The 181,183-nt window shown below is 34.4% G+C and carries 154 protein-coding genes, 4 tRNA genes and 1 pseudogene (1 of these 159 running past the window's edge); 91 read left to right on the plus strand and 68 right to left on the minus strand.

What is annotated here, in order from left to right:
• Window positions 1-1,096: the 3' portion of a bifunctional folylpolyglutamate synthase/dihydrofolate synthase gene (locus tag CHB80_RS17725; protein WP_089372850.1), read on the plus strand. It extends 122 nt beyond the left edge of the window; 1,096 of the gene's 1,218 nt are visible here — the last part of the coding sequence; its start codon lies beyond the left edge, outside the window; it ends in the stop codon at window positions 1,094-1,096.
• Window positions 1,097-1,122: 26 nt separating this feature from the next.
• Here the strand turns inward: CHB80_RS17725 and CHB80_RS17730 are convergent, their stop codons facing one another.
• Window positions 1,123-2,823: a hypothetical protein gene (locus CHB80_RS17730; RefSeq protein WP_089372851.1), complete on the minus strand. Its 1,701-nt coding sequence runs from the start codon at window positions 2,821-2,823 to the stop codon at window positions 1,123-1,125.
• A 167-nt stretch (window positions 2,824-2,990) separates the two neighbouring features.
• Between CHB80_RS17730 and CHB80_RS17735 the strand changes: the two genes are divergently transcribed.
• The 14 genes from CHB80_RS17735 to CHB80_RS17795 all read left to right on the plus strand — a co-directional run bounded on the left by CHB80_RS17735 (window position 2,991) and on the right by CHB80_RS17795 (window position 15,446).
• Window positions 2,991-3,065: transfer RNA gene (locus CHB80_RS17735), tRNA-Val, on the plus strand.
• Between the two features lie 45 nt (window positions 3,066-3,110).
• Window positions 3,111-3,185 (plus strand) — tRNA-Val (locus tag CHB80_RS17740).
• Window positions 3,186-4,294: 1,109 nt separating this feature from the next.
• A complete protein-coding gene (locus CHB80_RS17745) occupies window positions 4,295-6,229 on the plus strand; it encodes a hypothetical protein (protein ID WP_089372852.1) in 1,935 nt (644 codons plus the stop codon).
• A 10-nt stretch (window positions 6,230-6,239) separates the two neighbouring features.
• Window positions 6,240-6,383, plus strand: a complete 144-nt coding sequence (locus CHB80_RS24745; protein WP_179218206.1) for a hypothetical protein — start codon at window positions 6,240-6,242, stop codon at window positions 6,381-6,383.
• A gap of 190 nt (window positions 6,384-6,573) precedes the next feature.
• Window positions 6,574-7,893, plus strand: coding sequence for a hypothetical protein (locus tag CHB80_RS17750; RefSeq protein ID WP_089372853.1), 1,320 nt, complete (start codon window positions 6,574-6,576; stop codon window positions 7,891-7,893).
• Window positions 7,894-8,400: 507 nt separating this feature from the next.
• Window positions 8,401-9,738 carry a hypothetical protein gene (locus CHB80_RS17755; protein WP_089372854.1) on the plus strand — a complete coding sequence of 446 codons (1,338 nt, stop codon included), beginning with the start codon at window positions 8,401-8,403 and terminating at the stop codon, window positions 9,736-9,738.
• 2 nt (window positions 9,739-9,740) lie between these two features.
• On the plus strand, window positions 9,741-10,622 hold the full coding sequence (locus CHB80_RS17760) for a hypothetical protein (RefSeq protein WP_089372855.1): 882 nt from the start codon (window positions 9,741-9,743) through the stop codon (window positions 10,620-10,622).
• Window positions 10,623-10,752: 130 nt separating this feature from the next.
• On the plus strand, window positions 10,753-11,220 hold the full coding sequence (locus CHB80_RS17765) for a hypothetical protein (protein ID WP_089372856.1): 468 nt from the start codon (window positions 10,753-10,755) through the stop codon (window positions 11,218-11,220).
• An 11-nt stretch (window positions 11,221-11,231) separates the two neighbouring features.
• Window positions 11,232-11,693, plus strand: a complete 462-nt coding sequence (locus CHB80_RS17770) for a phage holin family protein (protein WP_089372857.1) — start codon at window positions 11,232-11,234, stop codon at window positions 11,691-11,693.
• Window positions 11,694-11,858: 165 nt separating this feature from the next.
• Complete coding sequence (locus CHB80_RS17775) at window positions 11,859-12,269, plus strand: TIGR02594 family protein (protein WP_244905573.1); 411 nt, start codon at window positions 11,859-11,861, stop codon at window positions 12,267-12,269.
• Window positions 12,270-12,772: 503 nt separating this feature from the next.
• Window positions 12,773-13,384 (plus strand): hypothetical protein, encoded by a 612-nt coding sequence (locus CHB80_RS17785; protein ID WP_089372860.1) that lies wholly within the window; start codon window positions 12,773-12,775, stop codon window positions 13,382-13,384.
• Window positions 13,385-13,406: 22 nt separating this feature from the next.
• The gene (locus tag CHB80_RS24750) at window positions 13,407-13,583 is read left to right on the plus strand and encodes a hypothetical protein (protein ID WP_179218207.1); all 177 of its coding nucleotides are present in this window, start codon (window positions 13,407-13,409) and stop codon (window positions 13,581-13,583) included.
• A gap of 232 nt (window positions 13,584-13,815) precedes the next feature.
• The gene (locus CHB80_RS17790; protein WP_089372861.1) at window positions 13,816-15,015 is read left to right on the plus strand and encodes a DUF2586 domain-containing protein; all 1,200 of its coding nucleotides are present in this window, start codon (window positions 13,816-13,818) and stop codon (window positions 15,013-15,015) included.
• A gap of 17 nt (window positions 15,016-15,032) precedes the next feature.
• Window positions 15,033-15,446, plus strand: a complete 414-nt coding sequence (locus CHB80_RS17795; protein WP_089372862.1) for a hypothetical protein — start codon at window positions 15,033-15,035, stop codon at window positions 15,444-15,446.
• Between the two features lie 364 nt (window positions 15,447-15,810).
• On the opposite strand, the gene def is transcribed toward CHB80_RS17795, so the two are convergent.
• The 12 genes from def to CHB80_RS17855 form a co-directional block, all read right to left on the minus strand.
• Window positions 15,811-16,335 carry a peptide deformylase gene (gene def / locus CHB80_RS17800; RefSeq protein WP_089372863.1) on the minus strand — a complete coding sequence of 175 codons (525 nt, stop codon included), beginning with the start codon at window positions 16,333-16,335 and terminating at the stop codon, window positions 15,811-15,813.
• A gap of 11 nt (window positions 16,336-16,346) precedes the next feature.
• Window positions 16,347-16,982 (minus strand): VOC family protein, encoded by a 636-nt coding sequence (locus tag CHB80_RS17805; RefSeq protein ID WP_089372864.1) that lies wholly within the window; start codon window positions 16,980-16,982, stop codon window positions 16,347-16,349.
• Between the two features lie 101 nt (window positions 16,983-17,083).
• Window positions 17,084-18,403: a carboxypeptidase-like regulatory domain-containing protein gene (locus CHB80_RS17810; protein ID WP_089372865.1), complete on the minus strand. Its 1,320-nt coding sequence runs from the start codon at window positions 18,401-18,403 to the stop codon at window positions 17,084-17,086.
• Window positions 18,404-18,619: 216 nt separating this feature from the next.
• The gene (locus CHB80_RS17815) at window positions 18,620-19,315 is read right to left on the minus strand and encodes a hypothetical protein (protein WP_089372866.1); all 696 of its coding nucleotides are present in this window, start codon (window positions 19,313-19,315) and stop codon (window positions 18,620-18,622) included.
• 189 nt (window positions 19,316-19,504) lie between these two features.
• Window positions 19,505-20,524, minus strand: a complete 1,020-nt coding sequence (gene galE, locus CHB80_RS17820) for a UDP-glucose 4-epimerase GalE (RefSeq protein ID WP_089372867.1) — start codon at window positions 20,522-20,524, stop codon at window positions 19,505-19,507.
• A gap of 87 nt (window positions 20,525-20,611) precedes the next feature.
• Complete coding sequence (locus CHB80_RS17825) at window positions 20,612-22,255, minus strand: solute:sodium symporter family transporter (RefSeq protein ID WP_089372868.1); 1,644 nt, start codon at window positions 22,253-22,255, stop codon at window positions 20,612-20,614.
• A gap of 128 nt (window positions 22,256-22,383) precedes the next feature.
• Window positions 22,384-25,566: a glycerol kinase GlpK gene (gene glpK / locus CHB80_RS17830; RefSeq protein ID WP_089372869.1), complete on the minus strand. Its 3,183-nt coding sequence runs from the start codon at window positions 25,564-25,566 to the stop codon at window positions 22,384-22,386.
• 26 nt (window positions 25,567-25,592) lie between these two features.
• The gene (locus CHB80_RS17835) at window positions 25,593-27,359 is read right to left on the minus strand and encodes a glycoside hydrolase family 36 protein (protein ID WP_089372870.1); all 1,767 of its coding nucleotides are present in this window, start codon (window positions 27,357-27,359) and stop codon (window positions 25,593-25,595) included.
• A 9-nt stretch (window positions 27,360-27,368) separates the two neighbouring features.
• A complete protein-coding gene (locus tag CHB80_RS17840) occupies window positions 27,369-30,707 on the minus strand; it encodes a CRTAC1 family protein (protein ID WP_089372871.1) in 3,339 nt (1,112 codons plus the stop codon).
• A 115-nt stretch (window positions 30,708-30,822) separates the two neighbouring features.
• Window positions 30,823-32,412, minus strand: coding sequence for a RagB/SusD family nutrient uptake outer membrane protein (locus CHB80_RS17845; RefSeq protein ID WP_089372872.1), 1,590 nt, complete (start codon window positions 32,410-32,412; stop codon window positions 30,823-30,825).
• 20 nt (window positions 32,413-32,432) lie between these two features.
• Entirely contained in the window at window positions 32,433-35,525 is a 3,093-nt protein-coding gene (locus CHB80_RS17850) for a SusC/RagA family TonB-linked outer membrane protein (RefSeq protein ID WP_179218208.1), read from the minus strand.
• A gap of 231 nt (window positions 35,526-35,756) precedes the next feature.
• Window positions 35,757-36,773, minus strand: coding sequence for a GntR family transcriptional regulator (locus tag CHB80_RS17855; RefSeq protein ID WP_089372874.1), 1,017 nt, complete (start codon window positions 36,771-36,773; stop codon window positions 35,757-35,759).
• Between the two features lie 202 nt (window positions 36,774-36,975).
• On the opposite strand from CHB80_RS17855, the gene galK reads away from it, so the two are divergent.
• The 3 genes from galK to CHB80_RS17870 all read left to right on the plus strand — a co-directional run bounded on the left by galK (window position 36,976) and on the right by CHB80_RS17870 (window position 39,271).
• Window positions 36,976-38,121, plus strand: a complete 1,146-nt coding sequence (gene galK, locus CHB80_RS17860) for a galactokinase (RefSeq protein WP_089373001.1) — start codon at window positions 36,976-36,978, stop codon at window positions 38,119-38,121.
• 1 nt (window position 38,122) lies between these two features.
• On the plus strand, window positions 38,123-39,166 hold the full coding sequence (locus tag CHB80_RS17865) for a UDP-glucose--hexose-1-phosphate uridylyltransferase (protein WP_089372875.1): 1,044 nt from the start codon (window positions 38,123-38,125) through the stop codon (window positions 39,164-39,166).
• 30 nt (window positions 39,167-39,196) lie between these two features.
• Window positions 39,197-39,271: transfer RNA gene (locus tag CHB80_RS17870), tRNA-Val, on the plus strand.
• Window positions 39,272-39,274: 3 nt separating this feature from the next.
• Here the strand turns inward: CHB80_RS17870 and CHB80_RS17875 are convergent.
• Both CHB80_RS17875 and gldJ read right to left on the minus strand, forming a co-directional pair.
• Window positions 39,275-40,555 carry a UDP-N-acetylmuramoyl-tripeptide--D-alanyl-D-alanine ligase gene (locus tag CHB80_RS17875; RefSeq protein ID WP_089372876.1) on the minus strand — a complete coding sequence of 427 codons (1,281 nt, stop codon included), beginning with the start codon at window positions 40,553-40,555 and terminating at the stop codon, window positions 39,275-39,277.
• A 59-nt stretch (window positions 40,556-40,614) separates the two neighbouring features.
• Entirely contained in the window at window positions 40,615-42,276 is a 1,662-nt protein-coding gene (gene gldJ / locus CHB80_RS17880) for a gliding motility lipoprotein GldJ (RefSeq protein WP_089372877.1), read from the minus strand.
• A gap of 216 nt (window positions 42,277-42,492) precedes the next feature.
• On the opposite strand from gldJ, the gene porU reads away from it, so the two are divergent.
• The 10 genes from porU to CHB80_RS17930 all read left to right on the plus strand — a co-directional run bounded on the left by porU (window position 42,493) and on the right by CHB80_RS17930 (window position 54,953).
• On the plus strand, window positions 42,493-46,347 hold the full coding sequence (gene porU / locus CHB80_RS17885; protein ID WP_244905574.1) for a type IX secretion system sortase PorU: 3,855 nt from the start codon (window positions 42,493-42,495) through the stop codon (window positions 46,345-46,347).
• A gap of 47 nt (window positions 46,348-46,394) precedes the next feature.
• Window positions 46,395-47,543: a type IX secretion system outer membrane channel protein PorV gene (gene porV / locus CHB80_RS17890; protein WP_089372879.1), complete on the plus strand. Its 1,149-nt coding sequence runs from the start codon at window positions 46,395-46,397 to the stop codon at window positions 47,541-47,543.
• 32 nt (window positions 47,544-47,575) lie between these two features.
• Window positions 47,576-48,058, plus strand: coding sequence for a cytidine deaminase (locus CHB80_RS17895; RefSeq protein WP_089372880.1), 483 nt, complete (start codon window positions 47,576-47,578; stop codon window positions 48,056-48,058).
• Between the two features lie 212 nt (window positions 48,059-48,270).
• A complete protein-coding gene (pdhA, locus tag CHB80_RS17900; RefSeq protein WP_089372881.1) occupies window positions 48,271-49,269 on the plus strand; it encodes a pyruvate dehydrogenase (acetyl-transferring) E1 component subunit alpha in 999 nt (332 codons plus the stop codon).
• A 3-nt stretch (window positions 49,270-49,272) separates the two neighbouring features.
• Window positions 49,273-50,898, plus strand: a complete 1,626-nt coding sequence (locus tag CHB80_RS17905) for a pyruvate dehydrogenase complex dihydrolipoamide acetyltransferase (RefSeq protein WP_089372882.1) — start codon at window positions 49,273-49,275, stop codon at window positions 50,896-50,898.
• Window positions 50,899-51,029: 131 nt separating this feature from the next.
• On the plus strand, window positions 51,030-51,854 hold the full coding sequence (locus CHB80_RS17910; protein WP_089372883.1) for a hypothetical protein: 825 nt from the start codon (window positions 51,030-51,032) through the stop codon (window positions 51,852-51,854).
• A 60-nt stretch (window positions 51,855-51,914) separates the two neighbouring features.
• Entirely contained in the window at window positions 51,915-52,961 is a 1,047-nt protein-coding gene (locus CHB80_RS17915) for a M28 family metallopeptidase (protein WP_089372884.1), read from the plus strand.
• Window positions 52,961-53,641, plus strand: a complete 681-nt coding sequence (locus tag CHB80_RS17920; protein ID WP_089372885.1) for an SDR family NAD(P)-dependent oxidoreductase — start codon at window positions 52,961-52,963, stop codon at window positions 53,639-53,641. Before CHB80_RS17915 ends, CHB80_RS17920 begins: the two co-directional genes overlap by 1 nt.
• A 13-nt stretch (window positions 53,642-53,654) precedes the next feature.
• Complete coding sequence (locus tag CHB80_RS17925) at window positions 53,655-54,422, plus strand: hypothetical protein (protein WP_089372886.1); 768 nt, start codon at window positions 53,655-53,657, stop codon at window positions 54,420-54,422.
• 36 nt (window positions 54,423-54,458) lie between these two features.
• The gene (locus CHB80_RS17930) at window positions 54,459-54,953 is read left to right on the plus strand and encodes a flavodoxin family protein (RefSeq protein ID WP_089372887.1); all 495 of its coding nucleotides are present in this window, start codon (window positions 54,459-54,461) and stop codon (window positions 54,951-54,953) included.
• A 67-nt stretch (window positions 54,954-55,020) separates the two neighbouring features.
• Here the strand turns inward: CHB80_RS17930 and CHB80_RS17935 are convergent, their stop codons facing one another.
• The 3 genes from CHB80_RS17935 to CHB80_RS17945 form a co-directional block, all read right to left on the minus strand.
• The gene (locus tag CHB80_RS17935; protein WP_089372888.1) at window positions 55,021-55,230 is read right to left on the minus strand and encodes a hypothetical protein; all 210 of its coding nucleotides are present in this window, start codon (window positions 55,228-55,230) and stop codon (window positions 55,021-55,023) included.
• A gap of 124 nt (window positions 55,231-55,354) precedes the next feature.
• Entirely contained in the window at window positions 55,355-55,795 is a 441-nt protein-coding gene (locus CHB80_RS17940) for a hypothetical protein (protein ID WP_089372889.1), read from the minus strand.
• Entirely contained in the window at window positions 55,788-56,585 is a 798-nt protein-coding gene (locus CHB80_RS17945) for a hypothetical protein (RefSeq protein WP_143337174.1), read from the minus strand. Before CHB80_RS17945 ends, CHB80_RS17940 begins: the two co-directional genes overlap by 8 nt.
• A gap of 239 nt (window positions 56,586-56,824) precedes the next feature.
• Here CHB80_RS17945 and CHB80_RS17950 point away from each other — a divergent pair, with 239 nt between their 5' ends.
• The 4 genes from CHB80_RS17950 to CHB80_RS17965 all read left to right on the plus strand — a co-directional run bounded on the left by CHB80_RS17950 (window position 56,825) and on the right by CHB80_RS17965 (window position 60,884).
• Window positions 56,825-57,685, plus strand: coding sequence for a DUF4349 domain-containing protein (locus CHB80_RS17950; protein WP_089372891.1), 861 nt, complete (start codon window positions 56,825-56,827; stop codon window positions 57,683-57,685).
• Window positions 57,686-57,747: 62 nt separating this feature from the next.
• The gene (locus CHB80_RS17955; RefSeq protein ID WP_089372892.1) at window positions 57,748-58,344 is read left to right on the plus strand and encodes a SprT-like domain-containing protein; all 597 of its coding nucleotides are present in this window, start codon (window positions 57,748-57,750) and stop codon (window positions 58,342-58,344) included.
• 6 nt (window positions 58,345-58,350) lie between these two features.
• On the plus strand, window positions 58,351-59,439 hold the full coding sequence (locus tag CHB80_RS17960) for a mannose-1-phosphate guanylyltransferase (RefSeq protein WP_179218209.1): 1,089 nt from the start codon (window positions 58,351-58,353) through the stop codon (window positions 59,437-59,439).
• Between the two features lie 29 nt (window positions 59,440-59,468).
• The gene (locus tag CHB80_RS17965; RefSeq protein WP_089372893.1) at window positions 59,469-60,884 is read left to right on the plus strand and encodes a DUF389 domain-containing protein; all 1,416 of its coding nucleotides are present in this window, start codon (window positions 59,469-59,471) and stop codon (window positions 60,882-60,884) included.
• Between the two features lie 28 nt (window positions 60,885-60,912).
• On the opposite strand, the gene CHB80_RS17970 is transcribed toward CHB80_RS17965, so the two are convergent.
• The 6 genes from CHB80_RS17970 to gcvP all read right to left on the minus strand — a co-directional run bounded on the left by CHB80_RS17970 (window position 60,913) and on the right by gcvP (window position 68,715).
• Entirely contained in the window at window positions 60,913-61,674 is a 762-nt protein-coding gene (locus CHB80_RS17970) for an ABC transporter ATP-binding protein (RefSeq protein WP_089372894.1), read from the minus strand.
• Window positions 61,674-62,411: an MlaE family ABC transporter permease gene (locus CHB80_RS17975; RefSeq protein ID WP_089372895.1), complete on the minus strand. Its 738-nt coding sequence runs from the start codon at window positions 62,409-62,411 to the stop codon at window positions 61,674-61,676. The genes CHB80_RS17970 and CHB80_RS17975 overlap by 1 nt, the downstream gene beginning before the upstream one ends.
• Before the next feature lie 74 nt (window positions 62,412-62,485).
• Window positions 62,486-63,613: an alkaline phosphatase gene (locus tag CHB80_RS17980; protein WP_089372896.1), complete on the minus strand. Its 1,128-nt coding sequence runs from the start codon at window positions 63,611-63,613 to the stop codon at window positions 62,486-62,488.
• 70 nt (window positions 63,614-63,683) lie between these two features.
• On the minus strand, window positions 63,684-64,535 hold the full coding sequence (locus CHB80_RS17985; RefSeq protein ID WP_089372897.1) for a glycosyltransferase family 2 protein: 852 nt from the start codon (window positions 64,533-64,535) through the stop codon (window positions 63,684-63,686).
• A 44-nt stretch (window positions 64,536-64,579) separates the two neighbouring features.
• Window positions 64,580-65,641, minus strand: coding sequence for a 3-oxoacyl-ACP synthase III family protein (locus CHB80_RS17990; protein ID WP_089372898.1), 1,062 nt, complete (start codon window positions 65,639-65,641; stop codon window positions 64,580-64,582).
• 224 nt (window positions 65,642-65,865) lie between these two features.
• Window positions 65,866-68,715, minus strand: a complete 2,850-nt coding sequence (gene gcvP, locus CHB80_RS17995; RefSeq protein ID WP_089372899.1) for an aminomethyl-transferring glycine dehydrogenase — start codon at window positions 68,713-68,715, stop codon at window positions 65,866-65,868.
• 325 nt (window positions 68,716-69,040) lie between these two features.
• On the opposite strand from gcvP, the gene CHB80_RS18000 reads away from it, so the two are divergent.
• A complete protein-coding gene (locus CHB80_RS18000) occupies window positions 69,041-69,670 on the plus strand; it encodes a UbiA prenyltransferase family protein (protein WP_229746921.1) in 630 nt (209 codons plus the stop codon).
• Here the strand turns inward: CHB80_RS18000 and CHB80_RS18005 are convergent.
• The 11 genes from CHB80_RS18005 to CHB80_RS18055 all read right to left on the minus strand — a co-directional run bounded on the left by CHB80_RS18005 (window position 69,659) and on the right by CHB80_RS18055 (window position 75,355).
• Window positions 69,659-69,901: a hypothetical protein gene (locus CHB80_RS18005; protein WP_089372901.1), complete on the minus strand. Its 243-nt coding sequence runs from the start codon at window positions 69,899-69,901 to the stop codon at window positions 69,659-69,661. The genes CHB80_RS18000 and CHB80_RS18005 overlap by 12 nt on opposite strands.
• Before the next feature lie 28 nt (window positions 69,902-69,929).
• Complete coding sequence (locus CHB80_RS18010; protein ID WP_089372902.1) at window positions 69,930-70,481, minus strand: sigma-70 family RNA polymerase sigma factor; 552 nt, start codon at window positions 70,479-70,481, stop codon at window positions 69,930-69,932.
• 187 nt (window positions 70,482-70,668) lie between these two features.
• Entirely contained in the window at window positions 70,669-71,124 is a 456-nt protein-coding gene (locus CHB80_RS18015; RefSeq protein WP_089372903.1) for an SRPBCC family protein, read from the minus strand.
• Entirely contained in the window at window positions 71,121-72,032 is a 912-nt protein-coding gene (locus CHB80_RS18020; protein WP_089372904.1) for a TIGR01777 family oxidoreductase, read from the minus strand. Before CHB80_RS18020 ends, CHB80_RS18015 begins: the two co-directional genes overlap by 4 nt.
• A gap of 3 nt (window positions 72,033-72,035) precedes the next feature.
• The gene (locus tag CHB80_RS18025; protein ID WP_089372905.1) at window positions 72,036-72,434 is read right to left on the minus strand and encodes a hypothetical protein; all 399 of its coding nucleotides are present in this window, start codon (window positions 72,432-72,434) and stop codon (window positions 72,036-72,038) included.
• Between the two features lie 11 nt (window positions 72,435-72,445).
• Entirely contained in the window at window positions 72,446-72,799 is a 354-nt protein-coding gene (locus CHB80_RS18030) for a hypothetical protein (RefSeq protein ID WP_089372906.1), read from the minus strand.
• On the minus strand, window positions 72,796-73,131 hold the full coding sequence (locus tag CHB80_RS18035) for a hypothetical protein (protein WP_089372907.1): 336 nt from the start codon (window positions 73,129-73,131) through the stop codon (window positions 72,796-72,798). The genes CHB80_RS18030 and CHB80_RS18035 overlap by 4 nt, the downstream gene beginning before the upstream one ends.
• A gap of 6 nt (window positions 73,132-73,137) precedes the next feature.
• Complete coding sequence (locus CHB80_RS18040; RefSeq protein ID WP_089372908.1) at window positions 73,138-74,025, minus strand: SAM-dependent methyltransferase; 888 nt, start codon at window positions 74,023-74,025, stop codon at window positions 73,138-73,140.
• Window positions 74,026-74,036: 11 nt separating this feature from the next.
• Entirely contained in the window at window positions 74,037-74,471 is a 435-nt protein-coding gene (locus CHB80_RS18045) for a hypothetical protein (protein ID WP_089372909.1), read from the minus strand.
• Window positions 74,468-74,785 carry a hypothetical protein gene (locus tag CHB80_RS18050; RefSeq protein WP_143337175.1) on the minus strand — a complete coding sequence of 106 codons (318 nt, stop codon included), beginning with the start codon at window positions 74,783-74,785 and terminating at the stop codon, window positions 74,468-74,470. Before CHB80_RS18050 ends, CHB80_RS18045 begins: the two co-directional genes overlap by 4 nt.
• Before the next feature lie 66 nt (window positions 74,786-74,851).
• On the minus strand, window positions 74,852-75,355 hold the full coding sequence (locus CHB80_RS18055) for a GbsR/MarR family transcriptional regulator (RefSeq protein WP_089372911.1): 504 nt from the start codon (window positions 75,353-75,355) through the stop codon (window positions 74,852-74,854).
• Between the two features lie 224 nt (window positions 75,356-75,579).
• Here CHB80_RS18055 and CHB80_RS18060 point away from each other — a divergent pair, with 224 nt between their 5' ends.
• The 3 genes from CHB80_RS18060 to CHB80_RS18070 all read left to right on the plus strand — a co-directional run bounded on the left by CHB80_RS18060 (window position 75,580) and on the right by CHB80_RS18070 (window position 78,928).
• On the plus strand, window positions 75,580-76,812 hold the full coding sequence (locus CHB80_RS18060; protein ID WP_229746920.1) for a glycosyltransferase family 4 protein: 1,233 nt from the start codon (window positions 75,580-75,582) through the stop codon (window positions 76,810-76,812).
• An 11-nt stretch (window positions 76,813-76,823) separates the two neighbouring features.
• The gene (locus CHB80_RS18065) at window positions 76,824-77,678 is read left to right on the plus strand and encodes an AraC family transcriptional regulator (RefSeq protein WP_089372913.1); all 855 of its coding nucleotides are present in this window, start codon (window positions 76,824-76,826) and stop codon (window positions 77,676-77,678) included.
• 209 nt (window positions 77,679-77,887) lie between these two features.
• Window positions 77,888-78,928: a family 16 glycoside hydrolase gene (locus CHB80_RS18070; RefSeq protein ID WP_089372914.1), complete on the plus strand. Its 1,041-nt coding sequence runs from the start codon at window positions 77,888-77,890 to the stop codon at window positions 78,926-78,928.
• A gap of 95 nt (window positions 78,929-79,023) precedes the next feature.
• Here the strand turns inward: CHB80_RS18070 and CHB80_RS18075 are convergent, their stop codons facing one another.
• From CHB80_RS18075 to CHB80_RS18085, 3 genes are all read right to left on the minus strand, one after another.
• Complete coding sequence (locus CHB80_RS18075) at window positions 79,024-81,051, minus strand: M3 family metallopeptidase (RefSeq protein ID WP_089372915.1); 2,028 nt, start codon at window positions 81,049-81,051, stop codon at window positions 79,024-79,026.
• A 260-nt stretch (window positions 81,052-81,311) separates the two neighbouring features.
• The gene (purE, locus tag CHB80_RS18080; RefSeq protein WP_089372916.1) at window positions 81,312-81,791 is read right to left on the minus strand and encodes a 5-(carboxyamino)imidazole ribonucleotide mutase; all 480 of its coding nucleotides are present in this window, start codon (window positions 81,789-81,791) and stop codon (window positions 81,312-81,314) included.
• Window positions 81,792-81,809: 18 nt separating this feature from the next.
• Entirely contained in the window at window positions 81,810-82,955 is a 1,146-nt protein-coding gene (locus CHB80_RS18085) for a 5-(carboxyamino)imidazole ribonucleotide synthase (RefSeq protein WP_089372917.1), read from the minus strand.
• A gap of 213 nt (window positions 82,956-83,168) precedes the next feature.
• Here CHB80_RS18085 and CHB80_RS18090 point away from each other — a divergent pair, with 213 nt between their 5' ends.
• From CHB80_RS18090 to CHB80_RS18105, 4 genes are all read left to right on the plus strand, one after another.
• Window positions 83,169-84,281, plus strand: coding sequence for an adenylate kinase (locus CHB80_RS18090; RefSeq protein WP_089372918.1), 1,113 nt, complete (start codon window positions 83,169-83,171; stop codon window positions 84,279-84,281).
• A 107-nt stretch (window positions 84,282-84,388) separates the two neighbouring features.
• Window positions 84,389-85,390, plus strand: coding sequence for a GTPase ObgE (obgE, locus tag CHB80_RS18095; protein WP_089372919.1), 1,002 nt, complete (start codon window positions 84,389-84,391; stop codon window positions 85,388-85,390).
• 67 nt (window positions 85,391-85,457) lie between these two features.
• The gene (locus CHB80_RS18100) at window positions 85,458-85,982 is read left to right on the plus strand and encodes a DUF4136 domain-containing protein (protein ID WP_143337177.1); all 525 of its coding nucleotides are present in this window, start codon (window positions 85,458-85,460) and stop codon (window positions 85,980-85,982) included.
• A gap of 60 nt (window positions 85,983-86,042) precedes the next feature.
• Complete coding sequence (locus CHB80_RS18105; protein ID WP_089373003.1) at window positions 86,043-87,014, plus strand: tetratricopeptide repeat protein; 972 nt, start codon at window positions 86,043-86,045, stop codon at window positions 87,012-87,014.
• Here the strand turns inward: CHB80_RS18105 and CHB80_RS18110 are convergent.
• From CHB80_RS18110 to CHB80_RS24760, 4 genes are all read right to left on the minus strand, one after another.
• Window positions 87,011-87,751, minus strand: a complete 741-nt coding sequence (locus CHB80_RS18110) for a M15 family metallopeptidase (protein ID WP_089372921.1) — start codon at window positions 87,749-87,751, stop codon at window positions 87,011-87,013. The two genes, CHB80_RS18105 and CHB80_RS18110, sit on opposite strands and share 4 nt — an antisense overlap.
• Window positions 87,748-88,689 carry a GNAT family N-acetyltransferase gene (locus CHB80_RS24755; protein WP_179218210.1) on the minus strand — a complete coding sequence of 314 codons (942 nt, stop codon included), beginning with the start codon at window positions 88,687-88,689 and terminating at the stop codon, window positions 87,748-87,750. The genes CHB80_RS18110 and CHB80_RS24755 overlap by 4 nt, the downstream gene beginning before the upstream one ends.
• Before the next feature lie 75 nt (window positions 88,690-88,764).
• Window positions 88,765-89,910 (minus strand): gliding motility-associated C-terminal domain-containing protein, encoded by a 1,146-nt coding sequence (locus tag CHB80_RS18120; RefSeq protein WP_089372922.1) that lies wholly within the window; start codon window positions 89,908-89,910, stop codon window positions 88,765-88,767.
• A 6-nt stretch (window positions 89,911-89,916) separates the two neighbouring features.
• A complete protein-coding gene (locus CHB80_RS24760) occupies window positions 89,917-96,960 on the minus strand; it encodes a hypothetical protein (RefSeq protein WP_179218211.1) in 7,044 nt (2,347 codons plus the stop codon).
• 235 nt (window positions 96,961-97,195) lie between these two features.
• On the opposite strand from CHB80_RS24760, the gene CHB80_RS18150 reads away from it, so the two are divergent.
• Window positions 97,196-97,271 (plus strand) — tRNA-Gly (locus CHB80_RS18150).
• A gap of 127 nt (window positions 97,272-97,398) precedes the next feature.
• Here CHB80_RS18150 and pepE read toward each other — a convergent pair.
• The gene (pepE, locus tag CHB80_RS18155) at window positions 97,399-98,103 is read right to left on the minus strand and encodes a dipeptidase PepE (RefSeq protein WP_089372923.1); all 705 of its coding nucleotides are present in this window, start codon (window positions 98,101-98,103) and stop codon (window positions 97,399-97,401) included.
• A gap of 113 nt (window positions 98,104-98,216) precedes the next feature.
• On the opposite strand from pepE, the gene CHB80_RS18160 reads away from it, so the two are divergent.
• The 8 genes from CHB80_RS18160 to CHB80_RS25115 all read left to right on the plus strand — a co-directional run bounded on the left by CHB80_RS18160 (window position 98,217) and on the right by CHB80_RS25115 (window position 106,278).
• A complete protein-coding gene (locus CHB80_RS18160) occupies window positions 98,217-99,050 on the plus strand; it encodes a peptidase associated/transthyretin-like domain-containing protein (RefSeq protein ID WP_089372924.1) in 834 nt (277 codons plus the stop codon).
• 38 nt (window positions 99,051-99,088) lie between these two features.
• Window positions 99,089-99,853: a carboxypeptidase-like regulatory domain-containing protein gene (locus tag CHB80_RS18165; RefSeq protein ID WP_089373006.1), complete on the plus strand. Its 765-nt coding sequence runs from the start codon at window positions 99,089-99,091 to the stop codon at window positions 99,851-99,853.
• On the plus strand, window positions 99,846-100,631 hold the full coding sequence (locus CHB80_RS18170) for a carboxypeptidase-like regulatory domain-containing protein (protein WP_089372925.1): 786 nt from the start codon (window positions 99,846-99,848) through the stop codon (window positions 100,629-100,631). The genes CHB80_RS18165 and CHB80_RS18170 overlap by 8 nt, the downstream gene beginning before the upstream one ends.
• A gap of 87 nt (window positions 100,632-100,718) precedes the next feature.
• Window positions 100,719-101,225 (plus strand): DUF6702 family protein, encoded by a 507-nt coding sequence (locus tag CHB80_RS18175; protein ID WP_089372926.1) that lies wholly within the window; start codon window positions 100,719-100,721, stop codon window positions 101,223-101,225.
• Between the two features lie 56 nt (window positions 101,226-101,281).
• The gene (locus tag CHB80_RS18180; RefSeq protein WP_089372927.1) at window positions 101,282-103,573 is read left to right on the plus strand and encodes a M1 family metallopeptidase; all 2,292 of its coding nucleotides are present in this window, start codon (window positions 101,282-101,284) and stop codon (window positions 103,571-103,573) included.
• Between the two features lie 126 nt (window positions 103,574-103,699).
• Window positions 103,700-103,981 carry a Sec-independent protein translocase subunit TatA/TatB gene (locus CHB80_RS18185; RefSeq protein ID WP_089372928.1) on the plus strand — a complete coding sequence of 94 codons (282 nt, stop codon included), beginning with the start codon at window positions 103,700-103,702 and terminating at the stop codon, window positions 103,979-103,981.
• A complete protein-coding gene (locus tag CHB80_RS18190; protein WP_089372929.1) occupies window positions 103,981-104,523 on the plus strand; it encodes a phosphatase PAP2 family protein in 543 nt (180 codons plus the stop codon). The genes CHB80_RS18185 and CHB80_RS18190 overlap by 1 nt, the downstream gene beginning before the upstream one ends.
• A 210-nt stretch (window positions 104,524-104,733) precedes the next feature.
• A complete protein-coding gene (locus tag CHB80_RS25115; protein WP_089372930.1) occupies window positions 104,734-106,278 on the plus strand; it encodes a S8 family peptidase in 1,545 nt (514 codons plus the stop codon).
• 76 nt (window positions 106,279-106,354) lie between these two features.
• On the opposite strand, the gene CHB80_RS18200 is transcribed toward CHB80_RS25115, so the two are convergent.
• The 11 genes from CHB80_RS18200 to CHB80_RS18250 all read right to left on the minus strand — a co-directional run bounded on the left by CHB80_RS18200 (window position 106,355) and on the right by CHB80_RS18250 (window position 117,269).
• Complete coding sequence (locus CHB80_RS18200) at window positions 106,355-106,996, minus strand: O-methyltransferase (RefSeq protein ID WP_089372931.1); 642 nt, start codon at window positions 106,994-106,996, stop codon at window positions 106,355-106,357.
• A 44-nt stretch (window positions 106,997-107,040) separates the two neighbouring features.
• Window positions 107,041-107,697 (minus strand): hypothetical protein, encoded by a 657-nt coding sequence (locus CHB80_RS18205; RefSeq protein WP_089372932.1) that lies wholly within the window; start codon window positions 107,695-107,697, stop codon window positions 107,041-107,043.
• Window positions 107,698-107,739: 42 nt separating this feature from the next.
• A complete protein-coding gene (locus CHB80_RS18210; RefSeq protein WP_089372933.1) occupies window positions 107,740-108,822 on the minus strand; it encodes an amidohydrolase family protein in 1,083 nt (360 codons plus the stop codon).
• Between the two features lie 73 nt (window positions 108,823-108,895).
• Window positions 108,896-109,675: an SDR family oxidoreductase gene (locus CHB80_RS18215; RefSeq protein ID WP_089372934.1), complete on the minus strand. Its 780-nt coding sequence runs from the start codon at window positions 109,673-109,675 to the stop codon at window positions 108,896-108,898.
• A gap of 61 nt (window positions 109,676-109,736) precedes the next feature.
• On the minus strand, window positions 109,737-111,197 hold the full coding sequence (locus tag CHB80_RS18220) for an aldehyde dehydrogenase (RefSeq protein ID WP_089372935.1): 1,461 nt from the start codon (window positions 111,195-111,197) through the stop codon (window positions 109,737-109,739).
• Window positions 111,198-111,303: 106 nt separating this feature from the next.
• Window positions 111,304-114,666 carry a preprotein translocase subunit SecA gene (gene secA, locus CHB80_RS18225; protein ID WP_089372936.1) on the minus strand — a complete coding sequence of 1,121 codons (3,363 nt, stop codon included), beginning with the start codon at window positions 114,664-114,666 and terminating at the stop codon, window positions 111,304-111,306.
• Between the two features lie 100 nt (window positions 114,667-114,766).
• The gene (locus CHB80_RS18230; RefSeq protein WP_013751528.1) at window positions 114,767-114,988 is read right to left on the minus strand and encodes a DUF2795 domain-containing protein; all 222 of its coding nucleotides are present in this window, start codon (window positions 114,986-114,988) and stop codon (window positions 114,767-114,769) included.
• 170 nt (window positions 114,989-115,158) lie between these two features.
• Entirely contained in the window at window positions 115,159-115,734 is a 576-nt protein-coding gene (locus tag CHB80_RS18235; RefSeq protein ID WP_089372937.1) for a cob(I)yrinic acid a,c-diamide adenosyltransferase, read from the minus strand.
• 42 nt (window positions 115,735-115,776) lie between these two features.
• Complete coding sequence (locus CHB80_RS18240) at window positions 115,777-116,199, minus strand: hypothetical protein (RefSeq protein ID WP_143337178.1); 423 nt, start codon at window positions 116,197-116,199, stop codon at window positions 115,777-115,779.
• Between the two features lie 23 nt (window positions 116,200-116,222).
• Entirely contained in the window at window positions 116,223-116,435 is a 213-nt protein-coding gene (locus CHB80_RS18245; RefSeq protein WP_229746919.1) for a hypothetical protein, read from the minus strand.
• 144 nt (window positions 116,436-116,579) lie between these two features.
• Complete coding sequence (locus tag CHB80_RS18250; RefSeq protein ID WP_089372940.1) at window positions 116,580-117,269, minus strand: ABC transporter ATP-binding protein; 690 nt, start codon at window positions 117,267-117,269, stop codon at window positions 116,580-116,582.
• Between the two features lie 217 nt (window positions 117,270-117,486).
• On the opposite strand from CHB80_RS18250, the gene CHB80_RS18255 reads away from it, so the two are divergent.
• Window positions 117,487-119,175, plus strand: coding sequence for a T9SS type A sorting domain-containing protein (locus tag CHB80_RS18255; RefSeq protein WP_179218212.1), 1,689 nt, complete (start codon window positions 117,487-117,489; stop codon window positions 119,173-119,175).
• A 43-nt stretch (window positions 119,176-119,218) separates the two neighbouring features.
• Here CHB80_RS18255 and CHB80_RS18260 read toward each other — a convergent pair whose 3' ends face one another.
• Both CHB80_RS18260 and CHB80_RS18265 read right to left on the minus strand, forming a co-directional pair.
• Window positions 119,219-119,989, minus strand: coding sequence for an O-methyltransferase (locus CHB80_RS18260; RefSeq protein WP_089372942.1), 771 nt, complete (start codon window positions 119,987-119,989; stop codon window positions 119,219-119,221).
• Between the two features lie 91 nt (window positions 119,990-120,080).
• Entirely contained in the window at window positions 120,081-121,976 is a 1,896-nt protein-coding gene (locus CHB80_RS18265; RefSeq protein WP_089372943.1) for an ABC-F family ATP-binding cassette domain-containing protein, read from the minus strand.
• A gap of 236 nt (window positions 121,977-122,212) precedes the next feature.
• Here CHB80_RS18265 and CHB80_RS18270 point away from each other — a divergent pair, with 236 nt between their 5' ends.
• The 17 genes from CHB80_RS18270 to CHB80_RS18350 are packed head-to-tail and all read left to right on the plus strand — an operon-like array spanning window position 122,213 to window position 140,310.
• Window positions 122,213-123,004: a polysaccharide biosynthesis/export family protein gene (locus tag CHB80_RS18270; RefSeq protein WP_089372944.1), complete on the plus strand. Its 792-nt coding sequence runs from the start codon at window positions 122,213-122,215 to the stop codon at window positions 123,002-123,004.
• A gap of 3 nt (window positions 123,005-123,007) precedes the next feature.
• On the plus strand, window positions 123,008-125,473 hold the full coding sequence (locus CHB80_RS18275) for a polysaccharide biosynthesis tyrosine autokinase (RefSeq protein WP_089372945.1): 2,466 nt from the start codon (window positions 123,008-123,010) through the stop codon (window positions 125,471-125,473).
• A 24-nt stretch (window positions 125,474-125,497) separates the two neighbouring features.
• Window positions 125,498-126,364, plus strand: coding sequence for an ABC transporter permease (locus tag CHB80_RS18280; RefSeq protein WP_089372946.1), 867 nt, complete (start codon window positions 125,498-125,500; stop codon window positions 126,362-126,364).
• Between the two features lies 1 nt (window position 126,365).
• Window positions 126,366-127,184 (plus strand): polysaccharide pyruvyl transferase family protein, encoded by an 819-nt coding sequence (locus CHB80_RS18285; RefSeq protein WP_089372947.1) that lies wholly within the window; start codon window positions 126,366-126,368, stop codon window positions 127,182-127,184.
• Entirely contained in the window at window positions 127,181-128,449 is a 1,269-nt protein-coding gene (locus CHB80_RS18290; protein ID WP_089372948.1) for an ABC transporter ATP-binding protein, read from the plus strand. Before CHB80_RS18285 ends, CHB80_RS18290 begins: the two co-directional genes overlap by 4 nt.
• The gene (locus CHB80_RS18295) at window positions 128,442-129,515 is read left to right on the plus strand and encodes a DegT/DnrJ/EryC1/StrS family aminotransferase (protein WP_089372949.1); all 1,074 of its coding nucleotides are present in this window, start codon (window positions 128,442-128,444) and stop codon (window positions 129,513-129,515) included. Before CHB80_RS18290 ends, CHB80_RS18295 begins: the two co-directional genes overlap by 8 nt.
• Window positions 129,512-130,216, plus strand: a complete 705-nt coding sequence (locus CHB80_RS18300; protein WP_089372950.1) for a WbqC family protein — start codon at window positions 129,512-129,514, stop codon at window positions 130,214-130,216. Before CHB80_RS18295 ends, CHB80_RS18300 begins: the two co-directional genes overlap by 4 nt.
• Window positions 130,217-130,257: 41 nt before the next feature.
• A complete protein-coding gene (locus tag CHB80_RS18305) occupies window positions 130,258-131,529 on the plus strand; it encodes a polysaccharide pyruvyl transferase family protein (protein WP_218823097.1) in 1,272 nt (423 codons plus the stop codon).
• Window positions 131,530-131,566: 37 nt separating this feature from the next.
• Window positions 131,567-131,953, plus strand: coding sequence for a GNAT family N-acetyltransferase (locus tag CHB80_RS18310; protein ID WP_143337179.1), 387 nt, complete (start codon window positions 131,567-131,569; stop codon window positions 131,951-131,953).
• 22 nt (window positions 131,954-131,975) lie between these two features.
• Window positions 131,976-133,184, plus strand: a complete 1,209-nt coding sequence (locus CHB80_RS18315) for a TDP-N-acetylfucosamine:lipid II N-acetylfucosaminyltransferase (RefSeq protein ID WP_089372953.1) — start codon at window positions 131,976-131,978, stop codon at window positions 133,182-133,184.
• Window positions 133,181-134,134, plus strand: coding sequence for a glycosyltransferase family 2 protein (locus CHB80_RS18320; RefSeq protein WP_089372954.1), 954 nt, complete (start codon window positions 133,181-133,183; stop codon window positions 134,132-134,134). Before CHB80_RS18315 ends, CHB80_RS18320 begins: the two co-directional genes overlap by 4 nt.
• A complete protein-coding gene (locus CHB80_RS18325) occupies window positions 134,131-135,135 on the plus strand; it encodes a glycosyltransferase family 2 protein (RefSeq protein ID WP_089372955.1) in 1,005 nt (334 codons plus the stop codon). The genes CHB80_RS18320 and CHB80_RS18325 overlap by 4 nt, the downstream gene beginning before the upstream one ends.
• Before the next feature lie 22 nt (window positions 135,136-135,157).
• Window positions 135,158-136,366 carry a glycosyltransferase gene (locus CHB80_RS18330; RefSeq protein WP_179218213.1) on the plus strand — a complete coding sequence of 403 codons (1,209 nt, stop codon included), beginning with the start codon at window positions 135,158-135,160 and terminating at the stop codon, window positions 136,364-136,366.
• Complete coding sequence (locus CHB80_RS18335) at window positions 136,359-137,372, plus strand: glycosyltransferase family 2 protein (protein ID WP_089372957.1); 1,014 nt, start codon at window positions 136,359-136,361, stop codon at window positions 137,370-137,372. Before CHB80_RS18330 ends, CHB80_RS18335 begins: the two co-directional genes overlap by 8 nt.
• Window position 137,373: 1 nt before the next feature.
• Window positions 137,374-138,468 (plus strand): acyltransferase family protein, encoded by a 1,095-nt coding sequence (locus CHB80_RS18340; protein ID WP_089372958.1) that lies wholly within the window; start codon window positions 137,374-137,376, stop codon window positions 138,466-138,468.
• Entirely contained in the window at window positions 138,468-139,367 is a 900-nt protein-coding gene (locus tag CHB80_RS18345; protein ID WP_089372959.1) for a glycosyltransferase, read from the plus strand. The genes CHB80_RS18340 and CHB80_RS18345 overlap by 1 nt, the downstream gene beginning before the upstream one ends.
• A 13-nt stretch (window positions 139,368-139,380) precedes the next feature.
• On the plus strand, window positions 139,381-140,310 hold the full coding sequence (locus tag CHB80_RS18350) for a polysaccharide deacetylase family protein (protein ID WP_089372960.1): 930 nt from the start codon (window positions 139,381-139,383) through the stop codon (window positions 140,308-140,310).
• Between the two features lie 7 nt (window positions 140,311-140,317).
• Here CHB80_RS18350 and CHB80_RS18355 read toward each other — a convergent pair whose 3' ends face one another.
• Window positions 140,318-141,490 (minus strand): glycosyltransferase, encoded by a 1,173-nt coding sequence (locus CHB80_RS18355; protein WP_089372961.1) that lies wholly within the window; start codon window positions 141,488-141,490, stop codon window positions 140,318-140,320.
• Window positions 141,491-141,617: 127 nt separating this feature from the next.
• Between CHB80_RS18355 and CHB80_RS18360 the strand changes: the two genes are divergently transcribed.
• The 22 genes from CHB80_RS18360 to CHB80_RS18465 all read left to right on the plus strand — a co-directional run bounded on the left by CHB80_RS18360 (window position 141,618) and on the right by CHB80_RS18465 (window position 166,497).
• On the plus strand, window positions 141,618-142,868 hold the full coding sequence (locus CHB80_RS18360) for a glycosyltransferase family protein (protein WP_089372962.1): 1,251 nt from the start codon (window positions 141,618-141,620) through the stop codon (window positions 142,866-142,868).
• 25 nt (window positions 142,869-142,893) lie between these two features.
• On the plus strand, window positions 142,894-143,979 hold the full coding sequence (locus CHB80_RS18365; RefSeq protein WP_089372963.1) for a glycosyltransferase family 2 protein: 1,086 nt from the start codon (window positions 142,894-142,896) through the stop codon (window positions 143,977-143,979).
• Window positions 143,980-143,996: 17 nt separating this feature from the next.
• Window positions 143,997-145,088, plus strand: a complete 1,092-nt coding sequence (locus CHB80_RS18370) for a glycosyltransferase family 4 protein (protein WP_244905575.1) — start codon at window positions 143,997-143,999, stop codon at window positions 145,086-145,088.
• A gap of 12 nt (window positions 145,089-145,100) precedes the next feature.
• Entirely contained in the window at window positions 145,101-145,775 is a 675-nt protein-coding gene (locus tag CHB80_RS18375; RefSeq protein ID WP_089372965.1) for a class I SAM-dependent methyltransferase, read from the plus strand.
• Between the two features lie 38 nt (window positions 145,776-145,813).
• Window positions 145,814-146,737 carry a glycosyltransferase family 10 domain-containing protein gene (locus CHB80_RS18380; RefSeq protein ID WP_229746918.1) on the plus strand — a complete coding sequence of 308 codons (924 nt, stop codon included), beginning with the start codon at window positions 145,814-145,816 and terminating at the stop codon, window positions 146,735-146,737.
• A 3-nt stretch (window positions 146,738-146,740) separates the two neighbouring features.
• Window positions 146,741-147,538, plus strand: a complete 798-nt coding sequence (locus tag CHB80_RS18385) for an FkbM family methyltransferase (protein WP_143337180.1) — start codon at window positions 146,741-146,743, stop codon at window positions 147,536-147,538.
• Window positions 147,539-147,559: 21 nt separating this feature from the next.
• Complete coding sequence (locus CHB80_RS18390) at window positions 147,560-148,567, plus strand: N-acetylneuraminate synthase family protein (RefSeq protein ID WP_089372968.1); 1,008 nt, start codon at window positions 147,560-147,562, stop codon at window positions 148,565-148,567.
• Window positions 148,560-149,717, plus strand: a complete 1,158-nt coding sequence (gene neuC, locus CHB80_RS18395) for a UDP-N-acetylglucosamine 2-epimerase (RefSeq protein WP_089372969.1) — start codon at window positions 148,560-148,562, stop codon at window positions 149,715-149,717. The genes CHB80_RS18390 and neuC overlap by 8 nt, the downstream gene beginning before the upstream one ends.
• A complete protein-coding gene (locus CHB80_RS18400) occupies window positions 149,717-150,415 on the plus strand; it encodes an acylneuraminate cytidylyltransferase family protein (protein WP_089372970.1) in 699 nt (232 codons plus the stop codon). Before neuC ends, CHB80_RS18400 begins: the two co-directional genes overlap by 1 nt.
• Window positions 150,415-152,109 (plus strand): asparagine synthase (glutamine-hydrolyzing), encoded by a 1,695-nt coding sequence (gene asnB, locus CHB80_RS18405; protein ID WP_089372971.1) that lies wholly within the window; start codon window positions 150,415-150,417, stop codon window positions 152,107-152,109. Before CHB80_RS18400 ends, asnB begins: the two co-directional genes overlap by 1 nt.
• A gap of 37 nt (window positions 152,110-152,146) precedes the next feature.
• A complete protein-coding gene (locus CHB80_RS18410) occupies window positions 152,147-153,097 on the plus strand; it encodes a polysaccharide deacetylase family protein (RefSeq protein ID WP_179218214.1) in 951 nt (316 codons plus the stop codon).
• Window positions 153,075-153,884 carry a formyltransferase family protein gene (locus tag CHB80_RS18415; RefSeq protein ID WP_089372973.1) on the plus strand — a complete coding sequence of 270 codons (810 nt, stop codon included), beginning with the start codon at window positions 153,075-153,077 and terminating at the stop codon, window positions 153,882-153,884. The genes CHB80_RS18410 and CHB80_RS18415 overlap by 23 nt, the downstream gene beginning before the upstream one ends.
• Complete coding sequence (locus CHB80_RS18420) at window positions 153,877-155,268, plus strand: UDP-glycosyltransferase (protein ID WP_089372974.1); 1,392 nt, start codon at window positions 153,877-153,879, stop codon at window positions 155,266-155,268. The genes CHB80_RS18415 and CHB80_RS18420 overlap by 8 nt, the downstream gene beginning before the upstream one ends.
• Window positions 155,268-156,701: an MBOAT family O-acyltransferase gene (locus tag CHB80_RS18425; RefSeq protein WP_089372975.1), complete on the plus strand. Its 1,434-nt coding sequence runs from the start codon at window positions 155,268-155,270 to the stop codon at window positions 156,699-156,701. Before CHB80_RS18420 ends, CHB80_RS18425 begins: the two co-directional genes overlap by 1 nt.
• 150 nt (window positions 156,702-156,851) lie before the next feature.
• Window positions 156,852-157,991, plus strand: coding sequence for a glycosyltransferase family 4 protein (locus CHB80_RS18430; RefSeq protein ID WP_089372976.1), 1,140 nt, complete (start codon window positions 156,852-156,854; stop codon window positions 157,989-157,991).
• Window positions 157,988-159,529: a glycosyltransferase family 2 protein gene (locus CHB80_RS18435; RefSeq protein ID WP_089372977.1), complete on the plus strand. Its 1,542-nt coding sequence runs from the start codon at window positions 157,988-157,990 to the stop codon at window positions 159,527-159,529. Before CHB80_RS18430 ends, CHB80_RS18435 begins: the two co-directional genes overlap by 4 nt.
• On the plus strand, window positions 159,522-160,541 hold the full coding sequence (locus tag CHB80_RS18440) for a glycosyltransferase family 2 protein (protein ID WP_089372978.1): 1,020 nt from the start codon (window positions 159,522-159,524) through the stop codon (window positions 160,539-160,541). The genes CHB80_RS18435 and CHB80_RS18440 overlap by 8 nt, the downstream gene beginning before the upstream one ends.
• A 16-nt stretch (window positions 160,542-160,557) precedes the next feature.
• Window positions 160,558-161,667 (plus strand): glycosyltransferase family 4 protein, encoded by a 1,110-nt coding sequence (locus CHB80_RS18445; protein WP_089372979.1) that lies wholly within the window; start codon window positions 160,558-160,560, stop codon window positions 161,665-161,667.
• Window positions 161,664-162,746: a glycosyltransferase family 4 protein gene (locus tag CHB80_RS18450; protein ID WP_089372980.1), complete on the plus strand. Its 1,083-nt coding sequence runs from the start codon at window positions 161,664-161,666 to the stop codon at window positions 162,744-162,746. Before CHB80_RS18445 ends, CHB80_RS18450 begins: the two co-directional genes overlap by 4 nt.
• On the plus strand, window positions 162,733-164,097 hold the full coding sequence (locus tag CHB80_RS18455) for an O-antigen ligase family protein (RefSeq protein ID WP_229746916.1): 1,365 nt from the start codon (window positions 162,733-162,735) through the stop codon (window positions 164,095-164,097). Before CHB80_RS18450 ends, CHB80_RS18455 begins: the two co-directional genes overlap by 14 nt.
• A complete protein-coding gene (locus CHB80_RS18460) occupies window positions 164,051-165,067 on the plus strand; it encodes a glycosyltransferase family 4 protein (RefSeq protein WP_089372981.1) in 1,017 nt (338 codons plus the stop codon). Before CHB80_RS18455 ends, CHB80_RS18460 begins: the two co-directional genes overlap by 47 nt.
• A 35-nt stretch (window positions 165,068-165,102) precedes the next feature.
• Window positions 165,103-166,497, plus strand: coding sequence for a sugar transferase (locus CHB80_RS18465; RefSeq protein WP_089372982.1), 1,395 nt, complete (start codon window positions 165,103-165,105; stop codon window positions 166,495-166,497).
• Window positions 166,498-166,503: 6 nt separating this feature from the next.
• Here the strand turns inward: CHB80_RS18465 and CHB80_RS18470 are convergent, their stop codons facing one another.
• The 11 genes from CHB80_RS18470 to CHB80_RS18520 all read right to left on the minus strand — a co-directional run bounded on the left by CHB80_RS18470 (window position 166,504) and on the right by CHB80_RS18520 (window position 177,557).
• Complete coding sequence (locus CHB80_RS18470) at window positions 166,504-167,721, minus strand: lipoprotein N-acyltransferase Lnb domain-containing protein (protein ID WP_089372983.1); 1,218 nt, start codon at window positions 167,719-167,721, stop codon at window positions 166,504-166,506.
• Window positions 167,722-167,841: 120 nt separating this feature from the next.
• Complete coding sequence (locus CHB80_RS18475; protein WP_089372984.1) at window positions 167,842-168,180, minus strand: hypothetical protein; 339 nt, start codon at window positions 168,178-168,180, stop codon at window positions 167,842-167,844.
• A gap of 279 nt (window positions 168,181-168,459) precedes the next feature.
• Window positions 168,460-169,650, minus strand: a complete 1,191-nt coding sequence (gene sucC / locus CHB80_RS18480) for an ADP-forming succinate--CoA ligase subunit beta (protein WP_089372985.1) — start codon at window positions 169,648-169,650, stop codon at window positions 168,460-168,462.
• 122 nt (window positions 169,651-169,772) lie between these two features.
• Window positions 169,773-170,048, minus strand: a complete 276-nt coding sequence (locus CHB80_RS18485; protein WP_089372986.1) for an ATP-dependent Clp protease adaptor ClpS — start codon at window positions 170,046-170,048, stop codon at window positions 169,773-169,775.
• A gap of 78 nt (window positions 170,049-170,126) precedes the next feature.
• Complete coding sequence (gene prmA, locus CHB80_RS18490) at window positions 170,127-170,993, minus strand: 50S ribosomal protein L11 methyltransferase (protein WP_089372987.1); 867 nt, start codon at window positions 170,991-170,993, stop codon at window positions 170,127-170,129.
• Window positions 170,990-172,603 (minus strand): S8 family peptidase, encoded by a 1,614-nt coding sequence (locus tag CHB80_RS18495; protein ID WP_089372988.1) that lies wholly within the window; start codon window positions 172,601-172,603, stop codon window positions 170,990-170,992. The genes prmA and CHB80_RS18495 overlap by 4 nt, the downstream gene beginning before the upstream one ends.
• A 1-nt stretch (window position 172,604) precedes the next feature.
• Window positions 172,605-173,120 (minus strand): hypothetical protein, encoded by a 516-nt coding sequence (locus tag CHB80_RS18500; RefSeq protein ID WP_089372989.1) that lies wholly within the window; start codon window positions 173,118-173,120, stop codon window positions 172,605-172,607.
• Window positions 173,121-173,189: 69 nt separating this feature from the next.
• Entirely contained in the window at window positions 173,190-173,942 is a 753-nt protein-coding gene (tpiA, locus tag CHB80_RS18505) for a triose-phosphate isomerase (RefSeq protein WP_089372990.1), read from the minus strand.
• Window positions 173,943-174,141: 199 nt separating this feature from the next.
• Window positions 174,142-175,218: an ABC transporter permease gene (locus CHB80_RS18510; protein WP_089372991.1), complete on the minus strand. Its 1,077-nt coding sequence runs from the start codon at window positions 175,216-175,218 to the stop codon at window positions 174,142-174,144.
• Window positions 175,215-176,954: a BT_3928 family protein gene (locus CHB80_RS18515; RefSeq protein ID WP_089372992.1), complete on the minus strand. Its 1,740-nt coding sequence runs from the start codon at window positions 176,952-176,954 to the stop codon at window positions 175,215-175,217. Before CHB80_RS18515 ends, CHB80_RS18510 begins: the two co-directional genes overlap by 4 nt.
• A 66-nt stretch (window positions 176,955-177,020) precedes the next feature.
• A complete protein-coding gene (locus CHB80_RS18520) occupies window positions 177,021-177,557 on the minus strand; it encodes a DUF1599 domain-containing protein (protein ID WP_089372993.1) in 537 nt (178 codons plus the stop codon).
• Between the two features lie 132 nt (window positions 177,558-177,689).
• Here CHB80_RS18520 and folP point away from each other — a divergent pair, with 132 nt between their 5' ends.
• On the plus strand, window positions 177,690-178,511 hold the full coding sequence (folP, locus tag CHB80_RS18525; protein ID WP_089372994.1) for a dihydropteroate synthase: 822 nt from the start codon (window positions 177,690-177,692) through the stop codon (window positions 178,509-178,511).
• 159 nt (window positions 178,512-178,670) lie between these two features.
• Window positions 178,671-181,183 (plus strand): annotated as a pseudogene (locus tag CHB80_RS18530) (T9SS type B sorting domain-containing protein); the annotation flags it as partial.

The following is a 181,183-nucleotide window of genomic DNA, read 5'->3' on the forward strand; positions in this document are numbered from 1 at the left end:
CCCACATACCCAATTTAAATCTGTACATGTAGCAGGTACCAATGGTAAAGGATCTACAAGTCATATGCTTGCTTCTGTTTTGCAAGAGGCAGGGTATAAAGTAGGATTGTATACGTCACCTCATCTTAAAGATTTTAGGGAGCGTATACGTATAAATGGTATCCCTATAAATGAGCAATACGTTGTAGATTTTGTAGGAAATAATAAATCGTTTTTTGAAGAGCATAAGCTGTCATTTTTTGAAATGACCGTTGGATTGGCATTTGAGTATTTTGCAAACCAAAAAGTAGATATTGCTATTATTGAAGTTGGACTAGGAGGGCGATTAGATAGTACAAATATCATTACTCCAGAAGTATCTGTGATCACAAATATAGGATTAGATCATATGCAGTTTTTAGGAGAAACACATTCGGAAATTGCATTTGAAAAGGCAGGGATTATCAAAAAAGGAGTTCCTGTAGTTATTGGAGAATATCATGCTAAAACGGAAGAGGTTTTTGGTACGCTTTCGCGAAAGCGTAATGCGCCACTACACAAGGCATATGAGTTTGATGCCATCCCAATGAAATCTGATTTACAAGGAGCTTATCAACAACATAATATCCGGACGGTACAAGTAGTCATTGCTCAATTACAACAAAAAGGGTACGGTGTAGGAATACAACATATCGCCAAAGGCTTATTACATGTTGCAAAAAATACAGGACTTCAGGGTAGGTGGCAATTATTAGATGAAAACCCTACAGTTATTTGTGATACAGCTCATAATAAAGAAGGTCTCTCTTATGTATTACCTCAACTCGAAACCATAGCGTATGATCACTTACATATCGTATTAGGCGTAGTCTCAGATAAAGATTTAGAACGTATCTTACCTATGTTTCCAACACATGCTACCTACTATTTTTGCAAGCCTTCTGTGGCTAGAGGAATGGATGCAATGGCATTACAAGAAGTGGCTTCTGGTTTTGATCTAAAAGGAGATGTATATACCTCTGTTATTGAAGCTTTTTCAACGGCAAAAAATAAAGCAAACCCTACGGACTTGATTTTTATTGGTGGAAGTACATTTGTAGTTGCAGAAGTACTTTAATTGGTGTTATTCATACAGAAACTATTCTATTTTCCATAAAGCGAGTTGTAAAAATCGGTATATAAAGACTCGATAGGTTTTAACTTTTTTGCTTCTAAATTTTGAAGTTTTAAAGACTCAACACTTCTATGGAATTTAGTGCTTTTTGCAGATCCTGAGTTATCTTTAAATGGTAGCACTTCAATTTTAGCTGCTGTAGAGAGTGATTTGATCTCATAAATGTTAGAGATGTCTTGTGCTCTAGTAAAATGAGAAAATTTAGAAGATGTAAAATCATTTCCAGCATAAAAAGCAATAGAATCTCCTTGTTTGAAATTTAAAACAGTTTTATCTTCTTTAGGGATTATAATAGCTTCATCCACCCCATTTTGAAGCTTAAAAATAATAAGTTCTTTTTGCGTGCTATTTGTAACCTCTAGTTGGTCAGTATTATTAGAGAGGTTGGTTTGTATCGTGTTAAATGTTTTGGGATATGGGTTTGTATAAGGAGTTACTCTTATGATTTCTAAAGCATCCATATCGTCTCCCTTCGAAACCTTATTTTTTAAGCTGTAAAGAAAACGTATGTGCGAATCTTGACTGTAACCCTTAGATTGTTTCGGAAGAGTTATATACTCAGGATTTATGGTTCTTTGGGGTTTTGCTTCTATTGTTTGGACTTCATAGATAGGTGTTTTTGAAATTATTGGTTTCTTTTCATCATCTCCTTCTGAGGATGCATCTTCATCTGCATTTGTATCATCATCGTTACTAGCATTTTGTTGGTTATCTTTAAAGACCTCTTCAATAGGTACGTCAGTGTCATCTTCGTAATAATAATCAATTGTGCCACTTCTATTAATAAATGGGATGGTAGCTATGATTGCTATAAAAATAACACCTACAAATGCAATAATGATATAGGTTGCTTTTGCGTTGTTGTTTTGAGAATTTGAGGTGTCAAATCGTGCAATGTCAGGATTAAACTTACTAGATTTTGCCTTAGAAGCATTTTTTGCAAATACTTCTTGTTGCTCCTTATTAGGAAGTGATAGTTTCCCAAATGCAGTCATAACGGAGATTGCAAAATCCCACTCATGATTTCTAGTGTTTTGGTTGAGATTATACATACGTATTACAGTACTGTTAATTTCTGTAATTTCATCTGTTAATGACGCTATATGGATATTGAGACTTGCTATAAAATCAGAATGGTGTAAAAAAGAAATAGACTCTTGGGACTCCTTTAATTTTCTTTCGGATAGGATATTTTTTGCATTGTTAATCTGTGTAGCTAAAAAGGTAATAATAGTTTGATTTACCTCATCTGAAAAGAAACGTTTTTGAGAAACGATTCTTGTAAAGAGTTGTAGTTTTCTTTCTTTAAGTAAATAAGATAATGTATGTGTAAGTGTGTTTAATAAGAAAGGAGTTGTGTATGCTTTGCTATACGGAGTTATAGCTCGCGGATCGTATGTAGAATCAAATGATGTGTTATCTAAATCTTCTGGACGTCCTAATAAGATTTTTTTCAGCCATAGATGTCTTTCTATAAAAATAGTGGCTTCTATAAAATCTGGACTTTCCAGCTGGCTTATTAATTGAGACAGTTCTGTGATCTTGATATCTGTGTCTAGTACTGCTTCAAATTCGAGTTGTTTTTGTAATTGCTCGATTCGGGTCGTATTGATAGCCTGTATGCTATGTACTGAAATGCCTAGTTCATCTATTAAAGAAATATATTTCAAAAGTGCTTTTTGAGCTAAGATATTAAATTTAATAATGTAGTTTTTAATTCTATATGAGTGGGTTATCCTATGGATTTAATTTTTTTTCAGAAAGAATTAATTATTTTTTGCTAAAACATTTTACACTCACAAACTTTAGCTTATATTTGCACCCGCATTGTAAGAAAGGGCGCGTAGCTCAGTTGGTTCAGAGCACTTGGTTTACACCCAAGGGGTCAGGGGTTCGAATCCCTTCGCGCCCACAATACTTTCTTCAATACGACAAGAAGTCCAACTTGTAAAAAATAGGGCGCGTAGCTCAGTTGGTTCAGAGCACTTGGTTTACACCCAAGGGGTCAGGGGTTCGAATCCCTTCGCGCCCACAAAGGCTTTCAGAAATGAAAGCCTTTTTTTATGGACTTATTTTAACTCCTACTAAGGTTAGGTTCAAAACTTTAGAAACGTAACTTCTATTCTTATGAATACGCTTTTGCGAAATTAGTTACTTGCGACTAAAACTATAATACACGTATCAAATTATAAAGAGTATGTTTGCTAAGTATCTTAAAATGATATATACTTTTACTGGATAAATAAAAAACGTTTTTCTTATAAGAAAAACGTTTTTTAAATTGTTTATTTTAGAAGGTAATCGAGTTATAAGGCTAGGTCGTTAAGTGATGTTGTAGAATATGATCACCTAAAGCGTACACACAATAAAAAATGCTTATCGACGGTTGAAGTAGTATCGAAACTTCCTAGCCTTAAAAACTCACCCCAAGTTATAGTTCCTTTATATTCTTATTATTGATTTTTCTCTTTGAATTCTCATAACTATACATAGTATTTATATGCTTTATTTTGAGATGTAAAATTAGGTAAGCAATTCCTTAAAACAGAAAGAAAAACAAGCAGGTTTCAGTAGCTTCAGTAAAACCACTTATTTGCTGAAACTACTGGTTTACTAGTAGTTAAAGTTTCTGAATGGCCATCTTAGATAGTATTTTTGCTTCTCGGTTTTTGTTGTGCTATTAACAAAAATTGTGTTGAATAATGGATGAAAAAGAATGTTTTGAGATTTCAAGATTCGTAGGTAATTTAATATGAATGCCTATTTGTTTTTAAATAAAAATAGCCTTGCTGTTTAATAAAATACTGTCCCGGCCGAAGGAGGCGTTATTGGTATCTCTCTACCACTTCTATCAATAATACTACTCCTTCGGTGTCCGCTGGAAAAGGATACTGAACTGTATTTTATTTTATATATATTATTTAGTGAAGCTATTGTTTTTTAGGAAGTTATATTTTTTTAATAAAAAGGCTTCATCCTATTTTTACATTCTTAAAATTGGAGATAATTCTATAAAGGCAATACAGTCTATCTCTTTTTAAATCCCACATATTTAGTTTAGAATATTTGTAAAATGCTAGTTATAAGCATGATATTATGTGGCTTTTTACTCAAAAAATAAAATATTAAACATATAAACGAATGAAACAAACAAGAAGTACTTTAAAAACATACTTTGAAACAGGAGACAGACCTACTGAGTTAGAATTTGTTGATCTTATTGATAGTATGGTTCTTGATGAAGATTTAGCAGAAGGAGCAGCTACAGAATATAGCTATACAGACTTAAATATATTAATAGAAAATAATGCATTAATTGTAGGAAGGAAATACACGATATCTGATTATCAAACACGTTACTATATTCAAGGAACCAATACAACAAACATTAATAGAAATGCATCTAGTCAAGGATTGGTTTCTGGTTTTGCATTTTTTGATCCTCAACTAACGGATGTAAATAATGGAACTCCTGTAGAAGTGGTAAGTCTTCCAGATGATTATGCAGGAGCTATTCAGGTAGGAGATACAACAACTATTGTAGATTTCTTTTCTGGTTTTTTTATGAAATTTGCTAATGGACTACATAACGTTCCAGGTGCTGTATTTAAATATTCTGTAAAGCGTTTTGACACTATAGATGAAGATGCTTTTGTTTTGGATGCAAACCTAAAAGTAATGATGAAACCTAATGGCCTTATTAATACAGAGGTACACGATGGTACTCCATACATGCAAATGACTGCCGAAGAAAATATGGCAGTACCTACTGAAAAAATAGTACTCACTGCTATTTCTGGAAATGCGTTTGCAAAAGAAGCAGAGAGTGTTACATTTCCTGGTGAATTACTGGAATATGATTTTACAGATGTAGATATTAAAAATGAAGATGAAGTTGTTATAGGTAAACGTAACGGAATTATTAAAAGAAGAATTTCTGCAGATGGATTAATAGACGTAAATAAAGATTGGCGTGTACAACGCTATAGACGTTATACACCATCAGAAAGAGATTGGGGGAATTATATTCTTCAAAATGAAGTAGATAGCTCTGTGTATAATGTAGGAAGTAATAATGCATTTACATTAGGAAACATAAATACAACAAATGAGCATAGGTATATATTACCTAGTGTAGAAAATAAAAACTTCTACCAAGATTTTAGTCAAGTAGGAACGATTCCAAATTTATTTCAAGAAGGAATCACTGATGGAGCTTCTATTGTTTATGGAGCCCGAATGGAAACAGCAAATGATACAATTTATAGGTCAGATATTATCACTTCGACAGTAAATAATGGAAAAGATCTTTTCATTTTTCCAGTAGATGATAAGACAAATCCTATAAAAGAAGTCGTTCTATTTAAAGTAAATGCTTTAGAAAATACAGTCTTTAGAAATAATAATGGGCAGTATGTAAATAACCCAAAAATTACAGTAGATATTAAAGATGGAATTTCGTTTTCTAGTATTATGGCTGGAGGGTCTTTCTACTCATCATCTCCATATTTTGATAATGGATTGATAAGAATTACGGCTATAGATAATGTGGTAGAATTAACAAATAGAGGTCGTATAGAAGATTTAATTGTTTTAAGCACATTTTTGTTAACAAATAGCGGAAATGTCGCTTTCCTAACATTAGGAGGGATGGCTGCAAATGCTACTGCTTTTGGAGCAACCTATGGTGATGTGAGATTTGATGATGGATGTCAGATTAGAAATACTATGATAGGAGCAAAACGTGTAGATAAATTATCTTTTAATAATGTGTTTACTAATAAATGTTTGTTTGGGTATAGTAGAGGGCAATACCTTAAGATTTCTGATAGTATTATGTTTTTAACGGCATTTAAACATGCAGGAGATTTTTATACAAATAACTTAAGTATAGATACTTCAGATCAGAATATACCTAAAGGACGTTTCGGATTCTTGTATGAAGGTATGCCTAACCTATTTGGGCAATATATTTTTAATACTAAAGATGGAGATCTTGTATATCGCGATGTATATGTAGATAGTAGTCCTTCTGATATAATAAACGAATTAAAATTATTAGTTCAACCTAAATAAAATATTGAAAATGACGCCAGAAGAAATAACACGATTACAAGAACTTAAGACAGCTATTCATAATTGCCCAGAAGGATTTGCTATGCAATTATTAGGAATGCCTGTACTTGAAGAGTTTTTAGCTTTATCTGTCAAAGAAAAAGAGAGTAATTAATCACTGCGATATAAGTAAGAACATAGGGTATTGATCTAAAGTATTTCATTATTAAATAACACCTTTTAATTTGATATGTATACGCTTTCGCGAAAGCGTATATGTAAAAAACAGATGATTGATTTTAATGTTATAAATAATCTTTATTCCCTGTAGTAGACTTACGCTATTTCATAATAACTAAAAACAAATGAAACAAACACGAAATATTTTAAAAACATATTTTGAAAAAGGAGATAGACCTACTCAACAAGAGTTTGAAGATCTTATTGATAGTATGATATTAAATGAAGACCTTATGGCAGGAGTCTCATTTATAGATAATTTAGATAGTGATTCTACAGAAGAGGGACTTACTGCAAGACAGGGTAAAATCCTTAAGGGGTTTATTGATAATCTTACGTCTATTTTAAATAGTAATGATACAACACTAGATGAATTACAAGAAATCGTAGATTTTATAAAACAAAATAAAGATGATTTAAGTAATCTTACTATAGATAATATTATAGGTTTACAGGAAGCTTTAGATGCTAGTTCGGGAGGAGGAGATGTTTCTTTAGATGATAGTGTAGATACTGTTTATGACCCTTCATCTTTTACCGGACAAGAAGGTAATACAACACTAGCACTCACAAATAGACTAGGAGCACAAGAAAGATTTAGTCAGATTCTTTTTGCAAATGGATCTGCAAAACAATCTATTTCTAGAATTGTTTCTATCTATGAAACAACCACAAGAAATAGATTAGCATTTATAGTTGAGAATGTAGGTGTTGTACAAGCATTAGTACTTAAAGGTAATGCAGCAGATTTTGCAGTGCCCATAAATGTCGCTACAGTAAATGTTAGTAATGGTATAAACGTAAGGAATGCGGTACCTTTTATAAACTTTTTTGGGGAGGACAGTGATGAGCTAGATGGCGATGAAATAGGAAAGTTATATTTTGAAAGTAGTACAAGTCAAGATTATCATTTACAAGGAGAAGTAGGTAGGATTACAGTAGAAGTAGATGGCGATGCCACTTTTACAGGACGAAATACAACCAATGGTTCTAGATTAGTTTTTCGTGTAAAAAATATGGGCGATGGAGTAATAGAAGGCCTTAGAATAAATAAAAAAGGAGTCAATATTCCCAAAGCTTTAAACTATAAAAACCTTCAAAAATTCACAAATGATAATGAGGCTATTCAAAACTCTTTACTAGATGGAGATGTCTATATCAATTCAAATACAGGAGCCGTTAGAGTTGTAGGAGTAAGTAGTATTACCACAGCAAGACGACAAGCTTTTTCTTCTAATAATACCTTGACAGGGGCTATAGATGGTAGTAATATATCTTTTAATACACCAGAAAAATTTATGCCTAATAGTGCCGAAGTCTTTCTAAATGGAATCGGACTTAGTGTCATAGATGATTATACAGAAGAAGGAGATAATAGTATTTCTTTTATAGAACCTCCGTTAGTAGGAGATAAAATAATAGTTCGGTATACTGCAGAGCAATAATGCTTTTTTATTTGTAAAATTGGGAGAGTACGTGGTAATACGTATTCTCCTGAAACTACGGATATAGAGAGCGAAAATTTGCTTTTAAATTTGATTGTTTTCCTACTTTTACAATGTAAATGATAAAGAAAAAAATAAAAAAGTTAGATAGAAAAATAGAGTTACTCTTGGCTTGACTTTACAAGAATATTGTTTTTTATATCACTTTATAGCGCTAAAGAACGATTAAAAATGATAGAAGAAGATAACAGCTTGAAATGTAGTAATAAGAAATAATCTTTGATGTTAGATTATTTATTCTGTTTCTAATTTTACTATAAAAAATAGAAGACAAAGTGCTTCTTATAAGAATCGATTTTACAACAATGTAGGAGAATGTCTTGATCTCTTGGTTACTTTTTAAAGTAAGGCGCATTGTCATATGATTTAAGTTCAAAGTATTGGTAATGTGTGTTTTGTAAACACGCAAGAGGATAATTATGTCAAAAAATAAAAGTATTAATTAAAATGAAAGCAAGTATAACAACTTTAAAATCTATGTTTCAGAGGGGAGATAAACCTACTGAGAAAGATTTTGAAGACCTTATTGATAGTTTCTTACATAAAGATGAAGGAACTGCTATTAAGAGTATAAATTTAGATGCAAGTGGTAATCTTGTGTTTGATTTTTCTGATGGAACTAAAGAAGTAATAAAACAGTTGCCTGATGAAATTCCAATTAGTTCAATAGTAGGACTTCAAAATGAACTTAACTCTAAAATAACTAATGATGCAGGTAGACAATTATCTTCAGAGGATTTTACTCCTGCCTTGAAGTTAAAATTGGAAGGATTAGAAAATTATGAACACCCACCTACACATCGTATTGATGAAATTGAAGATTTGCAACCTTCTCTGGATGGAAAAGTGTCTACAACGGCTAATGAGACCATAGCTGGTCAAAAAGTTTTTAGCGAGATTGTAGAGCTCATTAATGGTTTGAAGATTTCAAACTTTTCAGGTTCAGGCCTTCGCAATTTAGTGGTACAAGCTGATGGTACGGTAGATGTAAAAGCTATCGCTACAGATCTTTTTGTAGGAAATACAACCTTTGATGATACTACGAAAATATTGACTTTAGAACTTGTAAATGGGTCTACTATAGATGTTGATTTATCTAGTTTGGAAGAAGATTTAACAGGTTTAAGAACTAATATCGCTGCTTTAGAAGCAACTACAGCCTCTTTACAAAGCGCAAAATTAGATAAGGGAGGGTATGCAGGTACTGCACAAGATTTAGATACTATAAAACGTGATAAATCTTCTTTTTCAAAATCTATTACAGATGTCTCTGGAAACCTTGAACTACAAGGAGATCAGGAAGCTCCAGGAGCGAGTCGTTATTACGGAACAAATGGAGAAGGAGTAAAGGGGTATCACGAGATAGAACCTATCTATTTTAATGTTACTAATATTTTCTTAGGAGGTTCTTCTAATAATACAGGAGATCAAGAATTTTTTGTAGACCTCTCTTCTTATGGGGTCTTGAAATCTGGACATCAACTTGAATTAAATAACATCGAGTTTAGAGGAGATTTTAGTGGGACTAATGAGTTTGTAGATGTCGCTTTAAATACCACTACTGGTGATAAAATACGCATAGGGGAAGCTGGTGGTAGAGATTCTAGCCAATGGCAAAGTGCGCTAGGTATAGGTGATGGTGGAATCGTAGATATTATACAATTACCCACAGAAGAAATAGGTTTTACCATTTATGTGTCTCCTACTAGTGCAATCAATTTTAGACCACGAGGAATGCGTAATTGGTGGGAGTTAAGAGCAGACGTGCAATTTAAAATAATATAACCATGAGTATTTGGATAGGAAAAGACACAGATAATAACGTAAGAGCACAATTAGATTTTCAACCAGAAAATGGGCACTTAGGATTGGCTTGGGAAGAGGTGGCAGTATATGAAAACCCAGACCCCAAACATCTTTTAAAAACACTCGTAGTGCCTTCTCAATATGATAAAGAGATTACAGCAATAAATTACGTAACAGAATTGCAGTCAGGAATTAGACTGGTTGAAGATGTAACACTAACCAATGATGGTTTGGTAAAGGAAACTATTTATTCATATAAAGATGGAGAAGAAAAGAGACCTGTAGTTATGGTTTCTGAAAAGTATGAGTATAGAAATACAGACCTTGAATTTTACCCAGCTGAAAGAGGTATGTATTCTCGTGAAAAAAAATGGCAATATTACTTCGAAAATGGAATGCTAGATACCAATGAAGAAAATACAAAAGTGCGCTATAAAATATATGAAACAAACAGACAAATTCTAGAAGTCGGACTTAAAAGAAGAACAAATATTACACGCGTACTGTCAGAAAAGGTAGGAGCAATTCTGGTAATTCTTGGGATTTTTGTAGATGATGAAAATTCTACGGCAAAAAAGAAAGCTTATGATGAATTAAGGAAGCTATCCAGAGAGTTTTCTACAGATTTTACAGAATACAAATCGTATGCAACTACAGAGCTTTATGGATTAATAGAGACAGAATCATCCTTGCCTTGGTTGAGTGCTTTTGTTCCTACAAAGGAACAATTAATTGGATCAGGAAAAACAGAAGAAGAAGCTACCGTATTTCAGTCATATATAGATGCTCTTGAGTTAAATGATATGCAAGGAAATACCATACGCCATTATTTTATAGAAAAATTAAAAGGAAACGTGCGCTAAAAATCGCTATGATTTATGGTGTGTAATACAGAAATATGAATCTATTGACACTTGAAAATAGATTCATATTTCGATACAAATGAAAAAGATTCAAACTCCCCAAATCAGATTTAACCCTTAAAAAAATGTTATGAAAACTGTAAAAGTTTTATTTACAACAATGGCATTGCTATGGCTTGTCATCACTGTAAGTTTTATGATCCCTGTAAGTTTGGGATTGACCCCGTTTTTATTAATCTCAAAAAAATATTATGGAGAATGGATTCTTTTCTTCTTTGCTATTATTAGTGCTATAGGAATATACCCTCTCGGTTTTTTGTATAGAATAGTAAAGTGGGAATCGTTTAAAAGTTATTTAAGAAAAGTTAGCCTTACTATTGATATAACAGGAAATATCGTTGTTGGGGAGCTTTTAAACGACAATTTTATAACCGAAGCATCTACACATAAATTTGGTGTTCATCAAGAGACTATTAGCGATAACCTAGGAGAAAATGAAAGAGATGAAACCTTGACATCTTTTGGCAAGAGGTTCTCCAACCTATTAAGCGTCTTTGATTTTGATCACGCAAAAAAATCTATTGTCGAAGATAATTAATTGAGAACCAGATGTACGAAAAAATATTAGAATGCCCGAATGAATTAAAGATTCTCATTTATACCTTCTTTGTATATATAGATATTGATGTAGAGTTATTAAAAGTGTTATTCTGTCTTATCCTGATAGATACATTTTTAGGAATTGTTAAAACCTTTGTTTTAGAAGAAGCTTTTTCTTTTAAAAAATTAATACTGGGATTGGTCTCCAAAATAGCGGTATTACTTATTCCTATGTCTTTAGCACTTATGGGAAAAGGACTTAATTACGATTTTAATTGGTTTGTAACACTTGTAATGGATCTTCTTATTGTAAGCGATGGAATTTCCATATTTAGTAATGTAATTGCTATAAGAACAAAAAAAGAAGTGAAAAATTTTGATGCACTTACAAAACTATTAAAAACAATAAGAAGCTCATTGATAAAACTCTTTAAAAGGTTCTTAGACACTATTGATGAAAAAAATAATTAAATGTAGCGATAACTCAACCTTCTAGAAAGATTATAGCTGTATTGACAAACCTATTTATGTTGTTGTTTACGCTTTCGCGAAAGCGTATATAAGCTGCAGAAATAATAAAAGTAATTCTCAAAATTCATAGCAGATTTTTAAAGAAAATAAAGAATGATAAAACATATGAAATATGCCTTTAGTCAGTATGGCATACAAGAAAAAAAAGGGACTAAAAACAACCCCGAAGTAATTAAATATTTTAAAGAGTTAGGATATAAAGGAAAACAACTAAAAGAAGAAACTGCTTGGTGTTCTGCCTTTGTTAATTGGGTGTTTAAAATGAGTGATGCTCCATATACAGGTAAATTAGACGCAAGAAGTTGGTTGGAATTAGGTATGGAAACCAATAATCCTCAATTGGGAGATGTTGTTGTTTTTTGGGAGGAAAGCAAAAGGAGTAAGAGAGGTCATGTAGGTTTTTATATAAACCAAATAGATGATGAGGTTTTTGTGTTAGGAGGGAATCAAAACAATCAAGTAAATATTTCCAGTTACCCAGTTTCCAAATTATTAGGATATCGAGTAATTATTTAAAGAAAAAATGTTTGCATTTAAGAAAGAGTATGTGTTTGTGAGTTGTTTGTTGTTATTTATTCTTTTCAACGAGCAATGTCAGACTGATTACAAAAGAAACACTCAACGTGAGCAAAATATAGATATGCAACATGAACTTGATAGCATGCGACAAGCTCTTGATACGTGTAATACTGCATCTAAAAACTCTCCATTGTAATAGCATCTTGTAATGCACTATTTATTCATTTGTATGCTTCTGTATTTGGTTTAGGTGTTTTATTATTTTGTAAAAAAGCAAATAAAAACATATTGCAAAGTATAAATTATTTGTGATATGTTTTTATTTGTGATAATTTTTAATTTATTACTGATAATAAGTGGTTTATAATTTGTTTGATTTGATTAAGTATTTGGTTTTAAAACAAAATACATGTTAAATATTCAATAAAAATTGTTTTTTTACAAAATTTTCTTTGTCAATATAAACATATGTTGTATATTTGAATCAAAGAAACAAACAAATGATTCTAAAGGAATTTTATTTAAATAAAAAAGAGTGTATTGAAACTGAAATGAGTTTTAGCGGTTTTATACCAGATGTAACGCTTTATAACACAAATGTTTTAAAAAGTGCTATAAAAACACCTACATTATTATTTAAGTACAATTCTGTTCATTGGGAAACTTTTTCGGAACAAACTCGTAAGGCAGATGTGTCTTTTTGCATATACGTTATCTTACCCAAAGAAGGTACAGGAGAACATATGCAACAGTATGAAAGTGTATTTGATTTTTCTAAAAGTATTGATAAGGCTATTCTTTCTACTAATGAAAAAATAGAGGGTATTACAACTATTTATAGGGCAATTTCAACGTCTAAAGTAATGGAAAAACAGTATATGCCCCATAATCAAGAGGGTTGGGGAGAAAGTGCAGAACATTTTATTTGGGAGTTGTCATATAAAACTATTCTTACAGAGTCTAATGTCAAAAACTACTATAATGTGATTGATAATCAGGTTGTCGTAGATAGTCAAAATCACACTCACATACAGAATTTTTCAGGTCCGTTTGTTTCTTTAGAAAATCATGAGATGTATGAAATCATCAATACGCCATTAAATAATAATTAATTAAAATAAACTATAATAAGCTATGAGACGAAGTAATGTGTTATTAGAAAAAAGAAGAGCCTTTGTATTGGAGTATATACAGGAAAATCAAGAAAAACAAATGAAGGTAATAGTGAGTGAACTCTCAGAAAAGTTATTTGTAACTGAGCGTACAATTTATACTATTATTAATCAAGGATCACAACTTAAAGCATCCTGATAATTCTTTCTAACTACTGATTTTATATGTAATATGTAGTTGTCATTTTTAAATAGTGTATTTATGATATTAATAAGCGCAAATTTTATCTAAATACTACTATCAAACATCATTTGAAACGCTTCTTAAATTCTTAAGAAGGATCCCATTTTAATTTTTTGAATAACAAAGATTAATGAAGATATATACTTCTTCGTATAGATCTCCTATGCCCAAACTGAAACAAGATACTATGAGTACATTAATAGATATAGTTGTAGAAGATATTCCTGACGTCTTAAGTAAAAGAGACCCAAATCATGATATGATATCTGGATTGCTATTTAATGGTAGCATTACTCCAGAAGGATTAATACATAATACTATTTTTCGACTAGCATCATTAGAAGATGCTGAAAAATTAGGTATAACAGAAGCTTATGATGTACAAGGACAATCTGCATATTATCAAATTCAACAGTATTACAGGCTTAATCCAGTAGGTGATTTGTTTATAATGGCAACTGAGAGTACTTCGTATGGGGAGCTAGCCAGTAATGCCAACAAAATGCAAGAAGCTACAGGAGGAGAAATACGTCAAATGGCACTCGTGTTTTCTGGGAATGCTACTTTTTTTGATACAAAATTAGCTATTCAAGAAGCGCAATTGCAAGTAGATAATGCATATCAAAATTATATGCCTTTTGAAGTACTTGTAGAGGGAAAGGGTTTTCCTGAGGTATATTCAAAAGGAGTATCTGCACTAGATGATTTAGCAGATTATAATGCAAATAATGTATCTGTTGTCATAGCGATGGATGTAGAGGATGCTATGAAGTATCCAAATACAGCAGCTGTAGGAATGGCATTAGGAGCCGTTTCTTATGCAAAAGTATCTGAGAATATTGTATGGGCAGAACAATTTAATCTTCAAGGAAAAGGGTTTTTAAAAGCTGGGCTTATTGGAGGAAAAGAAATTGTAACCCAAAAAGATCTTAAGGTTTTAAATCAAAGAAGGTATGTGTTTGCAAGAAAACATGTTGGTGTACCTGGATTATATTTTAATGATAGTCATACTGCTACATCTGGAACTTCTGATTTTGCATATATAGAAAATAACCGTACTGCAAATAAGGCTACACGATTATTGCATAAAGCATTATTACCAAAGTTAAACTCTTCCATTTTGATAAATGCTAATGGTACAGTTGCCTTATCTGTTTTAAAGGGTTTTGAAGTGATATGTTTAAAAACATTACAAGGGATGATGTCAAGTCGAGAAATTTCAACTTTCGACATTTTTATTGATCCTTCTCAAGATGTTTTGACTCATTCCGAATTGCGAATTAAGGCAGAGATAACCCCCATAGGAATAGCTCGTAAAATCGTAATAGATCTTGGATTTAAAAACCCTTTTAGGTTAAATAAACAGGAACGATTACATAGCAATTAACTTTAAAATATACAATCATGAACGAACTACCATTCATAAACGGACAAAAATATAACTGGTCTACGATAGAAGTATGTGTTTTAGATCAGGTGCTTACTGGAATTACTTCTGTAAATTATAATGATTCACTAGGAGAAGAAAGTCATTATGAAATAGATGGGTTTCCGGTATTTTCAAAAAGCAATGCCTATGAAGCAAAAGCTTCAATTACATTAGATCAAGATAATGTAAATGTAATTCTTAAAGTCCTTTCGGAAGATGAGGAGTTACAAAATATTCCGGCATTTGATATTGTAGTGAGTTATTTAAATAATGATAATATCATTACTCAGGTAGTTCGTAATTGTGAGTTTACTACAAATTCATTATTGATTAATCAAAAAAATGAGGTCGCCCTAGATCTTATTTGTTCACATATTGAGTGGAACTAAAAAATATTTTTAAAATCTCACTAATGTATAAACAATATGTTTTGTTGTACATGCATCATATAGTTAGATTTTTATATGTAATTCTCCACAAGACCCTAAACGGGCAAAACAAACATAAAATGAGACGTTTGTAGCGTCTAGATGGACTTACATATATAGTTGCACAATTAAAAGCTGCTTTTAAGATTTTCTTGCCACATATCTTAAAGCAGCTTTTTTATGTTTATGATTAGTTAAAGATTTGCTTGCATGTTTGTCATTGCGTTAGGGATAGCAACGGCATCCTTTTTTGGGTAAGATGTATGCCCAAAAAAGATATAGTGAATAGCCCGCCCCGCAGGGAACGCCCATTTATAAAAAATAGTTAGATCCAATACTTTTCATACTCTTCTTGAAATGTAAGAGTCTCCATAGATTCCATTCTGTCTATTAATAAGGTTCCATTAAGGTGATCAAGTTCGTGTTGCGCTACAATGGATGCAAAGTCATCTAATTCTTCCTGGAATGATTCTCCATGTCTATCGGTTCCTTTCAGTAAAACTCGTTTATAACGTTTTAATTTGCCACGTATGTTTGGGATAGAGAGACAACCTTCCCAACTATCAACAAGAGTATCATCTAAGATCTCTATTTCTGGATTGATAGCAATATATAGTGGAAAAGGAGTTTTATTTGGGTAACGAGGGTTTTCTTTCATTTCCATGGTGAAAACTCGTTTTAGAATTCCTACTTGTGGCGCTGCGATACCTGCTCCATTTTGAAAACGCATAGTCTCAATTAAATCATCTATAGTTTGTTGAAATTCGCTAGTCTTTAATTCTTCATGTATGAGAATAGATGTTTTACGCAAGAGAGGATTTCCCATTTTTATTACATCAAGTACTGCCATGTGATTTATTGTTATAAATGTATAATTCCGTTCGGGGTGTTTAATGTAATCTTTATAGAAATTTGCTGCTTTTCTTCTATCTTGAGATTGTATCCGATTTCTTTTAGAAAGGGTAGTATTTTTTCAGGAGTAGGATGTGTAGCTTGTATATTTACTAATGAACATCCCATGTTTGGAAGTATATCATGTGGGTGTGTATCACTTTTTGACCAATCTAATACAAAGGGAATAAGCTCTACTTCTGGAGTAGGGAGCGGCATGAGTAATTCCCATTGTAATACCTGCGCACTTGCTGTATGTCGGGATCCTTTTTTGAAGGTACCCATGGCTGGATGGTATTTTTTTAAAATACGGCTGTCTTTTATTAGGTCTTTGGATTTTAAAGCAAATCTTGTGACTTGATTTCTCGTTAAAACATCTACACCCATCCATCTATTTTGGATTAGATTTTTATTGTTATGATCTATAGCAATAAGCTCTAAATACATGCCATCTTGTAGATTAATAAGTGCATTTTTTGTGCCTTCTGTAGTATGATGTCCTCCAAAAACAGGAGCAACTCCTATTTTTTTTTCAAATTCTTTACTGGCAATATCGAGATCAGAAACAGCGTACACAATATGATCTATGGAGCGATTTGTATTCATAAATGGTTATTCAGAAAGAGACTGTTTAAAAAATAAATCAATTATGATTTATTTTTTAAACAGTCTCTTTTATATAATTTACTTACGTGAAAAAGTAATATTTATGGTTTTTTACCTACAGATGCCTCTGTTTTGCCTTCTTCTCTCTCTAGACGTCTTTGTATTTTTCTAATAGCAGATTCTATGGATTTTTCAGGTTCTATTACATTATACTCTCCCCAGAATTTTGGATCAGAAAACCCTGAAGCTTCATCAGACATGATAATTGAAGCGCTTAATGTGTTTTTTGAAGTCCAATCTTGAGTATTGTCAAAAAGCTCCCAATCAGTAACGGCCATTTCACATGTTAATGAATATGTAGATTTAAATAATCTACGGCGTTTTTTGACTTCAAAAGCCATATTGGCTTTACTATATCCATAATACCATTTTCCATTTTTTTCGCGATAGTCAACAGTATAGTCTATATTTTTTGCTTTAATGCGTACACCATCGGGCTTTCTTTTTACAAGTAGTTTAATCACTTCACTCTGATTAGAGAGATTTAAACTAAATGTTGCTTTAACAAGCGCTAATGAGTTTGTGTTTATGTATAGCTTTCCATTATAGAGAGGGTCTATTACATTATCTTTTTGTTTGAAATTTACAGTATATACGGGAGTTCCATTAATCTCGGAAGTAGGGCCAAATTCAAAGTCATATCCTTCCATTGTATAAGAAGTAAATACATATTCTGGATATTTCATTAAATCAATATATAAGGTGCTAAAGGGACCTCCTTGGAGTTTTAGGGCGATTGTATCAAGTTTTGAGTAGTCCGTATTTTTTCTTGATTTAATTAATTTGATCACATCGTCTTTAGTGTCTCCATAAGGTTGTTTATAGACGTTTAATACTGCTTCTGCTAACGACGCATTCTTGTTTCTTTTCTTGATGGTTTCTCTATAGAAAGTAGTCATCAGTGTTTTGTCGTCTAAATAATTAGAACGCTTCTTCTCAAAAACTTTATCAACGAGATCACGTGCGTTTTTATACGAAGTGATGTTTACCTCTGTAAGCTCTATTGATGAGGTTTGCAACGAGATGCGTAAATCTGTTGCATTGTCTTTACTTACATTGATTGTTTTTGGTTTATAGCCTAGGGCATCAATTTTTAAAACAATAGTCTCAGTATTGTCAATTTTTAATAAAAAGGCGCCTTCGGTATTGGTGATGGTACTTGTGTTGCTGTTTACTTCCTGAATGGAAGCAGCAATGATAGGTTCTCCTGTCGTAATGTTTACAACCTGACCATTGATCTCAAGAAAGGTATTGTCAGTTTGTGCATTTAAGTTCGTGGCATAGGTGCCAAGGAAAATTAATAAGAAGATGGTTGACATTAATTTTCCTATTTTTTCTGGTAATAAATAAGAAATTTTCATACTTGTGTCTTTAAAGGTATGTATCAGAATAATAATACCTGCATTATAAGATACGAATTTTTTAATTTTTATCCTAGGTGATCTTTATACTAAGGAAGTTTAGAATAGTTTTTTAACAACTTTAGCTAAGATATGACCTTGTTTTAGGATTTGTTTCAAAAAATAATCCCTTATGAAAATGTTCATAAGGGATTATTTTTTGTGTCATATATATTATTATAACGAATTATAATAGTCCATGATTTTTTTCAAGTCATTAGGTTTTTTAACCTTCAGTTTTTTACTTTTTATATAAGCTTCTACTTTATCAGCTTTATCTCCCATAACTTTTAGGAGTTTAGATTTTTTAAGTTGGAATTTTGAAAAATTCTCACCTTGTACAATGTAATAATCGTAACGTAATAAGAATTTGTCATTAGGAGCTCCTCGTTGAGGATTAGGGCTTCCTTCTTTTATTTCTATACGGTAGTCTTTATATATAGAAAAGTCTTTATTTTCTACGAGCACTTCAAAAACTCTACTTTTTTGATGAATTGGAGAGTAGATGTTTTTAAAGGTTTTATTCTTAATAACAACTTCTTTTAAATTTCTAAAGTTAAATGTAAATAAAGAATCTGCTCCTATTTTAGATTGAAATGCGTTACGTTGTGCATTAAAGTTTAGGTTGTTTAAACGCACATTAGTTTCTTCAGAAGATACAGTAGCATAATTAGACCAATCTTCATAAATGTATACAGTACCGTCTATAGGTTTTTTAGGATTTCTGATAATAGAAGAAGATCCAAAGGCTGCTCTATTTGCTCCTAGGTTTGTAAGTCCAATAAGAACATTGTTGTTTGGGTTTACACCTTCGTTTTGTCCACACACTACAGTAGAACATAATAATAGTGCGATGATAAGGGTTCTTAACATATTTGTAGTTTTTTAGGGCGCTAAAATAAATAAATATGATCTATATAGAGGTAAACCCCGACACAAATTAACTTCTTGATAACAGTTAAAACTAAAATTTAACATAACAGAGGGGTGTCTTGTCAGAATTAATTCTGATAAAACAAATAATTTGGATACAGATCTTACGTAAGGAGATGTAAAATAGAATTATTTACTACGTACTTTTTGCTCCCAAGTCCATGCAGATGCCATGGCTTCATCAAGACTACTATTTGCTTTCCAACCAAGATCGTGATTTGCTTTGTGCGTATCTGCATAGGCAGCAATAACATCTCCTTCTCGTTTATCGACAATTTTGTAATTAAGTGATGTATTTGTAGCTTTTTCAAAAGAAGTGATTACTTCCAGAACAGAACTTCCAACACCTGTACCTACATTAAAGACCTCGTAGTTGTCTTTATTTTTATCTTGTAGCAAACGTTCTAGTGCTACTACATGAGCTTTTGCTAAGTCTACTACGTGAATATAATCTCTAATGGCTGTACCATCTGGAGTAGGGTAGGTATCTCCAAATACAGATAATTGATCTCTTAGTCCTATAGCTGTTTGCGTAATAAATGGTACTAAGTTTTGTGGTACGCCTATAGGTAGTTCTCCAATCTCTGCAGATGGATGTGCTCCAATAGGATTAAAATAGCGTAGTGATATTGCTTTAAGATGTGATGTAATCTTACAGGTATCTCTTATAATTTCTTCTCCAATTTGTTTGGTATTACCATAGGGAGACTCAGCAGGTTTTACAGGGGCATTTTCTGTAATGGGTAATTCATCTGCTTGGCCATATACGGTACAAGAAGAACTAAAAATAAAACTGGCTTTATCCTTTTTTTGTAATTCTTGAAGAATGTAAATTAATGTTGCGATATTATTTTCATAATATAACAGCGGTTCTTTTACACTTTCGCCTACAGCCTTGGATGCTGCAAAATGAATCACTCCTGCAATATCTTGATGTCTATTAAAAAAGTCATTTACTTTAGATTTTTCTCTTAGATCAAACTCTTCAAAAATAGGTGTGATCCCTGTGATGTTTGTGATCCCTTTTAAGACCTCTTTTGACGAGTTAGAACAGTTATCTATAATAACCACTTCATGTCCATTATTTTGTAATTCTACAACGGTATGAGATCCTATAAAACCTAATCCTCCAGTAACGATTATTTTCATCTATTTTTCATGATTTTTTAACTGTACAAAGATACAGTATGTATTGTGTTTTATACGCTTTCGCGAAAGCGTATCATGAACTTTTATTTAAAATATTAAGTAAGTACTCAGTACTAACAGCGTAATAAGTCCTCCTACGATATAGGCATACTTCCATGGGGTTGTATCTATAGCTTCTGTAGTTTCTGGAACATAAATATCTGTTTTTGGTTTTATCATTCCAATCACTAGCATGATAATAATATTAACTACAAATAGAATTCCCATTACATGTAAAAAATGAGGAAAAGCTTCAGCTTTGATAAGAGCTAACTCAGCGATGTCAGTTATTCCATTTGTTTCAGCTTCAGCAAGAGCTGCTTTTTCATATGTAGGTCTCATGAATATTGTACAAACGTACATAATAACACCAGCAATCATAACAACTTTGGCTCCAAGGGCAGGTACTCTTTTTGTAAGTATTCCAATAATAACAACGGCTAAAATAGGAACACTTAAACTTCCTAATGCTTGTTGGATGTAGTCAAATAATCCCGCTGGAGCATTGGCTATAAATGGCGCAATGATCATCGATACAATGGCCACTAATAGTCCAAATAATTTCCCTGCTTTTACGGTTTGATGCTCTGATGCATCTTTTTTGAAAAACTTTTTATAAAGGTCAAATCCAAATAGCGTAGCACTACTATTTAATAAACTATTAAAGGAACTTAAAACGGCTCCAAAGAGTACGGCTGCAAAAAATCCTAATAAGGCTGGAGGCAATACTTCTTTTACTAATTGCGGATACGCTTGATCAGCAGAACTAAGCTCTCCATTAAATACATTCCAAGCGATGATACCAGGAAGTACTACAATTACTGGAATTAAGAATTTTACGAAAGCAGCAAGCATCATTCCTTTCTGTCCTTCTTTTAAACTTTTGGCTCCAAATACACGCTGTAAAATAGATTGGTTCGTACCCCAATAGTACATTTGTGCAATCATCATTCCTGTAAAGATCGTTCCTACGGGAATGGATGAGGTGGCATCTCCAGTAACATCAAATTTATCTTGGTTTTCTGTCCATAGTGTACTAAGTCCTGCAAACATATCTCCATCTCCAATGAGTTTTAAACCAAAATATGGGATTAATAATCCTCCTATTAATAATCCAATAGCATTGATCAAATCAGAAACCGCAACGGCTTTAAGTCCTCCAAAAATAGCATATACAATTCCTATCAGACCGATACTCCAAACACACAAAGCAATTACTGATGATTCTTCCCAACCTAGCATACTAGGTAAATCAAACATAGTACTAAAGGCTAAAGATCCAGAATAAAGGATGGTAGGGAGTAATACAATGGCAAAGGCTATTAAGAATAATACAGATAAAATAGCTTTTGTATTTTCATCAAAGCGTTTTTCTATAAACTCAGGAATGGTGGTAATTCCTCCTTTCATATACTTTGGAAGAAACCATACTGCGGTAATCACCATAGCTATGGCGGCAAGTGTTTCCCATGCCATTACAAGAATTCCTTCGCTAAAGGCTTGACCATTTAGCCCTACAATTTGCTCTGCAGATAAGTTGGTGAGTAATAATGATCCTGCAATAGTAATGGCGCCAAGACTTCTTCCTCCTAAATAATATCCGTCTGCAGATTTTTCATCGGTTCCTCTTGTTTTCCACCAAGCAAATCCTGCTACTAATAGTGTAAATCCAATAAATGAAATGATTCCCATAGGTTGTTTAGTTTATAGTGTTGCAGTGAAAATATGAAATTTCATTGAATATAAGGTTGCTTTTTGAGTACGCTTTCGCGAAAGCATACCCTTTATGATTTACTATAACGTTATAGTTGTTTTGTTGCTTAGGCTTCCATTTCTTTATCATAGTAATGTGATGCATCTTTTACTAAAATATCAAGCCACTTGTTTTCATCGATTACTCGTGCTTCGTCCCAACCTAAATATTTGATGAGGTCTTCTTGTACGAGTTGTCTGTATTTGTGTACACTGTGTATATCAAAATAGAGTCTTCCCGTTCTTCGTACAAAGAAATCGGCTAAAGAATTCGTCATTTCATGATGGACACTATACCAAACTTCGGCACGTATCAGGCGTTCTTCTACAGATTCATTTAAGAAATAATCTATTTTTTGTATGATATCATTTGCTTGTTTTCCATAGGTAGTCGCTAAATACTCGCTTTGGTTTTTATCTTTAACTCCTAGTGTTTTAAGTTGGGCTGCAATTTCTTTTTCATACGTATTTACCTCTTTTGTGTTTGACAAAGGGCTAGAGGTAAGAGGTATGCGTTCTGTATGCGATTTTACAAGATGTTCTTTTTTCTTCTCAGGTACATTTTTTAATACCGTATCAATAACACGTTGGGCCATTTTTCGATATCCTGTGAGTTTTCCTCCAGCAATAGAGATAAGTCCTGTTTCTGAAACAAAAATTTCATCTCTTCTAGAAAGTTCGGATGGGTCTTTTCCATCTTCATGAATAAGCGGTCGTAGCCCTGCCCAGTTAGATTCGATATCTTCTATAGTGAGTTGTACGCTAGGAAACATATTGTTTACGGCATCTAATAAATAGGTGGCATCATCTTGTGTAGCGACCACTCTATTTAAGTTACCATTATAATTGGTATCTGTAGTTCCTACATAAGTAGATCTTCCTCTTGGAATTGCAAAAATCATACGTCCATCGGGGACATCAAAATAAATAGATTGGGTCAATGGGAAACGTTCTCTTGAAAAAACAATGTGTACACCCTTGGTAAGGTGTAGGTGTTTGTTATTCATAGAGTGATCTTTCTCTCGTACTAAATCTACCCAAGGCCCTGCTGCCGAAACATAATTGTTTGCTTTTAATTTAAAACTGCTTTTGGTATTGTAATCATAACAGTGTAGGTTTTTAATCTTTCCTTCATCATCATAATTGAAAGATTTCATTTCACAGTAGTTAATTACGCATGCTCCAAATGAAGCCGCTTTTTTCAAGAGCTCGATGGTAAGTCTAGCATCATCAGTACGATACTCTGCATAGTAACCACCACCTACAAGATGTTCTTTATTTAATAATGGTTCTTTACTAGCGGTTTCTTCTGTAGTAAGCATTTTACGTTTGTCTTCTCCTTCTACATTGGCAAGAAAATCATATACTTTTAATCCGATGGCAGTCATCATTTTACCATAGGTGCCTCCTTCAATAAGAGGAAGTAGCATTTTTTCAGGAACTACGAGATGAGGTGCTAATTTATGTACGGTTGCTCGTTCACTACCAGACTCTTTTACGAGTCCAATTTCCATTTGTTTTAAGTAACGTAATCCTCCATGAATGAGTTTTGTAGATTTATTACTTGTGCCAGAGGCGAAATCATTTTTTTCTATCAAACATACATTCATTCCTCTAGAGGATGCATCTAAAGCAATACCCGCTCCAGTAACACCACCGCCAATAATGATGAGGTCAAAACGCTCTTTTTTGGCTCTTTGCAATTGGGTGTCTCTATCTAAAATAGAAAAACGAATAGGTCCTTCTTCTTTAACAGATAGCATATTTTGATTAGAAGATTTCGTACGAGCTACTGCTTGTTTCCATCCTGTGTATTTCTTAGTACGCGTATATTCTGTAATTTCAGGAGTAAATAGAGTATCTACTTCTCGTAATTTTGCGATATCCTTTTTGGTCCATAAACCTGCTTGAATCCCTGCTAAAAATGCAGCGCCAAGTGCTGTTACTTCCAGCATTTTAGGACGATCTACCTCTACATTTAAAATATCCGATTGAAATTGCATGAGGTAATTATTAGCTGTAGCACCTCCATCTACTTTAAGCGATTTCATTTGCTTACCACTATCTTCTACCATAGCTTCTAGTACATCTCTAGATTGATATGCAAGAGCGTCTATGGTTGCTTTAATAATCTCATTTTTGCCAGAATCTAGTGTGAGACCATAAATGGCTCCTTTTGCTTTCATGTCCCAATGGGGTGCGCCTAATCCTGCAAATGCAGGTACTACATACAAGTCGTCTGCAGCAATTGTTGCTTCACAAATGGCTTCGGTTTCTTTTGCGTGATCAATCACTTGGAGTTTATCTCGTAACCATTGCACAGAAGCTCCAGCTATAAATACACTTCCTTCTAAGGCATACTTTATATTGTCAGATTCTAAGCTTGCACAGAGTGTTGTTAAGAGACCATTTTTTGATTGGTATGGTTTTTTACCTGTGTTCATAAGCATAAAACAACCGGTTCCGTAGGTGTTTTTAGCCATTCCCGATTTATAGCCTCCTTGACCAAATAAAGACGCCTGCTGATCACCTGCAACGCCATAAATAGGTATTTGATGTTCTTTGTACGTAAAATGTCCAAAATTAGATGAAGAATGCTGTACTTTAGGAAGCATTGCTTTAGGGATTTGTAAAGCATCTAGCATTTTGGCATCCCAGTCTAATTCTAAAATATTATAAAGTAATGTGCGTGATGCATTCGAATGATCGGTTACGTGATGTTTTCCTTGCGTAAATTTCCAAATTAGCCAACTGTCTATAGTTCCGAATAAGAGTTCTCCTTTTTCTGCTTTTTCTTGTGCACCATGTACATGATCAAGAATCCATCGTGCTTTGGTTCCAGAAAAATAGGAATCTATGACAAGACCTGTATTTTTTGCAACATACTCTTCTAATCCTTGTGCTTTTAATTGCTCACAAATACCAGAAGTACGTTTATCTAACCATACAATGGCATTGTGTATAGGTTCACCCGTGACTTTGTCCCATATAACTGTTGTTTCTCTTTGGTTGGTAATACCAATGGCTGCAATTTGATCTATAGATATAGAAGATTTTTCTATTACTTCTTCAAAAACTTCTTGTTGATGGGTTGCAATTTCTATCGGGTCATGTTCTACCCATCCTGGTTTAGGATAATGTTGAGTTAATTCTTTTTGTGCAATACCGCAGATAGTGCCTTTCTTATCAAATATTATAGCACGTGTGCTTGTAGTGCCTTGGTCAAAAGCAATAATATATTCTTTACTCATAGTTTACCGAACAAATTCTTTTGTGATTAAAGATAAGTATTCTTTGATAGTTTAATTACTCCACAAGGAGGCACTTCCATTTTTAAAATTCCTTTTTGTAACTCTATAGATGATTCACTCAATACTTTTCCTGTACAGTTGTAGATTACGATATTATAACTCCCTAAATTATGAGAGAAGTCTATAATCACATGATCCTCTAATTGACCGTTTATGATATCAATCTTTGTAGCCTTTGAAGTAATACGTGCAACATAACTATCAAAAATTCCTATAATGTGTTGATCATTTAAAATGGACTCACAAATAGGATAATTTGCTAATGGTTTGTGAGGTGTAAACTCTCCTTTTAATAGTGTAGTGGCGTTTTGGTTCCAATAATTTGTGTAAAAACCTATCATACTCGCTTCTTCTTGCGATGCGTCTTTTAATAAAATAGACAATTGAGGTACTCCAAATAATGTGTTTACTAGTTGTAGTGCTTTTATTTCTATAGGTTCTTCTTTATGATATGTAAACATATCACTATGTACAGCAGTATTCCCACAGATCATTTTTATGTCTGCAATACGTACGCGGTTCATCGCAGTATCTCCTGGGCAGTCAAACGCTCTAAACATATTTCCATATTTGCGCATTGCAGGTCCTGTATATTTCTGTCTAAATTCAATAACAATATCTTCTTTGATAGATTTTAAAGAAGTGATAACATCTGTTAATAATTTATCTACTGCTTCATTAATGGAAGAAAAATCTCTTCCATTTTCTTGTGTTAATACAGTGTCGGGATATGCTTTAAATTCATCAATAAAATCAAGTTTGAAGCCATCTAGATTCCATTCTTTAAGAGCTTTTGTATATAACTCAATAAGGTGTGCCCTTACTTCAGGATATCTAGGATCAAACACTGGAGCCCATCGATGGTTTTCAGTTAAAAATTTCCCTTTAAATTTCTGGTAGGCCTTACTGTGCTTTCCACAAAAGGGTACTGAGTACCACAATGCCAACTTCATGCCAGTGTCTTGAACTGCTTTTGTAAATTCAGCAAGCTTTGGAATGCGCTCTGGTTCCCAATCTCCAGTATAATCATAACCTCTATTGCTGTCTTTAGTTTGCCAACCATCATCTAGAATCATGAGTTTATATCCTAATTTTGATGCTAATCTACATTCTTGCAATAGTACTTCAGGTTCCAAATTTTGATGAAATTGATACCAAGTTGAATACACAGGTTGTACTGCTAGTGCAGGTGTTGGAGTAGGAGTAAGGTGTTCAAATTGTTCCCACCAAAAGCTTATATTTTTTAATGCTTTAGAAAAATGATAGTTATTTTGATCTATTCGCAGTTCTGTGCGATATTCTGTAATTTCATGATGAGGTTCTGCAAATAATGTGATATGACAATATATACAATTGTCTTCTTCTCTATACAAGGCATTTAAAGAAGTTGTATTTATTGCATCAGAGCATGCATATGTAAGAACATTTGAATCGTCATGTCCATATAGAGCTATTATAGGAGCATCTACAGAAATACGAGATTCCATATGATCTAATTCCCAATCGTCCATAATACGTTTAGAAAAATCTGAAGTCGGTTTCCAAACTCCTTTCACATTGATGGCAGGGATTTTCCAACGTATTGTCACAGGTACAGGTACAAATGCTTTATAGGCTGAAAAATTAATAGTATAAATATCTATATTTCCTTCCTTAGTGTGTGGTGCTATTGTTACATCAAAAGCATCTGAATCTTTGATGATGTTAAAACGATGTGTAATTACTTCTTCCATGTAAGCCTATTATTCATTTATAGTCGGGCTATCTCCTTTATTAATTTCAAATACGCATATCTTTTCGTTATGCTGAGTGGCTATTATACGTATTTGCTTTTCTTTACTAATTGCTGCGGTGATATGATTTGATTGTTTAGGTACTATAAAGCCGCTTTCTTGATTATTAATGACTGTAAATCCTTTATCACTTCCCTTTAAAAATACACCTATTAGTGCATCATGCCTTCCATAATTGGATTCGGCGGTATAATCGTTTCCTACAAATAGGACATCTTTATAACCGTCTTGATCAATATCTTCAATCAGAATATCTTTGATGGAAGATCGTTGACATTCTTTAGGAAGTGGGTGAATAACAAATGTATTATTACCTATGTTTTCTGCATACACAGACTCAAATGTTGTTGCATTAAATGTGTCATTATCGAGATCCTGAATGTTTAAAAGCGTTTTGAAATCTACTTTAGCAAACTCACTGTAGGTTCCGTATCTCTTTTTTAGGGAAACTAGTTGTTTAAAAATATCATCCCTTGTATGAATAGGTTTTAATGTTGAGGTTTGGTGATGCATAAAATATTGTGCTAGTACAGGGTCTACACTACCATTACTATCAAAATCTTTTATATATACATATACGGGATGTTCTTGAGTAGGTTTTGTAAAGCCATTTATACCTTGGTTTCCTAGTATTAAATCTATATCACCATCATTATCTATATCTGAACTCTTTACAGTATTCCACCATCCATTCATTGATACATCTTTCCCTTCTTCATTTTTGAATTGTATAGGAAGTTGTTCTAGTGTATTGTCTTTTATAGTGTGTACAGTGATGCCATTCCAGTGTCCAACGGTAATCAACTCTTTATTTCCATTTGTAGAGAGATCAGCCCAAATAGCATTTTTCAAAAAACCGCTAGTACTTTTTATAGTATCGGCTATATAATACTTCTTGTTTTTATTTTCTAATAGATAACTTTCCATTCCAAGAGGATAGCTTCCAGCAAGCACACCTCCAGTAATAAACAAATCATCATCCCCATCTTGATCATAGTCTATTTTACTTACGCTAGAAGTATTAATGCCCATTTCTGGTAACCGCACTTCTTTAGGTATAACAAAATTTCCATTTCCATCATTTAGTAAAATATAATCTTGCAAGTCTCGTGCATCAGTACCTCCATATCCGATATATAAATCTAAATCACTATCCTGATCAATATCTACAAAGAGTGCTGAGGTTACATCAGAGTTTGAAGTAAATGTTTGAATGACATTATAAACTCCTAAATCATCTTCTTTTAATAACTGACTTGAGGTTTTACTATTCCCTCCTATAAATAATTCATCACCTACATTACCATCTATATCCCCTGAAATAATGACTGGTCCATTTGCATGAAATTGAGAGGGTAGTAGTGACTGTTGTATAAAATCGTTTGCTGGATTTTCAGTATGTGTATAGGATAAGATCGCTTCTTTTTTTTGTATGAGTGTCGTTTTTTCTTTTTTAGATACACTTGCTGTTATAGCATCTTTATAACTTAAAACAGAAGTCATATTTGGAGTAATATCTTTAGCAGTATACACTTTACCGTCTGGCCAAATCACTTCCAGAGAATCTATTGGCGATGTATTTATCCCAAAATAAATAGTAGGTTCTACAGAAGAGAGATATCCTTTTACTACAGATTGATACTGTGTTTGTGATATTCCTTGTTGCCACAAGGTAACTTTTGCTCCGATAGCCGTTTTGTTTTTTGGAGCACCTTTTAATTGGATACGTATATAATCAATAGCTTTTTTATCTGTATGATTTTCAAGGATGAAAGTAGCAGTATTAATGTTGTTTACTATAATATCTAAGTCCCCATCACCGTCTAAATCGGCATAAGCAGCGCCGTTTGAGAATGAATCTTTTGATTCCATCCATTGATTAGATACATCTTCAAATGAAATATCTCCGGTATTTTTAAACATATAATTAGGAAGGTAAATACCTGGTAGGTCATTTACAAGTGATTGTAATTTCTTAGTGCGTGCTTCAGGAGTTCCAAAAACATTATTTTGCCCAGAATAATTGATAAAATCTAAATCTGTAATATCTTTTACATAGCCGTTTGTAATGTATAAATCTTTCTGGCCATCACCATCATAATCAGCGATAAGTGGCGCCCAACTCCAATCTGTTTTTGCAATACCAGCTTTATATCCAACTTCAGAAGCAGGCAAAGCAGTACCTTGGGCTACTCCATTATGTATCTGTAAGGTATTTTGGACATATTGTGGCGTGTAACCATTACGTTGAGAGAGTAAGAATTTGTCATAGTTATTGAAACCAAGCATCTTTTTTTGACGCTCATAGTCATTTGGAAGCATATCTACAACAGCAATATCAGGTAATGCATCATTATTAATATCGGCAATATCTACGCCCATCGCATTATAAGTTTGCGTGGTGAGGATATCTGTATCCGCTTTCGCGAAAGCGTACCCAGCAGCATCACCTTGATTTATATATAATACATCGTTTGTAATAAAATCATTCGTAATGTAAATATCGGGCAATAGGTCATTGTTGTAATCGGTAATAGCAATACCTAGCCCAAAGCCTTTGTGTGTGATTCCTTTTTCTAGTGATACATCTTCAAAAACAGGGTGAGAGGCTCCTTCTGGAGTTTTGTTTTCTAGAAGAACATCTTTTAGATGTTCAGGAAATTTATCTTTAGGGATTGGATTGTTTCTGCCGTATTTTGTGTTTCCATTTCTAACAATAAAGGCATCTAAATCATGATCTGAATCATAATCAAAAAAGAGTGTTTGCTGGCTGTACTGTGTATCGTTTAGACCATACGCTGCTGCTTTTTCTTCAAAGGTTGGAATACCGTCTTGATTAAGTCCTTTGTTTATGTATAATAGATTAGGGCAATCATTATTGCAATGTACCCCGCCTACATTTATATAAATGTCATCATATCCATCTGTATTGATATCTACAATACTTACCCCTGTAGTCCAACTGTTAGTAGCTATGCCAGAGATCGCAGTAATATCTTGAAATTTCATTTCGCCTGTATTGAGGTATAATGTACTGGATACTTGATTTCCCGTAAATACAATATCAGGTAAACCATCATTGTTAAAATCACCAATACCGACGCCTCCTCCATTGTAGCAATACTGAAAATTGATAGCATTTATAGTATCATTCTCAGTAATCGTATTTTCAAATGTTATTTGAGAATGTGATGGGGAGACATACGAAAACAGATGTGTTTTCGAATTTCTTTCTTGGCAAGACCAGAAAGATAGTGTGATAAGAAAAATATACAGGCTATTTTTCAAATTGTAGGGTGTTTAAGGGATTATTTTTAACGTCGAGCAGATCACAAGATAAGACCTGCTCGACAAATTAAAAACAAACTAAATTCAAATATTGTTATTAAAAAGAAAAACGCACTTAATATCCTTGGTTCTGAGTAAGATTAGGATTTGCTTGTAATTCGGTTAATGGAATCCATAAAACTTCGTCTTGACCTGGTGTAAAAAATGCAGCAGGACCTGCTAAAGATTTAGGATGATTTCCACCAGCAACTGTAGATCCTTGTCCTAGGATATCGTCTGCGATTCCCCATCTTACAAGATCAAAGAAACGATGCCCTTCTCCTGTTAACTCCATTACACGTTCATCTCTTATTGCTTGACGTAATTCTGTTTGTGATATGTTATTAGGTAATTCGCTGATTTGCGCTCTATCTCGTACTTGATTTACAAATCCAACTGCTTGTCCAGTAGCGCCACTTTCATTAAGAGCTTCTGCAAGCATTAGTAGAGCATCTGCATAACGTATGATACGCCAGTTAGTTCCAAGATCATTTCCAAACCCAGAAATGGCAGAACTAGATAATCCTGATTCGATACCTGTATATTTTACAGAAAAAATAGGTTCTACTCCTAATGCATTTATCGTTTCTATACTAGGTGCAAAGTCTTCTAAATAAGGAACTCCTGCATATCCTGTTGCTCCTGGATAATCAAATACCATGGTTGCATTACGTCTTACAGTATCTCCATTGGCGTCAAAAATGTCACGAATATGTGGGTTGATTACGTGACCTTGATCTAAACTTACATGAGGAGGTGAGTAATCGATATGCCAGTTTGATTGCGTTCCAGTAAGAGGCGCATCTGATCCCCATACAAAGTTATCTTGTCCTACATATTGTAATTCATAAATAGACTCATTATTATTTTCGACTGATGAGTCAGAAGAAAAATTATCTCCATAATTAGCAGCTGGGAGTAGTGAATATCCTAATGTAGTAACAGTAGTTAAATCTGCAGCGGCATTTGCCCAATCTTGCATGTATAGGTAGGTTTTACCTCTTAATGCTAATGCAGCACCTCTAGTAGGACGACCCAAATCTTCAGATCCCCATGTGTCAGGTAATCTATTAACAGCCTCTGTTAAATCGGCAATGATTGCTTCATTAAACATTGCTGGAGTTGCATTTGATGGAAAGAATTCATCTGGATTTTGTGGATCTGGTGTTTGCATCACTAAAGGAGCAGTTCCAAAAAGATTTAATAAATACCAGTTACAAAATGCCCGTTGGAAATGTGCTTGTCCTAAGATTTCATTTTGTACTTGTCCTGAAAGCACCCCATTCTCTGCATCTTCTTCAATAATTTTATTGGCTCTGGAAATAGATTGATATAATTGTGGATATAAATCTACAGCCCATCTAGAAATACCAGGTTGTCCTTCTAGCGTAGACATTGTGGTATTTTGTTGAAAAGGGATCACATTATATGCATCAGAACGAAGCATAGCCCCTGTATGGATTACGCGTCCCCAGAAGAAAACGGCAGTAACTGGGTGATACATACCATTTACAGCGAGTCTAAAATCTGCTTCAGACTGAAAAAATTCAGGTTCTGCTACATTATTTGGATTTGAAATGTTGAGGTCTTCCTCATCACAACTATAATAGAGTACTACAGCAAGTAGCAACATTATAAAGGGAAACAGTTTTTTAATTGTTTTCATATCGTATTCTTTTTATTTTTTTAAAATGACATTTGTATACCCATTGTAAAGGTGCGAGGTCTTGGTTGTGCTCTAATATCCAACCCTCTATCGAAGACAGCATCAGAAGCAAAAGTAGGATTGAACCCGAAAAACCCTCGATTTGTACCTAATCCAGCATTGTTAGATCCAACTTCTGGATCATAACCAGAATAATTTGTAATTGTAAATAGGTTTTGGACATTTACAAAAGCACGAGCATTTGAAACCCATTCTTTTCCTATAAAATCTGTAAAGTTATATCCTACTTCAATTGTTTTTAAACGAAGGAAAGAACCATCTTCTACAAAGAAATCTGAAGGTAATTGATTTCCAGCAGGATCTTGTACAGATACTCTAGGTAGGTTTGTATTTGGATTTTGAGGAGTAAATGCATTTCGTACAATACCTAATTTATTGTCATCTAAGAAAAAGTATCCGAAGAACTTCGTCACATTATAAATTTCGTTTCCTTGTACACCATTGAAAAATGCTGATAAATCCCAATTCTTATAATTTGCAGAAAAATTAATACCATATGTGAAATCTGGGGTAGGATTTCCGATAGATGTTTGATCTTCGTCATTTATACGACCATCACCATTAATATCAACTCTTCTAAAATCTCCTGGTTGTAATAAAGCTCTTCGGTCTGGGTCATTTGCAAGAAATGGATCATTATCTATCTCTGCTTGATCGTTATAAATCCCATCTGTTTTAAATCCAAAGAAGAAACCTAAAGGTTGTCCTACTTCAAAACGATTTGCTCTTAATCCTTCTTCATTATATGAAGGTCCTACAATTGGATTAGGAGAACTGGTAAGTTCATTTCTAATGGCAGATAAATTAAAACCTACATCAAAAGTAAAATCTCCTCCTTTATCATAGTGATATTGTGCTTCAAATTCAAATCCTTTATTATTGATGGATGATGCATTTTGAAATACTGGAGTTACAGACCCATTTGAATCTGGAATCGCAACTGCTTGTATCACATCATCATTATCTCTATTGAAATAATCTAAGCTTAACTTTAAATCATTATCAAGTAATGCAGCGTCTATTCCTACATTAACTGTTGTAGAGGTTTCGAAACTTAAAGTTGGGTCTACAATAGATGTAATTGCAAAACCTGGAATTTGTCCTGAAATACCGCCAACAGTGATAGGAGAGGTAGACCCTACAACAGATTGATTTGAGAATGGCGGAACATTTTGCGAACCTAATTCTCCGTATCCAGCTCTAAGCTTTAAATTATTAAATAATCCATCTTTATTAAAGAAATCTTCATCACTAATTACCCAACCTGCAGAAAAAGAAGGGAATGTTCCTTCATTAAATCCATCTGAGAATAGTGAGGTTCTATCACGACGTACAATAGCTGTGAACAGGTATTTTTTGTTGAAGTTATAATTGATACGTCCAAAAACAGAGAAAAGTTTATTATCAAAACGACCTCCACCAGAGTTGATAATATTATCAGCAAACTGTGCAATATTTGTAATACTATTACTTGGCAAGCCTTCTGCATATATAGCAATACTATTATCAGTAATATCTTGACGAGCACCTCCTAATAAGACATCAAAGTTATGATCTCCAACACTTTTCTTATAATTTAAAGTAGGTTCGACATTGGTTGCATAACGTTCTCCTCTAAATTCTGTTAAGTCATTGAGGGCATTAAGATTAAATACTTGATCAAATACAGGTGAATCTAAAGTTGGTCCTCCTAAGTTGAAAATAGGTTGGAATGTATTTCTATAGAAACTAGTGTACTCAGTACCAATATTTAATTTGGCCGTAAGTCCTTCTATAATTTCATAAGAAAAGTTTAGGTTTCCTAAGAAGTTACGTTCTGTATTTTGGTCATTAACAAGTTGTGCTTGCGCAAATTTATTAGCTCCTCCAACACCGAAAACATTTCCATCTACAGCTTCAAAGCCTCCTAGATTTTCAGGAACATTTGCTCTGATAATTGGTACGGTACCTCCTTGATTACCAAATGCATTGTTTCGAGTAAAGCGGTTTTCAGAAAAACCAAATGATTCTTGAATTTTTAACTTGCCTAAATTAAATTCACTATTTAAACGTATATTTTTACGATTAAAATCTTCACTAATTAATAAACCTTCTTCATCATAATAATTTGCACTAAAGAAAAATCTTGAATTTTCACCCCCTCCAGATACATTAAATCCATAATCTTGAATAATGCCTGAATTGATGGTTAGGTCTTGAAAATCAGTATTGATTCCTGGGTCTGCTATATTTCCTTCAAGTCCATCATTAATGAGACGTTGATTAAGAAAGGCAATATATTCAGGGCCATTTAATAGGTCTAGTGTTCTTCCTTGGGTGTTAACTCCGCTTCTTATATCAATATTTACGGTAGTGGCAGTAGCGGTTTTCCCTCTATTAGTTGTTACAATAACTACTCCATTTGCTGCACGAGATCCATAAATTGCGGCTGAAGTTGCATCTTTTAACACTTGTATATTTACAATGTCTTTGGCATTTAAATAATTAATGTTGTCTGAGATGGCTCCATCTACTACATATAAAGGCGCAGAGTTGGTTAAAGAACTTACACCACGTACAAAAACATTGGCAGGGCTCCCTGGAGCACCTCCAGCGGTTTCAACTTGCACACCAGCTAGTTTACCTTGTAGGGCAGAGGTAGGGTTTGCAGTTACAACTTGTGCAATATCTTCTGTTTTTATTTGTGAAATAGCACCTGTAACATCTCGTTTGGATTGAGATCCAAATCCTACAACAATTACTTCATCTAGAGCTGCGGCATCTATTTGCATTACGATGTCAATGGTTGTTTGTCCATTTACGGGTACTTCTTTTGTAGTAAAACCTGTATAAGAGAATACAATGATGGCATCATCTGCAACATTTGAAAGTGTATAATTACCATCAAAATCAGTAGTTGTTCCATTTTGAGTGCCCTTAACAAGAATATTTACCCCAGGTAATGGTCCTAATTCTTCAGTCACAGTTCCAGTTATTGTCTGTTGTGCATACAAACAACTAGAAATGATGACCAGAAGAAGCGTAACAATGGGTTTGAGTTTTGTTAGATTCATACAATTGGTTTTTATAAATTGATTATACATGCTTGGTTAATTTGTAACATTTATCATGCTATGATACTCTATGCTACTTTTCAAAAGTACAGTATTTTTTCTATTTTTAATAATTAAGTATTAAAAAAATGATAATATGGCAATATTAACCATATTTATATGTAGATATAATAATTGTATTCTGTAGGAAAAAATAGCGAATACGTTGTGTTTTTACCCTACTATTATGTTTTATAGAGAATTTCTTTGACTTAAGTGAGTAGGGATAGTTTCTTGAATAGGCGTACCCTCTTTTACATATAGAGCTGCCTTTTTTGCCATTAAGGTAAAATCAGTAGAGATTGTTGATATTCCTCCGAATGCAATTTCTTTTACAATATTGTCATCGTGGGCTAATATTCCGATATCCTGTCCAATTCTATATTCGAGTTTTCTAGCATCTTTTAGAATTTGCCAGAGACTTGAATCTGCAATAGTGAAAAAAGCAGTTCTTTTTTTAAGTAATTTAGATCGATAATCAGGGAAAACTTCTCCTTTAATATTATAATCTGTTATAAATCGTTGAAATGCTTTCAAGATTCCTTTTGGTAAGTCTGTATTTGCTTTAAAGAATAGGATCATTTTGTCATATTCTTTAAGACGAGGCGCAAGTTCTACTAATTTTTTATAGGTTACTTCCTCAAATTCTTGTGTTATATAAGAATAGGTTGGTGGTAATTTTAAATATCGATCTACAATTAAAAGTCTATCAGATGGTATGGCTTCCATGAGAGGGATAACTTCAGGATCTTGAATAGGGGCAATTACATATGCACCATATTTTCGATTAATATTATCCATGATCGTTTTGAAAAGGCTTAGATTGTTATGGTGAAAAAAAACATCAATTTGAAACCGCTTGCCTAATTCTTTTCTAAAAGTGTTGTAAAAATCTTCCTGAAAACTATGAAATGCAAATAGGATCAATGCTACTTTTAAAGTCGTATTTGTTTCTTGACTTATTATAAAATACCCTTTTAGGTTTTTAGATTCTACAAGTCCTCGTTCTTTTAACTCTGTATATGCTTTTACAATGGTCTTGCGAGCATAACCTATTTCTGCAACCATTACATTAATAGAGGGTAGTTTATCACCCACAGTGAGAACACCAGCATCTATAGCATTCATAATCCCATGAACAATCTGCTCATGCTTAGAAATAGATGGGATATGTTGTAAATCATATATTTTTTCAAATAACGAAGACATAAGGTATGATATAAGATACTTTGCTAAAGTATTATTTTAATAAGTATAACTCAAAATAAACTAGAAATTCTATATTGATATCTTTCTAAAATAAGGAATATTCAAACTTTAATAGCTATTGTAGATCGTTTTATTGCATAGGTTTGTTATTTTTGTGAGTAGACTAGAGTAGCACAGATTTTGAAATCTAGTATTTATGATTATGAATAAACAAATAGCTTCTTTCTTAAACTCTTTTGAAAGTCAATTAAAAGTTATGTCGCCAGGTAGAATTAATTTTATTGGCGAACATACTGATTATAATAATGGCTTTGTACTTCCTGCTGCTATCGATAAGAAGATTACATTCTCTTTTAGGAAATCAGTGTCTAAAACCCAGTGCACTATTTTAAGTACTACATATCAAAAGCTTTTCACTTTCTCTATTGATAAAATTTCTATTAGAGAAGCTACTTGGGAGAATTATATTGTAGGTGTCGTTGCAGAAATGCAAAAAATAATTAGTGGTATAGGCGCTTTTGATTGTATTATAGATAGTGATCTTCCATTGGGAAGTGGTGTGAGTTCTTCTGCGGCATTAGAATGCGGCATTGCATATGGGCTTAATGCACTTTTTAAACTGAACCTTTCTACATTACAAATGATAGAAATATCACAAAGAGCAGAGCATGAGTATGTAGGGACTAAATGCGGTATTATGGATCAATATGCTGTTATGAAAAGTAAAGAAGGGGCTGTATTACTTTTAGATTGTTTAATTAATAAGCATTCATATATAGAAGCAAGTTTTGATCCCTATGTCATTGTTCTTTTAAATACAAATGTATCTCACAATCTAGCTTCTAGTGAATATAATACACGTAGGGAAGAATGTGAATTTGTTGTAAATACGATTAGAAAAGATAGTAATAATGTGTCTTCTTTACGAGATGTCACATTCTTGCAATTACAACAATATAAAGATCAATTGTCAAAAAATCATTATGAAAGAGCTGCTTATGTTCTAGAAGAAAATGAACGTGTCTTAGCCGCAGTTGAGTGTTTGAAAACAGGAAATTTAAAGCAATTTGGTTCGTTGATGTATGCTTCTCATAGAGGGTTGCAATATCAATATGATGTGAGTTGCCCTGAGTTAGATTTCTTAGTAGATTTTTCTGAAACTAATAAAGAAATTCTTGGTTCAAGGATGATGGGCGGTGGTTTTGGTGGGTGTACCATCAATTTAATTCATAAAAATGCTGTAGATGATTTTGTTAAAGAAGCTTCAAAAGCGTATAAAGAAAAATTTGGTATTGCATTAACTTCATTTGTAACTGTTCCTAGTCAAGGAACTTCAATGTATTCATAATATGGCGTCTTTACAGGAACAACCACATAGAAGATTTAATATTTTAACTGGAGAATGGATTCTTGTATCTCCGCATAGAACAAAACGACCGTGGCAAGGTAAAAATGAAGAGCCTTCATTATTGGCGACAGTAGCATATGATAAAAACTGTTATTTGTGCCCTGGTAATGAGAGAGCAGGAGGCGTTGTAAATCCAGATTACAAAGCTCCTTATGCATTTACAAATGATTTTGCGGCTTTACTTTCAGACACATCTACATCAATGATAGAAGATGGTTTGCTACAAGCAAAAGGTGAGCTAGGAGAGTGTAGAGTAGTTTGTTTTTCAGAAAATCACTCTTTAACCTTGCCTCTTATGGAAGTAAAAAATATTATAAAAGTGATCTCTTTATGGCAAGACGAATATGATGTATTAGGAAATAAACAACAAATTAATCATGTGCAAATTTTTGAAAACAAAGGAGCTATTATGGGATGTAGTAACCCGCATCCACATGGTCAAATTTGGTCTCAGAGCACAATTCCTGAAGAAGTAATTAAAAAAACAGAAAGACAATTATCTTATTGGAAAAAAAATAATCGATCTCTTCTAGAAGATTATATAAAGCAAGAACTTCAAGCAAAAGAGCGTATCATTTTTCAAAACGAGCACTTTGTCATTTTAGTCCCTTATTGGGCAATATGGCCTTATGAAACCATGATTATTCCAAAGCGAAAAGTAACTGCAATTACAGGTTTGACTGAGGAAGAAAAAAAGAGTTTTGCAGAAGCAATTAAAAGACTTACCATTAAATACGATAATATTTTTCAAACCTCTTTTCCTTATTCTTCTGGAATTCATCAGGCACCTACCGATGGGAAAGAATATTCTGAATGGCATATGCATATGTCTTTTTATCCACCATTATTGAGATCTGCGACAGTAAAGAAATTTATGGTTGGTTATGAATTATTTGCAAACCCGCAACGAGATATCACAGCAGAACAAGCAGCTGCTACTATTCGGGATCAAAGTGAGATTCATTACACTCATAAGGCGTCTTAAACCTTCTTTTTTAATTAAATTTACATATATGGGTCATTAACTCAGTTGGTTCAGAGTGTTACCTTGACAGGGTAGAAGTCACTGGTTCGAATCCAGTATGACCCACTATTATTCGATGAGTTCTAAAACACGTTCCATAGCCATACCGCGGGATCCTTTAATGAGTATAGTGGTATCTGATGGGATATTTTTTTTATACGCTTTCGCGAAAGCGTTATATGTCAGAAATACATGCTGTGTATTATTCTCAGGTGTCGAAATGCCAAAAGTAGGTCCTACGGCATATACTTGATCAATAGCTAATGAATTGGCATAATTAAGAATGTGCTGATGTTCTTGATTTGTGGTTTCTCCAACCTCAAACATATCTCCTAAAAAAGCTATTTTATGTTTTGAGGTTTGCTTGCTTAAGTTATTTAATGCAGCTTCCATGCTTGTAGGGTTCGCATTATACGCATCTAAAATAATAGTATTGTTATTCTCCTTTTTAATAATCTGAGATCTATTATTTGCAGGGATATAATTTTCGATACCTAGTTTTATCGCCTCTATATTTACAGAAAAATATGATCCTATTGCAATGGCTGCTGCAACGTTTATAGCATTATAAGCACCTGTTAATTGCGTCTGTATAGTAAGATTATTGCAGGCTAGTTGCACATATGGCGATGCTTCTTTGAATGCAATACTATAGTCTGCATTATGAGGCGCAAATGTTTTGCTATCTATCTCTGCAGATTGTTTTATTTGTATGGGGTCTTCTTTATTTATAAATACAATACCATTAGTTTTACGTATGTATTTGTATAATTCACTTTTTCCTTTAATAACTCCTTCTACACCTCCAAAACCTTCTAAATGCGCTTTTCCAAAATTTGTGATGTACCCAAAGTTTGGTTGTGCAATTTCGCTTAATGCGGCAATTTCTCCTTGGTGATTTGCACCCATTTCTACAATACCTATTTCTGTTGCTTTAGTCATAGACAATAGAGTGAGTGGTACTCCAATATGATTATTAAGATTCCCTACTGTAGCAGTAGTTGAATACTTTTGAGATAACACAGCATTGATGAGCTCTTTTGTAGTTGTTTTTCCATTACTACCCGTAAGTGCGATGATAGGAATGTCTAGATATAATCTATGATAAGTAGAAAGTTCTTGTAGTGTTTGTAATACATCTTCTACTATAATTGCATTGTCAAGATTTTCTTGTTTCTCGTCAATGATCGCATATGTAGCTCCTTGATCTATTGCTTTTTTTGCAAAATGATTCCCATTAAAATTAGCTCCTTTTAATGCAAAGTATAGTTGACCTTTTTCTAATTTTCGAGTATCAGTACATACTCCTGTGCTTTGCAAAAACAGATGATGTAGTTGTTCTATGTTCATAATTTATGGTATTAAAAAAGCCCTACAAGAGGGCTTTTTTAAATATGTTTATGCTAATATTATCTAGCTCTTTTTCCGCTTTTAGATTTTGAACCTACACGTGACATAGCACATCTAAATCCAATATCGTCAGTAGCCATCCCTTGTGGTAAGAAACGACGTTGCGCAGGATCTAACCAGTAAGCTCTATCTCTCCATGATCCTCCTTTGTATACTCTTACTTCATCATTAATAAGAGTTGTTCTATTGTTAGACTCATCAAACTCACGGTTTAATGCACCAGCACTATCTTTTTCGACTCTATGTCTAGGAGCATCATACATAGCAGGTACTTCACTTTCATCTTCATCTTCATCAAAAGATTCAAAGTAGCGTGTAGATCTTCTGTCACCATCTCTAAAGTTACGGTTGTCACTTTGAGAGAATTGCGTACGTAAATAAGTTTCATCTTCATCTACAGGTATTTGAAGAATTTCTCCAGGTAAATCTCTAGCCACTACTTTTCCGTTTGCTAATGTGTCATATACAATAGAATCTACAGTTATAACTCTAACCTTTCCTTCTTCGTCTATTGCGTTTTTAGTATATACATTACCTCTATAATAGTTAAAATCATTAAACTCGTCATCTACTATTGGGCGGTATACATCAGCAACCCACTCAGAAACGTTACCAGCCATATCGTATAATCCAAAATCATTTGGCTCATACGTTTGAACTTCAGCAGTAATATCTGCATTATCATCAGACCAACCAGCGATTCCTCCGTAATCTCCGTCAGCTTGCTTAAAGTTAGCTAAATGATCTCCTCGAGTACGACGAGAAGCAGATCTAGTATAAGACCCATTCCATGGATATTTTTTACGTCCTCTGTATACATTATAACTTCTTAATTCAGAAAGTCCTAATGCAGCATATTCCCACTCAGCTTCTGTTGGGAGTCTGTATTTTGGTAAAAGGATACCATCCTTACGCTGTACATATATATTAGTACTGTCTTCATTTCTTCTTAATCTTGACTCACTCGCTCTTCCGCCTCTTGCAAGACTATCGCTTCCTCCGTAGGTAAGAGTAGGTGAGTTTAAATACGTTTCTGTGTCGAATGTTGATGCAGCATCTACATCATTACGTGCTCCACGAGCAGTAAATCCTTGTTCTTCAAGAATTAACTCGTTTACACGATTTGATCTCCAATCAGAAAATTCTACAGCTTGTAGCCAACTTACACCTACAACAGGGTAATTAGCAAATGCTGGGTGACGTAGGTAGTTTTCAGTCATCGTTTCGTTAAATCCTAAACGATTTCTCCATACTAAAGTGTCAGGTAGAGCACCTAAATAGATATTACGGTAATTTTCATCTGTAGGTGGGAATACTTTCTTTATCCAATCTAAGTATTCTAAATACATTACATTGGTTACTTCAGTTTCATCCATGTAAAAAGACTGAACGTGTTGCTGATTTGGAGAATTGTTCCAATCATGCATAACATCATCCTGAACTTTTCCCATAGTAAAAGTTCCACCTTCAACAAACACTAGCCCAGGACCAGTCGCTTGTTCAGTGTAATCTGTATTGGCTTTAAAGCCGCCATCTTTTCCATCGATTTTCCACCCGGTGCCTCGAGAGCTGTCTTTGTAGTTGTTAGATTTACTACAGCTAGCAACGGTTAAGGATACTGCAGCTACAGCAAAGATTTTTAGAGCAAGATTTAATTTCATCGGTTTTTGCTTAAGTAGATTTGGGATCGCAATATAACAATTAACACGAAAATGACAATATTAATTTATTAAAAGCGGTCATCAAATTTATTTTTTAGTGGTTTTAGTCAACCCATTAGTAACGTAGGTATTTATTCTTTATTATTGTAAACAAAAAAAAATAATCAAAATATCACCTTTTTTGATACTATTGATTAGCATTTATCGTTACGATATATGATGAAAATACGCTACGCTATACTTTTATTTTTTATTTGCTCCTTTGGTTTTTCTCAAGAAATGCGATTGACGTTAGATTGGGAAGAAATACTAACAGATGCAAATGCTCCATTAAATAGCGCTTTAGAGCTTTCTCAAAATGAAGATGGTTCATGGAGTTATTTAGCGCAATGGGAAGTGAATCAACCTGTTTTAGAAACAAGCGTACGTCTAGAAGATGTTGTATATGAATCCTTACCCGCTTCTCAATTATCTAAATTAAATAGGAATAGTATTACTTCAGAAGTATCCTACTCATTACAAACAGGGCGGGCAAGAGATCAAAATTATGCTGTTTTAAATGTAACGCCTTTTATTGTTGAAAACGGTCAGTATAAACGTATTAAAAGTGCTACGGTTACATACGCTTTCGCGAAAGCGTATAACACAAGATCCTCCATACCACTTACAAACTCAATATTAGCAAGTGGTGATTATTATAAATTTTATGTAGAAGAAACAGGGGTTCATCAAATCACACGTAATTTTTTACAAAGTATGGGGATGTCACTTGATGGTATCGACCCACAAACCATAAAAGTATATGGACTTGGAGGCTCGCCATTACCTCTTCGTAATAGTGATAACGGTGATGAGGTCTTTGATTTACGAGAAATACCTATACAAGTGGTAGGTGGTGAAGATGGATCTTTTAATGGAAATGATCATATTCTCTTTTTTGGTGAAAGTTCTCGAAAATTTCATGAAGAATTAAATACCAATGTCAATCCATATACAGACAGATCTTATTATTATGTTACCGCAGGAGGGAATGAAGGCTTACGAGTACAACCTATGAGTCAACCTCCGGGAGCACCTAACGCGACGTTTACAACCTTTGATGACTATCAATTTCATGAAGAAGACTTAGAAAATATTGTTTTGGTAGGTCGTAGATGGTTTGGAGAGCAATTTAATATCGAAAATGAACAAACTTTTGAGTTTTCTTTTCCTAATGTAGTAACAAGTCAGGTTGCTAAATTGAGAGTGCTTCTCGCAGCCGCATCCGAATCTCAAACATCTTTTGAAATTGCTGTAAATGGTTCTTCTGTAGGTACAGCAATACTACTACCTATAAATAATATAGAATTAGCACAAGGAAGAACATTTGAGGTAGATATTCCTATCTCTAGTCCGGATGTAACGATAACGCTTACCTATAATAATGGAGGGAATCCTTCTAGTTTAGGATATTTAGATTATATAAGTCTAGACGTGCCTAGAACACTTCAAGGTACTGGAGAGCAAATTAATTTTAAGAAAAATGAAGCAGCTACTTTAAGTGGCTTAGGGGAATACGTTTTTAGTAATGCAAGTGATTATACTCAAATATGGGACGTGACTGATCAAACTTCTATAACGACCACCATAAATGATGGAGGTCAAGGAGAGGTTAGATTTAGAAGTCAATTAGGAACATTACGTCGTTTTGTGGCAGTGACTCCGTCAGATTATTTTACCCCTTTTAGAGAAAGTAATAATACAAGGGTAGCCAATCAAGACTTAAAAGGAACAGTTTTTCAAAATGACAATGGGGATTTTCAAGATGTAGATTACCTTATGGTTACTGGTGATTTATTACGTCCACAAGCAGAGCGATTGGCAGCGCACAATAGAAATTTCAGAGGTCTTAATGTAAAAGTAGTGACACTTACTGAAATCTATGAAGAGTTTGGAAGTGGAAGTCAAGACATAGGAGCGATCCGTAATTTTGTAAAGTATATATATGATAATGCATCTTCCGAAGAAAATAGAATTAAGTATTTATGCTTATTTGGAGATGGCTCTGTAGATTATAAAGACAGACTCTTTGGTAATAATAATATCATCCCAACTTTTCAAACATTTCAGAGTTTTAGTCTAGCTACCTCTATTATGTCTGATGATTTTTATGGATTTATGGACCCCAATGAAGGATTTGTTGAGAGTCCAGGAAATGGAAATCCAAATCCTTCTGGAGCCAATGATCGATTGGATATTGCTGTGGGACGCATTATAGCAGATACACCATCACTAGCTGCTACTGTAGTGGATAAGATTATAAATTATGATGCAAGAGAATCATATGGTCGTTGGCGTAATAATTTGGTGATGATTTCTGATGATGCAGATGAGCCTGGAGTTGCTCATTTTGGATTACAAGTAAATCTGGATGCTTTAAGTGATGAAATTGAAGACCAGAGACCTTCTACCAATGTTATAAAAATACATAGTGATGCATTTCAGCAACAATCTTCTGCGGGTGGAGATCGCTATCCTCAAGTAAATGAGACGATTTCGAATGCCCTAGAAGTTGGTTCTTTAGTTGTTACATATTTAGGTCATGGAGGAGAGGAGCTTTTAGCTTCCGAGGCAATTATCACACAAAATGAAGTAGATGAACTTGCGAATGATGAACGACTTCCATTACTAGTTACAGTAACTTGTGAGTTTACAAAATTTGATAATCCATTACGTCCTACAGGTGGAGAAGGTTTTATCTGGAGTCCCGAAGGAGGGGTGGTGGCTATGGTTGCAACAACAAGAGAAATTTTTGTTAGTGTCGGGTTAGATTTTAATGACGAGATAGCTGCAGAAATTTTTGGTTTTAATAATAGTAATCTTGTTAGTGTAGCAGAACACGTAAGAAGAGCAAAAAATCAAGTGGCAAATGGTCAACGTAGAGTAATTTTCTTTTTAGGAGATCCAGCCATGCGTCTGGCATTTCCAAGGCCTGATGTCCGTCTAACTGCTGTAAATGATATTCCAGTAGGGCAGGATCTTCCTACACTAAGAGCTTTAGATCGAGTAAAGATAAACGGGATCGTCACCAGTGAACAAGGCCAAGTAATTTCTAATTATACAGGTGTTCTTGCAGTTACTTTATATGATAAAGATATACAGCGTCAAACATTAGGAAATGACGGAACTACAGATACCAATGGAGATTTGTTATTACTCGACTTTAAAACACTAGGAGCAGTATTATACAGAGGACAAGCATCTGTTGTTAATGGTCAATTTGAGTTTGAATTTATTATGCCACGAGATACGGCAATTCCACTCGGACAAGGAAGATTAAACTTTTATTCAGAACGATTAGGAGTTTTAGAAGATCAGGCAGGTGTAAATAGAGATATTGTTATAGGTGGTCTTAATGAAGATGCGCCACCAGATAACTTAGGGCCTCGTATTCGATTGTTTATGAATGATGAAAGTTTTGTTAATGGTGGTATCACAGATGACTCTCCAATTATACTAGCAAAATTAGAAGATGAAAACGGGATTAATACGGCAGGAGGAATTGGTCATGATATTGTAGCCATACTAGATGGTGATGAGACAAATCCTCTTATTATGAATGATTTTTATGAAACCGAAGTAGATGATTTTACAAGAGGAACTGCTACTAGAAGACTTCGAGATTTAGAAGAAGGATTGCATACACTCACTTTTATAGCATGGGATGTGTATAATAATTCTTCTAGAGCAGAATTACAGTTTGTAGTTGTAGGTGATGGAGAATTGCAACTTGAAAATGTGCTGAATTACCCGAATCCTTTTGTAAATTATACGGAATTCTGGTTCAATCACAATAGACCTTTTGAACCCCTTGATGTACAGGTTCAAATATTTACAGTGAGCGGAAAAGTAGTGAAAACAATTAACCAAACTGTCATAAATGAAGGCTTCTTATCTAGAGATATTGTGTGGGATGGATTAGATGATTTTGGTCAGGCGATAGGAAAAGGAGTATACGTATATAAGATAACAGTAAATTCTACGTTAACTAACAAGCGAGTAGAAAAGTTTGAAAAGCTTGTAATTCTATAAAATATAAATCTATAAAAAGTCTATATTTGTTCAAATTTGAAATCTTTATGAAGAAAATGATGATGCTGTGCTTAGGAGCATGTTTTGCTTTTAATGCAACGGTGCAAGCCCAAGACGAGCCTAATACAATTACAACGGCGGTCCCATTCTTAGTTATTGCTGCAGACGCGCGTGCTGCAGGACTTGGAGAACAAGGAGTAGCAACAAGCCCTGATGTATATGGGGTGCAATGGAACCCTGCAAAACTCGCCTTTTTAGATAGAAAGCATAATGTAGGAGTTAATTATACACCTTATTTAGGAAATTTAGTAAATGATATTGCTATTTTACAAGCTGCCTATGCAAATCGTATTAATGAGCGAAGTGCTTTTGGAGCTAGTCTTAGATATTTTAGTTTAGGAACTATTACGACCACTACAGGTCCTAATGATCCAGGATTAGATATCCGTCCTAATGAATTTACATTAGATGCAACCTATGCACTTAAATTGAGTGAGCGTTTCTCAATGGCAGTATCGGGACGTTATTTACGAAGTGATCTTAGAATCCAGCAATTAGATCCAGATGCAAGAGCAGCAGGGTCTTTTGGAGTTGATATCTCAGGATATTATCAATCTGAAGAAATTACATATAACAGTTTTGATGGTCGTTGGAGAGCTGGATTCAATATTTCTAATATAGGCCCAGAAGTATCTTATAGTGATGCCGATAATGATGATGATTTTATTCCTACTAATTTGAAATTTGGTGGAGGATTTGATTTTATCTTAGATGGATATAATAGAGTATTTGTTGGATTAGAGTTCAATAAATTATTAGTGCCTACACCTCCTATTAGAGATGGAGAAGGTAATATAATTGCTGGACAAGATGATGATGTGAGTTTCTTTCAAGGAATCTTCCAATCATTTGGTGATGCGCCAGATGGATTTAGTGAAGAGCTAAAAGAATTTACTTGGTCATTAGCAACAGAGTATGTATATGATGATGTATTCTCATTACGTGCAGGATATTTTAATGAAAGTGACCTTAAAGGAGCACGTAAGTTTGCTACCTTAGGAGCTGGATTTGAATTTAATGCTATTGATATTGATTTATCGTATCTTTTCTCTACAGGATCTGTGCGTAGTCCATTGGAAAACACATTACGTTTTGGACTTACCTTCCATTTTGGAGATGAGTATGATGAATACTAGAAATAATATTTCCGTGTAAACGGTAAATACGTATGAAAAAAATAAAGATCGAATCGTTTTTGGAAGTGTACCCATCTATAGATGAGCTTCCAGAAACGATTTTTTCATTGATGCAAGAAGCTATTCTTGCAAGAGATACTGCTTATGCACCATATTCTGATTTTTATGTAGGTGCTGCTATTTTACTAGAAAATGGTGAGATAGTAAGAGGGAGTAATCAAGAAAATGCAGCCTATCCTTCGGGTTTATGTGCAGAGCGTACTGCCATATATTATGCTTCAGCTCAATACCCAAATACTACCATAAAGGCAATAACAATTAGTGCACGAGGAAAAGATAAAGTAACTTCTCAACCTATTCCTCCATGTGGATCTTGTAGACAAGCTATTGCAGAATATGAGATTAGACAAGGAGAGGCGATTCCTATCTATTTTATGGGAGATCAAGGTGAGGTATGGAAAAGTGATTCATTAGAGAATTTACTTCCGTTACTATTTACATCTAAATACCTTTAAAAAAATAGGTTTGCCAATTATATTCTTCATGAGTGCGCTTTCGCGAAAGCGTATATCCAAAATATTACAATTATCTTAACAAAATAAGTAAGATGAAGACAATTACTATTTCGTTTTCGTAACTTTTATTCAAAACCCTTTTTGCGGTATCTGTCTAATACCTTATTTTTGTTAGTGGCTTTTTTGTAGAGCCATTTTTATACTCGTTATAGATGAAGAAAATCACTAAAGAAACGTATCTCAATTGGTACGAAGAAATGCTCTTCTGGCGTAAGTTTGAAGATAAGCTAGCTCAAGTATACATCCAGCAAAAAGTAAGAGGGTTTTTACACCTTTATAATGGTCAAGAAGCTATATTGGCAGGATCATTACACGCGATGGATTTAAGCAAAGACAAAATGATTACTGCCTACCGTAATCACGTTCAACCTATTGGTATGGGAGTAGATCCTAAACGTGTAATGGCAGAATTGTATGGAAAAGCTACTGGAACTTCTCAAGGTCTCGGTGGGTCTATGCACATTTTCTCAAAAGAAAAGGGCTTTTATGGAGGACATGGTATTGTAGGGGGGCAAATCCCATTAGGAGCTGGAATGGCTTTTGGTGATAAATACCATAAAAGAGAGGCCGTAACATTATGTTTCTTTGGAGATGGAGCTGCACGTCAAGGTTCTTTGCATGAGACTTTCAATATGGCAATGAACTGGAAATTACCTGTAGTTTTCTGTGTAGAAAATAACGGGTATGCTATGGGTACGTCGGTAGCACGTACGGCAAACCATGAAGATATTTGGAAATTAGGATTAGGTTATGAAATGCCTTGTGGTCCTGTAGATGCTATGAATCCAGTAGCAGTAGCAGAAGCTATGGATGAAGCTATAGACAGAGCACGTAGAGGTGACGGTCCTACATTTTTAGAATTAAAAACATACCGCTATAGAGGTCACTCTATGAGTGATGCACAGCACTATAGAACAAAAGAAGAGGTGGCAGAATACCAGAAAATAGATCCTATTACGCAGGTAAAAGATATTTTATTAAAAGAAGGGTATGCTACAGAAGATGAAATTAAAGTGATGGACAAACGTGTAAAAGAACGCGTTGCAGAATGTGAGAAGTTTGCAGAAGAAAGTCCATTCCCAGAGAAGAATGTGATGTATGATGTTGTATACGAACAAGAAGATTATCCATTTTTACCTCATAAACTATAAGCTATGGCTCAAGTAATAAACATGCCGCGACTTAGCGACACCATGGAAGAAGGTACGGTTGCAACTTGGTTAAAAAAAGTTGGTGATACTATTTCTGAAGGAGATATTCTAGCAGAGATAGAGACTGATAAAGCAACCATGGAATTTGAATCTTTTTATGAAGGGACATTACTTCACATAGGAATTCAAGAAGGAGAAACTGCGCAAGTAGATAAATTATTGGCTATTATTGGTGATGAAGGAGAAGATATTTCTGCATTATTAAATGGAGAAACAGCTCCTGCTCAAGATACAACAGAAGAGGCTGTAGAAACTGCTGCTGAAACTCCTGCTACAGAAACAACTACAGATGCACCCGCAATTCCAGAAGGTGTTGTTGTTGTAACGATGCCTAGACTTTCTGATACCATGGAAGAAGGTACGGTTGCTACTTGGTTAAAAGGAGTAGGCGATACTGTAGAAGAAGGAGATATTCTAGCAGAGATAGAGACTGATAAAGCGACTATGGAATTTGAATCTTTTAACGAAGGGACATTACTCCATATAGGACTTGAAGAAGGGGCTACTGCAAAAGTAGATGCACTACTCGCAGTATTAGGACCTAAAGGAACTGATGTTTCTGGTGTGGTAGCAAATTTTGTGTCTGGAGCGTCAGCTTCTAAAACTCCTGCCGAAACACCTAAGGTAGAGGCTCCTAAAAAGGAGATGCCAAAGGCTGCGGCATCTAAAGCTGAAGCGCCAAAAGCAACAACTCCAACAACCACTAGTAGTGGACGTATATTTGCCTCTCCACTTGCTAAAAAAATAGCCGAAGATAAAGGTATTAACTTGGCACAAGTAAAAGGTTCAGGAGAGAATGGGCGTATTATAAAATCAGATGTAGAAAACTTTACACCAAGCGCTGCTAGTGCAGGAGCAAGTGTGCAACCATTTGTAGCTACAGGAGAAGAAAGCTTTGAAGAAGTGCCTAACTCGCAAATGCGTAAAGCTATTGCAAGAGCACTTTCTAATTCTAAGTTTACTGCCCCACATTATTACTTAAATGTGGAGTTTAATATGGAAAATGCAATTGCATTTAGAAAACAGTTTAATCAATTGCCAGACACAAAAATATCTTACAATGATATGATTGTAAAGGCAACTGCAATAGCATTAAAGAAACATCCTCAAGTAAATTCTCAGTGGTTTGATGATAAGATGAAATTAAATCATCACGTACATATTGGAGTGGCAGTTGCTGTTCCTGATGGATTGGTAGTGCCTGTAGTTAATTTTGCAAATGAGAAATCATTACCACAAATTAATGCTGAGGTAAAAGAACTTGCTGGAAAAGCACGTAATAAAAAATTAACTATCCCGGAGATGGAAGGAAGTACGTTTACAATTTCTAATCTTGGGATGTTTGGTATCACTGATTTTACATCTATTATCAATCAGCCTAATTCAGCGATTTTATCGGTAGGGGCTATTGTAGAAAAACCAGTTGTAAAAGATGGCCAGATTGTAGTAGGAAATACCATGAAGTTAACAATGGCCTGTGATCACCGTACTGTAGATGGTGCAACAGGAGCACAGTTTTTACAAACATTAAAAACATATATTGAAAATCCAGTATTAATGCTTGCTTAATACCTGTTGATTTTTTCTAATATAAAAACCCATCTTTTAAAGATGGGTTTTTTATTTGGGGTAAGAAAAACAAAAATGTCACACTATTATGAGTAGGGGCTTAATCCTATATTTAATTAATAAGGAATAATATGAAATTACAAAAACTATTTATTGGACTTATCATGTTTGTTGTAAGTCATAGCTTTTATGCGCAAACATTAGTTTATGGTTTAGGTTCAACAGAAACAAAAGCAGAAGTTACATTTAATGATGGGCATACAGAAGAAGGTGTGGTATCTGGATTTATCCAAAGACGCTATATGTATGTAGATGTGGAATATCCATTTAAAACTCTTGAGAGAGAATTAAATTTAGATGATAAGGTATTCACTTTTGAAACTAGTTTTGAAGGAAAACGAAAGATTAAATCTAGCGAAGTGCGAATAGTAGAAGAAATATATGAAGATGGCTATAGTTTATTTAAACGACTTACTATTAAAACAGTAAATTCTAAAGGTAAGATCATAGATTTAAAGAAGCAGGTTTGGTTACCTTATCTTATAGAAGATCGAGTAAACATTCTTGGGTTCAGTGTTTTTGGCGATAATGGCACCTATCTAGGTACCTATATTTATTTAAATAGAGAAGGTGAAGATTTTGCCATTAACCCAATCGATTTTAATCGATTAAACTTATTTAATATAGGTAAGACAGATGATAAAATGAAGATTGCTCTTAAAGAAACTTTTGCAGATTGTGAAGCTACATTATCTTATATAGATGAAATGTTTGCTAAAAAAGGAAAGAAAAGAAATAAAAGAGTCACGCTTGCAAAGGAGGATCTTGATAGTATTAAAAAACGAAAATTAAAAGGAAAAGAGAAGGCCTATGAAATTGGGAAATTATATGAGAAGTTTATGATTGACTTTTACCGCAATATCGTTGATCATTATAACGAGCATTGCCCTGAATAGATTGTATATAAGTTCTAAAATCATTAGGGCTAAGCTATCGTTTTTTTTATCTTTAAGCCCATGAGAAAAATACTTTTTTATATCCTGATAGGAAGTCTAATTACTTCGTGCGGTACTGCACTACAATCTGTAGATGAGTCTAAGGTTCCGCCACCGCCACCGCCTGTTTCTATACCAGATGTACCTAAACCAGACCCGACAAAAGCTCAGGTGACTATGGTGTTTCCTGATGTAGATAGAATGAAATCGGTTAAGAGGACTATAGAGTTTCTTGCAGCAGATGAATTACAAGGAAGAGATACTGGGAGCCAAGGAATCGAAATTGCAGCTCAGTTTATAGAAGCACGTTTTAAAAATGCAGGTGTTGCGCCTTATTTTGAGACGTATCGGGATGACTTTAAAGCAAAAGATAAAGATGCTTTTAATATTGTAGGTGTAGTAGAAGGAAATGATCCAAAGCTTAAAAATGAAATTATCATTATTGGTGCGCATTATGATCATATTGGAAAAGCAAAACCTGTGGGAGATGATGTTATAGCAAATGGGGCAAATGATAATGCAGCTGGAACAACAGCAGTGTTGGCACTTGCAGACCATTTCGCGAAAGCGAAAACTAATAAACGCACTATTATTTTTACATTATACTCTGCTGAAGAAAAAGGACTTTTAGGGTCAAAACATTTGGCAAAAAAACTTAAAAAAGAAAATATCACGCCTTATGTGATGTTTAATATCGAAATGATAGGGGTGCCTATGAAAGATAAAGATCACTTGGTATATATTTCTGGGTATGATCTTTCTAATATGCCTGCAAAGTTTAATGAATATGCAGGAGAAAAAGTAATAGGTTTTTTGCCAAAAGCAAAAGAATTTAATCTCTTTAGACGTAGTGATAACTATCCTTTTTACCAAGAGTTTGGGATTCCAGCACATACCATTTCTTCTTTTGATTTCACCAATTTTGATCATTATCATGGCGTAGGTGACGAAGCAGATAAAATGGATATCGCATTTATGGAAAATGTGATAGAGAAGCTTATTCCTGGGCTAGAGCGTATGGCAAATACACCTAATCAGGAAATTAAAATGAATGAAATAAAGAACTAATGAAGCGAATCATAGTTACAGGAACAAGTAGAGGAATAGGGTATGAGTTAGTTCAATTATTAGCCGAACAAGGGCATCAGGTTCTTGCGCTTTCGCGAAATGAGACTCCGTGTAAACTCTTGAATAAACAAAATATCACGGCTTTTTCTTTTGATATCACAGACATGAGCCATTTTCAAAAAGTTATAGATTTTATAGAAAGTGATTGGGAAGGTGTAGATGTCTTAATTAATAATGCAGGCGCTTTGTTGAATAAGCCTTTTGCCGAAACGACGATGGAAGAGTTTGAGGCTGTTTATAAAGTGAATGTATTTGGTGTGGCAGAATTGACGCGGGTGGTACTTCCGTATATGAAAGAAGGTAGTCATGTGGTGACGGTAAGTAGTATGGGAGGCGTACAAGGAAGTATGAAGTTCCCAGGACTTGCGGCTTATAGTTCTAGCAAAGGAGCTGTGATAACATGGAGCGAACTTCTCGCTGAAGAATATAAAGAACAACAAATAGCATTTAATGTAGTGGCATTGGGAGCTGTGCAAACCGAGATGTTGGAAGAAGCATTTCCTGGTTATCAAGCGCCACTTTCTGCAAAAGAAATGGCTGTGTATTTGGCTGATTTTTCTCTCACAGGGAATAAGTTTTACAATGGAAAGCTGTTACAAGTCTCTGCAAGTACGCCTTAAACTTCTACAATATATGGGGCAGCGGCTATATATGATTACAATAGATACTAAGAAGATTCAAGAAAACTTAGCTCCTTTTATTGATAAAAAGATCGAGTCGCATCTTAAAAGATTTTTGAAAGAGTATTGGTATAAGGTGTCTAAAGAGGTATTGCTTGATAAAGTAATTGATAATCCAAATGCATTTACAATTCTTGAAGTAGAATGTCTATATTTTTGGTTAGATGATTTACATGACACATTATATAGAAGCTACCAGAATAGAATACGTAAAATTCGAAAAACGGGTAGTATTAGGGCAGATGTTTTAAAAATGAATAAATTAAAGTTTTTAAAGCATTATGGTGTTAATTTATTTTTTGAAATACCTTCAAAAACTCCTGTCAGAGCTTTTTTAGAAATCTTCTACTATTATTTCTGGAACTATGAAAAGAAAATATCTTTTTTTGAAGACATAGATGATTTAAATAAAATGGAAATCTGTTTGATAAAAGACTTACATCATTTTTCTAATTATTTTCTAGTTTATTGCGGTCAGATAGTTATTCATTTTGGGGATGATGAAGATGATAAGAAAGAAGCGAAAAACATTTTAGAGGACATAAAACTAATAGATCTATATACTTATAAACTTGCTGTAGAGGATACTAGTCATTTGATGAATACCACAGGTGAAGGATTCAAATATTCATTAATACAACTGTTTTATTATGCGCAAGGTTTTGAAAAAGAAATTGTGAACTTGCCAATAAATACAAGGGTTTGGAATTTCCATACCTAGAAATGGATATATAAAACATAATATATTAAGATATATATGCAGAAAGAAACCATCATAATTCTTGCAAGTTCTCGTTCTCATGGAGATACGGCAAAAGTAGTTCAGCAATTACAGCAGATCATACATTGTGATATGGTAGATCTAAATGACTATGATATTAGTTATTATGATTATGAACATGCTAATAAGGATGATGATTTTCTGCCTTTAATGAAGCGTATTATCAATGACTATCAGAATGTCATTTTTGCAACACCTGTGTATTGGTACACTATGAGTGGAATTCTAAAAGTGTTTTTTGATAGAATTTCTGACCTACTAACTATTGAAAAAGATCTAGGTAGACAATTGCGAGGGAAAGGTTTTGGCGCAATTAGTTGTTGTATGAATGGGAGTATTGATCAAGAGTTTTGGCACCCTTTTGTGAAAACTGCGGGTTATTTAGGAATGAGGTATTTGGGAAATATTCATGTTGACTCATTAGAGAATCTACCATTACTTGAAGATTTTAGGAATAAGATTATTACATAGTAACACATAAAAAGTCATCTAGATGTTTATATCTAGATGACTTTAATTATTCTTTATTAGAATACCTTTAATTAAATTGACATACATCAAAAAATTCTATAGGTCCTTGCGGAGTATCTACTGTAATTCCGCAGCTACGACCACAAGGACAGTCATTGTCATCAAAACATTGGACAAGTTGAGGTTGACAACCTCCCCAAAATCCTCCTTTAATTTCTTTTTGTTCGGTGTTAGATAATGTTCTAACACCTTTAAGATTTAATGTTTTCTTTAACATAGTAATAAGGTTTTTATGAGTTTATATCTTTAATAAGGTACGTTCTTTTTGATGTTAAAAACCTTAATTTTAGGATGTTAGTGTCCTATTTTGTTTAAAATGAGGAAGTGTTTTTATAATCGTATTATTCTTTATAAGCTTTTAAAATCACTTTGGAAGAAATGATTTCTTCACCATCTATAATCACTTTAGTACGTGTGATGTTTGAAAGAATAGTGTCTTGTTTATTATTAGCATATATAATTACTGTACGTATATTTTTGTTACTAGCATTTTCAAGAGTGATAGGGTCTAATAATATAATATCAGCTATAGTTTCCTGATAGTTTAAGTTTAATAATGCCATCGTATCAACATTTTGTTTAAAATCAGGATATTGCGATTGAAGTTTCTGAGTGTCTATATGATCTTGAATTTTCTCTTGGATTAATACTTCATAAGCATTTTCTAATGAAATAGTAACCGGTGCTTTTTCTTTATAGATACGGTCAGACATAGAATTATTGTTTTTAGAACATCCTCCTAATAACACACATAAACCTATAAAGAGAATTACTTTATTCATGGCTAGTTCTAAATTTAAGTTTAACAATCTGATTGCCTTCTTTGATAGATTCTATAATTTCAAATCGTTGTAGGCTTTTTGTGGGAGTCGTAAGTTTATCTATAAACTCTTCTTTTGTATACATTTCAACACCTACATCATAAGGGAGTACTTGAATTAAAATGGCATTCTTTGCAATGAGTTGATGTAATTGTTGTTTCCGTTTTTTCCAATCATTTACTTTATTATTTGCATAAAAATGTAACATGAGATTGTAATCATCTGTACGCAAAGGGATGTCTTCGGTAATTGAAGTGTTTATATGTCGTTTGATGGTATCTGTTTTGTGATAGGGTGATTGCACTATAAATTGTATATAATCTGCTTTTGCTTTCCAAGAGAAGCAACCTAAGCTATCACTTTTTATATAGGTAGGTGATTGATTGTTATTTAAAATGGTAATATCTAAAGGGATAGTATTAATATACGCACCCCTATCTGTATCTATAAAACAAAACCGGAATGTATTCTCTGTTTTAAAATAAGAGCTCATCAATACAAGAATAGTAACGATAAGTAAGAGTCCAATACCTATGTATTTGTATAAAGAATTTGTTTTCTTTTTTTCTTGAGTTGTTATTTTCTGTTCTTTAGAGAATGCAGACCAAGAGCTAGCTCCTGTATAACGGGATAATAGATTAAGAACATCAATTCTTGGAAGTTTTTTTGGTTCATTTTTAAAATACGTATAAAATGATTTTTCACTAATACTTCCATTTACTTGCTTTATTAAATCTTCCTGAAACAACACAATATCTTGTCCTTTCCAAGAAGCAATAGGTTTCTCTACCGTAGGGTGATTTTTCCTAAAAGTGGCTAATACTGCTTGTGTTAATGTGGTAAATAGTATGTATTCTTCCTTTGTGATAATCTTCTTACTATTAGGTTATTGCGTTTTGTAAATTAATTTACAAAGCCTTTACAAGTGTTTTACAATACTTTTCTAAGGGTTGGTTTTATGTTTGACTTCAGTAATCAATAAATAAAAAAATGAAGACACAAACATCAATTTTAAAGGTACTATTTCTTTTTATAGTTTCATCACTTTTCTATATTTCTTGTAGTAGGGAAAATGAATTTAATGATTTTGCACCTGTCGAATTAGAACGCACAGGAGAAACTGAAATGTTTAAATCTGTTGGAGCAAATGAAAAAGAAAGCACTATTTCTAAAACAGCACAATCAACAATAAAAATTATTAAAAATGCTACACTTAGAATGGAAGTAGATGATGTAGTTTATGCTACTCGTGTAGCTCGTGATTATGCACAGCGATATGAAGGATACATTTCTGATGAACGAATGACCACAAATACCTACCGTAAAGAAAATAGATTTACCATACGTATACCGCAGACTCATTTTGATACCCTATTAGATAGTATAAGTACGCTTTCTAAAACCATAGAAACAAAAAATATCACAACCGTAGATGTGACCGAAGAATATATAGATATTCAAAGTAGACTACAAACTAAAAAAGAAGTGAAAGAACGCTATGAATCTATATTAAGAAGTAAAGCAAAGACAGTAGAAGAAGTGCTTCAAGCCGAAGAAAAAATACGTACTCTTCAAGAAGAAATAGAATCTGCAGAAGGGAGATTACGCTACATGTCTAATAAAATAAGTTATAGTACAATACAAATAGATGTGTATCAGGAACTCCCTGTTATAGAAGAACCTATAGATAAAGGGCCTTCTTTTTTAACAGAAATAAAAGAAAGTTTACAGATAGGACTTTCAGTATTAAAAGTGCTTGTTTTAATATTATTTCGCATCTGGCCTATACTAATTATTGGCACAGGAATTTTGATATATTATCGCAAGAGAAAAAGTAAGCGTTTAAAATAAAATGAAACACTTTGCAGACTTGTCAGACATATAGAATATTCTTACTTTAGAAGAAGATTCCTATGGTAGAGATACTTGAAAAATATATTCCTGAACGTGCTGTACAGCCTGCTTTTGAACTTATCAAAACACATGGCGTGTATTTGAAAATCGTAAATGAACGTATTACTCGACATGGGGATTATAGAAGAATGCCAGATGGTCAACATCAAATTACAGTAAATGTAAGCCTAAATAGATATCGGTTTTTAATGACTCTTATTCATGAGATAGCTCATTTGGTCGCTTTCGAAAAATATGGACGTTTTATAAAACCGCATGGTAAGGAGTGGAAGCAAACCTTTCAATTACTAATGCTACCATTTATTAGACCAGATGTTTTCCCCCAAGAAGTTTTGCCATATATAGCACGTCATTTTAAAAACCCTAAAGCAAGTAGTGATACAGATGCGCATCTCTCTGTAGCACTTAAAAAGTATGACCCTCCCACTGATAAAAACTATATCTTTGAGATACCTCAAGGGTCGAGATTCAGAATTTATAATGGTAAAATTTTTAAAAAAGGAAACAAACGTGTAAAACGCTATGAATGTGTTGAGGTAGCCACAGGAAAGGTGTATTTGTTTCAGCCTAATGCTGAAATTGAACAATTGGATTAAGAAAATATGAGTATAAAAAATAAAAACTATTACGCATTATTAATGGCTGGTGGTGTTGGTTCAAGATTTTGGCCTGTAAGTGTAGAAGCTTACCCTAAGCAATTTCACGATATGTTAGGAACAGGAGAGACCTTATTACAAAAAACCTTTAAAAGATTAGCAAAACTTGTTCCTGAAGACCAAATACTTATTCTGACCAATAGTAAGTATAATGAATTAGTGAAAGAGCAAATTCCTGAGATCAAACAAAAAAATATTGTGTTGGAATCTGCAATGCGTAATACAGCTCCGTGTATTTTGTTATCTGCACTTAAAGTAGAAAAAGAAAACCCAGACGCTGTCATGATTGTAGCACCTAGTGATGCTTGGATTGAAGATGAAGATGCTTTTGTACATGATTTACAAATTGCATTTGATGCCTCGCAAGAAGAAAATGTGATTACCACATTAGGTATTCAACCTACATTTCCTAATACGGGATATGGATATATAAATTATGACCAGACGGATTCCGCTTTCGCGAAAGCGGTGAAACGTTTTACCGAAAAACCAGATTATCCTACAGCAAAACAATTTGTTGAAAGTGGGGAATATTTATGGAATGCCGGAATGTTTATCTGGAGTGCACAAACCGTTTTAAATGGATTTAAAGCACATCTTCCTGAAATGTATGCGCTATTTGCTAATGGAATACCAGTATATAATACTCCGGAAGAGCAAACATTTATAGATCGATACTATCCAGATGCCGAAAATATAAGTATTGATTATGGTATCATGGAGAAGCATGAGCAAGTAAAAGTAGTGCCCGCTACTTTTGATTGGAATGATTTAGGAACTTGGGGATCTTTGTATGAAAAAATGGATAAAGACCAAGACCAGAATGCAATTATTAATGCAAGAGTTGTTACTACAAATACATCAGGGACCATTATTAGAACATCAGGCAATAAAGTGGTTGTGGTAGATGGACTTCAAGATTATATTATCGTCGAAAAGGAAGATGTTCTCGTTATAGTACCAAAATCTAAAGAACAAGATATTAAAGAAATACGCAATACAGTACAATCAAAATTTGGTAGTAACTTAGGATAATGTAAGATCAAATTTATAGTTTGAAGAATATGGACGAAGCAGATAAAGAAATACAACAAAACAAAGAAGCGGTAAAACAAGATGCAAAAGGGCTTTGGGAAAGTTTGAAATCTTTTGTTTTAGAACTTCTTGACTTTAGAGCCGACACAGATCGTGAGGTTACGATCGAGCATATAAAAAATGATATCCCTTTTAAAGGAGCTACCGCTTGGATTTTGATATGCTCAATTTTTGTGGCATCTATTGGATTAAATGCAGATTCTACTGCGGTAGTAATTGGAGCCATGCTTATTTCTCCTCTTATGGGACCTATTTTAGGAATGGGAATGTCTATTGCAATTAATGATATCGATACTCTGAAAAAGTCATTAATCAACTTAACAACAATGATTGTGTTAAGTCTTATGACTGCCTATTTGTTTTTTAAGTTTTTCCCATTAGGAAATCAAGAAACATCTGAGCTTTTAGGAAGAACACAACCAGATATTAGAGATGTACTTATTGCTTTTTTTGGAGGACTAGCATTGATAATTGCTAGAACAAAAAAAGGAACCATTGCTAGTGTGATTTTTGGAGTGGCGATTGCTACTGCCTTAATGCCGCCTTTATGTACAGCAGGTTATGGACTCGCTAATGGGAATATGAAGTTCTTTTTAGGGGCGATGAACTTGTTTACTATTAATACTATATTTATTGCTCTTGCAACATTTATTGTGTTAAAAGTCTTGCGTTTTCCAATGCGTAAGTATGCAAATTCTAAAAAAAGAAAACGTATTGCACAACTAGCATCTCTTGCTGCTATCATAGTAATGATTTATCCTACAATTACATTTTTAAGAGTCTTGAAGGATAGTGGGTTTGAAAGAGATTATACAAATTATCTTAAAACAGAAATTGATTCTAATAATGAGCTTTGGTTTCAAAAAGGGATCTTAGATACAGATAAAAAAACGATCACTTTGTATTTTAATGGAGAGATAGCAGAAGCTACAGAAACCGACTTAAGAAATGAGGTGAAGAAATATGATAATATTGGTGATTTTGAAGTGAAAGTTAATGGAAATAAGAATAGAAGTTTCGATAAAATTTCAGATGCATATGATAGGGCTATTGTCGATTTAGATAAAAAAGATAATATCATATCAGGCTTACAAAATGAAATAGAAAACTTAAAAATCCAAATCGCAAATATTAATAAAAAGAATAATTCATTTTCTTTTTCTGAAATGTCTAAAGATGCCAAAATACAATTTCAAGAGTTAGAATCTTTTGGGTTTTCAAAAATGTTGATATCTGATGATTTTAGGACTGTAGATACAGTTAATGTAGCTACCGTAAAATGGAAATCTTCCTTAAATGATAGTGTCATTAAGGTCAGAGATAATCAATTAATAATTTGGTTGAAAGAACAAGTAAAAGCAGATTCGATAGTACTCAAAAAATAGATTTAAATGCTTAGTAAACTGTAATGGTTTACTGAGCATTTTGTGCTTTTCGTACCATCTTAAACAAATTAGAAGAATATACAAAGTTGGTTACTTCTTCATTATCTGTTCTAAAGATTTGAGTTTTGTCACCTTCCCAAGCAAGATTTCCCTCTTTTAAGAAAACAATTTTTTCCCCAATTTCCATAACGGAGTTCATATCATGGGTATTAATAATAGTGGTGATGTTAAATTCCTTTGTTATTTCTTGAATCAAATTATCAATAACTGTTGCTGTATGTGGATCTAAGCCAGAGTTAGGCTCATCACAGAAAAGATATCTTGGATTGTTTACAATAGCTCTAGCTATTGCAACACGTTTTTGCATCCCTCCAGATATTTCTGAAGGTAATTTATGATTTGCATTTTCAAGGTTTACACGATCTATAACAACGTTTGCACGCTCTCGCATTTCTGTTTTTTTCATCTTAGTAAACATCTGTAATGGAAACATTATATTTTCCTCAACAGTCATAGAATCAAATAGTGCACTTCCCTGAAAAACCATCCCTATTTTTTCTCGTATAGCACGTTGCTCTTCAAAATCTAAATCAGAATAACAAATTCCATCATAGAGAATTTTACCACTATCAGGTCTGAATAACCCGAGCATACTTTTTATAAAAACAGTTTTTCCAGATCCACTTTGTCCAATAATAAGATTGGTCTTGCCTTTGTCAAAAGAAGTCGTAAGTCCTTTAAGAACTTCTACATCACCAAACCCTTTTCTTAATTCTCTTACCTCTATCATTAGCTTAATAACATTTGGGTTATAAAATAATTAACAACGATAATAGATACACTTGTCCATACAAAGGAAGTTGTACTTGCTTTTCCTACTTCTAGAGCTCCTCCACGCATATAAAACCCATGAAAGGAAGGGATAGTGGCTAGCAAGAAAGAAAATATAAAAGTCTTTATAAAAGCATATGAAATATGAAAAGGAATAAAATCATCTTTTAGACCTGTTAAAAACTGATCGGCGGTAGTAAAGCCACCATATACAGCAGCAATATAAGCACCTAATATACCTAGAAACATAGCAATTGCAATGACAAAAGGATAGAAGCACATTGCTACAATTTTAGGAAATACGAGATAGTTTAAAGAATTAATTCCCATAACTTCCAGTGCATCAATTTGCTCAGTTACTCGCATTGTTCCTATGCTAGACGTGATAAACGACCCTACTTTTCCCGCCATAATAATAGATAAAAACGTAGGCGCAAATTCGAGAATAACAGATTGCCTTGATGCAAACCCTATCAACTCTTTTGGTATAATAGGATTGGTAAGGTTCAGTGCTGTTTGGATAGCAACCACACCACCTACAAAAAAGGAGATAAAGGCTACAATCCCTAAAGAACCGATAATTAGATCATCAATCTCTTTAAAAATTAATACTCTCAAGACTTTTCCTTTTGTCGGTTTGACAAAAGTCTCTTTAATCATTAAGAAGTACTTACCTATATCGTGTAGATATGTCATGTAATTGCTTTGAGAAAGCTAAATTAACAAAATAAACTCGCAGAGCGTTATTTTGCTATAGCTTTATGAACGTTCTATAACTTGAGTAATGCTTTGATTTTTTTGTAAATCTCTGTGTTTTCATAGATTCCAGAAAATTCTTCGGCACCAGGGCCATATGCAAAAACAGGAACCATAGTGGCTGAGTGTCCTCCGGTTGAAAATGAAGGTTTAATTTTATTGTAATTTCCATCGTCAGATGCCAATGTAAAGCCACCAGTTTCATGATCGGCGGTAACAATGACTAAGGTGTTTTTATCTCTTTTTGCAAAATCAAGTACTTTTCCTAATACCTTGTCAAAATCTATCATTTCTCCAATAAGATAATCTGCATCATTGGCATGTCCTCCCCAATCTATTTGAGAACCTTCTACCATCAAGAAAAAACCATCTTTGTCTTCTTGTAAATAAGAAAGTCCTAATGCTGTAGCATCATATAAAAACGAACCTCTTCCGTCTATCTTTTTAGGCATACCCCCATCAGCAAGTAGGAATCCATATTTTTTATCTTGACGCATAAACATATCCGTGTTAAGAAAGGTGGTATTTACTTCAAAGTTGTTTTTTTTCAATTGTGCTAAAAGATCTTTTTTATCTGATCTTTTATTAAAAAATTTAAGTCCGCCTCCTGCAAAAAAGTCTACAGAAGAGTTGGTAAGTGCTTCAGCAATTTCTTCTTCCATTCTACGTAATTTTACATGCGCATAAAAACTTGCAGGCGTTGCATGCGTTATTGTTGAGGTTGCAATCACTCCCGTGGCATACCCACGTTCTGATAACTCTTCTAGAATAGTTGGTGTTGCAATAGTGTCTGTATTTACTCCTATGGCACCATTATATGTTTTAATACCTGATGCAAATGAAGTTGCTCCTGCGGCAGAATCTGTAATAAGATCACTCGCAGAAGATGTTTTTATAAGCCCTATATATTTAAAGCGTTCATAATTTGAAGGCTCAGAATGGTAAAATTGTGTAGATGATATTTGAGTTAATCCCGTTCCATCAGCAATCATCATAATGATGTTTTTTGGTGCTTTTTGCTGTTGTACAGTTGTTTGTGGGGGAGTAGGAGGTTGTGGTGTTGTTGTAATTTTCTTGGTTGCACAAGAGAATAGTGTAAATAACGAGGCTATCGCTATAAGTTGAAATCTAAATCTAGACATAATGTATGCTTTATAGAAATGTAAAAATACTAATATATAAAAGGTAATGTATCAGGATAGTGTTAAGAATTTACGGAGTAATTTTAGAAATGATACCTTGCCATCTTAATTTCCTGATAAAAATCCCTTCTTCTTTAGTTACAAGATATGGTTGTTGTTCTCGTTTTGCACGAAAATAACCACTCATATAATCAAAAAAGAATTTTATTTTTTTCTTACGAAGTGCTAATTTTAAAGATGCAATGGTTGTTAGTATAAAGCCATATCGCATTCCATAAAATGCTTGTCCCTGTTTATATTTTGCAGCTTTTGTATAAGTGTTTCCTGTAGGTTTTAAATGTTTTACAGCGAGCCTTTCATTTGTGACAATATGCCATCCGTAATATTTTGACTGCAATTCATCTACGGTATCCCATCCCATTGCAGCTTTAAGGCCATTTATTTGTTTAAAACACGCTTTTCGATATGCTTTGAGCGCTCCTCTGATATGATCTTTATTCGTTAAATTTTCTAAGACCCATTTGTCCTGTTGTTTGATATAACAAAATCCTCCAGCCATTCCTACTTTTGAGTCTTCTTTAAAATGCTCAATAATGGTTTCTATGTAATCTGGTGGGAAGATAAGGTCTGCATCAAATTTGCATATGATATCATAATTTTCATCTAAGGTATCTAAACCTTTTTGAAAGGCTTGTATTACTTTACTCCCTGGTAAGTGTTGTGATTTAGCATTAGAATTAACTAGAGTTATGAATGGGTACGCTTTCGCGAAAGCGTATATCACCTCTTCAGAATTATCAGTACTGTGGTCATTTACAACAACAATTTTTTTTGGAAGTACTGTCTGAGTTACTAGAGAATCTAATGTTTGAGTTATGAGTGTAGCTTCATTATGACACGGTATGACAATGTAAACATCCATCATTATATTGGTTTTTTAAACCTCATCTTGTAGGGAGTTCCGTGTTAATATCTATAGGCAATTGCATTAATATTCATTCCAGCACCAACACTAGCAAATAAGATTAAATCTCCTTTAGCTATTTCTTGATCTTTTATTTTCCCATTGATAACAAGGTCAAATACCGTAGGTACTGTAGCTACAGAGCTATTTCCTAATTTATGAATACTCATAGGCATTACATTTTCAGGCATTGGATACTCATACAATTTGAAAAAACGCTCACAGATGGCTTCATCCATTTTTTCATTTGCTTGGTGAATAAATATTTTTTTTACGTTTTCTATTTTTTCTCCGCTCTTATCAAGGCAAGATTTCATAGCCTTAGGTACATTTGTTAGTGCAAAATTGTAAATTTTACGACCATGCATTTTTATATACCTAGTATCTTCAGGTTCTTCTTGATTATTTGATTTTCCAAAAAACAAGAAATAAGCTTCGTCATAGGTGTAGGTTGCAGATTCAAAGGAAAGAATGCCTGTGTCATTATTTTGATCCTCTTCTATAATGGTTGCTCCAGCACCATCACTATAAATCATACTATCTCTATCGTGCGGATCTACTACACGAGATAAAGTTTCTGTACCAATGACAAGACATCGTTTTGCCATCCCCGCTTTAATGAATGCTTGTGCTTGTATAACACCTTCTATCCATCCAGGGCATCCAAATAAAATATCATAAGCAACACAACGAGGGTTTTTAATACGTAAACTATGTTTTATACGAGAGGCAAGACTCGGAACAAGATCACTTTGCTCTCTGCCCTTTTGTACATCTCCAAAGTTATGAGCAACAATGATATAATCTATCGTTTCAGGATCTATATCTGCATCAGAAATTGCTTTTTCAGCTGCAAAAAAGCCTAAATCTGAAGAAGTAAGGTGATCTTTAGCATACCTGCGTTCTTCAATCCCAGTAATAGCTTTAAACTTTTCTATAATAATTGTGTTTTCATGCTTTATAGAAGAGCCATCACTATTTAGAAATAAGTGGTTATTAAAATCTTCATTTTTTTCAACCGCGCTAGGAATATAGCTTCCTATTCCTGTAATCTTAATACCCATATATTATGGTCTTTTTATTAATATTTTGTAAAAGTAATGAAACTCAATTGAATAGTTAATTCAAGATGAATTTATGATTATATTTTTGTGAATTTATAACTAATTTCAAGAAAATGATAAAAGATTAATTATAGTGAGTTTTATTTTTATTTTTTTTTGAGGATACTTAAAAAAATAGCAGGTATGTGTATACCTGCTACTCTATATAATGTATGTAAAATATGTTATGCTTCTTCCATATACTCTTCAATAGGAGCACATGTACATATTAAGTTGCGATCTCCATAGGCATCGTCTACACGTCTTACCGTTGGCCAGAATTTATTTTCAGCGATATATGATAATGGGTACGCTGCTTTTTCTCTGGTGTATGGGAAATCCCACGTGTCAGCAGTTAACATTGCAAGTGTATGTGGTGCGTTTTTCATCACATTATTAGGATCACTTACCGCTTCGTCAATTTCTTTTCTAATACTAATCATGGCATCACAAAAACGATCAAGCTCTTCTTTACTTTCACTTTCTGTTGGTTCAATCATAATTGTTCCAGCTACAGGGAAAGATACAGTAGGCGCATGGAATCCATAATCCATAAGACGTTTTGCTATATCCGTAACTTCAATACCATTAGTTTTGAACGGACGACAATCTATAATCATCTCGTGAGCTGCACGACCACGTTCTCCAGTATATAAACATTGATAGTGTCCATCTAAACGTTCTTTAATGTAATTAGCATTTAGAATAGCATATTCTGTAGATCTACGAAGTCCATTTTCTCCTAGCATTGTAATGTATGCATAGGATATTAAACAAGCCAATGCAGATCCCCATGGCGCTGCAGATATTGCAGTTATCGCTTTATCTCCTCCTGTTGTAATGATTGGATTTGATGGTAAGAATGGAACTAATTGACTAGCTACACAGATAGGGCCAACTCCAGGACCTCCTCCTCCATGAGGGATGGCAAATGTTTTATGAAGATTTAGGTGGCATACATCTGCACCAATAGCACCTGGATGTGTAAGTGCTACTTGGGCATTCATATTTGCACCATCCATATATACTTGACCACCATTTTCATGAATGATACTTGTAATTTCTTTAATAGCACTTTCATATACCCCATGCGTAGATGGGTATGTTACCATTAATGCTGCTAGATTGTCTTTGTGTTCTTCAGCTTTTGCACGTAAATCATCTAGATCTATATTTCCATTATCTAATGCTTTTGTTACAATTACTTTCATTCCAGCCATTACTGCACTGGCAGGATTTGTTCCATGAGCAGAAGATGGAATTAAGCATATATTTCTGTGAGCATCACCTCTTGATTCGTGGTAAGCACGTATCACCATTAATCCAGCATATTCTCCTTGAGCTCCAGAATTAGGTTGTAATGATGTTCCAGCAAAACCAGTAATTTCGGTGAGTTGATCTTCCAGTTTCTTTAACATTGCTTGATACCCTTGTGCTTGCTCTAAAGGAGCAAATGGATGGATATTTCCCCATTGTGGATTACTTAAAGGAAGCATTTCTGAAGCAGCATTTAACTTCATAGTGCATGATCCTAAAGAAATCATAGAATGATTTAGAGAGAGGTCTTTGCGTTCTAATTTCTTAATGTAACGCATCAGTTCTGTTTCAGAATGATAACTGTTAAATACATCTAACGTTAAAAAAGAAGTATCACGAGCTACTCCTCCAGAAATACTAGATCCTTCTATGAGTTCTTGTACTTTAATAGGAGTCTTGTCTAAGGCTTTTGCAAAAACAGCAATGATAGCATTGATGTTTTTTAATGTGGTTGCTTCATGTATTGATATAGACACCGTATCGGCATCTGGATAATAAAAGTTAATATTGTTTTCAGTAGCTATTGCTGCTACTTTTTGGCTATCTGTTTTTACTTGAATGGTATCAAAATAGGCTGTATTTGTCTGGTATAACCCTAATTTTTCTAATGCATCTGCAAGTGTTGCTGCAGCGTTATGTACTTTATTAGCGATATTTTTCAATCCTTCTGGGCCATGATAGACTCCATACATTCCAGCCATTACAGCTAGTAATACTTGTGCTGTGCAAATATTTGAAGTTGCTTTATCGCGTTTTATATGTTGTTCTCTGGTTTGGAGAGCCATGCGTAATGCACGATTTCCATTCATATCTTTTGTAACACCAATGATACGACCAGGAATATTACGTTTGTACGTTTCTCTTGTAGCAAAATAAGCAGCATGAGGACCACCATATCCCAATGGAATCCCGAAACGTTGTGTTGTTCCTACGACAACATCAACACCCATTTCTCCGGGAGCTTTTAATTTTACAAGACTTAAAATATCTGCTGCAACAGCTACTTTAATTCCAGCATCATTTGCTTGATTTACAAATCCTGAGATATCGTGTACTTGTCCTGATTTTCCAGGATATTGTAATATAGCTCCAAAGAAATCTTGAGAAAAATCAAAGGTTTCATGATTTCCTATGACAAGTTCAATACCTATCGGGGTTGACCTTGTTTGTAATAATGATAAGGTTTGAGGTAGTATTTCTTCAGATACAAAGAATTTTGAAATTCCAGCCTTTTTCTGATCTCTACTACGAACAGCATATAACAGTGCCATGGCCTCAGCAGCAGCAGTTGCTTCATCTAATAAAGATGCATTTGCTAGTTCCATTCCTGTTAGATCAGTGATCATTGTTTGGTAATTAAGCAATGCTTCTAATCTCCCTTGGGCTATTTCTGCTTGATAGGGTGTATATGCAGTATACCAACCTGGATTTTCTAAGATGTTACGTTGTATTACAGCGGGTGTAACTGCTTGATGATATCCTAATCCAATATAGGAGTTAAATACTTTGTTTTGTGAAGCAAGGTCTTGTATATGTGCTGCAAATTCATGTTCACTCATTGCAGGATCAAGGGCAAGGGGTTGCTCTAGTCTAATATTATCTGGGATGGTTTCAAAAATGAGTTGATCTATAGTTTCAACACCTACTTTTTGAAGCATGGCCGGAAGATCTGATCTTCTAGGGCCAATATGGCGTAAAGCAAATGAATCAGTATTCATATTGTTTTGAATTTTTAAGTAACAAAATTACGACTTATAACTGTAAAAAATCTATCTTTTAAGACTACAATTGGGTAAGTTGTAAACGATTTTGTGAGCTTATTAACAGTTGTCTTATTTTTGTTTAATGAAATGGTTAAAACGTATTTTTAATTTTTACATCAATAGTAGTATTCACGTGAGTTTAGCGGTGGTTTCTTTGGTGTTTATAACGTATGAAACTTTCAACATTTTATATCACAAGGAATTTATCTTTTTTGTTTTTTTTGCAAGTATAACGGGGTATAATTTTATTAAGTACTCTCGTTTAGCAAAACTGCATCATTTGAGTCTTACAGAATCACTGCGTGCCATTCAATTATTCTCATTACTATCTTTTGTTTGTATGATTTATTATGCAATGCAACTTTCTTATGATGTGTTGTTTGTATGTGGTGTTTTTGGCTTATTAACATTATTATACGCGTTGCCTGTGCTTTCGCGAAAGCGTAATTTACGATCCTTTCATGGGGCAAAAATGTATACGATTGCTATCGTGTGGTCAGGTGTAACGGTATTGTTGCCAGCAATAGATGGTATGTTGGAACTACAGGTAGATGTGTGGATTACTTTTGTACAACGATTATTGTTTATTATCGTTATTACATTACCATTTGATATTCGAGATCTGAATTATGATCGAGAAGAAATAAATACTATTCCTAAAAGTTTAGGAATAAAATATACTAAGCTTTTAGGAATAGGTTTATTGATATTATTTTTTATACTTGAGTTTTTTAAAGATCAACTTCAGTATAAAAATGTGTTTTCTATATGTTTGATAAGTGTGCTTTCTGCTATATGTTTACTAGCTTCTTCAGATAAGCAATACAAATATTATGCTTCTTTTTTTGTGGAAGGGTTGCCTATGATTTGGTTTGGTATATTGAGTTTATTATATGCTTTATTGCCCTAATTCTCTTGCAAGTCTTTCTTTAAGAGCATTCTTTTCATCTTTACTTACTGTTTCAACTTTAGGATTATTCATCGCTTTTGTAAGTTTAGTATTGTTTGCAGTATATGTTCTACAAGCCCTACAATACAGTAAGTGAAAGGTAAGCTTTACTTTCTCTAGAAAGCTAGCTTCTTTGTATTGATTTTTGTCACATATATGATTTGCTTCGTGACATTCTAATTTTACTTTCATAAGTCTTTTTCTTAATAGTTTTGAGTCTTTAGAACCAGTCTTTTTCCATACAACTAGCCATAGCTGTACGAGCTCTATGTATTATTACCCAAAAGTTAGACGGGGTAATATCAAATTCATTACAAATTGTTTCTGTATCAAATCCGTCTATTGTTTTCATTCTGAAAATACGCGCTTGTTTTTCTGGAAGCTTTGAGAGACAGCCATATATTGCTTCTCCTAATTCTTCATTTTGAATCTGATCCTCGGCAGTTTTATCAAATGGATCAGCTACGCGTTCTTCTAGCCAATCTCCTTCGCTCTCATCGTCTTTATAATTGATATGAACTTCGGCCTTTCCTTTTTTGGAATTAGATTTACGATAATGATCAATAATTTTACGCTTAAGGATAGATATAAGCCATGTACGTTCACTGGCATCTCCTTTAAAGTTTTTCATAGACTTAAGACCAGCAAGAAAAGTTTCTGATATTAAATCTTGAGCCATCTCTCTATCATTAACGCGAGCTATGGTATAATTAAATAAATAATCTGAATATTGATCGACCCATTTCGTAGGATCTATTTGGTTTGATGGCATAGCCTATTTTATCGAGGATTCACGCAAAAATAACAATTTTGATAATATTGACACGGTTAATGCAAATTTTATGTGATTTATATATAATTTCTCTCAAATGAATAAGGCATTTTTAGTTAATAAAGGCAAGTTCGCACCACACACAACTTGCCTTTATGATACTAAACATTATATGTAATTATAATGCTTAGCGATTATTTTCTAGTTCCTTTTTTAAAATTGAATTTCTGTTTACAATAAAATCTTTCATATGTTTTTTAAGAAGTAATCGGTCAAATAATTTCCCAAAGACACCGTAAGGGGTTTGATAGGTGATCACATCTTTCATATGAACACCATCTTCTTTTTGTTCAAAATAGTGTTGATGTCTAAACGATTTAAAACGCCCATCTATCATTTCATCTACAAAATAGGTAGGGGCATCATAAGCCGATATGATGGAAGTATGGGTCAAGAATACACCAAAGTGTTTTCCTCTCCAAGTAACCGTCTCGTTATGTTTAATAATCCCAGAAGTTACACCTGCAATGGCTTCTTCATTTGTTTGTGAAGCGGTTTTCTTATGAAAATCAATATCTAAAGAGAGTTGAAAAGCGTCTTCTATAGTACTATTTATTTTAGTATGTAAAGTAATTACGGTCATTTGATTAATTGCTTTAATGCTTTTTCTAAATCTGTATGTGAAAATGTATATCCATAATCGAGCAATCGTTTGGGTACTACATTTCGGCTTTTTAGTAGCAATTCAGTTTCCGTACGAATTAGAAATGCTCCAAACTCTAATATAGGCTTATTTGCAGGTATTCCAAAAGGTACCTTAAGTGTTTTACGTAATAAACTCATTAATACTCTATTGGTAGATGGATGAGGAGATACTACATTTATGACACCTTGAATTTGATCATTTTGAATGCAAAAATCAATGATTTGAACAAAGTCTTCTTCGTGTATCCAACTGAATTTTTGATTGCCAGATCCTTGCTTTCCACCAAGACCTAATCGGGTCATGGTGACCATAGGTTGTAAAGCTCCTCCTTCTTTACCTAATACAATAGCGGTGCGTAATGCAATCTTTCTTGTAGTAGGTGTATTGGTTTCAAAAAATGCTTTCTCCCAAGCTTTCGCCACTTCTACAGAAAAACCACTCCCAATCTCTCCATGTTCTTCATCCATTTCTTTATCCAGTGAGTGCCTATAAATAGTCGCTGTAGAAGAGTTTAACCATATTTTGGGAGGATGCTTAGCCATTGCGATTGCTTCACCAAGAACTTTAGTGCTATCTACTCTAGAATTTAGAATGAGGTCTTTGTTTTTTTGATGATATCTACAATCTACAGACCGTCCTGTCATATTTATAAGAACAGTTGCATCCTCTAATTCAGAAGCCCAATTACCTATCGTTCTGGCATCCCATATCACCGTTTTATAGTTGGTAGAAGGCTGGGTGCGCTCTCGCGAAAGCAAAACAATTTCGTCAAAAGCGTCTTTGAAATAAGAAATGATAACCGATCCTAAAAAGCCAGTACCTCCAGCAATAATTAATTTTCTCATAGTTTACTGCGTTACGGTAGGCCCTTGAACCCGTTGAATAATAGTAGATTTTGATTTCTTACGACCTCTTAAAAATAAGAATAAATTTAGGAAGAGCATTACTCCTAAATAAATAGAAAAACCACCAATTTTAGTGCTTAATACCTCAATAAGTTCTTGATAAGTTTCATTAAAATGATAACTAGGGATTCTTAATATAGAAAGTCCAAAACCTAGGTTTAATAAATAGAACCCGACTTCAAAAAGCTTATTGGTAGAAAGTGCAATTTCTTCTCGGCCTTTAAAAATTTCTATCATAAAAATGCGACCATTCTTAAATAATGTTTTTGATACAAAAAAAGTAAGTAAAATAATAACTGGTAAGTAGATAAGATAACCGATAATGATTTTTGAAGTTTCCATAGTAAATGTATTTAAATGTGTTGTTTTTTTGATTTGAAAAAAAGTTGCAATACGATAATATTCATATAATGTAACACCGCAAGGGTAAGCACAATACTTCCCACATGTGATGCTATAGTATCTATCATGCTATAGGTATTTTGTATAGTTTTCCAAGTAGATATGCTATATACAGCATACCCTATGTTTAGTAAATAATACCCCGTTAATAGTATGTTGTTTATATACAAGCATAATTGTGTATTAGTAGGCATAAGATGTAAGACAAAGACATTTCCATTACGATAGCAGATAAGCCCTACTTTGTATATGATATATACCATGATACAACCATAAATAAGATATGAGAGGATGTTATAGTTCATATACTTATATGTTTATGCTGTTTGTAAGAGAGAAATAAGAAGTAAAAAGCTAATATTCCTGAATACCCTATTAATGTATTTAAAAATACATCAGAAGAGACAAAACAATAATATGGGACTAAAAGAGAAATTAAAATTCCATAAATAATAAAATAAGGCTTTAATGGTGTTGCTATTTTTTCCCAATTGAAAATATAGATGCCAAAACTAATGAGCTGAATAACCCCTAAAACTGCCTGAAATAATCCACCTATAATCATTCCTATTATACTTAGATATAATATTGATGTAGTAATGATCCACCATTTATTTATTTGATATAGATTTTTCATAGTATTTTATTTTTCTGCGGTGATGAGGTAATACCCAAAATCTTTCATATGAAGTCCAGAAGTCAACGCATAAAAAGAAGCTTTTAGATTATCCCAACTTTGTTTTTTGATAGGTTCTCTTTTAAAAAGTTTCTTTATGAGAAATAAAGGAATGGCAAAAGGCACATGAAAAACAGAAGGTGCTACTCTAGGAGAGATGTCTTCTATCGTAATTTTGGAAAAACCTATGTTTTCTAAATCGCGTTTAACCTCATGGATCACTCCAAGACCTTCCAAACTCCATTTTTCACAAAGCTTTTTATAACTATACGAACTTCCGATGCATAATTTATTAGGGTCTTTTTTTATGAAAGCATCTGCAATTACTAAACGTTTTCCTGGTGTAAGTATACGATGTGCTTCTTCTAGTGTTTTATAACTATGTCCTGTATGACAAAAACTTTCCATCGCAATAGCCCCATCAACACTATTTGAGGGTATAGACGTATTTCTAAAATCTTCTTTAACAATAACACCTGGATATTTTTTTAGTAGTTTGTTTCCTTCTGTTACTTGAAAATCAGATAGGGTAACACCTATCATAGAGGCTAATGAATGTCTCTGTAAAAGATAGCGCATGGTTCCTCCCATACCACATCCTAAATCTGCTATAAACTGTTTTGAAGAAGAGAGGTTAAGTCTTTTTAAAACCTGAGAGTTCATCTCATTAAGCATGGTGTCACGTCTCAGAGGATTTGTTTTTCCAAATAAGAAATACCCAAAATGCATATTAAAATCCTGACTCCAAAAAGTGTAATCTTCTGTTGCTTCATCATAAAATGTTTTTATCTCTTTAGGTGTAGCATGTGTCTTTTTTTGATAAGTCTTTATGATATGTGAAAGTGGAATATTCATGGTGATAGTGTTTAAATGATTCCTGAAAGGTTGTGTATAAATAATACGGTATAGACTATTGCGAATAGAACAAACAAGGTATTCATGCAATAACTCCCTATTTTAAAGATGGGTTCTTGCGGAATTTCATACATAGGGTAATACGCGATTTGAGTACCTACTTTTCCTACCCAGTAAGCTCCAATTAACCCCGTGATTGCTATGGCTAAGGGCGTTTGATTTTTAAGATCCTCTGTGAGTAAAAGAGCGATCAGTCCAAAAGAAAAATTAAGCCCTTGAATATAACGTCCATACGTTTTTGCAATTTCTTGATTAAGTGGTTTTAATTGTTTTACATCCGTATACCAATCAAAAACACGGTGACGTATGTAGGGATAGATAAGCGCTGTAAATATTTGACCACAACCTCCTACAACGATAAGCCAATTTGGAATTGAAAAATTCATAACTTCTCTGGATTTATAGTGTATAACATAAAGGTGAAATAAAGCGATAATGGAATAGGTAAAAACATCCAGCTTTTTTCCCAAGGCAGATAACAACTTCCTAGAAATAATAATAAACCTCCTATATATAATTGAAAACGAGTGCTAAAAGGTTTGTACATGAAAAGGAACAAGCCTGTAATCCCTTGAAAAATCCCAAGAAAGAATGCAAATACAGCAGCGATCAACCAAAATCCATTTGATATTAACCCTAATAAACTTAAAAGGATACCGACTCCCATTAAAAAGTAGTTGATGTTTCTTGTTGTTCTCATAATCAAAGTATTTTAAAGTTTCAGAAAATATTGAAACTTATAATTAAAAAAATAGTTTAATACCTGTCAGCGCATTAATTTTAATATGGTTTTTGTGATCCAGTTTTCTTTTTGTTCTGTTATTTTTTCAAGCATATTATCGGCTCTCGAAACAAAGTCATATAACTCTTCGGTCTTTGCTTTAAAATGAGATGCTTTTGTAGACTCTTCTCCATCTATAGCACTAATATCTTGTAGTACTCTTAAGGTAGGTTTGATTTCTCTACGACTGCGCTCTCTAGCAATCTTACGTGCCAACTCATCTATGTTTCCTTCGGCAGAGAAGAACTCTTTTCGCTCTCCAGGTTTATACTCTTTAAATACAATCCCCCAATCCATAAGTGACCGCAAATTCATACTAGTGTTTCCTCTAGAAATATGAAGCTCCTCCATAATGTCCTCCATACTTAAAGGCTCAGGCGATATCATCAATAAGGCATGTATTTGTGCCATGGTTTTATTAATACCCCATTGTGAACCTAGTGCTCCCCAAGTTTGAATAAATTTTGATTTTGCTTCTTCAAATTTCATATGTCAAAGATACTACTATTTTTGAACTTTCAAAATATTTTGAAACATTTATAACTTTATTTCATTTTTAATGAAAGGAAAGAGTGCTGGATGTAATTTCGCCGAAAGGCAGAGAAATAGAAAATAGAAAAGAGAAAAAAGATATTTGAGATTTGATTTTTATAATTCGATACATATTACCTAAGTAATAGCTTTAAAAATGATCTATTCCTTATTTTTACCATGTGAACGTATTAATCATTTCTAGTGTTTGGGTAGAACCACAATCATCGGCAGCGGGAAGTCGGATGTTGCAATTAATAGGGTTGTTTCTTTCTAAGGATTGGAAGATCACCTATGCATCTACAGCATCTCCTAGCGAATATGCTACAGATCTTACCAAAAAGGGAATTGATACAATTTCTATCGCTTTAAATGATGCTAGTTTTGATGTTTTTATAAAAGATAACTCACCAGATATAGTGCTTTTTGATAGGTTTATGGTCGAAGAGCAATTTGGATGGCGCGTTGCACAACAGTGTCCAGATGCCCTACGTATACTCGATACAGAAGATTTACATTGTTTACGTAAAGCACGACACCAAGCTGTAAAGGAAAATCGCATTTTTAATGAGAATGATCTTCTTTCTGATATCGCCAAACGAGAAATCGCAAGTATCTATAGATGTGATCTTACACTAATGATCTCTGAATATGAAATGGAGTTGCTTCAGGAGTTCTTTAAAGTTCCTAGAAAGCTTTTGCATTACCTGCCATTTGTGCTCTCGCCTGTATTAGGAGACTTTATTCCTTTTGAAGAAAGAGCTCATTTTATTGCTATTGGTAATTTTTTACATGCACCCAATTGGGATGCAACATTACAGCTTAAAAAGGTTATCTGGCCAGAAATTAGAAAAACCATTCCGGATGCGCAATTGCATGTGTATGGAGCGTATGCTTCAGAGAAAGTACTGCAATTACATAATCCCAAAGAGGGATTTTATGTAAAAAGAAGGGCTGAAGATGCTATAGAAGTTATTTCAAAAGCGAAAGTATTACTGGCTCCCTTACGTTTCGGGGCAGGTCTCAAAGGAAAATTTATAGATGCTATGCAATGTGGTACGCCAAGTGTGACCACTCAAATAGGGGCAGAGGCAATGCAAGGTGATTTTACATGGGGAGGTGCTATTGAGGATGATGTATACGCTTTCGCGAAAGCGGCCACCGCCTTATACACTTATAAAAACCTGTGGAAAGTAGCGCAAGATCATGGGCGTATTCTTATCAATAATCGTTTTCAACGTGTAGATTTTGAAGATGGTTTTTATGATGTCATCATGCAGTATAAAAACACATTGACAGCTCATAGACAAGCTAACTTCACAGGACAAATGTTGTTACATCACACCTTACAAAGCACTAAGTATCTCTCTAAGTGGATTGAGGAGAAGAATAAAAAAGAGAATGTAAAAAAATAATACTACCAAGAATGTTGCAATTTGATTTCTTAAAAAATAAGTATGGTAAAGAGTTGCTTATTGATTTAGGTCGGATAGAAAGATTGCATGGCTACATTCTAGAAGATACACTTCATTATATAACTTTTTATGAAGTATTAGTTATCACAGATGGTAAAGGTACGTTTTCATTAGATGGAGAAATCAAAGAACTACGACGAGGAACGGTAATAGTTGCTTTGCCTAATCAAGTACGTCAATGGAACGTTAAGGGAGCTGTAAAAGGATTTGCTTTTTTCTTTGAAGGAGAATTTTTAAATACACACTTTAAGGATAAATTTTTTTTAAACCGTTTTTCAATATTTGACTACGATCGGCCAAGAATTGGATATGATTTGGAAGAAGAGCACATACAAAAGTTACTGTGGTCTTTTGAAGAAGTCGAAAAAGAATTTCTTGAATTAGAAGGAGATAGTTCTCATATATTTCGTTCCTTATTATATTTTGTTATTAGTCAAATTGACCGATATTATCGTAAAAATGTCGGACAACAAAATGAAGAAGCTCCTCTTCATATATATCAATTTAAAAAGCTGTTGGATAAGAACATTTATCAATGGCAAACTGTTCAAGAGTATGTTAGTGCAATGCAAATAAGTAAGGATCACTTAAATAATCTAATACAAGGTTATTTTAAACAAACCCCTTTACAGATTATTCATCGTAGAATAGAACTCATCGCCAAACGGGAAATTCAATATTCTGATAAGACAATGAGTGAAATATCTCACGAACTTAATTTTTCTGATGTTTCCAATTTTAATCGCTTTTTTAAGAAAAGAACAGGACTCACTCCTAAATCATTTAGAGTCAAAATGACCAGGTAAAAGTCTTTTTGACCTGTTTTGGGTTTGGTAAATGGTGCAATTTTGCGCTAAAGATTTATGCCATTGAAGAGTGTTAGATTCTTATTATTTATATGAACAAAATCCTATTATGCTATGGGTTTGAGTCAGTATGAGATAAATGGTATTTCAGATTAATTATTAGAATAATGAAAAAAATAAGTTTATTGGTAGTGATTGTCATAATAAATATGTCGACACTACTTGGACAAGAAAAAATGGATGAAATTCCATTAAATGAGAACACTTTGATTTTTAGTAAAAGTACTCAGTATGCTTTTGAAACTATAGATGGTAAAAATACCTTAGTACTTAATGGAAGGGCTGAAGTTAAGAACGCTTTTTTTTCAAATGGTACAATTACAGTAGATGTTTTGGCAAATCAAAAAAGAAGTTTTGCAGGTATTACTTTTAGAAAACAAGATGATACTTTTGAGGAAGTTTATATACGTATGCACAAATCTGGAGAACCAGATGCATTACAATATACTCCAGTATTTAATAATGAAAGTAATTGGCAATTGTATCCAGAATATCAAACAGTAGCAATTACAAAGAATGAAGGCTGGAATACATTAAAAATACATGTTATGGATAATGTAGCTGAAATATTTGTTAATGGAAAAAGCATGCTAATCGTAGACGATTTAAAAACTGACCATAAAGCTGGTAGTATTGGTTTATTTGCTCTTTTTGAAAATCGTTTTGCTAACTTGAAATTTTCAGAAAATAAAAAGGTGATTAATGCTAAAAAACAAGATGATAAAACTATAGAAGGGTTAATCACAGAATGGCAATTATCAGATCCAAAACCTTATAATGAAGTAGATGACTTTGATAAATTATTGAATGTTGCTCATAAAAAAAATGTAAAAACAGAATCTAATGGTCTTTTACTTATTTCAAAATATGTTGTAAAACCCTCAAGAGGAATGTATGAAAGGAATAGTGAAGATTATGTTATTGTTGAGACATCAATAGATTCTAATTCGGAAATAATAAAGAGTTTTTCTTTTGATTATAGCGATAAAATAATAGTATATCTAAATGGAGAATTATTATATATAGGTAACAACGGTTTCCGTTTTAAAAATATTCAGTATAAAGGACATTTAAAAATGGATACAAACCGTATTCCTTTAAAACTAAAGAAGGGTAAAAATTTATTACAATGCATAGTTGTAGAGAAAGCTAATGGTTGGGGCTTAATGGGACGTGTTACAGATTTATGATTAACAAAAGAATCTTTAAACTGAAACCTCAGAATACTTTAATTAAAAAAATGCCATAAAAAAAGCGCAGTAGTACTGCGCTTTTTTTATGGTCACTAAATAAGTCCCGCTCTCCTAAGTAAAGCATCAGGTTGAGGTTCTTGCCCTCTAAATCGTTTGTATAACGTCATTGGGTTTTCTGTACCTCCTTTGGATAATACATGCTCCTTAAATTTTTGAGCTATCTCTTTATTGAAAATACCGTGTTCTTTAAAATATTCAAAAGCATCGGCATCCAATACTTCTGCCCATTTATAGCTATAATATCCAGAAGAGTATCCTCCTTGGAAAATATGAGAAAATGAAGTACTCATACACGTTTCAGGAGTTGGAGGGTATAAACTCGTTTCAGAAAAAGCTGTTGTTTCAAATGCTTTTACATCGGTAATAGCAGATGGGTTTTGACTATGCCATGCCATATCCATCAGTCCAAAACTCAGTTGACGTAAGGTTTGCATTCCTTCTTGAAAGGTAGCAGAATCTTTTATTTTCTGAATCAGTTCCATGGGGATTACTTCCCCAGTTTCGTAATGTGTTGCAAATAATTCTAAAGCTTCTTTTTCATAACACCAGTTTTCTAATACTTGACTCGGAAGTTCTACAAAATCCCAGTACACAGAAGTGCCAGATAGGCTAGGGTAGGTAGTATTGGCAAGCATTCCGTGTAATCCGTGTCCAAACTCATGGAATAAAGTGGTGACCTCTCCAAAAGTAAGTAAGGAAGGTTTGCTTGGCGTAGAAGGAGTAAAATTACATACGTTAGATACATGAGGACGTTCATTAATCCCATCCTTCATCATTTGTGATTTAAAAGATGTCATCCAGGCGCCACCACGTTTTCCTTTACGCGGATGGAAATCTGCATAAAATAAAGAGATAAAATTCCCATCTGCATCTAGTACATGGTATGTTTTTACTTCTTCGTGATATGTATCTACATTAAATACTTCTTCAAATTGAAGCCCAAATAGTTTTTGAGCTACGGTAAATACACCAGCAATGACATTTTCTAATTTGAAGTACGGTTTTAATTGCTCGTCATCCAGATTAAATAATTTTTGCTTTAGTTTTTCAGAATAATAAGAACCATCCCATTTTTCTAATTGTTCAATGTTGTCTTCCGCTTTCGCGAAATTTTCTAACTGAGCAAACTCTCGCTGTGCTGCAGGTTTTGCTTTTTCCAATAATGTGTTTAGGAACGCAATGACTTTACTAGGCGTTTCTGCCATACGTTCTTCTAATACAAAATGTGCATGGGTTTCATACCCAAGAAGATTCGCACGTTCATGTCTTAATTGAACAATTTCTAGTACATTTTTTTGATTGTCATGCTCATTTCCTTTAAAAGCTTTGCTTCCAAAAGCAATAGAGAGTTCTTTACGTAATGCTCTATTGGTAGCATATTTCATAAATGGAATATAACTTGGGTAATCTAATGTAATCACCCATCCTTCTTTATCTCTGCTCTTAGCTGCACTTGCAGCGGCTTCTTTAGCGCTTTCTGGTAACCCCTCTAGATCGCTTTCATCTGTAAGATGTAATTCATACGCATTTGTTTCTGCCAATACATTTTCACCAAACGTAAGTTTTAATTTTGCTAAAGATGCATCTATTTCTCTCAGTCTAGATTTCTTGTCTTCAGCTAAGTTTGCGCCATTGCGCGCAAAACTTTTATATCTTTTCTCAAGAAGAGTTTGCGCTTCTACAGATAGCGTAAGAGTATCTTTTTGATCATATACATGCTTTATACGAGCAAACAATTGTTCGTTAAGCGTGATGTCATTTCCAAATTCAGAAAGTAATGGAGATACTTCTTGTGCTATTTTTTGAATGTGATCATTCGTTTCGGCACTATTCAAATTAAAAAATACACTAGAAATACGATCTAATTGTGCCCCTGCATAATCAAGTGCTACAACGGTATTTTCAAATGTAGGTGTATCTGTATTATTTGTAATCGTATCTATTTCTTCTCTAGCCATGGTAATGGCTGTTTCAAATGCAGGCTTAAAATGTTCATTTTTAATACTTGAAAAAGGAGCTTCGTTAAAAGGAAGTAAGAGTGGATTATCAGCTATGTTCATAATAAGCGGATTTAAAATATAATTTAATTGTGTGTTTCGTCGATGTTTTTGCGTATTTCATCTGTTTTTAGATAATGGTAGTCAGACTTTTTCATGAGTTCTGTAGCTACATAATATCTTTGACGTGAGTTTTAGTGAGAATTCCCCAATTCAATGTAAAAACATAAGGTTTGATACTATTTAGGATGGTTAATAAATACAAATTCAATACCCCAACGTTACATTGATTGATAAAAGGCCACTCGGAGGAGTGGTCTTTTTTATTTTAGACTTTTAGCCCCGTCAATCACTTTTTGTTTTAGTTCTTCTTTATAGGTCATAATTCTATCTTGTATTTCAGTATTTGTTGCTCCCAAAATTTGAGCAGCTAGAATACCTGCGTTTTGAGCTCCATCTAAAGCTACAGTTGCTACAGGAACACCACCAGGCATTTGTAAGATAGACAATACAGAATCCCATCCATCTATAGAATTACGAGATTTTACAGGAACGCCTATAACGGGAAGAGGAGATAATGAAGCAACCATCCCTGGTAAATGAGCAGCACCTCCAGCGCCAGCTATAATAACATTAATCCCTCTTGTATGTGCATTTTGACCATAATCAAAAAGTTTTTCAGGCGTGCGATGTGCACTTACAATATCTACCTCAGTAGCAATTCCTAAATGTTCAAGGATATCGATGGCTTTTTGCATAACTGGAAGGTCGCTTGTACTTCCCATAATGATTCCTACTTTCATATGCTTTTGTATTTTTTATTATTCAGAAATTACTTTAATCATCTTTTTGACATCTTCAGCAGTAGCTCTAGCAACACTAATATCTTGGTCTACAATAGTAACATGTCCCATTTTTCTATAAGGGCGTGTTTCTTTTTTTCCATAAATATGAGCCGTGACACCATCCATTTGCATGATGTTTTCAATGTTTTTATATAAAACTTGCCCTTGGTGATTTTCTTCGCCTACTAAGTTTACCATCACAGAAGCTACTTTACTAGCGGTTTTCCCTAAGGGCAAATCTAAAATAGCACGGATGTGTTGCTCAAATTGATTTGTATAACTTCCTTCTATGCTATAATGTCCACTATTATGTGGTCTAGGTGCAACTTCATTGACTAAAATATCATCATCTTCTGTTTGAAACATTTCAACAGCTAGTAATCCTACATGTTCAAATGCTTTAGATACTTTTTCGGCAACAGCTCTTGCTTTTTGGGCGACATGGTCATCAATACGAGCAGGACAAATTACATATTCTACTTGATTTGCTTCCGGATGAAATTCCATCTCAACAACAGGGTAGGTGGTAACAGCACCCGAAGGATTACGAGCTACAATCACAGCAAGTTCATTTTTAAAAGGAATCATCGCTTCTGCAATGCAGGGTACTTCTGGTAATTTTTCCAAATCTTGAGCCGTACGAACTACGGAAACCCCTTTTCCATCATATCCGCCAGTACAGGATTTCCATACAAATGGAAAAGTAGGTGCATCTTCTAGGAGAGCACTCGCAGATGGATATCTTTTAAAAGAAGCTGTTGGAATGTCCTGATCTATATAAAATTGCTTCTGTATCCCTTTATCTTGAATATTACGCAATGTTTTTGAAGATGGATATACAGTAATCCCTTCTTTTTCTAATGCCTCAAGTGCATCTACATTTACAGACTCTATCTCAAAAGTAAGTACATCTACTTTACGGCCAAAAGCAACCACAGTATCATAGTCCATAAGACTTCCTTGTTCAAAATAATTACAAGCAATTCTTGAAGGCGCTTCAGCACTAGGATCTAGTACATAGGTTTGGATATCATATTTTCGAGTGTCATAAAGCATCATTTTGCCTAATTGACCACCACCTAAAATACCTAATTTAAATTGTGAAGAAAAATAGTTTTTCATAGGAGTACGCTCTCAACAATGTTGAGGTTTATGCTGAGCCTGTCGATGCACGACAAGCATAAAAAATTAAAACCCAAAAATACAAAAAACCTTGTTTCTAATCTCTTATCTATCTGCCAGAATTTAGAAGCTTTTTAAGAGTTTCTATTTTAAAGAATCCTAATTTGTGATTTGTAGTTTTCTGGTGGTATCTTTGCGCCTTTGTAAAAGGGTATGAAAACAATACAATTACACGATTTGACTTTTGAGCAGTGTATCTCAAACACAGAAGTACAGCAAGCTGTAAATGGTGTTGCGGTGCTTATTAATGATGAGTATAAAGATAAACGTCCCGTGTTTTTGACCGTCCTCAATGGTGCTTTTCTTTTTGCTTCAGAACTTATTAAGAAGTTTGATTGTGAGTGTGAGATGAGTTTTATCAAAGTGGCAAGCTATGATGGACTAGAACAAAGTGACGAGATCTTTACGGTTATGGGCGCAGAACCTTCTTTAAAAGGTCGTGATGTTGTTGTAATAGAAGATATTGTAGATTCAGGTAATACCATAGAGACGATTATACAAATTCTTGAACAGGAAGAAGTAGCTTCTTTTAAAATTGCCACCTTATTTTACAAGCCAGAAGCCTATACAAAACCATATACGATAGATTATATAGGCCTAGAAATTGCAAATGACTTTGTTGTTGGATTTGGACTAGATTATAAAGGACTAGGACGTAATCTTACAGCTATTTATAAACTTAAACAACCACACATGAAGAACCTTGTTTTATTCGGCCCTCCAGGTGCAGGAAAAGGAACACAAGCAGATGTATTAAAAGAAAAATACGATCTCGTACATATTTCTACTGGAGATGTATTTAGATATAATATAAAAAATGCAACCGAATTAGGAACATTGGCAAAATCATATATGGATAAAGGACAATTAGTGCCTGATACCGTGACGATTGATATGTTAAATGCAGAAGTAGAAAAGAATCCAAATGCAAACGGATTTATTTTTGATGGCTTCCCTAGAACCGAAGCACAAGCAGAAGCATTAGCAACATTACTTGCTTCAAAAAGTACCGAAGTTGCTGCTATGGTGGCACTAGAAGTAGATGATGAAGTACTTGTGCAGCGTTTGTTAGAAAGAGGAAAAACATCGGGTAGAGCTGATGATGCTGATGAAGCAGTAATCCGTAATCGTATCAAAGTGTATTATGCAGAAACAGCGATCCTTAAAGGATACTATGAGAAGCAAAATAAATACTTTGGAGTAAACGGTGTAGGAAGTGTTGAGGAGATTACAGCACGTTTAAGTACTGTGATTGATGCGTTATAAGATACATTATTAAGTAATGATATAGGTTTGGTACGCTTTCGCGAAAGCGTATAATTATAAATTGTAACTCGGGATACAACTTCCCGCCTACGTGAGTATTAGAAAAAATGACTGAAGGAAATTTTGTTGATTATGTGAAAATTCATGTTACTTCCGGAAACGGAGGTGCAGGTTCTGCGCATTTACATAGGGAGAAGTTTATTGAAAAAGGTGGCCCAGATGGTGGTGATGGTGGTCGTGGAGGTCATATTATCATCAAAGGAAATAAAAACCTTTGGACATTATTACATCTTAAATTTAAACGTCATTTACGTGCTGGACATGGGGGTAATGGGGCAAAATCTAGATCAACAGGTCATGATGGTCAGGATGAATACATTGAAGTACCACTAGGAACCACACTTAAAGATTCTGAAACTGATAAAGTGATTTTTGAAATCACCGAAGATGGACAAGAATTTATCGCCGCCGAAGGAGGAATGGGAGGTCGAGGAAATTGGCACTTTAAAAGTAGTACCAACCAAACACCACGATATGCACAATCTGGTATAGATGGTTATGAAGTAAGTCTTACTTTAGAACTTAAAGTGCTGGCAGATGTAGGATTGGTTGGATATCCAAACGTAGGAAAATCTACATTACTCGCTGCAATTACAGCCGCAAAGCCTAAAATTGCTAATTATGAGTTTACGACACTTAAACCTAATCTAGGGATTGTACAATACAGAGATTTTAGATCGTTTGTGATGGCAGATATTCCCGGAATTATAGAAGGCGCAGCCGAAGGAAAAGGAATAGGACACCGATTTTTACGTCATATAGAACGTAATTCTACGTTACTTTTTATGATTCCCGCCGATGCCGATAGCATTGCTGGACAATATGATGTATTACTTCACGAGTTGCAGAAATATAATCCAGAAATGCTGGATAAATCACGCATTATTGCTATTACCAAAAGTGATATGCTAGATGATGAGCTTAAAGCAGAACTTACCGAAGAATTAGATAGAGAATTACCTATTCCTTATTTATTCATCTCTTCTGTTACACAACAAGGCCTAACAGAACTCAAAGATGCACTTTGGAAGATGCTTAATGAAGAATAGTTAAGAAATCCTAAAATACAATATAACTCAATTCGTTTTGTTTACATTTAGAGAAAATACGAATGTAATGCGAGTATTATTTTTAATAGGTATAGCCGTTTTTATAACGAGTTGTGGATCTACGTTTGTAGACTATGATTATGATGAAAAGGCTTCTTTTGAATCATATAAAACATATCAATATGATTTGCGCGAACCAACGGGACTTTCAGAGTTTGATGAGCGACGTTTTATAAAATTCACAGATAGTATTTTGGAAGCAAAAGGATATACCCGTACAGATTATAATAGTCTCTCTATTCTTATTCAAGCTTCAGAGTATGAAACAACCTCTCGAAATACAATTGGAGTAGGTCTTGGCGGAGGTGGAAGAAATGGAGGCGTTGGTGTGAGTGGAGGAATTCCTATAGGAGGACGTGAGCAACATCAACAAATTACATTAGAGTTTTATGATATGGATCATGGCGGAAAACTTGTTTGGCAAGCTATAAGCGAAAGTAATGTAAAGGTGAAATCAACACCAGATCAAAGAGATACTTACTTTAAAAAATTGGTCGAAAAAATATTCAAAAAATACCCTCCTAAATCTTAATTTTAATCTAAACCAAGCTTGGCATTATTTTCGTATATATTTGCAAAAATTACACATTCTATGAAGTGGATTCTCTTCTTATTGTTATTCCCTATCTGTAGTTTTGCTCAGGTAGATACTTCTAATACCGCTTTCGCGAAAGCGGAAACCTTTTTTAATAATAAGAAATACACACAAGCAAAACCTATTTTTCAATCCTATCTAAAACAGCATCCTAATGATCTCAAAACACTAGAGTATTTAGGAGATATTTATGGATATGCCGAAGACTGGGATGAAGCTATAAATTATTACGAGAAGCTAGTAGAACTAGCTCCAAAAGTAGCCAATTACCATTATAAGTATGGTGGTGTGTTAGGGATGAAAGCACTAGCAATAAGCAAAATAAGAGCTTTGGCTCTTGTAGGTGATATTAAAGAAGCCTTTGTGACCGCAACCGAATTAGATCCTACACATATAGAAGCACGCTGGGCATTAGTAGAATTTTATATTCAATTACCTGGAATTATAGGGGGGAGTGAAAGTAAAGCAAAACGCTATGCTAATGAGCTTTCTAAATTATCTCCAGTAGATGGGTATCTAGCACATGGATATATCGCAGAATATAACGATAAGCCTAAAGACGCAGAGTATAATTATAAGAAAGCGGTAGCTGTAGGAGGCTCTGTGGTTTGTTATACCAAATTATACGAACATTATGAAAAAAATGATGCCCCAGATAAAGCACTACAAGTACTAGATGAGGCACGGAAAAAATACAATTCTGAAAATCGATTACACTACCAATTAGGGAAAATAGCAGGGCAATATGGTATCGGACTTGATCAAGGAATAGAATGTCTTGATAAATATATCATGAATTATACGCCAGCCGATGGCGTTCCTAAAGATTGGGCGTACTATAGACTTGCGCAGATATATAGGCATAAAATGGAAAAACAAAAGGCATCTGTTTGGATTTCAAAAGCACTGGAAGATCGTCCTGACTTTAAAGAAGCATTGGCAGAAAAGAAAATTATAGAGTTGCTTTAACCTATTAAATATGGATTGATATCCAATATATTTTCTTGAATGTATCGATCAATAAATGCTGAGGTAAGATGCTCACTTCCTAGTAATTTGTTTTCTTGTAATATTACTTTTATGTCTAATTCTTTATAACTTTTTAAATACGGTATAGATAATGGTGCATAGCTATAATGCCATGGTTCATACTTAAATCCTTTTCTATCTTTTCTATCTGTATATACTAAGTAAAACCCAAAAGAATTTGCATGTACATCCATCCATTCTTTAAACTTGCAGAAAGGTCCAGTACCGTGAAACTTTGAAGGCACAAGAACATCTCCAGTTACTTTTGGTCTACCGTCTATAAGATCGATGTCTGTTCCCCAATGATGTCTAGATGTTCCAGGAATGGTAGAATACGCTATAATCTTTTGAATCGCTTGAGTAGGAGAGAGCCCGCTTTTGCGAAAACGATTATACTTGCGTTCCCAAATACTATTCTGATGCGCATAATTTCGGTAACTAGACACTACTTTAACCTGAATTTTATCTTTTAAAGCAGCAGCTTTTAATCGCTCAAAAGCACTAGCAGCATCAGGGCGTAATTTATATCCTGTTCCAGAAGTTAATACTGGATTTCCTTTCCCTAATAATTCATTTCCAGAAATTTGATTCTCTGTAATAGATGCATAAAGTTGTACAGGAATTGTAGCGGCGATGCTTCCTAAAATGGCAGTTTTGGTAAATGTTCTACGATTCATTCAAGTTCTTTTTTCATTAAATAATGAGGACCTATTAACGGAATATCAAATTCAGGGCCAATAGTCTCATACCCCATATTTTTATAAAAAGAAACAGCTATAATTCTAGCATTAAACCACAATAAGGTACAATTTCTTTCTTTAAGTATCTTTTCTCCTTTTTTCAATAAAAGCTCAGCAATGCCTCGCCTACGATATTCAGGGAGTACAGCCATCCCTCTAAGTCTGTATTGAATGCCCTTAAAAATAGGTTTGGAATCATCCATAAAGGAAGCAACACCTACAATAGCTTCTTTGTGAAAAATACCTACGTGAAATGTAGATTCTTTTTCATCGGCTTCCATATATACATCTTTAAGAGGTCTCCCTTTACGTAATACAGGATGCCGAACCGGCCAGGTTTCTTCAGCAGTAATTTGCTTTAAGATATAATCAGGGTTGTCCTTACGATAGAGCTTTGCAGGCAGTCCATCATAATCAAAATCTTTTACAAAATGCATATCGCATTTTTTGATCACAGTATGTGAAGCCAAATTATGTATATGCGCATGTGCCACTAAGAATGGATATTTTAAAGAGTCAAAGGCAAATTGTATTACGGCTTTCGCACTTTCTGTTGCATACCCTTGGCCCCAATAGCATTTATAAAAACGATAGCCTATATCAACTACGCGATCTTGAGAATGATATTTTAAACCGCACCATCCTAGAAATTCTTGATCAGATTTGCGTATAACCGCCCAGCGACCAATACCTGTTTTTTTATAGGCATCATACGTTTTTATAAATGTATGTGCTTCATCAACATCTTTAAATGGAGTATCTCCAGTATATTTTATTACTTCTGGGTCGGCATTCATTTGAAAGAAATGGATACCATCTCCTTTTTGAAATTCGCGTAAGAATAATCTATCAGTTTCTATAATAATAGCGCTCACAAATGGTGTCTCTTAGTTTTGCTTTAAAAATAGAAAGAAACGAGTAGGCTACCTAAAAAAATAATTACGCATTATTTATCTATTGATGTAAAAAGCGCCAGCAAGATCTTTTTGATCTTGTAATTTTAAAACATAAAAATAAGTCCCTACAGGAAGTTCTGAACTGCCATCTATAGTTGCTCTTCCATCAGAAATACCGCCAAAAGAATTATCATAGTTCTTTTTTCTAAATACTTCTACACCCCATCTATTAAAAAGAATCAATTCATTATCTGGACTTGTTTCAAGCCCTTCAATAATTAATGTGTCATTTTTTCCGTCTCCATTTGGTGATATCAAAGTGTATACAGTAATAGCTCCGTTACCTCTTAAAACAGAGCCAAAAGTAAGCGCACTGTATAAGTTCGGTTCAATAATATCAGAAGTGATTTCTCCCGATTCCATAGTTCCAGAAAAAGAGCTATTCCCTAAATTCACCCATTGGTTAAGTGCTGTAGAAAAACCAACAACTCTAAGAGATGATAGCTCATCAGCCAATATAGGAATTTCACTTTGCTCGTCCCAAGTTAATGTCACTCGAGCGGGCAATGTGCCATCTAGATCCCAGTATTCTTTTTCACTAATAATAGACAGTGTATTTTGAAATAAATCTGTATTGAAGAAACCAGTAAGGGTAGAAGGGGAGTTCGGATCTTCAAAGAAGTATGCCGCTTTATATAACGTAAACGTATTATCTAATGGTAATACAGTCATTGTCCGAAGCCTAAAATCATCCCCAATAGGAAACCTGAAATCTAAATCTCCTGCATTGTTTATATATCCATCTACATGGGTATTGTCTCCTTCTCCAGTATAAATACCATTATTCCTAAAATCTAACGTAACTCCTATAGTATTTCTAGGGGTAATGATTCGTCCATTTATAAAATCAAAGAAGTTGGTGACACCTGTAGAAACTTCAAAAAATAGGTCGTCAGGAACATCTACTTCCATATCAAAAAAGATAGGCTCATTGGTTCCAGATATAGTAAGACTGTTGTTCTGATTGTAAAACCCAGCTAAGCCAAGATTATTATCAAAATCTCCATCATTAATTAAATCAATATGAAATCCAATTTGTCCTTGATCGTGTATCTGTACATTTCCAAAATTGTGAAATGCTGTTTGCGCTTTCGCGAAAGCAAAAACAGAAATTAGCACTATAGTGATATAATATTTCATAGCCTTTTACTTGTATGCAGTGAATAATACAATTACAGATTCGTCTAAAATATCATCTTGCCTATTAGCATTACCAGAAGTTCCTTCAGTATACGTAATGTCTAATGTAAACCCATCAGATTCAAAGGAAGTTATTCTTGCTGATATAACCCCCATATTATCTCCATCATTATCAGTATAACGTAACCCTATGCATTGATCGTCATTAGAATATCTTGAGATATTATTTATGGAAGACCCACTCCCTCCGACAAAAATAACAGCTTGACTGATAGGGCTTCCGGCACGTGCAAATCCATTCATGGTTCCGAAGGTATTCTCTAAAAGTGCTGTGTTATTATCTGTATTAGCAGTTGGAGTATCTGCTAGGGCATTGTCTTCATTTAGATCAAAAGATCCAATATTAGGATGAGCGACAAAAGTAACTTGAGAAGGTTCAAAAGGAATCATATCAATTATTTGCTCATAAGTACCCGTATCTGTTAGTGTAGTATTATCTATTATAAAGAATCCAGTATATGCATTAGACGGTCCAATTTCACCTTGAGGTCCTTGCGGTCCTGTAGCACCATCTGCTCCGTCTGCACCAGCTGGTCCTGTTGCTCCAGTTTGTCCTTGTGGTCCTTGAGCTCCAGGGACTCCTTGTGGCCCTATAGGTCCTTGAGTTCCTTGCGGTCCAGTAGCACCAGTTGGCCCTGCAGGTCCTTGTGGTCCTGTTGCTCCATCCACTCCGTTTGTTCCATTAGTTCCAGCAGGTCCTTGTGGTCCAATCTCTCCTTGCGGTCCCTGTGGTCCTGTTGCTCCGTCTGCGCCATTTATTCCATCGACACCTGCTGGTCCCTGTGGTCCTTGATCTCCGGTATCGCCCTTTGGTCCTTGAATTCCTTGGTTACCTTGCGGTCCCTGCGGTCCTGTTGCTCCATCAGCACCCGCTGGTCCTACCGGTCCTTGTGGTCCGACATCCCCTTGTGGTCCTTGCGGCCCTGTTGCTCCGTCTGCGCCATCCGTTCCGTTTGTTCCATCAGCACCTGCTGGTCCAATAGGCCCTTGTGGTCCGACATCACCTTGAGGTCCCTGAGGTCCTGTTGCTCCGTCTGCACCATCCGTTCCATTTATTCCATCAGCACCTGCTGGTCCAATGGGTCCTTGCGGCCCGACATTCCCTTGTGGTCCCTGCGGTCCTGTTGCTCCGTCTGCACCATCTATTCCGTTTGTTCCATCAGCACCTGCTGGTCCCTGCGGACCTGTTGCTCCGTCTGCGCCATCCACTCCGTTTATTCCATCAGTACCTGCGGGTCCTATCGGTCCTTGTGGTCCAACATCCCCTTGTGGTCCTTGCGGTCCTGTTGCTCCGTCTGCGCCATTTGTTCCATTTATTCCATCAGCGCCTGCTGGTCCAATGGGTCCTTGCGGTCCGACATCACCTTGTGGTCCCTGCGGTCCTGTTGATCCGTCTGCACCATCCGTTCCGTTAGTTCCATCAGCACCCACTGGTCCTACCGGTCCTTGTGGTCCGACATCACCTTGTGGTCCCTGCGGACCTGTTGCTCCGTCTGCACCATCTGTTCCGTTTGTTCCATCAGCACCTGCGGGTCCTATCGGTCCTTGCGGTCCGACATCACCTTGTGGTCCTTGCGGCCCTGTTGCTCCGTCCGCGCCATCTGTTCCGTTTGTTCCATCAGCACCTGCTGGTCCAATGGGTCCTTGTGGTCCGACATCACCTTGTGGTCCTTGAGGTCCTGTTGCTCCGTCTGCCCCATCTGTTCCGTTTGTTCCATCAGCACCTGCTGGTCCAATAGGCCCTTGCAGCCCGACATCACCTTGTGGTCCTTGCGGCCCTGTTGCTCCGTCTGCACCATCCGCTCCATTTGTTCCATCAGCACCTGCGGGTCCTACCGGTCCTTGCGGTCCGACATCTCCTTGAGGTCCTTGCGGTCCTGTTGCTCCGTCTGCACCATCTGTTCCGTTTATTCCATCAGCACCTGCTGGTCCTATCGGTCCTTGCGGTCCGACATCACCTTGTGGTCCCTGAGGTCCTGTTGCTCCGTCTGCCCCATCTGTTCCGTTTGTTCCATCAGCACCTGCGGGTCCTATCGGTCCTTGTGGTCCGACATCACCTTGTGGTCCTTGCGGTCCTGTTGCTCCGTCTGCACCATCTGTTCCGTTTATTCCGTCAGCACCTGCTGGTCCAATAGGCCCTTGCGGCCCGACATCACCTTGTGGTCCTTGCGGCCCTGTTGCTCCGTCCGCGCCATCCGTTCCGTTAGTTCCATCGGCACCTGCTGGTCCAATAGGCCCTTGCGGCCCGACATCACCTTGTGGTCCCTGCGGTCCTGTTGCTCCGTCTGCACCATCTATTCCGTTTATTCCGTCAGCACCTGCGGGTCCAATAGGCCCTTGTGGTCCGACTTCACCTTGTATTCCTTGGTCACCTTGTGGTCCCTGCGGTCCTGTTGCTCCATCTGCGCCATCTATTCCGTTAGTTCCGTCAGCACCAGCAGGTCCTACCGGTCCTTGCGGTCCCTGCGGTCCTGTTGCTCCGTCTGCACCATCCGCTCCGTTAGTTCCATCAGCACCTGCGGGTCCTATTGGTCCTTGTGGTCCAACATCGCCTTGAGGTCCCTGCGGACCTGTTGCTCCATCTGCGCCATCTATTCCGTTTATTCCATCAGCACCTGCTGGTCCAATGGGTCCTTGCGGTCCGACATCACCTTGTGGTCCCTGAGGTCCTGTTGCTCCGTCTGCACCATCCGCTCCATTTGTTCCATCAGCACCTGCGGGTCCTATCGGTCCTTGCGGTCCAACTTCACCTTGTATTCCTTGGTCACCTTGTGGTCCCTGCGGTCCTGTTGCTCCGTCTGCACCGTCCGTTCCGTTTATTCCATCAGCACCCGCTGGTCCAATAGGTCCTTGCGGTCCGACATCCCCTTGTGGTCCTTGCGGACCTGTTGCTCCGTCAGCACCATCTGTTCCATTTGTTCCATCAGCACCTGCGGGTCCTATCGGTCCTTGCGGTCCGACATCACCTTGTGGTCCTTGCGGTCCTGTTGCTCCGTCTGCACCATCTGTTCCGTTTGTTCCATCGGCACCTGCTGGTCCAATAGGCCCTTGCGGCCCGACATCACCTTGTGGTCCTTGCGGCCCTGTTGCTCCGTCAGCACCTGCTGGTCCAATAGGTCCTTGTGGTCCGACATCTCCTTGTATTCCTTGGTCACCTTGAGGTCCCTGCGGTCCTATTGCTCCGTCTGCGCCATCCGCTCCGTTTATTCCGTCAGTACCTGCGGGTCCTATCGGTCCTTGCGGTCCGACATCACCTTGTGGTCCTGTTGCTCCGTCTGCGCCATCTGTTCCGTTAGTTCCGTCAGCACCTGCGGGTCCAATGGGTCCTTGTGGTCCGACATCCCCTTGTGGTCCTTGCGGCCCTGTTGCTCCGTCTGCACCATCTGTTCCGTTTATTCCATCAGCACCTGCTGGTCCTATCGGTCCTTGCGGTCCAACTTCACCTTGCGGTCCTGTTGCTCCATCTGCACCATTCACTCCATTTATTCCGTCAGCACCTGCGGGTCCAATGGGTCCTTGTGGTCCAACTTCACCTTGTATTCCTTGATCCCCTTGTGGTCCTTGCGGTCCTGTTGCTCCGTCCGTGCCATCTGTTCCGTTAGTTCCATCTGCCCCCGCTGGTCCAATAGGCCCTTGTGGTCCGACATCCCCTTGTGGTCCTTGCGGTCCTGTTGCTCCGTCTGCACCATCTATTCCGTTTGTTCCATCAGCACCTGCTGGCCCAATGGGTCCTTGCGGTCCGACATCACCTTGTGGCCCCTGCGGTCCTGTTGCTCCGTCTGCGCCATCAGTTCCGTTTATTCCGTCAGCCCCTGCAGGTCCAATCGGTCCTTGAGGTCCGATATCCCCTTGAGGTCCCTGCGGTCCTGTTGCTCCGTCTGCGCCATTTATTCCATCAGCACCCGCTGGTCCAATAGGTCCTTGCGGTCCAACTTCACCTTGTATTCCTTGATCTCCTTGTGGTCCCTGTGGTCCTGTTGCTCCGTCTGCACCATCTGTTCCGTTTATTCCATCAGCACCTGCGGGTCCTATCGGTCCTTGCGGTCCGACATCGCCTTGTGGTCCCTGTGGTCCTGTTGCTCCGTCTGCACCATCTGTTCCATTTATTCCGTCAGCACCTGCGGGTCCAATAGGTCCTTGAGGTCCGACATCACCTTGTGGTCCCTGAGGTCCTGTTGCTCCGTCTGCGCCATCTGTTCCGTTAGTTCCGTCAGCACCTGCTGGTCCTATCGGTCCTTGTGGTCCGACATCCCCTTGAGGTCCCTGAGGTCCTGTTGCTCCGTCTGCACCATCCGCTCCGTTAGTTCCATCAGCACCTGCGGGTCCTATCGGTCCTTGCGGTCCAACATCCCCTTGTAGTCCCTGCGGACCTGTTGCTCCGTCTGCACCATCCGCTCCGTTAGTTCCATCAACACCTGCGGGTCCTATCGGTCCTTGTGGTCCCTGCGGTCCTGTTGCTCCGTCTGCACCATCTGTTCCATTTATTCCGTCAGCACCTGCGGGTCCTATCGGTCCTTGTGGTCCGACATCCCCTTGAGGTCCCTGCGGTCCAGTTGCTCCGTCTGCACCATCTGTTCCGTTAGTTCCATCAGCACCAGCAGGTCCTACCGGTCCTTGTGGTCCGACATCCCCTTGTGGTCCTTGCGGCCCTGTTGCTCCGTCTGCACCATCTGTTCCATTTATTCCGTCAGCACCAGCTGGTCCAATCGGTCCTTGTGGTCCATCAGCACCTGCGGGTCCTATCGGTCCTTGCGGTCCAACATCCCCTTGTGGTCCTTGAGGTCCTGTTGCTCCGTCTGCTCCATTTATTCCATCAGCACCTGCTGGCCCTATCGGTCCTTGTGGTCCGACATCCCCTTGTGGTCCCTGCGGTCCTGTTGCTCCGTCTGCACCAGCTGGTCCAATCGGTCCTTGCGGTCCAACATCCCCTTGTGGTCCTTGAGCTCCTGTTGCTCCGTCTACACCATCTGTTCCGTTTATTCCGTTAGCCCCTGCAGGTCCAATCGGTCCTTGCGGTCCAACTTCACCTTGTATTCCTTGATCTCCTTGTGGTCCCTGAGGTCCTGTGGCTCCGTCTGCGCCATCTGTTCCGTTAGTTCCATCAGCACCTGCGGGTCCAATAGGTCCTTGTGGTCCGACATCTCCTTGTATTCCTTGGTCACCTTGTGGTCCCTGCGGTCCTGTTGCTCCGTCTGTTCCGTTAGTTCCATCAGCACCTGCGGGTCCTATCGGCCCTTGTGGTCCGACATCACCTTGTGGTCCCTGCGGTCCTGTTGCTCCGTCTGCGCCATCTGTTCCGTTAGTTCCATCAGCTCCTGCGGGTCCTATCGGTCCTTGTGGTCCAACATCCCCTTGAGGTCCCTGCGGTCCTGTTGCTCCGTCTGCGCCATCTGTTCCGTTTATTCCGTCAGCACCCGCTGGTCCAATAGGTCCTTGAGGTCCGACATCACCTTGTGGTCCCTGCGGTCCTGTTGCTCCGTCTGCACCATCTGTTCCGTTTATTCCATCAGCACCTGCGGGTCCTATCGGTCCTTGTGGTCCGACATCACCTTGAGGTCCCTGCGGTCCTGTTGCTCCGTCTGCACCATCCGCTCCATTTGTTCCGTCAGCACCTGTGGGCCCTATCGGTCCTTGAGGTCCGACATCCCCTTGTGGCCCCTGCGGTCCTGTTGCTCCGTCTGCGCCATCAGTTCCGTTTATTCCGTCAGCCCCTGCAGGTCCAATCGGTCCTTGAGGTCCGATATCCCCTTGAGGTCCCTGCGGACCTGTTGCTCCGTCTGCACCATCTGTTCCATTTATTCCATCAACCCCCGCTGGTCCAATAGGTCCTTGCGGTCCGACATCACCTTGTGGTCCCTGAGGTCCTGTTGCTCCGTCTGCTCCATCCGTTCCATTTATTCCATCAGCACCTGCTGGTCCAATAGGCCCTTGTGGTCCGACATCCCCTTGTGGTCCCTGCGGTCCTGTTGCTCCGTCTGCACCATCTGTTCCATTTATTCCATCAGCACCAGCGGGTCCTATCGGCCCTTGCGGTCCGACATCACCTTGTGGTCCCTGCGGTCCTGTTGCTCCGTCTGCACCATCTGTTCCGTTAGTTCCATCAGCACCTGCGGGTCCTATCGGCCCTTGTGGTCCGACATCACCTTGTGGTCCCTGCGGTCCTGTTGCTCCGTCTGCACCATCTGTTCCATTTATTCCGTCAGCACCTGCGGGTCCAATTGGTCCTTGTGGTCCAACTTCACCTTGTATTCCTTGGTCACCTTGTGGTCCCTGTGGTCCTGTTGCTCCGTCTACACCATCTGTTCCGTTTGTTCCGTCAGCACCAGCAGGTCCTACCGGCCCTTGTGGTCCCTGCGGTCCTGTTGCTCCGTCTGCACCATCCGCTCCGTTAGTTCCATCAACACCAGCAGGTCCTACTGGTCCTTGTGGTCCGACATCCCCTTGTGGTCCTTGTGAAGTTGGTAAGGTGATTGTACCACCTCCATTACTTAATGTAAGATCTGTACCCTCTAAAGAGAATGTTTGTAACTCGTTTGTTGGGTCAGTGTCTAAATCATTGGCAATAATTTCATCGATTGCATCTTGAACATTGGTAGCTCCTAATCCTGAATTGGTATTATTATATGGACTTGATGTTGCATTAGTATCTATAATGACTGTATCTCCTAATACATTTGTAAATGTAAAAGTGCCATCTTGATTGTCTACTAATGTTGGGGCGTTGTCAATATCACAGAGACTTGTCCAATTAATGCCATTGTATTGAAACACACAATTTTCATCGGTATTATATACCATACCACCAGCTAATGGTGTAATTGTATTCATTTGAGTATTTGTAACTCGAGTAATGACAAGTACTTTAGAAGTGTTTTCTAATTCTAATAGAGAATTGTTATCTATTGTATCTGGATTATCTCCTACTTTTATTTGAGCAATACTACTTAATGTGCTAAATAGTATTAGAAATAGCGTAATTTTTTTTAACATGTGGAGGGCTTTATGTTGTTTATTTGGGGTTTTACCGTAATTTTTTAATAATCAAAAATAGTTAATGAGTTGAAAAATAAGATTTTATGCCTTTCAAGGTGTTAAAACATCGATAAAATGCACATTTGTATCGATAAAATGCAAATTCATGTAGATTTGTAAAATTTGATATTTTTTGTAAAAAATAAATTTTTTCTATTTAAAAAACATATATATATTTGCCACCGCTTAACCAGCGGGAGTAGCTCAGTTGGTAGAGCGTCAGCCTTCCAAGCTGAATGTCGCCGGTTCGAACCCGGTCTCCCGCTCCAAAAAAAGCCTCATCATTTGATGAGGCTTTTTCTTTTATGTAGTTGAGACTAAAATTACGAACGTTAGAAGTCTTTCTTTACAGCATTATTAATTAAACGCTGTATGAAATTTCGCGAAAGCGTACTTTTAAAAATCTAATATACTGCCAGTATCTATTTCGTATGGAGCTTTACCTTTTTCGAAGATACGTGCGGTTGGTGTTCCTTTAAGTTGTATGGTCTGGTTTTTTACTTCCAGCCAACTGCCTTCTCTTATTCCTACAACAGGAATTGTATTATGAGCGTGAAATTCTTTAATTCTTGTTTCGCGAGTTTCTCCCATATGGGTGCTTCCTTTAATGGGGTCTAGATAATGAGGATTAATATTAAAGGGTAGTGCGCCTATGGTTTTAAAGCTTGGAGGATATGTGATAGGCATATCATTTGTGGTTTGCATGGTGAGTCCGCAAATATTACTGCCTGCACTTGTTCCTAAATAAGGAGTGCCTTCAAAGATTTTTTTTCGTAAAGCAGGAAGGATATTTGTTTTGTATAGTTGATTTACAAGAACAAAAGTATTGCCTCCTCCTGTAAAAATACCTTCTGCATTTTCAATAGCTTCTATCGTATCTGTAAAGATGTGAAGCCCGATTATTTTTTTGCCAATCTTTTTGAATGCTTTAGATGCTATATCTGTGTATTGATCATGTGATATTCCTCCAGGTCTTGCATAGGGTATAAAAATGATTGTATCTGTATTTTTATAAAAGGTTTCTAATTCTGGTAAAAGATATTCTAAATAGCCACTTCCATGTATAGTTGAAGTACTTGCTATGATCAAATTTTTAGGCATGAGTGTTAGATTTTTTTAAAAGTAGCTATTAGGCTTCAATTAACAAAAGTTTATATACGTATTAAGTTTTTCATGACATACGAAAATGTTTCTTTGAGGGAACTAAATAATCTATGTATAAAGTACTATTCCTTTTTTTATTATTTATAGGGACTACCGTTTTTTCTCAGGAAACTATTCTTCTGAAAGGGAATGTGCTGAATGATACTATTGAGAAAGCTTCATTGAATGTTGTGAATTTGAATTTACGTAAAGGGGCTATCACGAATGAGGCTGGTGTTTTTGAAATTCCTGTACGTCTACATGATACTATACATATAAGTGCGGTTCAATATGAGTCTAGGGAGTTTATAGTTACTCAGAAAATTTATAATGAGAAAGAAGTTTCTTTGTATCTAGTTCCAAAAATTAATGAGCTGGATGAAATACAGTTGAGTAATAGGCTTTTGTCAGGTAATTTGGAAGAAGATGCTAGTAGTTCTTCTTTAAAAAAACAGTTAGCTCTCGTGAAAGATATGAGTGACAAAGGGCTACTTCAAGATATAAAGGTGCCTACTAAAGAAGCACGGAGGTTACATACTGCTACAACAGGAATAAATGGGAAAGGAGGGATAGGTATTACGGGGTTTATTGTGCCCCTTCCGTTAATAATTAACGGAATAAGTGGTAAAACAAAACGCTTAAAAAAACACATTGCTGTAGTAGCATATCAAGAGCAAATAGAAGGAGCTTTAAATCGTTTTCCAGATTCTATACTAATAGCTTATTTAAAAATCCCAGAAGAACAATTGGAAGATTTTGTTTTTTATGCATTAAAAGATGAAAAGAAATTAAAGACAATAAATGTAGATAACCCTATCCTTTTTTTAGATTATTTATATGAAAAATCTATAAAGTATCATGCATTAAGAGAGAAAGAAGTGTTTGTAAAAAACAAAAATAAGTAATGGGTAGTCAGCGTTGTTTTTTACTACTATTTCTCTTGATGTCATGTGTTTTAATGGGGCAAGAAGCGGTCATACTTAAAGGGCAAGTTCTTAATGATTCTATTGAGAAAGCTTCTCTTACAGTTGTCAATATCTCTTTAAAAAAGGGAGCTATCACGAATGAAGCAGGTGTTTTTGAAATTCCTGCGCGTGTACATGATACCATTAATATCAGTGCAGTTCAATATGAGTCTAGACAGTTTGTAGTTACTCAAAAAATGTATGATCGTAAAAGGATGTCTTTATATTTAGTTCCAAAAATTAACCAATTAGACGAAGTTGAGATTAGTAACATTAATCTTACGGGAGATTTACGTAGAGATATTTTAAATACGCCTCTTAAAAAAACACTTACAGCGGCAGATCTTGGACTTCCTGCAAATAAGCATGCTCCTTTTACACCCGAGGAACGAAGAATGTATAGTGCAAGTCCGGCAGGGGCAGGGGCTTTTGGAGCACTCATGATGGCTATAAATGGACAAGCAAAGCAATATAAAAAACAATTAGAAATCATGCGTTTTCAAATTAAAGTAGAGAAAGCCCGTTCAACGTTTTCCGACACACTTTATATGAAATCTTTAAACATACCTGAGACTCTTATTGAAGATTTTGTTTATTTTGTTTTTGAAGAAAAAAAGGCAGAGGGAAAGGATGATAAAGAAAATGCCATAGAATTGTTAGATTATATGCTTACAAAATCTAAAAAATACTTAGTTTTAAAAGAAAAAGAAGGAGTGCTCACTAAGAATAAAAAACATGAATAAAATTATAAAATTTAGTGTATTATGTTTCCTTCTGATGGGGTATAATGCATATTCACAAAGAGCTATAGAGTTAAGAGGTCAGGTTCTTAATGATACTATTGATAAAGCACAACTTACAGTAGTTAATATCTCTTTAAAGAAAGGGACTACTACAGATGCAAATGGAATCTTTACTATAGAGGCACGCGTAAATGATACGATCAATATAAGCGCTGTTCAATATGAATCTAGACAGTTTGTAGTTAACGAAACCATGTATAATCGCAAAAAGATATCGCTATATCTTATTCCAAAAGTAACAGAGTTAGAAACAGTAGAGATTAGTAACATTGATCTTACAGGAGATTTGAATAAAGATATTCGTTCTACAAAGTTTAAAAAAGAAGTAACAGCCAAAGAGTTAGGTATTCCTGAAAATACAGCGCCAAAACGTACTATAGAGGAACGTAGATATTATACCGCTGTTACTAGTGGCTCGGGTATTCCATTAGATGGGCTTATTAATTCTATTACGGGAAGACTTAAAATGCTTAAAAAACATATTGAGGTGTCTCGATTTGAAAAGTTAGTACAAGAGAGTCGTTATCGTATTTCAGATACGGTGTATATGAAGAATTTAAACATTCCAGAAGAGTTGATAGAAGATTTTGTGTATTATGTTTTTGAAGATACTCATGCAAAAGAGCTAGTAGATGCAAATAATGCGCTAGGTCTTTTAGAATTTATGATGCAAAAATCAAAACCCTACATTAGGTTAAAAGAAAGCGAAAAAGAATAACGGCATATTTTTTGGAAACAAGAATCTTATACCTTTGTTTAAAATTTTAATAGTACGCTTTCGCGAAAGCATACTCAACCACATATCATGAAGAGATTAATTGTTATTACCTCATTTGCTTGTTTGTTTATATGTACATCTTTTACGGTGCATAAATATTATTTAAGTGTTACAGATATTGAGTACAATAAAGAGGAAAAGTCTCTGCAAATGATTACACGTCTTTTTTATGATGATTTGGAAGATGTGCTGCGTGAGCGTTATGACGAAACAATTATTGTAGATGCTACTTCAGATCAAGAAGTACTAGATAATTTTATTAAAAAATATTTAAAGCGAAAACTTAAAATTACTATTAACGGAGAGGAGAGAACTCTGTCTTATATAGGAAAGGAATATGAAGATGATTATGTGGTATGTTATATAGAAATTGCAGATGTGTCATCTATTCAACGAGTTGAGATAGAGAACACTTTACTTATGGATGCATTTACAGAACAAAAAAACATGGTGCATACCAATATTCTTGGAAAAAAGAAAAGCTTATTGCTTGTAGATGGTAATGCCAAAGCTGTGTTAAACTTTTCTGAATAAATTCCCAAAAACTTGGGGTTTGGCTATTTTAGAGCTCTAATTTAATTACAAAAACTATGATTCGTTTTAAATACGCATTATGCGCAATGCTATTCTTATGTGTTTCAGTGGGATATGCTCAAGAAGAAGAGCGACAAGGAGGCCATGAAAATGAAAATAAATTTAGACAGCTTTATAATGAGATGTCTACCCCAAATTCCTATCGTACCGCTTCTGGGGCACCTGGACATGAATATTATCAGAACGAAGCAGATTACAAAATGAGCATCCAATTAGATGATGCTAGTCAACGTATTACGGGATATGAGACAATTACTTATAGAAATAACTCCCCAGATGATTTAGAATATTTATGGGTACAATTAGATCAAAATATTAGAGCACAAGATTCACCTGCTAAAGATAAAAATGGTGGAGGTGTTGGAGCTGTTAGTCAGCCAGGTAGTTTTGTATCTTCATATATGACCGAAGGTTTTGATGGAGGATTTAATGTGAATAGTGTTACTTACAACGGAAAACCTTTAAAGCACACCATTAACTTTACTATGATGCGTGTAGATATGCCAGAAGTTTTAAAGTCTGGTGACTCTTTTGAATTTTCTATTCAATGGGATTATAATATTCCAGATCATACAGTAAACAGAGCTCGTTCTGGATATGAAACTTATAAGGATGGTAATAAAGGATATATTATTGCACAGTTTTTTCCAAGAATGGCTGTATACAATGATGTAGAAGGATGGCAAAATTACCAGTTTTGGGGTAATGGAGAGTTTGCATTACCATTTGGAGATTACGAAGTAGATATTACCGTTCCTGCAGACCATTTATTGGATGGAACAGGAGAGATTACAAACTTAAAAGAGGTTTACAGTAAAGAAGAATATAAACGTTGGGAAAATGCTACAAAATCGTTTAATGCACCTGTTATTATTCGTACACAAGCTGAGGCAGAACAAATAGCAGCTGGTAACTCTACAAAAACAAAAACATGGAAGCTTAAAGCTAAAAATGTACGTGATTTTGCATTTACATCTTCTCGTAGATATATTATGGATGCACAAGCAGTACGTTTTCCAGAACGTAATGTGATGGCTATTTCCATTTACCCACCAGAAGGAAACCCATTATGGGAAGAATATTCTACAAAAGCAGTTGTACAAACATTAGAGACCTATTCTAAATTTACATTTGATTATCCTTATCCTAAAGCTATCTCTGTACATGCACAGGGGCAAGGAATGGAATATCCAATGATTTGTTGGAATTATGGACGCCCTAATGAAGATGGAACGTACAGTGATCGTACTAAATATGGAATGATTTCGGTAATTATACATGAAGTAGGTCATAACTATTTCCCAATGATTGTAAACAGTGATGAGCGCCAGTGGGGATGGATGGATGAAGGATTAGACACCTTTATGCAATATCTGACTGAGCAAGAGTTTGGGGAAAATTTCCCAGAAGCTATAGGGGATAATAAAGCATATCCATCACGTAGAGGAGCACCTTCAAGAATTGTAAATTACATGAAAGGGAATCAAGATTTTATTTCTCCTATCATGTCAAATCCAGAAAATGTATATCAGCTAGGGAATAATGCCTATGGAAAACCAGCAACAGCTTTAAATATCTTAAGAGAGACTGTTATGGGGCGTGAATTATTTGATCACGCTTTTAAAACATATGCGCAACGTTGGATGTTTAAACACCCAACACCAGAAGATTTCTTTAGAACAATGGAGGATGCATCTGCAGTAGATTTAGATTGGTATTGGAGAGGATGGTTTTATAGTACTGAAAGTGTAGATATAGGTGTTAAAGAAGTAAAATCATACTATGTTACTGATAAAGTAACTAAAGCTGGAAAGGAACGATTAGCTCGTTTTGGAATTACAGACCCTAGCACTATAGACGCCGTATATGTTGTAGATGAAGATAGTGAAGATTTTGATCCTGCACTTAAAGGAAAATCGATGTTAGAAAATTCAGAAACGCTTAAAGAATATCTTATGGATAACTTCACTCCAGAAGAGCGTGCTGCAATAAAAGAGCCTAAACATCTTTATAAGATTGTTTTTGAAAAACCTGGAGGAATTCCAATGCCAATTATTGTAGAATATGAGTATGCCGATGGAACAAAAGAAAAAGTGACATATCCAGCTCAAATCTGGCGTAAAAATGATAGCGAAGTAAGTAAAGCAATCGCATCAGATAAAGAGATTGTAAAAGTAACAATAGATCCAGATCTAGAAACTGCAGATATTGATACTGCTAATAATAGCTGGCCTAAAGCTAAGAAATTAGGTAAGTTTGAAAAATTCAAAGAGAATGTAAAAGGCTAGTCCTTTTCTATATTTTAAAGTTTTATATCTAATAAGCGTCAACTATTATAGTTGACGCTTATTTTTATCCTAAAAACACCTACTAATATATAAGGTTCAAGACATAACAATTATTATCTTTGCACTATGGTTACACTTCCTTTATTTATAAGCGGAACTGAAATTGCTTTCATTATTTTTATAGTGATTATGGTTTTTGGTGCAGATAAAGTTCCTGAGATTGCTAGAGGTCTAGGAAAAGGAATGCGCACTCTTAAAGACGCAACAAACGATATCAAAACTGAAATTACTAAAAGCGCAGAAAAACAAGGTATTGATATTGATGTAACTAAAGATATTAAGAAGGAAATAGATAAGGCAAAAGAGGATATTAATGATATCACAGGTCCTATTAAACGTCAGCTTTAATGGATCATATTCTTGATTGGGATAAAGAGCTTTTTCTATACCTTAACGGACTTAGCACTGGGAATTGGGATCAATTTTGGTTGTTTGTTACCAAAATAGAAAATTGGATTCCGCTTTATATTCTTTTCTTTCTTCTTTTTTGGAAAAAGCTTTCGCGAAAAAAAGCATTGATTTCTACCATTTCTACAGTTACCTTAATGGGGGTTACTTTAGGAATAACAAGTCTCGTAAAAAATTATGTTACCCGAATAAGACCAAGTAATGAACCAAACCTTAAAGGATTGGTTAGAGTACTTCAAGATACCATTGATTTTAGTTTCTTTTCTGGCCACTCTGCCGTTTCGTTTGCAGTGTCAGTATTTGTTATTCTAGTTTTAAAGAAACATACCAAATGGATATGGCTTGTTCTTATATGGCCTTTCCTTTTTGCTTTAAGTCGAATTTTTGTAGGAGTACATTACCCTAGTGATTTGTTAGTAGGTGCAATAGTAGGTATTTCATTAGCAATTATTAGCAAAAGAATCCTCCGTACTATAGTCTAGTGTTATTCAGTTTTAGTTGTGATATTCTTTTTGTAAGAATATTCCATGTGTAAACTATATCTACTAAATACCTAACTATTCATAATTAAAAATGGGTATTTATATATAATTGATAATTAATTAGTATTTATTTTGCGAAATTATTACTATGCATGCATAATGATTGTGGATTTTTAGTATATTAGAACCATAACTAATTAACCAAAAACCATGAAAAAAACACTAGCCATTGCCGCAGGCATATCTTTGCTTGTTCTAGCTTCTTGTTCGCGTGATGAAGATGTCATTGCTCCAATTACAGAAGAAAATGTAATACTTATAGAACAGGAATCTGACGAGTTCTTAACTATAGAAGAAGTAAATACCATTATTAATAATCAATTATTAGAGAGAGGAGTTTTCTCATGGGATGAAGTGCCTGCAAATGTATTATGGAGCGCTGCTGTACATGGAAACGAATTAATAACGGTAGGATATGGAAACAAAGGAGAGAGTTTTAGAGAAGGAAAGAGTAGTCGTTTAGAAGGTATACAAAATGATATACTTTTAACGGTTGCTGCTTCAGAAGAGCAAACACGAAGTGACCTTAAATATATAAGTGATGATGTTCTAAATGTTATAGATATTCATGTAACATCATTAGAAACAATAAGAAATTTAAAGGCAATGTCCAATATTAGATATCTAGAGCCTAATGGATATTCTTATTTTACTGCAAAACCTGATGTGACTGTTTCTCAGCAAGAGCGTTCTTCGAGTGGTTGCGGTATGTCAGGATCTACTTTAAATACGAATGATTATCGTACCATCGCACCAGGATCGTTAGTTTCTTGGACTTTAGATAACCATAATGTAACTCAAGCATGGAGTCAAAGTACAGGGGCAGGAGTTACTATAGCTGTAATTGATACAGGAATTTCTCCTAATCAGCCTTTATTAAGTCCAGGAAGTTCTGGTTTTGGAGATGGTTACTCTATAAATAATCGTACTGTAGAAAAATATGGAACATATATAGATTCTCCTTGGTGGTGGTCTAATAATTTAGATGGACCAGATGATAAATGTGGTCATGGTACAAGTATGATATCGGCAGCTACAGCACCTCGTAATAACGATAATAAACCTGTAGGAGTTGCCTATAATGCTAATTTAGTTTCTTATAGAGGAACTGCCGATGTTTTATTAAATGATTACCATGAACGTAAAGGTGTTTCAAACGCACTACGTGCTTTAGGAGATAGAAATGATGTGAAAATTATTTCCATGTCTATAGGATACTTATGGACTATAGGAAATGTGAGAGATGCCGTTCGTTATGCTCATAATAAAGGGAAATTAATTTTTGCAGCAGGGGGTACATCTACTGTTGTGACAAATTCATACCCAGTTATTTTTCCTGCAAGTATGCCGGAAGCTATTGCTGTAACAGGTGTGACTGATGCTGCTAATTATAAGAGATGTGATACTTGTCATGATGGCCCTCAAATTGAGTTTACAATTATTATGGAGCGCGATAATGATAGAAATAGAACAGCAGCTGTTTTAGGATTTTATGGTGGAGATAATGATTATGTTGGGGGATCTTCTGTAGCAACAGCTACAACAGCAGGAATTGCAGCATTAGTTTGGGGAAAATATCCTAACTGGAGTAGAGCGCAGGTATTAAATAGAATGCGACAATCATCTGAATTATACGGGAACCCTAGTAATAATTTTGGATATGGTAATATAGATGCTAATCAAGCAGTTCAATAATATATCCTTTCTGTAAAATTAAAAAGAGCCTCGTATAAGCGAGGCTCTTTTTTATACTTTACTAAAATTGTTTAAACTAGCGAACTCTACTTATGGTCAAACCATCTCTAATAGGAAGTAATACTGTCTCTAGTCTTTTGTCTTGATTGAGAAGTTTATTGTATTCAAGAAGTGTTTTTGTATCTATGTCTTTCTCTTTTAATGGAGCTACTACTTTTCCACTCCATAGAACATTGTCTGATAGTATCACTCCTCCAGGGTTCATTTTATCTATAATGACATTAAAATAATTAATATAGTTATGCTTATCTGCATCTATAAAAACAAGGTCAAATGTTGTATCTAATATTGGAATGATATCTAAGGCTTGTCCTAGGTGTTGCTGTATTTGGTGTCCATATGGCGAAGCATCAAAGTGCTTCTTTTGAAAATCAACAAGTTCTTCTTTAATATCTATTGTATGTAGTATGCCTTCTATTGGTAATCCTTCAGCCAAACATAGTGCACTATATCCAGTAAAGGTTCCAATTTCAAGAATAGTTTTAGGATTGATCAATTTTGAAATCATACTTAATACACGTCCTTGGTATGGACCAGAAAGCATGCGCGGTTGTAATACCTTTTGATAGGTTTCCCTTGTGAGGTTATTAAGATACTCAGGTTCTTGCGCAGAATGTGCTACAACATATTCGTCTATATTTTCAGGTAGGAAGTGCATATGATTGTTAATTGGACGATGTGATTTTTAGTAACTCTTTTTGTTTAATAAGAGACCATCATAAAACTCGCCCCTTTTTCAAAATTATTAATAAAAGATTTGTTGAATTCTTTTTTCCTTTCTTCTACCATAATACGTGTGTCGGATTCCCAGTAATAATCAACACATAATAATGAATAGTCAAAATCTTCTTTAAGAGCAAAATTATAAATATTACTTGAGCAAAATCGCTTATAAAATTTGTTATTCATTCCTTTACGTTGATATCCGGATTTTTTATAATAAAACCCCTCTTTTTTTATCGTCTTATAATATTTAAGAATAGTCCAACCCATATATTCAAAGTCATCCAAACACTTTGCTGTATTTGAATAGCCAGATGACTTTTCAAATTCGGTTAAGTCATGATGTAATTGATTTTCGTTTTCTTTTACAAAAATTTTACGTCCAGATGACTTAAAATGTTTTTCTATTCTTTTTGAATCTTTTTTATCATTTACTATTATCACAGAGTCTAATTCAACTGGGCAATCAATTTCTTGAATATAATTTTTAAAATAATCAAACCTTACATTAAATCCAGAAAAATTTTCACGAACTATACCGCCAGTATCTGCATAGATACCTTGGTCAATATAAAATAGAGAGTTAATTTCTGCTTTTTCAAAAGTAGCTTTGTAATGAGTGATATCTAACCCCATAATATTTTATTGTAGAATTACTAGGAAATTAATTGCTTCTGCTTATTTTCCCAGTATCCTATTTTTAAAAGCTTCTTTTTTCTTTTCATTATCTCCGTATAACCATCGTACTACATTATCATCCCATATTTGATCGTATTCTGTAGCATTGATTATTTTTCGTTCTAAAGCGAGATCTAATATCTTACCAGGGTAACTACTTTGAGAGTCACTTTCCATTTCTCCAAGAGGATATGGATCATCTAGTCCCATTAAAACTTGTTTACTGCCTTGATTTTCTATGACTAGTTTTAAAGAATTTGTATCATGTACTAAGGTGTCAAAAAAGATATTTGGGTGTCCTACAGATTTTCTAGGATGAGATTTTCCTTCAAAGAGGTCTGGACGGCCATCAAATCCTTGGATACGTCTTCCTAGATTTATTTGTGCAAGTTGTCCTCCATGCGCAAAACAAACTCGCATACCTGGATATTTATCTGCATATCCATTTAATGTTAGAAAATGATATGCATCTGCACATTGTGCTAACATCCATATAAGATGAAAACGCCAGTTTGTGTTTTCTAATTTTATAAACTTCTCTCCGTCGTATGGATGAATCTCTACAGCAAGATTATATTTACTTGCGAGTTCAAAAATAGGTTCGTTTTCTTCATCAAAAATGCAGCGCCAAGTTCCAATGGTATCCATGTAATGCGTAGGGAGACATAATAAATCCATGCCTAATACTTCTACACATCGCTCTATTTCCCATAAAGCGCCACGTACAAACCCTGGATGAACTACAAATCCTGTTGTAAATTTAGAAGGATGGTCTTTTTGTACTCTAGCATTAAAATCATTTTGAAAACGTAACGCTTGTTTCATTTCTTCTAGACGTAACCCATTTCCATACAGTTGTGATAGATTTAAGACCACTGCATGATCTACATTATTACGTTCCATCCATTCTAATTTTTCGTGCAAGAAAAAGCTAGAATCTGTTACGGGTCTGCTCCAATTTTTTTGAAGCATAAATTTACGGTCTTTATCCACCCAAAAAATTCCTTTGTCTTTCATAAACTGAGGAATCTCTTCTGGATAGGGGAGTAAATGCGAATGTCCGTTAATACGTAGTTTTTTCATAGGTATTTTCTGCAAATGCAGAAATGGTGTTAGTTAGTTAGTAAAAATACAAAATGTAAATACAGGCCTCTATTTATAGAGATTTTGTACGTCCTCCATCTACAGGAACATTAATTCCATTAATATAACTCGCTCTTTCACTAGCTAAAAAAGTAATGGCATTTGCCACTTCTTCAGGTTGCGCAAAACGTTTTGCGGGAGATGCATTTTGCATAGCAGTCTCAATCTCTTCTATGGTTTTTCCTGTTTTCTTTGCCTTGTTCTGTATGATTTCAGAAAGACGACCCGTAGCTGTAGCGCCTGGAAGTACATTGTTTACCGTAATTCCAAAAGACCCTAACTCATTGGCAAGAGTTTTGCTCCAGTTGGCAACCGCTCCTCGTATCGTATTACTTACACCCAGTCCATCAAGGGGTTGTTTTACAGAAGTCGAAATCACATTAATAATTCTACCATAGCCTAGTTCTTTCATGCCGGGAATCACTGTTTGAACTAGAAGATGATTGGTTTGTAAATGTTGTGTAAAAGCTTTCGCGAAAGCGGAAACATCTGCATCTACAATAGCACCACCTGGAGGGCCTCCTGTATTGTTTATAAGGATATGATAATGATTTTTAGTTGCGGCAACTGCTTGTGCTACCTGTAGCGGGTTTGTGAAATCTGCAAGGACATACGAATGTTTTTGAGATCCGTTATTTGAAAGCTCCGAAAGAACAGCTTTTAGTTTGTCTTCATTACGAGCAGCTAGCGTTACATTAGCACCTTCTTGCGCAAGCACTAATGCTGTAGCTTTTCCTATACCGGCAGTACTACCACAAACTAGTGCGTTTTTATTAGTAAGATTTAGATTCATATATTATAATAGCGTTTTATAAACTAAATATTTTATTCTCTGTATCAAGTATGTAACTATGTTAGTTATACTTTATACACACATTTTTAGGTTCCGTAAAAAAGCGCAATGCTTCAAAACCGCCTTCCCTACCTACACCACTAGCTTTTACACCTCCAAAAGGCGTGCGTAAATCTCGCATCATCCAAGTATTTACCCAAACAATACCAGCTTGTAATGCGTTACTCATTCTCATAGTTCTATCTATATCTTTAGTCCATAGTGTAGAAGAGAGACCATAAGTAACATCATTTGCATATTCAAGTACTTCTTCTTCAGTGTCAAATGGCATGATCGTAACAACTGGTCCAAAAATTTCTTCTTGATTGAGTTTGCAACGATTGCTTTGTACTTCTATGACTGTAGGCTCTAGGTAATACCCTTCTTCATATTCTGGTATGATGACTTGATTTCCTCCGCATAGAATAGTACCTCCTTCGTCTGGAGCTAATGCAATATAAGATTGAACTTTTTCTAGATGTGATTTAGAAACTAATGCTCCTAAGTTTGCTTTCGCGGAAGCGGGATGCGCAACAACCAATTCTTTTACACGCGCCACAAAATCTTTTTTAAACCTATCATATAATGGACGTTCTACAAAAATGCGACTGCCACATAAGCATATTTGACCCTGATTTGCAAAAGAAGAATGAAGTGTTGTTTTGAGCATACGGTCATAGTCACAATCGGCAAAGATGATGTTTGGATTTTTACCTCCTAACTCTAATGATAGTTTTTTAAATTTAGGAGCACAAGTACGTGCAATATGCTCTCCTGTTTTGGTACCTCCCGTAAAACTAATTGCTTTGATATCTGGATGATCTAAGATTGCTTGTCCCGTTGAAGTTCCTAAGCCATGCATAATGTTCAAAACACCCGGTGGTAATCCAGCTTCTGTACAGATCTCTCCTAAAAGGAAGGCTGTCATGGGTGTTACTTCTGATGGTTTTGCAATGACACAATTACCCGCAGCAATGGCAGGTGCAATTTTCCAAGTAAATAAGTACAATGGAAGGTTCCATGGGCTTATACAACCTACTACACCAATAGGTTTACGTAGTGTAAAATTCATGGCTTGTAACCCTACGCTTTCATGACTTTCTGATGCAAATTGTGTAATGGCATGTCCAAAAAATCGAAAATTGGAAGCGGCTCTTGGAATATCTACTGCTTTGGCTAGTTTTACAGGTTTTCCATTATCTCTACTTTCGGCTTCTACTAATTCTTGTAGTCTGTTTTCTATTCCTTCTGCGATCTTTAAAAGAATATGACTACGTTCATCAATAGTCGTGGTAGACCATGTGGTAAATGCCGCTTTCGCGAAAGCTACCGCTTCCTCAATATCTTGTGCATTACTGTTAGGAATCTTACTATAGATTTTACCAGAAGCAGGTTCGTAATTATCGATCCAATTATTTGATTTAGGGTTTGTATACTTACCGTTGCTGTAATTCTGTATGATAATGTTGTCGTGCGTATTCATAGACCGTTAAATTACAAATTTTAGATTTCGATATGCAATTATTGTTATAATAAAAAAACGGTGAGCATGTGCTCACCGTTTTTTTATTAGTGTAGACTAAAAGAAATTAATCTTCTACAAGTACCCACTGTCCTTTAGCAAGTAAAGGCTCAGCTTGTTTGTATTTTACTTCTTTATTTTCGCCAGTCATTACATTCTTTATAGTAACGCGTTCATTACGTCCTATTTTTGGACGATCACGGACAATAGTCTCAGTTACTTGCTGTTGCTGAGGTTGTGTATTTCCAGCAGCTCTTGCTTGTGCCGAGCGTTCATCCATATTAGGAATCTCTTCTTTTGAAGTTTCTAATTTTTCTTTTGGACGTCTTACTTTTTCGGCATCTGAAACTTGTTGCTGATTTCCTTGAGGGATTTCTCCTTTAAATAAGAAAGAGATCACTTCCTTATTTACTTTGTCAATCATTACTTTGAAAAGTTCAAAGGCTTCAAACTTATAAATTAATAAAGGGTCTTTTTGCTCATGAACGGCAAGTTGTACACTTTGTTTTAACTCATCCATTTTGCGTAAATGCGTTTTCCATGCATCATCAATAATGGCAAGCGTAATATTTTTTTCAAAATCTGTTACCAATTGTTTTCCTTCAGATTCATAAGCCTCCTTCAGATTTGTTACAACACGTAATTCTTTTGTTCCATCAGTAAAAGGAACGACGATACGTTCAAAATTACTTGAAGGGTCTTCATACACTCTTTTTATAATTGGAAGTGCAAGATCTGCATTACGTGTCATTTTATCTTTATAATGATCAAATGCTGTGTGATATACCTTGTCTGTAATTTCTTTTGCCGAAAGGCTACCAAACTCTGACTGTGATATTGGACTACTCATAGAGAAGTAGCGTATCAATTCAAATTCGAAGTTTTTGTAATCTTGAGCTTGCTTATTTGCTTCTACAATTACTTCTGAGGTATCATAGATCATGTTTGCAAGATCTACACGTAAACGTTCTCCATGCAATGCGTGACGACGACGTTTGTATACAACTTCACGTTGCGCATTCATTACATCATCATATTCTAGTAATCGTTTACGAACCCCAAAGTTATTTTCTTCTACTTTTTTCTGAGCGCGTTCTATAGATTTAGAAATCATACCATGTTGTATCACTTCTCCTTCTTTAAGACCCATACGGTCCATCATTTTAGCGATACGTTCACTTCCGAAAAGGCGCATTAAATTATCTTCTAGAGACACATAAAACTGTGAGCTTCCTGGATCTCCTTGACGTCCTGAACGACCACGTAGCTGCCTGTCTACACGTCGTGAGTCATGACGTTCTGTACCTATAATGGCAAGTCCACCAGCATCCTTTACTTGATCTGAAAGTTTAATGTCTGTACCACGTCCTGCCATATTGGTTGCAATAGTTACAATTCCTGCATTACCAGCTTCTGCAACAATATCTGCTTCTTTTTTGTGAAGCTTTGCATTCAGTACGTTATGAGGAACTTTACGTATAGTAAGCATACGACTTAATAACTCAGAAATTTCTACAGAGGTTGTACCAATAAGCACAGGTCTTCCTGCATTAGAAAGTTGTGTTACCTCTTCAATAACGGCATTATATTTTTCACGTTTTGTTTTATATACAAGATCGTCTCTGTCTTTACGAGCTATAGGTCTATTTGTTGGGATTTCAATAACATCAAGTTTATAGATCTCCCATAATTCTCCTGCTTCTGTAATAGCTGTACCCGTCATTCCTGATAATTTACGGTACATACGGAAGTAATTCTGTAAAGTTACAGTAGCAAATGTTTGTGTAGCATCTTCAATTTTTACATTTTCTTTTGCTTCAATTGCTTGGTGAAGTCCGTCACTGTAACGTCGTCCGTCCATGATACGCCCCGTTTGTTCATCGACGATCATTACTTTGTTATCCATCACCACATACTCTGTATCTTTTTCAAAAAGCGTATATGCTTTTAGTAACTGATTCATAGTATGAATACGTTCAGATTTTACGCTAAACTCACGGAAAAGCTCTTCTTTTTCTTCGGCTTCTTGTTCTGGCGTAAGTCCTTTGTCTTCTATTTTGGCAATTTCCATTCCCATTTCTGGCATTACAAAGAAGTTTGGATCTTCTGTTCCAGAAAGGTATTCTATCCCGCGATCTGCAAGCTCGATTTGATTATTCTTCTCATCAATAGTGAAGTATAATTCTGCATCAATTTTTGGCATCTCACGATTATTATCTTGCATGTAGAAGTTTTCTGTCTTTTGTAATAATTGACGAATTCCTTCTTCACTTAGATATTTAATAAGTGCTTTGTTTTTTGGGAGACCACGATATACACGTAGTAATTGTACACCTCCTTCTTTTGTATCTCCAGATGCAATTAATTTTTTTGCTTCGGCAAGTGTACTTACTAATTGCTGGCGTTGTATAGAAACTAATTTTTCTATTTGAGGTTTTAGTGCATCAAATTCGTGAACATCTCCTTTAGGTACAGGTCCAGATATAATAAGTGGTGTACGTGCATCATCTACAAGTACCGAGTCAACTTCATCTACGATGGCATAATTATGAGGGCGTTGTACTAAATCATCTGGTGAATGTGACATATTATCACGTAAGTAATCAAAACCAAATTCATTGTTTGTACCATACGTAATATCTGCAGCATAGGCTGCGCGACGTTCCGGGCTATTTGGTCTGTGATAATCTATACAGTCTATTGTTAATCCATGGAATTGGAATATGGGTGCCATCCATGCGCTATCACGTTTTGCTAAGTAATCATTTACGGTTACTAGGTGTACTCCGTTACCAGTAAGTGCATTCAAATATACAGGCAATGTCGCTACAAGTGTTTTTCCTTCTCCTGTTTGCATCTCAGCAATTTTTCCTTGATGCATAGCAACACCCCCAATAAGCTGTACGTCATAATGGATCATATCCCAAGTAACCTCTTTACCTGCTGCATCCCAACTATTTGCCCATATGGCTTTATCACCATCTAGTGTAACATAATCTTTAGAACCACTTAAAAGTCTATCATATTCTGAGGCAGTAACTTCTAATGATGTATTATGTGTAAAACGCTTTGCTGTTTCTTTTACAACAGCAAAAGCTTCAGGAAGGATTTCATTTAATGTTTTTTCAGAAACCGTATATGCCTCGTCTTTTAAACCATCTATTTGCGAGTAGATTTCTTCTCTATGATCTATATCTTCTGTAGTTTCTGCTTCAGACTGTAATGTCGCGATACGATCATTTATATCTTGTAATGCATCAGCAAGACGTTGTTTGAAATCTATGGTCTTTCCTCTTAACTCATCTAAGGAAATAGCTTCAAACTCACTTTCGTATGACTTGATTTTATCTACAATAGGTGTAATAACTCCAACGTCTTGTTTAGACTTATCACCTACAAATACTTTTAATACTTTGTCTAATAATCCCATAATGTATGGTGTCTGTTATGTGTAATTTATAAACATCAAATTTACTCAAAAAAAAAGCCTCTATGCGAGACTTTTTATAGTGTTTTAACGTAATGTTTTATTAATATTCATCTTCGTTCCAGAGATAATCTTCATCAGAAGGATAATCTGGCCAAATCTCTTCGATTGAATCATAAGAGTCACCCTCATCTTCAATTGCTTGTAGATTCTCAACTACTTCTAGAGGTGCTCCAGTTCTTATCGCATAATCGATCAACTCATCTTTTGTTGCCGGCCAAGGTGCATCACTTAAATACGAAGCTAGTTCTAATGTCCAGTACATAGCATATATGTTTTTAAATTTTGTGCAAAAATAATTTTTCTAAGCAGAAAACCAAGTGAAATGCCGATTATTTCAAAATAAATTTAAGAACGTATGTATCAGAGGCATGTCAGTACGGGTGTTATTCTTACTTGGGAGTACTGTTTTTGCTTGATATAGCAGGGTATTCTTTATTCTAATTTTTTTGGGATCCATTTGATCTCATCTGCCTGTAAATCGTTGGACAACTTCCGTGCCAGTACAAAAAGGTAGTCAGAAAGTCGGTTAAGGTACTTTAACGTGTGTTCGTCAAATGGCTCTAATTCATAAAGCGCTGTGGCTAAACGCTCTGCTCTACGGCAAACACAGCGAGCAATGTGACAATATGACACTGTAGTGTGTCCTCCAGGTAATACAAAATGTGTCATTGGTGGTAAATGATCATTCATTTTGTCCATCTCTGTTTCTAAAAGTGTAATGTCTTCTTCATCTACACGCGGAATATTAAGTCTGTCTTTCCCATTTTTTAAGGTCATTTTTTCTGGATCTGTAGCAAGTACAGCACCTACAGTAAAAAGCCTATCTTGAATATGTACTAAAATTTCTTTACTTCTCGGATCAATTTCTTGGTCGCGTATAAGCCCTATGTGCGAATTTAATTCATCTACAGTACCATAACTGTCTATACGGATATGATGTTTAGGAACGCGTGTACCTCCAAAAAGTGCAGTGGTTCCTTTATCTCCTGTTTTTGTGTATATTTTCATTTCTTTTTCATTTCCGCTATAACGGAAATCTTATTTTGATTATTAATCAATAATTACCCAATTTGCATCTTTCAATAAAAATCGGTGACTTGCTTTTTTAAGATTTATACCATATGGAATTGGAATTCCAGTTCTCGTAATACCAGATTTAGGGTCTTTACTTCTTCTAAATACAGGAAGATCATATTTTTCAATTAATACACCAGAAACTTCCAATGTTTTTGATTTTCCTTCACCTAGATAATAATTTTCTGGCCAGCTTCTTAAACCGTTAATCCAGATGTTAATACTATCTTTTTTTATCAACAATCCTGCACCTATTTTATAATTAACAGCTTCGCCAGTTAAAGTTATTTTTTCCCCTAATAGAGGTGTCCATTTCTGAATTTGTTTTTTTTTATGCAACATATATTCTGAAGCAAACTGCGAACGACAAGAGCACAACATAAGAAATATGATACTCAAAAATCCATATTTAAAAGCTGAACTCAATTTGATTTCTCTTTCTTTTTAGCCTCGTAGTTATCTTTAAAATTACGCTTTTTACGACGGTATAGTTTGTTTTTATTACGGTTGTTATTAGCAAAAACAACCATAAATAAAACGGCTAAGCCTATAAAAATGACTAATACTTTTGTGGGATTTGATAATGAGTCAAAGAATTCCATGGCACTATTTCTTTGTGATGAAGATACGTTCATCTAGATCAAATTACAAATGCTAGATAGGTAATTTGATAGCTCATTTTTCTTTATGATAAGAAGTGCTATTGTATGGTGAAAAATTAAGGGTACGCTTTCGCGAAAGCGTATAAAGAAACATACTTATAAGAGATGAAAAGTGTGTTATTTCTTATTTCTTACGTCACTTTCTATAATACCATCTCGTAATCGTATAACACGATGTGCGTGTTCTGCGATCTCTTCTTCGTGAGTTACTAAAATAACGGTATTTCCAGCGGCATGAATTTCATCAAATAATGCCATGATCTCTACAGATGTTTTAGAATCTAGATTTCCAGTAGGCTCATCTGCTAGGATAATAGATGGTTTGTTTACTAAAGCACGACCTACAGCTACACGCTGTCGTTGTCCTCCAGAAAGCTGATTAGGTTTGTGATCCATACGATCTGCAAGACCTACATCCGTAAGTACCTCTTCAGCACGTTTACGACGATCTGTTTTTGAAGATCCAGCATATACCATTGGTAAGGCTACATTATCTAAAGCAGTAGTACGTGGTAATAAGTTAAATGTTTGAAAAACAAACCCTATTTCTGTATTACGAACATCTGCAAGTTCATCGTCAGACATACTACTTACATCACGATTGTTAAGGATATATGTTCCAGAAGTTGGGGTGTCTAAACATCCTAAAAGATTCATTAAAGTGGATTTTCCAGAACCAGAAGGTCCCATAAATGCTACATATTCACCTTTATCAATATCTAAATCGATACCTTTAAGTACATATACAATTTCACTTCCTAAACGAAAATCTCTTCGAATATCTCGAATCTTAATCAAATTACTCATACTGTAAATTACTGTATTGTTAGTTGAGAAATAACAAATGGTTTTGCTATTAGAAGACTAAAGTAAAAGATTGTTACAAGTTTCTTCATAATATTTTCCCATTAAGCAAAAATATTTTAAAAATAAATGGGTAAGAAAGTGTGTGTGTCCTAACTACTATGTGTAAGATATGATCCGGAAAACTTGCATAGTACTACTAACTTATATTTTTAAAATTATGAAAAACAATACATTACAAAAGTATGTCATACTCGCTTTTATGCTGAGTTTACCTATAACAATGGCATTTGCTCAATCAAATACGTATCCTTTAAAAAATTCCAATTGGTATATAGGTGACACTTGGGAATCTAATGGTGGTTCTAGAGGGGTTGAATTTGCAGGAGGAACGTCTTTTCCTACAGTATCATTAGATTATCAAGCCAGTAAAGATCCTAATTATAGACATTTTATGGAAGAAAATTATACAGCTTCTGTGAGTGATGGATTAGGAAACCCATTATTTTATACAAATGGGTTTAGAGTGTGGAATGGAAATCATGATCAAGTAGCTCGCGTTTTTGATTATGATAAAACAGAAATTTTACCTATTCCTGGGCAGGAAGGGAAATATTATATCATGGGAAGTCGTCAACTTAAAATGGGGCAAGAAGGTGCTTTGGTGTATAGTATTTATGATGTAGATGCAAATGGAGGACAAGGAGCAACAGTGTCTGGAAAAGAAAACATAGAAGTTACACCATATATGAGTATGCGTATGACCAGTTTTGTAAACCCTCATGATGGATTGCCTTACCTCATTGCTGTAGGACCTAATCCAGAAATAGCATACCACGAACAACGATTGGTTTTTGATACGTTTTATGTGTATAAAATAGAAGATGATAATGGTCCTGTATTGGTTAGTCCATCATCATCAGAACCAGGCGTTTTTGAATATGATCGTTTTAGAGCAAATCCAGCGAGTTTGGAATTTGGACCTAATTTAATAGAAGAAGATAGGCAGTCACAGATCAAGCTATCACCAAGTCTTACAAAATTAGGAATGTCTCACCCTGATTTTGATGACGGGACATTTATGTTGTTTGATGTGCAAGTCACATCAGGAGGTGTTCGAATTTCAGGACAGAGAGATTTACAGTTGACAGATTTTGATGCTAATTTAATTTATGTAAGACCTGTAGCAATCGAGTTTTCTTCTTCTGAAGAGCTTGCATATATTTCCTATCAATGGAGATCACAATTTCCAAATATTACAACAACTGGATATGCAATGTCGCAGTTTAACATAACGGCTGCATTAGACCCTTCTAATACAACGAATCCATTTACTCCATTGTATTTAGATGTTAGAGAGGTAGGGGCGTCAGATGAAGATGCAGTCTCTAATCCTCATCAAATACAACGAGGAATGGATGGGAGGATATATGTTGCGTATGGTTTTCCAAATGCAATAAGGTCACGTATGGGGGTTGTTTTTAATCCAGACACGGCAGGATCTGGTGCTAATTTTGATCCCAATGCATTATTTTTAAATAATACTACTTCTTCTGGATATTTTATTAATGATCAACGTATTCCACCTATGGTAGGCGATATAGATGGTCAAATACGATCAGGGAATACTGTACATAGTACAAATGTCGATTCAGAAAAAATAAGTGCGCTATCTCAAGATGTGGTTGTTTATCCAAATCCTAGTAGTGGGATATTTGAAGTAGTGATGCCTTCCTATTTTGATGGTAGTATAGAAGTGTTGGATGTAACAGGAAGGTCTGTATTTACTTCAACTATTAAAGATCAATTACGCACTCGCATCGATTTGGAAAAAGAAGCAGCAGGGATGTACTTCGTGCATATTATTTCTGATAAAGAAACTATTGTGAAGAAGTTTCTGAAGCTATAAAGAATTAGTTTAATAAAAAAGAGGCGCATAATGCGCCTCTTTTTTAGATCTTAATTGCAAAATGCTCTTTACGCTGTTCTTTTCTGAAAAATACAAATCCCAACCAAAAAGAATCTATAGTTACTGTTACCTCAGGGAATTCTTTTATAAGATTCCATGCTTGAGTCATTTCTGAAGACCAATGAATATCATCAAAAATCCAAACAGTTTCATTCGTTACCGTTGCTAATAAGCTATAGGCATATTGTAAAGTAGCTTCCTTAGAATGATTCCCATCAAAATAAATGAGGTCGTAGCTGTTATTCTGTAGTTTTTTTATGCTTTTGCTAAATTCTCCAACGATAATCTCAGTGTTTGTAATCCTAAAATTTTGAAGTTGTGTTTTTGCTACCTGTGCCGTTTCGGGGCATCCTTCTAAGCTGGTGACTCTTGCCTTAGGTTGTGAGGCAAGTGCTATGGTGCCCATGCCTATAGAAGTGCCTATTTCTAAGATATATTCAGGAGTAAAATAGTTTACAACGTGTTGTATCAAACGCATCCTTTTATGAGTAGCTCCTGCGTATTGTGCTATTTTTTTTACTTTTCTTTCGTTTGATGTAAAAACTCTTGAGCCTGCTCCAAAATCTGTTACTGAGATTGTTTGATTGTTTTTTAAAAGCGCCTTTCTGTAGTTTGTGATAATGTGATCTGAGTCTTTTTGAGTTGTATTCTTAAGGCAATCTTTTTTAAATGAAAATACAAAAGGAGAGTGTATCCCATGAAGATGAAACGTAGTAGGTAGCCATTTTATATATGTGATTAGTTGGTGTAGCAATACCGTAGTTTATTTTTTAAATATTCCTCAAATCTCAAATCTCAAATCTCAAATCTCAAATCTCAAATCTCAAATCTCAAATCTCCAAGGGTTATTCTTCCATTTTTGCAGAGAGTTCAAACCAGCGTTCTTCTTTGGTATCTATATCCGTTATAATTTTTTCTAGTTCTTTTGAGGCCTCTGTAATTTGATCTTGTGTTAAATCAGGATTTAAGAATTCTTTTTCTTTTTCAATTTTATCTCTCTCCAGTTGTGCGATTTCTCGTTCTAATTTGGTGTGTTCTTTTTGTTCTTGGTAGGAAAGTTTTCCTGTGTGTTGTTTTTCTTTCCAGCTTTTTTTAGGTTCGGATACTTCTATTGCAGCGGTTGTGTTTTTTGCTGCATCCGCTTTCGCGAAAGCGGAATTAATATCTCCTTCATAGGTTCTGAAGTCGCTATAATTTCCTGGAAAATCTTCTACAATAGCATCGCCTTTGAATACAAAAAGGTGATCTACGATTTTATCCATGAAATAACGATCGTGTGATACAACTACGAGGCAACCAGGGAAATCAAGAAGGAAATTTTCAAGTACGTTAAGTGTTACAACATCTAGATCATTAGTAGGTTCATCGAGAATAAGAAAATTAGGATTTTGAATGAAAACGGTACATAAATACAGACGTTTGCGCTCACCTCCACTTAATTTTTCTACATAATCGTATTGTTTTTTTCTGTCAAAAAGAAAGCGTTCTAAAAGCTGTCCGGCTGAAATAGTGCGCCCCTTTTTAAGGGGAATGAAATCACCAAACTCTTTGATAACTTCAATAACTTTTTGTCCTTCTTTTATATGGATTCCTTTCTGGGTATAGTAACCAAATTTTACGGTGTCACCAACAATTACTTTTCCTGTGTCTGGCGGTAATGCACCTGTCATAATATTAAGGAACGTTGTTTTTCCTGTTCCATTTTTTCCTATAATTCCAATACGTTCTCCAGTTTTAAAAACATATTCAAATTTATTGAGTAAGGTAAGGTCACCATAGGATTTGCCTACATTATGAAATTCTAGGATTTTACTTCCTAGACGTTCCATATTGATTTCTAATTGTACTTGGTGGTCATTACGACGTTTGTGTGCTCTCTCTTTAATTTCAAAAAAGTCATCAATACGAGATTTTGATTTTGTAGTACGTGCCTTGGGTTGTCTACGCATCCACTCCAATTCTTTTTTGTAGAGCTGTTTTGCTTTTGCTGTTTCGGATGCTTGAGCAGCCATACGAGCATCTTTATTCTCTAAATAATAAGCATAATTCCCTTTGTAACTGTAGAGTTGCCCGTCTTCAAGCTCTACAATTTCATTACACACATTTTCTAGAAAATAACGATCATGTGTAACCATAAAAAGGGTGAGGTTTTCCTTTTTGAAATATTCTTCCAACCATTCAATCATTTCAAGATCCAAATGGTTTGTGGGTTCATCTAGAATGACTAAGTCTGGATTGTTTAATAATAAAACAGCAAGGGCAAGACGTTTTTTTTGGCCTCCACTCAGTAAATTTACTTTACGACTTAGGTCATCTAATTTTAGTTTGAAAAGAATTTGTTTGTATTGCGTTTCAAAGTCCCATGCTTGCGCAGCTTCCATAGCATCAAAAGCTTTTTGGTAAGCTTCTTGATCTTCCATATGGAGTAGGGCTTTTTCATAGGCGGCAATAATTTGTAATATTTTATTGCCACTAGAAAATATGGTTTCTTCTATACTTAATGTAGGGTCTAGATCTGGCTCTTGAGGCAAAAAAGAAATTGTGATTCCTTTTCTAGAAATCACTTGTCCGTTATCAGGAGTGTCTAATCCAGCAACAATATGTAATAGTGATGTTTTTCCCGTTCCATTTTTTGCGACAAATCCTATTTTTTGATCTTTATTAATTCCAAAGGAAATGTCTTTAAATAAGGTGCGTTCTCCAAATGATTTTGATATTTGCTCAACCGAAAGGTAATTCAATGTATGTTGTATTTTGAAGTTTGAATAAACCTGAATAGGGCTGATTCAAATTAGTTGTTTCTAGATGTTTAAAAAAATGAATTTTTAACGTTGCTAAAATACCTAATCTATAGATAGCATTACAACTTATCATAATTCCTTTTTAGAAAATATTAAGTGTAATAAGCGTTAAAGCTCTATGAAAGTTTCATTATTAACGATGAACGCCTATATTTGTTATTCATAACCTTAACCTGATGAAATACCCAGCTGTGCTTATATTGCTCGTTATCCTTGCGAGCATTTCTTCCTGTATCCCTACTAAAAAGCTCACGTATCTTCAAGAAAATACTGAGAAAGTTAATGATAGTCTTATAAGTTTACATTTACAACAACAACCCTATAGAGTTCAGGTGGGTGATGTATTAAGTGTGCGTTTAAAAGCTTTAGATCAGGAACTTGTGGAGTTTTTTAATCCTGTCGGATCTGGGTCTACCAGTCTTAATGAAGGGTATTATTATGATGGTTTTGCAGTAGATAGACACGGGAATATACGTATGCCTACTCTTGGAGAAATGAATGTACTAGGACGTACTACAGAAGAGATACGAGGCATTGTAGAACAAAAATTGTTGGAAGATTATTTTGAAGAAGAAGCCAATATTTTTGTAACAGTGAAGTTGGCAGGAATACGATATACCATGGTTGGAGAGATAGGAAGTCCAGGTATAAAAACGGAGCTCACAGAAAAACTATCTGTCATGCAGGCGATTGCAAACTCGGGAGATATTCCTTTAACAGGAGATCGTACAGATGTTATTATTATCAGACAATATCCTGGAGGGCAAAAAATACATCATATCGATTTGACAACTATTGACGCTATGAGTTCTCCTTATTATTATATACAGCCCAATGATATGATTGTGGTAAATCCATTACCTCAAAAGAGTTTAGGAGCAGGAACAACTGGTTTAGATAGTTTTAGAACAATCCTTACGGTAATAACAGCGCTTACCACAACGATATTATTATTTACACGTCTATAAATTATGGATGAAGATTTTGACATACAAGATTCTGGTAGCTTCTTTGATTTTAAAGGCTTTTTGCTAAAAGTCTTAAGTTTTTGGCCGCTATTTATTATTTGCCTTGCTATTGCATTTGGGGTAGCTTATGATAAAAATAAGCGTAAACTACCTGTATATAGACTTACTAATATGATCTCTATCAAAGATGATCAAAATCCTTTATTTACAGGAAATACAAGTCTTGTTTTTAATTGGGGAGGTACTACAGATAAAGTGCAAACCAATATTATTCTTTTTAAATCTCGTACACACAACGAAAAGGTAGTCTCTTATTTGCAATATTATATAAGTTATTTACGGCAAGGAGAATATAATTTGATTGATGTGTATGGTAAAACACCTTTCAAAATTAAGCTAGACGATACGAAAGCTCAGTTATATAATCAGCGCATTACAATAAAAGATAAAGGGGATGGGCTTTTTGAATTATCAGTTCCTTTTTCAAATAATAAAGCAAGGGTGTATAACTACAGTACTCATAAATATGATTATGTGTCGGTACCAACACCAGAGTTTAAGGAAACTGTACAATTAGGAGATACTTTAAACTTTCCTTTTCTGAAAGGTGTATTTCAAGAGACAGAAGTACTTCCTAGATCTGGAAGGGAATATTTTGTCAATTTTGGTGGTTTTAATAGTACTGTAAAACGTTATCAAGGTATTTCTGTTACGCAAACTCCAAGAGGGTCATCAATTTTAGAATTAAGCCTTACTGGGGGCAATAAAGAGCGTATTGTAGATTTTTTGAATGCTTCCGTGATTGTGAGGGAGAGAGATCAATTAGAGCGTAAAAATCTATTTGCAACTAATACCATAAAGTTTATAGATAGTAGCTTGGTAGATCGTAATGAAGATTTACAGAAAGTAATTGATGAACTAAATGAATTTAAAAATAATAATGTAGATGTTGCACTCAAAGGGGGATCGGCTACATTAACGGGTAAATTAAAAGAGTATGATCTTGAAAAAGATGAATTAGAACAGCGTTTATCTTACTATAAGATTCTAGAAGACTACCTCACGTCAAGAACAGACTATACAAGTGTGCCAGCTCCTTCGGTATCAGGGATAGAAGAAGCAGCCATTTCTGCTAGTGTCACAAAAATTATAGCGTTGTCTGTAGAGCGTAGTGATTTACGATATTCAGCCAAGGAAAGTAATCCGAAGTTTAGAGAGATAGATCGAAGTATTAATGCAGAAAAAGAGGTGCTTCTTGAGAATATAACATCTTCTACAGACATTATTAATAGAGAGATTCGAGAAGTTAATAGAGATATAAGTATTGCCGAGTCAGAGTTGCGAAAATTTCCTGAAGCAGAGCAACAGTTGGCTAATATTCAACGAAAATTTGCACTAAGTGAAGGTGCACGTAATTTGTATTTAGCAAAGCGAAGTGAAGCAACAATTATAAAAGCTTCTAATGTTTCTGATATTTTATTTATTGATGAAGCAAAAGATGTAGGAGGAGGGCAAATTGGTCCGAATACACGTCTTAACTATATTATTGCTTCTTTAGTAGGTGGTGTGATTCCACTTGTGCTCGTATTTTTATTGGTGTTTTTTAATACAAAAATTGGTAATCCAGAAGAAATTAAAAAATTATCTAAAATTCCAGTATTAGGTATTATAGGAAAAAGTAAACACCGTAATAATTTAGTAGTAAGAGATCGTTCTCGATCTGCTATAGCAGAAGCCTTTCGTGGGATACGATCAAGCTTACAGTTTATGTACCGTAAGCAGGACATAGAAGGAGCAAAAACGGTATTGGTTACTTCTTCTGTAAGTGGAGAGGGAAAAACATTTACTTCTATTAATATAGCATCTGTTTTCGCTTTAAGCGAAAAGAAAACCGTACTTGTAGGTCTAGATTTACGTAAACCTAAAATCTTTGATGATTTTGAATTGTCTAATGAAATGGGGGTTGTGAATTACTTAATAGGTCAAAATTCAATTGATGATATTAAACAAGAAAGTGGGATTCCATTTTTAGATATTATTTTATCAGGTCCTGTGCCACCTAATCCTTCTGAGTTATTACTAAGTGATGCCATGAAAGATTTTATGGAAGAATTAAAGAATACTTATGATTACATTATTCTGGATACACCTCCTGTAGGTTTAGTAGCTGATGCCTTAGAGATTATGAATTATGCAGATGCTTCTCTGTATATGATCCGACAAGGGTATACGAAGAAAGGGATGTTAAATCTGATTAATGAAAAACATACTAAAGGAGAGGTGCGTAATGTAAGTTTTGTATTAAATTATTTTCAAAACAAAGGAAAGTATGGCTATGGGTATGGTTATGGCTACGGTTATGGCTATGGGTATGGAGCTTATGGTAATGGATATCATGAAGATATTAAGAGGGCTCCGTTCTTTAAGCGTTGGCGTAAGAAAATAAGTAAAGCTTTTAGAAGAAAGTAATTTAAATCTCTTAAATAGAATATTTTGAGTAAAGTAGAAGAGACAGAATGGTTATACGAGATAAAACCCAAAGGAAAGTTTATAGATCTTAATTTTGGAGAAATTTGGAGATATCGTGACCTGCTGGTTTTGTTTATAAAACGAGATATTGTTACAGTATATAAGCAAACTATTTTAGGTCCTTTATGGTACTTAATTCAGCCCTTATTTACCTCTGTAATTTTCACATTGGTTTTTAATAATGTAGCTGGTATAGATACAGGAACGGTCCCTGCATTTCTTTTTAATCTTTCAGGGTTAACCATTTGGGCTTATTTTTCACAGTGTCTTACGAATACATCATCTACTTTTAAACTTAATGCAGGTTTGTTTGGTAAGGTGTACTTTCCTCGATTTATCTCGCCCTTATCTAGGGTGCTTTCAGGATTGTTTAAGTATACGATTCAGCTTTTTATTTTCTTTGTGTTCTTTCTTTATTTTCTTTTATATGAAGGAAAGTCAGTGAGTGTAGGTAGTAACATTTATTTATTGCCATTAGCTGTTCTTACAATGGCTATGTTAGGATTAGGAATGGGAATGATTCTAAGTGCGCTCACTACAAAATATAGAGACTTTAATATTTTTATAACTTTTGGTATGCGATTGTTACTGTATCTATCTGCAGTAATGTATCCATTAGCATTAGTAAAAGAAAAACTATCAGAATATGCTGCGATAGTTGAGTATAATCCTGTAGCTCAAGTGGTAGAAGCGTATCGCTATATGTTGTTAGATACAGGAAACCCGAATATAAAAGGATTATTAGTAAGTTTTGCTCTTAGTATTCTTCTAGTTTTAATTGGGCTGGTTATTTTTAATAAAACTGAAAAAACGTTTATTGATACGGTATAATATGAGTAAACAGATTCCTCTTTTCTATTGGTCTTCAAAGGTTTTTGAAAAAAAAGACCAAGAAAATTATGGAGATATCTTATCTGCTCAAATTGTGTCTTGGGTATCAGGAAAAGAAGTATCTTTTTATAATGCCCCTCAAAAGAAGAAAAGCTGGTTTAAAAAATCATATTTGATGGCCATAGGGAGTATCATGAATTATACGCAACCTAAAGCTATGGTGTGGGGAAGTGGTATTATATCTAGGAAAGATCAATTCTCTAATGCTACATTTTGTGCGGTTCGGGGTCCGCTTTCGCGAAAGCGTATACTAGAACTTGGCTATTCATGTCCTGAAGTATATGGCGATCCGGCTATTTTATTGCCTGATTATTATGTGCCAGCTATTGAAAAGAAATATGCGTATGGGTTTATTCCACATTACGTAGATTATGATGTTGTGTCTGGTTGGTATGATACTGAAGAAAATACAACAGTACTTAACTTGATTAACGATGATGTATACCACACTACAGATCGGATTTTAGAATGTAAAAAGATTATAAGTTCATCATTGCATGGAGTTATTGTGGCTCAAACGTATGGAATACCGGCGGTTTGGGTGCAATTTTCAAATAAACTAAGTGGCGATAATGTAAAATATGATGACTACTTTTTATCAGTAGGAATCACGCCATACAAACCCATATTTATAGAAGAGAAGATACCGTTACAAGAATATGAGGCGATCTTTTCTACTGTAGAAACGATTCCAGATATAGAAAAATTAAAAGAAGTGCGAATAATGCTTAAAAATGCATTTCCAAAAGAATTTTTATGAGCGATATTATATTAAAAGTAGAAAATATATCTAAGCAATACCGACTAGGACTTGTAGGGCTAGGGACATTGGCTCATGACTTTAATAGATTTTGGCATAAAATACGAGGCAAAGAAGATCCGTATCTTCAAGTAGGTAGTGTCAATGATCGAAGTGCCAAAGCGAGTTCTGACTATGTTTGGGCATTGCAGGATATTAATTTTGAAATAAAACGAGGTGAAGTTCTAGGTATTATTGGAAAGAATGGTGCAGGAAAATCAACCTTGCTTAAAATCTTATCTCGTGTTACTGCTCCTACCACAGGAAGCATAAAAACACGTGGAACTATTGCAAGTCTATTAGAAGTGGGGACAGGAATGCATCCTGAATTGACTGGTAGAGAAAATATATTTTTAAATGGTGCTATACTTGGTATGGCTAAAGCAGAAATTGCTAGTAAAATAGATGAGATTATTGCCTTTTCAGGTTGTGAAATGTATATAGATACTCCTGTAAAACGGTATTCTAGTGGAATGAGAGTGCGTTTAGGTTTTGCGGTAGCAGCATTTTTAGAACCAGACATCCTAGTAGTAGATGAGGTACTAGCCGTAGGTGATGCTGAATTTCAAAAGAAAGCGATTGGTAAGATGCAAGACATTTCAAATACAGGTGGACGTACTGTATTGTTTGTAAGTCATAATATGGCTGCTGTGAAGAGTCTATGTACTAGTGGTTTAATTATAGAAAACGGAAAAATAATTTACTACGGATCTGCAAATGATGCGGTTAGTATTTATTTAGGGGGAGCACATTCTGAAGTTAATTATACAGAATATAGTGAAGATTTTAAAACAGAGGCTCTTGAGTTAAAAACAATTAAGGCTTATGATATTAAAAGCCCTAATGATTCTGTAGTGACAGAAAAGAGTACCGTAGTATTAGAATTTAATTTCAACTTGTTTGTTGATGATGTAAAAAAGTATACGCTTACCTTTCATTTTAAAAATGAGACAGGAGAAACGTTATTTACATTTTCGCCTTTTAATTTTGGCTTGGAATTAAAGAAAGGTCAAAACTCAATTCAGGCAGTATTTCCTAAGGATTTTATAAAGCAAGGTACCTATTACATTAATCTATTCTTAGTAGAAGATAGAAAAAGATCTATTGTAAGATTTGATGATGTGTTTTCATTACAAGTTATTCATGCTAAACGTGATATAGGCGTATTTATGGGTAAAGAACCGGGGTATATTAAACCTCATGTAAAATGGCTTTCTAATGATTAATGTAACTAAATCTTTTTTGCCACCCTATGAGGAGTTTATTGATATTTTTAAAAAATCATGGGATAGCGGTTGGTTAACAAATAGAGGTGAGCTAGTCAAAGATCTTGAAAAACGATTATGTGATTATCTTGATGTAAACGGTTTATTAGCGATGTCTAATGGGACATTACCATTACAAATAGCTATAAAGGCATTAGATTTAAAAGGGGAGATTATAACAACTCCTTTTAGTTATGTCGCTACAACATCTGCTATTAAATGGCAAGGTTGCATACCCGTTTTTGTAGATATTTCACCAGATTGTTTAACAATTGATCCTACTAAAATAGAAGCGGCTATAAATAAAAATACGTGTGCAATCCTAGCTACTCATGTGTATGGGAATCCTTGTGATGTGATTGCAATTAAAGAAATAGCAGATAGATACTCCTTACCCGTTATATATGATGCAGCACATTGTTTTGGTGTAAAATATAATGGAGAATCACTTTTTAATTATGGAACTATAAGTACGTGCAGTTTTCATGCAACTAAAGTTTTTCAGACAGGTGAAGGAGGATGTACAATTACTCAAGATGAAACATTGTACAAGAAAATATATTCGTTGCATAATTTTGGACACAAGAATAACACAGAGTTTCAAGGAGAAGGTATAAATGCAAAAATGAATGAACTACAGGCAGCATTAGGCCTATCTGTACTTCCATATATGGATGATGTGATTTTAAAGCGAAAAGCGATTAGTGATCATTATGATCATTTATTGACTTCAGCGATTAAGAAATTAACATATCGAGAAAATACTATTAGAAATTATTCTTATTATCCTGTACTATTTGATAGCGAAGAAGTGTTATTAAAGGTTTCAGCTGGTTTAAGTGATCATAATATAAATGCTAGGCGATATTTTTTTCCTAGTTTAGATGAACTTCCATATGTAGAACTTGCAGATGTTCCAATCTCAAGAGATATTTCAAAACGTATATTATGTTTGCCATTGTATCCTGATTTAGATTTGATTGATGTGGAAAGAATTTGTGGTATTGTAAATTCTGCGTTGGTATGAAGTCAGCTATAATGCAACCCTATTTTTTACCTTATATAGGCTATTGGCAACTTATTAATTGTGTTGATGAATTTATAGTGTATGATAATATAGAATATACTAAGAAGGGGTGGATCAATCGCAATCGGTATTTGTTCAATAATGAGGATAAATTATTTACGATTCCTTTAAAAAAGTCATCGGATTTTGAATTAATTGAGAATAAATTTCTAGCCGATGATCATTTAAAGTCAATAACCAAGCTATTAAGGCAAATAGAATCCTCATATAAGAAGGCACCCTATTTTGAGGAAAATTATGAACTCATAAAGTCTATCTTTCTATTTGAAAACAATAATTTATTTGAATATATATACAATTCAATAAAGTTGATTGTTGAATTTTTAGAAATTAAAACAAAGATTATCAGATCATCAACATTATCTAGTGATCTGCCTGATTATAAAGGGAGAGATAAGATTATTCATCTTTTAGAGAAAATAAATTCAAATAGTTATATTAATAGTATTGGAGGACAAAAACTCTATAGTAAAGAAAGATTTGCTAAGGACGGCATTACATTAAATTTTTTAGAGTCTACTTTACAAGAGTATAAACAATATAATACTGAATTTGTTTCAGGTTTATCTATAATAGATCACTTAATGTTTAGAAGTAAAGAGGAAATCATTAATAGTTTAAATGAATATAAAATTATATGAGGATACTTATAATAGGACAATGTACTTTACATTGGGGTAGAATGGAGTTTGGTAATATAGGTAACTATTATATTATTGAACCACTAGTTAGATTATTACACAAGGAGTTTGGTAATGGTACTATTATTAATACTACGTTTCAACTTAGTGATCGTTTTCAAAATGATGAAAACATCAGTGTTTTACCAATGAGTCTCTATTATTCTTGGTCTAAAGACGATATTGTAATAGCTAATCGTGAACTAGAAATAGCAAAAAGATTTGCTAGTGATTCTTTTCTTGAGGAAGAAACTCCATTTATTAAGGAGGTACTAAGTTCTAATTTAATAATAGATTTTAGTGGCGATATATGGGGAGACAATGCAAATTTTTTAGGAGAAAATAGATTTTATGTTGGATTAGTCAAGAATAGAGTTGCACAACTTCTTGGCAAAAAAACGGCAATGATATGTGGTTCTCCCGGTCCTTTTTCTAATAATGATACGTTAGATTTTGCTAAAGAGGTTTATCAAAATTTTGATGTAGTTACAAATAGAGAAGCAATCAGTAAGAACTTATTAAAGGATTATGGTTTTGATGTCTCAAATACGCATAGTTTAGTATGCCCTTCATTTTTGTTTCAACCATCTAGTTCGGAAAAGATAGATGCGGAAGTTGTAAAGACAAATGCTTTTGATAACAATAGAAAAACAATAGGCTTTGTGATATGTGGCTGGAATTTTTTAGAAGGTCCCTTTGATAAAGAAGATAGAAATGAAAAGGATTTCTTACCTTTTTTAATTGCTGTTGAAGATTTTTTACAAAAGAATAAAGATGTTAATTTTTGTGTCTTTTCGCATTCTAATGGTTTTCCAATACCTCCACTTGAATTTGAATTGCAAAGAGGAAGAGATTACCCTATTGTTAAACAATTTGAAAAGTTTCTTAGAAGAAGAGGAAATGTTGATGAAACAAGGATTAAGTCAATAGATAATGTATTAAATACATGGGATACAAAAGGAGTTGTTGGTAGATTTGATATGTTGATCTCTGGTAGAGTGCATGCCGCAGTAGCTGGTTTATCTCAGGCTGTACCAACAGTTATTATTGATTATGGACATGAACCTAAAGCACATAAATTACTTGGATTTGCAGGAGTAGCTGGAGTAAAAGAATTCTTAGTAGATCCAAATGACATAGACCTAATGTCAAAAACATTTGAAAAATGTTGGGAGAATAGAGTAGAAGTAAGGAAAGGTTTGAATGAAAGACTTCCAAAAATAAAAGAAGAGTCTAAAAAAACGTTTAAATTATTAAAAGAATTATTTGTCTGAAATAGTTAGCATAAAAGAAAATACGTCTTCGTATGATATGATCTATCAACATTTAAAGAATGTTGAAGGATTATATGTTCCACCATTAAGTACTTATGTTAACCTTGAAGATTACAGTCATAAATTATCAAATAAGGCAGATACCATAGAAATTTTATTCGATAATAATTTGGTTGGTCTAGCTGCATATTATAATAATGACCAATATTTATATCTCTCTAATATTAGTATTGAAAAAGAATATCTTAAAAGAGGCTATGGTACTATTTTAATAAATAGATTAATAGAGAAATCTTTACTTTATAAAAAGAAAATACTTTTAGAAGTCAATAAAGGTAACACGAAAGCTATAAAATTTTATAAAAAGCATGGTTTTATGGTTCACAAAACTATAGATGATTCTTATGAAATGTGTTTGCAATAGATAAACCTAAACAAAGAGTAAATTGGACTATTCAACTACGATATTACATGTATTTCACGATGATAAGTTCATTGACGCTGCCATTGATGTTTTTTCAAGAGTTCCTTCTAAATTCAAAGAAGAATATCATTTAATAGTAAAATCACAAGATCATGTGGTTAAACATGTAAAATCTAATCTAGCTATTAAAAAAGTTATGTTTAGTGAAAAAGCATTCAAGGAATACGCACATAGTATTTCATTGAATAATTATAGCGCTATATGTTTTCATTCTTTGTCAGGTACTAATGTCCATATTTTGAATTTCTATAATGGGAACTCAAAAATTATTTGGTTTTCATGGGGCTTCGGTATTTATAATAAATGGTTTCCTTTTCAATCTCGATTATTAGAACCTAAAACAAGAAAACAGTTAAACTTAAAACTTTCTGTATTTGAGAGGATAATATCAAATAATATCATTTACCGAATATTTGGAAGTATTCCCTATAAATTTATCCCTGGAAATAAAATCTTTGAAAAAATAAAGAGTAAGCATCCTAATAGCTATCTGAGAGCAATAGCTAAGATAGACTATGTTGCGCCAGTTATTAAAAATGAAATGTATTATATAAATAAGGTCTCAAAAAGACTTTCTTATATTCCTTTTAATTATGGCTCTTATGAATTAAAGTTTAATAAGTCTTTAGAAAAAGATGTTACTCAAGAAAAAGATGTTTTAATAGGTAATTCGGGCGATTATTCAAACAATCATTTGGATATTTTTGAAATGCTAAAGAACATTGATATAACAGATAGAAAGATTATTGTACCATTAAATTATGGAGGAGATAAAGAGTATATAGAAACAGTAATCAAGGAAGGTGAAAAATGTTTTGGGGAAAACTTCGAACCTCTTACAGAGTTTCTGCCATTAGTTGAGTATGATAAGATTTTATCTAAATGCGGTATTGTTATTTTTAATCATCGTAGGCAACAAGCAGGAGGGAATTTTGTTGTCATGTCTTATAAAGGCGCAAAGATTTTTTTAAATAAAAAAAGTCCTTTCTATAAGCTTTCAAAAGAAAATAACTTAAAGGTTTATGCATTAGATGATATTACACAAAAGGATTTTGATACAGTGCTCACTATGTCAGAGGTCGAAAAACAACGCGTAAAGATTAAAGCACTTTTTGGTATAGAAGAAGTTAAAAGAAAAATCCAAGTTTTTTACGAAATTATAGATAAGTGAAAAATCTAGTATCCATAATAATACCAACGTATAATAGAGCCTCTTTTCTGGAAGAGACAATAGTGTCTATACAAAATCAAACGTATACAAATTGGGAGTGCATTATTGTGGATGATGGTTCTACAGATACTAGTATGGCATTACTTACAAAAATAGCCGAAGAAGATACACGTATTAAAGTACTACAACGTCCTGCACATCTCAAAAAAGGAGGGAATACTTGTAGAAATATTGGTTTAGATCATGCTCAAGGAACCTATATTCAGTTTTTTGATAGTGATGATCTGATGAAAAAAGATATGCTACAGGAAAAAGTAAGTCTATTACAATCTGATGATTTTGATTATGTTATTTCAAAAACTGAAAGTTTCCAGCACCCAGACCCTTTGGATATTATTGATAAACAAGATCATTATTATACGTTTGATACTTGTGCAATCAGTCATGAGAATTATGTGACACAAAAAATCAATTGGCTTACACCCGATTTTATGGGAGTTTCTACTCTTTTTGAAAGCCTGAGATTTAATAATAAATTGCCTTCAGGTCAAGAGTATAATTTGTTTTCAAAACTCACACTTCAAAGTAAAAGAGGAATTGTTCTAGACCGTTTTACAACACTCAGAAGAATGCATGATACCTCTATTAGAGCGATGCTCAATAAAGATAAAGATCGATTAAAAAGAGATAGAGCATTACTCTATAAAGAAACGTATAACGAACTAAAAAAGAAAAATGCCCCTTCTGAAAGTTTGAAATTCCTTCTTAAAAGTTTATGTAAATTGTATTTAAATGATAAGCCTTCATTCAAAAATATGCTTTTTATACAAAAAGAATTGTCCTATCTATATTCTTTTAAAGTAGCATCTCATTATGTATTGTACCAAATAAGTGCTGTTTTTTTTAATAAAGGCTATCAATTTAAGAAACGTATTCTATCGTCTTTATGATGCCTATAGTAACTATTGTCATTCCTACGTATAATCGAGCGCATGTGATCGAAGAGGCATTACTGTCTATACAAGGTCAGACATATACAAATTGGGAATGTATTATTGTAGATGATGGTTCTACTGACAATACATTAGAAGTCTTAAAAGGATTTGAAAAAAAGGACAATAGGTTTAAGATACATACACGCCCTAAAAATAGAACTAAAGGGGCAAATGCTTGTCGTAATATAGGCATTGAAAAAAGTCAAGGTGCTTATCTTGTCTTTTTAGATTCTGATGATACATTAGCTAAAAAGTGTCTTGAAAACCGCATCCAATGTTTTGATAAAAACAAAAACATACAAGGGCTTATTTTCTCTACGGGAATATTGAGTGACGATGGTAAGACAGTAACTCCTTTTTCAAAAAAGATAGAGAAAGATTTAGATAGTCAAGCGTATGCAAAAATGTTGTTGTCATATGATATCCCCTGGCAAATTACTAATCCTATATGGAAACGAGAAGTTTTTGATAACTATGGAGGTTTTGATGAGCACATGTTAAGATTTCAAGATGTAGATCTTCATACAAAACTGATGTTATGTGGTGTTAACGTAAAAAAACTAGATGATATAGATTTCTATTATAAGTTAGAAGACGGATTTGAAAAATATCAAGATGATGTATTTATTAGTAAAGCCTGTACTGCTATTCTATATTATATAAAAAAATATCTACAACCATCACATGATTATACCTTAGATACTCAAGAACGAAAAAAGTACTTAGCCATCATGTTTCTTAAAACAATTCATAAGTTTATATACGCCAAAAAAAGACAAGCATTATTTAAAACCTTTTTGAAATTTGAAAAACAACATAAGCTTCTTTCTGGAAAAACTAGAAGATTACTTAGATTGTTATATATAATAGATACCTATCAATTACTTGAAAAAAAAGGATTAGGTTTTTATAAACTTGAAAAATACGCTAGGAATCAAGTTTTTAATTTCAAATGAAACAAATCTATCCACACATACTATGGTAAAAAAGAAACCATCTGTTTTATTCTGGGTACATACCTTTCCGAGGTTTTCAGAAACATTTATACGTGACCAAGTATGTCAGGTAATAGATCAAGAATGTAATGTTTTTATATATGGAAAGTCATTTGTGACAAATCAAGAAGACGCACTCAAAGGCTTCGAAAAATATCAGCTAGATAAGCGGTTTGTTTCTAAGCATGATGTGAGAGCTTCTAAATCAGGGAGCAATAAGTATAAGAACTATTTAGAAAAACTCTTCTTTTTAAGGAAAAATAAACGATTCTCATTAGCAAAATATTTGAAGTTTATACTTAAAAAAAGATCATTAGAAGTACAATTTTTATGTATTGCATATTTTTGCGTAAAGAATGATATATCGGTTATTCACGCGCATTTTGGTCCTAATGGAGAATTAGCAGTACAGCTTAAAGAACTAGGATTGCAGATAAAAGTAGTCACTACATTTCATGGATATGACGTGAGATTAGGACTAGAAACTCCTGAAATATATAAAGACTTAATACATTTAGGGGATGCTATTATTTCGATCTCAACTTATAATAAAAAGATTTTATTGGACATAGGTTTTAAACCAGAGGTGATCGTTGATCTTCCCAACGGAATACATACAGATTTCTACACGCCTACTACCAATACGGTAGCAGATTCTGACACTATTCCTATCATTACTGTGGGGCGTTTAGTAGAAGAAAAATCAATTCATATCGCTATAAAAGCACTTAAAATAGTATCGGATAGCGCCCCTCAATACAATTTCAAATATAAAATTGTAGGAGAAGGGGAGTTACGCCCATCTATAGAAAGTCTTATCGCAGAGACGCATCTTGAAGATAAAATACAATTGTTAGGAGCTAAAAATAGCTTAGAAGTTCGTAACCTATTACAAGAAGCGGCTATTTTTATCCTTTCAAGTTCTAGAGAAGCTTTTCCTACGGTACTCATGGAAGCCCAAGCGTCAGGACTTGTAATTATTGCAACAGATGTAGGAAGTGTTTCTAGCATTGCAGTAAACGGAACGATAATTCCTCCTAATGATGAAGAGGCCATGGCAAATGCAATTATAACCACTCTTGAAAATAAAGAAAACTGGAATCAAATAGGTTTGAAAAATAGAAACTATATTGTGTCTAATTATGATAGTCATACGCTTACGCAACAATTAATTGCGATATATAATGAATAACCCCTTAATTTCTATAATCATACCGGCATATAATAGGGCGACACTTATTAAAGATACGCTTCAGTCTATTATTGCGCAGTCTAGTTCAGATTGGGAGTGTATTGTTATAGATGATGGGAGTACAGACACTACGGTTGAGGTTGTTTCCGCTTTCGCGAAAGCGAACTCAAGAATACAACTGCATAAAAGAAGTGAAAGCTATCAATCTGGCGGTAATGGTGCACGCCAAATGGGACTGGATATTGCATCATCTGACTGGGTGCTTTTTGTAGATTCGGACGATGTGCTTGCTGAAAATTGTATAGAGAATCGTATCAATACTATAGATGAAACATTGGATATGACGGTGTTTCATACAGCGACATTTAAAAAAAATATAGGTGATCATCAGATTTATTGGAATCTACTACATGAAAAAGAGACCAATGAAGAATACCTCATACGATTTCTTATTCAAGATATGCCATGGCATACAATGGGTGTGTTATGGAGAAAAAAGTTTCTCCAACATATAGGAGGATGGAATCAAAACCTTACTGCTTGGCAAGATTGGGAACTCCACGTAAGAGCACTTACCTATAAACCAAAGATAAAATCCAATAATACGATCGCTGATAATTATTATAGATTGGATGTCGTAAATTCTATAGCTTCTAAAAAAAGATCTCTTCAGTACAATCTAACCATAAAGAAAGCGATTGAATGTGTAGAGGCAAAAGTACTTCACAGTTTTACGGCATCAGAAATTAAAAAACGAATTCAATATTTGATTTATCGTAACCTTATCGCAAACCCCATAAAGTGGAAGTTGTTTCAACTCCCTTTTGCATTAAAAACTTCAGATATGTCGTTTTCAACGGTTTCTAAACAAAAATTTTTACGTGCCTATTGGAAAGAACGTTTTTTTTCTATAACCATTATAAAACGAATCTTGAAACATAAATGTAAGTTGTCTTACTATGATTATTTATATCCAACAACTACTTTTTTAAAAAAGAGATTTTAGGATGCAGTATATCAAACAACTAGATAGTATAAGAGCTGTAGCAGTATTGTTGGTTATTGTAAGTCATTGGCTTCCAAAACAAAATATCCTAAATAGCATTCCTAATGGACAAATTGGTGTTGATATATTTTTTGTGTTAAGTGGGTTTTTGATTTCAAAAATATTATTTGATAATAGAGATAAAGCAATTGCATTAGGGCAACCCGTATCTAATGTTTTAAAGGGTTTCTATATAAGGCGTTCGCTACGTATTTTTCCTATATACTATCTTACAATTATTGTAGTATACATAGCGGCAGATAGTACAAATACTTCTATTAAAGATGCTCTTGTATACTATCTTACATATACATCAAATTTTTATTTTTTTAATAGACAAGCTTGGGATGGGATATTGTCTCATATGTGGTCATTAGCAGTAGAAGAACAATATTACTTGATATGGCCTTGGTTAGTTTTATTAGTTAGAAAGAAATATATACTTCCTATAATTTTTATTTTTATAGCTATAGGAATAGGGAGTCAATTATGGCTTCATGGCGTTAAAATGAGTAGAATACTTACGTTTACTTGTTTTGATGCTTTTGGGATTGGTTCATTATTAGCATGGGGAATTACCTATAAGAAAGAAAAAATGATTTTCTATTATAACCGATTAAGGATTATAGCAGTTATTGCTTTCTTGTATTTTATATGGGGAGTCACTACAAAACAATGGATGGTTGTATCTATAAGAACTACGGTGTCCATGATTACGGTTTGGCTTATTTGTTATATATATTTATATCATCAAACTGAAAAATTAAGAGGCAAGCTGATATTAAATAATCCGATGCTTATTTTTCTTGGAAAAATAAGTTATGGCATTTATTTATATCATAATATTGTACCGAAATTGGTAGTTAAAAAGTATATAGATGTATATGTGAATCCATTACTGCCAGATTTTTTCAATGTAAAATATAAGACACTACTTTTGTTAGCAGAAAATGGGATGAGTGTTGTTTTAATTTCTTGGCTTTCATTTATGCTTATAGAAAAAAGGTTTTTAATGCTTAAAAAAAGATTCAATTACATAACCAAAAAAGATCATTAATGAAGGGGCAAAAAGAAGGTATATCCGTAATTATTTGTTGTTATAATAGCGCAGAACGACTTCCAAAGACGTTGGAGCATATGTTTGCCCAAAAGCTCTCTGATGGTGTTTTAATGGAAGTTATTGTGGTAGATAATGCTTCAAAAGATAGTACAGCTAAGGTTGCTCAGGATCTTTGGGATATGCAAGAGGAGTTACCGCAAGTAACATTTCAAGTGGTTCCAGAAACAGAACCAGGTCTAAGTTATGCAAGAGAGAAAGGTATGGATACTGCTTCTTATGAGTACTTACTTTTTTGTGATGATGATAATTGGTTTAATGAAGAGTATGTGCAACGTACATATACTTTTTTAAAAGAGAATAAAGAGTATGGAGCTGTAGGTGGGAATGGGAAAGCAGCTTGTGAAGTGACGCCACCTTCTTGGTTTGAAAAATTCTCTAGTATTTATGCCTTAGGGTGCCGTAATGATGGTGATGTGACCAATGTTTATGGGGCAGGAATGGGTGTGCGAAAATCATTGATTAAAGGATATAAAACACAGCTTTCAGATCGTAAAGGAAATTCTTTAGCTTCAGGAGGAGATAGTGAATGGTGTATGCAAGTTCGTAAACAAGGATATAAAATAAGACAAGTATGTGATAATACTTTTTTTCATTTTATTCCTAAAGAACGACTAACGAATTCGTACTTATATAGAATGGCAAAAGGAAGAGGAGAGACTAAAGCACAGCTTACCTTGTTGAAGTATAACAATAGTGCATGGGCAACAGGACTGGGATATCGTTTTAGGACAGATGCTAAAATCCTATGGAAAGCTTTAGGTACTGGAAATCGAGTGTCTATTACGTATACTTGGTATACTATAACATCATATTGGAAAAGTTTATTAAAGAAATAAATTAAAAGATACAATGCGTCGTTTATTAAAACATATAGGTTTATATATACTCCTATTTCTAAGTTTTGCAACTATAGGCGATCTTTTGGTGTCTTATAGGTTAAAGTCTCGTATCCATATGTCTAGAGGGGAATTGCATACTTGGAGAGATATCTATAAAGGTACTATTGATGCAGAGATGGCAATATATGGATCGTCTAGAGCATGGGTTCAAGTAGATCCTGCTATTCTAAAAGAAGGTGTGGGAAAAGAAACCTATAATTTTGGTGTTAATGGGTTTCCATTCCCTATGCAATTATATAGACATCAAGAATACTTTAAACATAATAAGCATCCAAAACAAATTGTGCTTTGTATAGATTGGTTTAGTCTAACTAGACGAAGTGATTTGTATAATGAGACACAGTTTTTACCTTATATGCTGTTTAATTTTGAGTTTTATAATAAGTTTAAAACTTATGAAGGAGTGAATCTTGCTAAAACAACAATTCCTTTTTATAGATATTTAGGAGATGTAGATTTATATAAAAAACTCTTTAATGAATCACATGTATATAGAGTAAAGGGGTATAGGGCATTTGATAAAGAATTTGAAAATGGTAAGAATACTTCAATTGAGATTAAAGTGTATGCTGAAGTTGTAGCTAGTTTTAAAAAATTTATAGAAGAGCTAAAAGAAGAAGATATTGGTCTGACTCTAGTAATTGCTCCTTTTTATATAGAAGGACAAGATAGGGTGACAAATAGAAGAGAGCATCTAGAAGTGATTTCTTCTATTAGTAAAGAATATGGAATACCATTATTAGATTATACACAAGATAGCTTAAGCTTTGATAAAAATTTATTCTATAATAATATGCATCTTAATAAAACAGGAGCAGAACTGTTTAGTACAAGATTGGCATTAGATTTAAAATCTATTATAGAAGACGATATTAAGTAAGTATTATTTACTCTAAAATAGCTTGTGAATATGCCTTTTCAATCTCTGAAACACTATAATTAGTCGTATAGATAGTACGTAACTCTTGACTTAGTTGTTCTGTCTCTTGTGCAGTTAGATGCGTAATAGTTGTCATTAGTTTAGATAATATAGCTCCTTTTTCTTCCTTTACAAAATAAGGGTAATCTTTACCTAATCTTGTGGCCATTGCCCCGACATCTGTACTTATAATAAGACGACTACCAGCCATTGCTTCAATAGCTGTATAAGGACCTCCTTCTATGGATGAAGCAATAAGTAGGCAATCATGTGTTGTATGAACTTTAGCTATATCCTTTAGGGCAATAGCTCCATAAAATTGAATACGGTCATCATTAGAAGCTTGCTTTTCTAAATCATTTTTTAAAGTCCCATCTCCATATATGTGAAGACTTAAATCAGAGTTTTTAATACTTTTAAAAGCATCAATAATTAGATCAATGCGTTTGGTTTGTTCTAAACGCGAAATACAATAAAATTCAGTACTTGGTTTTTTGATAATAGGTGCATTTAGAAACTGATCTTCCCACATCGCACATTGATCAATAATACTATGTTTGTTTTCAGGTAGTGCTTTTGCTAGTATATCAAGATTACGCTTTGAATGGTGTATAAAATGTGATATACCTTTGAGCCAGGATAATTTTTCTGGCAAAATGTGATGAGGAGCTATTTGTTGTGTAACTCTTATGTAAATAGGCTTTTGTAACTGTTTGGCAAGTTTGATAACCTCTTCATTCCAAGTCCCAGTAAGTTGAGAACAAATAATGATACGATCATAATTTGATATATAATTTTCAAGCACTGAAAGACGCTTATTGTAAATATCTATAAAAGTTTTTGTAAAAGCATTATTTAACCTTTGGTGTAAAGGAATAGACATTGGCTTTACAATTCCTAAAATTCGTAAGGAGGCTTTTACTAAAAAATTATTTTTAAAAAGTATACGATCTACAGAGTCATAGGCAGATGAATCTATAAAATCAAATAAAGAGCAATCGTCATAATATGTACCTACACTAAGTACAAATACATCTTGATTACGATGCAATAGAGATTGTGCAATAAAGCCTACATCTAAATTTACACCACCCCATTGATTAATAGGTGAAATAATAAGACATTTTTCTGATGTACTCATAGAGTGTTTAAGAGTGGTAGATTCTACAATCAAAGGTATTTGATATTTTAGAAAACTAATAATTTTACATAACTTATATTTGAATTCTGAAAAACAGAGCCTAACAGAATAACCCTATACCAATCATTTGCAAACAAAGACAAAAATATTAATAGCTGTAGAATCTATAGATGTAGATGATAGTAGTGGTACAAAAGGTAGGGTAGCGCTTATCAAAAATATGGCAGAGGTTGGCTATGATGTAACCGTATTGCATTATACCCAAAAAGAGATGTCGATAGAAGGTGTACACTGTATTTCTGTAAAAGAAAATAGATATTCGAGACATTTCCTATTAAGTAGAATACAACGTTATATATATCGTTGGTTTAAACATAATATAGGTGTGCGACAAGAACGAAAACATGGATTTTCATATACATGGGTTAATGATGCTAGGACGATAGCTAAAGCTATAAATTCATACCATCCTGACGATTTTGATATGCTATGGACTTTTGGGAAAGGAACAAGTTTCAGAATGCATGCTGGTGTTTTGCGTTTGCCTAAGTGGTATCATAAATGGTATGCTTATATACATGATCCATACCCACAACAATTGTATCCTAGACCTTATAACTATGTTCCTGAAGGCTATAAAAAGAAACGATACTTCTTTAGAGAAATGACTCAGGTTGCAAAAAAAATAGTGTTTCCAAGTTTATTACTTAAAGACTGGATGCAAAGTTATTTTGTAGACATAAATGGAAAAGAATTAATCATTCCACATCAAATCGCAGAAGTCTCTATAGCAGAAACTACGTTGCCAACGTATTTTTCATTCTCTAAATTTACCATCTTACATGCCGGTAATTTGCTAGATTTACGTGACCCAAAACCTTTGGTGATAGCATTTGCCAATTTTTGTAAACTCCACCCAGAAGCCAAAGAAAATAGTACACTTATTTTTTTAGGAAAGCCTTCTATTTTTGATAATTACTTACAATCAGAAATCAAAAAAAACACGGCTATATATGCTAGTAAAGATTATGTCCCTTTTGAGCAAGTGTATAAAATGCAACAAGAAGCAAGTGTTAATGTAATTCTGGAAGCATCTTCAGAAATAAGCCCTTTTCTTCCAGGTAAATTTGCACATTGTGTTGCGGCAAATAAGCCTATTTTATTGATAGGACCTTATTATAGTGAAAGTAAACGTCTATTGGGAGAAGACTACCTGTATAAATTTGAGTTTGATCAGATAGATGCATTAACTCAAGCAATAAGTACACTTTACGCAAAATGGAAAACAGATAAGTCAATACCATTAAATAGACCAGATCTTGAAGCATATCTTTCTGAATCTTATTTAAAGAAAATAGTAGATCAAAGTATAAAATAAATAAACCTTACGTAATTTAGCATATATGCTACTCACTATTGTTATTCCTAATAGAAATAGAAATCTTGATACAGTAAAACGTACCCTTGACTCTATTACAATTCAATTAAATAATGAGATGAAAGTTGTAGTGATAGACTACGGTAGCGAATCTACATATCAGAAAGAGCTTCAAAATATTATACAACCTTTAGATGGCGTGACACTAGTTACGTGTCCCACCCAAGGGCAATTGTGGCAAAAAACAAGAGCAATTAATATTGCATTGAAACAATGTGATACACCTTACTTTATGGTGGCAGATATGGATATGTTATTCCATCCTGATTTTGTGATAAAAATCCAACAATATGTACGTCCTGATGAGGTTCACTACTTTAAAGTTGGAATTCTTACCGAAGAAGAAAGTAAATTAGAAAAACCTTTTGAAGCTTATCAGGTGAAGTTTTACACCAATGAAGAGGCGACGGGAATGACATTATTTCCAACAGAAATTTTAAAAAAAGTAAATGGTTTTGATGAGTTTTATCATGGATGGGGCTCTGAAGATACTGATGTTCATGTGAGATTGCGTAACCAAGGCATTGCAGTATACTTCAATGAAGAAGAAACATTGCTTTTACATCAATGGCATCCTAAGTTTTATAGATCTAAAGATAGTACAGCGCCGTATCACCACAATTTAGAGCGTATTAATTATGAATATATATCGCTTTCGCGAAAGCATAAAAAAGTAGTAGCAAATGTAGGTAGAGCATGGGGTGTCTTTCCTGATAAGGACCTGTATGTAGCGCTTGAAAAGCCAGAAACTATTATCAATTGTAACAGCACATTTGATGCAATTACGGCTTTTTGTTTTCAATTGTCAGAAGGTGTTTGGAAGGGTGTTATACAACTTATTGTACAACCACATCCAGACGAAAAGACACTAAAAACAAATGTGAAAAAAGCGCTTAAAAAGAGAACCCCTCTTTTTCTTTCTCTAGAAGAAGCCAATAGTAAACTCCTAGAAACAATTATATTAAATCATCGCAATGTACCTTACTACTATTCTTTTGATAGAAAGAAACAGAGAATAACGTGTACAATTAACTTGTCATCTGTAGTATGAAAATAGTAATGGTATCTATGAATTCTATACACTTTCGACGTTGGTCAGAACAGTTGAGAGATAGCAAACATGAGATACATTGGTTTGATGTAAATGGAGGTCCTGAAAATAAACAGTTAGATTTTGTAACACAACATGTAAATTGGAAGTACCGCCTTAAAAAAGGGCATTATTTTTTTAAAAAAGTAACGAGTAAACTTCCTTTTTTGAAGCCTATTTTTGAAAGAGATATTGAAAAAGTTTTTAGAAAAAAAATAAAAGAAATTCAACCAGATGTGGTACATAGCTTTGCATTATACGTTTCTTGTACTCCAATTCTTCAGGTAATGAAGCAATCAAAAATTCCTTGGATATATTCATCTTGGGGCAGTGATTTATTTTATTTTAAAGAGGTTCCTCGTTATAGACGAGATATTGAAGCAGTATTACCAGAAATAGATTATTTGTTTACAGACTGTCTTCGAGATCAAGAATTAGCAAAATCACTAGGCTTCTCAGGAGAATCACTAGGAGTTTTCCCAGGTGGAGGAGGTTTTCCTATAGAGAAATTAAAACAATACCATACACCTATTTCAGATCGAAAGATCATCCTTGTAAAAGGATATCAAGGAAGGTCTGGAAGAGCTATTCCTGTATTAAAGGCACTCAAAACATTAGAAAGTAACCTAGTAAACTTTGAGATTGTAGTATTTGGTTGTAGTCCAGAGGTGATAGAATATAAAGATGAAAACAATTTAAAAGGAATATTTCACAAGAAGCTATCCCATGATGAGGTTTTAAAATTAATGGGAGCAGCATTAGTATATGTTGGGAATAGTAATTCTGATGGTATGCCTAATACGTTGTTAGAAGCTATGTGTTTAGGAGCTTTTCCTATACAATCAAACCCAGGAGGAGCTACAGCAGAAGTGATAACAGATGGCATAAATGGGTATTTAATTTCAGATTGTGAAGATGTAGATGAAATTAGTGATATCATACAGAGAACAATTAGCAATCTTGAAATGATTGCTAAATCTTTCGAGATAAATCAAAACTTATGTAAACAGTGGGATAGAATGGAAATCCAACAAAAAGTAATGCAGTCTTATAGCAAGATTAGCGTATAAAATATTTAAAATATGGCAACTAGTTTAAGACACAAAGTCTATACGATAAAACAAAAGCTCAAAAGAAGCTTAAAATCGACACAACCACATTATAAAACAGTTAAAGAATATTGGATACAGCGATTACCATTCAAAGAGGTCGGTGATAGGTTAGATCTTTTTAAAGCTGAATGTGAAGGAAAAGATATTATTCATTTTGGATGTACAGATTGGCCTGTGTTTAATCCAGAAAATAACTTACATATGACTTTGTCTAAATACACAAAATCTATTGATGGTTTTGATATTGATGAAGAAGGCATAGAAAAGTTGCGTAAATATGTAGATCAAGATTATTTTTCTGATTTTAAAAGTATTCCAGCATCAAAAAAATATGATGTATGTCTAATTCCAGAAACTATTGAGCATGTTGACAATGTGCAGTTGTTTTTAAGCAATGTAGCTACTATTAATGCTTCAAAATTCTTAATTACAGCACCCAATTGTTTTTCTAAAAATCGTTTGGAAAACTATCATAAAGATGGAGATACATTTATAGAAGTAGTTCACCCAGATCATAATGCTTGGTATAGCCCGTATACATTAAAAAATGTAATAGAAAAATACTCAGATTTAACTGTCACTAAAGTATATCTAATGAACAAAGGAGGAATGATATGTTGTGAGGCAAAAAAAATAAACAAATAGAAGACATTCTAATGATCCATATATTTCTAGTAAAACCAATGCCATATACCCCTTTTGGAGGATTTAATCCAATAGATATTCCATACCTAGAGTCTAAAGGTATCTATGTAGTGAAGGATATAAAGCAAGCAGATGTGCTTGTGGGTGGTCATCGTAAATTTTTAAAACCCTATTTCAGAAAGTATTTAAACAAGAAAAAATATGTAATTTGGACACAAGAACCTCGTTTTGATGTTTCATTTAAACCTGTTCGAAGAGAACTTTTTGGTTTGGTTTCTTGTCATATTATGAATTTGTATACAGAGGATGTTTTTGTGAGTCCTCTGTCATTTCATGCACAATTAATACAACAAGAACTCGAAACACTTCCTGATGATTTTACATTGCCTAATAGAACAGTAGTAGGGCTGATGAGTTTTTTTAAAGGAGAAAAAACAGAAGCAGTGTATAAAAATGGAGAAGATATTGACTTGATTAAAACACGTACACAGATTGCATTAGCAGGGCAAGATGAAGATTCTTTTCACGTATATGGGAGAGGATGGCCAGAAGGTGTTTCTAGAGAAGATAGTAGGTCAGGAGATTGGGTAACCAGAAAAAAAGCCTTACTGGAAGATTATTACTTTAACCTTTGTTTTGAAAATACATCTACAAAGAATTATGTGACCGAAAAAATATGGGATAGTATAGAAAATTACTGTCTACCTATCTATTACGGAAAGCATAATGGTATCTACGAGTTGTTCCCTAAAGATAGTTTTATAGATTATAGTACATTTAATAATCCAAAAGAACTATTTTCATTTATAGATGGATTGTCAAATAAAGAATATATAGATAGAATGAATAACTGTATAAAAGTATATCAATCTATACAATCTAAAGGAGAATCGTTTGCACATGGTGAACGCCAAAAATCACTAGAAGCAATTGCAGATAAATTAAAAAACATAACCCGTTAATCTATGCTTAACTCTATAAAGAGATATATAAAGATGATATTACGTTCTAATGGGCTTTATGTTGAAAAAAGCACTTCAAAGAATGCCGTATTATCTTTAATAAAATCTCTTTATCCTATAGCAATAGATAAAGACCTTATTCGTTTAGGGCCAGAGTATGATGGAGGATATTTAGTGCCTGATGATTTAGAAAATATCAAAGCATGTTTCTCTCCTGGGGTAGGTAGAATGAGTAATTTTGAATTCTCTTGTTTAGAATATGGGATGCAACTTTTTTTGGCTGATAAATCTGTAGACGGTCCAGGCATAGAAAACAAACAACTTAACTTTTTAAAAAAATATGTAGGCCCTATAAATAATGATGATTACACTACACTTGATGATTGGGTAGCATCTTCTATGGGTAATGATCCCGGAGACCTCATGTTACAAATGGATATAGAAGGCTTTGAGTATTTCACCATATTAAATGCCTCAGAACAACTCTTAAAACGTTTTAGAGTTATAGTGATAGAATTTCATAACCTACATAAATTGTGGAATAAAGAATTCTATTTAACGGCTAGTCTTGTTTTTCAAAAAATACTGCAAAACCATTATTGTATCCATATACACCCTAATAACATTTCGCCTCTGTATGTTCAAAATGGAGTTGAAATTCCTAGTGTAGCAGAATTTACTTTTATTAGAAAAGATAGATCTGAAAATAAAGGATTTAGAACAGATTTCCCTCATCAATTAGATAGAGATAATACTCCTAATAGTCCTGTTGTTTTACCTAAAATATGGTATAAGGCATAATACAAATAATTCAAATATAATATGAGTGTTTTTATCATAGCAGAAATAGCGCAAGCGCACAACGGAAGTATCCAAAAAGTATACGATTATATTACTGCTTTAGCAGGAACAGGAATAGATGCTATTAAGTTTCAAACTCATATAGCTGAAGCAGAGAGTAGTATTCATGAGCCCTTTAGGGTAAAGTTTTCAGATCAAGATGCTACCCGTTTTGATTATTGGAAACGTATGGAATTTTCCAAAGAACAATGGGTGGAAATAAAGAATCGTTGTGATCAAGCTGGATTAGAATTTATGTCTTCTCCATTTAGTAATGCAGCGGTAGATTTGCTAGAAGAAATAGGAATACAGCGATATAAAATAGGCTCTGGAGAAGTCAATAATTTTCTGTTATTAGAGAAAATTGCAGCCACAGGAAAACCTGTGATTGTATCTTCAGGGATGAGTTCTTTTCAAGAACTGGATGAGACAGTTGCATTTTTAAAAGATAAAAATGTAGACTTTTCTATCTTACAATGTACCACCAGTTACCCTACTGCTCCAGATCAATATGGATTGAATGTAATTCAAGAGTTAAAAGATAAATATCAAGTGGTAATAGGATATTCAGATCACTCAGCAGATATAGGAACCTGTATTGCCGCAACGGCATTGGGGGCTGAGATTTTAGAATTTCATGCCGTTTTTAATCATACTGATTTTGGACCCGATGCGACATCTTCTATAGAGATCAAAGATATTCCAGTAATGACAAAGAGTGTTAGGAATATTGCGCTTTCGCGAAAGCATCTCATTGATAAATCAAACAATAGCCAATTTGCCGAATTAAAACGTATTTTTGAAAAATCTTTATCGGTAAATAAAACATTGCCGAAGGGACATATACTCACTTTTGATGATTTAGAAGCAAAAAAACCAAAAGGATATGGTATAGATGCTTCTCAATTTGAAACCGTAATTGGAAAATCAATCACAAAAGCATTACAAAAGTGGGACTTTCTAACCGAATCTGATATTGAACATGAGTAACCGAAAAGTATGCGTGGTTGTAACAGCAAGACCTTCGTATAGTAGAATTAAAACTGCCTTACAAGCCATCAAAAAACATCCTAATTTAGAATTACAACTTGTGATTGCAGGTTCAGCCTTATTAGGACGCTATGGTAATGCGGTAGATTATATAGAACAAGACGGATTTGAAATAGCAGAGAAGGTATTTATGGTACTGGAAGGAGAGAATAAAACGGCTATGGCAAAGACGACTGGATTAGGTGTTATGGAGCTCGCAACTGTATTTTACAAATTACAACCCGATATGGTTGTTACCATTGCAGATCGTTTTGAAACCATCGCAACTTCTATTGCTGCTGCCTATCAAAATATCCCTTTAGTACATATTCAAGGAGGTGAGGTCACAGGAAATATTGACGAAAAAGTACGTCATGCCAATACCAAACTAGCAGATATTCATCTCGTAGCTAGTGAAAGTGCAAAAGCACGTGTTCTCAAATTGGGAGAACAAGAAAAAATGGTCTACAATACGGGTTGTCCATCTATAGATATAGCTAGAGATGTAAAAGAAAATCCGGCACTTACATTTGATCCTTCTCAAAAATATGGAGGTGTAGGAGCAACCATTGCAAAAGATGCAGAATACCTGGTAGTGATGCAACATCCAGTAACTACAGAGTATGGTCAGGCCAAAAAAGATGTAATGACTACCCTTGAGGTTGTGCATGAATTGGGAATTCCAACCTACTGGTTTTGGCCTAATGTAGATGCAGGATCTGATGGAACGAGTAACGGAATCAGAAGTTTTCGCGAAAGCGTAAACCCTAAGAATATACGTTTCTTTAAAAATATGGAACCTAATGATTTTTTAAGGCTTCTTGTAAACTCAAAATGTCTCATAGGAAATAGTAGTGTTGGGATTCGAGAATGTGCATATCTAGGAGTACCTGTTGTAAATATAGGAACACGCCAGCATGGACGAGATAGAGGTGATAATGTTATTGATGTAGATTATACCAAAGATGCCATTAGAGATGCCATTCAGCAACAAATAACGGCGCCTAGTAAAACGTCATCACCTATCTATGGAGATGGAGAAGCAGGAGAGAAAATAGCCGATATATTAGCAACCTGCCCATTGTCTTATCATAAAACTATTACATATTAATGAAAGTGCTAGGGCTTATACCTGCTCGAGGCGGAAGTAAAGGAATTCCTGGTAAAAATAAAAAAATGCTAGGAGGAAAACCTTTGTTGCAATATACTGTAGAAGCAGGGTTAAAAGCATCTCAATTAGACACACTTATTTTTTCTTCTGAAGATGAAGAATTAATGGCTCTTGCTAGAGATTTGGGGGTGTCCGTTCCTTTTGCTAGACCACAAGAATTAGCCGAAGATACCTCAGGGTCATTGGGTGTGGTTCAACATGCATTGCGATATATGCAAACGCAAGGAAAAGCGTATGATGCTGTATGTTTATTGCAGGTAACAAATCCTTTTCGAAGCGCAGGTATGATAGATGAAGCTGTTTCCGCTTTCGCGAAAGCAAACACAGATTCATTAGTCTCTGTATTAAAAGTTCCTCATGAATATAACCCACACTGGGTGTTTGAAGCCACAGAAGATGGAAAATTGAATATTGCCACTGGTGAAAAAGAAATCATCAAGAGACGACAGGATTTGCCAGATGCATATATACGTGATGGTGCTATTTATATCACAAAAAGTGAAGTACTACTAGAACAAAATTCTTTATATGGCTCTAGTATTAGTTATATAGAATCTGATCCTGAATGGCATGTGAATATTGATACCATGGAGGATTGGAAACTAGCCGAAGAACTTGTAAAAAAGTTTCAAGACTAATGTGTGGAATTGCAGGAATCATAGGAAATGGTGTTTCTCAAACACAACTAGATGTAATGCTACGAGCACAAACACATCGGGGTCCTGATGACACTGGAAGGTACATAAACGATAGCGTTGCATTAGGACATAATAGATTGGCTATTATTGATTTATCTCCAGAAGCTAATCAGCCTTTTTTATCTCATGACGAAAGATACATTCTTGTTTTTAATGGAGAAATCTATAATTATATAGAACTTAAAAAAGAGTTAGAAAATTCATTTTCTTTTAAAACAACTTCAGATACAGAAGTATTAGTAGCAGCATATCAAAAATGGGGCGAAGCGTGTGTATCCAAACTTAATGGAATGTTTGCCTTTGCGATTTGGGATACGAAAGAACAATATCTTTTTGCAGCTAGAGATCGCTTTGGTGTAAAGCCGTTGTATTATACAATGATGAATGATACTTTTTATTTTTCTTCAGAAATAAAAAGTTTATTTGCAGCAGGAATCCCTAAACTTCCTAATGAATCTGTATGGGCAAGTTATTTTGCTTATGGAAGTTATGGATTGCCTGATGAGACATTTTGGGAAGGCATACAGCAATTGCCAGGGGGTCATTTTTTAAAACTAAAGAATACATTACCTGAAATATCCAAATGGTATCATTTTGAAGAAGAAGTAAAGAAATACAAAACAGCACTTTCTTTTGAAGAAGTCAAGTCGCAGTATTTACAATTGCTAGATAATAGTATTCAACTTCGTTTTAGAGCAGATGTGCCTATAGGATTTAATGTGAGTGGTGGGTTAGATAGTTCGGCATTATTAGCTTTGGTAAATCGATTAGAAGGAGGAGAAAATATAGAAGCCTTTACATTTTATACAGGAGATGATCGGTATGATGAACTTCCCTGGGTAGAGGGGCTTATTTCACATACCAATAATCCATTAACCAAAGTTAAACTGGAGGTTGATGATCTTGCATCTCTAGCTGAAAGTATGGCTTCTCATCAGGATGAACCTTATGGCGGTGTTCCTACTGTAGCCTATGGAGAGCTTTTTAAAGAAGCACGTTCAAAAGGAGTGAAGGTGTTATTAGATGGGCAAGGAATGGATGAACAGTGGGCAGGGTATGATTATTATACGAAGAATTCTAATAGTGTGATTCAGGGAGTGACAAAATCTCCTTTTAGAACTTCTGTGCTGTCTGAGGACTTTTTCGCGAAAGCAAAAAAACCAATATATCCAACACCATTTGATGATCGTATATTAAACCTACAGTACAGAGATTTGTTTTATACAAAGATTCCAAGAGCATTGCGTTTTAATGATCGTGTGTCTATGCAATCTAGTACAGAATTAAGAGAGCCTTTTCTAGATTATAGGTTGGTTGAGTTTGCATTTTCACAACCACTAGCTTATAAAATTCATGAGGGTATTCAGAAATATGTATTGCGATCTATTGTATCAGAATACTTATCTGATACGATCACCTATGCACCTAAACGCCCTTTACAGACGCCTCAACGTGAATGGCTAGCAGAAGATTTGAAAGAATGGGTGTCTGATACAATAATATCCCTTAAAGATCACTCGTGGTTTGATTATGAGAAGTTACATAAAGAGTGGACTATGTATATAAATGGAGATCAGGATAGTAGTTTTCATATTTGGCAATGGATCAATGCTAGCTTATTACTATCTTTGTAAGAAAATTAATACCCCAAATCAAAATTCATCCCCCCATATGCTTACAGTAAGTAACTATCACTATGTTAGGAACAATTTTGTTACACCATACCCTAGTATTTTTGGTGTAACCCCTACATTTTTAAAAAACCAATTAGTAGCCCTAAAAAATACAGGGACCTTTATAACTCCGCAAGAATTATTGGAAAATCACGAAGAAGTGATTCAGTCTTCAAAGCATTATATATTAATCACCTTTGATGATGGGTTGAAGGAGCAATATGTGAATGCAAAGCCTATTTTAGATGCACTAGGAATCAAAGCGTTATTCTTTGTAAATAGTCTCAATTTTATTGAAAAAGAAGTGACGCTTGTGCACAAGATACATTTACTTCGTTCTCAAATATCGACTACAGCTTTTTTTGGAATTCTAAAGACATTTGATACAGAAGGAAAAACACAACTTTCTAATAAAGAAAAACAACAAGCTGTCGAGCATTATAATTATGATGATGAAGAGACAGCTTTATTAAAGTTTACACTCAACTTTAAATTATCACTTCAAGAACAGCATAGCCTTATACAAGCTATTTTTGATACTCATTTTGATAGTCATCAAGTGGTGAATGATCTATACATGACTGAAGAACATCTTATACAGCTTGCAAAAGAAGGGATGTTGGGTAATCATACACATAGTCATGTACCATTAGGATATTTAGATCGTCATGAGATTATGAAGGAGTTTGTAACTTCAAAAAATTATCTTGAAGAACTTACCCATAAAGAAATACCTTATGTGAGTTACCCATACGGTAGCCAAGAGGCGTGTGCTTCTCCTGTAGAAGAAATAGCTAAAAGCACAGGACATCAATTGGGATTTACTATGGAGCGTAGTATAAATACAGGGAATGAACATCCTTTATTGTTAAAACGTTTTGATTGTAATGACTTACCTTTAGGTAAAAATCAAAAAGCATTTGAACATGCGCATCGCCTTATTTACTAGTACTCATCTTAGGCACAAATATATTGCTGCACAATTGAAAGCGCAGTTAAATCTTGTGGTTGTTATTACGGAAGAAAAAAGTAAAAAGATTGAAGATAGTAGCGCGTACAATACAGAAGATCAGCACTTATTAGATACACATTTTAAGGATAGAACCGCTGCAGAAGAGCAGTTTTTCGGAACTTTTAAGCAGTTCCCAAATGATACTCCGCATGTTTCTTTGGCGTTTGGGACCATAAATTCTGAGCAGACCTTAAGGTATTTAGAAGAATATAAAGTGGATTATATTTTGCTTTTTGGAACATCTATTATAAAACCTATTATTCTAGAAAAGTTTCCTAATAAAGTAATCAATCTTCACTTAGGGTTATCCCCTTATTATAAAGGATCTGGAACTAATTTTTTTCCAATTGTTAATAATGAGTTTGAATGCATAGGTGCCACCATACATATAGCAACAGTAAAAGTAGATGCTGGTGGTATTTTACATCAGTTGCGTTTAGAAGAGTTATATAAAGAAGATACCATTCATAGTATAGGAAATAGATTAATTAAAAAGGCTGGGGTACTTTATCCTAAAATTGTAAAGGATTTTTTAGAAAGCAAAATAGTACCCATACTACAAGAAGATACCAAGTTGTCTAAAGAATATCGAATTAAAGACTTTACACCTGAAGCTATTCGAAAAGCACATAATGTATTAGCAAATCGAGGGATTGTACTATATTTGGAGCAAGCACACCTGCATAAAACAAACAAACCAATCATTACTGCCTCGTATGAGTAAAAAAGTACTTGTGTTATTACCTGATGGCGTGAGCCTTAGAAATTTTGCATACACTTCTTTTTATAAAAAAGGATTAGAAAAAGGACACGAAATCTTATTTTGGAATCATACTCCTTTTGACCTTGAGGAAGTAGGATTTAAACAGGTAGTTTTTAAAAAAGAAAAGCCACACTGGCTAACAGACATATTAAAAACGGCTTGTATTCGTATTGAATTAAATCTTTTTTCTAAGCGAGATACTGATCAAGTATATCAATCGTATAAATTCCCTTTATCTAAAGCTTCTTTAAAAGCAAGATTAAAAACTACACTGGTCAAATGGTTTTGTTTTGCATATGGTTCTGAATCTGGATTATTAGCGATACGAAAACGTATGATTGCTCAAGAGCGTAAAACATCGTATTATCGCTCATGTAAAGAAATGCTTCAAAAAGAGAAGCCTGATATTTTATTTTGTGCGAGTCAGCGATCTGTGATTGCAATATCACCGCTCACAGCTGCACAAGATTTAAACATACCTACAGTATCCTATATTTTTTCATGGGATAATGTTCCGAAAGCCACAACTGTTGTGACGAGTGATCATTATTTTGTGTGGAGTGACCATATGAAAGAGGAGCTATTACACTATCAACGTTACATACAACCAGAACAAATTATCGTAACAGGGACGCCTCAATTTGAACCTCATTATCAAAAAGAAGCCATAGTAAGTAAAGAAGCATTCTATAAAGAATATAACTTAGATCTTACCAAGAAATATATTTGTTTTAGTGGGGATGATATTACAACATCGCCAAAAGACGAATTATACTTAAGAGATGTTGCAAGTGCTGTACGAGTTTTAAATAAAAAAGGAAACGCTATAGGACTTATCTTTAGAAGATGTCCAGTTGATTTTTCTACCCGATATGATGCCATTATTGAAGAGTTTAAGGATGAGATTGTACTGCTTCCACCTCTGTGGAATAAGATAGGAGATGGTTGGAATACAATACTACCTACAAGAGAAGACATCCATTTACAAGTAAATTTAATAGCGCATACAGCATTTGTTATCAACTTAGGATCAAGTATGGTATTTGATTATGTGACTGCAGGAAAGCCTTGTGCGTATATGAATTACAATTATCTTAATGAAAAAGAAACGGTAGAAGCTGGAGTATATATATATGATTTTGTTCATTTTAGATCTATGCCATCACCAGAAGCTGTGATATGGTTAGATCATCCCGATACTATTGCCGATTCCTTAGAAAAGATGCTGAAAGGTGTTCCTGAAACAGTAGCTGCCGCTCAGGATTGGTTTGCTGTAATTAATAAACAACCAGCGATAGAAGCCCCTGAACGTATATGGGGCGGAATAGAAAAACTTACTTTATAATGTTTTTTAATTCTATAGAATATTTAATCTTTTTACCCATATGTTTTACGATATATTGGTTTGTAGTACAACGTAATTTAAAATGGCAAAATTTATTTGTACTAGTGATAAGCTATATTTTCTATGGATGGTGGGATTGGCGATTTTTGTCTTTAATTGCTTTTAGTACGATTGTAGATTATACTGTTGGGATATATATGGAGAAGTCTTCTTCTAAATCACAACGAAAAAGGTTGCTATGGATCTCTCTTATTGTAAATCTAGGGTTACTAGGCTTTTTTAAATACTATAACTTCTTTGTAGATAGTTGGGTAGCTTCTTTTGATGCTATTGGGATTAGTATGAATACAAGTACACTATCTATAATTCTGCCCGTAGGAATATCTTTTTACACCTTCCAGACATTAAGTTATACAATAGATGTGTATCGAGGGAATTTAAAGCCTTCCAAAAACCTGATCAATTTTGCAGCATATGTAGCGTTTTTTCCGCAATTGGTAGCAGGGCCTATTGAACGTGCTACAAACTTACTGCCTCAGTTTTCGCGAAAGCGTGTATTTAATGAAGATCAAGCAATTTCTGGATTACATCTTATTGTTTGGGGACTCTTTCAGAAAGTAGTTATTGCAGATAGTTGCGCCGTATATGTAAATGCAATTTTTGAAGATTATAGTACCTTAAATGCAACGAGTTTATTATTAGGTGCTTTTTATTTTGCTTTTCAGATTTATGGTGATTTTGCGGGATATTCTAATATCGCTATCGGAACAGCAAGATTGTTTGGTTTTGATTTGATGCGCAATTTTAATTACCCATATTTCTCTAGAAATATTGCAGAGTTTTGGAGACGTTGGCATATTTCTCTTTCTACATGGTTTAGAGACTACGTATATATTCCTTTAGGAGGATCAAGAGGAACAAGAATGTATCAATTACGCAATGTGCTTATTATCTTTTTGGTAAGTGGTTTTTGGCATGGTGCTAATTGGACATTTGTAGTTTGGGGAGGATTACATGCATTGTTCTTTATTCCAGTTTTATTAACCAATACAAATAGAAATCATCTAGATCAAGTAGCTGGTAATCGTTTATTACCTAGTCTGAGAGAAGTATTTCAGATGGTTTTTACCTTTGGGATGGTACTTGTAGCATGGGTGTTCTTTAGAGCAGAAAGTGTCTATTTAGCACTATCATATATAAAACGCATGTTAGTAAATCTTCAATTCTCTATAGAATACTTGAGTATAGGACGTTATAGTGTAGAGTTTTTATTAATGATTATTGTATTTATAGGGATAGAGTGGTTTCATAGACAATATGAACACCCTTTTATAGGACGCTTTAAATGGATTAAAATAGCAGTAATCATTATACTATTATTAACTTTAGGAGTATATTCTGATCAGCAAGATTTTATTTATTTCCAATTTTAAACGAATGTTTAATGTGTAGTATGATGCTACTATTTTGAAAAACATAAAGCCAGTGATATACCTTTTATATTAGTCAATATTCCATTAATATTGCATCTAGAAGTTAGTTGCTTTTTTAAACATACGTTTAACGATTTTATTCAAAACTAAATGCATATTGCTTTCCTTACTCCAGAATACCCACATCCACGTATACAACGTGCCGCTGGAATAGGAACTAGTATTAAAAATCTTGCGATTGCGCTTTCGCGAAAACAGATACAAGTGACCGTATTTGTATATAGCCAGTCTGAAGATGTAGTAGTAGAAGATCAAGGCGTTACATTACACCTTATCAAACATAAGACTTATCGCATAGGAGGCTGGTTTTTATACAGGAAACACATTAATAGATACATTAATACCGTTGTTAAAAAACAACATATTGATGTGATAGAAGCGCCAGATTGGACAGGTATTACATCATTTATGAAATTTAAAATACCTGTAGTCATAAGACTTCATGGCTCAGATACGTATTTCTGTGAGCTAGAAGGAAGAACCCAGAAAAAGAAAAATTTCTATTTTGAAAAAAATGCATTAATAAAAGCAGATCATATTTTATCTGTAAGTGCCTTTACTGCAAAAAAAACTGCTTCACTTTTCGGGATAAAAAATACAATTACAACCATTCATAATGGGGTAGACGTAAGTATGTTTACACCAGATCATAGTAAGATGATCCCTAAAACTATTTTGTATTTTGGAACAATCATCCGAAAAAAAGGGGTGCTAGCATTAGCCGAAGCATTTAATAAGGTAATTGCAGAAGAGCCTTCAGCACGCTTAACATTTATAGGGAAAGACGTTACAGATGCAAAAACTGGTACTAGTACAATACAACTATTACAATCAATACTAACTAAAGAAGCATTAGCACAAGTAACGTTTATTGCTCAAATTCCCTACCATGAAGTAGCAAATGCTATTAGAAGTGCACACGTAGTATGTTTACCAAGCTATGCAGAAGCATTTCCAATGACATGGTTGGAAGCAATGGCATTAGAAAAAGCAATGGTAACCTCAGATATTGGTTGGGCAAAAGAATTAATGATAGATGGTAAAACGGGATATATAACACATCCAGATGATACGCATAAATTGGCAAATGCTATAGTAATGTTATTACAGGATATTGATTTATCTAAAACCCTAGGAGTTCAGGCGCGTAAACAAATTTTAGCACATTTTACGCAAGATCAAATAGCAGAAAAAAATAATGTGTTCTATAAAAACCTTATTGCTAAATGATCTTTTTATATCACATACATGATACTGTAAAAGAGATTGTAGATGAGCAAGCAATACCTATTTCTATTCAAGAAGAAAAACCTGAAAAAGCTATAGTTGCCATTGCAGAAAATTATCCAGATGAATGGATTATTTGGTGTCATATAGATCATAAAGAGACGCTTAATACAAGTGTATTACCTACATTATTGCATCATAAAAGACTCATGATGAGTTTAGGAGACGCCTCAGTTCCTTTTTTAACTCCAGCAATAGGATATATAGAAGATAGCCCATTTATAAATATCAATCCTACAAAAAAATACCCAACTTGGTGTATGAGTAGTGCCGTAGGAGCTATACATGCGAGTGTGGTCTTAGCGACTGGAAATGTGATTACAAACACTAAAGGATTTGACTATTTTTTAAATTCGCTTGCGCGAAAAGGGCAAGCTTTAGGAATACACTGTTATCATGAACCTTTACTTTTACAATCTGATTTGAGTAAAAATGCTGTAAAAAAAGCAAGCCTGCAATTACAATATACTTTTGTAAAAGAGCATTTTAAAGCATCATGGTTATATTTTTTGTTTTTTTGTCATATACGATATGAAAAGAAGTTTCCTATTCTTGCATGCCTAAATGCATTATTTTTTGTCAAAAATAATAATAAGCCTATTCAGGTAAATACAATTCCTTTGCAATCTTCAAAGGCACTCTTAAAAGAATTTGAGATAGACATTATCATTCCTACCTTAGGAAGAAAAACATATTTGTATGATGTTTTGCAAGATTTTACTAAGCAAACGATACTTCCACAAAGAATAATAATTATAGAACAAAATCCTGACCCCAACAGTACTTCTGAATTGGATTATATTACAAATGAAAAATGGCCTTTTCCTATAGATCATCAATTTATTCATCAAACGGGAGCTTGTAATGCACGTAACATTGCATTAGAAAAAACAACTTCTGATTGGGTGTTCTTATTTGACGATGACAATAGATTTGCTCCTAATTTGTTAGAAAAAATCTCAAACGCGATTAAAGAAACGGGATCTCATTGTATCAATATGTCTTACTTACAAGAAGGAGAAGTAGAAAAATATAAGACCTATAAACAATGGGAAACGTTTGGTTCAGGATGTTCTGTAGTACATCGAGATATTATCAATAAAGCTTCATTTGATATGGCTTTAGAACATGGATATGGAGAAGATGTAGATTTTGGAATGCAAATACGTAATTTAGGATATGATATAATTTATGCACCACAAATACAAATTCTACACCTTAAAGCACCTGTAGGAGGATTTAGAAGTTTACCTACATTTCCTTGGAATGAAGACAAGATATTACCCAAACCGGCACCGCAAATCTTATATCACCGTATTAAAAATACTACAGAGAAGCAGTTAAAAGGATATAAATGGGTGCTTTTTATTAAATACTATTTTAAACAACGTATCAAAAATCCTTTTTCTTATATTTCTTACTTTAAAAAGGCATGGAACAAAAGTGTCCATTGGGCCCAAAAATTAACTTTAGATGCATAACAGGAAGCTAAGTTTAATTGTTTGTACATATATGCGACCTGTAGCATTATGTACATTATTAGATAGTGTGCAACTTCAATCAAAATACCCAGATGAGATTTTGATTATTGATGGCTCTACAGATAATGCTACCGAAGACCGCTTTCGCGAAAGCGTATACAAAAATCTTACGTATTATAAGGTGCCTCCAGAACATAGAGGACTCACAAAACAACGTAATTATGGAATTGAACGTGTAGGCGATACTATAGAAATTGTCTGTTTTCTTGATGATGATATTGTATTAGAGCCTACATATTTTGAAGAGATTTTAAAAACATATCAAAAACATCCCGAAGCATTAGGAGTAGGAGGATATATTATAAATGAGGTTGCTTGGAAAAAAGTAAATGAACCTTTTACACCAGCAATCAATCAGTTTTATTATGATGGCCATGTACGTTCTGATGGTTCTCGATTTGTATTACGGAAAAAACTAGGCTTAGATTCTGATAGACCTCCAGGATTCTTGCCAGATTTTTCACATGGACGATCTATTAGTTTTTTGCCACCTTCTGGAAAAATATATCAAGTAGAACAGCTTATGGGCGGTGTCGCCTCGTATAGAATATGTGCTTTGAAATCTCAGAAATTTTCAGAATATTTTGAAGGATATGGCTTATATGAAGATGCAGATTATACCTTGAGATTATCAAAGAAAGGACATCTTTATATTAATACAAATGCACAATTACATCACCATCATCATCCAGATGGACGTCCTAATAAATTTAGTTATGGAAAAATGGTGGTGCGTAATGGTTGGTATATTTGGAAGGTTAAATATCCTACACCTAGCTTGAAAGCAAAACTAAAATGGAATGCAACATCAGGATTGCTTACATTAATACGTTTTAGTAATAGTATTTCAAAAAATAAAAAAACAAGAATAGAAGCATTTACAGAAGCCTTTGGTAGAGTAGTGGGGTGGTGGAGTTTGTTGTTTAATAAACCAAAAATTGAAAATAAATAGGAGTCAATCCGATAGTATGAATTTTCTTATAATCACACATGTAAAACACAAGTTGAAAGATGACCATTATTATGGGTATGGTCCTTATGTGAAAGAAATGAATATTTGGAATGCACATGTAGATCATGTTGAGGTTGTAGGACATAAGATAGATGAAGAAATTACTCGTATTGATCTACCCTATACATCTAAAGTTCGATTTACAGAGATTCCTCAAATTTCACTTACATCTTTAAAAGCTATTTTCACTAGTTTTTTTTATACACCTATTGTTTTCTTTAAAATAATAGGAGCTATACGTCGTGCAGATCATATTCATTTGAGATGTCCTGGTAATATTGGATTATTAGGATGTATTGCACAGATTTTTTTTCCAAAAAAGAAAAAAACAGCAAAATATGCTGGTAATTGGGATCCTAAAGCAAAGCAGCCTAGGAGTTATAGATTACAAAAATGGATACTTCAAAATACGTTTTTAACTAAAAATATAAGTGTGCTTGCATACGGAGACTGGCCTGATCAAAGTAAGAATATAGTTTCTTTTTTTACAGCAACTTATAGAAAAGAACAAATACCAGAGATTAAAAAATCAACATATAGTATGCCTTTCCATATAATGTTTGTAGGAAGTCTTGTTCCTGGAAAGCGACCTATGTATGCCTTAGAGTTTGTGAAAACATGTTTTGATCAAGGTATTGATGTGAAAATTGATTTCTATGGAGAAGGAAATCAGCGTCCTTTATTGGAAAAATATATACAAGACCATCAACTTCAGGAAGTAGCTGTATTACATGGTAATCAGACAACGGAAACAGTACAAGAAGCATATAAAAAATCACATTTTTTACTATTACCTTCTAAATCTGAAGGTTGGCCAAAGGTTGTTGCAGAAGCTATGTTCTGGGGCGTAATTCCAATAGTCACGCCTATTTCTTGTGTTTCATGGATGTTAGGAGAAGGCTCTAGAGGGATTCTTATGAATTTGAATTTGGAGTCTGATGTTACCGCTTTCGCGAAAGCGATAAAAACCCCTGAAATATTACAGAAAATGACTGTAGAAGGACAGGAATGGTCGCATCAATATACCTTAGATACTTTTGAATCTTCTATAAAAGAATTGTTATGAGAGTGTTACAATTAATTGATAGTTTAGATTTAGGAGGAGCTGAACGTTTGGCAGTAGAGTATGCAAATATGCTATCAAAGCATATAGAAGGATCTTACTTGTGCGCCTCACGTTCTGAAGGAAAATTAAAATCAACAATTAGTAATGATGTAAACTATTTCTTTTTAAAAAGGAAACGTACACTAGATTATAATGCAATAAAACGCCTTAATGCTTATATTAAAAAAGAGAAAATCACCATCATACACGCGCATAGTACTTCTTATTTTATTGCAACTATTTTAAAAGTTAAAAATCCATCAATTATATTGATTTGGCATAATCACTCTGGCGCTAGTATAAATTTGAGCGGTATTAAAATGAAAGTGCTACGGTTTTGTTCAAAATATTTTAATACTATTATATCTGTTAATGAAGATTTAGTAGCTTGGGCAAATAAGAAGTTAAAAAGTAAGAAGGCGATCTATCTTCCTAATTTTGTAAATTTCGATAAAGAGATAATGCCTTTACAAGAGAAATTGAAGGGAGAAGATGGTAAACGCATTGTTTGTTTGGCAAATTTAAGAAACCCAAAAGGGCATCATTTTTTAATTGAAAGTTTTGTCTCTGTTCAAAAAGAGATTCCTCAGGCTACATTACATTTGATAGGTAAAGATTATAATGATGAATATAGTAATACTCTTAAAGTATTGATAAAAGAACATCAATTAGAAGAAAATGTATTTATATATGGACAGCTATCTAATCCTGAATCTGTATTAGAGCAATGTGATATTGGTGTCTTGGCATCATCTTCAGAGGGTTTGCCTATGGCTTTATTAGAATATGGAAGAGCAAAGCTGGCTGTAGTTGTTACTGATGTGGGATATTGTTCTGAAGTAGTTAAGGATTATGGTACCTTTGTGACTTACGGAGATATACCTGCTATGTCAGGAGCTATTCAGGAATATCTTACTAATACAGAAAAAAAAGAAGCATACCGTAATTTATTTACAGCGCATATTAAAAATCACTATAGTGAAACTCATGTTCGTGATCAAATTATAAGTTTATACAATAGTAGTTTTGAAAATATTTAAGAATCCATATCTGTTTTTGATTGCTGTACATATTGCAGTAGGATTTGGCGTGTATTTGTTTAGGCCTTTTGCAAAGGTTTATTTTATGGCTACTGTAGGGATTTTTCTTTTCTACTTATTCAAAAACGGAAATAAAAATAATGAAGCATTATATGCAGCAGCTTATATAACTGGAGCTGAGGTTTTTTTTAGAATGACTGATGCTTCACCAATTCCTATTTATGAAGCTGGTAAATATGGTGTGATTGGTTTTATATTATTAGGGCTTTTCTTTAGTGGAACTTCTAGAAAGTCAGGCCCGTATTGGTTGTATTTACTATTACTAATACCTGGAGTTGTGTATGCATCTTCAACACTTGGGTATGATACAAATTTTAGAAAAGCAGTAATTTTTAATTTAAGCGGCCCGTTTTGTTTGGGTATTGCTGCTTTATACTGCGTAGATCGTAAGATTACAAGAAAACAGTTACAGTATATAATATGGTCACTTTTAATGCCTACCATAGCTATGGGGGTTTATCTGTTGTTTTTTACACCAGATACACGATCTGTATTGACAGGAACAGGGTCTAATTATGCTGCTTCAGGAGGATTTGGACCTAATCAAGTATCTACAGCTGTAGGAATAGGTATGTTTTGTTTAGTGATACAACTATTTAATAATAGTAAAAATATCATTTTATTAGCTATTAATTTAGGCTTACTTTCTTTACTAACCTACAGAGGTATCGTTACTTTTTCAAGAGGAGGAGTACTGACAGCTCTTATTATAAGTGTTGCTTTTATTTTCTTTTATTTCAAAGCAGTTAATATTAAAACTAAAAAAAGAATTATTGGCCCCATATTATTTCTTGTTTTGACTGCCTCATTTACTTACTTACTAACTTCAGTAAGAACATCAGGACTAATAGATAAGCGATATGCAAATAAAGATGCTGCGGGTCGTGTAAAAGAAGATTTAAGTACGGGAAGAACAGTGTTAATATCTTCAGAGTTAGAAGCTTTTTTTAAAAATCCAATCACTGGTATTGGTGTAGGAAAGATTAAAGAATATAGAGAAGAGACTCAAGGAATATCTGCTGCATCCCATAATGAATTAAGCCGTATGTTATCAGAACATGGCCTATCTGGATTATTCGCCCTTCTTATATTGGGTGTCTACCCTTTGATTTTTAGATTAAGTAATAGGCGTAATTTCTTGTTTTTTTCGATGTTAGGTTTTTGGTTTTTAACCATAAATCACTCCTCCATGCGTATAGCAGCCCCTGCTTTTATTTATTCGTTATGTCTTTTAAATATTGTAAATGAAAAGAAAAAAAATCCTATACATAGGGAACGCATTATCTCGTAAAGGCGCAACAGTTACTAGTGTTGAAACCTTAGGTGTTTTTTTGCGAAATGAAGGGTATGAGGTTATTGTGTCTTCTTCAGTGCAAAATAAAATACTGAGAATGCTGGATATGATAAAGGCAGTGTTCTTTCTTAAAAATCAAACCCAAACGGTATTAATAGATACGTATAGTACAACAAATTTTTGGTACGCGGTAATAATAGGATTTTGGTGTAGGTTTTTTAAATTGGATTATATTCCAATTTTACGAGGAGGAAATTTACCATATAGGCTTAAAAATAATCCTAGTGTTTGTAAACGACTTTTTGAAAATGCAAAATGTAATATAGTACCATCTCAATATTTACTCCGTGATTTTAAAGATGCTGGCTTTACTAACTTGAAGTATATACCTAATACCATAGAGACTACAAAATATCCATTCATTGAGCGTAGTAAAATTAAGCCCAATCTTCTTTGGGTGCGTTCTTTTGCAACATTGTATAACCCTATAATGGCTATTAAGGTGTTACAAGCGTTACAAAAGGAATATCCTGATGCAACATTGACAATGGTAGGACCCAAAAAAGATAATAGTTTTGATGAATGCCAGTTGTATGTAAAAGAAAATAATTTGCCCGTGACCTTTACTGGAAAATTATCAAAACAAGAATGGATGGCATTAGGAGCATCTCATGATATTTTTATCAGTACAACAAATTTTGACAATACACCTATTAGTGTTATAGAGGCAATGGCACTTGGTTTACCTGTGGTATCAACAGATGTAGGAGGTATGCCCTTTTTAATACAAGATCAAATAGATGGTGTATTAACACCTGAAAAAGATATCATGGAATTTACATCAAAATTGGTTACCCTTTTAAAAAATCCAACTTTAGTAAATACAATAAGTAAAAACGGAAGAGCAAAAGCAGAAAGTTTTGATTGGAGACTTGTCAAAATTTCTTGGAACGAGGTGCTCTCCTGAAAAATTATAATATCTTTACCGTAACTAACCCCTATATGGCACTATTACCAGATATTCATTTTGAAATCTCTGAACGCAAAATCCTTTTACGTATACTGGATACATTGTTTGTGCTTGCATGCCTGCAATTGGTAGGTAATTTTTTCGATTTTGATTATTTTAAAATAAGTCAAGAAAATTGGTTGTGGATTATTTTGTTAACTGGTTACTTGAATATTTTTGGGACCGTATTTGAATTGTATAATTTACAACAGGCATCAAAGTTTCAAACCATCCTTAAAAATACCATTCTTACCGTATCAGTAACAGCATTATTCTACTTGTTAACTCCTTTCTATACACCTGAATTACCAGAGAATAGACTTCAAATTATTTATTTTTTCTTAGCCATGACTTTTGGGATATTAGTGTGGAGATGGTTGTACATTACACTTATATCGTCACCACGTTTTTATAAAAGAGTCTTGATTGTTGGGGATTCATTTGATATTAAGAAAATCATTAGCAATCTAGAAGGTGCAGATCCTAATTATAAAATAGTAGGATATATTAATACTGATAGTTCTAATGAAGTAGGGGATATGCCAGAAACTGTGCAAGAATATCCTATAGAAAATTTAACTTTTACGGTGTCTAGAAATGGTATTTCAGAAATTGTAGTTGCAAGTGATTATAGTGATGGAGTTTCAAAGCCTTTATATTTACAACTTATCAATTTATTGGAATCAGGTTTTTCTATACGAGAATATATGCAGGTTTATGAAGAGATTACACAACGTATTCCTGTACAACATGTAGATAAAGATTTTTACCGCTATTTCCCTTTTAGTAGAAGTAATCAAAATAAATTTTATAAGCTATTTCATCGATTATTCGATATCATCATGGCACTTATTGGTATTGCCTTTTTTTTGATCATCTTTCCATTCGTATTAATAGGTAATTTAATAGGGAATAGAGGACCTATTTTTTATACGCAAAAACGTATTGGACGTAATGGATTTGCTTTTAAAATCATAAAATTACGTACAATGGTTACAGATGCAGAGAAAGATGGTGCGATGTGGGCTAAGAAAAATGATACGCGAATTACTCGTTTTGGTAAGTTTTTGAGGAGATCAAGGATAGATGAAATACCACAATTTTTTAATATTCTTTTCGGTGAAATGAGTGTTATAGGTCCTAGACCTGAACGTCCCGTTTTTGTTAGAGAACTCTCTGAACAAATTCCTTTTTATGAAACTAGGCATGTTGTAAAACCTGGATTGACAGGATGGGCACAAGTAATGGGAAGTTATGGAAGCTCTACTGATGATGCTTTAGAAAAACTACAATTTGATTTGTATTATATAAAACACCGAAATCTATTTATGGATTTAAGTATTGTGCTTAAAACAATAAGTACGGTTGTGTTTTATAGGGGACAGTAAATTATTTTATTGAGAAATCTCTCTATTTTTCTTTATTACTTTTAATATGTAGAGATAACGTATCACTAATGCAATGTATAAGGGGATAAGTGCATATGCAAATCGTTGTACACCTACTATCCAATGAAAACACAATAATGCTAATAAGATAATAGATAGCTTCATATATGGATATATCCACTTAGGTGGCGAAACTTTCCTAATTACAAAACTTGCGATCATATGAAAAGGAAATGCCCATAGTAAATCATAATTCCATTTTGTCGTACTATGTTCTGTGCCAAACCATAATAATACTAAAAGGATTCCTATCAATCCAGTACAAAACAATAGGATTGTATCTACCAACCCTAAAGGATTATCATTCTTATAATCTTTATAGGTTTTATAAATTAAAAGTAAAGCAATCAAGCCTATAATAACGATAGGGCTAATCATAAAAGATTCTTTATAGGTGTTTTCTTCTTCTGGTATGTGTAGTGCTTCTGTTTTTAAAACAAGAGGTCTTTTAGTCGTTCCGTCAGTTATTACAGAATTAGTAAATGCCTCCATCGTATAATCAGGTAGGAACGCATATTCTTTTTTTGTGGCAAGTCTATCTGTTACAGATCCAATAGCTACATCCATACCTAGCATTCCCCATGTATTCCAATGTACATTATGGCGTATTAAATCTCTATGTGTATAACCTTCAGGAAAACTACTATAATCTATATGCAATTGTTTGCCCATTACTTTTTCTAGTCCATCTACGGGCCTTGTAGCACAATTGTCAAAAAAGAAATCATAGAGATATTCTCTATTTTCATCCCTAGCATTATTTTTTAAAAAATCAAAAAACTGTTTCTTTTCCTGAGTATTTAAGGATAATACTTGTTCTTTTACCCATCTACGTTGGTATACGTAGTCTTCAATAAAATCATCATATGGAGTAACCCACAAAGTGTATAGTAATTTGCCTCTAGCAAACTTTAGGTAAAAATTGGGTGTATTAAAATTAAAACGCCCATAATTAAATACCCAATCTATATTTGTTGCATCATCATGTACTCGTATGGCAGTATGTCCAAAAGAATCATATAATTCTGGTCCAGGGCCTATGGTAATCAAGCTTATTTCTGCATTTTCAGAAAGTCGTATAAATTGATTTTGAGCATGTATGTTTGTGGTAAAAACACATACTAAAATAAGCATCACATACTTTAGAGATAGCTGTTTCATCATAGGGTAAAGATAGGAAGCAAAAGTAAATAAGCAATATGTCTATTCATAATGTATTTATAAAAATAAAAGCCGAGTGATGAGCTCGGCTTTTAAAAATGTGATTATTTACTAACCTGTTATTTAAGCAGCTGGTACAATACGTACAGGTAAAACCCACTCTTCACCTGTTTTAAGTGTGTTTAATTTTTTGTAGTTAAGTCTACTTTTAATAAAAGCATCTACACTTTCATTTTTAGTATCTACGTTTATAACAACAAGTTCTTTATTGTCATTTACCATAAACGTAACTTTTGCTTTAATGTCTTCATTGATTTCCATTTCTGGATTTTTAAGTAACTCAGCAATTTGAGTGGTGACATTTGTTTCTTTGTTTTCAACTTTTGGAGTTGTGTTGTTTGCAAATACGGTTGTTCCTGCTGCTAATAAAATAGCTACTAAATAAATTTTTAGATTTTTCATAATTGTTCGTTTTTAAAGATTAAAAGATTGATATACCAAAGAGACGAACATTTCTTGTACTTCGTTACATAATGGAGTGTAGTTTAACCATTGTTTAACGATTATTAACGCTACTTAACATTCGGGTAAAGCTGAGGTAACGCTTTCGCGAAAGCGTATAAAACATCTTTCTAAAAGAACATATAAATAGGTATGTAATTGATACTAAAACGCTTAAAAACAAAAAGCTCTTTTAACGTTTTACGCTAAAAGAGCTTTTATTCTTATTGTTAAGATGGTTTATGCTAAAACCGCCTGAACTTTATCTGCAGCCTCTTGGAATTCTACAGCACTCTGTACATCAAGACCACTATTATCTATTAATTCTTTTGCTATATCTGCATTGGTTCCTTGTAGACGAACAATAATAGGAACTTCTATATTCCCCATGTTTTTGTATGCATCTACAATACCTTGAGCAACACGATCACAACGTACAATACCTCCAAATATATTTACAAGAATTGCTTTTACGTTAGGATCTTTAAGAATAAGATCAAATGCAATTTCTACACGTTCTGCATCTGCAGTACCTCCTACATCAAGGAAGTTTGCAGGCTCTCCACCAGCTTGTTTGATAAGATCCATCGTTGCCATAGCAAGTCCAGCTCCATTTACCATACAACCTACATTACCATCTAGATCTACATAGTTAAGCCCTACAGCTTTTGCTTCTACTTCTACAGGGTTTTCTTCACGCTCATCACGCAATGCTGCAAGATCTTTGTGACGGAATAGTGCATTTTCATCTAAAGATACTTTAGAATCTACTGCCATGATTTTATCATCACTTGTTTTAAGTACGGGATTAATTTCAAATAAAGAACTATCTGTAGATACATATGCTTTATATAAGGAAGCAACAAATTTTGTCATTTCTTTAAAAGCTGTACCGCTTAATCCTAAATTAAAAGCAATCTTACGTGCTTGAAATGGTAATAATCCTGTAGCAGGATCTATTTCTTCTGTAAAAATAAGGTGTGGAGTCTCTTCTGCAACAGTTTCGATATCCATACCACCTTCTGTAGAATACATAATCATATTACGACCTGTTCCTCTGTTTAAAAGTACAGACATGTAATATTCTTCTGGTTCATTATCTCCTGGATAGTATACATCTTCAGCAATTAGTACTTGGTGTACTTTTTTTCCTTCTGCACTTGTTTGAGGAGTCACAAGATTCATTCCTATGATTTGACCAGCGATTTCTTCTACTTGTTCAAGATTTTTGGCGAGTTTTACACCACCACCTTTACCACGACCACCGGCGTGAACTTGTGCTTTTATAACGTGCCAACCCGTTCCAGTTTCTTCAGTAAGTTTTTTTGCAGCAGCAACAGCTTCTGCAGGTGTAGTGGCAACAATACCTCTTTGGATACGTACGCCAAAACTAGCTAACATTTCTTTTCCTTGATACTCGTGTAGATTCATAATACCTTTTTATATGGTGCTTTATTTATGCTGTGCAAAAGTAACAAAAGCGCTACGGGAGCACAATAGTTTTTAGATTAAAATTGAATGTTATGTCTAAGTATTTATAGAAAGCTTACTGATTACACAATTTCTGCGCTTAATCCAGCTTGTAAAAGTTTAGAACATCTAGGCTTAAGATCATCATAATCTCCGGTTTTTACAGTGCATTTCCCTTTGTAATGAACAATTAAAGAGCACTGATGGGCCTGTTCTTCTGTGTGATCACATGCACCTATAAGACAGTTAATCACATGATCAAATGTATTTACTTCATCATTATAAAGAATGATTTCGTGTTGTTTCTGCTCTTCAGTGAGGACGTCTAGGTCTTCTTGATATTTTTCTTTTGTACTCATAAGAGTAAAATTTTTGACTAGAAATTTACAAAATAAATAGCTTACTAATTAAATTAGTAATGTTTTATAACATAAAATTTAGGATTGCCTTTTTTCAAATTTACAAGCGACCCAATTATTACGTTCGTAGTTACCAACGAAGTAAAGCCCATTTTCATTACATTTTTCTGTAATTAAGGCAATGTCTTCTGTATAAAAACCACTTAATAATAAAATGCCATCTGTTGGAAGTGTCATTGCATAAGCAGGAATATCTTGTAGTAAAATATTTCTGTTAATATTAGCAATAACTAGATCGTATGTTTTGTCTTTAAGTAACGAGACGTCGCCTTCATAAACTGTTATATGCTCGCAGTGATTTCTTTCAGCATTTTCTATAGAATTAAGGTAGCACCAATTATCTATATCAATAGCGTCAATAGGGTGTGCTCCTTTCATTTCTGCAAGAATAGCAAGAACCCCAGTTCCGCATCCCATATCTAATGTCTTTTTATTCGTTACATCTAGTTTTAATAGGTGTTTTATCATCATATGTGTAGTCTCATGATGACCAGTGCCAAAAGACATTTTTGGCTCAATGACAATATCAAATTCGACATCTGTTTTTTTATGAAATGGTGCTCGCACAGCACAACGTCCATCTACTTCAATTGGATCAAAGTTTTTTTCCCATTCTTCATTCCAATTTACTTGTTCAATTTCTTGTGCAGTATATGTGATGGTAAACTCATCAGATTTTAAAATTTGGATATCAGTGAGTAAGCTTTCAAAATCTAAAAGAGTTTTATTAGGAAAGGCTTCTTCTTTTTGAATATATGCGATAACCCCAGTTTCTGTTTCTGTAAAACTTTCAAAACCAGCATATCCTAATTCTGCTATTAAAATTTCTGTTGCTGGTACAGGAGGGCTTACGGTAAAGGTATATCCTAAATATATGGGTGTCATTCTTTAATCTCTTTGCAGTTATACGACGTATTTGGATCAATTTTTAATACTATTTCTCCATTTTCGCCAGGCAAAAGTACTGTTTCATTTTCAATTAAAATTTCATTTTTTGCAGTAAAATTTACAGAAACGCTGTCTGTAAATTTTTGATTTTTGATTTTAACTTTATAAGGAGCTTCTAATGTAAACTTCCAACGGCTAAAATTTTGATTTTCTATAACTGTATAGAGCTCCGGTTGTAACATATTATAACTCATTTTTACAGCTCGTCCTGTATGCAAGCTACCTGCTCCGTACATCCCTTTAAATGCAGCATTTGCTTTTATGTAATCTATATTTGTAGCCGATAGTTTTATAATACTATTTACTTCATCTACTGATAGGCAGGGGTTAATAGAAAACATAAGTCCTATAGTGCCTGTAACCAAAGGAGCCGCAGGAGATGTTTTTTCTACCTCATTATATAAAATATCTCCATCTTCTAGATATTTACTATATCTAAATATAAAAGTGCCGGGCGCCAAAATATCTACATAAGTATCTAGATTGTTTGTAGATGCTTTATAAATAAATTGTTCTCCATCTATATCGTTTCCCTTAAAACCTACAGCGCGTCCTACATAATTTTTAAGTCCAATGGCATATGGATTTCCTTTTCCATTTGTATGTAGTGTTTCTCTAGGGTCATCAAATCGATGTTGGACACTCCCTACAGAAATAACATGCTCATAGGCTCCAGGATATCTAGGAACCTTTCCTTTTGTTTTATTGAATGATGGATTGTGTGGTACAGAAACAATAACAGTTCCATTGTCTCTCATTTCATTAATGGCTTCTTGTGCTGTTTCGTAATAACGAGTGCTGCCCCAGCTACAATTAATAACTTTTGCTCCTGCTCGAGATAATTCTAATAATTGATTTAAAAATTTAAAATCACCATAGGTAGTAGTATAAATAGTACAATTAGAGCAAATACCCACAATGCCATAGCCATTATCACCACTAGCGGCAGCTGTTGCAGCTACACTCATACCATGACCTTTGGAATAAGAACTTTTTTTAAATACGGTGACTCTATCTTTAAAGTCTGGATTCTCCGGATCTACATAACCATCAGAAATACCCATTATTACATCTTTACTTCCAGTAGTATAATACCAAGCCTCGGGAACCCCTAAAAAATCATAATAATCAAGATTTACTTGTAGGCCTTGATTACTACCTACAGTACTTGTTACTCCATAATCATTAGGTTCATATATTTTAAGTGTTTCTGGAAGTAGGCTTTCGCCAAATTCAAAAATGTCAGGGACTTCTTCTAATAGTTCTTTTTGGAAATTAGGATGGGATGCAATAACAAAATATGTGCGTTTTAGTTTATCGCGATCAGCATACTTAAACCCTTTTCTAAAAACTTTTACCTGATATTTATGAAAGAGCACTTTTAATTTCTGATGATCTCCTGTATACGAAACAACAGAATCTTTTGTGATTACTGGAATCTCAATATTTTGATCTAAAGAACGAATGTAAAAACGATCTTCCTGAGCATAAATGGAAGGTATACTTAGTATTCCAAAAACGATATATATAGCTATTGTTTTTAACATACTAGCTTTTTATAGATTCTTGTATGTGTTTGATTTGTTGTTGAAGTTCATCATACTGTTTTTGTAGTTTTTGAACTTGATGCTCTTTTTCTATGAGATATAATGTGAGTTCTTCTATCTTTTTAAGAAGTAGGACGTTCATCTGACCTAATTCAATACCATTTTCTTGTACTTCTTCCGTTGTAGGAACTTCAGGTAAGTGACCATGGGTATTGATGTATTTTTCTATTTCGCGTAAGCGTACTAAATCATAACCATCTTCAAATACATAATCTGCCCATTCTTTAAGATCTAACTTTGCAGATTTAGCATGAATTTGTCCATTTACTTCAAGCTTGTCTGTTGGATTTTTTTTACCAATCCCTACACGTCCATCTTTAGTAATATAAACAGCATTTTGCTCTTCTTTATTTTTAAGGAGCGTAACAGAACCATCAGTATTTGTGATTGTTTGTTGTGCTTGACAAGAGAAGCAAATACCAGCCAATAAAAAAAGGAGTAAAAAAGAAACTTTCATAGTATATAGTTATAGACCTAAGGTATAAAAATACTATGAAAGTTGTCTTAAAATATAATAAGCGCTTTATTAAAAAGCATTTACGATTTCAAAAAAGTCGTCTGCTTTAAGGGAAGCCCCACCTATAAGACCACCGTCTACATCTGGCTTTGAAAAGATTTCTTTTGCATTTCCTGGTTTTACAGATCCGCCGTATAAAATAGATACTTGATCTGCTGTATTTGCATCATATGAAGTACCTACAGTACTTCTAATAAAAGCATGCATTTCTTGAGCTTGATCTGGTGATGCCGTTTCTCCTGTTCCTATTGCCCATACTGGTTCGTATGCAAGAACAATATGTGACCATTGAGAAGCAGTAAGATGAAAAAGCGCATTTTTAAGTTGGCTTTCTACCACATCAAAATGTTTTCCATTTTTACGATCTTCCAGCTCTTCTCCAAAGCAAAAAATAACAGTAAATCCTTGTGCAATGGCAGTATTTACTTTTTGGGCAAGTAATGCATCATCTTCATGAAAATAAGCACGACGCTCACTGTGTCCTAAGATTACAGTGTTTATTCCAATACTATCAATCATACTAGCCGATATCTCGCCCGTATATGCGCCACTTTCTGCTTGATGCATGTTTTGAGCAGCTACTTGAATATCACTACCATTTAATGCAGTCACAGCAGCATGTAAATTAATAGAAGTAGGGGCAACAATTACTTGCGCATCTCCTGTGTTTTTCTTCTCCTTAAGCGCAGTTAATAATGCTTGCGTTTCAGAAAGATTTTTATTCATTTTCCAGTTTCCAGCGACAATATGTTTTCTAGACATGTATGGTGTGTTTTTTATTGAATCACAAAAATATCAATAAGATTCATAATCTTCTTATAAAATAGTAGAAGAAAACTATTATTATGAAAGTCTTAATAGGGGAGCTATCCTATTATAGATACCTGAAAAAAAAGAATCTTTTCAGTATTTCATTGCATAAAATGTAAAGAAACAAGAAGAATCTATTTGTGGTAAATAATTATGATAAACGTATTTTAGGATCTAACCATCCATAAATAAGGTCTACAAAAATATTAATCACTACAAATAAGGTTGCGATTACAATAACGGCTCCCATGATAATAGGTAGATCTAGCGTGTTAAGCGCATCTACAATTTCTTTTCCTAAACCATTCCAACCAAAAATGTACTCTACAAATACCGCCCCAGCAAGCATAGATGCAAACCATCCAGAAACAGCTGTAACTACGGGATTAAGTGCATTTTTTAAGGCATGTTTGCGTATGATTTGAAAAGGGCTCAGTCCTTTTGCTTTTGCAGTGCGAATGTATTCTTGATTATAAACCTCTAATAAAGAATTACGCATTAACTGTATCACTACGGCAAGAGGTCGTATTCCCAATACAAAAGCAGGAAGTATTAAATTTTTCCATTGGATAGTGACGTGTTCTCCAAAATCATCCATCGCATATAAACTCCCCGTCATGTTTAAATTGGTATACTTATGGAGAACAAAACCAAAGAGCCACGCAAAAAGTATAGCACTAAAAAAGCTTGGAACGCTCATCCCTAAAGTGCTTATAATTTGGATAGTTCGATCTACCCATGTGTCTCTCATTTGAGCAGAGATAATACCTAATAAGATCCCAATGATGATGGCAATACTAATAGCACTTATGGCTAAGATAAACGTATTAGGTAAAGTTTCTCCTATTACTTCTGTCACTCGTTTACCAGTTTTTTGAAAACTTTCTCTTAAATAAGGAGACTTTAATACAACAGTTGTTTTTGCTATTGTAAATAAAGAAATAGCATTGTACTTCCCACTACTTAAACTGGTGTATTTGTCTGGTTCACTTGCGTGAAAAGATATAGGAGCTAAATCATTAAGGTAATATAGATATTGTTTGTAAAGTGGTTGGTCAAATCCATACTTTGCACGTACAATGGCTAGTTGTTCTGGATCTTCATTTTGATCAAGCATCATACTTGCAGGATCACCAGGTAATACATTAAATAAAAGAAATATGACAGTAACCACTCCTATAAGTGTACCAGTTGCATACCCTAATTTCTTTAAAATATATGAGATCATTCGTGTTCTTTGATAGAGGCAAGTCTTCTTATTTCTGCTTCTTCTAGTGTGATAGGAGTATATTCAAAATCTTCTCCAAAAAGATCTTTTGCATAGGATTCTATAGTACTGCTAAAACCTGCTTCTTCTCTGCGTTTATTTACTTCTTCAGGATTTTCTATAGGCCATATAAAAGGAGTGCCATTATTATAAGTCATTCCTTGGGTACCATATATTTGGTGTTTCCCTTCATTCATTAAATATCTATCTTCCATCATAGCAACCAATCTAAATGGAAGTTCGCCGGCTTTCCCTGCTTTTTTCATAAGATCGAGATACTTTGGAATTTTATTAGAATGTTGAATAACAGACCAAGCTGCAGTATTGGTAGGAGTACCCACTAAAGATTTACCAGGATATACCCCATTCTTTAATATGGATTCTATTTTTCTAAGGTTACTAGTATCTAATGCTATCTGACGTTTCCATATATCCCCTGAATATTCTGCAGGATCAAGCCCCATAGATTCTCCTAATGCTTTGCGCTCTGGACCTTCAGGCACTTGCATTAGTTTACGATATTTTTGATCTAGTACAGCAATACTATCTAATTGAAACTTTAGATTAAAATTTAGATGAGGTTTAGCGGTAGGTAATGAATTTAGAATCAAATCTGAAGCATCATTATAGTGTAATTTCTGAAGGATAGTACCTTTATCCATACTCACAATACCTGGACTTGCACGTACAATAGTTTTTAAGGTAGTCTCGTCTGTGTAATAAAAATCAAACGGAAGTTTATAATCCCTAACAAAGGGTTCATGCACACTCGGACTTGATGAAGTCAAACCAATAACGGTATATCCTTTTCGGATCGCCTCTTCTGTGACTTTCTTAATGTTATAATATCCTTCTCGCTCAGTTTTATCAATATTATAAGCTACAATCACAATAACATTTTCTTTTTCAAGAAAAGTTGTTGTAAAATTTTCATCCCCTTTTTCTATCGTAAAATCATGTACAGGAGGAATATAGCCTTCTTGTACTTGTTCTGTTTCATACCCTATAAATTCACCTTCTACTTGAGGATATCCACCAGAAGTAGTTACTATTTTCTCTTTTCCATTGACATTAAACTTCCAGTGATAATCAAAAATAGCTTCTGGAGCACCTTCTGGAATTTCCATGTTTTTGGCAATATTAGAACCTTCTTTGTAAGCTCTAAAATCTAACCAAGGCAAATGCATTAATACATAATATCCAAAACACATACAAGCAGCAAATGATAAGAATATAATGCTGTTTTGTACAATCTTATTTTTAAATATAGGTCGTATATGTTTTTGGAAAAATAGTAAGAATAGAATGCATACTAGCAGTACTAGGTCCTTTATAAAAGATTCCCATGGCACTAGTGGGATAGCATCTCCAAAACATCCGCAGTCAGTTACTTTATTAAAATAAGCTGAGTAAAAAGTAAGAAATGTAAAGAATACAATCATAGCTAGTAATAACCATAATGTGAGTTTTTTACGATAGCCTATCAGTAATGCAATACCTAACAATACTTCTGAAATAACTAGGCCTATTGAGATGAGTAATGCATACGGTGATAAGAATTCTAAATTCAATACCTCAGGAGCAAAATATTCTTGAAGTTTATATGAAAACCCTAATGGATCATTTAGTTTTATGAATCCGCTAAAAATAAAAAGGGCACCAACAAAAAAACGTGCCATGTGTACAGGTATGTGCATTTTTTAGTATGTTTTTATACGCTTTCGCGAAAGCGGACTATTCATGTATTACTAGATATTTGTAGCTTATTCTTCCAAATGGATTAATGCAAACACCGCATAATTAATCATATCCTGATAATTTGCGTCAATTCCTTCTGAAACCAGTGTTTTTCCTTGATTGTCTTCTATTTGTTTAACGCGTAATAACTTTTGAAGAATAAGATCTGTAAGTGAACTTACTCTCATATCTCTCCAAGCTTCTCCATAATCATGATTTTTATCTTCCATGAGTGCCTTAGTAATAGCTACTTTTTTGTCATATGCATTTGTAGCTTCTTCTAAGTTAAGGTCAGGTTGTTCTACAACACCTAAATCTAATTGTATGAGTGCCATCACAGAATAATTGATAATACCAATAAATTCAGAAACTTGTCCTTCATCAACCTTTTGCACATCATTTTCTTGTAAACCACGAATGCGTTGTGCTTTAATAAAAATCTGATCTGTAAGTGATGGTAGTCGTAAAATACGCCATGCACTTCCATAGTCTTTCATTTTATTTATATAAAGGCTTCGACATTTTGTAATTGCGTTGTCGTACTGTGTTGAGGTATTACTCATAAATGGATATAGAATTTGCGTAAATTTCGCTTAAAATTCGTAATATAAAAAATGGGGTTGTAAGTTTGTTTGAAAGAAGTACTCACAACCGAGTTTTAAAATTTATAGTAAAAGTACGTATTGTAGTTGATTATGTATATTAATTGTAAAGGAAACCTTATCGATTTATCTACTCCCAAAGTAATGGGCATTATAAATTTAACCCCAGATTCTTTTTATGACGGTGGTACATATAAAGATATGGATGCTGTAATTGCACAAGTAGGGAGTATGCTAGATGAAGGTGCTACTTTTATAGATATGGGCGCTTATAGTTCTAGACCTGGTGCTGCTAATATTAGTATAGAAGAGGAGGAGAAGCGTATAATTCCAGTTATAAGAGAGGTTTTAAAACATTACCCAGAGGCTTTAATTTCTGTAGATACCTTTAGATCGCATGTTGCTAGAGAAGCTATTTATACTGGGGCTTGTATGGTAAATGATATAAGCGCAGGAATGTTAGATAGTGATATGATGTCTGTAGTGGGAGAACTCCGAGTTCCTTATGTATTAATGCATATGCGAGGGACTCCGCAAACCATGAAGCAGTTAACAGATTATGAAGATATCTTGAAAGAGCTCACTAGTTATTTTAGTGAAAGATTGGCATGCGCAAGACGTCATAAAATAAATGATCTTATTATTGATCCAGGTTTTGGTTTTGCTAAAACCACTGAGCAAAATTTTAAGCTTTTAAAGGAGTTACGTTTTTTTCAATTTTTAGAAGTTCCCTTATTGGCAGGGCTGTCTCGCAAGTCTATGATTTATAAAACATTGGAAGGAAACCCGCAAACTTCTTTAAATGGCACTACAGCACTGAATATGATTGCTTTGCAAAATGGCGCTTCCATTCTTCGGGTTCACGATGTGAAAGAAGCCATAGAGTGTATACGGCTACATAATGCACTTGGTTAATGTACGAGATATTATATTTTAGATATAAATGTAATATAGATAACTTTTTTAATGAGACATACCAATTCTGTTTTTTAAACGTTTTCACATACAAATGGGCTGATATTTTAACAGAATTTTGACAAAAAATCCCTATTTTTCGCCCACACAAACCTATTTATGATGAAAATCCTACGCGAAGGCCTTATTTTAATATGTTTATTTTTCTGTTTTACAAATAGTTACGGGCAAGATATTGGTGGTCCGACTTGTGCAGATGCTGTACCTTTTTGTACTGCAGAACTTAATCAACCTTTTAATAATTGTTTTAATGGAAGCCCTGATCCTAATTGTACTGCTTCTGGTGAAGCAGGACCTGATTATACTTGTTTGGGGTCTACACCATTTCCAACTTGGTATTTCTTACAGATAGAAACACCTGGAGATTTAAATTTTACAATCTTTCAAAATACTGATATCGCTGATGATGGAACTTTAAACGGTACACCTCTAGATGTAGATTTTACATTATGGGGACCATTTTCAGATACGGATGTTTGTGACAATTTAACGGCAGCAAACACGGTAGACTGTAGTTTTTCTGCAGCAGCTGTAGAAACAGCAAATATTCCTAATGCACAAGTAGGCGAAATTTATGTATTTCTAATTACAAATTTTGCGCAACAACAAGGTGAAATTTTTATAGATCAAGCAGATAATGATACAGGAGCAACTGATTGTGCAATTGTAGATCCTACGCTAGGAGCAGATATAGATGCGTGTGAAGGTACTATAGTGACATTAGATGCTACAGACCCTACAGCAGCTAATTATACTTGGACATTTGATGATGGTACGGGTCCAGTTGCTATTCCTGGAACTGATGGTATGCCTATGATTGATGTGACTCAAACAGGAGTTTATGAGGTAACTCTTACCACATTTGATGGAGATATGGGAACCGATGATATTTTGGTTACATTTTTTGAAGTTCCTATGGCACCTGCGATGGTTGATACATTAGAGTTATGTGATGGAACTGATGATGATGGTTTTGCGATATTTGATCTTGATGCTTTAATCCCAACAATTCTTAATGGTTTAGATCCTTTAGACTTTACAGTGACATTCCATTTGTCACAAGCAGATGCAGATGATATTACGAATACAGGTCTTGTAGGTACTGATGCATATAACTCTATGGATGATACCATCTTTGCCAGAGTTGAAAATAATGACCTTGCAGATTGTTTTGATACTGTTTCATTTCTAATAGATGTTTTTGATACACCAGATGCAATTACACCTGACGATATTAATATTTGTGACAATGACCAAGATGGAGATCCTACTAATGGTTTTGCGCAATTTGATTTAACAACGACCATTGCTACAATACTTAATGGACAAGACCCTACACAATTTATTTTAACATTTCATACATCACTTGCTGGCGCTAATGATGGAGTTACAGATTTAATTGGAAATCCTGATACTTATATAAATGGTGTTGTAGATCAAGAAGAAATTTTTGTTCGTGTAGAAAATAATGCTTTTACAGATTGTTTTTCTACAACTAGCTTTTTGATTACGGTAGATCCACTACCAATTATCAATCCAGTTGCAGCACTAGAATCTTGTGATGATGGTACTAATCCTAGTGATGGTATCTCTATATCTTTTGATACTTCAGGTGTTGAAGCAACATTATTGGGCGGACAAACAGATATTACAATTACATACGTAGATGGTAATAATGTGCCTTTAACTTCGCCATTACCAAATCCGTTATCTAACACTGTATTATTTACAGAAACAATTACTGCAACGTTAACTAACGATATTACAGGTTGTCAATCTACGAATACTATTGATTTAATTGTCAACCCTAATCCTATTGCAAATACAGTAGCAGACCTAATGAATATGGGAGGTTGTGATGATGATGGTTTAGGACTTTTTGATACCTCTACTGTTCAAGCAGATGTAATAGGTGGTCAAACTGGAGTTTCTGTTACTTATTTAGACGGTAATGGAAACCCTCTTTCAAGTCCATTACCAAACCCATTAGCCAATACAATCCCAGAACTTGAAACAATTACTGCGACTGTTGTTAATGATGTTACGGGTTGTTCAACGAGTACGACATTTAATCTTATTGTAAATGTTAATCCAACAACTGTTACACCTACTACTTTAGAGATTTGTGACGAAGATGGTACTCCTGATGAAGTTACAATTATTGATCTTACAGTAAAGAATACAGAGATTACGGATGGTTTTGATCCAACAGTTACCGTAAGCTATCATCTTACCTTAGCAGGCGCTAATGTAAATGATGCTTCGATTCCTGATCCAACAATGTTTATGAACATGGCTGGAACAAATCCACAGATTGTCTTTGCAAGAGTGACCAATAATATTACAGGATGTTTTTCAACAGAAGCTTTAGCTGTAGAAGTCTTTTTACTTCCAGTTCCTGTTGTTCCTGCAGATTTAGAAGTTTGTGATGTCGATAATGATGGTATTTTTGATTTCTTCATTTTATCAGATGTAGATGCCGAGATCACAGGAGGAGACACTTCTCTTACAGTGGTATATTACCTAACAATGGATGATGCCAACAATGCACCTGTCGGAGGAGAGATTGATAATATGATGTATATCAATGTTAATGATCCCTTCTTCCAGAC

Origin of the sequence: Dokdonia pacifica (genome assembly GCF_900188275.1) — a bacterium.
Lineage (GTDB): Bacteria > Bacteroidota > Bacteroidia > Flavobacteriales > Flavobacteriaceae > Dokdonia > Dokdonia pacifica.

Excerpts from the sequence above, each read along its gene's own strand:
- CHB80_RS18310 (WP_143337179.1), top strand. The coding sequence starts at position 131,567 with ATGATCTATCAACATTTAAAGAATGTTGAAGGATTATATGTTCCACCA.
- CHB80_RS18520 (WP_089372993.1), bottom strand. The coding sequence starts at position 177,557 with ATGAGTAATACCTCAACACAGTACGACAACGCAATTACAAAATGTCGA.
- CHB80_RS18165 (WP_089373006.1), top strand. The coding sequence starts at position 99,089 with ATGTCATGTGTTTTAATGGGGCAAGAAGCGGTCATACTTAAAGGGCAA.
- CHB80_RS18355 (WP_089372961.1), bottom strand. The coding sequence starts at position 141,490 with ATGAGTACATCAGAAAAATGTCTTATTATTTCACCTATTAATCAATGG.
- CHB80_RS18345 (WP_089372959.1), top strand. The coding sequence starts at position 138,468 with ATGAAGGGGCAAAAAGAAGGTATATCCGTAATTATTTGTTGTTATAAT.
- CHB80_RS18425 (WP_089372975.1), top strand. The coding sequence starts at position 155,268 with ATGTTTTTTAATTCTATAGAATATTTAATCTTTTTACCCATATGTTTT.
- CHB80_RS17975 (WP_089372895.1), bottom strand. The coding sequence starts at position 62,411 with ATGACATATCTACACGATATAGGTAAGTACTTCTTAATGATTAAAGAG.
- CHB80_RS18255 (WP_179218212.1), top strand. The coding sequence starts at position 117,487 with ATGAAAAACAATACATTACAAAAGTATGTCATACTCGCTTTTATGCTG.
- CHB80_RS18065 (WP_089372913.1), top strand. The coding sequence starts at position 76,824 with ATGTTGCAATTTGATTTCTTAAAAAATAAGTATGGTAAAGAGTTGCTT.
- CHB80_RS18120 (WP_089372922.1), bottom strand. The coding sequence starts at position 89,910 with ATGAAATATTATATCACTATAGTGCTAATTTCTGTTTTTGCTTTCGCG.
- CHB80_RS18085 (WP_089372917.1), bottom strand. The coding sequence starts at position 82,955 with ATGAAAAACTATTTTTCTTCACAATTTAAATTAGGTATTTTAGGTGGT.
- CHB80_RS17795 (WP_089372862.1), top strand. The coding sequence starts at position 15,033 with ATGAACGAACTACCATTCATAAACGGACAAAAATATAACTGGTCTACG.
- CHB80_RS18185 (WP_089372928.1), top strand. The coding sequence starts at position 103,700 with ATGGTTACACTTCCTTTATTTATAAGCGGAACTGAAATTGCTTTCATT.
- CHB80_RS18050 (WP_143337175.1), bottom strand. The coding sequence starts at position 74,785 with ATGAGAACAACAAGAAACATCAACTACTTTTTAATGGGAGTCGGTATC.
- CHB80_RS17935 (WP_089372888.1), bottom strand. The coding sequence starts at position 55,230 with ATGTTAAAGAAAACATTAAATCTTAAAGGTGTTAGAACATTATCTAAC.
- gldJ (WP_089372877.1), bottom strand. The coding sequence starts at position 42,276 with ATGAAATTAAATCTTGCTCTAAAAATCTTTGCTGTAGCTGCAGTATCC.
- CHB80_RS18470 (WP_089372983.1), bottom strand. The coding sequence starts at position 167,721 with ATGATGAAACAGCTATCTCTAAAGTATGTGATGCTTATTTTAGTATGT.
- CHB80_RS18340 (WP_089372958.1), top strand. The coding sequence starts at position 137,374 with ATGCAGTATATCAAACAACTAGATAGTATAAGAGCTGTAGCAGTATTG.
- CHB80_RS18450 (WP_089372980.1), top strand. The coding sequence starts at position 161,664 with ATGAGAGTGTTACAATTAATTGATAGTTTAGATTTAGGAGGAGCTGAA.
- CHB80_RS18015 (WP_089372903.1), bottom strand. The coding sequence starts at position 71,124 with ATGACCGTAATTACTTTACATACTAAAATAAATAGTACTATAGAAGAC.
- CHB80_RS18040 (WP_089372908.1), bottom strand. The coding sequence starts at position 74,025 with ATGAATATTCCACTTTCACATATCATAAAGACTTATCAAAAAAAGACA.
- CHB80_RS18440 (WP_089372978.1), top strand. The coding sequence starts at position 159,522 with ATGCATAACAGGAAGCTAAGTTTAATTGTTTGTACATATATGCGACCT.
- CHB80_RS17990 (WP_089372898.1), bottom strand. The coding sequence starts at position 65,641 with ATGGGTATTAAGATTACAGGAATAGGAAGCTATATTCCTAGCGCGGTT.
- CHB80_RS17950 (WP_089372891.1), top strand. The coding sequence starts at position 56,825 with ATGAAGACACAAACATCAATTTTAAAGGTACTATTTCTTTTTATAGTT.
- CHB80_RS18245 (WP_229746919.1), bottom strand. The coding sequence starts at position 116,435 with ATGAACGTATCTTCATCACAAAGAAATAGTGCCATGGAATTCTTTGAC.
- CHB80_RS18410 (WP_179218214.1), top strand. The coding sequence starts at position 152,147 with ATGCTTACAGTAAGTAACTATCACTATGTTAGGAACAATTTTGTTACA.
- CHB80_RS18160 (WP_089372924.1), top strand. The coding sequence starts at position 98,217 with ATGTATAAAGTACTATTCCTTTTTTTATTATTTATAGGGACTACCGTT.
- CHB80_RS18075 (WP_089372915.1), bottom strand. The coding sequence starts at position 81,051 with ATGAACATAGCTGATAATCCACTCTTACTTCCTTTTAACGAAGCTCCT.
- CHB80_RS18290 (WP_089372948.1), top strand. The coding sequence starts at position 127,181 with ATGAGCGATATTATATTAAAAGTAGAAAATATATCTAAGCAATACCGA.
- CHB80_RS17750 (WP_089372853.1), top strand. The coding sequence starts at position 6,574 with ATGAAACAAACACGAAATATTTTAAAAACATATTTTGAAAAAGGAGAT.
- CHB80_RS17980 (WP_089372896.1), bottom strand. The coding sequence starts at position 63,613 with ATGTCTAGATTTAGATTTCAACTTATAGCGATAGCCTCGTTATTTACA.
- CHB80_RS18330 (WP_179218213.1), top strand. The coding sequence starts at position 135,158 with ATGGTAAAAAAGAAACCATCTGTTTTATTCTGGGTACATACCTTTCCG.
- CHB80_RS18055 (WP_089372911.1), bottom strand. The coding sequence starts at position 75,355 with ATGAAATTTGAAGAAGCAAAATCAAAATTTATTCAAACTTGGGGAGCA.
- CHB80_RS18325 (WP_089372955.1), top strand. The coding sequence starts at position 134,131 with ATGATGCCTATAGTAACTATTGTCATTCCTACGTATAATCGAGCGCAT.
- CHB80_RS18430 (WP_089372976.1), top strand. The coding sequence starts at position 156,852 with ATGCATATTGCTTTCCTTACTCCAGAATACCCACATCCACGTATACAA.
- CHB80_RS18175 (WP_089372926.1), top strand. The coding sequence starts at position 100,719 with ATGAAGAGATTAATTGTTATTACCTCATTTGCTTGTTTGTTTATATGT.
- CHB80_RS17940 (WP_089372889.1), bottom strand. The coding sequence starts at position 55,795 with ATGAATAAAGTAATTCTCTTTATAGGTTTATGTGTGTTATTAGGAGGA.
- CHB80_RS18420 (WP_089372974.1), top strand. The coding sequence starts at position 153,877 with ATGAGTAAAAAAGTACTTGTGTTATTACCTGATGGCGTGAGCCTTAGA.
- CHB80_RS18275 (WP_089372945.1), top strand. The coding sequence starts at position 123,008 with ATGGATGAAGATTTTGACATACAAGATTCTGGTAGCTTCTTTGATTTT.
- CHB80_RS18270 (WP_089372944.1), top strand. The coding sequence starts at position 122,213 with ATGAAATACCCAGCTGTGCTTATATTGCTCGTTATCCTTGCGAGCATT.
- CHB80_RS24750 (WP_179218207.1), top strand. The coding sequence starts at position 13,407 with ATGAGACGAAGTAATGTGTTATTAGAAAAAAGAAGAGCCTTTGTATTG.
- CHB80_RS18215 (WP_089372934.1), bottom strand. The coding sequence starts at position 109,675 with ATGAATCTAAATCTTACTAATAAAAACGCACTAGTTTGTGGTAGTACT.
- CHB80_RS18190 (WP_089372929.1), top strand. The coding sequence starts at position 103,981 with ATGGATCATATTCTTGATTGGGATAAAGAGCTTTTTCTATACCTTAAC.
- CHB80_RS17895 (WP_089372880.1), top strand. The coding sequence starts at position 47,576 with ATGAAAAAAATAAAGATCGAATCGTTTTTGGAAGTGTACCCATCTATA.
- CHB80_RS18285 (WP_089372947.1), top strand. The coding sequence starts at position 126,366 with ATGAGTAAACAGATTCCTCTTTTCTATTGGTCTTCAAAGGTTTTTGAA.
- CHB80_RS17755 (WP_089372854.1), top strand. The coding sequence starts at position 8,401 with ATGAAAGCAAGTATAACAACTTTAAAATCTATGTTTCAGAGGGGAGAT.
- CHB80_RS17985 (WP_089372897.1), bottom strand. The coding sequence starts at position 64,535 with ATGGATGTTTACATTGTCATACCGTGTCATAATGAAGCTACACTCATA.
- prmA (WP_089372987.1), bottom strand. The coding sequence starts at position 170,993 with ATGACACCCATATATTTAGGATATACCTTTACCGTAAGCCCTCCTGTA.
- CHB80_RS18350 (WP_089372960.1), top strand. The coding sequence starts at position 139,381 with ATGCGTCGTTTATTAAAACATATAGGTTTATATATACTCCTATTTCTA.
- CHB80_RS18485 (WP_089372986.1), bottom strand. The coding sequence starts at position 170,048 with ATGAGTACAAAAGAAAAATATCAAGAAGACCTAGACGTCCTCACTGAA.
- CHB80_RS24745 (WP_179218206.1), top strand. The coding sequence starts at position 6,240 with ATGACGCCAGAAGAAATAACACGATTACAAGAACTTAAGACAGCTATT.
- CHB80_RS18495 (WP_089372988.1), bottom strand. The coding sequence starts at position 172,603 with ATGTTAAAAACAATAGCTATATATATCGTTTTTGGAATACTAAGTATA.
- CHB80_RS17835 (WP_089372870.1), bottom strand. The coding sequence starts at position 27,359 with ATGGAAGAAGTAATTACACATCGTTTTAACATCATCAAAGATTCAGAT.
- CHB80_RS18025 (WP_089372905.1), bottom strand. The coding sequence starts at position 72,434 with ATGGAAACTTCAAAAATCATTATCGGTTATCTTATCTACTTACCAGTT.
- CHB80_RS17825 (WP_089372868.1), bottom strand. The coding sequence starts at position 22,255 with ATGGGAATCATTTCATTTATTGGATTTACACTATTAGTAGCAGGATTT.
- CHB80_RS25115 (WP_089372930.1), top strand. The coding sequence starts at position 104,734 with ATGAAAAAAACACTAGCCATTGCCGCAGGCATATCTTTGCTTGTTCTA.
- CHB80_RS18365 (WP_089372963.1), top strand. The coding sequence starts at position 142,894 with ATGCTACTCACTATTGTTATTCCTAATAGAAATAGAAATCTTGATACA.
- CHB80_RS18250 (WP_089372940.1), bottom strand. The coding sequence starts at position 117,269 with ATGAGTAATTTGATTAAGATTCGAGATATTCGAAGAGATTTTCGTTTA.
- CHB80_RS18385 (WP_143337180.1), top strand. The coding sequence starts at position 146,741 with ATGCTTAACTCTATAAAGAGATATATAAAGATGATATTACGTTCTAAT.
- CHB80_RS17915 (WP_089372884.1), top strand. The coding sequence starts at position 51,915 with ATGAGAAAAATACTTTTTTATATCCTGATAGGAAGTCTAATTACTTCG.
- CHB80_RS18300 (WP_089372950.1), top strand. The coding sequence starts at position 129,512 with ATGAAGTCAGCTATAATGCAACCCTATTTTTTACCTTATATAGGCTAT.
- CHB80_RS17770 (WP_089372857.1), top strand. The coding sequence starts at position 11,232 with ATGTACGAAAAAATATTAGAATGCCCGAATGAATTAAAGATTCTCATT.
- secA (WP_089372936.1), bottom strand. The coding sequence starts at position 114,666 with ATGGGATTATTAGACAAAGTATTAAAAGTATTTGTAGGTGATAAGTCT.
- folP (WP_089372994.1), top strand. The coding sequence starts at position 177,690 with ATGTATATTAATTGTAAAGGAAACCTTATCGATTTATCTACTCCCAAA.
- CHB80_RS17920 (WP_089372885.1), top strand. The coding sequence starts at position 52,961 with ATGAAGCGAATCATAGTTACAGGAACAAGTAGAGGAATAGGGTATGAG.
- obgE (WP_089372919.1), top strand. The coding sequence starts at position 84,389 with ATGACTGAAGGAAATTTTGTTGATTATGTGAAAATTCATGTTACTTCC.
- CHB80_RS17845 (WP_089372872.1), bottom strand. The coding sequence starts at position 32,412 with ATGAAAACAATTAAAAAACTGTTTCCCTTTATAATGTTGCTACTTGCT.
- CHB80_RS17850 (WP_179218208.1), bottom strand. The coding sequence starts at position 35,525 with ATGAATCTAACAAAACTCAAACCCATTGTTACGCTTCTTCTGGTCATC.
- glpK (WP_089372869.1), bottom strand. The coding sequence starts at position 25,566 with ATGAGTAAAGAATATATTATTGCTTTTGACCAAGGCACTACAAGCACA.
- CHB80_RS18390 (WP_089372968.1), top strand. The coding sequence starts at position 147,560 with ATGAGTGTTTTTATCATAGCAGAAATAGCGCAAGCGCACAACGGAAGT.
- CHB80_RS18415 (WP_089372973.1), top strand. The coding sequence starts at position 153,075 with ATGCGCATCGCCTTATTTACTAGTACTCATCTTAGGCACAAATATATT.
- CHB80_RS18045 (WP_089372909.1), bottom strand. The coding sequence starts at position 74,471 with ATGAATTTTTCAATTCCAAATTGGCTTATCGTTGTAGGAGGTTGTGGT.
- CHB80_RS17875 (WP_089372876.1), bottom strand. The coding sequence starts at position 40,555 with ATGAACATAGAACAACTACATCATCTGTTTTTGCAAAGCACAGGAGTA.
- CHB80_RS18335 (WP_089372957.1), top strand. The coding sequence starts at position 136,359 with ATGAATAACCCCTTAATTTCTATAATCATACCGGCATATAATAGGGCG.
- CHB80_RS17960 (WP_179218209.1), top strand. The coding sequence starts at position 58,351 with ATGAGTATAAAAAATAAAAACTATTACGCATTATTAATGGCTGGTGGT.
- CHB80_RS18020 (WP_089372904.1), bottom strand. The coding sequence starts at position 72,032 with ATGAGAAAATTAATTATTGCTGGAGGTACTGGCTTTTTAGGATCGGTT.
- CHB80_RS17930 (WP_089372887.1), top strand. The coding sequence starts at position 54,459 with ATGCAGAAAGAAACCATCATAATTCTTGCAAGTTCTCGTTCTCATGGA.
- sucC (WP_089372985.1), bottom strand. The coding sequence starts at position 169,650 with ATGAATCTACACGAGTATCAAGGAAAAGAAATGTTAGCTAGTTTTGGC.
- CHB80_RS17775 (WP_244905573.1), top strand. The coding sequence starts at position 11,859 with ATGAAATATGCCTTTAGTCAGTATGGCATACAAGAAAAAAAAGGGACT.
- CHB80_RS18210 (WP_089372933.1), bottom strand. The coding sequence starts at position 108,822 with ATGAAAAAACTACGTATTAACGGACATTCGCATTTACTCCCCTATCCA.
- CHB80_RS18375 (WP_089372965.1), top strand. The coding sequence starts at position 145,101 with ATGGCAACTAGTTTAAGACACAAAGTCTATACGATAAAACAAAAGCTC.
- CHB80_RS17905 (WP_089372882.1), top strand. The coding sequence starts at position 49,273 with ATGGCTCAAGTAATAAACATGCCGCGACTTAGCGACACCATGGAAGAA.
- porU (WP_244905574.1), top strand. The coding sequence starts at position 42,493 with ATGATGAAAATACGCTACGCTATACTTTTATTTTTTATTTGCTCCTTT.
- galE (WP_089372867.1), bottom strand. The coding sequence starts at position 20,524 with ATGAAAATAATCGTTACTGGAGGATTAGGTTTTATAGGATCTCATACC.
- CHB80_RS17765 (WP_089372856.1), top strand. The coding sequence starts at position 10,753 with ATGAAAACTGTAAAAGTTTTATTTACAACAATGGCATTGCTATGGCTT.
- CHB80_RS18305 (WP_218823097.1), top strand. The coding sequence starts at position 130,258 with ATGGAGTTTGGTAATATAGGTAACTATTATATTATTGAACCACTAGTT.
- CHB80_RS17955 (WP_089372892.1), top strand. The coding sequence starts at position 57,748 with ATGGTAGAGATACTTGAAAAATATATTCCTGAACGTGCTGTACAGCCT.
- CHB80_RS18205 (WP_089372932.1), bottom strand. The coding sequence starts at position 107,697 with ATGGGGTTAGATATCACTCATTACAAAGCTACTTTTGAAAAAGCAGAA.
- CHB80_RS17745 (WP_089372852.1), top strand. The coding sequence starts at position 4,295 with ATGAAACAAACAAGAAGTACTTTAAAAACATACTTTGAAACAGGAGAC.
- CHB80_RS17865 (WP_089372875.1), top strand. The coding sequence starts at position 38,123 with ATGGCGTCTTTACAGGAACAACCACATAGAAGATTTAATATTTTAACT.
- pepE (WP_089372923.1), bottom strand. The coding sequence starts at position 98,103 with ATGCCTAAAAATTTGATCATAGCAAGTACTTCAACTATACATGGAAGT.
- CHB80_RS17785 (WP_089372860.1), top strand. The coding sequence starts at position 12,773 with ATGATTCTAAAGGAATTTTATTTAAATAAAAAAGAGTGTATTGAAACT.
- CHB80_RS18370 (WP_244905575.1), top strand. The coding sequence starts at position 143,997 with ATGAATTCTATACACTTTCGACGTTGGTCAGAACAGTTGAGAGATAGC.
- CHB80_RS18005 (WP_089372901.1), bottom strand. The coding sequence starts at position 69,901 with ATGAAAGTAAAATTAGAATGTCACGAAGCAAATCATATATGTGACAAA.
- CHB80_RS18105 (WP_089373003.1), top strand. The coding sequence starts at position 86,043 with ATGAAGTGGATTCTCTTCTTATTGTTATTCCCTATCTGTAGTTTTGCT.
- CHB80_RS18500 (WP_089372989.1), bottom strand. The coding sequence starts at position 173,120 with ATGAAAGTTTCTTTTTTACTCCTTTTTTTATTGGCTGGTATTTGCTTC.
- porV (WP_089372879.1), top strand. The coding sequence starts at position 46,395 with ATGAAGAAAATGATGATGCTGTGCTTAGGAGCATGTTTTGCTTTTAAT.
- CHB80_RS17810 (WP_089372865.1), bottom strand. The coding sequence starts at position 18,403 with ATGAAAATTTCTTATTTATTACCAGAAAAAATAGGAAAATTAATGTCA.
- CHB80_RS17965 (WP_089372893.1), top strand. The coding sequence starts at position 59,469 with ATGGACGAAGCAGATAAAGAAATACAACAAAACAAAGAAGCGGTAAAA.
- tpiA (WP_089372990.1), bottom strand. The coding sequence starts at position 173,942 with ATGTCTAGAAAACATATTGTCGCTGGAAACTGGAAAATGAATAAAAAT.
- pdhA (WP_089372881.1), top strand. The coding sequence starts at position 48,271 with ATGAAGAAAATCACTAAAGAAACGTATCTCAATTGGTACGAAGAAATG.
- CHB80_RS18400 (WP_089372970.1), top strand. The coding sequence starts at position 149,717 with ATGAAAGTGCTAGGGCTTATACCTGCTCGAGGCGGAAGTAAAGGAATT.
- asnB (WP_089372971.1), top strand. The coding sequence starts at position 150,415 with ATGTGTGGAATTGCAGGAATCATAGGAAATGGTGTTTCTCAAACACAA.
- CHB80_RS17910 (WP_089372883.1), top strand. The coding sequence starts at position 51,030 with ATGAAATTACAAAAACTATTTATTGGACTTATCATGTTTGTTGTAAGT.
- CHB80_RS17925 (WP_089372886.1), top strand. The coding sequence starts at position 53,655 with ATGGGGCAGCGGCTATATATGATTACAATAGATACTAAGAAGATTCAA.
- CHB80_RS18090 (WP_089372918.1), top strand. The coding sequence starts at position 83,169 with ATGAAAACAATACAATTACACGATTTGACTTTTGAGCAGTGTATCTCA.
- CHB80_RS18070 (WP_089372914.1), top strand. The coding sequence starts at position 77,888 with ATGTCGACACTACTTGGACAAGAAAAAATGGATGAAATTCCATTAAAT.
- CHB80_RS18030 (WP_089372906.1), bottom strand. The coding sequence starts at position 72,799 with ATGAACTATAACATCCTCTCATATCTTATTTATGGTTGTATCATGGTA.
- CHB80_RS17815 (WP_089372866.1), bottom strand. The coding sequence starts at position 19,315 with ATGTTAAGAACCCTTATCATCGCACTATTATTATGTTCTACTGTAGTG.
- CHB80_RS18230 (WP_013751528.1), bottom strand. The coding sequence starts at position 114,988 with ATGTACTGGACATTAGAACTAGCTTCGTATTTAAGTGATGCACCTTGG.
- purE (WP_089372916.1), bottom strand. The coding sequence starts at position 81,791 with ATGAAAGTAGGAATCATTATGGGAAGTACAAGCGACCTTCCAGTTATG.
- CHB80_RS18515 (WP_089372992.1), bottom strand. The coding sequence starts at position 176,954 with ATGCACATACCTGTACACATGGCACGTTTTTTTGTTGGTGCCCTTTTT.
- CHB80_RS18435 (WP_089372977.1), top strand. The coding sequence starts at position 157,988 with ATGATCTTTTTATATCACATACATGATACTGTAAAAGAGATTGTAGAT.
- CHB80_RS18475 (WP_089372984.1), bottom strand. The coding sequence starts at position 168,180 with ATGAAAAATCTAAAAATTTATTTAGTAGCTATTTTATTAGCAGCAGGA.
- CHB80_RS24760 (WP_179218211.1), bottom strand. The coding sequence starts at position 96,960 with ATGTTAAAAAAAATTACGCTATTTCTAATACTATTTAGCACATTAAGT.
- CHB80_RS18380 (WP_229746918.1), top strand. The coding sequence starts at position 145,814 with ATGCCATATACCCCTTTTGGAGGATTTAATCCAATAGATATTCCATAC.
- CHB80_RS18200 (WP_089372931.1), bottom strand. The coding sequence starts at position 106,996 with ATGCACTTCCTACCTGAAAATATAGACGAATATGTTGTAGCACATTCT.
- CHB80_RS18510 (WP_089372991.1), bottom strand. The coding sequence starts at position 175,218 with ATGATCTCATATATTTTAAAGAAATTAGGGTATGCAACTGGTACACTT.
- CHB80_RS17790 (WP_089372861.1), top strand. The coding sequence starts at position 13,816 with ATGAGTACATTAATAGATATAGTTGTAGAAGATATTCCTGACGTCTTA.
- CHB80_RS18220 (WP_089372935.1), bottom strand. The coding sequence starts at position 111,197 with ATGAATACGCACGACAACATTATCATACAGAATTACAGCAACGGTAAG.
- CHB80_RS18110 (WP_089372921.1), bottom strand. The coding sequence starts at position 87,751 with ATGAATCGTAGAACATTTACCAAAACTGCCATTTTAGGAAGCATCGCC.
- CHB80_RS18170 (WP_089372925.1), top strand. The coding sequence starts at position 99,846 with ATGAATAAAATTATAAAATTTAGTGTATTATGTTTCCTTCTGATGGGG.
- CHB80_RS17970 (WP_089372894.1), bottom strand. The coding sequence starts at position 61,674 with ATGATAGAGGTAAGAGAATTAAGAAAAGGGTTTGGTGATGTAGAAGTT.
- CHB80_RS18295 (WP_089372949.1), top strand. The coding sequence starts at position 128,442 with ATGATTAATGTAACTAAATCTTTTTTGCCACCCTATGAGGAGTTTATT.
- CHB80_RS18010 (WP_089372902.1), bottom strand. The coding sequence starts at position 70,481 with ATGCCATCAAACCAAATAGATCCTACGAAATGGGTCGATCAATATTCA.
- def (WP_089372863.1), bottom strand. The coding sequence starts at position 16,335 with ATGGCAGTACTTGATGTAATAAAAATGGGAAATCCTCTCTTGCGTAAA.
- neuC (WP_089372969.1), top strand. The coding sequence starts at position 148,560 with ATGAGTAACCGAAAAGTATGCGTGGTTGTAACAGCAAGACCTTCGTAT.
- CHB80_RS17760 (WP_089372855.1), top strand. The coding sequence starts at position 9,741 with ATGAGTATTTGGATAGGAAAAGACACAGATAATAACGTAAGAGCACAA.
- CHB80_RS18465 (WP_089372982.1), top strand. The coding sequence starts at position 165,103 with ATGGCACTATTACCAGATATTCATTTTGAAATCTCTGAACGCAAAATC.
- CHB80_RS18100 (WP_143337177.1), top strand. The coding sequence starts at position 85,458 with ATGCGAGTATTATTTTTAATAGGTATAGCCGTTTTTATAACGAGTTGT.
- CHB80_RS17805 (WP_089372864.1), bottom strand. The coding sequence starts at position 16,982 with ATGAATACAAATCGCTCCATAGATCATATTGTGTACGCTGTTTCTGAT.
- CHB80_RS18460 (WP_089372981.1), top strand. The coding sequence starts at position 164,051 with ATGAAAAGAAAAAAAATCCTATACATAGGGAACGCATTATCTCGTAAA.
- galK (WP_089373001.1), top strand. The coding sequence starts at position 36,976 with ATGAATAAACAAATAGCTTCTTTCTTAAACTCTTTTGAAAGTCAATTA.
- CHB80_RS18235 (WP_089372937.1), bottom strand. The coding sequence starts at position 115,734 with ATGAAAATATACACAAAAACAGGAGATAAAGGAACCACTGCACTTTTT.
- CHB80_RS18445 (WP_089372979.1), top strand. The coding sequence starts at position 160,558 with ATGAATTTTCTTATAATCACACATGTAAAACACAAGTTGAAAGATGAC.
- CHB80_RS18180 (WP_089372927.1), top strand. The coding sequence starts at position 101,282 with ATGATTCGTTTTAAATACGCATTATGCGCAATGCTATTCTTATGTGTT.
- CHB80_RS18035 (WP_089372907.1), bottom strand. The coding sequence starts at position 73,131 with ATGAAAAATCTATATCAAATAAATAAATGGTGGATCATTACTACATCA.
- CHB80_RS17855 (WP_089372874.1), bottom strand. The coding sequence starts at position 36,773 with ATGTCTTCGTTATTTGAAAAAATATATGATTTACAACATATCCCATCT.
- gcvP (WP_089372899.1), bottom strand. The coding sequence starts at position 68,715 with ATGAATACTGATTCATTTGCTTTACGCCATATTGGCCCTAGAAGATCA.